Here is a 166,505-nt window from a genome sequence, read left to right as displayed (position 1 = left end):
TCCGGCTTCGTGCTCGGCGCCGATGTCCGCCTCGAGACCGGCTTCCGCCTCGGGTTCACCGGCGGCTACACCGTCACCAGCCTCGACAGCGCCGGGCGTCTGTCCTCCGGCACGATCCAGAGCGGCTTCGGCGGCGTCTATGGCGGCTTCGAGCGCGGGCCCTTCGCCCTGCGCCTCGGCGCGGTCTATGCCGACCAGGCGAGCCGCCTGCGCCGGAGCGTCACCTTCGCGGGCTTCTCCGACAGCGACACGGCCCGCTACGGCGGCTCCGCCGTGCAGGGCTTCGGCGAGATCGGCTACCGGATCGTGATGGCGGCGGCCCCGGCGCCCGCGCTCCAGCCGACCTCCCTCGAGCCCTTCGTGGGCGGCGCCTACGTGTCGATCGGGCGCGACCGCTTCGCCGAGACGGGCGGGCTCGCGGCCCTGAGCGGCGCAGCCCAGACCACCGAGGTGGCGACCTCGACGGTGGGCGTGCGCGGCCAGACCAGCCTGGATCTGGGCGCCGGGGCGCCGGTGTCCCTGCACGGGCTGGTGGGCTACCGCCGGGCCTACGGCGAGCCTCGCCCATCGCCTTCTGGGTGCCCGGGCTGGTGGGCTACCGCCGGGCCTACGGCGAGGTGGTGCCGAAGGCGCTCCTCAGCTTCGGCGCCGGTCCGGGCTTCCTGACGGCGGGCACGCCGATCGGCCGCGACGCCCTGGTGGCGCAGGCCGGCCTCGACGTGCGGCTGGGCCGCGCCACCACCCTGGGCGTGGCCTATACCGGCCAGGTCGGCGAACGCGCCCAGGACCACGCCGTCAAGGGCAACTTCACCTACCGGTTCTGACAGGCGACCGAACCAGGTCTGAGAAACAGGACGCCGCCCGCTCGGCCGGGCGGCGTCCTCGTTCCGCGAAAACGTCAGCGGCCGCGCAGCACCAACCGGTCGCCCCGGACCTCGAACGAGGCCAGCCGGTCGAGGAAACTCATGCCCAGGAGATTTTCGCGCACGGCGCCCGGGCGGCTGATCAGGGCCGGGACGCGGCGCTCGACGATGGCGCCGACCCGGAGGCTGTCGAGGAAGGCCGGCGCCGCGACCGTGACGCCGTTGGCCGTCGAGACCCGGACGCTGAACTCCGATTCCGCCGGCCGGAGGCCGAGGGCGGCCGCACTCTCGGCGGTGAGGACGACGGAACTCGCCCCGGTGTCGAACTGGAATCCCTGAGGCTGACCGTTCACCTCGGCCCGGACGTGAAAATTGCCGTCCGAGCGCCGGGTGATCGTCACGGTGCCGTTCGGGCCCGTGACGGCGCTGCCGGGCCGTACCGCCCCGAGCATCCGGTCGCCGATGACCCGGGCCTCGTCGCGATAGGCGTAGCCGGCCACCAGTGCCGCGCCGAGGGCGCCCCAGATCAGGAGGGCCGTGAGGTTGGCGCCCATGCGGCCCCGGAACTGGTGCCAGAAGCCGGCCGCCACCACGGCAAGGAGCCCGGCGCTCATGGCCAATTGGGCGAACTGGTCGGGCTCCATGCCGACGATGCGCTGGGTGTCGTCCGAGAACAGCAGGACCGCGAGGGCACCGCCCAGGAGAATCAGGCCGAGGGCCATCATGAGGCGGCCGGGGAGGGGACACGCGCCGGGAAGGAGTCGCGCAGCCGCGCCTCCAGGGTGGCCATCACGGCCCGCCGCTGCGTCTCGGAGAGGGAGCCCCACAGGGCGATCTCGTCGCGCGTGCGGCCACAGCCCTCGCACAGGCCGGTCGCGGCATCGAGAAGGCAGAGCTTGGTGCAGGGACTGGAGGGTTTGGGACGGGTCTGGGTCATCGCCCCTGTCCATGACGGGCCGGGGCGACGCGATCAAGCCCGGCCGCCGTCAGGCGGGGATCGCCGCCAGCAGCCCGAGCAGCGCCGCGATCTCCGCCGCCTGCTGGGCAGCCCCGACCACATCCCCGGTCTGGCCGCCGATCTGGCGCTGCGCCAGGGCGGTGACGCCCAGGGCGGCGGCGAGGCCGAGGCCGATCATCAGGCCGCCGCCCCAGGGCGGCAGCCCGAGGGCGAGAGCCGCCAGCGTGAGCGCGAGCGCGAGGGCCGTCGCGGTGGCCAGGGTTTCCCGGCTCGGACGGCCGACGGAGGCGCCGGCGCCCCCCGGCCGGGCCGGCGCCAGGAGCGCCAGGGGCGCCAAGGCGGCGCTGCGCGACAGGGCGGCGGCCAGCACCAGGGCGAGAGCGGCCAGAGACCCGACCCGATCGAGGAGCGTCGCCAATGCGCCGATGCGCAGGGCGAGCGACAGCATCAGGGCGACGCCCCCATAGGCGCCGATGCGGCTGTCGCGCATGATCTCCAGGCGGCGGGCCGGGTTCGCTCCGCCGCCGAAGCCGTCGGCGACATCCGCCAGCCCATCCTCGTGCAGCGCGCCCGTCACGAGGACGCCCGCCGTCACCGCCAGACTTGCCGCCAGGAACGGCCCGAGGCCGAGCCCCCAGGCCCCGAGCAGAACCCCGGCACCGGGCAGGCCGAGGATCAGGCCGGCGAGCGGCAGCATCCGGGGCAGGGAGCGGAAATCCGGCACCGCGTGCGGGTCGCCCTCGCCGGGCAGCCGCGGCACCGGCAGGCGGGAATAGAAGCGCAGGCACCCGGCGAGGTCGTAGGCCAGGCGGGCCCCCGGAAAAGCGGGTTCGGCCTCCTCGTTCATCGCGATCCTGCCTTGCCTTCACCACCCGCGTCGCGCCCGTTATAGCTGCCGCAACGGGCGGCCCGCCATCCTGGCGCCGGGGCCGGCCACCGGAATTGCCTCATGACCGACGCCACCACCCCGTTCAGCGATATCCGCCGCCTCGTCGAGACCCTGCCGGGGCCGGATCGGGACGCGGTGGCGATGGTGGCCGAGCGCGACGCCACCCTGACGAAGCCGGCCGGCGCCCTCGGACGCCTGGAGCACCTCGTGTCCTGGCTGGCTGCCTGGCAGGCCAAGGGCCAGCCGACCCTCGATCGCCCGCTGGTCTGCGTCTTCGCCGGCAGCCACGGCGTCACCGCCCGGGGCGTCTCGGCCTTTCCGGACGCGGTGAACCGCCAGATGCTCGACAATTTCGCCGCCGGCGGTGCGGCGATCAACCAGATCTGCGCCGCCTACGGCCTCGGCTTCAAGGTGTTCGACCTCGCCATCGACATGCCCACCGGGGACATCACCACGCAGGCCGCCTTCGACGAGAAAGCCTGCGTCGCCACCATGGCGTTCGGCATGGAGGCGGTGGCCGCCGGCACCGATTGCCTCGCGCTCGGCGAGATGGGCATCGGCAACACCACCGTGGCGGCGGCGATCTACGCGGCCCTCTATGGCGGCGAGGCGGCGCATTGGGTCGGGCGCGGTACCGGCGTCGACGCGGCCGGGCTCGCCCGCAAGGTCGCGGCGGTGGAGGCCGCCCTCGCCCATCATGCCGGCCATCTCGACGATCCGCTGGAGATCCTGGCCCGCCTCGGAGGCCGCGAGATCGCTGCCATCGCGGGGGCGATCCTGGCCGCACGCCTGCAGCGGGTGCCGGTCATCCTCGACGGCTACGTGGCGACCGCCGCCGCCGCCATCCTGCACGCCCTCGACCCGTCGCTCCTCGACCATTGCCTCGCCGGCCACGTCTCGGCCGAGGGCGCCCATGCGGACGTGCTCGAGCGCCTCGGCCTCGTGCCGCTGCTGGCGCTCGGCATGCGCCTCGGCGAGGCCTCTGGCGCGGCCCTTGCCCTCGGTCTCCTCAAGGGCGCGCTCGCCTGCCACCGCGACATGGAGACGTTCGCCCAGGCCGGGGTGTCGGAGCGTAGCGCTGGCTGAGCCGCTTCCAGGGCGGCGCCGGCTCTGAACGGCACCGCCTTCAGGCGGCACGGGCCCGCTTCTCGGCGGGAGCCGCCGGGGATTCGCCGGGCACTTCCAGGGCCGGCAGGGTCTCCATCACCCGGCTCGCCGGGAAGATCACGATGACCTCGGTGCCCTCGCGCGGCTTCGACTTGAGCTGAAAGTTGCCGCCGTGCAGGTCGATCAGGCCCTTCACGATGGGCAGACCGAGGCCCGAGCCCTGTTCGGCCGTCTTGATCGCCAGCGATCCGCGTCCGAACGACGACATCACGGTGCCGATCTCGTCCTCGGGGATGCCCGGCCCGCTGTCCTTGACGCTGACATACTGGCCGCCCGACGAGGTCCAGCCGACCTTGATGGTGATCTCGCCGCCCGGGGGCGTGAATTTTACCGCGTTCGACAGGAGGTTCAGCACGATCTGGCGCAACGCCCGCTCGTCGGCCCAGAGCCGGGGCAGGCTATCATCGATGAACTCCTGGATCATCTGGTGCTTGCCGCGCGCGCGCAGGCCCATCATGTGGCGGCACTCCTCGACCGCATGGCCGAGCTGGACCGCTTCCTCGTTGAGTTCGTAGCGTCCGGCCTCGATGCGCGAGAGGTCGAGGATCTCGTTGATGAGGTTGAGGAGGTGCAGCCCGCTGTCGTGAATGTCGGAGGCGTATTCCTTGTACGAGGCCGCCACATGAGCGCCGAACACCTCGTTCTTCATCACCTCCGAGAAGCCCAGGATGGCGTTGAGCGGCGTGCGCAACTCGTGGCTCATGGTGGCGAGGAAGCGTGATTTGGCCAGATTGGCCTCCTCTGCGCGGCGCCGGGCCTCGTCGGAATTGGCCTTGGCCTGTTCCAGCTCGCCGAAAATCGAGTCTTTTTCGGCGTGCGATTGCAGAGCCTCGACCGTCGAGGCGTAGACGCGGCGTCCGAGCCCCAGGAAGAACAGCTGCGCGACGACCACCATGGTCACCAGCAGCATGGTGTTCATGTCCTGCGACACCGCCAGGAGCGACAGCGCGGCGATGCAGAGCGGCACCAGCGCCGCACAGGCGGCGGCCGGCAGGGTCGCGGCCAGCATGGTCGCTTTGGCGGCCACGATGACGAGGCCGAACAGCACGAAGGTGCGCGCGCCAAGGGCGCCGACCAGGACCATCATCGCCCAGGCGGTGCTCTGCAGGAATTCCGCCGTCATGAACGCCCGGCGCCAGCGCCGCACGGAGACCGTGGCCGGGTCCTGCGCCAGAAAGCGGCGCGTCAGCAGCTTGGAGAGCGCCACCGTCGCCAGAAGGCACAGGCCCCAGGCTCCCGCCACGATCGGCTGCACCCAGATCGACGCGACGCCGGCGACCAGGAGGCCCAGCAGCGCCAACGGGATCACCGCTCCCGAACGGTACTGCGCATAGACCCGGATCAGTTCGTAATCGAAGGCGCGTTCCAACCCACTCGTCGAGGTGAGCTTCTCCCGGGCCGAGCGCATATCGCGCGCGACTTCGCGACGACGGGCCACCTCCTGTGCAGAGGGCCCGCGGCCACGCTGAATCATTTCCGCAGTCAGGTCGGTCATCACCGTCTTGAGGATTCGGGGAGGCATCGCGGTCGATGTCGGGACCGCCGAGAGGCCGGGATACGCGACGTCCGAGACTGCTGGGCATGTGTTAAGAAGGGCCTGCCGGAACCGGCCGAATTGTCGGAATTTTCCGGCCGTCCACTGTTGTTCGGGGGGACGTCGGCGGCCCCTCAGGACCTTGATCCAGGATCGAGCCGCACAGGATCGACTTCGCGATCGTGTGCTGGCGCACATGGTTACGCCGCGGCAAGGATTAGCCTCATTCCAAACTGTGCATCGGGAGGTCGGGATGCTGAAACTCACCGTCAACGGGGTCGCCCATCAGGTTGATGCCGATCCCGACATGCCGCTCCTCTGGGCTTTGCGCGATCATCTGAATCAGACCGGCACGAAGTACGGTTGTGGCATCGCGCAATGCGGCGCCTGTACGGTCCATCTCGACGGACAACCGGTTCGCGCCTGTCAGACCCGCATCGGCGATATCGGCGAGGCGAAGATCACCACGATCGAGGGTGTCTCCGGCAAGGTCGCTGAGGCGGTACGCACCGCCTGGCGCGGCCTCGACGTGGTCCAGTGCGGCTATTGCCAGTCCGGCCAGATCATGTCGGCGATCGGCCTCCTGTCCGAGAACGCGAAGCCGACGGATGCCGACATCGACGGCGCCATGGACGGCAACGTCTGCCGCTGCGGCACCTACCAGCGCATCCGCGCGGCCATTCACGAAGCGGCCCGCACCCTCGCCTGAGCGGGGGTTCGAGCCTTCGATCCGTCCGATTCTCTCTCGATCCCGCGTCTGAACTGGAGCCCCCCATGCTGAAGGTCCGTCAGGCCACGCCGCCCGTGCCCTCCCGCCGCGCATTCCTTGGCGGGGGCGCCGTGGCCGCCGGTGCCCTCGTCATCGGCTTCACCCTCGATCCGGCGAAGTTCGCCAAGGCCGCCGCTGGTCCCGACCTGTCGGGCCTGCCGGCCCAACCCAACGCCTTCGTGCGCATCGCCGCCGACGACACCGTGACGGTGGTGATCAAGCACCTCGACATGGGCCAGGGCAACACCACCGGCCTCGCCACCATCCTGGCGGACGAGCTCGACGCGGATTGGGCCACCATCCGCACCACCTTCGCGCCGGCCGATGCCACGCTCTACAACAACTTCGCCTTCGGCCCGGTCCAGGGCACCGGCGGCTCCACCGCCATCGCCAATTCCTGGGTCCAGCTCCGCAAGGCGGGTGCGGCCGCCCGGGCCATGCTGGTGGCCGCGGCGGCCGAGCGCTGGAAGGTCCCGGCCTCGGAGATCACGGTCGCGTCCGGCACCGTGCGCCACGCCGCTTCGAACCGGCAGGCCCGCTTCGGCGAACTGGCGGAAGCCGCCGCCGCCCAGCCGGTGCCGAAGGAGCCCCGCCTCAAGGAGGCGAGCCAGTTCACCCTCATCGGCAAGAAGGTGGCGCGCCTCGATTCGACGGCCAAGACCGACGGCACGGCAATCTATTCCCTCGACATCCGTCGCCCCGGCCAGCTCACGGCGGTGGTCGCCCATTCGCCGCGCTTCGGCGGCACCGTGAAGACCGTCGACGACACGGCTGCCCGTGCGGTGGCGGGCGTGGTCGACGTGGTGACGATTCCCACCGGCGTCGCCGTGCTCGCCAAGGATACCTGGTCGGCGATGAAGGGCCGCGACGCCCTCAAGCTCACCTGGGACGACAGCGCCGCCGAGACCCGCTCCTCCGACGCGATCCTGGCCGATCACCGCAAGCGCCTCGACACGCCGGGCCTCGTCGCCTCGCAGAAGGGCGATGCCGCCGGCGCCATCGCGGGCTCGGCCAAGGTGCTGGAGGCCGAGTTCACCTTCCCGTATCTCGCCCATGCGGCGCTCGAGCCCCTCAACGCCACCATCGAGAAAGCCTCGGACGGCACCTACGACGTTTTCGCCGGTTGCCAGCTCCAGACCATCGAGCAGGCCGTGGTGGCGGCCAATCTCGGAGTGACCACCGACAAGGTTCGGCTGCACACCCAGTGGGCCGGCGGTTCGTTCGGCCGGCGCGCGACGCCGAGCGCCGACTACTTCGCCGAAACGGCTTCGATCGTCCGGGCGACGGGCGGCAAGGCGCCGGTCCATCTGGTCTGGACCCGCGAGGACGACATGGCCGGCGGCTTCTACCGGCCGATGGTGGTTCATCGCCTGCGCGCCGGCCTCGACGCCAAGGGCGGGATCACCGGCTGGGAGCACCGGACCATCGGCAAGTCGATCATGATCGGCACCGCCTTCGAGACCATGATCGTCAAGGACGGCATCGACGCGACCACCGTCGAGGGCGCCTCCGATACGCCCTATGCGCTGCCGGCCTACCGCTTCGAGGTCCACAACGCCCGCGAGGGCGTGCCGGTTCTGTGGTGGCGCTCGGTCGGTCACACCCACACTGCCCAGGCGATGGAGGTGTTCATCGACGAGCTCGCTCACGCGGCCGGAGCCGATCCGGTGGCTTACCGCCTCGGGTTGCTGGGTGGCGCCCCGCGCCTCTCCGCCACCCTGAAGCTGGCAGCCGAGAAGGCCGGCTGGGACCCGAAGAAGACGACCGACAAGAACCGCGGCCTCGGCGTCGCGGCGCACGAATCCTTCGGCTCCTACGTCGCCATGGTGGCCGATGTCACGGCGGAGGATGCCAAGGTGAAGGTCAACCGGATCGTGGCGGCGGTCGATGTGGGCGTCGCGGTCAACCCGGACGTGATCCGCGCCCAGGTCGAGGGCGCAGTCGGCTTCGCCCTGTCGTCGGTCCTGCGCAACAGGATCACGCTCAAGGACGGTGTGGTGCAGGAGAAGAACTACGACGCCTACGAGCCGACCCGCATGAGCGAGATGCCGGTGGTCGAGGTCCATATCGTGCCCTCGACAGCCGCGCCCACCGGCATCGGCGAGCCCGGCGTACCGGTGATCGCCCCGGCGATCTCGAACGCGATCTTCGCCGCCACCGGCCAGCGCCTACGCTCGCTGCCTCTCGACCTCAGCGGCCTCAAGGGCGCCTGATCCGAGCCGGAGCGACGACACGGCCCCTCGCCGCCGGGGGAGGGGCCGCCTATCTCGGTGGGCATCATGCTTCCCGAAACCGATTGCGCCGAGATCGCCGCCCCCGAGATCGCCCCCGCCGAAACCGCCTTCGACGTCACGGTGGCGCGCCTGCGGGCCTGCCGGATCTGCCGTGACGCTCCCCTCTACGGCGCTCCCCTGCCGCAGGAGCCGCGTCCCATCGTGCAGGGGCTCGCCTCGGCCCGGCTCTGCGTCGCGAGTCAGGCGCCGGGCAACCGCGCGGACCAGAGCGGCATCCCGTTCATGGACCCGTCGGGCACCCGCCTGCGCGATTGGCTCGGCCTCGACGAGGCGGCGTTCTACGATGCGCGGCGCCTCGCCATCGTGCCCATGGGCGCATGCTTTCCGGGCTACGACGCCAAGGGCGGGGACAAGCCGCCGCGACGCGAATGCGCGCACCGCTGGCGGACCGAGCTATTCGCCGGGCTGCCGAAGCTCGAATTGATCCTGGTGATCGGCCAATACGCGCAAGCCTGGCATCTCGGCCGATCGAAGGCCGGCCTCACCGACACCGTCCGGCGCTGGCGCGAGGTTCTGGGAAGCCCGGGTACGCCGCGGGTGCTACCGCTGCCCCATCCGTCCTGGCGCAACAGCGGCTGGCTCAAGGCCAATCCGTGGTTCGAAACGGAGCTGCTGCCCGTCCTGAAGGCGGAAGTGGCGCGCGCGATGGCGCCCCGTTGACACGAGGGCCGGCGCGCGGGATCGCTCGCTGCGAAACCGGAGAGACCCATGACCGCCCTGCTGGACCCGCGCGACCGCCTGATCGTCGCCCTCGACGTGGCAAGCGTGGACGAGGCCGAGCGCCTCGTCGACCGGATCGGCGATGCGGCGACCTTCTACAAGATCGGCTACCGGCTCGCCTATGCGGGCGGTCTCGCCCTGGTGCCGCGCCTCGCCGCCAGCGGCCGCAAGGTGTTCCTCGACCTGAAGCTCCACGACATCGGCAACACCGTGGAGGAGGGGGTGCGCGCCCTCACCGACCTCGGCGCCACCTTCCTTACCGTTCACGCCTATCCGCAGACCATGCGGGCGGCGATCCGGGGCCGGGGCGCGAGCGGCCCCCGGATTCTCGCCGTCACGGTCCTGACATCCTACGACGATGCCGATGCGGCGGAGGCGGGCTATGCCCTGTCGGTGGCCGACCTCGTCGCCCGCCGCGCCGCGCAGGCGGCCGAGATCGGCATCGACGGCATCGTCTGCAGCGCCGCCGAGGCGCCGGCGGTGCGGACGCGGATCGGGCCGGACCGCGCCATCGTCACCCCGGGCATCCGGCCGGCGGGGGCCGAGGCCGGCGACCAGAAGCGCGTGATGACGCCCGGAGAGGCGCGCCGCATCGGCATCGACCACGTAGTGGTCGGCCGCCCCATCACCCAGGCGGCGGACCCGCGCGCGGTGGCGGAGGCCATCGTCGCCGAGATGCGCTAGACCCTAAAGCTGTCAGGTCGTGCGCAACAACCGCATCCAGTTGGCGAAACCCTGAGCGTCAACCAAGCCGTCCGTATGGGCTGCGACCAGCGCGTTTCCGCGCTCACGCGCATTTCGCGGGGAAATGCCGAACGCCTCTCGGAACGCACGCGCGAAGGCCGCGGCGCTGGCGAAGCCCCACTGACAGGCGACCTCGCTGATCCGCTCGCGTTTGATCGGATCCGCCAATTGTAACGCCGCGCCCGTCAGCCTCCGGCGCCGAATCAGATTGGCTACGCCGCCCGCAGACTCGCAGGCCCGGTACAAAGCTGAGCGGGAGATGCCCAGGTGGCTGGCGATCTGGGCCGCGTTCAAGTCGGGATCCGCGATATGGGCATCCACGTAGTGGCCTATCCGGCGTAAATCCGAGGGCTGACCACAAGCGATTCGACGATCATGGTCCGCTGGCTGGCCCGCCAGAACCGCACCCGCCAGCGCGACGGTCGCCCCCGCCGCGAGCATGGCTTGGCGCACGCTCAACAGCGCGGCGCGTCTGGTCAGAGACAGGAGGTATTCCCCGAGGAGGTCCGTCAGCGGATCGCCGGCGGCGAGAACGACCCCATGCAATCGACCGAAATCCTGCAGGAAGGGCCGAAACTCGTCGCGTGGAAACAGGAGGCTGACGTTGGCGAAACAGCTACTGCGGGTCTCAAGCGTGTCGCTCAGATCGAAGACGCAGATGTCTCCCGCCGCGACGCGGATCGAACGCGTGCCCGTAGCGCCAACGAAACCGCCCTCGAGATAAAGTTGAATGAGAATGTGGTCGAGCCCGCTGGTCGCCACGAGCGCCGCCGATCGCCTGAAGATCAGGGGCGGGCCACGAAACACGCCGAGCATCATTTTTCCGAGGTGCCAGCTCAGCAGATCCACGACGACGGGGTCGTCGTCGCCTGTCAGCTCAACCGAAAACACGTCTTCGACGGCGACCTGGAACTGCTTCAGCGCCACATCCGCCCCAAGGGCGGAACCATCGATCCTGAAGGTCGGTATCGCGGTCACGCTGTTTAGGTCGCCAAGCGAACTCATGCGGGGGTCACGGCGGGAGTGGGCAACACAGCATGTTGCAAAATCAATGACCTGGACCAGAATCAGCGGCTCATTCAAGACTGCTTAGCGCCGTATCCGGGAGTTGTCGAAATCGCCTTTCGGTCGAGGCTCGGAAAGGTGGCGCTCAGAGCCTGTTTGACGTCCTCCGCCGGCCGTCCCCAACTGTCGCCGAGGGCGCCGCGTCCGCAAGTGCGCTCGTCAGGCGCCGACCGGCGCGCCGGCGGGTTCGGCGGCCGGCGTCCCGCAGGCCGAGCAGAAGCGCTCGAAGGTGCTCTTGCGATGGCTGCAGGCGGGGCAGCGCTCGAACACGCCGATCCCGCAATGCGGACAGAAATTCGCCTCTGGGTTGGCGAGGTCGATCGGCCGCTCGCATCCGGGGCAGGCCTTCTTGGCGAGGCGCAGCAGAGCCTGATCGGTGGCGATCTCGGTCCGGCGCTCGGCATTCGGCCGCAGCTCGGCGGCCTTCTGGCGCTCGTTGTAGGCGTGGAGCGCTGTGATCGCGGCGCGGCCCGCCACGAGGGTGAGCACCACCCCGACCCCGTACTGCACATAGCCGCCATAGCTCGGCAGGTAGGGCACCAGTTCGACGAAGAACCCGAAGATCGCCGCGAGCGCGAAGCCCCAGACGAAGGGCCAGTTGCGGGTGCGCCGGCGCTTCAGCAGCAGCCATCCGGCGAGGATCAGCAGGGGCAGCGTCACGGCGAGCCGGTAGCCGAACACGCGCAGCTCCTGCTCGCGCTCGGCGGCATCGAGCCGGGCCTGGGCCGCATCGCGCAGGTCGCCGACGACCTTCTCCTGGGCTTCCTCCCGGTCGGACAGGGTCAGTCGCGCGCTGGCCCGGGCTTCCAGGCGCTCCTCGATGGCGCGCTCCGCCGCCTTCAGGGCATCGAGCTGCTGCGTGCGGGCGACGAGGCCGGGATCCTGGTCGACGCGCTGGGTCGCATCGCGGGTCTTGAGCCAGTTGGTGAAGGTCTCCTGTGCGGAGAGAGAGGCGGAGCGGGCGGCTTCCAGCGCGAGCTGGTCCTGCTCGTCCTGCCGCAGGGTGTCGGCCTGCTCGCGGCGGATCTGCTTCAGGGCCTCGTCTGCCGGCCGCGCGTCCTCGGTGTCGAGGAACTGCTGCAGGGTGTAGCGATGCTCGACCTGGGGCATGTTGCCGACCACCAGGGAGCCGAGGCCGATCAGGAACCAGGCGAAAAGGAGCGCGACCAGCCAAAGGAACAGCGTGAACCAGCGTTCGGAAAGCCTGCGACCGGATGCCATGTCAGTCCCTTGTTCGGCGCGAGGCGCCCGCGTCCCGCGCGGCTCGGCCCCCGGTCTCTTAATCCAAGGTCGAGGTCCGGGACCATCCGGATCGAGCCCGGGCCTGCCCGTGCAACCGATCGGGTTTACCGGGGCGTGGCCCTAGCGCTTCCCGAAGCCGACATCCGCCGCCACTGCCCTCAGGCGCTCCGGCTCCCGGTCCTTCCGCTCGCTGTAGCGGTCCACCAGGTAATCGGCGCGCTCTCGGGTCAGGAGCGTGAACTTCATCAACTCTTCGCACACATCGACCACCCGCTCGTAGAGCGGCCCCGGCTTCATGCGGCCGTCGTCGTCGAACGCCGTGTAGGCCATCGGCACCGACGATTGGTTGGGGATGGTGATCATCCGCATCCAGCGCCCGAGGATTCGCAGGTTGTTGACCGCGTTGAACGATTGCGACCCCCCTGAGACCTGCATCACCGCCAGGGTGCGCCCCTGCGTCGGTCGCACGCTGCCCTCGCTCAAGGGAAGCCAGTCGATCTGGCTCTTCATGACGCCGGTCATGCTGCCGTGCCGCTCGGGCGTCACCCAGACGTGGCCTTCGGACCAGATCGAGAGCTGCCGCAGTTCCTGCACCTTCGGGTGATCGGCGGTGCCATCGTCGGGAAGGGGGAGCCCGTGCGCATGGTAGAGGCGCACCTCACCGCCCATCGCTTCCAGAAGCCGGGCCGCCTCGTAGGCCAGGAACCGGCTGAACGAGCGCGGACGCAGCGAGCCGTAGAGGATCAGGAACCGAGGGGCGTGCGCGAACGGCCGAGCCACCGCAAGATCGGCCGGGACCGGCACCGCGAAATGCGCAGGGCTCACGTTCGGCAAACCATCGGCGAACGGCTGTTCGGGCTTGTCCACGGTACGACTCTCCTCTACATTTCAATGATCGTTGAGATATTGTGTGAATGATCGAGGAACGGCAAGCCCTCGCGGCCTTCGCGGCTCTGGGTCAGGAACATCGCCTGCGCATCGTGCGGGCGTTGGTCATCGCGGGTCCGGCCGGTCTGTCGGCGGGGGCGCTCGCCGGGGCGGTCGGAGTTTCGGGCACCAACCTGTCCTTTCACGTGAAGGAGCTTCTCCATGCCGGCCTGATCCAGGCCAGGCGGGACGGGCGATCGATCCTCTACAGCGCTGCCTATCCGGGCCTCTCGGGGCTGATCGAATTCCTCATGCGCGATTGCTGCCAGGATCGCCCCGAAGTCTGCGGCCAGATCACCGGAGCGCTGGCCGCCTGTCCCTGCCAACCTGGAGAGGCCGACGATGCCTAACCCGTTCGATGTCGTGATCTACCACAACCCGGATTGCGGCACGTCCCGCAATACCCTGGCGATGATCCGCAACGCCAGCATCGAACCGCACGTGATCGAGTACCTGAAGACGCCGCCCGCCCGAGCGCTCCTGGTGCAACTGCTCTCCCGTGCCGGCCTGTCGGTACGTGATGTCCTGCGCGAGACGGGCACGCCCTACGCGGAATTAAACCTGGGCGACTTGGCGCTGACCGATGCGCAGTTGCTGGATGCCGTCGAGGCGCATCCGATCCTGCTCAACCGCCCGCTGGTGATCACGCCGCGCGGCGTCGCCCTGTGCCGACCGTCCGAGGCCGTGCTGCATCTCCTGCCGGTCCAGCAGGGCGAATTCGTCAAGGAAGACGGCGAGCGGGTAGTGGACGAGCACGGCCGGCGCATCGCGACGGCCTGAGCCTCACCTGCAACCACAACAAGAAACCTCGCCGATGCTCGCGCTTGCGATTTTCCTCGTCACCCTCGTGTTCGTCATCTGGCAGCCCAGGGGCTTCGGGATCGGATGGAGCGCCCTGATCGGTGCCGCGGTCGCCCTCGCCACGGGGGTGATCCAGCCGGGTGATATTCCGGTGGTCTGGCAGATCGTCTGGGATGCCACGTTCACCTTCGTGGCACTCATCATCATCTCGCTGCTGCTGGACGAGGCCGGCTTCTTCCACTGGGCGGCGCTGCACATCGCCCGCTGGGGCGGCGGCCGGGGCCGGCTGCTGTTCCCGCTGGTCATTCTGCTCGGTGCCGCCATCGCGGCGGTGTTCGCCAACGATGGCGCGGCCCTGCTCCTGACGCCGATCGTGCTGGCCATCCTGCTCCGGCTGAACTTCAAGCCGGCGGCGGCGCTGGCCTTCATCGTCGCCTGCGGGTTCGTGGCGGACAGCACCAGCCTGCCGCTGGTGATCTCGAACCTCGTCAACATCGTCTCGGCGAACTTCTTCGACGTGACCTTCGGCCGCTACGCTGCCGTGATGGTCCCGGTGAACCTGGTGTCGCTGGCCGCCACCTTGGTGGTGCTGTGGGCCTATTACCGGCGCGACCTGCCAGCGACGTACCCGGTCGATGAACTGGAACCGCCTCGGGACGCGATCCATGATCCGGTCGTGTTCAAGGCCGCCTTTCCGCTGCTTGGCCTGCTCCTGCTCGCCTATTTCATCACCGCACCGCTCGGCGTCCCGGTCTCCGTCGTCACCTGTGCGGGCGCTGCGGTGCTGCTCGGTCTGGCGCTGCGCAGCCGGGTCATTCCCATTCGCAAGGTGCTCACCGGTGCGCCCTGGCAGATCGTGCTGTTCAGCCTCGGCATGTACCTCGTGGTCTATGGCCTGCGGAATGCCGGCCTGACCGACGCGCTGGCCAAGGGCCTCGTGTGGCTGGCCGGGCATGGCCCCTGGGTCGCGACGCTTGGCACCGGGTTTGCCGCCGCGATCCTGTCCTCGGTGATGAACAACATGCCGAGCGTGCTGGTCGGCGCGCTGTCGATCCAGCAGGCCCCGGCCCTGACACCGCTGACCCGGGAGCTGATGATCTACGCCAACCTGATCGGCTGCGATCTCGGGCCGAAACTTACGCCCATCGGCAGTCTGGCGACCCTGCTCTGGCTGCATGTCCTGGCGTCGAAAGGCCAGACCATCACGTGGGGGCAGTACATGCGGGTCGGGCTCGTCATCACCCCGCCCGTACTGGCGGTGACGCTTCTGGCGCTCGCAGCCTGGCTGCCGCTGCTCGGGACGCAGCCGATCGTCCCGTAAGGTGGACCGGCGCAGCCTGTTTCGACCCCGGGATGTCCGGACGAACGACCCTCAGGTGCGAGGCCGCAGGCTTCCGATCAGGAACTCGATCATGGCCGCCAAGGGCGGGGCTCCGGCATCCGGGTAGTGGCTGACGAGTGCGGGATGACAGTAACGGATGATCGCCGTGTGGATGCAGGCCGCGGCGAGGGCGGGATCGGCCACCACGAACTCACCCGCTTCGGCGCCCTCGCGGACCAGGCGCTCGAACAGCGAGCCGATCTGATCGACATGCGCCCGGCACACGTTCCAACTCTCGGTGATCGCCGCTTCGACCATCTCGTGCAGGCGCGGGTTGGCCTCGCAGCGTTCGACGCAAGCCGTATGCATGACCGTAATCGTGCGGGCGATGCGATCCCCGGCACTCAGGCCGGGCGTCTCCACGACCTCGGTGACTCTGAGCTCGGTGTCGTCCATCAGCCGCTTGATGACGGCTTCGTGGATCGCCTTCTTCGAGTCGAAGAAGCGGTACACGTTGGCTGGGCTCATCCGCAGCGTCTTGGCGATGTCGGCGACGGTGGTCTTTTGATAGCCGACGACGCGGAACGCCTCTTCGGCCGTCGCCAGGATCCGGCAGCGGGTGGTGGGGGCAGCCTCTTCGGGGATCGTGCGGTCGATGACCGCGGAACGCATCATCCGGGTAAACTAGGCCGTTGCGACCGCAACGTCAAAAAATCACAAATCTCCCGACGCGTCGTGACGGTCCCGAATGGATGGCGCCGGGTACAGCGACGGGAACCCTGAGGCGAGTCAGGCCCAGGCAACGCCCGGCCCATGCGTACGAGGATGCGACGGGCCGTGGCGAAGGTTTCGATGCTTAGGAGCCGAACTGGGAACCCAATTGCTCCAAGTATTCGGCCAGATCGACGCCGCCGACGCGCTTGCCGTAATCGAACCGCATACCCTGCTGAATGTCGACGCGGCTCTCCTTCGTCGTCAGCGTGAAGGGCTTGACGCAGATCCAGGCGCCATCGCGACGATGTTCGAAGAAGCTCAAAATTTCATGCTTGGCCATTGGGGCCTCCCCGGCTGTCTCGACGGACAACGGGGATGGGCCGGAACGGTTGCGCGGTGGGTTAACGAAGTTCGCGGCGAGTCTTTAGTCTTGCGGGATGCCGCAGCACGTTGGCCCGATGCTGCATCGCAACGATTTCCTGCTTGCGGGCCCTCCCTCTCTGGGAGCAGAGAGCCGTCCGGAGGGCCTCGACCCTCCGGACCGATGAGGCCGGTTCAGGCCGCGCTCTTGAGGGCGCCGGTGTGGTCGTGGAAGTCGGGTCCGTTGATCGTCCGGGTCACGTAGCCGTCACGGATGAGGTAGTCGCCGAAGCGCTCGCCAGCCTGCTTGTGCCTAGCATAGGCCGCGAAGAGCGGGTCCAGGATCGTCTTGATCTCCGAGGCGGTGACGTCCTCCGCGAAGAGCTTGCCCAGGCGCGAACCGTCGAAGGCCGCCCCGAGATAGAGGTGGTAGCGCTCGGGGCCGCGGCCGACGAGGCCGATCTCGGCGATGAACGGCCGGGCGCAGCCATTGGGGCAGCCGGTCATCCGGATGGTGATCTCGTCGTCCTGAAGCCCGTGGGAGGCAAGGCTCGCCTCCAACTCGTCCATCAGGCTCGGCAGGTAACGCTCGCTCTCGGCGAGCGCCAGGCCGCAGGTCGGCAGGGCGACGCAGGCCATGGAGTTGCGGCGCAGCGCGCTCGCGCCCTTCAGCATGCCGTACTGGTCCACCAGCGCCTCGATCTCGGCCCGCTTCTCGGCCGGCACGTTGGCGATGATGACGTTCTGGTTGCCGGTGAGGCGGAAATCGCCCTGATGGATCTCGGCGATCCGGCGCAGGCCGGTGAGCAACTGCGGACCGTTGTCGTAATCCTTGATCCGGCCCGAGGCGACGTAGAGCGTCAGGTGATGGCGCCCGTCGTCGCCCTCGGTCCAGCCGTAGCGGTCGCCGTTGCCGGTGAACGCGAAAGGCTTCGGATCGGCGAGCGGCTTGCCGATGCGCGTCTCGACCTCGGCCCGGAAGGCTGCGAGGCCGTAACGCTCGATGGTGTATTTCAGGCGGGCGTTCTTGCGGACCTTGCGGTTGCCCCAGTCGCGCTGCACCGTCATCACGGCCTCGGCGACCTTCAGGGCGTCCGCCGGTTCGACGAAGCACATCACGTCGGCGGTGCGCGGGAAGGTGTCGGTCTCGCCATGGGTCATGCCCATACCGCCGCCCACCGTGACGTTCCAGCCGGTGACTTTGCCCGTCTCGTCCAGGATGGCGATGAAGCCGAGATCGTGGGCGAAGATGTCCACCTCGTTGGACGGGGGCACCGCTACCACGGTCTTGAACTTCCGCGGCAGGTAGGTCTTGCCGTAGACCGGTTCGACCTCGGCCACCTCCTCGCCGCCGACCACGCGCTCGCCATCGAGCCAGATCTCGCGCCAGGCGCTGGTCTTGGGCAGGAGCGAGTCGGAGATGTCCTTGGCGAGCAGGTAGGCGGCCTTGTGGGCGCCGGTCTGGGCCGGGTTGGTCGCCGCCATGACGTTGCGGTTGACGTCGCCGCAGGCCGCGATGGTGTCGAGGAGCGTCGCGTCGATGGCCGCCATCGTGCGCTTCAGGTTCGACTTGATGACGCCGTGATACTGGAAGGTCTGGCGCGTGGTCGCGCGCAGCGCCCCGCCCGCGTAGGTCGTGGCGATCTCGTCCAAGGCCAGCCACTGCTTCGGGGTGACGACGCCGCCGGCGATGCGCAGGCGGATCATGAAGCTGTAGGCCTTCTCGAGCTTCTTCTTGGTGCGCTCGGCCCGGATGTCGCGGTCGTCCTGCAGGTACATCCCGTGGAACTTCACGAGCTGCCCGTCATCCTCCGAGATGGCGCCGGTGGCGTGCTTCAGCAGGCCGTCCGCGAGGGTCCCGCGCAGGTAGCCGCTGGCGATCTTGATGTGTTCGTTGGCGGCCAGACCGGCCGCGCGCGCCGCTTCCGCGTCCGAGATCGGGCGGTCGGTGGGCGGGGTCTCGTAGGTGCGGGTGGTGGTCTTGTCGGCCATGGCGGGCTTTCCGGTCTTTTCGATGTTGAGCGGTGCGGGCTCTTCCCTCTCTCCTCTGCGGGAGAGGGTGGCCCGCGAAGCGGGTCGGGTGAGGGGAGCGCCCTATCCGGAGAGGTTGCCCCTCTCCCGCCTGCTCCGCAGGCACCCTCCCCGCGGAGGGGGAGGGTCATGCTCGTGTCCTAGTAAACGTCCTGCTGGTAGCGGTGCGCCTTCTCCAGGGCGGCCACCGCCGCTTCCGCGTCGGCGGGGCTGAGCGCCTTCACGTCCTGGAAGGCCTTCACCACGGCGTTGCGGACGTCCTTGGCCATCCGGGTGGCGTCGCCGCAGACGTAGAAGCTGGCGCCGCCGTCGAGCCAGGCGACGACCTCCTTCGCGTGCTGGGCGATGCGGTCCTGCACGTAGATCTTCTCCGGCTGGTCGCGCGAGAAGGCCACGTCGATCTGCGTCAGCGACGTGTCCTCCAGGGCCTCCTGCCATTCGAGCTGGTACAGGAAGTCGTGGGTGAAGTGCCGGTCGCCGAAGAACAGCCAGGAACGGCCCGGGGCCGCGACGGCCCGGCGCTCCTGCACGAAGGCGCGGAACGGGGCGACGCCAGTGCCCGGGCCCACCATGATGATGTCGGTGGCGGGGTCCTGCGGCAGGCGGAAGTGCCGGTTCGGCTTCAGCTTCACCCGCAGCTTGGCACCGTTGCGGATGCGGTCGGCCACATGGGTCGAGGCCACACCCGAGCGCGCCCGGCCATGGGTCTCGTAGCGCACCGCCGCGATCACGAGGTGGACCTCGTCGCCCACCTCCTTCCGTGATGAGGCGATGGAATAGGCCCGCGGCGGCAGCGGCCGGGTGATGGTGCCGAGGTGCTCGGCCGTGAGCGTGGCCGGGAAGCTCTGGATGAGATCGATGAGGTGGCGCCCCTCGATCCACGCCTTGGCCTCGCCGCTATCGATGAGCTTCTGCGCCTCGGCATGGCCGGTGGCCTTGACGAAGCGCTCCACGGTCGTCGCCGACAGGGTGGTGATGTCCCGCTCCGCCAGCAGGGCCTGGCGCAGCGCCGCGTCGCCGGACAGGCCGGTGGCGGCGAGGATCTCGTCGACCAGGGCCGGGTCGTTCTCCGGATAGATCTCCAGCGAATCACCCGGCTCGTAGGCGGGGGCTCCGTCTTCGAATTCGAGGGCGAGGTGGATGGTCTCCTTGTCGGAGCGCGAGGAGTTCAGGTTCACATGGTCGACGACCTCGACCACCTTGGGCTCGCGGCTCGGCTCGACGTCGTCGTCCTCGTCGCCCGCGACCCGCGCGGCGAAATCGACGGCTACCACGTTGTCGGCGCTCGGCGGGGGGGTGAGTGCCTTCAGGGTGTCCTTGATCCAGGCCGCTGCCGGCGTCTCGAAATCGAGGTCGAGGTCGGCACGCTCGTGGGCGCGGATGCCGCCCAGGGCTTCGAAGCGGGCGTCGAGCGCCTTTCCGATGGCGCAGAACTCGGCATAGGAGGTGTCGCCCAGCGAGAGCACGCCGAACGAGACGCCGTCCAGCCGCGGGGCGCCGTCGCCCATCAGCTCGTTGTAGGCGCGCGTCGCGCGGGCCGGCGGCTCGCCCTCGCCCCAGGTCGCCGCGATGGCGACGATGCGCTTCTCCTTGGCGAGGCTGGCGATCTCGAGATCGGCGAAATCGACCACCTTCGGCTTGAAGCCGTTCTTGCGGGCGAGCTTGGCCATGTTGTTGGCGAGCGTCTCGGAATTTCCGGATTCACTGGCGAACAGGATGGTCAGGGGCTCGGCCGCCTTTGGCGGCGCGGCCGGGACGGCAGCGGCCTGCGGCGCTCCGCCGGCGTCGAGGCCGGCCAGAAAGCCAGCCAGCCAGGCGCGCTGTATCGGGGTGGCGGCGCCGAGGACGGCGTCGAGGCTCGCGCGTTCGGTGTCGCCGAAGGGAGCCGTGCGGGGAAGGATCGCGTGTCGTGCCATAAGGAAAGCCATGTCGTCCTGAGAGGCCGGCTGTCAACGGGGTTGTCCGTTTTACAGAACGACGTCACGGTAGAAGGAGCTGCCTGCGCGAGCAGGGCAAAAGAGAATTCTATTCTCCGGCCACCACCGACAGGGTCGGGGTGAAGCGACCGTTGGCAGGCGGGGCCGGGAGGGGCAGCGCGGTGGTGGATTTGACCTTCTCCATCGCGAAACGGGAGGTCACGTTCTTGAGCGGCAGAGTCGCGATGAGATGCTTATAGAACGTATCGTAGGCGCGCATATCGGCGACGACGACGCGGAGCATGTAATCCACGTCCCCTGCCATGCGGTAGAATTCCAACACCTCGGGCATCGCCGAGACGGTCTCGGCGAAGCGTTCGAGCCATTCGCGCGAGTGATCCGCCGTCTCGATGGAGACGAACACAGTCAGCCCGAGGCCGAGCTTCACCGGATCGAGTACGGCCACGCGCCGGTCGATGACGCCATCCGCCTCGAGGCGCTGGATGCGCTTCCAGCACGGCGTCTGCGACAGGCCGACCTTTTCGCCGATGGTGGCGATGGACAGGGTGGCGTCGTGCTGGAGCAGCGCCAGGATCTTCAGATCGATCGAATCCAAGCTGGCCTCGCGGGTTCGTGAGCGGCGTTGGCGTGCGGGACGGCACGCAACGCTGTCCGATGGAGAAGGAAGTTTCTTCGTTGGGCAACAGAATACGTCCGAGCCCGTTGCCGCAAGGAGCATCGCCGGTGGGGTTTGCCCCCTGGAGATAGCCGCCATGCCTTGACAGCGTTCGTTATAGCGAACATTTCACACTTCAGACAAGCCAGCATCGCAAAGTCTCTGATGACCTCTCAACTGGAAAACACGGCGCGCGACCTCGCCTCCGCCCTGGCGGGACTCGACCTCAAGGGCCGGATCGCACTCATCGAGTCGACGGTACCGGGCCGTCTGGTCTTCACCACGAGCCTCGGGATCGAGGATCAGGCGCTCACCCACGCGGTGGCGATGCACAAGGGCCGGACCGAGATCGTCACCCTCGACACCGGACGGCTCTACCCTGAGACCTACGACACCTGGACCGAGACCGAATCGGCCTACGGCATCCGCATCCGCGCCTATGCGCCCGAGCGCGAGGACGAGGAGCGCTTCGTGGCCGAGTCCGGTATCAACGGGTTCCGCCATTCGGTCGCCGCGCGGCAGGCCTGCTGCGGCTTCCGCAAGGTCGAGCCCCTGGGCCGAGCGCTGGCGGGAGCCGCCGGCTGGCTCACCGGCCTTCGCGCCGGACAGTCGGCGAACCGGGCCGAGACGCCCCTAGCCGAGGCGGATGAAGGGCGGGGCCTGATCAAGATCAATCCGCTCGCCGACTGGACCCGTGCCGACGTCGAGCGCTTCGTCTCGGAAAACTACGTGCCCTACAACGTGCTGCATGATCGCGGCTTCCCGTCGATCGGCTGCGCCCCTTGCACCCGCGCGATCCGGGTCGGAGAGGACGAGCGCGCCGGCCGCTGGTGGTGGGAGCAGGCCTCCAAGAAGGAGTGCGGCCTGCATGTCCACGCGCCCGAAGAAAACGTCGCACCCGGCCAGGAGGCGGCCGCCTTCGAAACCACCCTTCACACCAAACCTCTGGAGATGGCCCGATGAGCGCCGCACCCCTCACCACCCAGGCGGCGAGCCGGTCCGCGCGGCTGACGCACCTGCAGCGCCTGGAGGCCGAGAGCATCCACATCATGCGGGAGACGGTCGCCGAGACCGAGAATCCGGTGATGCTTTATTCCATCGGCAAGGATTCGTCGGTGCTGCTGCATCTGGCGCTGAAGGCTTTCGCGCCCGGCCGCCTGCCGTTCCCCCTGATGCACATCGACACCACGTGGAAGTTCAAGGAGATGATCGCGTTCCGTGATCGGCGCGCCCAGGAACTCGGCCTGGACCTCCTCGTCCACACCAATCAGGATGGCCTGGCCCGCGGCATCGGCCCGGTCAGCCACGGTTCGGAAGTCCATACCGACGTGATGAAGACGCAGGCGCTGCGTCAGGCCCTCGACAAGCACAAGTTCGATGCGGCCTTCGGCGGGGCGCGCCGCGACGAGGAGGCGTCCCGCGCCAAGGAGCGCATCGTCAGCCTGCGCACGGCCCAGCATCGCTGGGACCCCAAGCGCCAGCGCGCCGAACCCTGGCACCTCTACAATATGAAGAAGAAGCGCGGCGAGTCGCTGCGGGTGTTCCCGCTCTCCAATTGGACCGAACTCGACGTCTGGCTCTACATCGAGCAGGAGCAGATCCCGATCGTGCCGCTGTACTTCGCCAAGCCCCGACCGGTGGTGGAGCGCGACGGCCAGCTCATCATGGTCGACGACGAGCGCCTGCCGCTCGAGCCCGGCGAGACGCCGAAGGAGGTGTCGGTCCGTTTCCGCACCCTCGGCGACTACCCGCTGACCGGGGCCGTCGAGAGCGACGCCGCGACGCTGCCGGAGATCATCGGCGAGACCCTGGCCGCCCGCACCTCGGAGCGCCAGGGCCGCGTGATCGACAAGGACGGAGCCGGCGCCATGGAGCGCAAGAAGCAGGAGGGCTATTTCTAAGATGACGATCCATCAGGCACCCCAGGCTTTCGGCTACGACGACTTCCTGACCGCGCACCAGAACAAGGAAGTCCTGCGCTTCATCACCTGCGGCTCCGTCGATGACGGCAAGTCGACGCTGATCGGCCGCCTCCTGCACGACACCAAGCAGATCTTCGACGACCAGGTGACGGCGCTCCAGCGCGATTCGCGCAAGCACGGCACGCAGGGCGCGGAGATCGATCTGGCCCTTCTGGTCGACGGTCTCCAGGCCGAGCGCGAGCAGGGCATCACCATCGATGTCGCCTACCGCTTCTTCTCCACCGACAAGCGCTCCTTCATCGTGGCCGACACCCCCGGCCACGAACAGTACACCCGCAACATGGCGACCGGCGCCTCGACGGCGGATGTGGCCGTGATCCTGGTGGATGCCCGCCAGGGTCTGACCCGGCAGACCCGGCGCCATGCGCTGCTGGTGTCGCTGCTGGGCATCCGGCGGGTCGCGCTCGCGGTGAACAAGATGGACCTCGTCGGCTGGTCCGAGACCCGCTTCGAGGAGCTTCTGGCGGCGTTTCAGGACTTTGCGGCGCCGCTCGGCTTCACCGAGATCCGGGCGATCCCGCTCTCGGCCAAGAACGGCGACAACGTCGTGCTGCCGGGTGCCGCCGCGCCCTGGTACACCGGCACACCGCTGCTGCAATACCTCGAAGAGGTGCCGGTGCGCATCGAGGAGCAGGCCGCGCCCTTCCGCATGGCGGTGCAGTGGGTGAACCGCCCGAACTCGGATTTCCGCGGGTTCGCCGGCCTGATCGCCAGCGGGCGCGTGGCGCCTGGCGACGCCGTGATCGTGGAGCCCTCGGGCCGGACCTCGACCATCGCCCGCATCGTCACCGCCGATGGCGACCTGCCGCATGCGGTGGAGGGCCAGTCCGTCACCCTGGTGCTCGCCGACGAGATCGACGCCTCGCGCGGATCGGTGATCGTCACGGCCGATGCGCCGATGCGCGTCACCGACAGCCTCGACGCCCGCCTGTTCTGGGCCGCCGAGACCGAGTTGCTGCCCGGCGCCACGCTGCTGGCGAAGATCGGCACCGTGACGGTGAACGCCGTCGTCACCACGATCCGCACCCGCATCGACCCCGAGACGGGCAAGGCGGAGCCGGCCGCGCGCCTGACCGCCAACGACATCGCCGACGTGACCCTGACCCTCGACCGGGCGGTGGCGGTGGATGCCTACACGGCAAACCGCGACACCGGCGGCTTCATCCTGATCGATCGCGAGACCACCGATACCGCCGCTCTCGGGCTGATCCAGGCCGACGCGACCGCGACCCCGGTGAAGGACGAGCCGGCCGAAATCCGCGAGAAGCGCTCTGGCGGTGGCTTCCTGTCGAAGCTGCGCTGGGTCTTCGGCGGGATCTGACGAGTCCGGACCCGGCCCGCCGGCGCGGAGCAGCAGCCCCCCATCGACGGCCTCACCGCCGCGGCTCTCCCGGAGTCGCGGCGGTTTTTTGGTTCGTCTTAAGCCTTCGCTGGGTTGCAGGAGGGAACGCCGCAGCAACGGCAGGTCTCCCTTGCCCGTGCGCGGCGGCGCGACTAGGGTCCGCGCCGCTCGATCCGACCTTCGTAAAATGTACGGGAGTGACCACCCATGGGCTTTCTGGCCGACGCCTTGTCCCGCGTGAAGCCGTCCGCGACCATCGCGATGACGCAGAAGGCCCGTGAGCTGAAAGCGCAGGGGATGGACGTGATCAGCCTCTCGGTCGGAGAGCCTGATTTCGATACGCCCCAGCACATCAAGGATGCGGCCGTCGAGGCGATCCGGCGGGGCGAGACCAAGTATCCCCCGGTCTCCGGCATCGTGCCGCTGCGCGAGGCCATCGCCAAGAAGTTCAAGCGCGAGAACGGGCTCGACTACAAGCCGTCGCAGACCATCGTCGGCACCGGCGGCAAGCACGTCATCTACAACGCGCTGCTCGCGACCCTGAACCCCGGTGACGAGGTCGTCATCCCGCGTCCCTACTGGGTGTCCTACCCCGAGATGGTGGTGCTCTGCGGCGGGACGCCGGTCTTCGCCGAGACCGACATGGCGCATGATTTCAAGCTTCAGCCAGAGGAGCTGGAGCGGGTGATCACCCCGAAGACCAAGTGGATCATCCTCAACTCGCCGTCGAACCCCTCCGGGGCAGCCTATGCCCGCGACGAGCTGAAGAAGATCACCGACGTGCTGATGCGTCACCCCCAGGTGTGGGTGCTCACCGACGACATGTATGAGCACCTGACCTACGGCGATTTCGAATTCGTCACCCCGGCGCAGATCGAGCCCGGCCTTTACGACCGCACGCTGACCATGAACGGCGTCTCCAAGGCCTACGCCATGACGGGCTGGCGCATCGGCTACGCCGCCGGGCCGGAGCACCTGATCAAGGCGATGGATTTCGTGCAGGGTCAGCAGACCTCGGGCGCGTCGTCGATCTCCCAGTGGGCGGCGGTGGCGGCCCTGGAGGGCACGCAGGCGCATCTCGGCGAGTTCCGCAAGGCCTTCCACACCCGCCGCGACCTCGTGGTGTCGATGCTGAACCAGACCAAGGGCCTGAAGTGCCCGACGCCCGAGGGCGCGTTCTACGTCTATCCGTCCTGCGCCGAGACCATCGGGCGCAAAACTCCGTCCGGCAAGACCATCGCGACCGACGAGGATTTTGTGGTCGAGCTACTTCAGGCCGAGGGCGTCGCCGCCGTCCATGGCTCCGCCTTCGGCCTCGGCCCCAACCTGCGCATCTCCTACGCCACCTCGAACGCGGCGCTCGAGGAAGCCTGCACCCGCATCCAGCGCTTCTGCGGCTCGCTCACCTGACGGCATCGGCTGGACCGGCGTACGCCTTGCATCCCGAATGATGACCACGCCGCAGCCCTAAGCCGCGGCGTGGTCGTTCCCGTTCCGGAGGAAGCCCGCCCCATGCCGACCATCGCCATCCTAGCCGCAGGGGCTATGGGCAGCGCCCTCGCGGCCCGTCTCACCGAGAACGGGGGCACGGTGCTGACGGTCCTCGACGGACGGAGTTCCGCCACCCAATCGCGGGCGCGCGCCGCCGGCATGATCGGAACCGACCTCGTCGGCCTGATGGGTGCCGACCTCCTGCTCTCGATCGTACCCCCCGCCGAGGCCGAGACGCTGGCCGAACAACTCGCCCCGATCCTGGCCACCGCGACGCGCAAGCCGGTCTATGTCGATTGCAACGCGGTCAACGTCGTGACGGTCCGGCGGATCGCCGACCTGATCCGGCCGACCGGTGCGACCTTCCTGGACGCTGCGATCATCGGCCTGCCACCGAAGCCCGGCACACGCGGTCCGCGTGTCCATGTGTCCGGTGAGGCTCCGGAAACTGCGCGACCTCTACGCGACCTCGGTGTCGACCTCCGCGTCGTTGAGGGTGGCATCGGCGCCGCTTCGGCCTTGAAAATGTCCTATGCGGGCATCAACAAGGGGCTCACCGCCCTCGCGTCCATCATGGTGCTCGCTGCCGATCGTGCCGGGGCCGGCGACGCCCTGCGGGCCGAACTCGCCGAGAACGAGCCGGAGCTGTTCTCACGCTTCGCCCGCAATCTCCCCGATATGATCCCGAAGGCCCGACGCTGGGTCGCCGAGATGCACGAAATCGCCGCGTTCCTCGGCGACGATTCAGATGGCCGTCAGGTTTTCTCAGGTGCCGCAGGCCTTTACGCCCGGTTATCGGACCCCGCGTCCGACAATGAGCGCGCGACCTTGCAGGCCTTCGCGACGGCGTGCGGATCGTCGCAGCCGGTATGACGCGGCTGTTCCCGGTTGCCGCCCTCGCTTCCGCCACCTACATCGGCGATCCCTGCTGCTGAGGCGCCCGACGGTTTCGCGAACCCTCTCGGGCTTGGCATGGTGGCGGGGTCTGTCGTGACGGGGCGATGCGGACCAGTTCTCTGCGGCGTTCCTGTGAGGCCTTGTGGGCCGGGTAGCGACAGGCGTGTCACGGACGCGGGGAACAGGAACCGCTGCTGTGGCGCAAGGCCCACATCGATAAAGCGCACCGAATTGAAACGCGTAGTTTGTTCGCCAGGATGGTGGTCGTTAACGCTCATCGGCAAGTGTAGGAGTCGGTCGGGGAACCGGCCGGGTGCCAACGCGTAGTTTCGGGCCTGACCACATGAGACGCCTCCTGACGGGTGGCATCAAGGCGATCCTCGCGGTCGCTGCGCTCTCCACCGCCGCCCACTGGACCTTGCGCCTGCAGCGCGAGCCTGCCTCTTCTGTCCGAGTTCCGGCGGATGCCGCTGATCCCCTCACCACCGGGTCGATCACATCGCGCTCCTCGGAAGGGACGGCCCGCGTTGAGGCAGCTCCCGACTTCGCCAGAACTCTTGATCAGCGTCGGCTGTCTGAGCTCTTCGCCGGCGCCGTCCCAGATCAGGCAAAGATTCAGAAAACGGTCATCAAGCACTGATCCCGCCAACAGACCGCGCGCGATCTCTGACCGCTCACGGGCTGCTGATATGGGAGGCCCCTAGGCGGCAAGCCGTCGAACGCCGTGATTCCATTGTTCGATCTCCTCGATGATCTTGGCACTGAAAGCATCGAGCTCGCCCGGGTTACGGCTCGTGACGATGCCTTGATCGGCAACCACCGGCGGATCTTGCCGCTCCGCGCCGGCGTTGACGACGTCCGTGCTGATCGACGCGAATGAGGTCATCCGACGACCCTTCGCCGCCCCGACCTCGATGAGAAGCCAGGGCGCGTGACAGATGGCGGCCACGTCCCTGCCGGACTCCACAAAGCTTCAAACGACATCCAAAGCGCTTGGCTTAAGGCGCAACTTGTCTCGGTTGATCTGTCCGCCAGGAAGTATCAGCGCATCGTAGCCGTTCTGGTTTATAGTTTCGATGTTCTGATCGTAGCCGACGTTCTTTCTCCGGTCCGCCTTGTCCCGTCCACGAATAGATTCCGATCCACTCCGAGACTTTGGGGCAGCAATGTGAACAATCGCGCCGGCTTGATTCAGCTTGCTTTGCGGAACCGTCAGCTGTGTCTCTTCAAAGCCGGCGGTTGCGATGATCAAGACATTAGCCTGCCTGATATCAACCATTCAGAACTCTCCGGACCTGGGTGAGAATGTGGAACTGAACGGGTCCGATCGGATGCGGGTTTCCGGCGGAACCCCGCCCTGCTCGACCGTGTTGGTTCAGGCATCTCGCAGACAAGAACAGGAGGCTTCGCATGGCCAACCATGAAATGGCCAATCCCGGCCTGCCGATTCCCGAGCCTTTGCCGGGTGGGATTCCCGGTGATCTGCCCACCCCGCCTACGCCTGACGAAGAACCCGACATCGGACCGACCGGTCCTCGAACGCCGTATCCGGTTAACGATCCCGGGATTGGCGAGCCGGCCGGCCCGGGCTCCGAGCCGGATTATCTGCCGGGCGGCCCGACCGACCCCGGCGTCAGGATGTGATCCTCGTCAGTGATCCCCGTGTGAAGCGCGCACATCGCGCGGTGCGCTGAGAATTTCGGAGAGGCTCGTCGCAACGTGACGGGCCTCTTCGTCCGTCAGGCGCAGCTGAAAGGGGGGTAGGGCACCCGCTTGCAACGCTACGACAGCTTGGCCCTGTTCGTCAGTCCCGACTTCGATGGCTGACGATGTGACATCGAGCATTGCGATGTCTTCGTCGCTCAGGTCATCCGGAAGATCTCCGTCATCAGGCTCGTCGATGGCGGTCAAAAGTTGGCCCACTGCGCGGACGAGCGCGCGCGCGGCACGCGCGTCCATAACGACCGCTGTCGCTTGATCGTCCTTCTGGAATGAAAGCTGAATGTTCGCCCCTTCGAGGGAAACTGAGATGCCCGCCATGAATCGCCTAACTGCCTGCTCGGGAACTTTTATATGCGGTCGGGGGGGCAATTAACACAGGGGCTGCGCCCCCGCCCGCCCCGCCAGAGTGCTCTTAGGTCGAATCGAATGCCTTGTTGCGGCCGCATGATCGGACTACATGAGTTGTAGCGGGTATCGGTGAGCTGAGATCTTGTACCGTCAAGCGTCTCACGTCCTGCTGATTCCGTCAGGCCTACCGAAGAGGATCCGCTGCTTGCGTCGAGTAGACGCAGGCTGTTGATCGACGAACGATACGAGGATCTATTTCGTGAATACCGGTACTGTAAAGTGGTTCAACGAGACCAAGGGCTACGGCTTCATTCAGCCTGACGACGGCGGCAAGGATGTGTTCGTTCACATCTCCGCAGTCGAGCGCGCTGGCATGCGCAATCTGATCGAAGGTCAGAAGATCTCCTACGAGATTCAGACCGACAAGCGCAGCGGCAAGGACTCGGCTGGTAACCTCCAGGCGGCCTGACGCTCCCGGCGCCAGCCCTTGGGCTGGCGTCACCCTCCAGGGCCTCTGACGAGGCTTCCGCTGCCGATGGTCATGACGGTTCCCCACAGGATTTGTGGCGTGAATCGGATCGGACTTCGGTGAAACTTTAGCACCAACGACGTACCAAGCTCGTTTTGGGCTGAAACGTCCGAGATACGGCAAGCAAAACCTGCACGTTTTTGAAAGCACACAAGAAAAATATGTTGTTTGAATACACCCGGCGCCGTGGCGCCCGTTCGCCCGTTACTGATGCGGCGACCTTCAAGGTGGATCGTCTGAAGCAGTCGATGGCACATGAAGCTAAGACCATTGATCTCAGCCACCTTATCGATACATCTTACAACTACCATTCGGCACGCGAATTGCGTTGGCATCTTGCTGAGCGCTTTGGTATGGCGCCTGAAGCTATCGCGTTGCGCGAGCATCACTGATCAAAGTAGCCACCAAGTTCCGTTTGGAGGCGTGATCGGCGCGTCAGTCCTGGAAAGTCAAACGAAGTGACGTCGAGCCCGGCACCTTGGTGTCGGGCTTTGCTGTTTGGTATCCGAGTGGGGTGTCGTGGATCGGATCAGAGCTGACCCATGGCTGCCACGACGCCATCTCGAAGGCCGCGCGACACCGCGACGAGCTCGCCATGGACGGGGTCCGGACGATTGTAGGTCGTGGGATGCCCCTTGAGATCGCAGACGGTTCCCCCTGCTTCGCGGAGGATCAGGTCGGCACCGGCGAGATCCCAATCTCGGGCATTGGGAGAAACCAAGCCGACATCGATGGAGCCTTCAGCGACCCGAACGACCCTCAGAGCCAGGGACGGAACGCGTTCCACAGCGACGAGGTCGGCTCGGGTCCCTGCCGAGCCGGCGCCGCGTGCCAGCCGATCCATCATCGGTTTCGGGCCGGTCACCCGGGCACCCTCGACAGCAGCATGGTCTGAGGCTGCGATGGTCTGGCCGTTCCGCGTCGCCCCCAACCCCGCGGCCGCCTCGTAGAAGGTGTCCGTTACGGGGGCATGCACGAAACCGAGGATCGGATGCCCGCCCGACAGCAGGGCCACGGCGATGGACCAGTCCGGGTGTCCCGACATGAATGCTCGCGTTCCGTCGATCGGGTCGACGATCCAGACAAGATCGGCTTCAAGCCGGACGGGATTGTCGCTGGTTTCCTCTGAAAGCCACGCCGCCCGGGGTAGCATCGCGCTGAGCCGTACCTTCAGGAACGTGTCAACGGCCACGTCGGCCTCCGTAACCGGGGAGCCGCCGGATTTGGACCAGACACGTGCGCCCGTCTGTCCCCCGGCTTTGTAGAACGGCAGGGCGAGGGCTGCCGCCTCCCGGATCGTAGCGCGCAAGGCGGGGAGGAGGGCATGCACGGCGTCTGAGGCGATCGGGTGGGACATGCGTCTCCGGATAGGTAATGGGAATTGGGCTTGGCGCCGAGGCCCGTTCGCTCGTCATTCGCGTGTGCCGGGAAGCGCCTCGCCTGTTCTAAGGTGCTGAGCGGATTGTCACAAGCGGTGCTCCGCAGATCTCGATACGCACGAATGTCGCCGAACCCGGCAAGGAAACGTTGAGCATTCTGGCTGCTTCACCCTTGTCCATACTCGCTTAACGCTCACTCTTAAGGCGGTCTGAGGAGGTTAGATGCAATTCTGCTTGTCATAGACGGGTGGCCCACAGAGGTTACCGGGACCAACAGGGTGTACGAGCCATGAAGACTTTCGCGAACATGAATGGGATGTCCCCGGCGGGCTCCTTTGAAGAGCTTTTTGCCGCATTCGCTGCATCCGATCTGCCGGTGATCACGCACAGCGGAGCGCGTCGCCCGGCCGGTATCGCTCTAGCCTTCGCTGAGGATGATTCGGATGCCTGCGGCGAGGATCGTTTTGACCTCTTGCTCGTCGACGCTGCCGGCGGAGTGTTGACCCGGCTCGGGCCCTTCTGTGAGAATGAGGTGGTGGCGCACTGGCGGGACTTCGCAGCCAAGTCCGGATTGCCGCGTATGATCGTCAAAGAGGATGGCGAACTGGCGAGTGTGTCGGACCAGATCGGTCCGGTTGCTCTCGGTCGGACCCGCACTCGTCGCCGTCACGGTCTGCTAAACGGTCGCCGCCCGCGCTTCCTCGTCAGGCGCAAGACCGGTGCTCTTCCGGTCCGCCCCCTGATCCATCGCGGTGAGAGCGAAATTATCTCCGGCGCCCGCTGCTGATCAACCTCTCAGATTGAATCGGCGTCAGCCGACAATCTGCTTCAAAGCAGCATCTGCCGCGAGACCAAGAAACAGGATCAGACCCGCCTGTCGATTTGATCGGAACAGCATGAGCGCCCCGCGTCCGTCGCGCGTGTCGAGGCGCAGCACCTGCGAACCGAGATGAGCAGCGAACAGGATGACGCCGAGGAGACCAACGGCACCGGCACCAGCCAGGAGTGCAGCTGCTGCGATGAAGCCGACGCTGGCTCCATAGCAAAGCCCGATCGCCCCCCGCATCCGACGGCCAAAGAAGCGTGCCGACGAGCGGATTCCGGCGATCTCGTCGTCCTCGATATCCTGGACCGCGTAGATCGTATCGTAGCCGATCACCCAGGCGATGGTGCCGGCGTAGAGCAGCAGGGCGGCTGCATCGAGCTGCCCGAACACCGCCACCCACCCCATCAGTGCGCCCCAGGCGAAGGCGAGACCGAGAACCGCCTGCGGCACCGGCATGATCCGTTTCATGAACGGATAGATGGCGACGGGTATCAGGGAAGCGATTCCGACGGCGATTGCCACAGCATTGAATTGCAGCAGGACGGCAAGGCCGACCAAGGACTGGACCACAAGGAACAGCGCGGCGTGGCGCGCCCGGATCTGGCCCGAAGGAAGCGGACGGGAGCGAGTCCGCTCCACCTGCGCATCAAGATCGCGGTCTGCGATGTCATTGTAGGTCGAACCGGCGCCGCGCATGGCTACCGACCCGATGAAGAACAGCACCAGATGGAGAGGGCTGGGAGCGGCTGCCCCGCTCGCGATGGCTGCGAGCGCGGACGACCACCAGCACGGTAGCAACAGCAGCCACCAGCCAATCGGCCGATCGATCCGGGCAAGCCGGAGGTAAGGGCGTGCCCGCTGCGGCGCCACCCGGTCGACCCAATGGCCGGCAACGGCGTCGGCGACGCGGTGGTCCGCCCCGTGGGAGCCCGCATCGGTCATCGGCCCGCTCGGTGCCTGCAAGTCGACGCGATCTGGCCTGTCAACGAATGCGATGGCACCGGGTCAGAGGGCGCCCTGCGGCATCTTCAAGCTCCCGGTCAGCCCCGGACCGCCGAGCAAGCCGCCGCCACCGCCACCGTTCTGGGCTTGTGCCCGAGCCTGAGCCTCCATCTTAGCGGCCTTGGCGGCGACGCCGCAGACCTGCGTCCGGATGCCGGACACCTTGGTATGATCAGCCTTGAAGCCCTCGGCGAAGGAGTCCGGAATCGAGCACCACTCCTTGTTGGCGGTGATCCACTTCAACCCGGCGACGCCGTTGGCCTGGAGCTTCCCGAAGAGCGTGCAAGCTTCGGCGGGCGTCATCTTCTTCTTCGAGTTCGAAGCGGCGTTCGCCTTGCCGATGAGGTCCTTTCGGGCCTGAAGCGTCTGCTGGATTTCGCCGCATTCGGCAGCCTGTGCGAAAGCCTGCCCGCTGAACAGGACCGCACCAGCGACAGCAGCGGCGGCGATGGTTTTGAACGACATGATTCGAAATCCCTTCTCCCACCACGCGTGGATCCGGCTGGCTCAGCCCAGTCGCCGGCTGCGGAATGGCCTGTTTCGCGTTGGGACGCGCCTGCTTCTGAGCGCACTCCGGTCTTCACATTGTTTCGGCATAGGAATGTGGCGTCTTTCAAGCTGCAAACGCTACACCCGGATCGAATGTGGATTCGCGGCGCAATGTTTCGGCGTGTTGCGGATCAGCATCAGGGCGGCCCGGCTGAACCTGAGCCGTTGACAGCTGAAACACCTCACGCGACCACATCGGTCATGGCCGCTTATGACTTCACCGCCCCGCGTCTCTATGTCGAAGCCGAACTCGTGCCCGGGGCCACGCTCCCGTTAGACCGGGCGCAGGGCAACTATCTCCTGAATGTCCTGCGGCGAGGACCGACGGATCCGGTGCTGTTGTTCAATGGGCGGGACGGCGAGTGGCGTGCCGAGATCGCGCCGACCGGCCGCAAGAGCGCTGACCTGATCGTGCGAGAGCGCACACGCCAACAGCCGGAGCGCGCCGACCTGCACTACCTTTTTGCCCCGCTGAAGTCGGCACGCCTCGACTACATGGCCCAGAAAGCGGTCGAGATGGGGGCTGGAACGCTCAGGCCGGTTCTGACTCGCTACACCCAGAACGAACGACTCAATATCGATCGCTTGCGCTCCAACACGATCGAAGCTGCCGAACAATGCGGCATCCTCGAAATCCCTGTCATCCAGGACGTCGCCAAGCTTCCTGCTGCGCTTGCCGACCTCAACCCTTTGCGTCTGTTGGTGTTCTGCGACGAGGACGCCTCGGTGTCAGATCCGGTTCTCGCGCTGCGTCAGGTGGCCAATCCTGCCGCGCCGCCGCCCCTCGCAGTATTGGTCGGCCCGGAGGGCGGCTTCGCACCCGAGGAGCGCGCCCTTATCCTGGAGCGTCCGAATACGGTGGCATTATCGCTCGGTCCTCGCATTCTGAGGGCCGACACAGCAGCTGTGGCGGTGCTCTCGCTCGTCCAGTCGGTCCTCGGTGACGCACGCTGAGGCAGTCTGGTCGCGCGTTGTTCGCCGGGGTCCCCTGGCCTATGAGGCGAGTTGACCAGATAGAGGCCACGCTGCTGCGGTCCGGCGCGCCTCTCCCTTGAACGACCTTCTGAAGAGGCTGCGCATGGCGCGCGATACGTCCGATACGACGCCCCTGACCACGCGTGACGAACTCATCGCTTGGTTTGCCGAGGGCGAGAAGCCGCGGGATCGCTTCGCCATCGGCACGGAGCACGAGAAGGTCCCCTTCTATCGCGACGGTAATCGTCCGGTTCCCTACGAAGGGCCAAACGGCATTCATGCGCTGTTGCAGGGGGTCGCGCAGGAAACCGGCTGGGAGGCGATCGAGGATGCTGGGCATCTGATCGGCCTCGCGGGTGCGGAGGGGGGAGCGATCTCCCTGGAGCCGGGCGGACAGTTCGAATTGTCTGGTGCCCCGCTCCCGGATGTCCATGCGACTGCCGCCGAACTGCAGGCGCATTTGGATGCCACGTCCCGGGTGGCCGACGGCCTCGGCATCGGATTCCTCGATCTTGGTATGAGTCCCAAGTGGACACGGGAGGAAACCCCCGTGATGCCGAAGAGCCGCTACAAGATCATGGCGTCGTATATGCCGAAGGTCGGCAGCCTCGGTCTCGACATGATGCTGCGGACCGCCACCGTACAGGTGAATCTCGATTTCGCCTCCGAGGCCGACATGGTGGCCAAGATGCGCGTGGCGTTGGCTCTTCAACCCGTGGCGACGGCGCTCTTCGCCAATTCCCCGTTCACCGATGGACGGCCGAACGGGTATCTTTCGCGGCGGTCGGAGATCTGGCGCGATACAGATGGCGATCGGACCGGCATGCTGCCGCGCGCTTTCGAGGCAGGTTTCGGATACGAATCCTACGTCGATTGGCTCCTCGACATGCCGATGTACTTCGTCAAGCGTGGTGAGACCTACCACGACGTGTCCGGCGCCTCGTTCCGCGACCTGATGGCCGGCCGTCTAGCTGTCCTGCCGGGTGAGCGCGCAACGGTGTCGGACTGGGCCAACCATGCCTCGACCGCCTTTCCGGAAGTCCGCCTCAAGCGCTTCATCGAAATGCGGGGTGCCGATGTCGGTGGACCCGCGATGATTGCCGCACAGGCCGCTTTCTGGGTCGGGTTGCTCTACGATGAAGCGGCGCTGGCAGCTGCCTGGGATATCGCCAAGGACTGGTCCGCCAGTGATCGAGAATGCCTGCGCGCGACCGTGCCGCGTCTCGGGCTCGCCGCCCGCATCGTCGGTCGCCCTCTCGGGGCTGTCGCTGCCGAAGCGCTGACGATCGCTCGAGCGGGGCTTGTCGCCCGTGCTCGAAAGGATGGCCACGGGCGGGACGAATCCCACTTTCTGCAGCCACTCGAAGCAATCGTCGCTGCTGGACGGTCGCTCGCTGAGGACCGCCTTGCGGATTACGAGGGGCCTTGGCAGCGCTCGGTTGAGCCAGCTTTCACCCAGTGCATCTTCTGACTGTCTCGGGACCGGATCGTGGGCCCCATCTCCGCCGGAATGTAGGAGGGAACACGCACCGGTTCGCTTCACTGATCCTGAGGGGGATGAATCGCCGAACCCTCCGTTCACTTGAGCGATTTTTCACCTTTGGAGGCCGCACGCATTATGACCGGGGCTATGTCGGCGCTGGATATGGGGCGTACGGCCACAGCGGACCGTGATACGCTTATGACTATGGATACCCGGCTTACGGTCACTGATTTTAAGATCCGGACACGTCAGAACCTCAACCTAACCCCGAGGTTCCGGTGGGCAGTCGTTCCTATTTGCCGGGGTTTTGCTGTGGTTAAGCGATCCGCTCGGAATTGGGCATATGAGCGGGTTAGGGGATGCGGATGGCGGATGATTCAACCCTGCGCCTTGACCTCAGCGGCCTGAAATGCCCCTTGCCCACGCTTCGCACCCGAAAGGCGCTGCGGAGGCTCTCGCCAGGCACAATTCTCGTTGTGACCTGTACTGATCCGATGTCGGCGATCGATATCCCGCATCTGGTCCGCCAAGAGGGCGACATCCTCTTGAGCCAGGATGCGACGGCCACCCATGTGTCATTCACAATCCGCAGAAGCGCGACGGAAATCACGCCGGGCTCGCCTCAATGATGCGCCAAGCTCCTGCTAGGCCCCGAAACATCCGATCGCCCTGACCGCGGTGATCTGAACGGGGAGAGCAGAATGGCGCCAAATATCCGCGGCACCCGGATTGTGCACGACGGCTGGAGCCGGTTCCTCGTCGCAGAGGTAACGATGGGCGATGGTACCCGTCTCGCGCGCGAGATCGAGGATCACGGACGCGCCGCCGCGGTCCTCCCCTATGACCCACTTCGCCGCGTCGCACTGCTGGTCGAGCAATTTCGTGCCCCTGCCTTCTACGCTGCCGGCGCGACATCCGTTCTTGAGGTCCCTGCCGGCCTCCTCGATGAGGCCGAAGCGGACGATGGCGCGCGACGCGAAGCCTTTGAGGAGACCGGCGTACGTCTCGGAAAGCTGGAATTCGTTACCTGCGCCTGGAGCATGCCAGGAATCTCGACAGAGCAGATCGATCTGTTTCTGGGGGCTTACGACGCTGTCGATCGTGTTGGCCCAGGAGGCGGACTCGCCGGGGAGCACGAGGACATTACTGTCCGAGAATTGGCACTGAACGAGCTTGCCGCTATGACCGACCGAGGTGATATCACCGATCTTAAGACCTTGACGTTGATCCTCTCCCTCCGACTACGTCATCCGGATCTTTTTATCCCCGACAAGGTCGTTTCCTGAAAATTCCCGGTGGCTGAACCTGGATCAGGGTGAATCGCGTGCACCGCTTGGTGTGGATGCTGTCGTGGCTCTTTGAGGGCTGTGTCTGACGAAAAACCTCCGAAGCACCAATCCAACCAAGCGCCAGGATCGGACGAAATACCGACGGAACAGACGGTGTGGCGCGTTCAGGAAGCGGAAAAGCCACTCGAGGCCGGCGCGTTGAAGAATCACGGGTGCGCGAGGGACCAAACCAGCCGCGACGTTTAAAGCTTCTCCTACGGCGAGCACCACTGGGCCGCCGAGGGCTTCACCCTGGCGATCGACCCAGATTTCGGATCGGGGAGCGCCAACCCCAAACACCAGCAGCGTCGTACCATGTGCGCGCACTGCCGCCGCGAGTTGTGTCCCGTAGCCTTCGTCGGCCTCGAATCCGTAAGGAGGGACTGTGACGGCGATGGCGTGTCGCGGAAGGCCCTTCGCAAGAAGACGCTCCGTCAGGCGCGTGCCGACGATGTCCGATGCACAGATAAGGAAGATCCGTTGGCCGGCCGGCCATTGCTCGGCGAAGGCTGCCTCCACGAGGTCATGTCCGGTGACTCTTCGAGCCGTTGTCGCACCAGAGAGCCGTGCCAGCCAGACCAGCGGCATTCCGTCGAGCGTTCTTGCAACGGCCCGATCATAAGCTTTCCTGAATGCTGCGTTTTCGGAGAGCGTAACGATGTGATCGAGGTTTGCCGTCACAATCAAGCGCGGCCCCGTGACAGATTGGTCGCGGGCGACAGAGAGGATTTCGACGGCCGATCCGGGCGTGAACGTGATGTCGAACAGGCGAACACGCCTGTCGTCACCTGAGCAACTCGCCTGATATCTCCTGCCGTCGTTGTTGGTCAAAAGATGCCCTGCCCATCCAAATGGTCGGTTTGATCTACCCCACGTAGAACAACTCCGTTCACTACCTCATAGTGCGATCCAACGCGCCAACCTCCCCATGGCTTGGTGGCGCGGACGAGCACACTCACGGACGTTCTCACGCATCAACGGCGCGGAAGCTGCGCGCACCTGACATCGATTTTTGGGTAACCGGCCAAGCCAAACGCCGGTCGCGCCGTGCGCCGAACAGCAGAGCCAGACCTGAGCCAACAGCAAGTCCGACCAGCAGGGCAAACGGCAGGACCACCTTCGGCGAAGGAGGCCAAGTGCGGCTGCGTGGAGGCGTCGCCGACGAAATAACCCGTACATTCGAACTGTTGAGGCGCTCTTGCTCACTGGTCTCGCGCGAGCGGCGCAGGAAGGCTTCGTAAATCGACCGGCGGGCATCCAGTTCGCGCTCAAGCTCGCGCAAACCCACGTTGGCCCGATCGTTCCCGGCGGTTTCCACCTTGGCCCTCTCGAGACTCCGTCGAACCGCGCCTTCGTTGGCGGCGGCGCGATCATGCTCCTTCTGTGACGTATCGATGATCCGCTCCTTCTCACGTTGGATCAGTCGCTGAAGATCACGCTGTTGCGCGTACTGATCAGCCATGGCCGGATGGCGATCGCCCAGCCGCGCTGCGAGTTCGGCCGTACTCCGCGAAAGGGTGGCGTATTGCTGCCTTAGGTTCTGCATCTCTGTCGACTGCAGCATTTCCGGAAGGGCTGTGCCAGCTTCCCCCGTCCGCATTCGCCGGGCCTGATCCAGCCGAGACTTGGCGTCTGCCAACCTGAGAGTTGCGGCTACAAGCTGCTGGTTGAGATCGCTGAGCTGCTGATCGCTCAGTAATCGTCCGCTCGATGTCACGAGCTTGTTCGTCTCGCGATATTGCAGAACCTTGCGCTCTGCCTCCTCAACCGCTTGGCGCAAAGCCGTCAAACGGCTCGTCAGTGCTTCCGAAGCTCGACGCGCAACATCGGTGCGAGCCGAAGCTTCCTCGGCGAAATAAGCATCCGCAATCCCGTTGGCGATCCGCGCCGATTTCTCCGGATCCCGGGTCTGCACGTAGACATCGATCACGAAAGTCCGCTCGGCGCGGCGAACGCCCAGCTTGAGGCGCAGGTTGTCCAGCGCGAGATTAACGGGGTCTCGGCTCGCCGGCGGCGTTTCCATGCCGAGGATCGCTTTCACCCGGATCATCAGAGGGTTGGTCGAGGCAGGCGAAACGAATTCCTCGTCGTGCGTCAGATCAAGGTTCTCGATGACCCGGCGTAACACATTGTCCGATTGAATGACGCGAGTCTGGCTCTCGGCAATCGACACGCCGCTGTCGGCTTGCGGCTGGCGATTGCTGAGGTCGTTCGCAATAACCGGCAGGTCGGCCGGATCGACCAGGATTTGTGTGACGGCTGTATAGGTTGGTGTCATCGTATTCAGCAGTGCCACGGCGATGATCACCGTCATGAGTCCGCTCAGCAGGATCAAGATTTTCCCGCGCCAGAGGCGCCGCAGCGCCAGACGGCCATCGAAGCTGCTCTTTGGTGTTGTCTCGACGATCACCGGCTCCCCGCGAACCTGGCTTCCGAAGTCGAACATCTGTTCCGTCTCCCGACTTGGCCGCTCCTGAAGCGCAAAGTCCGACCTGCCGTTCAAACTGCATTCGTCCCATTTCCGATCGGTGCCGTTCCGGAATGAGACGATCGCGACGCGAGAAACGACGAACACCCGAGGTTCCGCAGATCGCATGCCACAAGGAGCCCTACTATCGACGGAACACCCGAACCATTCTGAATCATCGTTTTCCAAAGATGGTTGATTTTAGCGGACCAAGCTTGATGAAGAAAAATCCTACGGCGTGTTGTCGCTTATGGCCGCGGTATAACTTAAGCCTAGAGCGTTTTCCACGATCCCTGAGTCGTTGCGGCGAGGTGAGCGTTGATCCCTGAAGGTTCGTCAGGGAGATCGCCATGGCCCGTGCCTACAGTCGCGTCCTGGACGCAGTGGGCGCAGGTCTGTCCCGCCGGGCCGCGGCCCTGCGCTATCGGGTCGGTATCGCCACGGTGATCCGCTGGGCTGCGCACGCCACGAGGACAGGGGAGACGCGGGCTCAGCGTCAGGGCCGTCCACCTGGCTCCAAGCTCGACGAGCACGAAGCCTTCCTCTTCGCCCTCATCGATGAGAAAGACGACATCACGCTTGCCGAGATGCAGGAGCGCCTGCGTACCGAGCGCAGCGTCTCGGTCGGATTGGGTACGCTGTGGCGTTTCTTCGCCCGCCGGGCGGTGACATGGAAAAAAAGTCGGCGCATGCGACCGAACAGGATCGCCCCGACGTGGCCGCATCCCGTGAGGCGTGGTTTGCCGCGCAGCCTGACCTCGATCCCGAGCGCCTGATCTTCATCGATGAGACCGGCCTTTCCACCCGTATGGCGCGCCTGCGCGGTCGCTGTGCTCGCGGTCAGCGCCTACGCTCGGGCATCCCGCATGGCCACTGGCTGACGACGACGTTCGTTGCGGGCTTGCGCATGTCGGGGATGAGCGCGCCCATGGTGCTCGACGGGCCGATGACGCGAGACTGGTTCCTGGCCTATGTCGAGCAGGTGCTCGCCCCAACCCTCAGGCCCGGCGACACCGTCATCCTCGACAACCTCCCCGCCCACAAGGGCGCAGCAATCCAGGCCGCCGTCGAGGCCAGCGGCGCACGGCTTCGCTTCCTGCCGCCGTACTCGCCCGACTTCAATCCGATCGAGATGGCCTTCGCCAAGCTCAAGGCGCTGCTGCGCAAAGCGGCCGAGCGCACGGTCGATCGGCTCTGGACTGTCGTCGGCAATCTGCTCGACGCCTTCACCCCAACCGAGTGCGCAAACTACTTCGCTGCCGCCGGTTACGATCCGGAGTAGGTGGAAACCGCTCTAGCATGTCAGACCCTTTCTGCCGTGCTGAATGAGCGCGTCTCTGGCATTCTGATAGGCGGTGGCTCCCTGTTTGAGGAAGGCTGAGAAGTGAACCGCGTCCTGGGCGGCAAGGCCGTTCCAGCTCGCGACGTTCGCACGCGATATCGATGGGACGGCAGCAAAGTCTTTGGAGCTGATCCAGCTCAGAATCGCCGAGGCAGCTTTTTCGGGTTGAGTTGTGTCGATCAGAAGGCCGGAACGTCCCAACACCTCGGAGAAGACGGGTCCCGAGGGTGCGGCGATCGGCAGGCCACCGTGCTGTACTTCGAGCAATGGCAGTCCGAGCCCCTCTGCTTTTGAGGTCGAGAGAAGCAGGTGGCATTGAGCCGCCACGCGCCGGACCTCGGCGTCGTCGCAGTATCCATGTAACGTGAGGAATGGCGGTCGCGCTCCCAGGAAGGCATGGTCCCCCCACCCGACCCGGCCGACCACGTGGAGTTCGGCTGGTATGCCGGATGCATTCAGCGCCGCCGTGATGGCGATGGCCGCGGGGTAATCCTTGCGCGGTTCGATCGTGCCGATCGCAAGAATCCTAATCGGGGAGCCGGCTTCATAGGGTGGCCGCGCGAACAGGTCGCTCAACCCGAAGACGTCGTGAACGGGAGGTCTCAGGAGGGCGACCAGGGCTCGGCGCGAGCAGACCGCTCGTACCGCTTCGCCCGTGGTCCGTGAATTGACCAGGAAGGTGCGTCCGAACCGCAGGGCGAACGCGAAGCTCGGTGCCATGTAGAGCCGGCTTTTCCAGCTTAGATCCTCGGGTCGGGTGAGCAGGAAGGTGTCGTGGACATAGGTGATGCAGCGCTGCCGGTGCAGCGCGACGAAGGGGCTTGGCGGGAAACCTGGGAAGATGAACAGCGCGGAGCGGTCGCGAAGCATCCGGATCGGAAATCCGAGTTGCTGGGCGGCGATCATCCCGGCCAGGCCGGTGGAGCGGATCAATGTGACGGGATGTGGCTGCAGCGTCTCTGGACGGAACAGGTCGATGGCGACGCGCTCGATGCCGGTCACGTGCCCACGGAGATGCGTGTGATCCACGTAAATCCGGCATGCTGGATCGTCCATTGGCGGTGCGTCCAACGGCGGAGTCATCGTGACGCCGGCCTGGATCCGCGATGGTCGAGGGCCATGCGCAGAATCGCCGCGATATAGAGGACCCAGCGTAGCCAGAGCGGCATCTCGCGTCCCAGCACAGCCTGTTTCATGCGTCGCACGAACCGAACGAGTGGGGATGAGAGCGCCGGGATCGTCCCCACCCGCCCCATCGCAGGGGTCTCGGCCATTGCGAACTGCGATAGCGTTTGAAGGGTAAACCGAAGACGCGCTGCGCCAGCCGAAGGCGGCAGGATATGACGCGCGACAAGGATGTCGTTCAATCGCATAGCTGCCGCGGCGTGGCTGTTTCGGCTTTCCAGGGCGATGCGTCCGAGGAACCCGAGTTGCCGGCGCGCCGGTACATCGGCGATCAGATCGCGGAGCGCGGCTTCCAAGGCGATGGGTGCCACCGGAGCCAGACGTCCGGATATGCGGTCGATCACGGCCGTCGCGAGGCCGGTCGCATCGTAGCTGACTGTCGGAGTGCCACAGAGACCGGCTTCGACGGCCGTCTGCCCGAAGGTCTCCTGCCGGCTCGCGGTGATGTAGAGGTCGCACGCCCCGTACCAGCGCGCCAGCACCGTCTCTTCGCTGATCGGGCCGGCCACGATGAGGTTCGGAATGTCGAGAGATGCCGGGTCGTCGAGGCGGCCGACGGCGACGAAGCTGAGCCCCGGCCGTGCGATCCGTCGCAGGAGCGCGGCGAGTTCGGAGGTTCCCTTGCCGGGCGCATCGGCGATGGCGGCTGCGAACATCACCAGCACGTTCTCGAGCGGCAGCCTGAGCTGGCGGCGGAGATTTTGGCGATCCTGCGGCCGGAAAACGCCGGTCGGGAAGGCGAGATCGATCCGTGCGATCGGTGTGGTCTCCGGGGCGAGGTCACGGGCGGCCGCCTCGGTCCAGTCCGAGGCGGCGAGGAGGAGGGGCGCTGAGGCTTCGGCGAGGATCGCGTGTTTTTCGGAATAGACCCCGGCGATCCGGCTCCGCGCCAGTTGCGGATAGGCGGTGGGGGAGGGACAGCGAGCATCGCAACCCTCCGGAAGGATGGGGCAGCCGGAGGGCGAGGCGCATCGCCCTGAGAGCGGAAACAGGTCGTGGAGCACGAGAGCGACCGGGATTCGCTGTCCCAGGCGGCGCAGGATCGTGGTGCGCCGGGTCGCGCCGTGGAGGTTGCCGACCAGGATCAGATCGTAGCCGCCCGTGAGTAGCTGGCGCTCCGTGTCGGGGAACGCCTCGACCCATTCCGCGGCAGCGGCAGGCGATTCCACCGTCAGTTGGTGGTCGCTGACACGGTGACCTGCGAGGGCGAGTGCGTCGGCCAGGCGCCTGTGGGCGATGCCGGCTCCGCCGCTAGAGCCCTGGTCGGTCAGGATCGCCACGGAGAGGTCAGGCGCCATCGGTGGCGGATCATGGCCCGGTTCGCATTGCAGCAGGACCGGGCGGCCGATGCGGGCGAAGCGGGCGCCGCGGCGAACCAGATGGGGCCAGAGCGCCACGACGGGGTCGGGGGCGGCCGGATCGAGGCCGCCGGCGCGGTGGACCAGAGTTCGGGAGAGCAGGACCTCGCCGCCGCGGAAGGGCGCCAGGGGGCCTTCCGGAGGATTGGGGTCGGTGAGGGGGCCGGGTGCCGCCGCGAGGGCATCGAGCCCGAGGGGGGCTTCGTCGAAGACGATCCGCAGGCCGGCGACCACGTCGGCGCCGGTCAGGGCGAAGTGCAGGCCCAGGGCGAGCAGGGCGCCCGGCGCCAGCAGGTCACCGGGACGGAGCAGCAGCAGGGCCTCGGCAGAGGCCTCGGATACGAGGCCCGGCAGCCGCGCCGCCGCCTCGTCCGGCGAGACCACGTCGTGGCACCAGTCCGGATAATCCTGAGCGTTGACAGAGGCTTGGGTGGCCAGCCAAGCGGGGCCGGCAGCTTGCCCGAGGGTGATGATGCGAAGGCGCGGCCACGGTCGGCCGTCCGGCAGGGGAACACGATCGGCAGGCTGCGACGTCCGGAACGGCCAGTCCGCAACCCCGTGGGCGGCCGGCCCGAAGCGAGCGGCAGCGGCGTCCAGGTCGGTCTTCGCGACCGCGTTGTCAGGCCGTCCGGTCACGCTGCGTCGATCATCCATCCGGTCCCACGGCATCTTTGCGGGCCAAACCGAGGATGTGCGGGAACCCTGAATCTTCCGTGAGCACGCCTCGGTATACACCAGGGTCGCGTCGCGGTCGCGGGAGAAAGGACCGCGTCGGCGGTGACACGCACCCCGCCATACACAATACCACCCGGCCGCGTGCCGCAGTCTGACGCAAAAACCCCCATCGGACCCGCGACAGTAATTGACGGACCTGGCGAGCGGGACGGCTGCAATGGCAGGTCCGAATCGGTCCGTGGGTTCGGCTGTCGGCGCAGCGTCGCCGAATCGGATTGTCGACAGGTTTGAGTGGCAAGATATCGGCGTGGAAATTCTGCGTCGCGAACGGGTCACCCTTTCGCCCTCACGATGTCCATGCCGATCGTCGTTGCCCGGGACACGGTGTCCGGACCCCGCACCGCGGTGCCGAGGTCGGTGCCAAGGCTCCGGGTTCCGCGAGGTCGCCGATGCAGGGTCTTCGCCCGGGCTCGGCCGGGCGACGATCCTGGGTTGGGCGGACGGTCGGGTGCGGGCGCCGACGAGGGCGCCCGCGTCCTCAGAGATGTGCGAGGTGGGCGACGAGACGCTCGGCGGCGGGGCCGGAGGAGGCCGGGTTCTGGCCGGTGATGAGCAGGCCGTCCGTCACGACGAAGGGTCCCCAATCGGCCCCCTTGGCGTAGAGGCCTCCGTTCCGCTTGAGCTCGTCTTCGACCAGGAACGGAACCACCTGGGTGAGGCCGACGGCCTCCTCCTCGGTGTTCGTGAAGCCGGTGACGGTCCGGCCTTCGACGAGGGGCTTCCCGTCGGGACCCTTGGCGTGGCGCAGGACACCGGGGGCGTGACAGACCAGGGCCACGGGTTTGCCGGCCCCGAGCGTCGTCTCGATCAGCCCGATCGAGGCGGTGTCCTCGGCGAGGTCCCAGAGGGGCCCGTGACCGCCAGGATAGAAGACGGCGTCGAAGCCCTCGTGGCCGACGGCATCGAGCCGGCCTGTCTCGGCCAGCACCGCCATGGCCGCCGCGTCGGCTTCGAATCGCCGCGTCGTGTCGGTCTGGAAGTCCGGCTCGGCGCTCTTCGGATCGAGCGGTGGGCGGCCGCCCTCGGGCGACACCAGGACGATCTCCGCCCCCGCATCCTTGAACACGTAATAGGGGGCCGCGAGTTCTTCCAGCCAGAAGCCGGTCTTCCGACCCGTGTCGCCGAGGCGGTCGTGCGAGGTCAGGACCATCAGGATCTTCATCGTCGTTCTCCGGGTCTTTCGCTTGGGTGAGAAGAAGGTTTTCGATACCGGGTCGGTCGCCGGGTCTATGGACTTCGCCGGGTTCGGAAAGGCTGAGCGGCGTATCGTGCGTTTGCGATGCGTCCCGCGTCTGGATCTCGCGTCAGCGCCCTTTGTCGAGGGCAGGATTCTCCGTTCGTGCCGCGCACCTCCTCGAACCAGGCCGTGCGGAGTTCAGTAGACCGGTCGTCTTTTTCCCGGGCCTGGGAATGGGGGTCTCCTCGGTCCCTTCGCAACGCGATGGCTCAGGGCGAGGCGAGGCCGAGGATGCGTCGGGTCGTCCCCATGGCAGCCCCGAACGGTGCGTCGGTCCGAACGATCTTGGCCATCAGGCTCGCACCGAGCCAGATGTGGTACAGGTCCTCGGCGGTCGTATGCGGTTCGCTCTCGACCGTGAGCGAGCCCTCCGCCACGCCTGCCGCGATGGATTGCGACAGCCGTTCGATGATCGAGGCCGTGCCGCCCTTCAGGGCAAGGCGCATCGGCTCGGACAGGTCCGAGACTTCCGCCGCAAGCTTCACCGCGAGGCACTTGCGCCGGTCGTCGATGCTCCCCTGCGTGGCCTGCCATTTCCGCCAGTAGTTCATCAGACGCTCGGCATGGTTCAGCCCCGGCTCCGCCAGTGTGGTGTCGAGGTCGGCGAGATAGGTTTCGAAGTAGTCTGCCAAGAGGGCTTCGCCGAAAGCCTCCTTGGAGCCGAAGTAGTGGTAGAACGACCCCTTCGGCACGCCGGCCGAGGTCAGGATCTCGTTGAGCCCGACTCCGGAGAAGCCCTTCGCGCCGACGAGGCCATAGGCGGTGTCGAGGATCCCCCGACGGGTGTCGGTCTGTGCGGTGACGCGTCCCATGACCGTGAGATAGTCTGAATTAGACCGGTCGTCTAGTGGCGATCGGGTCTTTTTGTCGGGGACATCACCGGAGCGTATGCCCGACAATCCTGCGGCGTTCGGGGATCATCGCGGAACGTTTCATCGCGGGGGCCTGCTTCGACCACATCGTGTCGGCGAGACCCGATTCGATGTCTGAACAGGGCGGGCGATTGCCGGCTCGGGCTCGATGTCGGAATGACCATCGGTTACCTCATCGTGCGCAGCGCCTGATCCACGCTTCGTTCCCGAGCGGCATCCGGAGCCGAGGACATCCCTTTCGGCGTCGCGCTGCGGCCTCGAACAACTGCATTAGGGTGCGAGGCGACCGGTCGAGCTGACGCCCGCAGCACGGACGATCTGCAGGCATCGACGGCGCTGCTCGGGATCGGCGATTCGGCAGTAGGCATCGAGCAGTTCGAGGCATTCACGGCTGAGGGCGACGTCGTAGCCTTCGACCGGCATACCCGCTCCCGGCCCGCCAGAAACCGAACGTGGTACTGTGCCGAACGCGTCTGGCGAGATGCCGAGCTTCTCTGCAATCTGCTCCTGAAGCAGCCGTTTGCGGTTCGATGGAAGAAGTTGACCTTCCGAACTTGCATCAGAAGAGGCGGACGAAGTGGCGTCGACGAGGTTCAGCTTACGGTCCACGTCCTGTCCCCAATCGTCTGCCCATGAGTTTGAGGCCTACATGCCACAGGCCAAAGTGTATGCAAACGCGTGGCCGCATCGTGTCGGGAGAGCGGGAAACACTTTATCCTGTGTTAACCAGCCGTAAAAATGCCTCATGATTCAGTGAACGGAGGAATTGACGCGGGTTGGAGGTGAGAGTGGGACGAGGTCAGTTGGGTGGCGCGAAGGTTTCGCAGATCGGACTGCAGGATGCGATCGACGCCACGGACGTGATCGGCCGCTGGGATTGGGATATTCCCAATGACCGGGCCTTTTCAGATCCGACCGTTGCCCTGCTGTTCGGCGTCGACCCCGCTTTGGCAAAAGCCGGAACTCCCCTCGCTCGGTTCATGAGCGGAATGCATTCTGAAGATCGCGATCCGACACATCGCCTGATCGAACGATGCGCCGAGGCCGGGCGCTCATATCTGGCGGAATACCGGGTTTGTTCGGCCGACGGCAATCTGCGCTGGGTCCTTGCACGCGGTCGATTCGCGCTCAGCCAAACCGGCGCTCCACTGCGAGGCAGCGGGATCCTGATCGACGTGACACAGAAGTGGTTTGACCAGGCAGATCACGCCTCGGCTGCGGTCCTGCATTCCGATCACCCTCTGGAACGCGCAGCCGAGCACTGCTTGGCTGCCCACAAGGCGATCAATGAATTGCCCCGGTCGGTTCTCCACCTGCTGAGCGACGCACTCCTGCTGGAAGTTGGCAGCCAACTGGCGAAGCTCGAGGGCGATCAGCGCCGTGCGCGCATGAACTGATCGACCGCTGGCGCTACCAGCGCCGAAAGCGATCGAAAACCTGTGCGGAATGGGTTGCGACGCACGAGAACAGGGCGCCGGCGCGTCCGAGGTCGGTCCTGCCACATCCGCTTTGCGAACTGCTCCGGCGGGCGGAAGTCTTGTTTGCAGACGGGACAACCGACCGGCCAGCGAGGGACCTCGATTCGGTGCTCGAAGGATCGCGCCCCGCTGCAACCGGCTCAAGGACCTCCGGGCTAATTCATTGCACCGCGACGTCGTTCGTCCGTGAGTTTGGAGAGCGCACGCCCAACCTCCAGCAGCAGCATATCGCTCATCCGGTGTAGGAGGGGCTCGGGATACTCATGAATCGCTTCACGGGCCGCAAGGCAATGCTCTGCCGCGCGTTCCAAGGGGTGCTGAGCCTGACAACTCGCATCAGTACCTCTCGCATGATCACCGAGGCGAGATTGTGTGATGTCGATCAGCACACCGCTACCACGCTGAGGCCGTCCTGCCTCGTCCAATGCGATGCGTCCACGATCCAGAACCCAGCGTACCACACCGTCGGCCGAGCAAACTCGGTACTCGAACGCGCAGCAAAGGCCCGTTTCAGTGCTCAGTTTGATCTCGCGAATAAACCGCTCGCGGTCCTTCGGATGAACGCCGGCGAGGAACGTACCGAGAGAGGTGCCCGCTGCGGTCTCAGCGGGGTTGATGTTGAAGACAAGTGCTACGAGGGCGTCGGCATAGACGCGATCATTCGGAACGTCATATTCCCAGCGTCCGATAATATCGGATGCGTCAAGCGCCTGTTGCAGCATGATTTGCGACACCAGGGTCTCACGCGTTTGAAATCGCCCCACTCGCATCTCCGTGGTCGGATACAATGTGATGTTGCAGCATAATAAGAAAAAAACTAGCGAAAGCTATCCTCATCAAAATCTCGATGCGACATAAAAAGCTGTATGGTATCCTCCATGAAAGCGTTCGAGATGCGGTTCTGGGTTGTGGTGGAGAAGCGCCATGGGCCGTAAGCTGAGCCCGGCTGAAGCCGATGCGTTTACAAAAAACATCACGCGCTTGCCGGATCAGGAGGCGGAGGCTTCACCCTCGTATGGCTCGACCCTTCAATCCCGCATTGCAGATGCGCTCGGTCTGTCCGTATCAGACCTTTTCGATCGAGGGGCTTCCGACAATCAGGTTCCAGACGCCGGTCCTGGCGGGCCACCGGCCGAGACGGCGTTGAGCCGAGACTGTTCCGATCTCGTCGCGGTTTTCGCGTGTGTGGAAGACCCGGAAGAGCGCCAGCGCCTGCTGAAGATGGTTCGGGACGCAGTTCAAAGGAACAAGCACGGCAAGCTCTGACGTCGAGCATTTGGTATCGAAAGTAAGACTCTGAAACACGCGATTGAAATTGTTGATCGATTATAAAATTTTACACCGCATTCATATTAAGACACATCAATGAAACGCCCTTCCTTGCAACAGAATGGCAGCGTGCAACTTCGTTCTCTGTCTTTTGTTATCACGCTGAAGCAGGCTTGATCCTCAATGGAATACGACGAACGTTTCGAGGCCATGGCGGACGCATGCCTCAAAGCTCATGAAGCGGTCGCCGAGACAGGTACCCCGGCGATGCGCGCCATGACACGCGCCTTGCTGTGGCAGGTTGCACAGGAACTCGCTCAGAAAGACGAGCGCCGCAAAATGATGGACCGTTATGATGAGGCATCGGCGGAACGGCTGGACGCGTGATCGCCAGCGTGAGATCAATGCGGCGACGTACTTTTAACCGGCTACCGTCGAGCCATCATGCTTCTTCCACCGGGCCCTCGTCTGCCGAGGCAGATGCCACCTCGCGAACGGCTTGAAGGCATCGACGGCGTTGCTCAACATCTGTGATGCGGATGTACGCGTCGAGCAGTTCCAGGCACTCGCGGCTCAAGGCGGTGTCGGTCGACTGAAACGGGTTGGACGCGCTGTGCACGGCGTTCGGGGTTTCGCCTGGGTCCCGCAGCTCGGCGGCGGATATTCCGAGCTGTTGCGCGATGCGATTCTGAAGGTCCTGCCTCAGATCGGACATGACTTGGACTGGTCCGTTGACGTCTGACTCGGGTGAGAAAGACCTTGCTCCCTCGCTGGCATCGAGCTTGCGGTCCATCGCTCATCCCCAGTTGCATACAAAATTTGGCATCGTCGATTTAGCTGACCGGACGCTCGAACGCGATGGTGCAAAAAGACCAGTACGAGGTGTGAACCTGATTTCATATGTTAATATTTTGTTTTTCAGTTTCGGTGCCAAGTTATGTCGGAGATTCACGAGGCCAGGATCATCTGATGGCGCGGCGGGATACATGCGCGGCTGAAACCCCACAGATCGCGCTACAAGACGCCATGGATGCGTCGGATATGATCGGGCGCTGGGAATGGGATATCCCCAATGACCGGTTGTTTGCCGATGCGACCGTTGCTCTGCTTTCGAGTGTCGACCCTTCGGTGGCGCGCGGTGGAGCTCCGCTGAGTCTGTTCCTGAAAGCCGTTCATCCTGAAGATCGGGTGAAAACGGCCGAGATCATCGCCAGAAGCGCGCTGTCGGGGCGCTCCTACGTGCATGAGTATCGCATTCATTCAGCCGACGGCGCCCTGCGCTGGGTTTTGGCACGCGGTCGCATCGAGTTGGATGAAACGGGCCAGCCCCGCCGCGGCTCCGGCTTCCTGATCGACGTGACTGAACATCACGCCGATGAAGCCGCTTGTTCCGCCGGGTTACCGGATCTCTCAGAGCATCCGTTGGAGGAGGCGGCGGAGCATTGCCTCGCCGCCCGTCAGGCCGTCCAGAAGCTCGCCGATCCTCTCCTGGAGAACATGACCAACATGCTTCTGCTGGAGCTTGGGCGACGCCTCTCGAAACTGGAACGTGATCAGCGCCGCGCGCGCATGAACTGATCGTCGGATCGAGCCGCTATCTCCCGACCAGCGCGCGCCTCCGCGGCGTTTGATATGCGTCGCCTTTTTTCAAAAGGATGTCGGGACGGTAAGCCGTCCTCCGCCGACCCTCAAACGTCACCGGGTCAAGACCACGGTGTTCGTGGCGCCCACGCCCGATGGGGTGCTGGGACAGGTTACATTGAACACGGCATCGTTGTAGTCCTTGTCGTCGACCAACCCGCCCATATCATTCCATTTGTAGGTGATTTTCCGGCCCGGCGTCTGATTGCAGTTGACCGTTGCATTGCTCGGAGCGCCCAACGAGCAGAAGCCGTTACTCAGTAACCCGCCCTGCGTCGTCGTCTGAAGACTGCAGTTGAACAGCTGCAGCGCATAGGCGGCGGATGACGGGGGAACGAGGTGCGAATAGAAGATGTGGCTGCTCCCCGGAGCGGCGCCATAGCCATTGCGGCCATAGCTCGAGATCCCACCGGTCACGTTCTTCAGAGCGAACCCGATCTTCTGGCCGGTTCCAATGACGGCGGAAATATCCTTGGAACTGCTCCCTGCCGTGTTGGAAAATAGTAAGTTCAGATCGCTGTTGCTTGGAATTCCGTTGTTGGCTGGCACGACGTACCAGTAGATACTGTTCGCGTCGGCGGAATTGCTGGCGAAGCTCGACAGTGAGAACGCCAGCTTGTAGCCGGCACTGCGGGCCTCCGACAGGACCGTGACGGCAGTCTCGCTCGACACCATCGAGAGGATGGAGTTCGGGACCCGCGCTTCAGCCGCCACGGCCACGCTGTAGACGGCCGCGCTCGCCGCGCTCGGCGTTGCGGTGAAGGTCACATTCGCTGCGGAGGGCATCCGCGCGATGGCGTTGGCCATGAAACGCGTCGCGGTCGCCTGAGCGGTCGAACTTGTCGTGGCCGATACGTAGACGGACGCGCCCGCCAAGGCGGCGCTGTCGGCCGCCGCCTGAAGCTCGGATCGGAGCTGGACCGCCCGCATCATGTCGAGCCCGCCGCCCGCAATCAGCAGAACGGGAACGAGCATGACCCCGAACCAGACCGCAAACGTGCCCCTGCAATCCGTCAGGAAACGGCAAGGCGTGTCGCGTGGCGAGGAAGCGACCGGCATCCGCATGCTCTCAACTGCCGTATGTCACCGCCGTGCCGGAACGCGGGCGCGCCAGGGCGGAAACCGAGAAGGTCACGTTCAACGCAAGAGGAAAGGTCAGGGGTGATGCGTAACGAAAGCTCGCCTTGACAACGATCGCGCTGTCTCCGGAACTGGTCGTGACGGGCGCGGCATCGCTCGCGGCAGTGGCGATCGCTGAGACGATGCCGCAGCTGGTGTTCGTCCAGTCGACCTTCCGAACCGTGTTGAGGTAACTCACGCTCGCAACCGATGCCGCAAAGCCCGCGGTATCGAGGGGCAGCAGCGAGAGCTTGGCACCCTTGCAGTAATCCGCGACGTCCGAGGCCGTGACGCTCGCCTGCTGCGAAACGAGATCCGCCAGGTTGCGCGTGGCAGCAACGGCGAGCATCCGTGCCCGCGCCAGTGCGAAGACCTGGAAACTCCCGAGCATCGCGACCAGGATGAACGGAGCGATCAGGGCGAACTCGACGGCGCCGACGCCGGCTTCGTCAGACCGGTACCGCCTCGCCAAGGCGCGCATCAGTAGGGCTCGTTCTGAAACGACAAGGTCGTCAACAGCAGAACATCCGTGTCGAAGCCTGCGCCCTTCAACATCCCGGATAGCGGCGCCTTGCTATAGCCGATCTGGAGAATAACGTCGGATCCGGAGCTGCCGGAATTGAAGCCGGTCTTGCTCAATCCCCCGGCGCTGGTCGATGTCGCGGGCGAGAGGCTGGCAAAGCTCGTACCCGACTGAACATAATAGACGATCTTGTCGCAAGGAATGACGGGTGACGCCTTCGCGCAGATCGCGGCCTTGAAGGTCGCCTCGTTCACCGACCCGATCCGGAGCAGCCGGCTCGCATCACGCGCCGCGTTGTCGAGGGTACTGAGCATCAGCAGGCACAGACCAACCTCGATCCAGGCGAGAACCATCGCCAGGAAGCACGGCGTGATCATCGCGACCTCGACGGCTGTCGCCGCGCGCGTGTCGCGGATGAAGTCAGCCCATAGCCGGCACCACCGATGTGATCCGGAGCGTGTTCGACGGGACGGGGCGTCGCATGGGCGATCCATCTGCGCTCTCCCAGCTCGACAAGCCCCGTCGCGGCGACCGACCGGGATCCGCGGGCCGATGTTCACTCGGAATGGGCGAATCGCGCCGGAGCCGGATCGGACGGCGTCGGGGCAAACGTGGAGCTGTAGAGCTGCTCGTGCTGCCCCAGCAGCGTCAGGATCTGCGCGCGCAAGCCCGCATAGGAGTCCTGCATCTGGCGGAAATTCGCGTTGGTGGCCGTCTGCATATCACTCAAACGGTCGAGATCGTCCGTCTGGCTCTCCGCTTCGAGGAGACGGCTGCTCTCCCGTAACGCCAGAGTTCGCACCTGACGTTCGATGGCCTTCAAGGCCGCGACCTGTCCAGTGATGTAGTCCTGCGCATCCATCAGCTGCTCTACGCTTCTCTGGATGGTTCGCCGGAACTGCACCACATCCGGCACGGAGATCAAATCGTTGGCGGGAATCATGAGGGCAAGACCTCGATCTGCTGCTGTTCGGCTCTCAAACCCGGTGAAGCGGGGCTCGCCAGGCTGTACGGCTGCCCTGATGAGGCTTGGCCCCCGGGCGGTGTTCTTGGGACGTCACGGAACGCTGGGTTCATCCCGTCCGGCCAAAGCATGACCGGTGGAGCCCGCGACGATTCTCGCGGGCTCCGGTCTTGCGGGAACTCAGACCGGGAGGCGGCCTTCCTTCATGCCGAACTCAAGGAAGTGTTGCAGGGGATCCCAGCCGGCGGCGGCGACATCCGGGTTGGCTTCGAGGTAGGCGTTCGTGTGAAAGCCGGGTCCCGGATCGCGGCCCTCGTGCCATCCATACTCCTGGTAGTGGATCAGGGGATTGGCCCCATTCGCGGCGACGTCGGGGTTCGCGGCCAGGTAGGCGGCCGGATCGAACAGCTCGTTGGGGGCTCGCCCTTCCTTGGCACCGAAGTCGAGGTAGTGCTGGAAGGCGTAATCCCCCGGCTGAACGCCCGTCGCTGACCGTGCGGCGGCAGCGACGTCGGGATTGTGTTCCAGGTAGAACTCGACATCGAAGTCTCCCACAAGAGTCGGAGAACTTTCACCTTCGTACACGCTACGACCTTCCCGCTGGCCATGCTGAAGGTAATGCTCCAGGGCATTGGCACCCGCCGCCTTCACGTCCGGATTCAGAGACAGATACGTCTCAGGTGCGAAATCCGAACCCGGACTCCGGCCTTCCCGTTCGCCGTAGTTGAAGTAATGCTCCAGGGGATTGACGCCGGCCGCCGCCACGTCGGGATTTTCGGCCAAATACTCGCGCGTATGGAAGTAGGCGTTCGGATCACGTCCCTCGCGCCAGCCAAACGTCTCGTAATGGGTGTCGGCATCGACGTGGGCCCTCCACACATCCAGGTTGTTCGACAGGTACCAGACATCATCCACGAGTGAGTGGCCGTCGTTCTCCTGGATCGTACCATCCGTGAAGTGGAGCGTTCCGATACCACTGATGTCGTGATGCACGCCCTCCGGGTCCGTCAGGACGAGAGACTCGCCAGCCAAGGTGACGTGAGCATCGACGAAGGCGAAGCCAAACGTTGCCGCGGCAGCTGGAGCGACCCCTTGAAGAGAGACGCTGAGGGACGCCGAGTTCGACAGACCTTGTTCGTCCGAGACCGTGTAGGTGAAGATCTCAGTTCTGGTTTGCGCGCCGTTCCCGACGTTGTTGGCTCCGATGGCTTGATAGCTGTAGTGACCGTCTGCGGAGATCTGGAGAGTTCCATGGTCGGACACGACCGTGGCAGTACCCGTCGTCGGAACCTCAGCGGTCACGCCGTTTGCAAAGCGCACTGACGTCACGTGCAGGACATCGCCAGCATTGGGGTCAGTGTCGTTGGCGAGGACGTTGCCGGTCACCGCTGGTGCGTGCGTCACCGTCGAGATCGCCTCCGACACCGCCTGCGGGGCGACATTTCCGGGGCTGGTCGCATCGATCGTCATAGCGATGCGGCTCGTACTCGGCCCCACGTTGCCAGCCGCATCGATGATGTCGGCCGTCAACACGGTGTTCCCATCCGCCAGCGGGGCGGTGGGCGTGAAGGTGAAGCGTCCGTCTGTCCCGACCAGCGCCGTGCCGAGCACGGTGCCGTCAGACGAGATGGTGATGGTGGCGCCGGCCTCGGCCGTACCCGTGATGGTCGGGGTGGTGTCGGTGGTCGGCGCCAGGGCGTCGAACACCGGTGCGCCCGGCGGCGTGAGGTCGATGACCANCGTGCCGAGCACGGTGCCGTTGTCGGAGATGGTGACGGTGGTGCCGGCCTCGGCCGTACCCGTGATGGTCGGGGTGGTGTCGGTGGTCGGCGCCAGGGCGTCGAACACCGGTGCGCCCGGCGGCGTGAGGTCGATGACCAGGGGCGTCGCTGYGGAGGCGGGCGAGGCGTTGCCCGCCGCATCCACGGCGACCGCCGTGAGGCTGGCCGTGCCCTCGGGCAGAGCGGCCGGCGTCAGGCTGAAGCTGCCATCGGCAGCGGCGACGGTCGAGCCGATCTGGGTCGTGCCGTTCGAGACGATGACGGTCGAACCCGGCTCGGCCGTGCCGGTGATGGTCGGGGTGGTGTCGTTGGTGGGCGCCAGGGCATCCAGCACCGGGGCCGTCCGGCCTCGGCCGTACCCGTGATGGTCGGGGTGGTGTCGGTGGTCGGCGCCAGGGCGTCGAACACCGGTGCGCCCGGCGGCGTGAGGTCGATGACCAGRGGCGTCGCTGCGGAGGCGGGCGAGGCGTTGCCCGCCGCATCCACGGCGACCGCCGTGAGGCTGGCCGTGCCYTCGGGCAGAGCGGCCGGCGTCAGGCTGAAGCTGCCATCGGCAGCGGCCACGGTCGAGCCGATCTGGGTCGYGCCGTTCGAGACGATGACGGTCGCCCCCGGCTCGGCCGTGCCGGTGATGGTCGGGGTGGTGTCGTTGGTSGGYGCCAGGGCATCCAGCACCGGGGCCGYGGGAGGCGTGGTGTCCCCGTTGCCCGGCGTGGCGGTGACCACGAGGGTGACCGGGGTGGAGCCCGCCCCCACNGGGAGGCGTGGTGTCCCCGTTGCCCGGCGTGGCGGTGACCACGAGGGTGACCGGGGTGGAGCCCGCCCCCACRTTGCCGGCCGCATCGGCGGCRKTRCCCGTCAGGACGTTGTTSCCGTCCGCCAGCGGGRTGGTSGGCGTGAAGGTGAAGCGTCCGTCGGTCCCGRCGAGYGYCGTGCCGAGCACGGTGCCGTTGTCGGAGATGGTGACGGTGGTGCCGGCCTCGGCCGTACCCGTGATGGTCGGGGTGGTGTCGGTGGTCGGCGCCAGGGCGTCGAACACCGGTGCGCCCGGCGGCGTGAGGTCGATGACCANCGTGCCGAGCACGGTGCCGTTGTCGGAGATGGTGACGGTGGTGCCGGCCTCGGCCGTACCCGTGATGGTCGGGGTGGTGTCGGTGGTCGGCGCCAGGGCGTCGAACACCGGTGCGCCCGGCGGCGTGAGGTCGATGACCAGGGGYGTCGCTGCGGAGGCGGGCGAGGCGTTGCCYGCCGCATCCACGGCGACCGCCGTGAGGCTGGCCGTGCCYTCGGGCAGAGCGGCCGGYGTCAGGCTGAAGCTGCCATCGGCAGCGGCCACGGTCGAGCCGATCTGGGTCGTGCCGTTCGAGACGATGACGGTCGCCCCCGGCTCGGCCGTACCGGTGATGGTCGGAGTGGTGTCGTTGGTGGGCGCCACGAAGGCGGTGATGCTTGGAGCGTTCGGCGCAACGCTGTCGATGGTCAGAGCGACCGCAGCAGAGGGCGCCGAGACGTTACCGGCGAGATCGCGTGCGGTGACGGTGATGCTGTTGGTGCCCTGAGCCAGGTCGGCGACTGGGGTGTAGCTGAACACGCCGTTCGCGCCGGCGGTGGCGGTGCCCAGAACGGTGCCGTTGTCCGAGAGAGTGACGGTCGAACCCGCCTCGGCCGTGCCCGTGATGGTCGGGGTGGCGTCGGTGGTGAGGCCGGCCGCGGTGGTGATCACCGGTGCGCCGGGAGCGACGCTGTCGATGGTGAGAGCCACGGCGGTCGACGGTGCCGAGACGTTGCCGGCGAGATCCTGCGCCGTGACGGTGATGCTGCTGGCACCCTGAGCCAGATCGGCGGCCGGGGTGAAGCTGAAGACGCCGTTCGTGTCGGCGACGGTGGTGCCCAGCACGATGCCGTTATCCGAGATGATGACGGCCGAACCGGCCTCGGCCGTGCCCGTGATGGTCGGGGTGGCGTCGTTGGTGAGGCCGGGGGCGATAGTGAGGGTCGGCGCAGCGGGGGCGAGGCTGTCGATGGTGAGAGCGACAGCGGCCGAAGGCGCCGAGACGTTGCCGGCGAGATCCTGTGCGGTGACGGTGACGCTGTTGGCGCCCTGAACAAGGTTGGCGGCCGGGGTGAAGTTGAACGCGCCGCTGGTGTCGGCGACGGCGGTGCCCAGAACAAGGCCGTTGCCCGAAATGGTCACCGTCGAACCGGCTTCGGCCGTGCCCGTGATGGTCGGGGTGGCGTCGTTGGTGAGACCGGCTGCGCTTGTGATGACCGGTGCGTCGGGGGCGAGGCTGTCGATGGTGAGAGCCACGGCAGCCGAGGGCGTGGAGACGTTGCCGGCCGGACCCCGTGCGGTGGCAGTCAGGAGGTTGCTGCCTTCCGTGAGCGGGGTGGTGGGGGTGAAGCTGAACACGCCGTTCGCGCCGGCCAGCGCCGTCCCCAGCAAAATACCATTGTCCGAGATGGTCACCGTCGAGCCGGCCTCGGCCGTGCCCGTGATGGTCGGAGTGGCGTCGTTGATGAGGCCGGCCGGGGTGGTGATCACCGGTGCGCCGGGAGCGACGCTGTCGATGGTGAGAGCCACGGCGGAGGACGGTGCCGAGACGTTGCCGGCGAGATCCTGCGCCGTGACGGTGACGCTGTTGGCACCCTGAGCCAGATCGGTGGCGGGCGTGAAGCTGAAGACGCCGTTCGTGTCGGCGACGGTGGTGCCCAACACGATGCCGTTGTCCGAGATGGTCACGGTCGAACCGGCCTCCGCCGTGCCCGTGATGGTCGGGGTGGCGTCGTTGGTGAGGCCGGCGACGGTTGTGATGACCGGTGCGTCGGGGGCGAGGCTGTCGATGGTGAGCGCCACGGCAGCAGAGGCTGCCGAGACGTTGCCGGCGAGATCCCGTGCGGTGACGGTGAAGCTGTTGGCACCCTGAGCCAGATCGGTGGCCGGGGTGAAGCTGAACGCGCCGTTCGTGTCGGCCAGGGCGGTGCCCAGCACGATGCCGTTATCCGAGATGGTCACCGTCGAACCGACCTCGGCCGTGCCCGTGATGGTCGGGGTGGCGTCGTTGGTCAGGCCGGGTGCTGTGGTGAGGGTTGGCGCATCAGGCGCAACGCTGTCGATGGTGAGCGCCACGGCGACAGAGGCTGGCGACACGTTGCCGACGAGATCCTGCGCGGTGGCGGTCAGGACATTGCTGCCTGCCGTGAGTGGGATGGTGGGTGTGAAGCTGAAGCCCCCGTTCATGCCAGCGACGGCCGTGCCGATCAGGATGCCGTTGTCCAAGATGGTGACGGTGGCACCGGCCTCGGCCGTGCCCGTGATGGTTGGGGTCGTGTCGTTCGTGGGGCCTGCAAACGCTGTGATGCTCGGAGCGAGAGGAGCCACCGTGTCGACCAGCACCGTCACGGGTGCGGCCGGCGAGGCGGAGCCGCCGAGGGGCGTTGCCGTGACCTCCAGCGCATTGGTGCCGTCCGCCAGCGGAACCGTGAGAGTCACGCTGAAGAGACCGCCGGGACCAGCGGTGCCGACGCCGACCGCGCTCCCGTTGCTGGTGATCGTGATCAGGTCGCCAGCCAGGGCCGTCCCGGTGATGACGGGCGTGTCGTCGTTGGTCGGCGCCACGTAGTCGACGAGAGGGGCGCCGGGCACCCTCGTGTCGATGACGACCGGCGTCACGACCGAGGGAGCCGACAGATTGCCGGCGCCATCCTGCGCCGTGGCGGTGAGGTTGGCAGGTCCGTTCGGCAGAGGCACCGTCGGAGTCAGGCTGAAGCTGCCATCGGCGGCGGCGATGACGGTACCCAGCACGAGTGCGTCGCTGCGGACCGTGACCGTCGCCCCTGCCTCGGCCGTGCCCGTGATGGTCGGGGTGGCGTCGGCGATGGTGCCTGCAAAGGCGGTGATGGTCGGCGCACCGGGCGCAACGCTGTCGATGGTCAGAGCCACGGCAGCAGAGGGCGCCGAGACGTTGCCGGCGAGATCGCGCGCGGTGACGGTGACGGTGTTGACACCCTGGGCCAGGTCTGCGGCCGGGGTGAAGCTGAAGAGCCCGTTCGTGTCAGCCACGGCGGTGCCCAGCACGGTGCCGTTGTCCGAGAGGGTGACGGTGGAACCTGCCTCGGCCGTGCCCGTGATGGTCGGGGTGGCGTCGGGGGTGAGACCGGCCGCTGTGGTGATCACCGGTACGCCGGGAGTGAGGCTGTCGATGGTGAGAGCGACGGCGGCGGAGGCTGCCGAGACGTTGCCGGCGAGATCGCGGGCGGTCACGGTGACGGTGTTGACACCCTGGGCCAGGTCTGCGGCCGGGGTGAAGCTGAAGATGCCGTTCGGTCCAGCCACGGCCGTGCCGAGCACGGTCCCGTTGTTCGAGATGGTGACGGTGGCGCCGGCCTCGGCCGTGCCGGTGATGGTCGGGGTGGCGTCGTTGGTGAGGCCGGGCGCGATGGTGATCACCGGCGCACCGGGGGCGAGGCTGTCGATGGTGAGAGCCACGGCGGCAGAAGGCACCGAGACGTTGCCGGCGAGATCCCGCGCGGTCACGGTCAGAACGTTGCTACCCTGGACCAGATCGGCCGCCGGGGTGAAGCTGAAGACGCCGTTCGTGTCGGCCACGGCCGTGCCGAGCACGATGCCGTTATCCGAGATGGTGACGGTGGCGCCCGCCTCGGCCGTTCCTGTGATGGTCGGAGTGGCGTCGGGGGTGAGACCGGGCGCTGTGGTGATGGTTGGCGCGCCGGGGGCGAGGCTGTCGACGGTCAGAGTCACGGCGGCAGAGGGTGTCGAGACGTTGCCGGCAAGATCGCGCGCGGTCACGGTCAGAAGGTTGGGACCCTGGACCAGATCGGCCGCCGGGGTGAAGCTGAAGAGGCCGTTGGGTCCGGCCACGGCGGTGCCCAGCACGATGCCGTTATCCGAGATGGTGACGGTGGCACCGGCCTCGGCCGTGCCCGTGATGGTCGGAGTGGCATCGTTGGTGAGGCCGGCTGCGGTGGTGATCACCGGCGCACCGGGGGCGAGGCTGTCGATGGTGAGAGCCACGGCGGCGGAGGGCGCCGAAACGTTGCCGGCAAGATCGCGTGCGGTCACGGTCAGAAGGTTGGGACCCTGGACCAGATCGGCCGCCGGGGTGAAGCTGAAGACGCCGTTGGGTCCGGCCACGGCGGTGCCGATCACGGTGCCGTTGTTCGAAATGGTCACCGTCGAACCGGCCTCGGCCGTGCCGGTGATGGGCGGGGTGGCATCGTTGGTGAGGCCGGCCGCGGTGGTGATCACCGGCGCACCGGGGGCGAGGCTGTCGATGGTCAGAGCCACGGCAGCCGAGGGCGCCGAGATGCTGCCGGCGAGATCGCGTGCCGTGACGGTGATGCTGTTGGCACCCTGGGCCAGATCGGCCGCCGGGGTGAAGCTGAACACGCCGTTCGTGTCAGCGACGGCGGTGCCCAGCACGGTGCCGTTATCCGAGATGGTGACGGTGGCGCCGGCTTCGGCCGTACCCGTGATGGTCGGGGTGGCGTCGTTGGTAAGCCCTGCTGCCGTTGTGATCACCGGTGCGCCGGGGGCGACGCTGTCGATGATGAGAGCGACGGCGGCGGAGGCTGCCGAGACGTTGCCGGCGAGATCGCGCGCGGTGACGGTGAAGCTGTTGGCACCCTGAACAAGGTCGGCGCCCGGGGTGAAGCTGAACACGCCGTTCGGTCCGGCCACGGCGGTGCCGAGCACGATGCCGTTGTCCGAGATGGTGACGGTGGCGCCGGCCTCGGCCGTGCCCGTGATGGTCGGGGTGGCGTCCGTGGTGAGCCCTGCTGCCGTTGTGATGACCGGGGCGCCGGGGGCGACGCTGTCGATGGTGAGAGCGACAGCGGCAGAGGGCGCCGAGATGTTGCCGGCGAGATCGCGGGCGGTCACGGTCAGGACGTTGCTACCCTGACCCAGGTCGGCGCCCGGGGTGAAGCTGAACGCGCCGTTCGGTCCGGCCACGGCGGTGCCGAGCACGATGCCGTTGTCCGAGATGGTGACGGTGGCACCGGCCTCGGCCGTGCCCGTGATGGTCGGGGTGGCGTCGGTGGTGAGGCCGGCGGCGGTGGTGATCACCGGTACGCCGGGGGCAACGCTGTCGATGGTGAGAATGACGGCGGTGGATGATGCCGAGACGTTGCCGGCGAGATCGCGTGCGGTCGCGGTGAAGCTGTTGGCACCCTGAGCCAGGTTGGCGGCCGGAGTGAAGCTGAACACGCCGTTCGGTCCAGCGACGACCGAGTCCAGCACCGTGCCGTTGATCGAGATGGTGACGGTCGAACCCGCCTCGGCCGTGCCTACGATGGTCGGGGTGGCGTCGTTGGTGAGCCCAGCTGCGGTTGTGATGGTTGGCGTACCGGGCGCAACCGTATCGATCGTCAAGGCAACATCGTCGATTCCAAAACCGAGCTGTCCAAGTGAAACATCTAGAACGCTCCCTCTGAACACCCTGACTTCAGTCAGGTTTTGCCACGCGGAGCTGAACTGATACCGAGTCTCCCCCAGGAGCAGGCCGAGACTGACCAGGTCCCCGGACGCAGCCGAAACAACCTCGACGCCGTTTCTGTATCCGACGAAGACGACACCAGATAAAACACTCAAATCTGCTCTGATCGACAAAGCATTTAAATCGAATAACGTCCCGGTTTGGCGCGAGATCGACAGATAACCCGAGATCGAGCCGGTTTTCAGGCTCGCATCCGGCTCAAGAAGTTCGCGGTTGACGGCAAGTGTTCCCGTGGTGGCTCCAGAGGCATTCCGCTGAGCATAAACAAATCCATCGATCGTCAGCGAGCTGCCTGATCTGCCGGAGGATGCTTCAAACGTTTGGGTGCTTGCCATAGCTGTTCTCTCTAGGTGCGCCCGCGGATCCACATCCAACGGCTGGTTACACTTCAGACTGGACATGCCTGACGAGGACGCGGTGTCGTTCCCGTCGGCCATTCGCAAATATCAACCTACATACGAACAGTTCTCACGCAAGTATGTGTCGGCAGAGCCCGGGTGCGAAAACGACCGGCAGCAGCGGTTCTCGCTTCGCAAGCTTAATGACTGCCTAATGAGCCCGATAACGGCAGAAATTTGATCGGATTTCCGGAAGTTTCCGCGATTCGGACAAGAAAATTTAGGATATTTTTAAGAGCCTGAAGATCGTCTTAGGTGATGTGAGGCGCGCAACCAGCCCGAACGACACCCGGCGCGTGGTTCGAACTTAGCGTCAAAGGCGAAAAGCTTCGCCTTACGGCTGATCAGCTTAGAGCAAACAGGCGAACTCCGATGCGACTTCATCAGAATGCGGAGCTGAGAACGGCCCTTCTCCGCTGCCGGCGCGCGTTCTTCGGCGTCGGCGTCATGAGCGGCATCATCAACATCCTGTACCTGACGGGATCGTTCTTCATGCTCGAGGTCTACGACCGGGTCATCCCGGCCCGCTCGATCCCGACGCTCGTCGGGCTCGGCCTGCTGACGCTGACATTGTTTCTGTTCCAGGGGCTCATCGAGACCATCCGGGCGCGGGTCCTGGCCCGGATCGGCAGCTCGCTGGACGAGGCTTTGTCCGGGCGGGTCTTCGACATGGTGGTGCGCCATCCTCTCGAGGCACCGGCCGGCGGAGACGGACTCCTGCCGTTGCGGGACCTCGATCAGATCCGGAATTTCTTTTCGAGCCTCGGACCGACGGCGATCTTCGATCTGCCTTGGATGCCGATCTACCTTGGCATCTGCTTCCTGTTCCATCCGCTGATCGGTATCGCGGGCTTGGCCGGCGCTCTCGTCCTGGCGGCGCTGACCCTGCTGACCGAACTCCTGACCCGCCGGCCCCAGCGTGAAGCCACCCAGCATGGGGCGAGCCGTAACGCCCTCTCCGAGGCCGGGCGCCAGAACGCGGAGGTGCTTCGGGCCATGGGCATGCAGAAGGAGTTCGCGCAGATCTGGAACGCGGAGAATAACGCGTACATGCGGCGTCAGCGGCGCGTCGCCGACATCGCGGCGGGTCTCGGGACCACCTCGAAGATCTTCCGCATGGTGCTGCAATCCGCGGTGCTGGCGCTCGGGGCCTACCTGGTCATTCAGGGGCAGGCCACGGGCGGCATCATCATCGCCTCATCCATCCTCGTCTCGCGGGCGCTGGCACCGGCCGAGATCGCGATCGCCAACTGGAAGGGCTTTGTTGCGGCCCGGCAAGGCTGGGTGCGCCTGCATGACATGCTCGCGCGCTTCACCCCGGACAAACCGGCCCTCGCTCTGCCGGCTCCCGTCAGGTCCCTGACGGTCGAGAACGCATCGATCCTGCCGCCGGGCGGAACGCGTGCGATCGTCTCCGACGTCAGCTTCGGCCTCAAGGCGGGCGAGGGCGTCGGCATCATCGGGCCGAGTGCATCCGGCAAATCCACCCTGGCGCGGGCGCTCGTCGGCGTCTGGACGCCGATGCGTGGGGCGATCCGTCTCGACGGCGCCACCCTCGATCAGCGGTCCGGCGGCAGTCTCGGCCGCCACGTCGGCTACCTCCCTCAGGACGTCGAGCTCTTCGCCGGCACCATCGCGTCGAACATCGCGCGGCTGGCGCCGGACCCGAATGCCGAAGCCGTCGTTGCGGCCAGCCGGAGCGCCGGCGTGCACGAGCTGATCCTTCGGCTGCCCGAGGGATATGAGACCCGCATCGGCCCCGGCGGGGCGGGGCTCTCGGCAGGGCAGCGCCAGCGGATCGGCCTCGCGCGCGCACTCTACGGCGATCCTTTCCTGGTCGTTCTCGACGAACCGAACGCCAACCTCGACGAGGCCGGGGAAGCGGCACTCACGCAGGCGCTCCTCGGCGTGCGCATGCGCGGCGGCATCGTCGTCGTCGTCGCTCATCACCCCAGCGTCCTGGCCGCCGTCGATCTCGTGCTGGTCATGGAAGAGGGGCGGGCACGCGCCTTCGGCCGCAAGAACGAGGTGCTGAAGACGAATCTTCGCCCGACAGCTTTTCCCAACGTGCGCGCTCCGAAGCGCACCATCACCGCAACCGCGAATCCGGCCGAGACGAACCTGAAGGCTTCTGCATGACCCCGAGCAGCATGACTCTGAACGGCGTGACGGCTGGGTCGCTGCCGACGCGCGGCGCCGGTCCCCGGCCCTCCGAGGCCGACCAGTCGATCGGCCGGCACTTGACCGTGGTCTCCGGCATCATCGCCGTCCTCGTCTTCGGCATCGGCGGTTGGGCGACACTGACCGAGATCCACGGGGCCGTGGTGAGCCCGGGGCAGCTCGTCGTCGAGAGCGACGTCAAGAAGGTCCAGCACCCGACAGGCGGTGTTGTGAGCGAGATTCATGTCCGAGACGGCATGCGCGTCTCCCTCGGGGATGTCCTGATCACGCTGGACGAGACCCAGATCCGCGCCAACCTCGACATCATCCTGAAGGCCATGGACGAATTGACGGCCCGTCGTGCCCGCAACGAGGCGGAGCGCGATGGCCTGACGACGATCGATTTTCCCGACGCGCTGACACGGCGCAGGCGCGAGGAGCCGGCCGTCGCGCAATTGATCGATGGAGAGCGCCGCCTCTTCGAAACGCGCCGATCCGGCCGGGAAGGCCAGAAGGCCCAGCTACAACAACGTATTCTGCAGATCCGCCAGGAAATCACCGGTCTCGCCGAGCAAGCCGCCGCCAAGGCCCGCGAGATCGCCCTCATCGGAGACGAACTCGTCGGTGTGCGCGAGCTGTGGGCGCGGAATCTCGTGGCCGTTTCGCGGGTGACGGCTCTGGAGCGCGATGCGGCTCGCTTGGGCGGCGAGCGCGGGCAACTGGTCGCCGCCCAAGCGCAGGCGAACGGCAAGATTACGGAAACCGAGCTGCAGATCCTTCAGATCGATCAGGACATGCGGAGCGAGACGGGCAAGGAACTTGCCGATATCCGCGGCCGCTGGTCCGAGTTGTCGGAGAAACGCGTCGCCGCCCTCGACCAGTTGAAGCGCACGAATCTGCGTGCGCCTCAGGACGGCGTTGTGCACCAGATGACCGTTCACACGGTGGGTGGCCTGGTCGTCCCGGGTGAGCCCGCGATGCTGATCGTGCCCGATGCGGACACGCTCGCCGTCGAGATGCGCATCCAGCCCCAAGATATCGACAGCATCCACCTCGACCAGAAAGCCGTGCTGCGCTTCGCCGCCTTCAACCAGCGCGTGACGCCGGAGATCGGTGGAATGGTCAGCCGCATCTCCGCGGATGTCAGCCAGGACACGAAGACCGGCATGAGCTACTACACGGCCCGGATTCGTGTGCCCGACACGGAACGGGATCGCCTGGGCAAGGCACGGCTCGTACCCGGCATGCCGGTTGAGAGCTTCATCCAGACCGGAGAACGTTCCGTCCTATCCTACCTCGTCAAACCTCTGACGGACCAGATCGCGAAGGCCTGGCGGGAGCGCTGAACAACCCGTCGCGATGCAGGCCCGAAGGCTTCGTCCTCCAGGCGCGAACGGGACATCACCGGCTTCCCGGTCGCGCCCACGAGCCGCCTTGGACGGCCATGCCGATCGTCGGTCCGGTTATTTTCCCGCCTCGATCTCGCATATCACGCGGGCAAGCTCGGAGAGCAGGTACCGGGCGCGCGGGTCCTTGATCTTGTCGAAATGCTCGTTGAACAGAATCCCCTCAGGCGTCGAGGAGGCTTGGCCTCGACGGGCCTCCCTGTCAGGCAAGGCCTCTCCGCTTCGCGTATCGTAGAAGTAGTTCACGTCTACGTTCAGGGCTTGCGCGATCCGCTGAAGCTTGTCGGCTGCGATCCTGCTGCGTCCACTCTCGTATTTCTGGATCTGTTGGAACGTTACACCCAGGCTCTCACCGAGATTGGCCTGGCTGAGCCCGACCGAGCGGCGCAGCGACTTGATGCGGTTGCCGATCGTGTCTGCGCTGCCATCTTTATCTGCGTCTGACATTGCGTGTTACTCGAAAGAATTCTTGATCACGGAGAGGGGCGCCAGCACGACAAAGTCACGTCGTGCCGTTTGACTGCGCTCATGACACGGATCGTCATCTCGTGCGCGCGACAAGCCCGCGCAATATCGAAGTCCTGGACATGAGTACGAGCGCCCACCGGCGCCGCGACCTGACCGTTCTCGTTCGAACGGCCAGGGTGCGGCGCCGGCGGACCGATTCCACCAAGGACGTGGCGGGGATCGCGCGCCACTTGTGTGCCATCGTCTGCTTATCAATGAATCATGAACACAAGCTTGGGGCAATGTCACAACGCCGTGACGTGGATCGCGCGAATCCTCGATTCATGACTCTCCCGCCGCTTGCTGACCAGGATATCCGGCCGAGGTGGGGCGTTGCATGCGGCCGCTCAGGACGGCACCGCCACACGAACAGCGTCGAGACATCGCCGGCGCTGCGACGGGGTCGCGATGCGCGTTGGGGTTACGAGCAGACTGGTGCGGTCATGTGTGAACACCGTGACGATGGAAGTCGCGCCGTGGCCAGCAGGGACGAGCGGCGGTTTCGGGTCGATCCGCCCGATCAGGCATCGAGCAGAGATCGCCGCTCGCAGGATACAGGGCAGTGCATCCTCTCAGGCGGCTGGTCGTGTCCGACTCCGACCGGCCGCATCATGCCCTTGATGACACTCGGCGGCATCGGTTTGCCGAAGATGAAGCCCTGGACTTCGGAGCAGCCTTCCCGTCGGACCCAGTCCAGCTGCGCCTGCGTCTCGACACCTTCGGCGGTGATGGTTGCGCCGAGGTGCCTGCCCAGGCCCACCACGGCACGGACGATGGCTCCGGACGTCGACGCGCAGGCATCCTGGATGAACGAGCGATCAATCTTGATCTTGTCGAACGGGAACTGACAGAGGTAGCTGAGCGAGGAGTAGCCGGTCCCGAAATCGTCGATCGCCAGTCGGACACCGATCCTGCGGAGCCGATGCAGGCAGGCGATGACCCTCTCGGCGTCTTTCACAAGCACGCTTTCGGTGATCTCCAGCTCGAGGCGCTCCGGCGCGAGACCGGACCGGACCAGGGCGTCGAGGACGTGCTGGTGGAAGTCGATGTGCTGGATCTGAACCGCAGAGACGTTGACGCCGACGCGAAGATCGGAGGGCCACGATGCTGCTTCCTGACAGGCATCGCGCAGCGCCCAGGCTCCGAGTTCGACGATCAGGCCGGTCTCCTCGGCGAGCGGAATGAAATCGGCCGGCGAGATCATCCCCTTTGCCGCGTGCGGCCAGCGCAGCAAAGCCTCGAAACCGCGGAGCGTATCACTCGCAAGGTCAATGATCGGCTGGTAGTGCAGCGCGAAACCGCCGTTGCGGACGGTGTCCTTCAAGTCGATCTCAAGCAGATTACGGGACGCAACCGCCATATCCATCCCTGCCTCGTAGAAGCGGCACGTGTGACGACCCGCCTCCTTGGCCCGGTACAGCGCAATGTCCGCGTTCTTGAACAGGAGGTCGGCACGATCCCCGTCGTCCAATCCGATGGCGACACCGATGCTGACACCCACATTCGTCAGGTGCCCGTCGATATCCACGGGCTCGCCCACGATCTCGATGAGACGCTGCGCGGCCGCTCCCACGCCGTGCGGATGGCTTCGACCCAGCAGGATGATCGCAAACTCATCGCCTCCGAGACGCGCCACGATGTCGCCCGGCTGAAGTGAGCGCCGCATGCGGTCGGCCAGGGTACACAACAGGGCGTCGCCGGCCGGATGCCCGAAGGTGTCGTTGACCGTCTTGAAGCGATCGAGGTCGCAGCAGAGAACGGCGACCGCGGTCCCTTGCCGCTGCGCATGGACGAGTTCTTGGGTCAGCCGTTCCTGGAACTGCCGGCGGTTGGGCAGGCCCGTCAGGGCATCATGCCGGGCCATGTGCTCGATCTGTGCCTCGGCGCGCTTTCGCTCCGTCGCATCCACGACCGTGCCCTCGAAGCAGGATGGGCATCCTTCGGCATCGCGGACCAGCCACGCGGTTTCGGAGACCCAAATCGGTCGGCCGGTCGCGTGACCCGTGACCTCGGAGACAAAGTCATCGACCCTGCCATGCGTCAGCAGAAGGCGCATGAACGCGTGCGTCCGGTCGCCGTCGACGTACCAGTCATGGGTGAAGCCGGTGCCGGGCGCCGTCGCGCACGCCGAGTCACCGTATCCGTGAAGTTTCGCGAGAGCCTGGTTCGCCCGAACGAGCGTGCCATCGAGATTCGCACGATAGACGCCGACCACGGCGTTCTGGAAGAGCGTCTGGTACTCGGCCTCGGCGAGGCGAAGGGCCGCCTCGCGCCGCTTTCGCTCCGTGATGTCGGTGAAGGTCCGAACCAGTCCGCCTGTCGGCAAGGGCACCGATCGCACCTCGATCGAGGTGCCGTTCGGGCGTTCCCGCTCATAGGTGACGGCCGCGGTTCCCAGGGCGGCGCTCTCCAGCAGGTGTCGGAGTTCGCCATCGACCTTGCGGAACTCGCCGCGGTCAATCTGATGCTGCTGCAGGAGATCGAACCGGGCCCCCTCGTGGAGCAGCCCCTCCGAAACGCCGAGCAGATCCCGGGCCTTCTGGTTGTGCACAAGGACGCGATTGTCCGCACCGACCATCAGGATGCCCTGGTCCATGTTCTCCAGCGTCACACGAAGAAGCGTGCTGACTCCGCGCAACTGCTCCTCGGATCGCACGAGATCGGTGATGTCGACACAGACGCCGAGGAGAGCGACGACCGCACCGGTTTCATCGTGTTGCGGCAATCCGCGCGAGATGACGGTCCGGACCGTGCCGTCCGCCCTGACGAGGCGGCGCTGCCGGTCGAAGGGCCGAAGGACCATCCCGTTGCCCCCAGCATTCCTGGGATCGAAGGCCGCAAACATGTCGCGGTGTTCGTCGGGATGCAGGACATGAAGGAGGTCATCGAGAGTCAGTTCGCCGTCGGACACATCCTGTCCCACGAGCCTGCCCATGCTGGGCGACCACGTCGCCTTGCCGGATTTCAGATTGTACTGCCAATACCCGATGCCCCCGACCTGCTCGACGAGAAGCTGGTAATCCGCTGCTTCCCGCAGCTTGGCTTGTGCCGATTGCAGCGCCTCCAGATCCCGTCCGATCTGGTTCCGGGCCTCGTGCAGGCGCAGATGGGCAACCACGATGTTCGCAAGATCCTGAAACTGCCTGACCTGCTCGGGGGAAAAGGACCGCCGCTGGGAATCCATGAGACACAGGGTTCCGACGCGAATTCCCTGATGCAGAATGAGGGGCGCTCCGGCATAGAACCGGATGCCGAGCGGACCCGTGACCAGAGGGTTTTCCGCGAATCGAGGATCGGCCAGTGCATCCTCGATAATGAGGGCATCATCCGAAAGGATCGCATAGTTGCAGAATGCGATGTTCCGCGGCGTCTCCTTGACGTCGATCCCGCACCGAGCCTTGAACCACTGACGATTCTTATCCACCAGCGAGACGAAGGCGATCGGGGCCGAGAATAAAGCCTGTGCCGTGCGACACACGGCATCGAAATGTGTTTCGTCAGGCGTATCGAGCACCTTGAGATCGCGCAGGACTGCAAGCCGTTCGGACTCATTCTCCAATAACGGATACATTCAGTGCCTTATTGGACAGCTTGACCGCCCGTGTGCGGTTTCTGGCAGGAGATGACATTCCCAGGATCAAGCCACACCGGTTAACGATCCATGCCTCTTCGCTGTTGAAATTCAACCATCAGGCGATTTATTCTAATTTGGGAATCGGCGCTGCCCTGGGGGATGCGACCGCCGCCAAGCCCGAGGATTTTGACGTGAGACAAGTGCGGATGCTCCCCGGAACAGCAGATTGATGGCGGTCCCCGCCACACCGCCTGAAGTCCGGTGCGGTTCGCATTTTAGTTGATCTGTTCGCCTTCAAATAACAGTTTGGGAGCGACATAGGCAATCGAGAACCCGATCCCACCCAAACGATGCGAGGGAACCGGATGACTGCAAAAGCGTGGGATCACATCGAACCCGATAGTGAAGATGCCTTTGGATTTATTGTCGTCGATGAACATAGTTACAAAGGCTGCGTCATACAGGATGCTACCGATCTTGGCGCAAGATTGATCCTGATAAACGCGGAAATGATTCCGATGAATTTCGTTCTTTGTTCCTTGTCTTTCGATAAGGCGGTCCTATGCGCGTCAGTCTCGCGAACCGATGAGTCGATCGATGTCTGGTATGACTGTGACGATTGCGATGTGATGTTCAATCGTCACGACCGGCGAGCCACCTGATACCGTTCTTGCGGCTGTCGAAACTGTGGTCTTCGACGACGGGGCCGGTCAAAGCTCGACGAAAATGCCCTTGATCGCCGGTAGTATCGATGGCCTGACCGGCATGCTTTGAATTGGGCCGATCGAGAGAATCAGTCGGTTCACCGTGCTGCTGTGGGCGGCCGGATGGCAGAACGGGTCCTGGGCGACCTCGAGGGGCAAGCTCAAGACCGCGTGCCATCGTCACGGAAGTCTTTCCGCGCGATGCGTCGCAGATCGTGAACGGGGTCCGGCCAACGACCGGCAACCCATCCGGCTGCGTGTCTCCTTCGGCCGATGGCACCCGCGACTTGCCGGATCTGGTCTTCCGGTTGCTCGTGGCGACCGCAATGCAGTAGTTTGTGCCTCTCGGTCCGAAATATCGGGCAAGTCAAAGGCTTGCGAAATGGCATACAAACGAGGCGGTGAGATTTAATCCGCGCCGGTCGGATAATTTAGTGCGGTACTTCGTCGTATTCACAAATTCGTGAATAAGAGAATCCTATTAAGGCGTAGATTTTTTCTGACATGTGTCCACCCTTTCCAGCAACAATCCATTGCGGGAGGATCGGATGCAGTCGATCGCTGAGGCGGCTCCTGCTTTGAGGGCCGCCGGGCTCGTTGGCGTCTGGAATACCGATGTCGTTGCCGGGAAATCGATTCTCGATGCGGGTGCGGCTGCACTCCTTGCTGGCAATATTGGACTGGCCGGCCGACCAATTCCACTGGAAGTCGCACTCGGAGCGACGCACCCCGACGATAAAGCATGGCTGTTCGCGCGCATTCGTCGTGTACGCCAGATGGGCGGAGTTTTCTCGGCCGAGTTCCGGGTCGTGACAGCGACGGGCGATGTGCGCTGGGTTCTGAATCGCGGCACGCTCGCACCCGACACCTCAGGGGCGATGAAGGGTTTGGGGGCCTATATCGACACAACCGACAGCCACAATACCCGCTTCGTCTCAGCGGGGTCCCTGGCTCAGGTCGGCGAGGATCCCCTTGCGCATGCAGCAGATCGCTGCCTCGAAACGCATTCGGCCCTTGCCGCAGGCGGATATACGAATTTGCGCCGTATCACCGAAACGCTGCTCCTCGGGATCGGGCGAGCGCTCGCGCAGCGTCACACCTGATCGGGTGAGACGGACGTTCCTCCTCGGCCGGTCCAGATCCGAACGTGCGGCAGGAGACTGGCGCGTATCAGGGGGCAGTTGCGAGCTTAGTGCTTGGTGGAGGGACCAGGGGCTGCAAGAGGCTTGAGGTGCAGGAAACTCCGCTCCCCCGTCGCAGCCTCGGCCACATGGTCGATTTCATTCAGGAGGTCGCTCACGGTCTGCTGGTTGGCGGGCTTGAGATAAACACGCCGCCCAGTCATACGCCCGGCGATGAGTTGGGCCTCGGTCAACGCATCGAAGTCCGGACGCCCGGGTCGCTTCTTGGTCACTGGGCTGCTCTCCGTGCGGGGGGAAGGAAGCGCTCGGCTTCGGTCTTCCAAGCATCGCGCTGTTCGGTGACCCGAGAAAGGCAGGATCGCAAGGTTTCGATCTCCGCGTGAAGCTCACCGGCATCGACCGCGAGTTCGACACACTGGTCCTGAACCTCGGCAAGCATCTGGCGTAGCTCGGCATTCTCGATGCAGAGAGCCAGGAAGTCGGCATTGCGCTGGCCGGTATCGCTCATTCCGCCTCCCGTTCCGCGTTGAGCGGAGCGGCGCGTTTAGCGCAACCGGCGCATGGCTTCCAACCCCTAACGCGCCCGAGGTCGCTCACCTCGGCATCAAGGCCGCCATCAGCGCGGCTCACATCGCCGCCTTGACCCTCGAGACAGGGAGGGATGCCGGCGCTGTCCGCCGGAACGTCGTCGGCGAGGCCCGGGCGGCATCCGTGCAGCGCCAGAAGCCGGAGGTTCATGGATCGAATCGAAGGCCGCGTGGGAGCGGCAGGGGAAAACCTCGGTTCACCTTCGTTCGAGAAACACGAAGACGACTCTTCGAGGAGCCCCAGATCCTTGCCGGAGGCCACTTACGGCAGCGGTCACTTTTGATGTATCAGAACGAATGACAAAGGCAGGAAAAATCATCCTCTCTGTCATCGTCCTGGCAGCCGGAGGGGCTTCCCTAAGCGTTGCCGTTGGAGCGCTCACCAAGAAGCTGTCTCCCTGGCAAGTGTACGCCTGCGATTTTCGGCTCATCAGCGCAGCAACATGCGACCTGCCGATGGCTGCACACACCACACGCGTCTCGTCATCGCGTCAGGACGCTGACCGTGAGAGGCGCTTGGCTTACCGGGAGCGCATCGTCGCCTGTGAGCACCAGAAGACGGCGAAGAGGCGTAACGGCGAACCCGTATCGGCACGGAAATGCTGGAACGAGTCCCCAGCCCCTCTTGTCAGCGTCTCAAGCCGGTGATGCCGAAAGCGTCCTTGCCCCTGGCATGGTGTTTCGAAGCCGTTCAAAACAAGACGCTTCCTGATCTCCCTCCGGCATCGGGCAGGGCGACCGAAGCACACCGGAAATCGTCCTGCTTCGGCCAGAAGGCAGCATGGAGGGCGAAGCGGAGGCGAACACCCCCGAGGGCATCGGAAAACCCGTGCGGAGATCCGTGTCGGCGACAACGGCGTCGATCGCCGGGGCCGTCAATTCATGAGGGTACGGAGCCGGTCATGGGCTGGCTTCGAGAGGCGACGTCCGAGCTCCAGCAGGAGCATGTCGATCATGTTCTGCAGAAGAGGCTCCGAGAGTTTCTGGATGGCACTTTGCGCTGCGAGGCAAAGCTCGGCGGCCTCCTCCAAAGGATGATCTGAGCCATCGGACATCCCAGCCGAACACGCGGCTTCATCCGCCCGGTTTTGCGTGATGTCGATCAGGATGCCGGTTCCTCGCCGGGGCCGGCCTGTCTCATCCAGCTCGATGAGACCGCGAGCCAGAACCCACCTCATGGCGCCGTCGGCCGAGCGAACGCGATACTCCTGCACATAGGAGCGCCCCACCTTTGCGCTTCTCGCGATGACTCCCGCGGCTTCCGCCCGGTCATCAGGATGAATCGCCTTCAGGAATAGGTTCAGTGGCACCCCGACGCGCGCCGCAGCAGGTTCGACGCTGAAGAGCAGAGCAACCGTTGCGTCTGCGTACAGACGATCGTTGGGAATATCCCAATCCCAACGTCCGATTACATCCGACGCATCAATCGCAGCCTGCAATTGTATCTGCGAAGCTTTGGCCATATCTGCCCCGGCTTGCCGCACCACTGCCTCCAATGCACATGATTTCGTCGTTCACCACAACGTGAAACCTTTTTCAGCCCGGTTAACATGCGATAAATCGTCTGCGCCCTGTGGCCACGATATGGCCACGCTTTTTACATACGGTCTAAACTGAGAGGCCCGCAGTTTGACATTCTGGAGCCTATCATTGGGGACGGGACGTGGTCCGTAAGCCGAACCGTATCGAAGGCGCGTCGTCCGGCTTCCCTGACGCGAGCGAGGAGCCAAGCGCGATACGGCCCAGCCGCAGCCAACTGCTTCAGCAGCGGATCGCAGAGCAACTCGGGCTTTCGCCGGAAGCGTTCAGCACGGCACCTGTGCCGGCTTCCGGTGCGCCAAATGGTTGTCCTCCTTCCGGAGCCTTCGAGATCGGCCTCAGCCATGAGTGCCTCGAACTGCTCGAAGCCTACTCTCGGATCAAAGACCCAGAGCAGCGCCGTCGATGCCTGCAAGCTGTTCGCGAAGCGGCTGATGGTTCGGCTGTTGCAGGCCCGGTAACAAAGTCATGATGGCCCGAGCTGCCCGGAACAAGCGATCCCGACCGTTCCGGTGACGCTGGCAATCCGCGCAGGGATTTCCCCGCGGATTTTCGGATGATGGAGCAGCCGTCGGGGAGAGCATCGACGTCGGCCCGGCTCTGCGGACCGGCCGGAGCCAAACGGCGCACTCGTCCTCGTCGATGTCGGGCATCTGGTCGAACGCGGACCGGTCGGACAATGGGGTCGGGTCATCCGTTTCGCGCAGTGCTCGGCTGAGCGTCGGCGGAGATCTCAATCGCGCCCGATAGGCTCTCGCGAATGTGAGATGGTTTTTCCCTAGGCGCATCGGGGGCGTTCGACCGCCATGCGCGGCACGACACCTTGATTTTCGGGGCTCGCGGATGATGTCGCTCGCGATGCAGGATCATTGAAGCGCGTCCGTCTCGCGACGAGAGCCACGCCTCAAGCGGCCGTCGGCGACAGTCCGGCGGTCCGATCCGTCCGGCGACGCCGGTCCTGCGCCAAGGGGGATGTTGATGAACACGACGACGATCGACAAGACCGACACCGACTCCTACCCGATGGCGGGCCAGTGCCCGTTCGGAGGCGACCGCGTCGGCGGGGCCTTCGGCAGCCGTCCGGCCTTGGAGAACTGGTACCCGCATCGGCTCAGGGTCGAGCTCTTGCACCAGAACGGGCTGGCGGCCGATCCTCTCGGGCCGGATTTCGACTACGCTGCCGCCTTCCGGACGATCGACCTCGACGCGCTCAAGAGCGACATCAAACAGTTCCTCACCTCGTCGGTGGCATGGTGGCCCTCCGATTACGGCAATTACGGCCCGCAGATGGTTCGAATGGCCTGGCATTCGGCCGGCACCTACCGCATCGCCGACGGGCGCGGCGGGGCCGGCACCGGGATGCAGCGCTTCGCGCCGATCTCGAGTTGGTGGGACAACGGCAACACCGACAAGTCACGCCGCCTGCTGCAGCCGATCAAGCACAAGTACGGCAACGCCCTGTCCTGGGCCGACCTGATGGTGCTCACCGGCAATTGCGCCCTGGAGATCATGGGCTTGCCGACCTACGGTTTCGCCGGTGGGCGCCTGGACGCCTGGGAGGCGGACGACGCCACCTATTGGGGGCCGGAGGTCGTCGAGATGGGTTCCGTCTCGAGCTTCGACGAGATGGTCAACCGGGACAAGCGCTGGCGCGGCAAGAACGGCGATCCGGACTACGACCTGGAGAACCCGCTCGCCGCCTCCCACCAGGCGCTGATCTACGTGAATCCCGAGGGGCCTTACGCGAACGGCGATCCGCAGGGCTCGGCCAACGACATCCGGGTGACCTTCACCCGGATGGCCATGAACGACGAGGAGACCGTGGCGCTGATCGCCGGTGGCCACGCCTTCGGCAAGAGCCACGGCATGACCCCCGCCAAGGAGATCGGGCCGCCGCCCGAGATGGCGCCGATGGAGGCGATGGGGCTCGGCTGGCACAACCCGAACGGCACCGGGGCCGGCAAGGACACGATGACCAACGGCATCGAGGGCAGCTGGACCCCCGATCCGACGCAATGGGACAACGCCTACCTGGAGAACCTCTTCAAGTTCGACTGGGAGCAGACCAAGAGCCCGGCCGGCGCCCTGCAATGGACGCCCAAGGACCCGAACGCGCCGCGGACGCCCGATGCACATGTCGCGGGGCAGTCGCATCCCCTGATGATGATGACCTCCGACATCGCCCTCAAGGTCGACCCGGAGTACCGGAAGATCTGCGAGAAGTTCCTCAACGACTTCGACGCCTTCACGCAGGCCTTCTCCAAGGCGTGGTACAAGCTCACCCACCGCGACATGGGGCCCAAGCACCGCTATCTCGGCCCGGAGGTAACGATCGAGGACGGTCTGCTTTGGCAGGACCCGATCCCCGATGCGACCTATGCCTCCGTGGGCGAGGCCGAGATCGCCACGCTGAAGCAGACGATCCTGGCCACGGGCCTGTCGGTCTCGGACCTCGCCTTCACGGCCTTCTCGGCCGCCTCGACCTACCGCGACAGCGACAAGCGGGGCGGCGCCAACGGCGGCCGTCTCGCTCTTGCCCCGCAGAAGGACTGGGCCGTCAATCGCCGGGCCGCGCCCGTCGTCGAGGCGCTTCGCGGCGTCATGGCCGCATTCAACGACGCGCGTGGCGACGGCAAGCGGATTTCGCTCTCCGACCTGATCGTGCTCGCCGGCTGTGCCGCCGTGGAGAAGGCCGCTGTGGATGCGGGGATTGAGACGCGCGTGCCGTTCACGCCGGGCCGGGTCGACACCACGCAGGCGCTTACCGACATCGAGATGTTCGAGTGGTTGAAGCCAGTCGTCGATGGCTTCCGCAACTACGTCGATGACGGGTTCGGGGCGATGGCACCGCGCCTGTCGCCGGAGGAGATGTTCCTCGACAAGGCCAACCTGCTGACGCTGACCGCGCCGGAATGGGTGGTGCTGACCGGCGGTTTGCGGGCTCTGAACGCCAACCACGATGGCGCGAATCGGGGCATCTTCACCGACCGTGTCGGCGTGCTGACGACGGACTTCTTCCACACCCTGACCGACACGAACCTGATCTGGGAGAAGACCGACGCAGCCGGCACCACCTTCACCCTGAAGGACCGCGCGAGCGGGCAGGCCAAGTTCGAAGCTACCCGTGCGGACCTCATCTTCGGCTCGAACGCGCAGCTGCGCAACATCGCCGACGCCTATGCCGGCAGCGACGGCCACCAACGGTTCGTCACGGACTTCGTACGGGTCTGGGACAAGGTGATGATGCTCGACCGGTACGACGTGAAGGGCCACCGGCGTGACGGGGCCATGGCGGCCTGATCACGACGAGCGCAGCAAGTCGCGCCCCCGTTTCCCCATCCGGTGAGACGGGGGCGTTTTAAGATCAAACGTCTGTAAAATCGGTGTGTTGTCCCAGCCGCTTACGTTCGTAAGAGTGGGTTCGAAGATTTCATCCTGACTATCGTGTCAAATCATCGAATGATTGGAAGAACTATAGATTATTTATATTTCGATTTCTCCAGAGATGCCCCATTCGCATCTGCCCTGATCGGCGGCGAAACCCAAGACCCGGGCGCTCGTCGATTCTGACCGTCATAGGAAGGGCAAGGCGATCTGTCTTCGAGACGATCTCGATAAGGGGAGGAGGACGTCGAGGCTCCCCCAAGCCAGGCTCACGCCAGAAATGACCTCAAGCTTCCGCATCCTGGCCGTCAGCACCGCCACGAGGCGGTTGGTGCAGTTCGCAGGAGGGTTCAGGAGCACGTTCGGTTCAGGAACGGGCAGAGTCGCAAACCCCAGATGGGAAGTTTTAGCGCCGATGTATGGATCGGCCGATGCTCTCTGAGCCGGGAAGACCGCTTCCCATTGGAAAGCTGGTCGGAGTGGCAGGATTTGAACCTGCGACCCCCACGTCCCGAACGTGGGCGCGGACCGCAGGCGCTCCCTCTGTACAGAGCGCTTCCGTAGGGGACCAGCCCCCGTTTCGTTCACCGCCGTTCGCCCCGAAACGCGCCCGTTCACGATCAATGTTTGGTCGATGTTTGGTCGGGACGCGCTTTGTTCGCATCCCCGGCGTGTCCCGTTCCAGGCCACGCCGGGTCCCTTGCGCCACGCGGGTCTGGGTGGGAGAATTCGGCATTGGTCGTGGGCATACCCCCGGCCGGGGAGGAGACGAGCTCGCCCCGGTGCCACCCCCTGAAAAGGGCTATGGCCGACCAGACACGTCCGCACCCGGTCGAAAGCCGGGGTTGGCGGAAATCACGTGGGCGGGTGGGATCGGGTGCACCCGGGACCACCCGCTGCCTGTGCGATCCGCTTAACCGTCCGGAAACGCGGGCGGTCCACACCGGACCGATGCGCCCAAGCGACAAACCCGAGAGCCTCCTCAGCGGGCTCAACAACCACCTCGCCGAGGCGCTGGAGATGCAAGGCATCCCCGAGGCCCGGAGGGTTCTGCTCCTGCAGATGCGGAAGTGGACCAGCACCGTCGTGGTGCCGTTCCCCGGAGCGCACAAGCCTCGGGCCGCCCTGGAGGCGGAGATCCGGGCGATCCAGGCGTTCGCGGACGTGGACCGCCGCATCGGGCAGGTCGATCCTGCCCGGCTCATGGAGCCCTACCCGGGCAGTGGCCTGTACCGCACCGGCAGCGTCAGCGCGCCGAGCGAGACGTCCGGGAGCCCGGACGCCTCAGTCTGATCAGGCCGCGGCCTGCCTGTCGTCGCCGTGCACCATCGACATGGCGGACGCCTCGGCGAAGGACGTGCACCGCACGTACGTCGTCCGGACGCCAATCGTCCGGCCCGTGTCCCGGGCCTGAGCGAGCAACGCCACCCCGTTCACGACGGCGACGCCGACCTGGAACTTGGCCTGCGAATCCGGCCAGACCGCGTACGTCATGTCCGCGTCCGCGAAGGCAGACTTCAGCCACTTCGTCGGATCGGCCTTGGCCGCCATGGCCTGGTCCATGCTGGCGTTGGCGCGGTCGACGTAATCCTTGGTCTCCGCGGCGGTGAGCTTGTCGTCGATCCTGAGCATGGTTGTGCCTCCCTGTTGGTGATGGGAGCAGGATGCCGGGCGGGGATTACCGAGAGGCGAACGGCCAAGCTCGACCTGCCGGCGTGGTCACCGACGGATTAGCGGGACCGCTCGAATGCGACGGGACGGGCCAGGCCCTCCCCCGGCGCGCTCCGTTCGGCCTCTCGAATTGGGGGGTCATACGCCAGCCGGGGCTATTCCCCTCAACCCCTGTCGGGGTCCTCCACTCCGTTCCGGCGCTGGCGCGTGCGGGTCGCCCTCGGCCGTCTCCAGGCCCTCCCATCGAGGCCGCATCGGGCGGCCAGCGGGAGAGCACCATGGCCCAGGACATCCACCAGATCGTCACAGACAAGATCGTCGCGACCATGGAAGCCGGCGAGGCCGGACAGTGGACCTGCCCCTGGCACCGCACCGGCGGAGGCCTCCCCCGCAACGCCCTGACCGGCCGTCCGTACAGAGGCATCAACACCCTCAGCCTCTGGGTCGGCGCGCAGGCCGCCGGGTACTCTGACGACCGCTGGGCCACCTACAAGCAGTGGGGCGAGCTCGGGGCCCAGGTCCGCAAGGGCGAGCGCAGCACCATCATCGTCTTCTTCAAGGAGCTCGGCGAGGACGAGGACGGCAAGCGCCGGTTCGTGGCCCGGGCCAGCTACGGCTTCAACGCCGCGCAGGTGGAGGGCGCGCCCGAGGCCGGAGAGCCCTTCCCGGCGAGCGAGTGGAACCTGCCCGAGGTGTTCGACGGGTTCGTCGAGCACACCGGCGCACGGGTGATCCATGGCGGGGACGCTGCCTTCTACCAGCCCAGCAAGGACCGGATCGTCATGCCGCCCCGGGACCGGTTCCCGACCGCCCAGGGCTACGCCTCGACGATGTGCCACGAGCTCACGCACTGGTCCGGGGCCAAGGGCCGCCTCGACCGGGACCTGACCGGACGGTTCAAGAGCCAGGCCTACGCCGCCGAGGAGCTCGTGGCCGAACTCGGGAGCGCCTTCCTCTGCGCCGAGCTCGGGCTGGAGGCCGAGCCGCACCCGACGCACGCGAGCTACATCGCCTCCTGGATCAAGCTTCTCCGGAGCGACCCCAAGGCCATCTTCACCGCGGCGAGCGCGGCCTCCCGGGCAGCCGGTTACCTCACCAGCCTCCAGGCCCAGATGGCGGAGGCGGCCTGAGGGGCCGTCCCCCGAAATCCGCGGGGCGCCCGATTCGCGCCCCGCGAGGACCTGCTACCGATCAGACAGGAGCCCGCCATGCGCATCGCCCTCATCCTCATCCTGCTAGCCAGCCCGGCCGCGGCCGCGCCCGAGCACCCTGTCCGGCACACGACCGCCGAATATCTGGCGGCCTACGGGATGGCCCGGGACTACGCCCGGGCGCACTCGCCGCTGGCACCGCAGCCCACGTGCCGGCGAGCCATCGGGCGGCGCGCCTCGATGATCGTGGAACAGCGGTGCCGGGACGTCGCCGCGGGGACGCGGACGAACTGCACGACGACGGACTGGTGCGTGGCCATGCTCGACAACCTGGCGAGGCACTGCGCGTTCTGGCGGGGCGACGTCCTGTGTGTCTACGACGAGGACGGCGGGGCGATCAGGAACCCGGCGCCTAAAAGTCCCTGATCGGGGACTTTGCGTTCAGGCGCAGCCTCATCGCGTCGGCCCTCCGGGCGACGCCCTCGATGTCCGACATCATCGACATGATGGCCGCCCGGCCCCGGGCATCCTCCGCCAGATCGAGGGCGGCTGCCAGATTCCGACGGGCAGCCCGGATCTGCGACGCGGCCTTGCCCAAGGCCGCGGCCTGCGCCGAGGCATCCTCGCCGCGACGTCTCATGGTGGGTTCAGCCGGTCGCGCAGGTGAAAGCAGTGGCCCCCTGAGGGCGTCGCGACCCGGCGCCGCTTCGGACCCGAAGCGTGCCGGACGCTTTTCGTGGGCACCCGCAGCAGGGGTGTCTGGTCCACCTTCGCGCCGGTGCGGATCGCTTCGAGGCGGGCCAGCATCCTCAGCTTGTTCGCGGCCCGGATGGCTTCGAGGGTCTTCCTTCCCGTCATCGAGCGAGCTCCCTCAGAACCGTGTGCAGTCCGGGCCGCCGAGGCCCCAGCCGCGCCAGCGGTCGATGATGGGCTCGGCCTCGTCGTAGAGATCGTGGCTATCGCTCCACTCCTCGATGGCGCCGGGGACTTGCAGCGCGGCCAGAACCCGCTTGCCGCGTTCGGTTAGCCAGGCCCCTCCGACGGACCCGCCGTGCTCGGTAAGGGCGGCGTGGTCGAGCATGTAACGGAGGACGTAGGCGCGGCCCTGGTCCTCCCCCCAGACCGCACCCTGCAGGGCTTGCTTCTCCCAAGCCGGGTGCGCCTCCAGCGCTCGGCGCAGCCAATCGGCAGCGGCCGCTGGAATGCCGCAACCGCACCAGCCAAGGTGATGGGAGACGTCCTCGATGACGATGGCGGCTTCGCGCTTATCCATGGAACGACCCCACCGCCGGAAGATCGGCGTCCCCGGTTGGCGCGACCGGCTCGTACCGTCGGCAGACATTGAACTCCGTCTCGCCGACCTGGGCCCAGCCCGACGCCGGCGCCTTGACGCAAACGACGGTGAACCCGTCCGGCGCGTGGCCGGGCGAGCCGTTGTGATCCACGACACGGTGGATGTCCGTCCCGTCTCGGGTCACTAGGTCGCCGACCTGATAGAAGCGGTTGCCGTGCTGATCCGTCTCGCCCAAGGCGACGTTGGCCTCGAACTGTTCCAGGCGAGCGATCAGGCGCGCCTCGAACTCGGCGATGGTCGTCCGCCCGAGGACGACCGCGAGGAGGAGTTTGTCGAGGACACGCTGGTGCTCAGCGACGTGGTGCCGGGCCAGCATGTCCAGCCGGGCCTGCCAGGCCTCCGCCTTCATGACGCCGTCCCCGCCCTGAGGGCGATGTACCAAATGCGGCCCGGATCGTCCGTTGCGGCAAGTACGACCCCATCCCGGTCCTTCGCCTCCCACGGCAGGCCGTCCCGGTACATTGCCATCCTCACTGCGCGGGCCGTGATGGCGCCGACGTCATCGGCAGACCTCCACGGAACTTGGTAGCGGTCCCCATTGACGATGAGAGGAACGGTGCGCTCGGCCTCGGCGTCGATCTCGCCCGGCAGAGCGATGCGTCTCACGAGCTTCACTTGGTGCTCGTCGAAACATTCGACGCGGCCGGTCAGATAGATGTCACGGTGCCCGTCCCGCACGTAGACCTCGGCGAGGCGGAGCCCGTCCTCACCCTTCGCCTCGTCGCCCGTACGAACCCAGTAGAACTCCCGCTTGCCCATGCGAATCCGTCCTCCTCTTGAAAGAGGAGATCGTCCCGCTCGGCCACGCGAGCCACCAGGGCCCCGTGCCGTTGCGTGCATGGAAAATCGAGGATTTCGCGATCCCCGACAGGGCGTTGGCCGCGCCCCGCGAGGATGTCAGCACCTGTGCGCACGACGTCGTGCGCACGCTCCGGGAGACCCAAGCTTGGCTGTGTCAATCTGACTCATCTCGGGGCGTCGATTTCGTGGCTCGGGTCCAGGCGAGGCGGGGGGCCGAGTGCTTCAATTCCCAATGGCGGCGCAACGAACCTCGCTCGCCATGGAGGCCGACACCGTGTTCGAGAACCTGATCCTCGCCATCCTCGCGTTCCTCGGCTTCGCGCCGGCGACGTCCCAGCCCGCCCGCGTCGGCCCCGGCCCGACCGGGCGCCGTCATGCGATCCACCCGGCTCCCGCCGTTGCCAGCGCGCCGTCGACCGGCCCCGGTCCCGGCGGGCGCCGGCATGCCATCCACCGCGTTGCGCAGCCCGTTGTGCATGCCGTTGCGCAGCCCAAGCCGGCCGCGGCGCTGCGCAACAAGCTTTCCCTGCGCGAGGCGCAGGAGCGCGCATACGCCCTCGGCCTCAGGACGACGGAAACCGTCCGCATGATCCCGGCCGGTTTGGCGGTCCGGCACTTCCAGGCGCAGGCCGGGTGCGCCCCCTCACAGGACGGCCTGGGACGGGTGACGCGCCGGGAGGCCGAGATGTCGCTCGGGAGAGATCTCGTCGCTTACGTCGATCTCTGCCTCTCCGCCGGGCAGACGCTCCTCAGCATCAGCCCGGACACCGAGAAGGAGGGCGACGCCCTCTACAGACTCCACCTGAAGAGGTCGATGGAGGACGATGTCGAGCTCTGGGAAGCGGCGGCGCGGGCGCGGGATCGCCAGCGCGCCGACGCCCAGGCGGCCGGCCTCCCCCAGCCGGAGGCATTCCGCATCCCCGATGCCGTCGAGGTCATCATCGCTCAGCGGGCGGCGGCCGCCGCGGCCGCCCTCAAGCGCCGCGCCGAGAGTGCCGGGGGCTCCACCGGGAAGGGTGGCGCGGCCGTGGTTCGCCTCCCTACGGCCGAGGCCCCGAATACCGACGTCCCGACCGTCCCCGCTGGCCCGAAGTGAGGAGTTGCGCCATGACGAACAACGGCGTTGCGCACACCGCGTTGTGCACTCAAACGGAAACAGACGTTAAGCCAGCCATGGGTGCACAACGCACCCAAGAGCCCGCCCCGGCGGTCTCTGCTGACCAGGGGCTTCGCCCCGTGGACCCCCTGAAAAAGCCTCCGGCGAAGAGACCGGTCCCCACCGTACGGACGGCCCTCGGCCAGGTTTTGGGCATCCGATTGACGCCCGATCTGCGCGCCCGCGTCGCCGAGGCGGCCACGGCGTCGGGGGCGTCCGACAGCGCCTGGCTCCGGCAAGTCGCCCTGGAGGCGCTGGGCGTCGAGAGCCCCGTGGATGCCGCATCGGGCCGACGAGTACGGGTCGCCCCCGAGGACCAGATCGCCCTGGCGACGTGTGTTCGTGATCTCGGCGAGGCGACGCTTTCCGCCCAGGCGGGGCGGACCGCCGAAGCCGTCGCCGCCATGGAACGGGCGAGGCAGACGATCATCCCCGTCATCCTCGGTTTCGAGAGGCGGCCGTCATGAGTGCGCGGGTCCGCATCATGGCGGCATCGACGGACACGACCCGCCTCCTCGTCATGGAGGCTCACGGCTCCGACGCTGCGACGACCGCCCTCTTCACGGCCGCCCTGGCATTCATGTCGGGGCGACCCGGCGACCAGGGGCCGTCCATCGTGGCTCCGCCGTCGCCGACGATCACGCCGCCCAAAAAGGCCCGCAGGAGGCGCACGTGATCTCCGGCGCCATGCGCGGCAAGGGTCTCGGAGACGCCCTAGCCCGGCACCTGACCAAGCCCGAAAACGACGAGGTCATCGTGCTCGCCCCGCGGGGGCTGGGGTCCCCCGATCTCATTCGACAGGTGCGCGAGCTCGTGGCGTTGAGCCTCGGCGGCGGGACGGATCAGCCGGTTTATCACGTCCATTGTGATCCGGACCCGAGCATCGAGGACAACGCCGGCGCCCGGGCTCGCTGGTGGCTGTTGTTCGAGCGGGAGTTCCGCCTCGCCGGGCAGCCCTACTGCGGGGCCGAGCACGAAAAGCACGGACGCCGCCACGAGCACCGCGTCTACGGCCTCGTCCGCCGAGACGGGGGCGTCGTCGACCTCGCCTGGGACTACGCCAGGCGGGAGAAGGTCAGCCGAATCGTCGAGCACGAATTCGGCCTCGCACCGGTGCCGTCCAAGCATGCCCGCGCCATCGCCCGGGCCCTGCGCGAGGAGGGGCGCGCCGACGTCGCCGACTGGCTGGAGGCGGCGGGATGCCTCGATGCCGAAAGGCCGGTAGCACCCCTCAGCCCCGAGGAACGCCTCGTCCAGGAACGGACGGGGGTGTCCCTCGCCTCCGTCCGGGCGGCCGCCATGGAGGCATGGCACGCCTCCGACGACGGCGAGGCCCTCCGGGACGCCCTCCGGGAAAGGGGCCTCCTGCTACACGCCGGGCGGTCCGGGCCCGTCGTCTACGACGAGAGCGGGGCGGCGCATTTGCTCACCCGGCTGATCGGAGCGGCCAGTAAGGCCGCCGACGGCCAGCGCATCCCGGCGGCCGCCGTCCGGGCGCGCCTCGAAGGACTACCCCTCACCCAAGCTGGAGACGACAATGGACGCGATCATGGACAGGTTGTCGGCGCAGGAGCGACTGCTGCAGGCGATCCTGACGGCGCTGGCGCCGGCGGAGGAGGAGGCCGGGCCGGGGCTGTCGGACCTGATCGAGGCCCTGCAGTCCCTGACGGCGGCGGTCGAGATGCAGGGCGAGGAGATCCGCGCCCTGCGCTCCGCCGTCTCCGCGGCCTATCCGTCATCGACGCCAGGGCGCTCACGCGCCGCCTGAAGGGGCTCGACGCGGCCCGGCTGGCCGAGCTCGACAGGGAGCGCGCCCGCCTCGGGAACGGCCTCGCCCGCGCGGACATGTGGGGCGTCGGCCGCCTCTGAGGACGAAGCCTCCGCCTCGTCCTCGGGCTCGAACTCGTACTCGGGCTCGGACCCGTAATGCGGCTCCGGCCCGACGAGCGGGACGGCCAGTCCGATGCTCAGGGCGCTGTCCAACAGGGCAAGGTGATCCTCGCCCTCGTCGCGCATCAGTCTCACGTGCTCCATCGAGGGCGAGGACTCCCCGGACCTCCAGCGCCGCACTTGACGTTCGCTGACGCCCAACACGACTGCGGCGCCCGTCCACCAACTCAGCCCAAAAACGTATTTAGCGATGAGGGCGATCTCCGAGAGGTAGGCCATCCGCGGCGCGACGCGGTGCACCCATGTTCGCGTCCGCGTTCCCGGACTCGCCGGGATCTCGGACTCAGGCATGCCGTCAGGGTCCGGGATCGAGGCGCGGAGCGCCTGCAGGCCAGTCGGCCGGACGTCGACCTCCACGACCGTAGGCGCCGCCCACGCCGGGGCGGCCAGAGCGGCCGGGACCTCGGGCGGCGAGGTGACCTGCGGGGGCAGCGCAGCGAGGTGTTCCAGGATGGTCGTCTGCACGGGGGCGACGTACGGCTCCAAGGGGATGACCCGGGGCACCGGCGGGAGAGGCCTGGGGGGTTTCATTCACATCATGCTCGGCGAGGGGGCGTCGTCCGGCTCCGGCTCCGGGACCGGATCGGGCTCGGGCGAGGCGACTAGGCGCGAGGCAAGGCGCGCTTTGAGGGAATGGGCCTCGATGCTGAGGCGCTTCCCCTCATCGAGGATCGACGCGACGCGATCCTGCACGACCCTGAGCATGGCGTTTTCGATCCACTCCGGAAACGGACGTGCGGCGGACAGGTAGTGGCTTATCTGGGGGCCACCGACGCGGCGGCCGGTGACGCGCGACAGGTCCGCTGCCAGAGGGGCGATCCAGCGCGGCCCGTGTATGAGCTCGCCGATGCGAGTGACGAGCTCGCGGCGATACTCGTGATCCCTAGTGGCGGCGGTCATCGGCCTCTCCCTTCCGGTTCGCGAGGCCGGCCTGAAGGCGGGCGCGGCGCAGCTGCACGAGGGCGATCTCCCGGATCAGATCCGCGCCGTGCTCGTCGGCGCGGGTCTCGGCGAGGCGCGACCAGAGGTCGTCCTCCGGAAGGGGCTGCCGGGGCGGGGGCTGGTCTGGGCGGCGGCGGTAGACGAAGGGCACGGTCGGGTTCCTGATGATGGCGGGTGGGATGCCGGCCCCCGTCGAGCCGTCCTGGACCGGGCGGCTGGAGGGAGGCCGGGGCGCGGGGCCCCGGAGGTCCGATCAGGCTTCGGAGGCGAGGTCCGATGCGGCCGTGACAAGGCGGGCCTTTACGAGGGCGAGCACCTCCGCTTCGAGCGCCGCGTCGCAAGTAAGCCTTTCACTCCAGTCCGCGTTCTCGCCGTAGATGCTCACGGCCTGCTTGGGGTCCCAGTCGTAGTCTGATCCGTTCTGGACCACGTTCTCCTCAATGCCCTCCATCACCTGATCGGCGATGGCCTCGGCGTCCTGTGTCCGCAGGACGGCATTGAGACGGTCCCACTCGGCTGGTGTTCCCTCGCCCTCGGGGATGGCGTCGATGACGTATGGGGGTACGTGCGCCCCCGAGGCGATGCATCCGGCGAGACCGTCGTATCCGCGCGATGTCAGGTGCCTGAGTTCCATGTCGGTCTCCTTCATGCCCGGAGGGATCGGGCTGGTGGTGCGGCCCTCGTCGAGACGTCCCGAGGGGCGTCCGGAGGAGGGCCGGGGCGCAGGGCCCCGGCGCCTGCTAGACAGTGAGTTTCGCCGTGAACTCCTCCACGGCGGCCTGCCTCGCCACGACACGCAGCAGCGTCGCCTCGTCGATGCGGAACCCGTCGCAGGCCTGGAGGCACTCATCCAGAGTGAAGGTGCACGTCTCGATCCACTCGATCCGGATCGCCTCGGCCATCAGGACCCTGGCCTCGTGGTCGAGCTTGAGGGCGCTCTCGTGCGCGATCTGCACGTTGCGGTACGCGTCATCGGTGGGGAGGGTGCTGGACAGGTCGTCGTGGGCGTCGAGGAGCGCGTCGTTCGTCTCCTGCAGGATGCTGTAGGCGCCGATGAGCGCCCGGTTCTGCACGTTCTGAAATTTGCGGTTGATGACGACGTGGGGGAAGCGGAGGTACATGCGGCGAGCCTCGGTTGTGCGGCACTAATTTAGTGTCATGCCGGAGCGCTCTATTTGCAATAGGACGTCACCAAAATAGTGACGATGTCACGGGAAAAGGTGTGGGTCCGCCACGGCGGCCGGTTCGCGATCAGCCAGGTCCAGGTAGGATGCGCCTGTATTGTCACGCGCGCGCGAGGAGGCGGCCATGCTTGAAGGACGGGGGATGGACTTCGAGGGGATGGGGCTAGCCGCCGGCTACGCCCGGGACGTCCGCATGCTGCAGGCCCAGGCCGGCGGCGTCATCCATGAGGCCAACAGGCAGATCGCCATCGGCAACGCGGCGCTGCGGGGCCGCGTCGCCCAGGTCGATGCCCTGGTGGCAGCGTTGCGCGAGGTCTCCCCGACGCATCCGCTGCTCACGCCGACAGGGCGCTACTACCGGAACGGCGGGGCCGAGACGGGAGTCTGGCGGGCCTACGATGACGCACAGTCCGCCCGGGCCCGGCGCGAGGGCGTCCCGGAGACAGAGCTCGCCCTCACGCGGGAGGCGCATGCGGCCCGGGCGGAGGCGGAGATCCTCGCGATCCCCCTCGACGTCCGCGGATGGATCAGCTCGCGCTGGTACTGGAGAGGTGTCCAGCACCGGACACGGGCCGGCGCCGAGCGAGCCCGGGCGGCTGAGGCGGCCGCGGCCAAGGCACAGGTCCTGGCGGCATGACGCGGGCACTCATCCTCGCCATCGCGCTGGCGGCCGCCGCACCCGCATGCGCGCAAACCGGGCCGAACGCAGTGCCGCCCCCGTACATCGCGGACGATCAGTGGCCGTCGGTACGGGACCGCTGGCACTACGCGGTTCAGGCCCCCGGCGCCCCGGGGCGGACGAGGTTCGCATACGTGGATGCCGTCCCCGACGGCCGGGACGGCTGGAAGGTGACCGTGGCCTGTGGCGAGCACGTCGCGACGACGGGACGGGAGACGTCGCGTATCGTGGCGGCGGGGATCGCCGGCCGGGGGCGGATGCCGGCAATCGGCGGTGCGGCCGCATTCCCGGACGGCGCTCGGCTCTCGTTCCTGATCGGGCAGGAACCCGGGGATGCGAGCCTCGACCTGGCGTCCCAATTCACGGACTCGCGCTGCGCCTCCGGGACAGGGCAACTATCGACCGGGGACTGAGGCCCCGCCCCGGGCGGCCATGGCGGCCGCGAATGCAGCCTTGCCTTGCTCGGCGGCCCGGTGGCGGATGGCGCGGTGTCGGTCGAGGACGCCGTCAGCGAGATCCTGCTCGCCGGCCGCGGCCACGACGTCCGCCGCAGTGCGCAGGGCCAACTCCCTCGCCCAAGACATCGTCCGGGCGCTGGGCTTGCCCTCGCCGACGCGCCAGCGTGACAGCGTCCGCGGGTTCTCGCCGATGCGGTCGGCGATCTTGCCCTCCCACCTGTCGCCGTGGATGAGCAGGTGGCGGTAGTTCAACGACACGGTGACGGGTCCCTGGGTGGCAGGGAGAGCGTCACGCAGCGGAGCGTATTCGGATAGGCGACGGACCGCAGGTCATTGGCCCGATGGTCCCGGATCGAGGGAACCGTCGGGAACCAGAAACATCGAAGCCCCGCCCGACCTTTCGGTCAGACGGGGCTCCCCATCGATGTGCTGCATCTAGGACCTGTCGGCGGGCTGATTATACCCCCGAGAGCCGTTCCCGTTCAAGCGGATACGCGGGCCGGGGCTGAGGTTTCGGCAGCCAGAAGACGGACGATGAAGGCCGGCAGCGGGGGCCGGAGAGACGAGGCGAGCGGGACGGAACGGGGGCCAGGGAAGGTCGCCACGGCACCTTCGATGCGCGACCCGCTACCCACGCTCATCCCGGGATCGGATGCCGTTCTCGGGCCTCCCTGGGGATCGAGGGTCGGGAACAGGATCGAGACGGCGGCGGGACGGGCCGGAATGGCGTCGGCGGGGGTGTCCGAGGCGGTCGGTTCGCCCGAGGGGGGCAAGGCCCCCGGCACAGCCACTATAGAAGTGGTCGAACCGTGAGGAGAGGAGACGGACCCGTCCTCCGAGGTCTCGCAATCTGTTTCGACGGCGGCCTCGGTCACGGTCTCGACGGGAACCTCGGCGGCCTCGGCCATGGCCCTGCGCAGGCTGGTCTCGCCCCGGCGCCCGACGAACGCCGACACTATCTCGCGCATGGACTTGCCGGCCGCCTGCAGGGCGAGGGCCTCGCGACCGTCGGCGAGTCTGGCGGACACCGTCACGACGAGGGGCGTGGCACCGGCTTCGGCCCGACGCTCCGCCGACCGCTCCCTCTCCGACTGCACCACGCCACCTGGCAACAGCGCACCGGCCCCGGCGGCCCGCAGGTTTTCCTCGGGGACGTCAGTCAGGCCGAGCAGGGTCAGCATACGCGCCTTGGAGTATTGGTAAACGACGGGCCTCTCGACGCCGTCGTGGTCTCGGGTCTCGCCGTTCTCATGGCGCCGCAGAACCCGCTCCGTCGCGCCGAGGCTCGTCCGAAGCTCTGCCTCGGGCAGGCCAGCGGGACCGGCCAGCCTCTCCGCCCACGACGCCGCGTCCCCGCCCTCGGACTGGGCAAGAGCACAGGCCGACAGGAAGGCCCAAAGGTCTCGCCGTCCCTCGGGAGGCGTCCCGCCCCACATGACGCGTACGGCGTCGAGGGCCTTTACGATGCCGGGCCAGTATCCGCCGGAAATCCGGCGGTGCTGCTTCTCCTCGACGAACGGGATGCCGGTGGCCTCGGCCACGGCGCGGCGAGCCTGGCGATTGGCCTCGCGGATGTCGTACTCGGCCTGACGTTCGGCCTTGATGCAGGCCATCTGGTCGCGCGTGAAGGGGAGAAAGGACGACGCGAGATCCTCGAAATCGTGACGCTCGACGTCCGCCCAACTCGCAGGCCAAACGAGTCTGGCGACCTTGCCGGACTTGCCGTTGTACGATCCGGCCAGGCGCAGGACGCGGGCCGTGTCGGTCGCGGCGCGGTCGAGGCCGGTGCCACGCCAGACCGCCGCCATCGTCTCCTCGTGGGCCACGACCTCGGGGTCCTGCCGACGGGTGCCGCCGGATGTCCGGACGATCTCGGCCGCCTTGCCGCCGGCGGGACCGAGCATCCACCGCTGGACCGCCCGATGCCGTCCGGTGACCCCCTTTGCCGCCATGAGCGGCTGATGAAGCCACACGAGATGCAGGCCTCGTCCGCTGAACAAGATGTAGCTGGGAAGCGGCTTCCCGGCGGCGCGCAGGCGCTCGATCAGGATGCCTGCCATCTCCTCCGGGTCGAGCCCACGGAACTCGGCCTGGTCGTGGCAGTCGCAGTCCGCGATCAGGGACTGCAACTGGACGAGGCTGGTGCTGCCCCTGGCACCGTAGAACCTCTGCATGCTCACGTGCGTCGCCCAAAGCAGGGCGTCCGAGGTAGCGAGCTCGGAGACGGTGACGACACGCGTCTCCCACCGGTGCTCGCCGTCGGAGCCCTGGGTCGAACGCATCAACGAGACCTTGCCCTTGACGCCGGGCAGGTCGGGGTGGAGGGCGCGAGCATGGGCGGCGCGTGGGCTGGCGTTGACGCGAGCCTGGTACTCGCCGCGAATGGCGACGAGCTCGGCCTCCGGACGCAGCATCGGTGCGAACGGGTCGAGGCGAGCGGGGGCGATGGCGGGGAAGTGGAACAAGGCGACGACGGTCCATGACGGCACCGGGGCAGCACGACCCGACGCGACATGATGAGTGTCCCACCCGCCCTCGAAATCCGCCAGGGCCACCCCTTGACGGAGGCCGGGCACGGGAAGCCGCAACCGAGCATGCCGCCTGGGAGACGGGGGTTGCCGCAAACTCCACGGCTCCCGGCAGGGGCATGGAACGGCCGTTCGTCATCGCCGAGGGTGAAACCGATCCTGACGTCCGAAATCCAGTTCTCGGCCGCGCCTCAGGGTCATAAACGGACGTTTCGTTCGATAAATAGAACGTGCGCAAATTTCAGGCAGACAACGATGCGGCGTTTAATTCTTGGGCACCTGCGTCCAGAACTGTTTGGAATGGCCATCCCGACCTTGAGTGCGTAGCCTAGATCGCGCCACGCCCGAGCCGGCATCGTCCCGGGCATGGCCCATGAGTTCAAAGTCCGCATCGCTTCAGACGTCGGTCCGCTGATCGAGGACTGGCGCGACCGCTTCGTCTCGACCGTCGGCATCGCCAAGTACCGGCGAGCGGCCGGCTGGGCCATGGACGAGACCGCCAAGGCGGCCGTCGTCGGCATCCGCAAGCAGTTCCACAAGACCCTCAAGTGGAACACGCCGTGGACGCAGCGCGCGATCAAGTACACCGGTCCAGGCGTTGGCAGCCTGAACCAGACCGTGCTGCTGACGATCAACGACGACAGCGCTTGGACCTATAGCACCAAGCTTAACGGTAAGCCGTTAACGTAGCTTACCAATGGGCTCAATCGCCGACGGGACCAAGCCGCCTCACGTGGCAGTATTCATTTTCAATTCCGCGAGGGCGACGGTGATGCCGGTGTCACCAACGATGACGGACAGCGACGGGAGCCCGTCTATCGACAGATCCATGGTGATCGCCCCGAGTTGGACGAGGTCCGTCTCGCTGGGTCGGATGGAGCTTCGACGAGGATGGGAGTGCCACTCGCCCACGTAACGGACCTGGTGCATGACCCTGGCCTCCTTCGCGGCGATGTCGTCGCCCAGTCCGGCGACGCCGCGCTCGAACTGGGTGGGCGAGCCGACGCTGTCGGGTGGCGGCGGCAACGCCTCCACGAGGTGTATCCGCCGCGCTCGGGTATCGACGACGCCGATCACCGCGCCCCCGGTCTCGCTCGGCAACCTCGCCTCCCTCATGGCGACCATCGACGCCCGGACCGAGGCGTCGAGCGCCACCTCCCAATCGAGGATCGTCACCCGTTCGACCTGCGAGACTGCCGGCCTCGTGGGCGTGACCTGCCCCTCGGCGCCGATGGACCAGATGCCGATGAAGGCATCGGGTCGGTCTACGGCCTCAGCAAGGGCCCGGGCTGCCAGGGCCGATAGCAGGGCGACCCGGCTGGCGGGAACGCGGTTGGTGACCGCCCTGCAGGCCCCGGTGTACGCGAAGCGCTCGCCCACGGCCGTCAGGTGCCGTTCGAGTTCGGCATGCTGGAGGACCTCACGGTAATACTGGGCTTCGAGATCCCGCAGGGCGACGGCGCGGTCGGCCGCCTCGACGAGGACGATGGCGGCCTCGGCCGACGGATTGAAGAAGACGCTGACGCGCCGGCCACCCACGTCCAGATCGGCCAGGTGCCTGCTCGCGGCCACGGACGCCGTCGCGTCGATGATGATCTCGGCCTGCGACAGGGCCAGCGCGAGCTCGTCCGCATGCTCGCCCGGCTTGAGGATGTCGCAGCCGATGGCGGCGCCGACCACGGTCGGTCCCGTGAGGGTGAAGATCGAGTTGAGACGATCCTTCAGGGCATGGGCCTTTCGAAGACCGATCTGCGGCGACCGAAGGGTGTGACGGGCGAGATTGTGGGGAAGGAGGCGGTCGTCGTCGACGATGGTCCAATCGAACCTGCCTTCCCGGGTCATGTATTCGGCGAGGTGTGATCCGACGGCGCCGGCACCGACCATGACGGCCTTGCGTCCGTCGCGGGCAGGCCGGCCCGACAGGGCCGCGGCCCTGTCGGGATCGAAGGCCACATGGACCTGGGCGATCTCGACACCGCACGCAGCGAGCGCCGCGTCGTCCGGGTCCGTGGTGATCACCTGCCGAGCGAAGCCGGATGGCGAATGCGTCGACTGAGCGGCGAGCAACACCCCCAAGGCGACGCCGATCTCGCCGACCGTCCTCGTCGTCATGAACGCGCGAACGTCGACCATTTCCGGCCGGGTGCCCGTAGGACCGATGACCGGCATCGCCACGATGATGGCGAGGGACGCGTTCATCCTGGGGCGGTCCTGCTCCGAGACGCCAGTCCATCCGACGATCCGGTCGCGGAGGTCTGAGTAAAGGTCGACGCCGCGGTCCTTCAGCATCGCGCCGAGGGTCGCCAGATCGCGGGGCGCCTTCCGCAGGCGCCGCATCCGCTCGGGAGGGACCTCGTATGCGATGGGGAGGATGCGGCCGGTGCCGGCGTCCTTCGCCAACGCCGCCAGCGGCAGCACGATGACCACGTTCGGATCGACCGCGTCGTTGATCGCCCCGACCAGTTCGACGCCGTCCTTGCCCGACAGAACCGATGCCGGGAAGACGAACCGCCATGGCGAATACCCGAAGAAGGGATCCAACGGCTGAGCGGGATCGTGGAGCTCCCCGCGAGCGGCGCGATGGAACCAGGTGAGTATCCGCTCGATCAACTCCGCCGGCGTCCACGTCAGCTTTGCCTCCTCCCAAGGCCGGTCGTCGATGCAGATGGCCGCGGGACATCCCTCCGGCACCAGTTGCTGATGCTCGGTGTCCGGGAAGTCTTCCCGCAACATGAGCACGAACGGCGACGAGCTGCGGTCGTCGAAGGCGATGCCGACCGGTTCGATGCGGTCCAGCTCGACGGCGGGCCGCTGGGGCACCCCGGTCCGGAAGTCGAGGACGAGGATCTCAGACTCGTCCTCGTTCCGATGTGCGCCGACGACCGTCGCGATCCCAGCCGCGTGGAGGGTGACGTACCGGGCGACCGCCATCGCGACGGGGAGACGCATCTCCCCGGCATCGATGGCGGGTCCCCAATCGTCCAGCCAAGCCATCCGCTTACCCCTGCCGAGCGGGCTTGGCGGTCGCGCTACCGGCGCCCGTCGTCACGGCAAGCGCGATACCGACGCCGTTGCGGTCGATCTGGTAGCGGATAGGGCCTGGGGTCGGGGTGGCCTGCTCCATTGTCACGATGAAGTCGCCGAACTTGTCCTTGACGACGCGGCGGTGATGGTTCGCGGCTTGGCGATGCGGCGGCTGGGTCGAGCCGTCCTCGACCGATCCGGGCGTCGGGATCGGTTTGCTCGGCGAGACGATCGTGCAGCGCTTCCGCCCCTGGGTCTCGAAGAGCCACTTTACCTCGTCCACGGCCACGGTCTCGGTCAGCCCGCGCTCGGGGCCGAGCGAGAGGTAGGAGCAGTGGTGGAACAGCTTCAGGAGATCCCAGCGAAGTCGATCCTCGTTCCCGTAGCGCTTGGTGATGTTGACGATGTCGGCGAGCACGAAGTGATCGACGTCCGAACCGAAGAGGGCGTAGCTTTCCTCGGTTCCGTCCTTGAACGTGGCCTGGAAGACGATCGAGTCCCCGTTCCGGTCGATTATGACGACTTCGTCCTGGCGCCAGGCGAAGGGCGAGTGCACGAAGAACTCGACGCCTTCCTCGCCGTCCTTGCTGAAGCCCGGCACCAACTTGCCGGCATCGACGAACAAGTGCTTGCGGGATTCGAAGTCGATCCCCTCCTTGGCCATCCAGGCCTTCAGGCGGTCGGCGCGGGAGAAGATGCGGATGCCCTTGCCCTCCCGCAGCCGGTGACGCGCCTCCTGCCGGACGAGACGTGCGTCGCCGTCAAGGTTGTCCTCCAGCACGGCGCAGGCCGGCACCCAGAGTTCCTCGATCTTGATGCGACCCTCGCCCTGGTAGGCCAGGGCGTGGCGAAGCCAGAAGAACTCCCCCATGCGCTGGCAGTGGTCATCGTCGAGGTGGGTGAAGCAGACGACGTTGAAGTAATCCCGGCCGGCCTTGCGGAGGTCCTCATGAAGCACCTTCGCGAGGTCGCATCGCGTGTCTTTGGGATCGTCGGGGTTGCGCTGGTTCCCGAAGTCGATAAGCACCTTGCTCTTGTTCGCGAGATCGAGAAGCGTGCAGTCGGCGTTGCCGAGGGGGTAGAAAGTCGCGAATGCTGCCATGTCGTCACTCCTGGGTTGCGATGGCGGTTGGTTCGGTTGCGGATGAGGCCGTCGTCGGCGCGGACGGAGACGCGGGCCATCCGTGCGAGACCGTGAAGACCGCCGGCGAGTGGGTCGTCAGGACGCTGTCGGCGACCTCGAAACCGTGTCGGGCGATGCGTTCGAAGATCGCCGGGGTCATCGCCCGCAGGTCGGTCGGATGCTTCAGGGCGAGCCCGGCCTCGGTGTCGGTCTGATAGGCATCGTATTCGCGGGCGGTGCGCGACCGGCCCACCTTGATGTCGACCTGCCGGACGGAGGCCCCCATCTTGAGGAGGGCACCCCGAACGGTCTTGTTCTCGATGTCGAGCATCAGCATGCGGGACCGCAGGGAGCGGATCTGGTCGCTCGCGATGTCGAAGAGGCGCGGGCCGGCCAGCTTGCCCTTCAGGATGCCGAAGGGGGAGGTCTGGCCGTATTCCGGCAGCGGCCCTGAGGCGTCGCTGCAGATCAGGAAGCCCGGGGCCGACAGCGGCTTGCCGGGCTTGTAGATCGCCTCAAGCCCCAGATTTTCGTAGGCGCCCCCATCCCACAGGCGGATCCGCCGAGCCGCCGGCTTGCGCGGCTTGATGGCCGCCTTGGTGGCCGGATTGGTCTCGTACCAACCCTCCCCGGGCAACTCGATCTTCAGGGCGCCGATGACGTAGGGCACCGCAGCCGAGGCCGCGGCGGCGGATGCGAGCCTGATCGACGGCGAATAGTGGCGCCCGAAGACCCAGTCGCCCATCTCCCGAGCGGAGAACCTCCAGTTCTTGCCGCTGTGCAGGGACGCGGTATTGATGTGCCACTCGGGCGTGGCCGGAAGTTCGCTCACGAGCCCCGAGACGCCCCACCGGCTCTGCAGGAGATCGGCCAGGACGCTGGCCCTGTGTCCGAGTAGTCGGAAGTGAAAGCGGAGGAACCCCCATGGGCCGATGGCCTTCAAGGAGAAGAGGTCCCTGCTCGTGAGCAAGGCCTGCAGCCTCGGGAAGACCTCGGTCTCGAACTCCGCCGAGCCTGGCCAGCGCATGCCGCAGGATGACATGATCGCGGCGGTGATCAGGCTACCACCGGATACCGTCGAGAGGTGGGTCACACGTTCCAGGAGCCCTTCGGCCGCGAGGCGACGAAGGACGCCCAGATGGAAGGCCGCGGCGCGGACGCCGCCCCCCGAGAGTGCCAGCTTGATCTCCAGCGGCGAGGCATTGTCATCGCCTTTCACGCCTTGGGTCTCTGCGGCAGCCATCATCCCGCCATCCCTTTCGTCCGCAGCCTACAATCTCGACCGGAAGCATCCTGGGACGGGCGCCTGCCGCAAGCTCGATGACCAGCGCATGGCGCTCGCCCCGCGACTGAGAAGACCTGGGGAAACCCTTTGGCGTGGTCTACCCGCATGGTGGGCGACCACCTACCTTCAGGGAGGCACTCCACGTATCGCTTCTCCGAACTTGGGTGGCACGGTTTCGGAGTTCAAGGCCTAGAAGACCCTCTGTTCAGAACTTTTCCACCACTCGCTTCGATAGGACGATGATCATGGCCACGCTTGGCGATAGGATCCGAGATCAAAGAAAAAAGGCGAAGATGACCTTGGAGCAACTTGCATTGGCAAGTGATTCAGCAAAGTCTTATATATGGGAGCTTGAAAATAAGAACCCTCCGAGGCCATCGGCGGATAAGATCGCAAAAATAGCTAGGGTCTTTAATGTGACGACCGATTATTTGCTTGGTTCGGACGATAATATTGAAAACGCCGAGGATATGGCTTTCTTCAGAAAGTACAGCTCGCTATCCTCGGACGTCAAAGAACGTATCAGAAAAATGACCGACATCATGGAACGATAGCATGCAGGGGTCCGCCAAAAGTCCTCATAGGTGGGCCAACGATCTCACGACGCTACTGAATGTCATGCGCGGATTTGAGAGGTTCCCGGTCGAACTCGAAGAGTTTGCACTGTCCTACTCTCGTCAGATCGCTCCGGACGATCCCATCCTCTCCGTGATCGGCGACGCCCTCCCGGGTTTCGAGGGAGCGTTGGTTCCCATCGGGAAACCGCGTCGAGGCTGGCGGATCATCCATAACAACGCCGACGTCTCCGAGGGCCGTAGACGGTTCACGCTTGCACATGAATTCGGACATTATCTCCTCCACCGTCACGTGAACCCGGCAGGGATCTACTGTGGCAAAAACTCCGTCATGCGGGGCGAGGGAGAGGCGATCGAGCGGGAGGCAGACAACTTCGCCGCGATGCTCCTGATGCCCCTGGACGACTTCCGCAGGCAGATCGACCCATACGCCAAGGCTTCGTTCGAAGATCTCGCCGCTTGCGCCGACCGCTACGGGGTATCTTTGATTGCGGCCACGCTCCGTTGGCTTGCCTACACGCATCGCCGGTCCCTTATTGTGGTCAGCCGCGATGGCTTCGCTCTCTGGGCTCGCTCCAGCACTACCGCACTTAAAAGCGGTCGTTTTATTCGGACAACGCGTGAGACCTACGAGATCCCGCTTGGTTCCTGTGCCGGCTCCGGCCAATTCACTCCGGAAACGAAAGCCGGGGTGCTCCACCCAGCTCACGTCTGGTTCGACGAGAAGGTCGAGGAATGCTCGATCCCGTCAACACGGCACGATCAAGTCATCACTCTACTGCATCTTGAAGGGATGCCGAGCGCCGACTTTGCCGAGGATCCGGTCGAAGATGTCACGGACCGCATTGCGCGAGGGTTCGCTTGGCCTTGAGTACAATTTCCGCCACTGCGGTAACGGTCGCCCTGCGGGCTCGGCCGTGGCGGTTGCCTGTAGGCGTGGTCGACGTCCGCGATCACGGTCATCCAATCAGGCAAGTCGGGGAGTTGCCGGTAGCAACGGTCGACGTCCGCAATCACGGTCGTCCAACCAAGCCAATCATGGCAGTCGACGGTTAACACGCTCGACGTCCGCGATCACGGTCGTCCAATCAAGACAATTGTGGCAGTCGCCGGTAGGCAGGGCCAACGTCCGCAATTGCGGCCGTTAAGTAAGGCCAGTCGGGGACGTCGAACCGGTGGGAGATCGCTAGGTAGGTCAGGGCTTCCTCGGCAGCCCTCGCCCAGGTGGTGTCGTAACCGAGCTCGCGCAGGGCCTGCATGGCGCGATGGAACGAGCTTGGATGCTAGGAATTCGCAATGCAACGCGTCGCCACCGACATGGTTGTCGGCAACATCTCGAAGGAGCCTTTCGTGGGTTCCAGGCCGCCACGTCCGATGCACGACAGGTTTCCCGGAGGGGGCGAGACCGGCGATCTCCTTAGGGCCCAGGATTGGAGCCGGACCCCACTCGGCCATCCCGATGCCTGGCCCCATGCTCTGACGACCCTCTTGCAGGTGATGCTCAATGCCGGCCAGCCGATGTTCATCGCCTGGGGACCGCAGCGCACTCTGCTCTACAACGACGGTTACTCCGAGATGCTGGGGTCCCAGCACCCGGAGGCCTTCGCCATGCCGTTCTTCGAGACCTGGCCCGAGGTGCGCGAGACCGTCGGGTCCTTGATGGACCGGGTCTTCGAGGGGGCGCCGATCCACATGGACGACCTCACCTTGACGTTGCATCGGAACGGCTACCCCGAGGAAACCCACTTCGCGTTTTCCTACACGCAGGTCCCCGATGGAGACGGCGGCATCGCGGGCCTGTTCTGTGCCTGCACCTAGACGACCGGACGGGTGACCATCGAGCGCCGGCAGGTCGCCGAGGCCAAACGCGAGCGCGACCGACTGTTCGAGATGAGCCGCGACCTGTTCGGCGTCGCCACCTTCGACGGCTACCTGACGTCGATTAAACCGGCCTCGTCGCGCCACCTTGGCCGGTCGGAAGCGGAGCTCCTGGCCCGGCCGTTTGCGGAGATCATCCATCCCGACGACCTCGCGGCCACCGGGGACGTCGTCGCTGCGCTCATGGGCGGCACGGCCGTCCACCAGTTCCACGTCCGCCTTCTCAAGGCCGACGGCACGCCCATCGCATTCGCCTGGTCGGCCGTGCCCGAGGCCGATGCGGCGAACGACAGCTTCTACACGGTCGGGCGGGACATCACCGAGGACCTGCGGCGCGAGGAGACCCTCCGGCAAGCCCACAAGATGGAGGCGGTTGGCCAGCTCACCGGCGGGCTGGCGCACGATTTTAATAAACTTCTCCAGGCGGCGCACGGCAGCCTGGACCTGATCCTGCGAAGGCCCGGCGATGCCGAACGCGTGGCGCGCCTTGCCCGCAACGGCCTGCAGGCGACGGAACGCGGTGCCATGCTCACGGCACAGCTGCTGGCCTTCTCGCGAGCCCAGCGGCTTGAGCTCCGCCCCACGGAACTGCCTGGCCTGGTGGCTGGAATGACGGAGATCCTGCTGAGCTCGGCTGGCCCACTCGTTCGGGTGGCCGTGGGCGCCGCCCGTCCCGGACTCGGTGTGATGGCCGACCCGACGCAGTTGGAGATGGCCCTCCTGAACCTCGCCATCAACGGACGCGACGCCATGCCGGAAGGTGGCGACCTGACCCTGGGCTTCACGGAGCGGATCGTCGGTGAGGATGCTGACATCTCATCCGGCACGTACGTGGACATCCGTATCTCGGACACGGGAACCGGGATGCCGGCGAGTGTCGCCGCCCGTGCATTCGAGCCGTTCTTCACGACCAAGGGGGTCGGCAAGGGAACGGGGCTCGGTCTGAGCCAGGTCTACGCGATGGTGAGGCAAGCCGGCGGCACCGCCCGGATCGAGCGGTCCGAACGGGCCGGTACGACCATTGTCCTGAGCCTGCCCTTCGTCGAGACAGCCGTCGAGATCGAGCCGGTGCCCTCCGATCAGGCCCTTGCGGTCATCGATGGGACCAAGCTGGTGCTCGTGGTCGATGACGATGCCGACGTACGGCTATTTCTGTCGGCTTCCCTGGAGACGCTTGGCTTCGATGTGGTCGTGGCCGAGGATGCCGAACACGGACTCACGGTGCTGGACAGGGCGGATCCGGACCTCCTGTTGGTCGATTTCGCGATGCCCGGCATGAATGGCGCTCGGATGGCGGAAGTCGTACGCTCACGGCGGCCCGACCTCCCGATCATCTTCGCGAGCGGGTATTCGGAGACCGCGGCCATCGAGAGCGTGGTCGGGCAGTCCGCCGTGATGCTCAGGAAGCCATTCGGCGTCGGGGACCTGGAAGCCGTGCTCAGGACCGTCTTCGAAGGAACCTGACTTTCGGGTCTCGAACGGCTAGCCCCATCGGGGCTTTCTGAGCCGCAATGCCGACAGACGAGGACGAGGGTGCCCGCTCTGGTCAGGTCACGATGGTGGCTTCACGAACCCGATGTCTGCGGCTACGGACTTGAGCCGCTCGGGCTCGCGCTCCTTGCGCTCGGAGTACCGGTCGACGAGATGGTCGGCCCGCTCCCGGGTCAAGAGCGTGAACTTCATCAGCTCCTCGCAGACATCGACGACCCGGTCGTAGAGCGGCCCCGGCTTCATCCGGCCGGCGTCGTCGAACTCCCTGTAGGCCATCGGGACCGAGGACTGGTTGGGGATGGTGATCATCCGCATCCAGCGCCCGAGCACGCGCAGGCCGTTGACCGCGTTGAACGACTGCGAACCGCCTGAGACCTGCATCACCGCCAGGGTCCGCCCTTGCGTCGGGCGCACCGACCCTTCCGAAAGGGGGAGCCAGTCGATCTGGCTCTTGATGACCCCGGTCATGGCGCCGTGCCGCTCGGGGCTGACCCAGACGTGCCCCTCCGACCAGATCGAGAGGTTCCGGAGCTCCTGGACCTTCGGATGATCGGCGGTGGCATCGTCGGGAAGCGGCAGGCCGTGCGCATCGTAGATCCGCACCTCGCCGCCCATCGCCTCAAGCAGCCGCGCGGCCTCGTAGGCGAGGAAGCGGCTGAAGGAGCGTTCCCGGAGCGAACCGTACAGGATCAGGAAGCGCGGGGCGTGGGTGAACGGCGTCGCCGCCTGCAGGGCTTCGGTCGTGGGGACCACGAAGTGCCCCTCGCTCAGGTTCGGCATCCCATCGGCGAAGGGCTGGAGGGGCTTGTCCAAGACGTTTCGTTCCTCTACGTTTCAACGATGTTTGAGATATTGACATCATGATGGACGAACGGCAAGCCGTCGCGGCCTTCGCGGCCCTCGGCCAGGAGCATCGGCTGCGCATCGTGCGCCGGCTCGTCACCGCGGGGCCTGACGGGATGGCGGCCGGCATGCTGGCCGAGGCGGTCGGCGTGTCCGGCACCAACCTGTCGTTCCACCTCAAGGAACTCAGCCATTCCGGCCTGGTCACCTCCCGACGCGAGGGCCGGTCGATCATCTACAGCGCCGCCTACCCGGACCTCTCGGAGCTCATCCAGTTCCTGATGCGCGATTGCTGTCAGGGCCGCCCCGAGGTCTGCGCCCCGGCCGTCGCCGCCCTATCCGCCTGCTGCGAGGAAACCGCCTGATGGACGTCGTGATCTATCACAACCCGGATTGCGGCACGTCCCGCAACACCCTGGCCCTGATCCGCAACGCCGGCATCGAGCCGCACGTGATCGAGTACCTGAAGACGCCCCCTAACCGGCCCCTGGTGCGCCAACTCGCCGAGCGTGCCGGCATTACGGTGCGCGATCTCCTGCGCGAGAAAGGCACGCCCTACGCCGAGCTCGGCCTTGCGAACCCTAGCCTGACGGACGACCAGCTTCTCGATGCCATCGCCGAGCACCCGATCCTGCTGAACCGCCCGTTGGTCGTCACCCCTCAGGGCGTCGCCCTTTGCCGCCCTTCCGAGGCGGTGCTCGACCTCCTGCCGGCGCAGCAAGGCGAGTTCGTCAAGGAGGACGGGGAGCGCGTCGTCGACGAGCACGGCCGGCGCGTCGCCACCGCCTGATCCGTTCGAGGCCCCCAAGAACAAGAAACGGTCCCGATGCTCGCGCTCGCCATCTTCGTCGTCACCCTCGTCTTCGTCATCTGGCAGCCGAAGGGTTTTGGGATCGGATGGAGCGCCCTGATCGGGGCCGGCGTGGCGCTGGCCACCGGGGTCATCCATGTGGGTGACATTCCGATGGTTTGGCACATCGTCTGGGACGCCACCTTCACCTTCGTCGCCCTCATCATCATCTCGCTGCTTCTGGACGAGGCCGGCTTCTTTCACTGGGCGGCGCTCCATATTGCCCGGTGGGGCGGCGGTCGGGGGCACCTGCTGTTCCCGTTGGTCATCCTGCTCGGGGCCGCGATCGCGGCGGTGTTCGCCAACGACGGAGCGGCCCTCCTGCTCACACCCATCGTCCTCGCGATCCTGCTCCGGCTGAACTTAAAGCCGGCGGCCGCCCTGGCCTTCATCGTCGCCTGCGGGTTCGTGGCGGACTCGACCAGCCTGCCCCTGGTGATCTCGAACCTGGTCAACATCGTCTCGGCGAACTTCTTCGACATCTCGTTCAGCCGCTACGCCGCCGTGATGGTCCCGGTGAACCTCGTCTCGCTTGCCGCGACCCTGGTGGTGCTGTGGTTGTTCTACCGGCGCGACCTGCCAGCCACGTACCCGGTGACCGAGCTCGAACCGCCGCGCCACGCGATCAAGGATACGCTTGTCTTCAAGGCGGCCTTCCCCCTCCTGGCCCTGCTGCTCGTGGCCTACTTCGTGACCGCGCCGTTCGGCGTGCCGGTCTCGGTTGTGACCTGCGCCGGCGCGCTCGTGCTGCTGGCGTTGACCAATCGCAGCCGGGTCATCCCGATCCGCAAGGTGCTCGCCGGAGCTCCCTGGCAGATCGTGCTGTTCAGCCTCGGCATGTACCTCGTCGTCTACGGGCTGAAGAACGCCGGCCTGACCGATTACCTGGCTCAGGGGCTGACCTGGCTCTCGGGTCACGGACCGTTCGTCGCCACCATCGGCACGGGGGTCGCCGCCGCGATCCTGTCGTCGGTCACGAACAACATGCCCAGCGTGCTGGTGGGCGCGCTTTCGATCCAGCAGGCCCCGGACCTGTCGCCCCTGATGCGCGAGCTGATGGTCTACGCCAACGTCATCGGTTGCGACCTCGGCCCGAAGTTCACGCCCATCGGGAGTCTGGCGACCCTGCTCTGGCTCCACGTCCTCGCTACCAAGGGCCAGCGCATCACCTGGGGCCAGTACATGCGGGTCGGCTTGGTCATCACCCCGCCGGTGCTGCTCTTCACCCTGGCGGCCCTGGCGTTGTGGCTGCCCGTGCTCGGCGCCCGGTAGCGATCCGATGGCCCCGGCGCGCCGATGGCCCGTGATCTCGGCCCTGGGCGTGGTCCAGATCATGACCTGGGGCTCGTCGTTCAACCTGCTGTCGGTGTTGGCCGCGCCGATGTCGAAGGATACGGGATGGCCGCTGGGTTGGGTCATCGGCGGCCTGTCTCTCGGTCTCCTCGTCGCGGGTCTGATCTCCCCGAGAGTGGGAGCCTTCATCAGGGAGCACGGCGGTCGGCTAGTCCTGACCTTCGCGGCCGTCGCCCTCGCCGTTGGCCTTGCCGTCCTCGGCCTAGCCCCGAACCTGCCGACATACCTCGGAGGCTGGCTACTTGTGGGCCTCGGCATGGGCACCGGACTGTACGATCCCGCCGTCGCCACTCTCGGGCGTCTCTACGGTGCCGAGGCACGGCCCGCGATCACGACGCTAACGCTCTGGGGCGGCTTCGCCAGCACGGTATGCTGGCCACTCTCGGCCTTCCTGATCGAACAGGTGGGCTGGCGGGGGACGTGTCTCGCCTATGCCGGATTGCACCTTTCGGTCACGCTGCCGCTCGTCCTGCTCGCGATCCCCTGCCCGCCCGCGCACCCGTTCACGCGACCCGCAGGCCCGAGCCCCGTCATTCGTCTCCATGGTCGGGAACACCGTGCCTTCCTCCTCATGACGGGGGTGCTGACCCTCGGGGGCACGGTGATGGCCATGGTGTCGGTGCACCTGATCACCCTGCTGCAGGCCCGTGGCGTCGCGCTGGCCTCGGCCGTCGCCTACGGCGCCCTGATCGGACCGTCGCAGGTGGGGGCGCGCATCGTCGAGATGGCCGGGAAGGGCCGGCATCATCCACTCTGGACCCTGACCGCCGCCATGATCCTGGTGGTCCTCGGGGTCACGATGCTGGCGGCCGGCCTACCCTTGGTCGGGCTGGCGCTGGTCCTCTACGGGGCCGGCAACGGGATCTACTCGATTGCACGGGGTACGGTGCCCCTGGCCCTGTTCGGTCCGGAACGCTACGCCGCGCTCGTCGGCCGGTTAGCGCGTCCGGGCCTGGTGGCGCAGGCGCTCGTGCCATCCCTCGGGGCCGTCGTGCTGACACATGGCGGAGCCGATGCGACCTATACCGTCCTGACCGTTCTTGCCCTGGGCAACGTAGTGCTCGCCCTGTTGCTGTGGCGCGTACGCTAAGCGCCGGCCCGTTCCCCAATCCACCTGGGTTCACGGAATTGGATGCCCGCGAAATGCCGGCGCTCGCGCCGTTGGGGGCATCGTTCAAGCAATCGGGCAAGCGTGAGAGGACATCGGCCACCGACCCTTGACCTTACCACCATGGGAAGCCCCATCTCGGCGTGGCGCCATCGAAGGGAGAGCGTCATGTTCCGTTACAAGGTCGACAAAATGGGATGCGGCGGATGCGCCAAGTCCGTGACCCGCGCGGTGCTTGGCATCGAGCCGGGAGCCCGGGTGGATGTGGACCTCGGTGCCAAGCTCGTGACCGTGTCCGATGCCGCCGGCCCGGCCGACCGGATCGCCGGAGCCATCGTTGCGGCCGGCTTCCCGGCGGTGCTCGCCTGACGGGTGCTTGCAACCAACCTGGTCCTGCGTCGTTCGAGGAATTCGGAACGGGCTTTCGCCCGACCGCGGAATTTGGCATCCTGTATCCGTGACCTTTTGGCTTGCCCTTAGGCGACTGTTGCCGCTACTTGCGGTCCTCAGCCTCGCCCTGACGCCGGTGACCGCTCCCGCGGCCACTGCGGGCATGCATGCGTCCATGGCGGCTCAGGCCACTTCCTCGATGCCCGCCGGACACTACCACGGCATGGTCATGGACGATGCCGGCACGGATGCGATGGACATGGCCGGGATGGCCATGGACAACATGCCCTGTTGCCCGAAGGAAAAGGCCGGAAAGCCCGATTGCACCAAGGGTTGCCCGCTGATGGCCCTGTGCCTCGCAAGCGCCGCGTCCCTGCTGCCGGGGACGGTCGCCGTCCCGGCTCCCGTCGCGTCCCGTGCGACCCTGTCCTGGCCAGCCTCGGCGTCCTTCGCGAGCGTGCATGGGACGCCGCTACCCGAGCCCCCCCGAGCCTGAACCGATGACGCCGGCGCCGCATGCGCCGGCACGGTGACGCATGACCATGCGTCCCTTCCCGTCGTGTTCAGGAGACATCCCCCGTGACCCAGAAGCCTTTTTCGCGCGCCATCTCGGCGGCGCTGCTCGGTGCCGCCCTGTCGGCGACCACGTTCCCGGCATTCGCCGACACCAAGGACTACCACTTCGAACTCGTGCAGCAGGAGGCCAAGGTCGGAGAGGCCGTCCTCTCCGTGCGCCTTCTCGACAAGCGCAGCGGCAAGCCGGTTCCCGACGCCGTGATCTTTGCCAAGCGCATCGACATGGCTCCCGACAGCATGGATGAGATGACCTCGAAGATCGAGCAGCTCCCCACGACCGAGCCCGGCGTCTACCGCTTCAAGGCGAAGCTCACGATGGCCGGCGGCTGGCGGCTGTCGCTCGGGGCCAAGGTCCAAGGCGAGACCGGCACGGTCGAGGACAAGCTGGTCTTCAAGGCCGTCAAGTGAGCCGCGCGGCCTGGCTCGTCGGAGCCCTCGTCGCGCTGGCGACGGGAGGCATCGGTTATGTCGCGGGGCACGGGGAGAACCCCGTGCCGGCGCTCGCCGAGCGCGCCCGGACGGAGTTCGCCCGGTGGTCTCCGGCCCCCATGCCGGCCGCGCAAGCTACAGCCCCCGCGAAGGCGACCGGGCCGGTGGTCTACTATCAGGACCCGGACGGAAAGCCGGTCTACTCGCTGTCGCCGATGGCGACCGCGGATGGCCGGGAGTTCCGCGCGGTCCACGCCAGCGAGGACGTGCGCTTCGACGCTCCGGACAACGGCGAGGCCATGCCTGCCGACATGGCCGGCTTGGGGATGGCCGGGCACGACATGGCCGCCGGGGACATGGGGAAGGCCGGGGATGCGAAGCCCGCCGCGGGCGCCCGCCGCATCCGCTACTACCGCAACCCGATGGGCCTGGCGGACACCTCGGCCACGCCCAAGAAGGATTCGATGGGGATGGACTACATCCCCGTCTACGAGGGCGAGGACAGCGACGGCAACGTCGTGACCGTCTCGCCCGGCAAGGTCCAGCGCACCGGCGTGCGGACCGAGGTCGTCGAGCGCCGGGTGGTCGCCCAGCCCGTCCGCGTCCCCGGCACCGTCGCCCTCGACGAGCGGCGGGTGACGGTCATCGCGACCCGCTCGGACGCCTACGTCGACCACGTCGAGAACGTCACCACCGGCGACCGGGTCCGCAAGGGCCAGGCGCTGGTCCACGTCTACTCGCCCGAGATCAACGCGGCGGCGGCCCAGCTCATCGCCAACCCCGGCTTCGACGGGGCCCGTCGCCGCCTGCGGAACCTGAACGTCTCCGAGGCCGTGATCGACGAGATGGAGCGCACCCGGAACGTGCCGATGGCCATCACATGGTCCTCGGCCCGGGACGGCATCGTCCTGCAACGGACCGCCATCGAGGGCATGAAGGCCGCGGCCGGGGACACTCTGTTCCGGATCGGCGACATCTCCACCATGTGGGTGCTAGCCGACGTGCCGGAGCGCGACCTTTCCAATGTCCGCGTCGGGCAGGCCGCCACCATCCGCCTGCGCTCGGCACCGGGCCGCACCTTCTCCGGCAAGGTCGGGACGATCTACCCGCAGGTGAACCCGGAGACCCGGGTGACGCGGGTGCGCATCGAGCTCCCGAACCCGGACGGCACCTTGCTGCCCGACATGTACGCCGACGTCGAGATCGCGACGGGGGACGCCAAGCCGGTCGTGGCCGTGCCGGACGACGCGGTCATCGACACCGGCGCGCGACAGGTCGTGCTGATCGACCGCGGCGAGGGCCGCTTCGAGCCGAAGGCCGTGAAGGTCGGCGTGCGCGGCGGCGGCTACACCGAGATTCGCGACGGCGTCTCGACCGGCGACCGGGTGGTGACCTCGGCCAACTTCCTCATCGACGCCGAGAGCAACCTGAAGGCGGCGCTGCAAGGCCTGGCGCCTCCCAAGGACGACCGCCAAGCCGCCGACGCGGGAGCGACGCCGTGATCGCGCGCCTCATCGGCTGGTCCGCCCGCAACCTCGTCCTGGTTCTGGTGGGCACCGTGTTCGCCGTCGCCGCAGGCGTCCTGGCGCTGCGGACCCTGCCGCTCGACGCCATCCCCGACCTCTCGGACGTGCAGGCCATCGTCTACACCGAGTACCCGGGCCAGGCTCCGCAGGTGGTCGAGGATCAGGTCACCTACCCGCTGTCCACCGCCATGCTGACGGTGCCCAAGGCCAAGGTGGTGCGGGGCTTTTCGTTCTTCGGGGTGTCGTTCGTCTACGTCATCTTCGAGGACGGCACCGACCCGTACTGGGGCCGCTCGCGGGTGCTGGAGTACCTCAACGCGGCGGCGAGCCGCCTGCCGGCGGGCGTGACCCCGACGCTCGGCCCCGACGCCACCGGCGTGGGCTGGGTCTACCAGTACGTGGTGGTGGCCAAGGAACGGACGCTCGCCGAGCTTCGCTCCCTGCAGGACTGGGTGGTCCGGTTCGGGGCCTCGCGGGCAGAGGGCGTCGCCGAAGTCGCCGGCGTCGGCGGCTTCGTGAAGCAGTACAACGTCGTGGTCGACCCGAACCGGCTACGCGCCCAGGGCATCTCCCTCAACAAGCTCCGGGACGCGATCCGGTCGAGCAACGCCGACGTCGGCGGCCGCACGGTCGAGCTCTCCGAGTTCGAGTTCATGGTCCGCGGGCGCGGCTACCTGAGGGGCGTCACCGACATCGAGAACATCGTCCTCAAGACCGCGGGCGGCACGCCGCTGCGGGTGCGGGACGTCGCCCGGGTCGAGCTCGGACCGGACGAGCGTCGCGGCATCACCGAGATGAACGGCGAGGGCGAGGTCGCCGGCGGCATCGTCCTGCAGCGCTTCGGGGCGAACGCGCTGAACGTCATCGAGGGCGTTAAGGCGAAGCTCGCGGAGGTGGCGAAAAGCCTTCCCGCGGGCACCGAGATCCTGCCGGTCTACGACCGCTCCCAGCTCATCGACGCGGCCATCGACACCCTGCGGCACACGCTGGTCGAGGAGAGCGTCGTCGTCTCGCTCGTGTGCGTCGTGTTCCTGCTCCACGTGAGGAGCGCGCTCGTCGCCATCCTGATGCTGCCGGTCGGGATCCTGATGGCGTTCGTCGGCATGCGAGCCCTGGGTCTCGGCGCCAACATCATGAGTCTGGGCGGCATCGCCATCGCGGTCGGCGCCATGATCGACGCGGCCATCGTCATGATCGAGAACGCCCACAAGCACCTGGAACGGGCGCCACCGGACAAGCCCCGGGTCGAGATCCTGGTCGAGGCGGCGTCCGAGGTCGGCCCGTCCCTGTTCTTCTCGCTCCTCATCATCACGGTCAGCTTCCTGCCGATCTTCACCCTGGAGAGCCAGGAGGGCCGCCTGTTCGGTCCGCTGGCCTTCACCAAGACCTTCGCCATGGCGGCGGCCGCGATCCTGTCGGTGACCTTGGTCCCCGCGCTGATGGTGCTGTTCGTGCGGGGCCGGATCATCCCGGAGCACAGGAACCCGCTGAACCGGCTCCTGATCTGGCTCTACCGGCCGCTGATCGCGGGCGTGCTGCGGGCGCGGGTCCTGACCGTCCTGCTCGCCCTAGGCGTCGTCGCGGCGACCGTGTGGCCAGCCCGTCAGCTCGGCTCGGAGTTCATGCCCGACCTCAACGAGGGCACGCTGATGTACATGCCGACGACCCTGCCGGGCCTGTCGGTGACCAAGGCCGGCGAGCTCCTCGCAACCCAGGACCGCATCATAAAATCCTTCCCGGAGGTGGCCTCGGTCTACGGCAAGGCGGGCCGCGCCAACACCGCGACCGACCCGGCGCCGATGGAGATGTTCGAGACGGTCATCGCGCTGAAGCCGCCGTCCGAGTGGCGGCCGGGCGTGACGCTGGCGAGCCTCAAGGCCGAGATGGACAAGGCTCTGCAGTTCCCGGGCGTGTCGAATGCCTGGACCCAGCCGATCCGCGCCCGGATCGACATGCTCTCGACCGGCATCCGCACCCCGGTCGGGATCAAGGTGCTGGGCACGGACCTGAAGGAGATGGAAGGGGTCGCCCGCCAGGTCGAGGCGGTGGTGCGCAACGTGCCGGGCACGTCCAGCGCCTACGCCGAGCGGGTCATCGGCGGCTACTTCCTCGACATCACCCCGGACCGCGAGGCGCTCGGTCGCTACGGCCTCATGGTCGGCGACGTACAGGACGTCATCGCCATGGCCCTCGGCGGTCAGAGCGTGACGAACACGGTCGAGGGCCGCGAGCGCTATACCGTGAACGTCCGCTACCCCCGGGCCTTCCGGTCCGATCCGCGTGCCATCGCCGACGAGGTGCAGATACCGCTGCCAGCTGGGGGCACGGTGCCGTTGCGCGAGGTCGCCAAGGTCGAGCTCACCCGCGGCCCGACCTCCATCCGAACCGAGAACGGCCAACTCGCGGTCTACATCTTCGTCGACATCAATGGGCGCGACCTCGGCGGCTACGTGGCCGAGGCGCGCAAGGCCGTGACGGACGAGGTCAAGCTCCCACAGGGCACGACCCTGCAGTGGAGCGGGCAGTACGAGTACCTGGAACGGGCCGAGGCGCGCATGAAGGTGGTGGTGCCGCTGACGCTGCTCGTCGTGTTCCTGCTGCTGTTCATCAACTTCCGGCGCCTGACCGAGACGCTCATCGTCATGCTGTCGCTACCGTTCGCCCTGGTCGGCGGCATCTGGCTGATGTGGTGGATGGGGTTCAACATGTCGGTGGCGGTGGCGGTCGGCTTCATCGCGCTGGCCGGCGTCGCGGCCGAGACCGGCGTGATCATGCTGGTCTACCTCGACCACGCCCTCGACGAGGGCCGGGCCGCGTGCGACCGCGAGGGGCGGCCCCTGAACCGCGAGGACCTGCGGCGGGCGATCATGGTCGGCGCGGTCGAGCGGGTGCGCCCCAAGATGATGACCGTGACCGCCATCATGGCCGGCCTGATCCCGATCCTGTGGAGCACGGGCGCCGGCTCCGAGGTCATGCAGCGCATCGCGGTGCCGATGATCGGCGGCATGGTCTCCTCCACCGTCCTGACGCTCGTAGTGATCCCGGCCGTCTACGGCCTGGTCAAGGGCTGGGGGCTACCGAGATCCGATACCGAGATGGAATCCGTCGAACGTGAAAAATTACCGTTGGCAGCCGAGTGAGGACGGGAGAGCGAACATGATCGACACGACGAGGACGACCCGGCGCGCCGTGGTCCTGGGCATGGCGGCATCGGTGGCATTCGGGCGGTATGCCCTGGCGCAGGGCCTGCCACCGGTCGCGGTGACGAAGGACCCGACCTGCGGTTGCTGCGAGAAGTGGGTCGCGCACCTCCGCGATAACGGGTTCACGGTGACGGTGACCGAGGGGCCCGTGAACCCGCTTAAGGTCCGTCTCGGGGTCCCGAGGGAACTCGCCTCCTGCCACACAGCCCAGGTCGGCGGCTACGTGATCGAGGGGCACGTTCCGGCCGGGGCGATCAAGCGCCTCCTGGTGGAGAAGCCCAAGGGAACCGGGCTGGCCGTCCCCGGTATGCCCGCTGGTTCCCCCGGCATGGAAGTCGAGGGCATGGAGCCCGATACCTATGAAGTCGTTCTGTTCGGGTCGGAAGCCAGAAGCGTCTTTACCCGTTACCGCGGCGGAACGCCGGCCTGAGGGCGGAAGCGGCCATTGGCGCCCGAACCCGTCTTCCAGGTTGACCGTCTCGGTTCGTCGATGCGGTCGATAGGCTGAGCGCCGCCTGCGGTTCTCGGAAACTTCCGTCCCCTAAGCACGGAACCCGACGCTTCATTCCGGCTATCCCGGTCCCCCTGCCCTCGACCGCGATTGCGACCGCAAGGATGCATCCGGCAAGGCTGCCTATCGCGCGCCTTCCGTACCGCCGGGCCTCTCGACCTGCCCACGACGCTGGAGTTGAAGGGCCACGATCCAGCACAGGGCTGCCCAAGCCGATCCCACGCACCAACCCGCGAGCACGTCAGTGGCGTAATGCACCCCGAGGTAGACCCGGCTCAGTCCGACCACGATGGAGAGGAAGACCGCGCATCCCGTGAAGTATGCCTTCAGGCGAGCGTCCGCGGCGACGCGCGCCATGAGCGCTCCAAGCGTCAGGAAGGTCACCGCGGAGAGCATGGCATGGCTGCTGGGGAAGCTGGAGGTGAACACCTGGATGCCGTCGGGGATGTCGGGACGGGGCCGGCTGAAGAAAAGCTTCAGCCCGAAACTGACGACCGTTCCCCCGAGGATCGAGCCCACCAGAAGGACGGCGGCCCCGCGCTTCCGGATCAGGAGCAGGTAGCCGACCACGCTCGCGAGGAGGAAGCAGAGCACGACCATGCTGCCCAAAGCGGTCACATCGCGGGCCATCTCGTGGAGCCAGGCCGGCCCTATCGCATCCGCGGCGCCGACCGGTCGGAAGAAGTGGGCGATGCGGGTGTCGAAGGCCGTCGTGTCCCCCTCCATGACCTCCTCGGCGAGGAGGCCGAAGCCGAGGATGAGGGAGGCCACGCAGAACAGCGACGCGATCAGGCCTATCTCCCTCCGGCCGAGACGCGCGACGATGGCCGCCGGGGCAGGCGGGGTGACTTGGTTCATCGATCCTGGTTCCTAGTCGGATGCAGGGTCCCGGCGGCGGGCATCAGGACGCGGTCGCGTCCGCCCCCGGATGGCGTCCGGCCCTCTGTGGCAGCAGGACGATCAGTGCGACGATGAAGGCCGCGATGACAGCGGAGGCGAATGGCCGGCTGAGGTCCAGTCCCCCATCGGTCGCCGGCTTGTCGAGGAAATCACCCACCATGGCACCGAGCGGCCGCGTCAGGATGAAGGCCGCCCAGAACAAGGCGACACGCGACACCGAGGTCCGGTAGTACAAGACGATGACCACCGCGAGGGCCGCCCCGAACACGAGGGCGCCGCCCTGGTAGCCGAGCCCGCCCGTGTCGGCGAGCCAATCGCCCAGCGCCGTGCCCAGCGTCTGGGAGAAGGTGATGGCACCCCAGTAGAACGCCTCGATCCGAGGCGTCGAGACCGTGTCGACCGACACGGTGCCCTCGGACGCGTACCAAAGCCAGAGCACCGCCGCGAGGCAGGCGAGGAGCAGGGCCGACCCGCCGGTGTATCCGATGCCGAGCGAGCGGTCGGCGAAGTCCGCCATGGTGGTGCCGAAGGTGGTCGAGGCGACGATGGTGGACCAGTAAAGGACGGGGTTGAACCGCTTCGCCATGACCTGGGCGACCACGAGGCCGAGCAGCACCACGCCGAACAGGGCGGTGCCGGCGAGGTAACCCCAATTCAGTGTCATGGTGACGGTGTCGCCGCCGGTCTCGCCGAGCGTGGTGGCCAGGATCTTGATGATCCAGAAGCCGAGCGTGACCTCAGGGACCTTGCTCAAGGTGCTTTCGAGGGTGTCGTTCATTTGATGGATCCTTCGGCTGGAGGTGAACCTCAGGCGGCATCGACGCCGACCGCGTGACGACCGGCACGCTGCGGGATGAGGAGCACGAGCAGCACCATGAGGAGCGCCAGCACCGCGGAGATCGTGATGTCGTCGATGCCCAGGCCGCCCGACGCCGCGGGCTTATCGAGCGAGTTGGCGAGGGTGGCGCCGAGCGGCCGGGTGAGGATGAAGGCGGTCCAGAAAAGCAGCGGCCGGGATACGCGCGTCCGGACATGCAGGGCCGTTACGACGGCGAGCGCGAGGACGATGAGGAGCGCGCTGCCGTTGTACCCAAGGCCGGTGCCGTCTGCCATCCAGTCACCCAGCGCGGTGCCGAGCGTCTGCGAGAACATGATCGTGGCCCAGTAGAACCCTTCGGCCTGTGGGGTCCGCACCGATTCCACGGCGACGGTGCCCAGGGTGTGCTTCCAGAGGAGGAGGGTCGCGACGACCGAGGCGAGGAGGATCAGCGATCCGCCGAGGTAGCCGATGCCGAGGGATCGGTCGCAGAAGTCCGCCAGCGTCGTACCGGCGAGCGTCGTCGCGGTGATCACGGCCCAGTACAGGATGGGATGGAAGCGGGTTGCCCGGATCTGTGCCGCGAGCAGCACGGCCAATACGGTCCCGAAGATCGCCGTACCCGTGAGATAGCCCAGGCCGAGCGTCAGGGCGACGGCGTTGCCGCCGACCTCGCCCAGCGTGGTGGCCACGATCTTGATCGCCCAGAACCCGGCGGTGGCTTCCGGCACCTTGCCGGGTTCCGTGGGAATGGTTCGCTCGGGTCGTTGCATGAGGATGCCTTATGTGAGGCCGGGGTCGGTTCAGGCGGCCTGCATCCGGTCGATGACCGCGAGCAGATCGTCGATGGCGCGACGGCAGGCGGCCGGGTCGGGGGGCGAAGCCCGCAGCGCGTCGAGTGCGCCATCGATGGCCTTGTCCACGATGTGCCAGTCGGCGGCCGCACGCGGCTTGAGACCCGCCTCGGCCCCGTCCCAGGACAGCTCCAGGTCCTTGATCCGCGCTTTCGCGGCCGAAAGGTCGCCCCGGTCGGCGAGGGCCTTCACCTCGACGACGATGGCCCGGAATTTCGAGAGGTCGCCGAGCTTCGACGTGGCAGCCGTAGCCGCTGTCGCGCCGGAGGCGTCCTGCACCGCCAGCAGCACGAGGGGTGCGGCGGTGCCCCCGATGATCACGGCGACAACCGTGGCAAGGATGATGGTTCTCATGGTCTTCCCTCCGGCTCATGCGGCGTTAGGCAGTGGGAAAATGGAGGGCGTTCGGACATCTCGCGGGCAAAGCTCAGCCCCCAAGCAGTCCCCCGGGCTCTCGCGATGGCGGGACCAGGCTCAAAGCCCCCACCAGGGCGACGATGACCGCGAGGAAGACGAGGCTGGTATGGGCCGTGCCGAACCCGAGCCCGCCGTATTCCCGGGCCTGCGAGAGGAGATCGCCGAGGGACGCGCCGAGAGGCCGCGTGACGATGTAGGCGAGCCAGAAGGCCAGCACCGGGTTCGCGCCGAGGCTCCGGGCGAGCGCAAGGGCGGCCAGGCCCGTGCCGAAGATGACGACGCCGAGATTGAAGCCGAGCCCAAGCGCCTCCGTGGCGAGGTCGCCCGCCGCCGTGCCGAGTGCGAAGGTCAGGAGGATGGCGAGCCAGTAGAACGCCTCGCGCCTGCGGGTCACGATGGCATGGATCGAGAGGGTCCCCTCGGTCGCGAACCAGACGGCGAACACCGCGGCCAGGGCGCACGCGAACACGCCCGTGCTCACGAAAAGGCTGACGCCGAGCTTGTCGGTCAGGATGTCGGTGACCTGCGTGCCGACCACGCTGACGAGCACCACGGTCGACCAATAGATCCACGGCACGTAGCGTCGCTGACGCATCTGCAGGACGAGGGCCCCGGCGAGGAGGGCGGCCGTGATCGCGGTCGTGGTCGCCGCGCCGAGGCCCACGTTGACGGCGAGATAGTCCGCTCCGGTCTCGCCGACCGTCGTCGAGAGGATCTTGATGACCCAGAAGGCCGCGGTGACCTCCGGGACCTTGTTCAGGACCCGGGCCTCTGTCCCGCTCATTCCCGTCTCCCGTCCGTCATCGTCCGCGGCGGGTGATAGCCGGCTAGAATGAGGACAGAATGAGCGCAGGCCCGGGAAAGCGCAGGGAGGTTTTCAGGACTGTGGACGGACCTCCGCTATAGCCCCTTGCCTGTCGCGGCGGTTCTCGACCGTTAGGCTCAAGCCGTGTCGCTCCGCGGCGCGGCGGGCGATGGCCAAGCCGAGGCCGGTTCCCTCGATCCCCGGCGGCGCGGCCCTGAAGAAGCGGTCGAAGAGACGCGATGCGCTGCCCGGCGGCAGGCCGCAGCCGGTATCGCGCACCGCCACGACGGCCTTCCCGTCCCGAAGCCGGAGCGTGACGTCGACCTGCCCGCCTGCCGGGGTGTAGCGCAGGGCGTTGTCGATCAGGCTGGAAAAAAGGGTCGTGAGCTCGTCGCGAACGGCGGGAATCCGCACAGGCGTCTCGATGTCCACGCCGATGTCGATATCCTTGCCATGCGCGAGCACGACATGGTCGGCGACGCAGTCGAGCAGAACCTGTCCGAGGTCGACGGTCTCGCGACTTCCCGCGTTGTCGTCGTCGAGGCGGGCGAGGCGGAGCAGCTGATCCACCAATCGGCTCGCCCGAGCGATGCCCCCCGCGAGCGCCATGCGTCGGTCGTCCCGCCCCCCGTCGAGGGCGCCGACCTGGATCTGCATCGCGGCCAGCGGCGTCCGGAGTTCATGCGCCGCGTCGGCGACGAACCGTTTCTGGGCGTCGAGCGCGGCCTGCAGGCGCAGGATCAGGCCGTTCATGGCCTCGACCAGCGGCGCGACCTCCGCCGGCACGCCGCGCGGGGAAAGCGGGCCGTTCGCCGTCGCGCCCCGCCCCGCGAGGTCTCGCACCAGGTCGTCCAGCCGCCGAAGGACCCGGTCCATCGCCCACCCGACCACGATCCACGATAGCGGGATCAGGAGCAGCAAGGGGGCCAAGGCCCCCAGCGCCGCGTTCCGCGCGAACTCGGTCCTCACCACCTCGCGTTGCGCGACCCGGACCATCGTGGTGCCGTTGGCCGTCGCGTAGGTGCGCCAGGCTTCCCCGCCCATGACGACGTCCGCGTAACCGGTGCGTTCAGGACGCAGTGCGTCGACGCCGCGGTCGCTGCGCAGAAGCCGTCCGTCCTTCCAGATCGATACGGCGAGCTGGTCCTCCGGATCCTGGTCGGCGGCCGGCGGGGCATCCGCGTCCGGGAGACCGGGGCCGGCGTTGAGGGCGACCTGCCGCAGCTGACCGTCGAGGAAATCGGACGCTTCCCCGCGCGCCAGGACGTAGGCCGCGAGCATGGCGGCAAGGCCGATACCGGCGAGGAGGGCGGTCATCCACCCGAGCGCGGTCCGGCGCAGGGAAACGACCCTCATGGCTTCGGCACCATCCAGCCGGCGCCGCGGACGTTGAGGATCGTGCCCTTGCCGACCTTGCGGCGGATCGTGAGGATGATGGCGTCGACGGCGTTGCTCTCGACCTCCTCGCCCCATCCGTAGATGCGTTCCTCGATCTGGGCCCGCGACAGGATGCGGCCCGGCCGCTCCATGAGGGCATGCATGAGGGCGTACTCACGGGCGGACAGCACGGCGACGGTTCCGGCGTGGGAGAGGGCGTGGGTCTCGGTATCGAGTTCGGTGTCGGCGGCCACGAGCCGGGAGCTCGCCCGTCCCGCCCGGCGTCTGAGGATGGCCCGCATCCGCGCCAGCAACTCGCGCGTCTCGAATGGCTTCACCAGGTAGTCGTCCGCCCCGAGGTCGAGGCCGGCGATGCGGCTGTCGAGGCCGTCCCGGGCCGTTACGATGAGAACCGCCGTGTCGATGCCCGCCGCCCGGGCGGATCGGAGGACGTGGAGGCCGTCACCACCCGGCAGGCCGAGGTCGAGCAGGACGAGCGCATGGCCGCCGTTGCGCAGCGCGGTCTCGGCTTCGACGCCGTCGCGAACCCAATCGACGGAATAGCCCTCGGCCGAAAGGCCGTGCGAAAGCCCTTCGCCGATCATCCGGTCATCTTCGATCAACAGCACGCGCATCGGTCGGCCCGTCCGGCTTCGCGCCTTCGTCGTGAACGGCACGACGATGCGTCTTCTCCACCGGACTTCATCAACGATAGGCCACGAGCACCGCCCCGGCGGCGATGAGCGCGACGCCGACCCAGTTCGGCGCGGATAGCCGTTCGCCTAGGAAGGTCACGCCGAAGATGGCCACCAGTACGACGCTGAGCTTGTCGATGGGGGCCACGCGGCTGGCCTCGCCGAGCTTGAGGGCGCGGAAGTAGCAGATCCACGAGCCTCCGGTGGCGAGGCCCGACAGGACGAGGAACACGTAGGTCCTTGCCGACACCGATCCGACCGGCTGCCACTGGCCGGTCCCCACCAGGATGGCGCCAAGCGCGCAGAGGATGACGACCGTGCGGATGAAGGTGGCGAAATCGGAATTGACGTTCTCGATCCCGACCTTGGCGAAGATCGCGGTCAGCGCCGCGAAGGCGGCCGAGAGCAGCGCCCACAGCTGCCAGGATCCGAGCAATGATCTCATTTCGTGTTCTCCGGTGTGGCTTCGCGGACCTGCAAAACGCGTCTGGGCAGTTCGCGGGCGAGCGCCGTTCGCCTGAAGGGGGTCGACTTCCGCCATGCACGGATCTCGGGGACGGTGCGGCCGCATCCTAGGCACCACCCGGTCCTGCCATCGAAGCGACAGACACCCGTGCACGGATCGTCCTTCTTCACGCGAGCGTCCCTCATCAAAGCCAAACGTCCACCGTTCACTCGACATATATAGGGTACCTCCCTATGTTACCAAGCGAGCGAGGATGCTGATCTCATGGCCCACACCGTCAAGGACAAGTCCAAGCTCCTGGCGCGCGTGCGCCGGATCAAGGGACAGGCGGAGGCGGTCGAGCGCGCGCTTGAGGCGGAGATCGGCTGCTCCGACGTCCTGATGCTGGTCGCCTCGATGCGCGGGGCCATCAATGGCCTGACCTCCGAACTGATGGAGGAGCACATCCGCCATCACGTCGTCGATCCCGCTAACGAACCCGATCCGGACCGCGCCAAGGGCGCGTCCGAGTTGATCGAGGTCATCCGCACCTACCTGAAGTGAGATGTCGCATGGACATGACGTACGCGAGCCCGGGTCGTGCTCCCTCAGTCGATGACGGTGCCGGCGTGGCCCACGGCCATTCCCACGTCTTCCTCGGCGAGGGTCACGACCGCAACGAGCGCCGGACCTGGGCCGTCATCGCGCTGTGCGGGGTCATGATGGCCGCCGAGATCTTCGGCGGCCTGGTGTTCGGCTCCATCGCCCTGGTCGCGGACGGCCTGCATATGTCGACGCATGCCGGCGCCCTACTGCTCGCCGCCCTGGCCTATCGCTATGCCCGCCGGCATGCCGACGATGACCGCTTTACCTTCGGCACGGGCAAGCTCGGCGACCTCGCCGGCTTCACCAGTGCCATCGTGCTCGCGATGATCGCCCTGCTGATCGCCTACGAGGCCGTGCTCCGACTCATCGAGCCGGTGGCCATCGATTACAACGAGACCATCGCCATCGCGGTCCTCGGCCTGGGCGTGAACCTCGCCAGCGTCTGGCTGCTGGGAAGCGACCACGACCACGGACATCATCACGATCACGGACATGATCACCACGACCATGCCGACGCGACGCAGACCATCGTTACGTCGGCTGGGAGGTTCGGCATGGAGATCCACGAGGACGGCGTGCCTCCCCGTTTCCGCCTGACCGCCACCGGTGTGGAGTCCCTCGCCTCGGGCGAAGGCATGACCATCGAGACGGTACGCCCGGACGGGTCGCGCCAGACGTTCGCGACGGTCCGCAGGGGCGATGTCATCGAGAGCGTCGAGACGATCCCTGAGCCGCACGCCTTCGAGGCAATCCTCCGCCTTTCCGGATCGGACAGCATCTGGTCGGTGACCTTCGAGGAACACGCGCACGGGCATCACGGCGCCATGCACCGGGACAACAACATGCGCGCGGCCGTGGTCCACGTGGTGGCCGACGCGGCGGTCTCGGTGCTGGTGATCGCCGGACTTTTGCTCGCCCGCTTCCTCGGTTGGACCTGGATGGACCCCTTGGCCGCCATCGTCGGGTCAATCGTCATCGCGAGCTGGGCCTACACTCTGGTGCGGGACACCGGTGGGGTGCTTCTCGACATGCAGCCCGATCCGAGCCTCGCGGGCAGGGTCAGGGACATCATCCAGGCGCAGGGCGACAGGATCGCGGACCTGCATCTCTGGCGCCTCGGACCCGGTCATCTCGGCGCCATCGTCTCCGTGGTGACCGCCAAAGGCCGGGGACCCGACTACTACCGGCACCTGCTGGGCGGTGTCGGCACCCTCTCGCACCTAACGGTCGAGGTCAGGGACGAGGTGCGTCCGTAACCATCCATGAGGCCGTTGACCTTCCCACCATGGGAAGCACCATCTCGGCATGACGTCACCCCATCGGAGAGTCGTCATGTTCGAGATCAAGGTCATCGGGATGAACTGCGGCGGTTGCGCCAAGTCGGTCACCCGCGCGATCCACGCCGTGGATGCCGGCGCAACCGTCGCGGTCGATCTCGCCACCGGCACGGTCGCGATAACGAGCGCGGCTGGCACCCCGGCTGGACGCTTCGTCGATGCCGTCCGGGCCACTGGCTACGGGGCCGATACCTTGCCCCTCGCGGCCTGATCGACAGGCAGCGGAAACCTGCGTTCCGATTGACAGGGCGCGGTGCAGATGAGGGCGCCCTACGACCCGACCACCGGCTGCGAGTTTTACCGAGCGGCTCCATGCCCAACGAGGAGATGGGCGTGATGAAGTATGCCAAGGACCCGGCCACCGGGGCGATGGCTGGGACGATCATCGACGACCGGGAGAAGGTCGGCGAGAGGGAGGCATGGCTCAGGAAGAATGCGAGGTAGGCCAATCGCGGGAATGCCTGGAGGACAGGCGGGGGCCGCCTTCCAGGCCCGCGATGATGGGGCAATCCGGGCGTTCGTCGCCGTCGCAAGCGAGGCTGAGGCCACGCAGGACATCCGCCATCTCCTGCAGGTGGCGGGCCTTTCCTTCGAGTTCCTTGATGTGGGTCAAGGCCAGGGCCTTCACCTCTGAGCTGGTGCGGCTGGGGTCGCCCCACAGCCCGAGCAGCACCCGGATGCGGTCCAGGGAGAAGCCGAGATCCCGGGCCCGCCGGACGAAGCCGAGCCGGTGGACGTCCTCCGGACCATAATCGCGGTAGCCGCTGTCCTGGCGGTCGGCACGGGGCACGAGCCCGATGCTCTCGTAGTGCCGGATCATCTTGGCCGAGACCCCGGAGGCCCGGCTCGCCTCGCCTATGTTCATCGTGAGAGCCCCTCCGTTGACCTTCCCATAATGGGAAGGTGCAGGAAGGCCCGCAAGCCCAATCGGCCGCAGCTGGTCCGTCGCTTTCAGGGTGACGAACGGACGGCATCCCGGCCGACAACCCACGGAGTTTCCGATGCAAGCCACCGCGTCCCGCAAGGCCGTCCTGTACCGGATGATGATGCCGCAGCACACGTGCCCCTACGGCCTCAAGGCGAAGGACCTCCTCGAACGCCAGGGCTTCCAGGTGGAGGACCATTGGCTGACCACCCGCGAGGAGACCGACCGCTTCAAGGCCGAGCATGCGGTCAAGTCGACGCCCCAGACCCTCATCAACGGCGAGCGCGTCGGGGGTTTCGACGACCTCAGGCGGCATTTCGGCCAGGCCGCCAACGACCCGAACGCGACGACCTATACGCCGGTCGTGGCGGTGTTCTCGATGACGGCGCTGATGGCGCTCGCGGCGAGCTACGCCGTGTACGGCACGCCCCTGACGGTCCGGGCGGCCGAGTGGTTCATCGCGTTCAGCATGTGCGTCCTTGCCCTCCTGAAGCTGCAGGACGTCGAGACCTTCTCGTCGATGTTCCTCGGCTACGACCTGCTGGCCAAGCGCTGGGTGCGCTACGCCTACGCCTACCCGTTCCTGGAGGGCATCGCCGGCGTCCTGATGGTGGCCGGCGCCCTGAACTGGCTGTCGATCCCCGTGGCCCTGTTCATCGGCACCATCGGCGCGGTCTCGGTGTTCAAGGCGGTCTACGTCGAGAAGCGCGAGATCAAGTGCGCCTGCGTCGGCGGGTCGAGCAAGGTGCCGCTCGGCTTCGTCTCGCTGACCGAGAACGTGATGATGGTCGCCATGGCCGTCTGGATGCTGGCGATGGGGCATTGAACGGCATGGCCACGATGTTCCCCTCCTGGCTCCACGCGCTCTCGGTCCTGGCACTGCTGCTCGGTGCCGCCTGCTCGATCCTTCTGTCGGTGCAGGTCATCCGGCATCCACAGCACATGACCGTGATGAATGTCGTCTGGCCGGTCAGCGCCCTGTTCGGGACGGTGGTCGTGGTCTGGGCCTACTTTCGCTATGGCCGCCTCGCGACCATGGAGACGCATCACCGCGCGATGGAGCGGGACGAGAAGCCGCCGAACATGACGCAAACGCCGTTCCCGGTGATGGTGGGCAAGGGCGCGCTCCACTGCGGGAGCGGCTGCATGCTGGGCGACGTCGCCGCCGAGTGGCTCGCCTTTCTGGTGCCGGCGGTGGCTGTCTGGTTCGGCTGGCAGTCGCTCTTCGACGAGAAGATGTACGCGGTCTGGGTGCTGGACTTCGTCTTCGCCTTCGGGCTCGGGATCGTGTTCCAGTATTACGCCATCGTCCCGATGCGTGGGCTCTCCCCCGGCCAGGGCATCGTTGCCGCGCTCAAGGCCGACACCCTGTCGCTGATCGCCTGGCAGGTCGGCATGTACGGCTTCATGGCGTTCGCCCAGTTCGTCCTGTTCCCGCACCTTGCCGGGGAGCGTGCGCCGGTGAACTCGGTCGAGTTCTGGTTCGCCATGCAGGTTGCCATGGTCGCCGGATTCCTGACCAGCTACCCGGTGAACTGGTGGCTCGTCGGCTCCGGCATCAAGGAGCGAATGTAAGTTCGCTCCCGCAAGGCCGTGCGACCTGCTTGCCTTGAGGTCCGTCGTTTCAATCGAGAAAAGATAAGGGGCCCCGAAGGACCCCTGGACGATCACATGCGGTGGTGGCGATGACCATGACCGTGGCGCATCATGTGGCCGCGGTGGTGATGGTGGCGCATCATGTGGCGGTGCCCGTGACGATGGCCCATCATGCGGCCGTGGCCGCGGTGACCGTGCATGCCGTCCATGCGGACGTCGACGACGTTGGTCGTGGCATCGACGGCGCCGATCATGCCGGGAGCGGCGGACGCAGGTGCGGCGATGCCGATGGCGCCGAGCGCAGCCAGGGCGGCGACGGCGAACAGGGACTTCCTCATCGGGCTTCCTCTCAGGTTGTTGGTGGCCTGGATCGGGTCAGAGACCAATCCGGCGACACCTGTGAACGGCCATGCTTCCTGGACCGTTCCGCGAGGTTCGTACTCCTGGGCCGAGCATGGATAAGGGAACGTTCTTCCCACGGTCGCTTCGGCCCCGCGGGCCCTCGCGCCGACTTGGGGCGCCGCCCGCCTCGACGGGGCGCCGGCTCGACCGGATCACCCGTCCTCGCCCCTCTTCCGCATGCACCTGCGGGATCGTCCGAACGGTGACGGCACCAGCGCCGCGCATCCCGGACGTCGAAGGAAGCCTACGGGCCTCCGGGGAACATCCCCTTGCGTCCCTTCCATCATCCGGCGCGTGCGGGCCACTGCCGATGGAGGTCGTCGATGACGAAGGCGTGCGCATGGCGCTTGCCCTGGTGAAGGTGCGGGTGCCCTTGAGCGAGGTCGGCATGGGCATGCTCGATCACGTCGGGATCGGCAGCCGGCCACGTCCAAGCCGCCGCCGCAACCCCGGCGAGCGTCAGGGCACCGAGGACCGCGAGCGTCGCCGGCATTCCGACCGATGCGCCGAGCCAACCCGCGAGCGGATAGGTGACGAGCCAGGCGGCATGGGACAGGGCGAACTGCGCGGCGAAGACGGCGGGCCGGTCCTCCTGGGTCGCGGACCGGCGCAGGAGCCGTCCGGTCGGCGTCTGGACGGCGGAATAGGCGGTGCCGAGGACGAGCCAGGTCGAAAGCAGGAGCGGCCATCCGATGGTACCGCCCCATGTCATGGCGGCGACGCCGAGGAGCACCGTCCCGAGCAGGGCCGCCGCGGGGATCATGACGGCGCGGTCCGGGAGCCGGTCGAGCAGGCGCGGCAGCGTCAGTGCGGCGATCATGGAGCCGCCCCCGAACAGGCCGAGGGCGAGGGCCACGTCGGCCTGGGGCCGGTCCAGGAGTCCCTGCACGATCACCACGGTGTTGACGATGACCATCGCGCCCGCCGCGGCGACCGCGAGGTTCAGGGCGAGCAACCCGCGCAGGCGCGGCGTCGCGAGGTAGATCCGAAGGCCCCGAGTCGTGCGGTCGTAGACGCCGCCATGCGGGTCGGACCGAGTGGCGGTCGGCAAGGTCACGGACACCACCAAGGCCGCCGAGCACAGGAAGCCGACGACCGTGCCGCCGAACAGCGCGTTGTAGGGCACCACCGTCAGGAGAAGGGCCGCCAGGGTCGGGCTGAGCAGGTTCTCCAGGTCGTAGGCGAGGCGCGAGAGCGAGAGGGCGCGGGTGTAGTCCCGTTCGTCCGGCAGGATGTCCGGGATGGTGGCCTGGAAGGTCGGGGTGAACGCCGCAGAGGCCGATTGCAGGACGAAGATCAGGGCGTAGATCTGCCAGACCTGGTCGACGAAGGGTAGCAAGAGCGCGATGCCGGCCCTGACGAGGTCCGTGCCCACCAGGAATGCGCGTCGTGGCAACCGGCTCGTGAAGGCCTGGGCCACCGGGGCGACGAGGACGTAGGCCACCATCTTGATGCCCAGCGCCGTCCCGAGGACGGTGCCGGCGCGGTCACCGGCGATCCGGAATGCCAGAAGCCCGAGGGCGACCGTGAGCAGGCCCGTGCCGATCAGGGCGATGACCTGGGCCGCGAACAGGTGACGGTAGGTGCGGTGGGCGAGGACGCTCAGCATCGGGCGCGCCTCACAGGTACTTCGCGAGCAGCTTGAACTCGGCGAGGGCGTCCTTGGTGGACTTGCCTCCCTGCCCGACGCCGTCCACGAGGCAGTGCTCCATGTGGTCCTCGATGAGGACGCGCTTGGCGTTCGTGATGGCGCTCTCGACCGCGTGCAGTTGCTGGGCGAGGTCCACGCAGGGCCGCCCCTCCTCGATCATCGCGATGACCCCGGCGAGGTGGCCGTGCGCGCGCTTCAGGCGCTTGACGATGTCCGGATGCGAGGCATGTTCCATCCCATGATCCTATCCCCCCGGAGGGGATGCATCAATCGGCGGCGCTCGCTACGGCGGCGTGTCGTGGCCGGCCTGCGGTCCGTTTTCGCCGAGCAGGTCGGTGACGTGGGCCTCGGCCGGATGGCCGGTGGCGGCGCGGTGAACCTGCGAGCATGCCGCGAACCCCGGACCCGAAACCGTCATAACCAAAAGGCGGGTGCCGTCGTCCCGCATTCGCATCGCCAGGGTGGTCCGCGCCTCCGGCCATTCCAGGGCGTTCCCAGCCGGTCCCGTGCGGGGCTCGCCGTGGCGCCGTACGCCTTCCCGGCGCATTGCCTCCCACGCCGACGCGGCGGCGACGTCGCCGAGCGGACGCCCGACCCAGACCACTTGCTGCAGGCCCTGGTCCCGGCAGACGACGAGGATGACCTGGGCCGTGTCGGTGCCCGAGGCGAGCGGCCGGTCATGAAAGTAGAACAGCCCGGTCAGGTTCGCCTCGCGGTCGACCATCGAAGGCGGCGCGATCCGGTCCACCGGTCCCCACGAGAGACCGAACGGTGCCTCGTCGCCCGAAGCGGCCGCCGGCGTCGCGATGGCAGCCCATGCCGCGAGGGCGAGCGCTGGACGGCACGGCATCGGGCTACTCCGCGGCTCTGAGGTGCGCCGAGGGCTCCGCCACCCGGGCCTGCGAACCGACCGTCGCGGTCCGGGCGAACAGGGCATAGAGGGCGGGGAGGATCACGAGCGTCAGAAGGGTCGCGCTGATGAGGCCGCCGATGACGACAGTCGCGAGCGGCCTCTGGATCTCGGCCCCCGTCTCGGTCGCCAGCGCCATCGGCACGAAGCCCAGCGATGCCACCAGGGCCGTCATCGCCACCGGGCGAAGCCGGGTCATGGCGCCCTCCAGGATGGCGTCGCGCCGGGGTCGCCCGTCCGCGATGAGCTGCTTGATGTAGGTCAGCATCACGAGGCCGTTGAGGACCGCCACCCCGGACAGGGCGATGAACCCGACCGCCGCCGGCACCGAGAACGGCATGCCTCGCAGCCACAGGGCGGCGATGCCGCCGGTAAGCGCCAAGGGGACCGCGCTGAACACCAGGAGGGCGTCACGCGCCGAGTTCAGGGCCGAGAACAGCAGCAGGAAGATGAGGAAGAAGCACACCGGCACGACCACCATCAGCCGCTGCCGGGCCGAGGCGAGGTTCTCGAACTGGCCGCCCCAGGTCACGTAGTATCCGGCCGGAAGCTGGACCCCCGATGCGACCTTGGCCTGCGCCTCGGCGACGAGCGAGCCGATGTCGCGGCCGCGCACGTTGGCGGTGACCACCACCCGCCGGCGCCCGTTCTCGCGCGAGATCTGGTTCGGCCCCTCGGTGACGGAGAAGCTCGCGACCTGCTTCAGCAGCACCGACGCGGCACGTCCGTTCGGTCCCGTAGGCAGGGGCACCGGGATGTTCTCCAGCGCCTCGCGGTCCTCTCGCACCTTGTCGTTCAGGCGCACGACGATGGGGAAGCGACGGTCGCCCTCGAACACCATGCCGGCCTCCCGTCCGCCGATGGCCGCCCCGATGACGTCCTGGATCGCGGACGTGCTCAGGCCGAGACGGGCCGCCTCCGTCTTGTTGATCTTGATCTCCAGGAACGGCAGACCCGCCGTCTGCTCGACCTTGACGTCGTCGGCGCCCTCGGTCCCGCGCAGGATCGTGGCGACCTGGTTGGCGGCCTTAAGCATTGGCTCGAACTCTTCGCCGAACACCTTCACGGCGAGGTCGCCGCGGGTGCCGGCCAGGAGCTCGTTGAAGCGAAGCTGGATCGGCTGGGAGAACTCGTAGACGTTGCCCGCGAGCGCCCCGAGGGCCTTCTCGACCTGCTCCTGCAGGTCGGCCTTGGACAGGTCCGGGTCGGGCCATTCCTCCTGCGGCTTCAGGATGACGAAGGTGTCGGACGAGCTCGGCGGCATCGGATCGGAGGCGACCTCCGCGGTGCCGGTCTTGGAGAAGACGTAGGCGACCTGGGGGAATCTGCTGATGGCCTGCTCGACCTTCAGCTGCATCGCCTGCGATTGGGTCAGGGAGGTCGAGGGGATGCGCTGGGCGTTCAGCGCGATGCTCTTCTCGTCGAGCTGCGGGATGAACTCCTGGCCAAGCCCCCTGAACAGAAAGCCGGCGCCGACGAGCAGCACCAGGGCGACCGCGACGAACGTCATCGGGACCCGCAGGGCGGCGCCGAGGACCGGTCGGTAGGCGGCCTTGATCCCGCGGATGATGAAGTTGTCCTTCTCCGTGACCTTGCCGGTGATGACGATGGCGATCATCGCCGGCACGAAGGTGAGCGACAGCACGAACGCCGAGACGAGGGCGATGATGACGGTGAGCGCCATCGGCTCGAACATCTTGCCCTCGACCCCGGTGAAGGTGAGGAGCGGCACGTAGACGAGGATGATGATGGCCTGCCCGTAGAGGGACGGCTTGATCATCTCCTCGGCGGAGGCGCGGACGGTGACGAGGCGCTCCTCCAGGTCGAGCTTGCGCCCGAGTTCCCCCTGGCGCTCCGCGAGGTGGCGCAAGGCGTTCTCGGTGATGATGACGGCGCCGTCGACGATGAGGCCGAAGTCGAGGGCGCCGAGGCTCATCAGGTTGGCGCTGATGCGGCCCTGGACCATGCCGGTCATGGTCATCAGCATCGCCACCGGGATGACCAGCGCCGTGACGATGGCCGCCCGGATGTTGCCGAGCAGCAGGAACAGGACGACGATGACCAGGGCGGCGCCCTCGGCGAGGTTCTTGGCGACCGTGCGGATGGTCGCCTCGACCAGCAGCGTCCGGTTGAGGACGGTCTGGGCCTCGACGCCGGGGGGGAGCGTGCGCCGGATCTCGGTCATCTTCGCGTCGACGGCGGCCGAGACGGTGCGGCTGTTCTCGCCGATCAGCATCAGGGCGGTGCCGATGACGACCTCCTGCCCGTCCTCGCTTCCCGAGCCCGTGCGCAGGTCGCGCCCGATCCGGACCTCGGCGATGTCGGAGATGCGCACGGGCACCCCGCCGCGCGTGGTGACGACGACGGAGGCGATGTCCTCCATGGTCTCCAGGCGGCCGGCGGCGCGGACGACGTAGCCCTCGCCGTTGTCCTCAAGGTAGCGGGCGCCCTGGTTGGCGTTGTTGGCCTCCAGGGCCCGGCCGATATCCGCGAAAGAGAGGTCGAGGGCGGTCAGCTTCATCGGGTCGGGCTGGACGTGGTACTGCTTGTCGAAGCCGCCGATGCTGTCGACCCCGGCCACCCCCGGCACGGTCTTCACCTGGGGCCGGATGATCCAGTCCTGGACCGTGCGCAGGTAGGCGGTGCGTTCGAGCTCTGTCGTGAGCCGCTGGCCCTCGGGGGTCAGGTAGCTCCCGTCGCCCTGCCAGCCGGGCTTGCCGTCGGGCGAGACCTTGCGCTCCCCGGCCTTCGCGTAGTGGATCGACCACATGTAGATCTCGCCCAGGCCCGTGGAGATCGGGCCCATGTGCGGCTCGGCCCCCGGCGGCAGGGTCGACTTCGCCTCGCCGATCCGCTCCGCGACCTGCTGCCGTGCGAAGTAGATGTCGAGCTTTTCGGAGAAGACGGCCGTGACCTGCGAGAAGCCGTTCCGCGAGAGCGAGCGGGTGTATTCGAGGCCCTTGATCCCGGCGAGCGCGGTCTCGACCGGGTAGGTCACCTGCTTCTCGATATCGACCGGGGAGAGCGACGGCGCCGTCGTGTTGATCTGCACCTGGTTGTTGGTGATGTCCGGCACCGCGTCGATGGGCAGCTTCGTCAGCGAGAACACGCCGAAGCCGGCCGCCAGCAGCGACAGCAGCACCACGAGCCAACGCTGGTGGACGGAGAAGTCGAGGATCTTCGAGATCATGATGGCCGCCCTCAGTGGTCGTGGTCGGCTTCGGCCTTGCCGAGCTCGGCCTTCAGGACGAAGGAGTTGGCCACCGCGACCTCGTCGCCGGGCTTGAGGCCGGTCAGGATCTCGAAGGCGTCGTCGTCGGCCTTGCCGATGGTCACGTCCCGGCGCTCGAAGCCCTCCAGGGTGCGGACGAACACGACCTTCTCAGCCCCGATGGTCTGTATCGCGGACTTGGGCAGCCGCACCTTCACCGGGTCGCGGGCGATCTCGACCTCGGTGGTCACGAAGGTCCCGGGGCGCCAGGTCATCTCCTTGTTCGGCAGGGCGACGATGACCCGGGCCGAGCGCGTCTCGGGGTTGAGGATCGGGCTGACGAAGACGACCTTGCCCACGCCGCGGGAGGCGTCGTCACCCCCGACGATGGTGACCTTGGCGCCCTCGCGGACCTTCGACAGCTCCGTGGTCGGGATGGCGAGTTCGATCCAGACGGAGGACAGGTCAGCGACGGTGTAGACGTCGGCCGGGTCGCCCTCCTTGCCGACGGCGGTGCCGACGTCGACCTTGCGCTCGACCACGCGGCCTGAGAGCGGGGAGCGCAGTTCGTAGCGGCGCAGGCTCGACAGGTTCGGGGTGGTCTCGTCCTTCTTGGCGGAGGTGGCGACCTCGGCCGCGTTGAGGCCCAGGGCAGATAGTTTCTGCCGGGCGAGATCGACGCGCAGGGTCGCTTCGGAGTAGGCGGCCTTGGCGTTCAGGAATGCGGACTCTGCCGAGATCCGCTTGTCCCAGAGAGCCTGCTGGCGGTCGAAGTTGGTCTTCTCCAGGTCCGCCTTGACCGTCGCGGTGAGGAAGTCACTCTTGGCCTCGGCGACCTCGCGGCTGTCGAGGACGGCCACGACCTCGCCCTTGGCGACTTCCTCGCCGAGGCGCTTGCGCATCTCGGCCACGGTGCCGACGACCCGTACGGGGACGCGAGCGATCCGGTCGGCGTCCTGGGCGATGGTGCCGGGGACCAAGAGATGGCGCGAGAGGATGCCGCCCTCGACCGTGGCGAGCTTGATGTCCTGCTCCGCGGCCTGCTCGGCGGACATCTTGATCTTGCCCTCGCCCTCCTGGTCGTGGCCGTGCGCCTCGCCTTCGGCGTGCTTGTGGCCTCCGGCTTCCGGCTTGGCCTCGCCCTCAGAGTGCTTGTGCTCGTCGTCGGCATGCTCGTGGCCATCGTCGGCTGCGGATGTCGCCGGCTTGGTCATGGCTGCGTTGGTCTGCAGCGTCGCCCGGGCGTTCGTCAGGCCGGCGGCGGCGAGCGCGCCCTGCACGACCTCGGACACACGGGGGAAGGCACCGCCGATGGCGATGCCGATGGCCAGGAAGGCCACGGAAAGGAATGCACGCATGGGAATGGGCCAGGTCCGCCAGGGACGTCGCCGCCGCTCGTGCGGTCAGGGACGGTCCCGTACTGGGTAATCGCGATGGTGAGGCGGCCGGGGCCCGCGGGGGGCCGGCCGGGACGCGCCACGGACGTGGCGACGTCGCCTCAGGCGCGAGGCGGCCTGGGAAGGCGGTCGGGCGAGACCGATCCGATGGGGGTCGTCACGGTCGCGTAGGAGGCGCGCGCGGTCCCGCGGGACGGCAGCGTGGGCGTCCCGTCGACGTTCAGGGCCTGGTGGCAGCCGCAATTGGCATGGCAGGCCGGACAGGTATCGGCGTGGTCCGGCCTGGAGCCGTCCGCCGGGGCCGACATGGAGAGTTCGTGGCTGACGGACCGGTGAGCCTCGGCGGAATGGATCGCGCCGGGGACGACGAGCGCCATGACCAGGACGAGCGAGAGCGCGCGGACGGTGGTCGCCCACCAGCCGCGCATCGTCTCGTAGGCCCTGATCCGGGGTCCCGTGGTCATGGTCGCCTTATGAACGATTCAGGGCCACCCGTACATGCCGGGCGACCCGAGACGTGGCTCGCGCCTCAATAGTCGTCGTGATGATGGTGGTGCCTGCGCTCGCCGTAGAACCCACGCTCCCCGTAGTACGCCCGGTCGCCGTAATCCCGATGCGGCCGGTGGATGACGACATCGTCGTGGTCGCCGTGGTGGTAGCGGTCGACATGGACGTCTCCGCGCCTGTCGAAGTCGCCGCCGTAGTATTGGGCGGACGCAGCGGCCGGAGCGAGGATCAGGCTGACGGCGACCAGGACTGGGATGCGGACACGCATGGCTCGTTCCTCAAGGGATGATGCCGTCAGGATCGGCTCCGACGGTTGAACGAGGCATGAAACCGCCGTTCATCCATCGGTGGCCGGAAGCACCGGACCGATGTCTTGCGACGCGGATACAGGGCTCCTCCGGTCGCACAGGTTGGAGCATCCCCTTCGGGTCGGGCATGTTTCCGATGGCTCAGACGACGTTGGCGGGAGCGAGGGCGCAGGCGGTGTCGGCGCTCGTCTCGACCTGCAGGGTGGTGTGGCCGATGCCGAACCGTTCCTTGATGCCGGCGGCCGCGTTCATGAGGAAGACGTCGTCGGGACGTCCTCCGGGCATCAGGAGATGGGCGGTCAGGCAGGTCTCGGTGGTGCTCATCGCCCAGATGTGGAGGTCGTGCAGGGTGGTGACGCCGGGCAGTCCTTCGAGATGGCTGCGGACGGCGGCCGGATCGATGCCCGGCGGGACGGCGGCGAGGGACAGCGTGAGGCTGTCCCGCAGGAGTCCCCAGGTGCTCCAGACGATGACCGCGACGATGGCGAGGCTGACGACGGGATCGAGCCAGGTCCACCCGGTATACAGGATCACGAGGCCGGCGATGACCACGCCCGCCGAGACGGCGGCGTCTGCGGCCATGTGCAGGAAGGCGCCCTTGATGTTGATGTCGCCCTTGGCGCCCGAGGCGAACAACCAGGCGGTGATGCCGTTCACCAGGATGCCGACCGCCGCGACGACCATCACGGTCTTGCCGGCGACTGGGACGGGCTCGCCGAAGCGCTGGATCGCCTCCCAGGCGATGGCGCCGACCGCGACCAGCAGGAACACCGCGTTGAACAGGGCCGCCAGGATCGACGACCCCTTCATCCCGTAGGTGTAGCGGGCGCTCGGGGCGCGCTTGGCCAGCACCATGGCGACCCAGGCCACCACGAGGCCGAGCACGTCCGAGAGGTTGTGGCCGGCATCGGCCAGCAGGGCCATCGAGTTCCCCAGCACCCCGTAGGTGGCCTCGACGGCGACGAAGCCGACGTTCAGGGCGATGCCGGTGGCGAACGCCTTGCCGAAGCTCGCGGGGGCATGGGAATGGCCCGGCCCGTGTGAATGGCCGGCATGGCCCTCGGCCGAATGGGCCTCGTGGTCATGCGATCCATGATCGTGGCCGGCGTGTGCGTCGTGCGTCGTCATGGCGTCCTGTTCGTGGCGGTGTCGGTCGATGGATTGCGGGGGGCTATTCGGCCGGTGCGGGATGGGTCGCGACGGTGCCTTCGCGGTGCTCGGCCCACGCCTGCCGCAGGATCTGGACAGACGAGGTCAGGAAGATCCCCGCCATCACCGCCGCTACGGCGAGGTCGGGCCAGGCGGACGAGGAACCCCACACCCCGAGCGCGGCGACCATGACCACGACGTTGCCGATGGCGTCGTTGCGCGAGCACAGCCAGACCGAGCGCACGTTCGCATCGCCGTCCTTGTAGCGACGCAGGAGGAGTACCGATCCGAGGTTCGCAGCCAGCGCCAAGACCCCAATGACGCCCATGACCTCCGCCCTGGGCACGCCGAGGACCATCGTCTGGTAGACGGTGCTGCCTAAGACCCAGAGCGCCATCAGGAACAGCGAAGCGCCCTTGAACAGGGCCGCCTTCGAGCGGACTGCCAGCGATGCGCCGATCACGGCGAGGCTCAGCCCGTAGGTGACGGTGTCGGCGAGGAAGTCGAGGGCGTCGGCCTTGAGCGCCTGCGAGCCGGCGAGCTGGCCTGCCGCCATCTCGGTCACGAACATCGCGCCGTTGATGCCGATCACCGTCCAGAGGACGGCCTTGTAGCGTGGGTCGACGCCGTCGAAGACCGGCACGCCTCCCGAGCAGCATGAGCCGCCGGCCTTGTCGTGCACCGGCGTTTGCGTGGGGGTCCCGGGGAACGCGAGCTCGGGAGGGGAACAGCAGGCGGCGGCCTTGGTCGTCCCGCAGCAATGCTCGCTCATCACGTCTCCTTCCCATCGGTCGGAGGCGACGCTACAACCTCTAGCGGCTAGAGGTGCAAGCGGAAAATCATGGACATCGCAATCGGGGAGCTGTCCCGGCGGACCGGCGTGAAGGTACCCACGATCCGGTACTACGAGCAGGTTGGGCTCATGCCGGTACCGCCCCGGTCGGCCGGGTCGCAGCGCCGCTACGGCGAGGCCGATGTCGCGCGGCTGAACTTCATTCGCCACTCCCGCGAGCTCGGCTTCGAGGTCGACGCCATCCGGGAGTTGCTGACGATGAACGCGCACCCCGACCGGTCATGCGCCGACGTCGACCTGATCGCCCGCCGCCACCTTTCCGAGGTCGACCGGCGGATCGAGCGTCTCATGGCGCTGCGGGGCGAGCTCGACCGGATGATCTCGGAATGCGGCCAGGGCCGCGTCGGCGAATGCCGGGTGATCGAGACGTTGTCCGATCACGGAAAGTGCTCGCACGGGAGCCACTGAGGCCGACCCGAAGACCCGGGGCGAGCTCAGGGCCGGAAACCTGTCCCGCTGGGGATGGGACCGCCTTTTCGCCGTGGCCAACAGCCTTGGCTACGACGTCGTCGTCACGCTGCGCCCCCGGTCGCCGGTCGCGGATTTTCCGCTGGCCGCACGGTGACGCCCATGCCCAGGATCGCCGTGACGCTCCTGACGATCTCGCTGTCGGGATCTGTGTCGGGCGCCAGTAGCAGCGTGACGTTCTCCGGGTAGCCCCCCGTCTGACTGAACCAGAGCGTCATCGCGTCGGAGACCGCCGGGGCGAGGGCGATGTGGCATTGGAAGGATTTCGTCCCCCGCTCTCCCTCCCTTTTGATCGTGGCGAGCCCGGCCTCCTCCAGGGCCTCCAGCGGCTTCCATCGCTCATGCCGGGCGCGCCTGCTGGCCTCGTGCTTTTGGAGCAGTTTCTCAAGGAAATCGGGAGAGGCACGCGGGACGGGCCGCGTGCCGTAGACCGGGTCCACGTCCGAGTCCACGTCCGGAACCTCGGCCTCGGGGGCGACATCCTCTGCCGGCGCCTCGGCGGCGTCGAGGCGCGCCAGCAGCGCCGCGGCATTGGCCGCCGATAGGCTCCCCCCGGAGACGTGCCGGGCCACCGCGTTACGGACGTCACCGGGAGTCGTGCGGGACAGGCTGACCGCAAGGTCCTTCCAACTTGCGTCGGTCGCCAAATGGGTGGCGTGCAGGAAGGCCGCGATGCCGCCCGACGGCTGGAGGGCGGCCACCGGGGCGGCAACCGGGGCAACGTCCGGGAGATCGGACGCCGACGTCTCAATGACCTCCACGTCCGGAGGTGCGGACACCGCCTCGGTCGAGGCGGCCCTCGGCACCCACGCCTGAGCCTCGGCGTCCCACGCATCCTTGGCCGGCAGGCGCCCCCACGTCCTAGCGTCCTCCCTCCAGACGAGCAGGCCGGCCCCCGGCGCCTCCGACAACTCGATCTGTCCACCCCGGAGCACGACGTGGCACAGGCCTCCGTCGTGCGCGACCGTCACGCAGGCCCACAACGCCCCGTCAGGGAGGACGTGCGTCTCGGCGACGGCCCCGAACGGAAATGGGACACCCGGAGGCTGGCTGTCTAAGAGCGCCAGCCAGACAACCGAAGCGACCTGCTCGTCGACTACGCCATCGTAGTCGGCATACCAGGTCGGCAGGGCTTCCCCAGCGACGGGAGGCGTCAGGCCCGGCGGGATTGCATCGCCCGGCTTCCACGTCGCCGTCCAGTTCAGCACCCAGTCCTGGGTCTCAGCGTCCCAGGACTCCCGGGCCGGGAGGCGCATCCATTCCGTCGTGCCCTCCTGCGGGACGAGCGCCCCCGCCCCGGGGACGTGCCCCCACGTGAGGACGCCGTCTCGCACGGACACGTGGCCGAGGCCGCCGTCAAAGGCCTCCAGGCACGCGTGGATCGTGCCGTCCTCGGCGCGCCGCATCTCGTGGATGCCGACGATGGGGCTCGGCATCCCCGGCGGCAGCCACTTACCGATGGCCTTCGCGATATCCAGGTCGGCGTCGGTGCATTCGACGCCGGGCAGGACCACGGCCTCGCGCCGCGGCCTGGGGACATGCGCCTCTGGGGCGGGCATGCGCCAGCCCGGCGGGAGGATGTGGCCCTGCGTCCAGGTGTGCCACCACCAGGTGCCGTGGGAGGTGGGATGCGCGGGGGCCGCGTCGACGGCGTCCATGAAGGAAAGCTGGGTCATCAGGCGGCGTCCATCGTGAACAGGTCCGGCTGGCGCGCCGTCCTGAGGAAGGCCTCAACGGCCTTGGGCGAGATCCAGAGGACCTCCTCGCGGACCTTCCCCCTGATGTCGGCCGAGTCCTTCGTGACCCGCTTCCATCCGCGGAGGGCGTCCTCGTACAGCGGATCCGCGTAGCCCGAGACGATGACCATTCCCTTGATCGCGCCCAGGCAATCGAGCAGGCGCGAGTGCGCCGCCTCGTCCATCTCGTGGGCGTATCCCCGTGCCGGATCCCGGCGAGTGCGGGGAACGTAGGGCGGGTCGACATAGAACAGGGCGTCGGGCCGGTCGTGGCGGCGGATCGTGTCGACCGCGTCCGACCGCTCGATGACGACGCTGCGCAGTCGTTCGCGCACCGCCGGCAGGGCGTCCGGGAACGTGTGCCAGTCCAGCGCCGGCGTGGACGACGCGATGGCCGTGTAGCGCCGGAACCCGGTCCGGGTGCGCCCGAGCCGGACGTCGTTTGTGACGCCCATTGCGTGCCGGACGAGCAGGCGCCGGGCACGCTCGACCGGCTCATCCGCCGGCACGGGCTGGTAGGCGAGCTCGAACTCGGCATCGCTCCACGGCGTCATCATTAGGAGGAACGCGAGGCGGGCGCACATGGCCGGGTCGCGGACCACGCGGAACAGCGTGATCAGTTCGTCGTCGAGATCGCCGAGGACCTCGACGCGCACCTTGGGCTTGCGCATCAGCACGGACGCGGCACCGCCGAACGGCTCGCAGTAGAGCGCGTGGGGGGGCATGTGGGAGATCACCCAAGGGGCGAGGCGCCACTTGCCGCCGAACCACCGCAGGAGGGGGCGCGAGGGGGCGGACATCACGCCTCCGCCGAGCCGAAGCACGCCTCGCGCAGGGCGGGGGGAAGCTGGCGTCGATGCCGATGGACCGCCGCCAAGGCCGAGGTCGCCTCGATGACCGAGAGCACAGGCAGGGACGCCAGGATATGCCCGGCGTGCGAATGCGCCTTGCCCCATCCGACGCCGTTTTCGACGCTCGCCCTGTCCTCGTCATGCGAAGTGATAAGCTTGACGGCCTCGTGGACGGCTTCGGGCACGCCCTGCACCTGCGCCCGGGCCAGCCAGTCGTGACTGGGGTCTCGGGCCAGGCGGCCGCGCACCTTTTCTATGGCCTCGTCGACCTGGCGGACGAGGGTCCGGGCGACCTTGGCGACACCGATTGTCGGATACCCGCCGACGCCCAGCGGCTCCTTCAGCAGCGCGTCGGCGAGGGCGCGCTTCTTCGTCGGCCAGGCCCAGAACAGCTTGTCGAGAGAGACACGCATCGCCTCGATGTCGGCCTCCCGGCCGGGGCCGTTCGCCTCCGCCTCCTTGATCTCACGCTCACGCAGGTAGGCCTGGACACGCGCCTTGCCTTCGTCGTCGGCGACAATGGCGGCCTCGGCGGCGGAGATGGCGGCCGCGGCCGCGGCTTCGTCCGCGGGGACGGGCTCCCAGCAGCACGGCGTCAGGACGCCCTCGCGGGCCTCTGTCCTGTCGTCGGTCCACGAGTAGCCGGCGTCGCGGAGCGCCGTGCGGGCCACGTTGTACGCCCGCCTGTAGGTGGCCGGATCGCCGAGGCCAATCCAAAGGACGCGGTCGCCGTAGCGGGTCTTGAGCTCCCGGTCCCGGCGCCAGGCGAGGCCCAGCGCCGTGAGGGGGATCGCCTCGGCGACGGGGAGCGGTCGGGCGGCCGTCGCGTAGGCCTGCGCCGCGACAAGGGCGAGACCAAGGAGGAGGAAGGCGAGCGTGATCATGGCGGGGGCGTCCTTCGTCGATTGGCAATCGCAGAATGATGCCGAAGTCGCCCGCGATATCAAGTAGTCCGGTTGGCCTATGATGCTTTGAAAGTCGAAGGATCGTTAGGTAATCGTACTTACTCTCCCTCCTGAGAGGGCCTTTATCACAGTCCTTACAACGTATGCGGCTCCTCGCCGCATGGTAATACGAAAAAAACGGCCGAGTCTTTTGGCAAGCGCCGATTAATACGTCGCGATAGCCTGGAGGCCGAAATGATAACTACGAGGGGACCTGGCCCGCATGAGCTCGATCAGGAGGACCCTGTCGAACTGCTCCGGGTGGCCATTGACGTGGAGGGGTCCGCCAGCGCAGTCGCCCGCCGCCTCGGCCTGAGCCCGGCCTACATCCTCGATGTCCGGAACGGGAACAGGCCCGCCTCGCCGCGCCTGCTGGCCGCGATGGGCCTGGAGCGCCGCATCGTCCGTGTGGGAGGCCGCTCGTGAGCTCGGTCAACGCGCTCGTGTTCATGAGGCCCACTCCAGCGAAGGTCGCTGCCCTGGTGGAGAGCCACTCGCTCGAAGCGGCCATTGCTCGCTGGCACTGGCTCGACAAGCGCACGATCTGCAGCCTCGCCCAGGCCGGGCGTGCCGCTCAAGGTGTCGTACTCAAAAGGCCTTCGACGCGCCGGGCGTTCTCGGATCTCGACGCCGCCGTCTGCGTCGAGGCCTCATACGCCCTCGGCAGCATGGCCCGCGGCGAGCGAGCCTCGGGCGTGCCACACAACTCGACGCGGGGGCTCTTTCCGACGCGGGGCCTCGACTACGTCCGTATCTCCACGAAGGAGCGTGCCCAGGCCACGATGATGGGCATCCGGGCCAAGGAAGGCGACACGGACGCCAAGGCGGACATCGAACGCCGGCGCAAGCACGAGCTCGCCGTCGGGGAGGTCCTGCGCCGCGCCCTCGCCCTCGTGGGGGGCAGCCGACGACAGGACGCTACGTCCTACCCCCCGTCGACGACGCCCTGCGCGAAGCGCTCGCCGGGCTGTCCCCGGCCGCCATCGGCACGGTGTTCCCCGATCTCTGTGCCGGCCTCTCTCCGGCTACGCCCATGCCCAGCCAGCGCGAGCGAGCCGTCATCGCGGCCTACGATGGGGACATCGCCGTCGACGCCCTGGCGGCCGAGCATGACATCCAGCCCAGCACCGTGAGCCGGATTTGGAGCGACGCGGGCCTGTCCGGGCGAGCCCGCCGGAACCGGCTCAAGGCTCAGCGCATGGCGCCGTCGGTGGTCGCGGCGCCCGTTCACCCTCGCCTCGACAACTCCAGGCATGTGCTGGCCGTGCGCCTCGCCCGATCAGCCGCCCGGGCGCCGATGGAGGCGCTGACCTGGGTCCGAGCCGACGCGGCCGCATCCCTTCACGAGAGGACCTGACACATGACCGCCCAAGCAACCGCCGCCCTGCGCGAGATCGACGCCAGCCTGTTCGCCATGATGGGCATCGAGGAGCCGCGCGACATGGATGTCGACGAGCTCGCCCAGGGCGTCGTCGACTACCTCGCCGAGCAGGCGGCGCCCGACCTGCGCCCGGACAACCTCGGGACGCTCATCCGCGCCATTCTCGCCGACGGCGTGGATGTCGCCATCGAGGAGTTCAACGACATGCCGGACATCACCGCGGATTTCGAAAGGGATGCCCTCCTGGCGAAGGCCCAGTTCATCGTTGCCGGCATGCGCGTCCTCGCTCGGGGAGACGCCTGATGCCGCGTCGCTGGAACCGGTTCAAACCCCGGCCGGAGTACGGGCACCTCATCGGTGCCTCGCCCGACATCATCCTCGACGGGGCGATCCGGAACCGCCGCTACGGTCGGGACCTGCGCGCCTACCCGGTCGAGGTAAACTGGTACCTCATCGACCTGTTCGAGGGCCGTGCTGGCCTGAACCGAGCGGACCTGATGGCAGCGGCCGACGTCCTGCGCGTGCCCCGGGAATGGAGCATCGAATTCGCCACCGACAAAGTCGGCAACTACGTCGCGTGGGGGTTGCACCTCGGGCTCCTGGTGGAGGCCGACGGCCCGGACGGCGAACGAGTCTGGACGATGCCCGACCGGCAGGCGCGCTACGGCATCATCGGCGGCAAGGCGGTCCAGATCCGCGGCCTGCCCTCTGAAGCGCAGGCCGCCATGGACAAGCGCCTGCGGACCGCCGCCAAGCGCGCGGCCACGATGGCCCGGCGCCATGCCGACCGCATTGCCCCCGCCATCGCGGCCGACCTGTCAGCAATCCTAGATGCAGATTTCGGCATCCCGATCCCGGCGTCATGGGCGACCCTCTACGTCGCCAAGGATGTCATGGGCCGCTGGCCGCTGCTCAAAGACGCGTTCGGCCTGCTCCTCGACGTGCATCTCGACTGGACGAGGGACCGCCAGGACGGATGGCGCAGCGCGGTGGCGGTCACTCTTACAGAAACCCGGGGCCGGGTGGCGGGGGAGCGCGCCGCCCAGGCCGTCCTCGCAGCCGCGCTCACCGAGGACAGCGCCGCATTCGAGGACATGGACCTGTGATGACACGCAACGAGCTAAACGACATCATCGCCGAGCAGGTTGCCACGGACGCCCGGCCGGATCTCGTGTCCACCCTCGTTCACGCCCTCCGTATCGGCGGGGATGGTTTCGCCGTCGAGGTCGCCGCCGACTTTCCGGACGTCGCCTCGGACGAGGAGCGGGGGAGCCTCATCGAGAGGGCGCGGGTCATCGCCGACGGCATGGGCCCCATCGACCCGGTGACGCCCGGGGCGGTTTCTCTGCAGCGGATCGCCGAGATCCTCGGCGCGCCGGAGACCTACTGGTCGATCCGGGCATGGATTTTCCAGGGCTGCCCGCACGAGGGCTACGGCTCCACAATGCGTTGCGACCCGGCGGCGCTCGCCGCCTGGTGCGCCGCGAAGGCGGACGGCATCGCCTCGGAAGAGGCCCACCGGTTCCGGGGCCTCGCCCAGCGCCTCGCCGATCACGCCGCCCTGCAGGCAGCCTGATCGGGCGCCGGGACCGCCAGGGCCACGATCTTAACCCTGGTGCTCATCGCCGATTGCGAGCGACCAAACATTAGGCGATTCTCCACGCAATGACCGCGACTTACACCCTGATCACATCCCTGGACGTCGCCTCGGATCACTCGGAGGGCGCCAAGACGCTCGTCGCCGCCTCGGGCGACGACGTGCCGTGGGCGCTCCACCGGGCGGTCTGGGCGCCCGAGCTCCAGGGCTTGTTCGGCTTCCCCGCCTATTCCGTCGCGGATCTCCGCGGCGCGATCCGGCGGGGGGAGCTCCGGGTGAGCCGTCGCGGTCGCCTCATCGAGGTGTCGCGCCGGCAGCTGCGCGAGTGGAGGGACGCGTGGCAGAACGGAAGCGAAAGAAGGGTCCCCGCAAGCTCGGGGTCGGACGACGAGGCGAGCCCTATCTCTGGTACCGCCCCGGCCGCATCGGCACCGACGGCATCGAGCGCGGCGGCGTCTGGATCATCATGCATCGCAGTGCCCAGGTCGCTAGCACTGACTGCGGCCTTGGCGAAGGTCCGGAACGCGAAGCGCTCCGCCGGTTAGCCGACTACAAGGACAGCTTGGCGATCCAGGCCGTCGAGGCCGTCCCGATGACGAAGGGCCGGCCGGCGCACGAGGTGACGCTGGCGGAGGTCCTCAGCCGGTACCTCGACGCGAAGAAGGGCATCCCCGACCCGGTGACGGGCGAGCTCAAGGGCGGCGTCTCCCGCCATCACGAGCTCGCGCAGCGGATCTACGCCCTCCTGGAGTGGTGGGGCGAACGCTCGCTAGCTGACGTGGACACCGTCTCGTGCGCCGCCTACGTGGCCAGCCGCGTCGGGACGCCCTGGAAGACCCACGCCCGCCTCGGGACCGGGAAGGACGGCAAGCCCGCCCGCACCGGCTACAGCAAGCCGACCAAGGCACGCGTCGTCACCGCGGGCGGCGCCCGTCGGGAGCTTGAGGACCTGCGCGCGGCCGTGAACGTAGCCATCGCCGACAACCTGACGCGCGACGCCGTCCGGGTGACCCTGCCGCCCAAGGGCGAGGAGCGGGACAGGTGGCTGACCCGGAACGAGGCGGCCCGGCTCCTGCTACGGGCGTGGCGCAAGCGCGAAGTTCAGACGATCCGGTCCGGTCCCCGCAAGGGCGAGACCTACGTCATGCCCCGGCGCCCGGCCAGACACCTGGCAAGGTTCATCCTGGTGGCGCTCCGGACCGGCACCCGGTCGGGACCGGTTTGTGGCGCCTCGTTCGTCCGCGAGATCGGCAAGCCTTGGATGGAGCTAAAGACCGAGACGACGACCGAGGAGCGCACCGAGTCCGTGACCGTCGACGGCCAGGTCTACGAGCGGAAGGTGACGGTCGCGGTGATCAAGCGCGTCGCGGTGTTCCACCGGAGGGCTCTCGGGACCAAGGAGGCCGAGAACAAGAAGGCCCCGACGGTGCGGATGCCGGACAGCCTCGTCGCCCACCTCTGGCGCTGGCACCACGTCCTCGGGCACCGGTACGTCGTCGAGTTCGAGAAGCGCCCAGTCGGCTCCACCAAGAAGAGCTTCGCCAACCTGGTGCACGAGGAGGGCCTCGGGGACGACGTCGTCCGGCACAGCCTCAGGCACACGGCGGTCACCTGGGGCATGCAGGCCGGCGTCGATATCTGGGAGCTTGCGGGCTATTGCGGGATGACAGTCGAGATGATCGAGCGCCGGTACGGCCACCATTCGTCGAGCCACATGGAGGGCGCGCGGGCGGCGCTGGGCGGTCGCGGCGGTCGGAAGAAGGTGGCGTGAGGAGGTGTGTGCGAAAACCGCACACACCCGGGCCTTGTCCCCTGCGGGGCCGGGGCGCACATTGAGGGCATAGGGGACCGGCTCCGGCCGGTCAGCCTCACGCACCCCCAGCGGGTTCCTCCCATCGCACAGGCGCCGGGCAAGGAACCACGCCATGCGCACCGTCGACGCCACCGCCATCGAGCCCTTCGTCCGCGAGGCCCTGCCTCGCGCCACCGACGCCGAGGTCACCGCCATCCTGGAGAGGCTCGACGGCCGCGTCGTCCGGCCCGAGGAGGCCGAGCGCGTCCGCCCCGGGCAGCTTCGCCTTCGGCCCGAGGAGAAGGTGGATCGGCTGCGGGGCTTCATCACGCACGCCATGACGGGCCAGCCCGGACAGGGCTATTGGCCGTCGATCATCGCCCCGAACACCCGCCGTCTCGTCGACGTTCCGGCCGCCCGCGAGGCATAGGCCGGGGCGCGCGAACGCGACCATTGTTTGGTCGAATGTTTGGTCGGGGAAAACCTCTGCGCCTCGGGAAGGCATCCTGCAGAGGGGAAACTTGGTCGGAGTGGCAGGATTTGAACCTGCGACCCCCACGTCCCGAACGTGGTGCGCTACCAGACTGCGCTACACTCCGACAGTGCCGACGGCTTGGGCCGGCGACGAGCGGACGTATAGCGAGCCCCTTGCAGACCCGCAAGCGCTTCCTTGCGGGAAATCATCCGATGGTGGCGAGTCCGGTTCGCGCGGCCCAGTCGGTCGGCAGGCGGAGCCGGCGGACGGCTTGGTTCGGCAGGGGGATCGCGACCGTCCCGACGGCGTCCGGTCCCAAGGGAAGGTCGCACAGCGACCAGCCGGCAGGGCCGGATCGCATCCACCGGACCGCGCCGGCGGCCGGGGGAACGCTGACGCTGAAGTGGTCGAGGGGCAGCGAGAGACCCGTGCCGAGGGCCTTCACCACAGCCTCCTTGCGGGTCCAGCAGCCGAAGAAGGCGGCGTCCCGGTCCGGCGCGGGCAGGCGGGTCAGGTCGGTGATTTCATCGGGGTGAAGGTGGGGGCGGGCGATGGCCAGGGGATCGCCGATGGGTCGGATCGCCTCGACATCGACGCCGATCTCCGACTCGGATGCGATTCCGATGAGGGCATGCCGACCCGAATGCGACAGGTTGAAATGCAGCACGGGCCGTCCGGTCCGGATCAGGTGAGGTTTGCCGGTGGCGCTGGTGGCAAAGCGAAGGTCCAGGGGCGGCGCATCGAGGGTGTGGCCCAGGACCAGGCGCAGGGCCGCGTGGCTCTGGCGGTAGCGCTGGCGGTCCTCGGCGCGGCGAAAGCGATCGGCCCGCGCCTGCTCCTCAGGGGACAGCAGGCCGGTGCCCGGTTCGGCATCGTCCGGGTCGAGGTGGAGATCCACCCGCCACACCGTGGGGCCGGAACAGGGGCCGGGCATCGCCTCGACCCAATCGGATGCCGGGGCAGGGGGCACACCGATCGCGGCGGGGGAAGGTCGATGCTGGGGGCCTCGGGGCATGTCCCCATCGTGAACCAAGCGACGCCCGCTGCCCAGCCGCTTCTGACGAGCGTCCACGCGGTGTGGCCCCGGGCCTGAGAGAGACCGTGACGCGGGATATCGTTTTTGCGATGGGTTCAGTCGACAGGCCCAGGCGCCGGGACAGAAGCTTCAGGCGCCGCGATCGCTACGCGTAGACGTTGCCGCCCGATTGCGGGAAGCGCTCGGCCAGCGCACGGCGCAGCTTCTCCAGGGCACGGTTCTCGATTTGCCGGACGCGCTCCTTCGAGATGCCGAGGCGATGCCCGAGGGCTTCGAGCGTGGCCTGATCCTCGGCGAGGCGGCGCTCCTTGAGGATGCGCAGCTCACGCTCCGACAGGACGGTCAACGCTTCGTTGAGCCAGATCAGGCGGCGCTCTCCGTCGACGGTCGCCGACACCGTCTCGTCGGGCAGAGCAGCGCCATCGACCAGGAAGTCCATGCGCTCCGAGGATGCCTCGCTCTCTTCGCCCACGGGGGCGTTGAGCGACATGTCCGGACCGGAGAGGCGGGCGTCCATGAGGGCGACGTCCTCGCGCGAGACGCCGATGGCGGTGGCGATGCGGCGGTGGATCTCGTCGCCGACATGCTCCTCGGTCGATTGCATCAGGCGCGCCCGGAGGCGGCGCAGATTGAAGAACAGGGCCTTCTGAGCGGAGCTGGTGCCGCCCCGGACGATCGACCAGTTGCGCAGGATATAGTCCTGGATCGAGGCGCGGATCCACCAGGTCGCATAGGTGGAGAACCGCACCTCGCGCTCGGGCTCGAACCGGGCCGCTGCTTCCATCAGGCCGACATGGCCTTCCTGAACCAGATCGGCCATCGGCAGACCGTAATGGCGAAAACGGCCGGCGATCGCGATCACCAGACGCATATGCGCGGCGATGAGCCCATGCAGCGCGCGCTCGTCGCGTTCATCCTTCCAGCGAACGGCAAGCCCACGTTCCTCATCGCGTGCAAGGAAGGGCGCCTCCATCGCCGTGCGTATGAACTGCCGCCGGATCCCTGCGATATCCGCCATCCCCGCCTCCGCCTCGATGAAACGTGTGTTTCTGACCACAAGGCACCGGAACCGATCCCAATCGGAACCTGAGCCTTCGCGTGGTAACGCGACAACAAGAGGTGGGTGGGTTGGTTCCCGGCCGGTCCCCCTCGAACACGCGGTCGTGAGCGACCCGGCGGAAGCTTCCGGACCACGAGCGACGATCAGAGGCTGGGAGTAACGGAAGCGATCACGAAAAAAGCCCGGCACTGGCGCGCCGGGCTCGAAATCGTCATTGAGGAACCCCGATGGCGCGAGGCCATCGTCAGGCGAAAACTTGGACGATCAGGCCGCCTCTTCCTGAAGGTCGTCGCTCTCGGCTTCGCCTTCCGCCTCGGCTTCGCCCTTGGCGCGGCGCGGGGACTTGGCGAGGCTCTGCTCGATGAGCTTCAGCGCCTCGGTCTCGGTGATGCGGTTCACCGACGAGATCTCACGCACGACCCGGTCGAGGGCCGACTCGTAGAGCTGGCGCTCGCTGTAGGACTGCTCGGGCTGGGCCTCGGAGCGATAGAGGTCGCGGACCACTTCGGTGACCGACAGGAGGTCGCCCGAGTTGATCTTGGCCTCGTATTCCTGCGCACGCCGCGACCACATCGTCCGCTTGACGCGGGCGCGGCCGGTGAGGAGGTCGAGGGCCTTCTTGACGAGTTCCGGTTCGGCGAGCTTGCGCATGCCGACGCTGTTGGCCTTGGCGGTCGGAACGCGCAGGACCATCTTGTCCTTCTCGAACGACACGACGAACAGCTCGAGCTTGTAGCCGGCGATCTCCTGCTCCTCGATGGCGGTGATGCGACCGACACCGTGGGCTGGGTACACGACCGCTTCGCCGGTCTTGAAGCCTTGGCGGCCTGCCGTCGTCTTCTTGGCTGTGGTCATGCGAGAAGCGCCTCCAGAACATTGCGCGGCCTTGAACGCCGCGCCGAACCCTGTAATCCGGGGTGGGTCACCCGGCTTAAGCCCCTTGTCCGGTGGATGGGCATCGACGATGCACAACCAGCCGGTTCCCGGGCAAGCCGATGCGCGCGCAACGAGAAATCGTCCACCGAAAGCGGGAGGGCTTTCGGAGACCGATCGCATGCGACCCCAATCCACATTGGAATGTGAGACCCATCAGGTGATGGCCGGAGGCAGCACGTCGAGCACGAACGACGGCAGGCCTTGTCAATAACACAAACCGACCGCCGAATCAAAGGATTGCCGGCGAGACGCGGCGTCGTTGGAGGCGAGACGCACACGCTCCACAGCCTCCTGGCGGCGTCCGTGCGCCGCCTCATCGATCGGTACGTTGCCGGCCCGGCCCGCTGTCCCGCGGGCCTTGGCGAGACGATCGCGGCGATCAGTCGCCGGTGCCGGGCTTGGCCGAGAAATGCGCCTCGAACTTTCCGGCGACGCCGTCCCAGGTCTTGGCGTCGGCCGGAGCGTCCTTCTTCTGGGTGATGTTCGGCCAGCTGCGCGCGTAGTCGGCGTTGACCTTCAGCCAGGTCTCCAGGCTCGGCTCGGTGTCCGGCTTGATCGCCTCGGCGGGGCATTCCGGCTCGCACACGCCGCAATCGATGCACTCGTCGGGGTGGATGACGAGCATGTTCTCGCCCTCGTAGAAGCAGTCCACCGGACACACCTCGACGCAGTCCATGTACTTGCACTTGATGCAGTTGTCGGTGACGACGTAGGTCATGGGGCCTTCAGTCCTTGATCCGGCGGGCATGTCCCGATGCCGGCGCATGGTCGCTCGCGCAGATCGATGCACGGATGTCTTGCTGCAGGGCGAGATGGGGCTGCAGGGTGACGGAGATGCCGGATCGCGCGGGCACGAGGAGTCGCGCTGGCTCTAGACCCTGTCCGGAGGGCTGACAAGCGCAGTGGCGCCTCGGTGCCGCAACCGCGCTGCGGTGTCGCTCCGCCGCCACGCTCCCTGGAACCTTTCGACCGATCGCCGTCGGTCCGCCCCTCAATCCGGCGTGTCGCCGACCACAATGTCGCCGACCACTTCGTACAGCTGCTGCGCCTCGGGTGCCGGTCCGCGACGCTCACCAAGGTCACGGATGCGGGCGATCACCGTGGCGTGTGCGGCCGCGACCGTGACGACGTCGCCGAGGCCCACCGCCGTGGCCGCTGAGGCGGCCCGCTGCCCGTTCACCCGGACGTAGCCATCGGTCACGAGGCGGGCGGCCAGGGTTCGGGTCCGGGCGAACCGCGCGAACCACAGCCATTTGTCGAGCCGCTGACGTCCCGGCTTCATCCGAGTCCGGGCAGGGTTCGCGACAGGAGGCTGCGGTTTTGCGGCGAGGGCGGGCGTTCCAAAGGCCTGCTTGTCAAAAACCTGCGTTCCAAAACCCGTGGCGTTACGAGGGATCTCGGCAGGGTCGCGCCGGCGCGCCGACCCGAGCCTGCCGAGCGTGTTTCACTCAGCGCTTGCGATCCGGCCCGGCCTCGAGCTGGGCTTTGAGGGCCGCGAGCTTGGCGAAGGGCGAATCCGGGTCCGGGGCGCGCTCGCGCCGCTGCGGACGCGGCTCGTCGCGGGGAGCGGCCCGCGGCTCGTCGCGGCGCTCGGGCCGGACCCGGCCGGGCTCGAAGCGTTCGCGCCGCTGCGGCCGTCCGTCCGGGCGACCCTCGCCGCCGGGACCACGGCGATTGCCTTCCGGACGCTCGCCGGGGGCGCCGGCGCGCGGACGGTCGCGTCCCTCGCCGCCGCCACCGGGGCGACGGTTGTCCGGGCGGGCGTCGCCGGCGGCGCGGTTCGGAGCGCCGCCGTCGCGGCCCGGGCCGCGCGGGCGGTTCTGGCGCGGATTAGCGTTGCGCTGGTGGCGCTGGAGGCGCCAGACCTCGACGGTCGCCACCTCTCCGGCCGCATCCGCCGCCGTGGCGTCCGCGTCGGGCGAGGTCTCGGTCAGGGCCGCTGCCGGCTCGGCCGGGGCGACTTCGGTCTCGGTCTCGGAGGTTGCGTCCTCCGCCGGATGCTCGGCGCTCTCCGCCACGCTGGCCGCATCGGCGACCGGCTGCGGGGCCGGATCGGGCTGATCCTGCGTCGCGTCGTCTGCGGCGCGGGTGTCCTCGACCGAAGCCGCGTCGTCCTGGGCCGTGTCGTCGGACGAGGCTGCCTCATGCGGTGCCTCGGTGGCGTCCGGCGCGGTGGCTGCGCCGGAATCCTCGGTCGAGCCGGGCAGCATTTCAGACGGCGCGTCGTGGTCTTCGTTCGGAGACGCTTCTGTGATGGAAGATGCTTCGGTGCCGGCAGACGCCTCGGAATCCGGTGAGGTCTCGGCGCTGGCCTCGCCCTCGGGCGCCGCTTCGCCCGCGGCCTCGGCCGGGGCGTTCTCGTCCGTCACCGTCTCGTCCGTGGCCGTCTCGTCTTTCGCCGTGTCGCCGGCCTCCGCGACCGTCGGCTTCACCGGCTGGGTCGAGGCTGCCGGAAGCAGCGGCACGGTGATGGCCGGGCCCGGACGGGTCTCGGGGGCGTAGCCGAGGGATTTCAGGATCGAGGCGAAGTCCTCGCCCGAGCAGCCGACCAGGGAGGTCATGCCGACGGTCGCCACGAAGGCGTCGCCGTCGGCCGTCCCCACCGGGGCGTCGCCCGGCGTGGTGCCGGGCCGGTAGGCGATGGCCGGGCGGATGAGATCGGCGAGGCGCTCCAGAATGTCGACGCGCACGGCGCGCTCGCCGCAGACGCGGAAGCCGGCGGCGCGGTAGAGGCCCTTGGCGATCTCGGGGTCGACCTTGATCGAGGTGCGGCCGGAGCTGGCGAGGTGGGCGATCTCGTCGAGGCCGCGCTGATCGAGGCCGCCATTCTTCAGGGCCCAGAGCTGGGCCGCGAGGGTGCGGGGCGCCGGCTTCAGCAGGGCCGGCAGGAAGATGTGATAGGCGCCGAAGCGGACGCCGTGGCGGCGCAGAGCGCCACGGCCGTCCTGATCCAGGGTGCGCATCTCGTGCATCACCTTGGCGCGCTCGAGCACGCCGAGGGATTCCACCACCTGGAAGCCGATGCCCTTGGCGAGGCCCGTGAGATCGGCCGCCGTCTCGATCTCCATCAGGGGACCGAGGAGCCGGACCACGGTGGCCTTGAGCCAGGCGACCAGCCGGGCCTCGACCTTGTCGCGCGCGGGGCCGGTCAACTGCTCGTCGGCGAGCAGGCGCACATGCGGCTCGAACAGCTTGTCGCCGGGCGTCAGCTTGGCGACCGGGTCGCCGGTCCAGCGGATGACGCCGTCGTGGCTCAGCACGAGGGAGGCATCGGCAGCCGACGAGAACCGCTCGGCGCGGGCCTCGATCTCGCCGCCCAGCGCCTTCTCGGCCGCGCTGCGCAGGGTCTTGGCCTCATGTCCTTCCGCACCGGGATCCGGAACGAACTGGAAGCCATGCAGATGGCCGACATGCTGGCCCTCGACGGTAACGTCCCCGCCGGCGGTGATCTCAGCTTCCAACATCGTATTCTCTCTCAGGCGCCGCATCAGGACGCTGGTGCGCCGATCGACGAAACGGCTCGCAAGGCGCTCGTGCAGGGCGTCAGACAGCCTGTCCTCTACCCGACGCGTCTCGCCCTGCCAATGCACCGGATCAATGAGCCAATCCGGACGGTTCGCCACGAAGGTCCAGGTTCGCCCCTGCGCGATGCGCTGGGACAGGGCGTCGATGTCGCCGTCGGTGCGGTCGATCATGGCGACGTGCTTGGCGAACCAGTCGTTGGGAATGCGCCCTGCCATGCCGCGCATCAGGAAGCGGTAGAGCTGGGCGACGAGGTCCGCATGGGTCTGGGGATGGACCTTGCGGTAGTCGGGAACGCCACAGACGTCCCACAGGCGGCGCACGTTGGCGGGGCTGTTGGCGAGGTCGCGGATGTCGTCCTCGCGGGCCAGGATCTCGAGGGCCGACTGGTCCTCGCCCATCGGCGCGCGGGTGAGCCCCTTTTCGCGGGGATGCTCGTCCAGGCTCTCCTGAAGGCGCTTCAGGGACCCGAAGTCGAGGTCCGGGTTGCGCCATTGCAGGACCCGCAGGGGCTCGAAATCGTGATTCTCCAGGGCCTCGATCATCTCGGGCTCGAACGGGGCGCAGCGCCCGGTCGAGCCGAAGGTGCCGTCCGAAAGGTGGCGCCCGGCGCGGCCGGCGATCTGCCCCATCTCGGGGGGCGTCAGCTTGCGGAAGCGGGTGCCGTCGTACTTCCAGTTCGCCGCGAAGGCGACGTGGTCGACGTCGAGGTTGAGGCCCATGCCGACCGCGTCGGTGGCGATGAGGTAATCGACGTCGCCCGACTGGTAGAGCTCGACCTGGGCGTTGCGGGTCCGCGGCGACAGGGCGCCGAGCACCACCGCCGCGCCGCCGCGCTGGCGCCGGATCAGCTCGGCGATGGCGTAGACCTCCTCGGCCGAGAACGCCACGATGGCGGAGCGGCGGGGCAGGCGCCCGAGCTTCTTCTCGCCCGCGAAGGTGAGCTGCGACAGGCGCGGCCGGGTCGTCGTGTGGACGCCGGGAATCAGCGACTGCACCAGCGGCAGCATGGTCGAGGAGCCGATCAGCAGCGTCTCCTCGCGGCCGCGCTGGTGCAGCAGGCGGTCGGTGAAGACGTGGCCCCGGTCCATGTCGGCGGCGAGTTGGATCTCGTCGATGGCCACGTAGGCGACGTCGAGGTCGCGCGGCATCGCCTCGATGGTGGAGATCCAGTAGCGCGGCCGGTCCGGCTTGATCTTCTCCTCGCCGGTGACGAGGGCGACCTTGTCGGCGCCGACCTTGGCGACCACCCGCAGGTAGACCTCCCGCGCCAGCAGGCGCAGGGGCAGGCCGATCATGCCGGTCGGATGGGCCAGCATGCGCTCGATGGCGAGATGGGTCTTGCCGGTATTGGTCGGCCCGAGCACCGCCGTGACGCCGCGTGCGCGGGCCTGCGGGGAGAGGGAGGGGCGGATCATGAGTAAGGGGCGGTCCCTTCGGCGAGGCCGGCAGGCTCAAGGATGGGGAGACCGCCGCGACGCCGTCAGGGGCGGCGCTGTCGTGGCGGCTGGCCCTCATATGGGTCGCCATAGCGTCGGCTGCCATCCCGGCCATACCCGCCATTCCGGTCCGAGCCGGGCAGGCCGAGGCTCGGATAGATCCCGATCTCCACGGGCGGCTGTACCCGCTGCGGTGCGACATCGGCGCAGAGGGTATCGGGCACGGCCGTCAGCGGCCCGCGCCGGGGCGGGCGGTTCTCGATGACCTGGGCCGAGGAATAGGCGTCCCCGCCGCAATCGGGTCCCGTCGACAGGATCGATTGCGCGCTCGCGCCGGAGGCCCCGAGCGCCAGAGCGGCGCCGACGAATCGCGCGGCGAGGCTGTGGCGTCCGGTCACTGGGCCAGGCTGGCTTGAGTGGCGGAATTCGAAGCGGCTGCGGCGGTGCTGCTGCCCTGCGGTCCGCCGGTGCGGGTCCAGCGGGTGGCCTCGATGATGTTGGTGCCGACCGTGGTGCGCACGGCGATTCGCACCGGCAGCAGCACGCGGGTGCCCTCGACCGGGGCCAGCCAGACCGACATCTCGCGGTTGTCCTCCATGAACTTCACGCCCGGCCGGTCCGGCCGGTGGCCGGCGATCGGGGTGTAGCGGGCGTTGCAGACCAGGACCGGGCCGCTGTAGCCGGGTTTGGCCACCGCGCGGGTCTCGCCGTAGCTCAGCGCCACGTCGAATCGGGTCGCCCCGTCGAAGATCGGCAGCGTCCGGTTGCAATTGGCCGGGTCCATCGGATCGGCCCGACCCTGGACCGGCATCATCAGGGCGCTGGCCGGGTCGATCACGCCGCGCTTGTTGGCGGCGGTGATCGGCACCCGGTCGCCCATGTCGATGAGGGGCGGAGTGATCTCCGCCTGGGTGACGGTGCCGCGAGCGAGCGCCATGCGCACGGCGATGCCGGAATTGGAGGTCTTGGTGGCGATCGCGAAACTGCTGGGCTGGGGCGCCGACGCGATGGCGCCGCTGGCGCGGGCCGAGCCCATGCCGCCCGTCACCACGCCGACGAGGCCGGTGAGCCGGGCCGAAACGTCCATCCGGTAGCCGGATCCCTCGAAGACCCCCGCCACCTGGGCATTGCCGATGGTGAGGCCCGCCAGGGCGATGTCGTAATCCACCGTCACCGTCGAGGCGGCGGCAGCCTTCGGCCGGGCCTGCGCGGGCGGCCCGACAAGCGCTACGGGAACAGCCACCGCGAGGGTCAGCGCGCTGGCGCCGACCAGTCGGGCGCCGAGCAGCCGGACGTCAAGCAGCCGGACGTCAAGCAGCCGGGCGCCGAGACGAGGAAGCGGGGCAGGGCGCTGTCGGGTGCCGCACATGGCTGGAAACTCGGGTTCGCTGTCGGTCCCGGGCCGAACGCGCCCGGGACATCTGGCCATCATCGTCCGCCTTCATGGTTAACACATCGTTCGGGCGGGTGCAGCGGAGGCGTCGGTGCCGGCTTGCCCGGCCCGGGCGGAGCATCGAAAAATCGGCCCACGCCTTGACGTCACGGGGCACTCTCCCCTATAGGCTCGCGCCTTCAATGAGAACGCCGCTCCACCGGGCCTGGCGTGCGAGAAGCCGCTTGCCGCGACGCGGCCGGGTTTCCCGCCAGCCTGTCGGACATGCGGAACGAGACGGGAAATAGAACAATGTCGCGCCGTTGCGAACTCACGGGCAAAGCCGTGCAGACCGGCCACCTCGTGAGCCACTCGAACCGCAAGACCAAGTGCCGGTTCCTGCCGAACCTGTGCCAGGTCACGCTGCAGTCGGATGCCCTCAAGCGCCGCGTGCGCCTGCGCGTCACGGCCCATGCGCTGCGCTCGGTCGAGCACCGCGGCGGCCTCGACGCCTTCCTGATCAAGGCCCGCGAGATCGAGCTGTCGCAGACGGCCCGCCTTCTCAAGCGCGAGCTGCACAAGAAGCTCGCCGAAGTCGAGACCCCCGTCGCCGCCTGAGGCCTCCGGGGCGTCGAATCGGTCGGGGATCGCTCCCGACCGCGCCGCCTTCCGCCAGATCATCGAACGGCCGCCGCACGCGACAGCGCGTACGGTGGCCGTTCGCGTTGGAGCACCGGTTTCCCGTCGATGACCGTCCTGTCGCTCGTCGCCCCGATCTTCGGCCTCATCCTGGTGGGATGGATCGCGGCTCTCGCCGGCTTCCTGTCCGACAAGGTCAGTGACGGCCTGTCGGAATACGTCTTCTCGATCGCGGTTCCGGCCCTGATCATCGCGACGCTGACCCGTCCCGGGCTCACTGGCGAGATCACGCCCTCCTACTGGGTCAGCTATTTCGGCGGGGCCGCCCTGTCCTGGGGAATCGGGTCGGCGCTGAGCCTGCGCCGCAAGGGCGTCGAGCGCCGCGGGGCGATCCTCCACGGCTTCGCCGCCAGCCAGTCGAACACCGTGTTCATCGGCGTGCCGATGATCCTCCAGGCCTATGGCGAGGAGGGGGCCTTCCCGCTCTTCATGCTGCTGGCCGTGCACCTGCCCCTGATGATGGGCTGCGCCACCTTCTTGATCGAGGCGGACGGCGAGACCTCCATCCTGCGGCGCCTGCGGGGCCTCGCCCTGGTCCTGCTGCGCAATCCGATCTTCCTGGCGCTCGTCCTGGGCCTCGCCCTCAAGGCCATCGGGGTGGCACCCACCGGCATGGCCAAGGCGCTGGTGGATTCCCTGGCGGGCACGGCCTCGACCTGCGCGCTGATCGCCCTCGGTGCCGGTCTCGTCCGCTACCGGGTGCTCCACGACATGCCGAGCGCCCTGGTGATCACCAGCCTGAAGCTGGTGCTGCATCCCCTCGCGGTCTGGGTCCTGGCCTTCCACGTCTTCACCATGCCACCGGCCTATGCCGGGGTGGCGACCCTGTTCGCCGCGATGCCGGTGGGTATCAACGCCTACCTGCTCGCCGCCCGCTACAAGACCGAGACCGGCGTGGTGGCCGCCGCCGTGATGCTGTCGACCCTGCTGGCGACCTTCACCACGATCGCCTGGCTGACGCTCCTCGGCCACGCCTGACGGCGCGGCGGAGCCGTTCGGGTCGCGCCGATCTTGACCGCCGTCCGGCCTGTTTGTACCGATCGGTACAGGACCGGGAAAGCCGCGGTCCAGCCGTGCCGGAGCCTTGCCGATGTCCGAGACCCTTGCTGCCGAATCGCGTCCTCCACTGCCGCCCTTCACGCGGGACACGGCGATCGTGAAAGTCCGCGCCGCCGAGAACGGCTGGAATGGCTGCAACCCGGAAAAGGTCGCCCTGGCCTACACCGCCGATAGCCGGTGGCGGAACCGCACCGAGTTCTTCAGCGGCCGGCCGGCGATCGTGGATTTCCTGCGCCGCAAATGGGAGCGCGAGCACGAGTACCGCCTGATCAAGGAGATCTGGGCCTTCACCGAGGACCGGATCGCCGTCCGCTTCGCCTACGAGTTCCACGACGCGGCGGGACAGTGGTTCCGCGCCTACGGCAACGAGAATTGGGCCTTCGACGCCAACGGCCTGATGCGCGAGCGCCATGCCAGCATCAACGACCTCGCGATTCGCGACACCGAGCGCCAATTCCACTGGGACCGCGCCGCCCCGCGTCCCGATGACCATCCCGGGTTGAGTGATCTCGGCCTGTAAGGGGCCGGTACCGGTGTCGATGTCGGGGGTCGTATCGGCGGCATCGTCGCGGGCGCGTGCACGGGAGGCCGCGATCCCGGTGCTGGCGGAGGTGTTTCGCGAGCACGGCTACGCAGGGGCCAGCCTGGCCCTGCTCGGCGCCCGCACCGGACTCGGCAAGGGCAGCCTCTATCACGCCTTTCCGAGCGGTAAGGCCGAGATGGCGGAGGCTGTCCTGGACGCCATCGAGGCCTGGTTCGAGACGCGTCTCTACGCTCCCCTGCGCGACGAGTCCGATCCCGAGGCGGCGATCCGGCGCATGCTGTCCGAGACCGAGGCGTATTTCCGCTCCGGGGGCCGCGCCTGCCTCGTCGGCGCCTTCGCGCTGACCGAGGGCCGCGACCGCTTCGGCGACCGCATCCGGCGCTACTTTGCCGTCTGGTGCGATTCGCTGGCGGCGGCCCTGCGGCGCAGCGGGTTTACCGACGCGGCGGCGAAAGGCTTGGCCGAGGAGACCGTCGCGGCCATCCAGGGCGGTCTGGTCCTCGCCCGCGCCCTCGACGACCCGGGGGCATTCGGTCGGACGCTGGAGCGCCTGCGGCCGCGGTTGATCCCAGGGGACAGGGATAGGACAGGGGCTGATGGCAGGGCGGTCGGGTAGGCGTCCTGCCTGACGGATAGGCGTCTTGGCCGAAGGCCGGAGCGCATCTCCCTCCCCCGCAGAGGGGGAGGGACGAGCCGGCGCCCCCGACGAACGCCACAGGGCATCCGGGATCAGCTGCCCGGGGTGAGCTTCAGGATCTTGCCGTCCGGGCCGTCGGTGACGGCGTAGACCGCGCCGTCGGTGCCGACGCGAACATCGCGGATGCGGTCCTCCAGGGGAATGCGCTCCTCGCTGACGACCTTGTCGCCGTCGAGTTTCACCGCCACGAGGCCCTGGCTGACGAGGCCGCCGATCAGGAAGGCGTCCTTCCAGGCCGGGAAGGCGTCACCGTTGTAGAGCGCCATGCCCGAGGGGCCGATCACCGGGTCCCAGTAATAGACCGGCTGGGCGGTGCCGCCCGCCTGGGTCTTGCCCTCGCCGATCTTCTCGCCGCTGTACTCGAGGCCGTAGGTGACTTCGGGCCAACCATAATTGACGCCGGGACGCGGGCGATTCAGTTCGTCGCCGCCGCGCGGCCCGTGCTCCACGGTCCAGAGCCGCCCCTGCGGATCGAGGGCCGCGGCCTGCACGTTGCGGTGGCCGTAGGACCAGATCTCGGGCTTGGCCTTCTCGCCGCCCGTGAAGGGATTGTCCTTCGCGGCATTGCCATCGGTGTCGATGCGGAAGACCTTGCCGAGACCGCTGGTGAGGTCCTGGGCCTGGACGCGGGTGACCTTGTCGGAGCGCTCCCCCACGGTGACGAAGAGCTTGCCATCCGGGGCGAAGACGAGCCGCGAGCCGAAATGCTTGTCGCCGTCATAGCTCGGCATCTGCCGGAAGATGACCTTGACCTCGTCGAGGCGGGCGGCGCCCTTGTCCTCGACCAGTTTGGCCCGCAGCACGCTGGTGCCATTGCCCTTGTCGCGCGGCTCGGCGTAGCTGAGATAGATCAGACGGTCGGCGACGAAGCTCGGGCTCAAGGCCACGTCGAGCAGGCCGCCCTGGCCGCGGGCATCGACCTTCGGCACGCCGGGAATCGACGGCCCAACGGTTCCGTCCTTGGCGACGATGCGCAGCTTGCCGGCCTTCTCGGTCACCAGCATGCGTCCGTCCGGCAGGAACTCCATCGCCCAAGGGCTGTCGAGGCCCTTGGCGACGACCTCCGTCTTCACCTTCGTGGCGACCTCGGGCTTGGGAGCGCGGGTCTGGTTGGGCAGCAGCGGCTTGTAGGGCGCATTCGGCGCCTCGGTTTCGGCGGGGCTGTTGCCTGTGGCGGAACTGGTGGGCGCCGCGAAGGCGTCGCCGCCGATCGTGGGCTGCCGGGGTTCGGCGCCCGCCGGCTCCTGCGCGTGGACGGCCGCGCCGAGGCTGAGAAGGGCTGCGGTGGCGAGCAGGCTGTGCGGGATGCGCTTCACGTCGGATGGTCCTCCATGCCGGCACGTTGGCCGGCTCCGGGTCGAGCCCCCTCGGGCAGCGGCCGGGCCGCCGCCGTCGGGATGCCTGGGACATGGGGCGACGGACACGCTTTGGCGAGGGTGGCGGCCTCTCGGGCCACCGTCGCGGGGTTCGGAACAGGTCCGACCAGCCTCGTCGGACTCGACATCTGAAGGGGTCCGACGAAGAGACCAGGTGGACAATTCGAAGAGTCCAGGGGAGCGCAGCCCTGCATCGGCCACAGGACGCCTTGACCGTTCCCCGCCGCATCGCCAACTCTGGCCTTCGACGATCCGTCTCGCGGCTCGATGTCGCGACGCGAGGACGGCGGATGAGACGTTTCGCGAAGAGCGGAACCGGAAAGGAAGTTTCCCATGGCGACGGTGAAAGTGACCGACGCGAGCTTCGAGCAGGACGTTCTCCAGTCCGCGGAGCCGGTCGTAGTGGATTTCTGGGCCGAGTGGTGCGGCCCGTGCCGTCAGATCGGTCCGGCGCTCGAGGAGATCTCGGCCGATCTCCAGGGCCGGGTCAAGATCGCCAAGGTCAATGTCGACGAGAACCCGGGCATTGCCGCCCAGTACGGCATCCGTTCGATCCCGACGCTGCTGATCTTCAAGGACGGCCAGCTCGCGAGCCAGAAGGTCGGCGCCGCCCCGAAGGGCGACCTGTCCCGCTGGATCCAGGCGAGCGCCTGAGCGCGGCGCGCGGGGCCGGTTCGGCGCCGCGCCCCACGGCCTGAACGGACAAAGCCCGGCCGCGAGGCCGGGCTTTTTTGTGGGGCGTCGGATGACCGAACGCCGATGATGGCCCAAACGAAGAAGCCCGGCCTTGCGGCCGGGCTCCCTCGTTTCGAGACCGTAGATGTCGGCTTAGTACGAGCCGAACTTGTAGTTCAGGCCGGCGCGGACGACGGCGAACTCAGCGCCGCTGTTGCGGTTGGTGAAGCCGGGCTGACGGTAGAGAACGTTGTTGGTGTCGACGGCGTAGACGCCGGCGTTGCGGTTGTTGTTCTCGAGGTTCACGTACAGGCCTTCGACCTTGAGCGTGACGGCCGACGAACGGAAGAAGTTCAGGAACGAGTCGGTCGGGAGCGCGTACTCGATGCCGCCGCCAGCAGCGTAGCCGGTGCGGAAATCGTCGTTGCCGCGGAAGCCGCCGAAGTTGCGCTCGTTGCTGCCGGCGCCGTAGGCGAAGCCGCCGGTGCCGTAGAACAGGACGCGGTCGAAGGCGTAGCCGAGGCGACCGCGGACGGTGCCGAAGTAGTCGAGGCTGGCGGTGCCGCGCGGATCGACGAAGGTGACGCCGGCGATCGGAGCGAAGCCGGGGGTCAGGACGAAGTTGTTCCGGCTACGGCACCACGCCCGAACCCGGGGTGAACTGGTAGTTGTAGCCGATCTGACCGCCGCCCGTGAAACCCTCGTTGGAGTTGTTCGAGTAGGCGACCTGCGACGGACCGCCGTTGAGCGGAGCGACGAGGTTCGGGAACACGTTGTTGTAGACGTTGGTGCCGCGGTCGGAGGCGTCGAAGCCGTAACCCGCGTTGAAACCGGCGTAGAAGCCGGTCCAGGTGAACACCGGCACCGGCACGAACACCGGCGGAGCGGCGCGGCGCGGCAGGTCAGCGGCCGAAGCGGCTGCGGTGAGGGCCGTGAAGGCCGCGAAAGACGTAAGAAGCTTGTTCATTATTCTGATCCCCAGCGAAGTGCCCGATCGAGGGAGAACCTACTTCAGTTTCCACAGCCAAGATGTAGCGCCGCGGTCACACCGCAGAGTTGATGTGAGCGCCGATGGGACTGGAAAAGGTTAGGGAATTCAGGTCGGCGGCGTTCCGTTCGCAGTCAGGACTGCGCCGACGAGGTAGAGCGAACCGCAGATCAGAATGCGTGGCGGTTGCTCGAAGGCGATGTCGGAAAGACTCTCGAGAGCCGCTTCGACACTTGAGGCCACGGCCGCGTTCAGGCCCACATCCGTGGCGATGCTGGCGACCTCTTCTGCCGGCCGCGCCGCCATCTGTCCGGCGATCGGGACCGCCACCAGGGCGCGGGCCAGACCGACGAAGTTGCGCAGGAACCCCTCCGCGTCCTTGGTCCCGAGCAGGCCGACGATGAGCACCAGCGGGACGTCGGAGCGCTCGCCGAGATCCGCCATTGCGGCGGCGAGGATGCGCCCGCCATCGATGTTGTGGCCGCCGTCGAGCCAGAGTTCGGCGCCGAGCGGCACCAGATCGGACAGGCGCCCGCGGTTCAGCCGCTGCAGGCGCCCCGGCCACTCGACGGCGTTGAGCCCGGCCTCGATCGCGGCGGTGCCGATATCGCCGAAGCCGGCGGCCCGCAGAGCCGCGATGGCGGTGCCGGCATTGGTGAACTGGTGCCGGCCGTTCAGGCGCGGCTTGGGCAGGTCGAACAGGTCGGTGTCGTCCTGGTAGACGAGGCGCCCGCGCTCGGCATGGACCGAGAAATCCTGGTTGCCGACGCGGATCGGGGTGGCCCCCACCGCTTCGGCGAGCTGGCACAGCACCGAATCGGCCTCGGCGTAATCCTGCGCGGCGATGATGGCCGGGCATCCCTTCTTGAAGATGCCGGCCTTCTCGGTGGCGACCGCCTCGACGGTGTCGCCGAGATATTCGGCGTGGTCGCGCCCGATGGGCGTCACCACGGCCGCCGCCGGCCGATCGATCACGTTGGTGGCATCGACCCGGCCGCCGAGCCCGACTTCCAGCAACAGCACGTCGGCCGGATGCTCGGAGAACAGCAACAGGGCGGCCGCGGTGGTGATCTCGAACACGGTGATCGGCTCACCCTCGTTGGCGGCCTCGCAGCGGGCCAGGGCGTCGGCCAGCTGATCCTCGGGGACGAAGTGTCCGCCCCCGATGGCGCCGATGCGGATGCGCTCATGGAAGCGCACCAGATGCGGCGAGGTGTAGACATGGGCCGCCAACCCGGCGGCCTCGAGGATCGCCCGCATGAAGGCGATGGTCGAACCCTTCCCGTTGGTGCCGGCCACGTGGATCACCGGCGGCAGCTTGCGCTCCGGGTGGTCGAGACGGGCGAGCAGCCGCGCGATCCGCCCGAGCGACAGGTCGATCGTGCGCGGGTGCAGGGCGAGGAAGCGCGCCATCAGCGCGTCGGAGGAATCCATGATCGAACGTCGTGTGGCGGAGGGGAGGGGATCGCGGAGAAGGAATCGTGGAGACGGACGCGCGGCGTGTGCCGCTTCAGGCGAGTTCCGCAACCGGGGCGGCCGCCCGGACCGGCGGCGACCCGGGCTCCTGGTTGGTCAGGAGGCCGCACAGGGTCGCGATCGTGTCCTTCAGGGCGTGGCGGTGGACGACCTGATCGACCATGCCGTGGTCGCGCAGGTATTCCGCCCGCTGGAAACCGTCGGGCAGCTTTTCGCGGATGGTCTGCTCGATGACGCGCGGGCCGGCAAAGCAGATCAGCGCGCCGGGCTCGGCCAGATGGATGTCGCCCAGCATCGCGTAGGAGGCGGTGACGCCGCCGGTGGTCGGGTTGGTGAGCACCACGATGTAGGGCAGTCTGGCCGCGTTGAGCCGGCGCACCGCCACGGTGGTGCGGGGCATCTGCATCAGCGAGAGGATGCCTTCCTGCATGCGGGCGCCGCCCGAGGCGGAGAACAGGACGTAGGGGGTGCGCTTGTCCAGGGCGGTCTCCGCGCCGCGCACGAAGGCTTCGCCGGCCGCCATGCCGAGAGAGCCGGCCATGAAGGCGAAGTCCTGCACCGCCAGGGTCATCGGCAGGCCCGAGACGCGGCCGAAGCCGACCTTGAAGGCGTCGGTCATGCCGGTCTTGGCCCGGGCATCCTTGAGCCGGTCGACGTAGCGCTTCTCATCGCGGAACTTGAGCGGATCGGCGGCGACCTCCGGCAGAGGCACGTCGATCCAGGTGCCCTCGTCGAACATCATCTTGAGGCGCGCCTGGGCGCTCATCTTCAGGTGATGCTCCGAGCCGGGGATGACCCAGTGATTGCTCTCCACCTCCTTGTGGAAGACCATCTGGCCCGTATCGGGGCACTTGACCCACAGGTTCTCCGGGGTCTCGCGCTTGAACAGTGTCTTGATCTTGGGGCGAACGACCTCCGAGATCCAGTTCATCGGTTCAACCATCATGCGACGGTGTCCTTGTGCGGGTTCGAAGCGAGCGAGCCGGAAGGTCTCGTGAAATTGCGTCAGGCGCGGGGCGCGGAGCGCACGCCCTCGGCCAACTCGCGCACCAGGGCGCTGACGGCCGCGACCGTGCCGCCGTTCGAAGCGCCATCGGCGTCGAGGGTGGCCCGCATGGCGTCGACCAGGGCGGAGCCGACCACCACCCCGTCGGCCCCACGAGCGATCGCCGTGGCATCGGCTCCGGTCCGAACCCCGAAGCCCACCACGATCGGCAGGTCGGTGTGGCGCCGGATTCGGTCGACCGCCGCGGCCACCCGGTCGAAGTTCGGCGTGGCGGTTCCGGTGATGCCGGTGATCGACACGTAGTAGACGAAGCCCGCGGTGTTCGCGAGGACGGCGGGGAGCCGCTTCTCGTCGGTGGTCGGCGTCGCGAGGCGGATGAAGGCCAGCCCCTTGGCCAGCGCCGGCAGACAGAGTTCGTCATCCTCCTCCGGCGGAAGGTCGACCACGATCAGGCCGTCGATCCCGGCGTCGAGCGCATCGTCGAGGAAGCGCTCGACGCCGTAGGTGTGGATCGGGTTGAAATACCCCATCAGGATCACCGGCGTCTCGGTGTTGCCCTGGCGGAAGCGCCGCACGAGGTCGAGGGTCCGGGCCACGCCCTGGCCGCCCTTCAGGGCACGCAGGCCCGCCGCCTGGATCGCGGGGCCGTCCGCCATCGGATCGGTGAAGGGCAGGCCGAATTCGACGATGTCGGCTCCGGCGGCCGGCAGGGCTTCGAGCACCTTCAGCGAGGTCTCGGCATCGGGATCGCCCGCCATCACGTAGGTGACGAGAGCCGCGCGGTTCTCGGCGCGGCAGCGCGCGAAGGTCGCGGCGATGCGCGCCTGACCGGGATTCACCGAACTCGTCATCGTCATGACACCCACGTCGAACGGTCCTCGGCGCCGCGGCGGGGGCGGCTCGGGATCAAGCCGCCGCGCCTACACCATCAGGACCGGCCCGTGAAGCGCACCGCCGCACCGCATCGCATTCGATCCCGATCCGCAACGGTTTCTTAACGGCCTTTCGAAAGCCCGCCTTCAAGTTCCTTTGGCATGGTCCCTCGCGGCAGGGGTCGGTCCTGCCGGAGGCCGGTCCCATGACGCTGCAGGATGTCCCGCTGCAGATTTTCGCGATGCCGCCCTGGGTCTGGCAGACCGTGGGCCTTGGTCTCGTATCCGGCGGGTTCGGCTTCGCGGCGGGCTGGTGGGGCCGCGCGCGCCGGGGTGCCCCCGGCCCAACCGTTTCCATCGAACGCCCTGCCTTCGCCCGCGACGGCAGCCGGACCGAGCAGCTCGAGGACCGGGTCTGGCGCCTGTCGGAGAGCGAGGAGCGCTACCGGGCGCTGGTCGAGGCCAGCACCGAGATCATCGTGCAGCGCGACGCGCAGGGGCGGATCACCTTCGCCAATGGCGGCTTCGGGCGCCTCGTCGGTGCCGAGCCGCTGTCGCTGGTCGGTACGACACGGACCGCCGAGGTCCTGGAGACGAACGAGGGCGTGCGAAGCTCGGATGGAATCCGCCGCGTCGAGATGCGGCTGGTCCCCTTCTCCGGCGCGCCGCGCTGGTATTCCTTCATCGAGATGCCGATGCCGGGGGGTTCGGGCGAGCCCCAGTGGCTGCGCGCCGGCACCGATATCACCGAGCGGGTCGAGGCCGCCCGCTCCCTGGACGAGGCGTTGAACCGGGCCGAGGCCGCCAACGTGGCGAAGTCCCGCTTCCTCGCCACCGTCAGCCACGAGTTCCGCACCCCGCTCAACGGCATCCTGGGCATGGCCGATCTCGTCCTCGACACCGGCCTCGACCCGGAACAGCGCACCTATGTCGAGGCCGTCCGGACCTCCGGAAAGGCCCTGCTCAGCCTCATCGACGGCATTCTCGATTTCTCGCGGATCGAGGCGGGCCGCCTCGATCTCGCCGCCGAGCCGTTCGATCCGGGCGAGATCGCCGAGGCCGTGGTGGAGCTGCTGGCGCCGCGCGCCCAGGACAAGGGCATCGAGATCGCCGTCGACATCGCCGACGACATCCCGCGCCTGGTGGTCGGCGACGCCGACCGGGTCCGCCAGATCCTGATCAACCTCGCGGGGAACGCGATCAAGTTCACCAATGCGGGCGGAGTCGGCGTCGAGCTGCGCCGCGAGGCCGGCGACCTCGTCATCGCGATCTCGGATACCGGTCCGGGCATCCCGTCCGAGCGCATCCCGATCCTGTTCGAGGAATTCGAGCAGGGTGACAGCAGCGCCAGCCGCCGTCACGAGGGCACCGGGCTCGGTCTCGCCATCACCCGGCGCCTCGTCAACCGGATGGGCGGGCGCATCGACGCGACCTCGCGCCTCGGCCAGGGCAGCACCTTCTCGGTGACGTTGCCGCTCCCCGTCGCGGCGGCGGATCGCGAACGGCCTCCGAGCCTGTGCGGGCGCCGGGTCCTCATCGTCGCGGCCTCGCCCTTCCAGGCGCCATTCCTGGCCCGGCGGCTCAGCCGCTCGGGTGCGTCCGCCCTCGTGGTGCCGAACCTCGATGCCGGTCTCGATGCGATCGCGGCCGCCGCCTTCGATGCGGTCCTGGCCGATCGCACCCTCGGCGACGCGGCGGTGCGCACGCTGGCGCTCGAGGCCCGACGCTGCGGCGTGCGCTGCAGCCTCGTCCTGCTCTCGCCCTTCGATCGCCGCGAGTTCGGCACCCCCGCCGCCGCCGGCTTCGACAGCTATCTGGTCAAGCCGGTGCGCGCCCGCTCTCTGTTCGATCGCCTGCTGGCGCCCGCCTCGTCGCAGGCCGAGTTCGTCGCGGCGACGCGGCGCGGATCGGAGGAACCCGGCGCCGCGATTCCGGCGCGTCTGCCCGCCACCGCGCTCGAAGCGCCGGCAAATCCCGGCGCATCCGGTCCGGTCGCATCCTCTCCCCCGACCGCCGGACCGCGCGTGCTCCTCGCCGAGGACAACCCGATCAACGCCCTGCTGGCGACCAAGGCCCTCCAGCGCCTGGGCGCGCAGGTGGTGCTGGCCCATGACGGGGAGGAAGCGCTGGCCCGCATCCGCGAGGCGACCCCCGACACCCCCTTCGATCTGGCCCTCTTGGACATCCGGATGCCCGGGATCGACGGCCTGGAGACGGCCCGGCAGATCCGCGCGATCGAGGCCGCCGAGGGGGCGCCCGCCCTGCACCTCGTGGCCCTCACCGCCAATGCAGGCCGGGACGACGAGCGCATCGCACGCGCGGCGGGCTTCGACGGGTTCCTGGCCAAGCCCCTCGACCTGCGCGCCCTGCCGGGCCTGCTGGAGCGCCGCGCGGCAGCCGCCTGACCGCGACGGTTTTCGCTTATCGTTGGCGGATCGACCGTTAAGCGAGGACCGCGCCGCGCGATCACGTCAAGGTCGGGAGCGATCCTTTAGCGCCGAGGCACCGGTATCCCCGGAGCGTTGACACGCCGGGCGGGGCGCGCGAACACCGCGCCATGGCCGATCACCTTTCCCCGGATTCTCGTTCTCCGGATCTTCGTTCTCATGATTCTGCGCCCCCGGATGCAGGGACGCGCAGCCACGACCGCCGCGTCGCCTGGAGCGTCGTCGCGCTCACCGCCGTGACGGTACTGATCGGCGCCCTCGCGGCCGCGCCGGTTCATCACCCCGTTTCTCACCCCGTCGTGGCAAACCCGAGCCAGGACGCGACCTGCGCCGAATGGGGCGACGGCTGCCGCGTGTGCCAGCGCGCCGAGGACGGGATCGCCTGCTCGCTGCCGGGGATCGCCTGCACCCCGAAGGCGGAGCAGAGCTGCCTGCGCCGCGTCGGCGGCTGACGGATCTTTCTTCGGTCCTGTTCTCGGCCGGGTACGTCCGATAACCGACCGGGCCTGGCATCGGCCGCCATGAAGGGATCTTGCCTGATGCGGGAGGCTGCCTCGTGAAGGCCCCGCCGGTCTTCCGCTTCGCTCCGAGCCCGAATGGGCGCCTGCATCTCGGCCACGCCCGCTCGGCCCTCCTGAACGCGGCGCTGGCCGAGAGCGCCGGGGGACGACTTCTCCTGCGGATCGAGGACATTGATCCCGTCCGCTCGCGGCCGGAGCTGATCGCGGCGCTTCGCGACGATCTCGCCTGGCTCGGCCTTCGCTTCTCCCCGCCCGAGCGCCTGCAATCGGCCCATCTCGAAACCTATCGGCGCCAGGTCGACGGGTTCGCCGCCCGGGGCCTCGCCTATCCGTGCTTCTGCTCGCGCGGCACCATCGCGGCCGCAGTCGCGGCGGACACCGCGCGGAGCGGACAACCGGCGCCCCGCGATCCCGATGGAGCGCCGCTCTATCCGGGACTCTGTCGCGGCCGGCCGCCCGGGGAGGCCGCGGCGCGGCGGGCGGCTGGCGAACCGCATACCTGGCGCCTCGACATGGCGCGTGCGCTGGCGGCGGCCCCCGGTCCCCACACGATCACCCACGTCGCGGTCGAGACCGTTCCGGGCGAAGGCACGCCGGCGGGGGAGGGGAGGGGGCCTGGATACCGTGTCGGACCGGAGCATCGTGAGACCGCCGATCCCGCCCGCTGGGGCGATCCCGTGATCGCCCGCCGCGACGTGCCGACGAGCTATCACCTCGCCGTGGTGATGGACGATGCCGACCAGGGCATCACCCACGTCGTGCGCGGCGCCGACCTGCGCGCCAGCACCGACCTGCACGTGCTGCTCCAGGCGCTGATCGGCGTGCCGTCGCCGCGCTATCACCATCATGCTCTGGTGCTGGATTCCTCCGGCGAGAAGCTGGCGAAGTCCCGGCATTCGCCGTCCCTGGCGGACCTGCGCGCCGCTGGGGAGAGCGCGGCCGGAATCCGCCGCCGCCTCGGCTTTTCCTGACGCAACGCCTGCGTTTCGATCTCGCGTTCGAGCCGGCCCGGCGGCGCCGGCCTCAGCGCATCGCGTCCCGCTGCGCCATCGCGGAGGCCGTGCGCGACTTCTGCATGGTGCCCTCGATCTGCTCGCGTTGGCGGGTGAATTCGGCGAGCATACGGCCGTCGAGCTCACGCCCCCGGGGCACGCGGATCTTCATCGGATCGACGAAGTGGCCGTTGATGATCACCTCGTAATGGAGGTGCGCGCCCGTCGACAGACCGGTGGATCCGACATAGCCGATGACTTGGCCCTGCCGCACCTTGGCGCCGGGGGTGACGCCGCGGGCAAAGCGGGACATGTGGTTGTAGGTCGTGACGTAGCCGTTGATGTGCTGCAATTCGATGCGGCGGCCGTAGCCCGAATCCCAATCCGCCTTCAGCACGGTTCCGTTGCCGGCCGCCACGATCGGGGTGCCGATCGGGTTCGCCCAGTCGACGCCGGTATGGAGCTTGGCGTAGCCGAGGACCGGGTGGCGCCGATAGCCGAAGCCCGAACGCATGATGCCGTCGGCGATGGGCTTGCGGATGAGGAACTTCTTGAGCGAGCGGCCCTGTTCGTCGAGGTAGTCGATGGTGCCGTCGTCCGGGGACTGGAAGCGATAGACCTTGCGTGCCTCGCCGGCGAGGTTGAGGGCGGCATAGAGCAGTTCGGGCCGCTCGAGGGAGCCCTGCGGACCCTCGTCGTCGAAGGTATAGAACACGTCGAGGCTGTCGCCGGACGAGATCCGGCGCTGGAAATCGACGTCGTAGCCGAAGATCTTCACCAGGTCGTCGACCGCGCCCCTTGGGAGGTCGTGCCGGGCGGCCGTCTCGTACAGGCTCTGGAACAGGCGTGGGCCGGTGCCGCCTTCCTCTTCGCCGTCCTCGGTGGCGTCGGCCGCGACCGGCGCCGTCCGTGACGGGGCGTCCTCGGTCGGCGGCGCCACCGAGACGAAACCGCCCCGGTCGTTGATGGCGGCGATGCCCTCGATTCCGGTCTCTCCGTACAACACCACCCGCGTCACCTGGCGCGGGTCGCCGGGCTTCGGCCCGGGCGCGATCTGCACGCGGAACTGCTGGCCCTCGGCGAGGTCGGCGGTGCGGGTGCGCCCCCCGAGGGCCCCCACGATGCCGCGGACCTGCTCGTCGGTGGCCCGCGCCGCGCTCTTCAGCACGGCCTCCAGGGTCTCGCCGCGCTTGAGGGCGAGGTCGCGCTCCTCCACCAGGGGCGCCTCGCTGCCGGCCCCGGTCTTGCTCAGGCTGGTGACGTTCTCGGGCACCACGAGGACGTCGATGGACTTGAACGGCGAACTCTCGTCGGAAAGGCGCGCGGCGGCGTCGAAGCTGTTGGCGGCCAGGCCCTGCTGAAGGGTCCGCGACAGCATGATCTGCGGCGCGATCGGGATCGCGGTCCGGCGGCCGGCCTCGGCCGAGAGGCGGCGCTCCTCCTCGATCTGCGCCGCGACCTCGTCGTCGGACAGGGCCGGCGCCCCGGCCTCGACCTCCATCCCCACGAGATCGCGCTTGATCACCGAGACCTCGGCCCCGGGTGCGTCGCCGAGCCCCGGCTCCGGCGCGCGCTCCAGCGGCTCGTCGGTGCTGAGCTTCATCGGGTCGAAGCGGGGCATCTCGGTGGCGAAGACGCCGGTGGTCATCGACAAGGCGGTCGAGACGCGCAGGAAGGGCCGGACCTTGATGATCTCGCGATCCCCGAGGCGGACCGTCACCGGCGAACGGAAGCTCTGCTTGGCCGAGGCGATCATCAGGTTGCGTACCAGCCGATCGCTCTTGCGCGCCACGTTGGCGGTGCCGTCGCTCAGAGCCGGCCGGACCGCAGGGGCGGCGCGCTCGGGGATGGCGGCGAACGAGATGTCGCTCTGGAGAGAGACATGGATGGCGGCGCCGATCAAAGCGGCCCCCGTCAGGCCGGTGAGCGCACTGGCGCAGAGCCAGCGCAGGTTGACGTCGCGGCGATCGATCCGCGGTGCGTCGGGGCCCAGAAGGTCGAGGGCCGGGAGGCTGCCGGTCTGCGCGCGGGAGCGGTTGCGCCCGGGACCCGTCTGCTGGCCGGCACCGTCGCGCGCCTCCGCCGAACCGTCCGGGTGCCCGATCTTCAGACGGCCTCGCTGCAACGCCATGGTCCTCGAAACTGGCGGCCCGGATCATCCGGGACGGGATGCGGGCGCGCGACCGATGTCGTGGTCCAGCATGTCGAGATTGAGGCACGTTTGCGGGTGGGCGTCACGGCCGTGGGAGGGGAACCGGCCCGGGGCGCCGCCGATGGTTCCCGAAAAGCTGTTGACAGGCTCTGGGTCTGTGGGTATACCCCATTCATCGGCGAGCGGCCAAGGCGATTGGCGGCTTGCTTTTGCATCTCCTGACTGTTGATGGGTTGTCGCCTGGTGATCTGGGCGGTATTTCTGTCTGTTGTTGGTGTTCTTTGACAAGTGAATCTGAGAAAGAGAAGCGTGGGCGGCGATTATTGTCCTTGCGGATCCCTGTAGTGGGGATTGTGAGACATGACCCATCACCCCTCTCGACAATGAAATTGGCGCCATGCCCCGCCTGATGAATGCCTTCGAGGCGTAGAAGGCCGGGATCAGGCAGGCGCCGCTCCAG

172 protein-coding genes, 2 tRNA genes and 2 pseudogenes are annotated in these 166,505 nt (G+C 67.5%); 82 read left to right on the top strand and 94 right to left on the bottom strand.

Going from position 1 to position 166,505, the window contains the following annotated elements; genetic code table 11:
- Positions 1–666, top strand: a 666-nt coding sequence (locus tag ASF57_RS23655; protein WP_244477094.1) for an autotransporter outer membrane beta-barrel domain-containing protein, incomplete at its 5' end; no start/stop codon positions are given.
- The gene (locus ASF57_RS27135) at positions 621–824 is read left to right on the top strand and encodes a hypothetical protein (protein ID WP_244477093.1); all 204 of its coding nucleotides are present in this window, start codon (positions 621–623) and stop codon (positions 822–824) included. The genes ASF57_RS23655 and ASF57_RS27135, both read left to right, overlap by 46 nt.
- A gap of 74 nt (positions 825–898) precedes the next feature.
- Here ASF57_RS27135 and ASF57_RS23645 read toward each other — a convergent pair whose 3' ends face one another.
- The 3 genes from ASF57_RS23645 to cobS are packed head-to-tail and all read right to left on the bottom strand — an operon-like array spanning position 899 to position 2,668.
- Positions 899–1,588, bottom strand: a complete 690-nt coding sequence (locus ASF57_RS23645; protein WP_056488362.1) for a TIGR02281 family clan AA aspartic protease — start codon at positions 1,586–1,588, stop codon at positions 899–901.
- Complete coding sequence (locus tag ASF57_RS23640; RefSeq protein WP_056488360.1) at positions 1,585–1,800, bottom strand: DUF1289 domain-containing protein; 216 nt, start codon at positions 1,798–1,800, stop codon at positions 1,585–1,587. Before ASF57_RS23640 ends, ASF57_RS23645 begins: the two co-directional genes overlap by 4 nt.
- Before the next feature lie 49 nt (positions 1,801–1,849).
- A complete protein-coding gene (cobS, locus tag ASF57_RS23635) occupies positions 1,850–2,668 on the bottom strand; it encodes an adenosylcobinamide-GDP ribazoletransferase (protein ID WP_056184960.1) in 819 nt (272 codons plus the stop codon).
- 102 nt (positions 2,669–2,770) lie between these two features.
- Between cobS and cobT the strand changes: the two genes are divergently transcribed.
- Entirely contained in the window at positions 2,771–3,796 is a 1,026-nt protein-coding gene (gene cobT / locus ASF57_RS23630; RefSeq protein ID WP_056488356.1) for a nicotinate-nucleotide--dimethylbenzimidazole phosphoribosyltransferase, read from the top strand.
- Positions 3,797–3,836: 40 nt separating this feature from the next.
- Here cobT and ASF57_RS23625 read toward each other — a convergent pair whose 3' ends face one another.
- The gene (locus tag ASF57_RS23625) at positions 3,837–5,372 is read right to left on the bottom strand and encodes a HAMP domain-containing sensor histidine kinase (protein ID WP_056488426.1); all 1,536 of its coding nucleotides are present in this window, start codon (positions 5,370–5,372) and stop codon (positions 3,837–3,839) included.
- A 292-nt stretch (positions 5,373–5,664) separates the two neighbouring features.
- On the opposite strand from ASF57_RS23625, the gene ASF57_RS23620 reads away from it, so the two are divergent.
- From ASF57_RS23620 to pyrF, 4 genes are all read left to right on the top strand, one after another.
- Entirely contained in the window at positions 5,665–6,120 is a 456-nt protein-coding gene (locus ASF57_RS23620; protein WP_056184965.1) for a (2Fe-2S)-binding protein, read from the top strand.
- 65 nt (positions 6,121–6,185) lie between these two features.
- Positions 6,186–8,393 carry a xanthine dehydrogenase family protein molybdopterin-binding subunit gene (locus ASF57_RS23615; RefSeq protein WP_056488353.1) on the top strand — a complete coding sequence of 736 codons (2,208 nt, stop codon included), beginning with the start codon at positions 6,186–6,188 and terminating at the stop codon, positions 8,391–8,393.
- 66 nt (positions 8,394–8,459) lie between these two features.
- Positions 8,460–9,134, top strand: a complete 675-nt coding sequence (locus ASF57_RS23610) for a uracil-DNA glycosylase family protein (RefSeq protein WP_056488350.1) — start codon at positions 8,460–8,462, stop codon at positions 9,132–9,134.
- Between the two features lie 48 nt (positions 9,135–9,182).
- Entirely contained in the window at positions 9,183–9,878 is a 696-nt protein-coding gene (gene pyrF / locus ASF57_RS23605; RefSeq protein ID WP_056488347.1) for an orotidine-5'-phosphate decarboxylase, read from the top strand.
- Positions 9,879–9,890: 12 nt separating this feature from the next.
- Here pyrF and ASF57_RS23600 read toward each other — a convergent pair whose 3' ends face one another.
- The 3 genes from ASF57_RS23600 to arsH (ASF57_RS23590) all read right to left on the bottom strand — a co-directional run bounded on the left by ASF57_RS23600 (position 9,891) and on the right by arsH (ASF57_RS23590) (position 13,112).
- Positions 9,891–10,943 (bottom strand): helix-turn-helix domain-containing protein, encoded by a 1,053-nt coding sequence (locus ASF57_RS23600; protein ID WP_056488344.1) that lies wholly within the window; start codon positions 10,941–10,943, stop codon positions 9,891–9,893.
- 219 nt (positions 10,944–11,162) lie between these two features.
- Positions 11,163–12,224, bottom strand: a complete 1,062-nt coding sequence (locus ASF57_RS23595) for a zinc ribbon domain-containing protein (protein WP_056488341.1) — start codon at positions 12,222–12,224, stop codon at positions 11,163–11,165.
- Between the two features lie 141 nt (positions 12,225–12,365).
- Positions 12,366–13,112: an arsenical resistance protein ArsH gene (arsH, locus tag ASF57_RS23590; protein ID WP_056488338.1), complete on the bottom strand. Its 747-nt coding sequence runs from the start codon at positions 13,110–13,112 to the stop codon at positions 12,366–12,368.
- Positions 13,113–13,159: 47 nt separating this feature from the next.
- Here arsH (ASF57_RS23590) and ASF57_RS23585 point away from each other — a divergent pair, with 47 nt between their 5' ends.
- Genes ASF57_RS23585 through ASF57_RS23575 form a run of 3 tightly spaced genes read left to right on the top strand, consistent with a single transcriptional unit; the run spans position 13,160 to position 15,294 of the window.
- Positions 13,160–13,522: a metalloregulator ArsR/SmtB family transcription factor gene (locus ASF57_RS23585; protein WP_056488333.1), complete on the top strand. Its 363-nt coding sequence runs from the start codon at positions 13,160–13,162 to the stop codon at positions 13,520–13,522.
- Positions 13,515–13,952 carry an arsenate reductase (glutaredoxin) gene (arsC, locus tag ASF57_RS23580; RefSeq protein WP_056488330.1) on the top strand — a complete coding sequence of 146 codons (438 nt, stop codon included), beginning with the start codon at positions 13,515–13,517 and terminating at the stop codon, positions 13,950–13,952. Before ASF57_RS23585 ends, arsC (ASF57_RS23580) begins: the two co-directional genes overlap by 8 nt.
- Positions 13,953–13,986: 34 nt before the next feature.
- Positions 13,987–15,294: an arsenic transporter gene (locus tag ASF57_RS23575; RefSeq protein WP_056488328.1), complete on the top strand. Its 1,308-nt coding sequence runs from the start codon at positions 13,987–13,989 to the stop codon at positions 15,292–15,294.
- A 51-nt stretch (positions 15,295–15,345) separates the two neighbouring features.
- On the opposite strand, the gene ASF57_RS23570 is transcribed toward ASF57_RS23575, so the two are convergent.
- From ASF57_RS23570 to ASF57_RS23550, 5 genes are all read right to left on the bottom strand, one after another.
- Positions 15,346–15,969 carry a TetR/AcrR family transcriptional regulator gene (locus tag ASF57_RS23570; protein ID WP_244477092.1) on the bottom strand — a complete coding sequence of 208 codons (624 nt, stop codon included), beginning with the start codon at positions 15,967–15,969 and terminating at the stop codon, positions 15,346–15,348.
- Positions 15,970–16,150: 181 nt separating this feature from the next.
- Positions 16,151–16,348, bottom strand: coding sequence for a hypothetical protein (locus ASF57_RS23565; RefSeq protein ID WP_056184995.1), 198 nt, complete (start codon positions 16,346–16,348; stop codon positions 16,151–16,153).
- 215 nt (positions 16,349–16,563) lie between these two features.
- Entirely contained in the window at positions 16,564–18,360 is a 1,797-nt protein-coding gene (locus ASF57_RS23560) for an NADPH-dependent assimilatory sulfite reductase hemoprotein subunit (RefSeq protein ID WP_056488325.1), read from the bottom strand.
- 179 nt (positions 18,361–18,539) lie between these two features.
- On the bottom strand, positions 18,540–20,315 hold the full coding sequence (locus ASF57_RS23555; RefSeq protein WP_056185000.1) for a flavodoxin domain-containing protein: 1,776 nt from the start codon (positions 20,313–20,315) through the stop codon (positions 18,540–18,542).
- Between the two features lie 109 nt (positions 20,316–20,424).
- Positions 20,425–20,931, bottom strand: coding sequence for an Lrp/AsnC family transcriptional regulator (locus ASF57_RS23550; RefSeq protein ID WP_056185002.1), 507 nt, complete (start codon positions 20,929–20,931; stop codon positions 20,425–20,427).
- Between the two features lie 225 nt (positions 20,932–21,156).
- Here ASF57_RS23550 and ASF57_RS23545 point away from each other — a divergent pair, with 225 nt between their 5' ends.
- From ASF57_RS23545 to ASF57_RS23525, 5 genes are all read left to right on the top strand, one after another.
- A complete protein-coding gene (locus ASF57_RS23545) occupies positions 21,157–21,954 on the top strand; it encodes a phosphoadenylyl-sulfate reductase (RefSeq protein ID WP_056488322.1) in 798 nt (265 codons plus the stop codon).
- On the top strand, positions 21,951–22,892 hold the full coding sequence (gene cysD / locus ASF57_RS23540) for a sulfate adenylyltransferase subunit CysD (protein WP_056185009.1): 942 nt from the start codon (positions 21,951–21,953) through the stop codon (positions 22,890–22,892). The genes ASF57_RS23545 and cysD overlap by 4 nt, the downstream gene beginning before the upstream one ends.
- 1 nt (position 22,893) lies before the next feature.
- Positions 22,894–24,294, top strand: a complete 1,401-nt coding sequence (cysN, locus tag ASF57_RS23535; protein ID WP_056185013.1) for a sulfate adenylyltransferase subunit CysN — start codon at positions 22,894–22,896, stop codon at positions 24,292–24,294.
- Between the two features lie 228 nt (positions 24,295–24,522).
- Positions 24,523–25,725, top strand: coding sequence for a pyridoxal phosphate-dependent aminotransferase (locus ASF57_RS23530; RefSeq protein ID WP_056185016.1), 1,203 nt, complete (start codon positions 24,523–24,525; stop codon positions 25,723–25,725).
- A gap of 102 nt (positions 25,726–25,827) precedes the next feature.
- Positions 25,828–26,679 (top strand): NAD(P)-dependent oxidoreductase, encoded by an 852-nt coding sequence (locus ASF57_RS23525; protein ID WP_056488319.1) that lies wholly within the window; start codon positions 25,828–25,830, stop codon positions 26,677–26,679.
- A 724-nt stretch (positions 26,680–27,403) separates the two neighbouring features.
- Here the strand turns inward: ASF57_RS23525 and ASF57_RS23515 are convergent.
- Positions 27,404–27,982: pseudogene (locus tag ASF57_RS23515) on the bottom strand (DJ-1/PfpI family protein).
- Positions 27,983–28,128: 146 nt separating this feature from the next.
- Between ASF57_RS23515 and ASF57_RS25235 the strand changes: the two are divergent.
- Positions 28,129–28,347 (top strand): hypothetical protein, encoded by a 219-nt coding sequence (locus ASF57_RS25235; protein ID WP_082504441.1) that lies wholly within the window; start codon positions 28,129–28,131, stop codon positions 28,345–28,347.
- A 6-nt stretch (positions 28,348–28,353) separates the two neighbouring features.
- On the opposite strand, the gene ASF57_RS23510 is transcribed toward ASF57_RS25235, so the two are convergent.
- Positions 28,354–28,743 carry a hypothetical protein gene (locus ASF57_RS23510; protein ID WP_056488313.1) on the bottom strand — a complete coding sequence of 130 codons (390 nt, stop codon included), beginning with the start codon at positions 28,741–28,743 and terminating at the stop codon, positions 28,354–28,356.
- Between the two features lie 289 nt (positions 28,744–29,032).
- On the opposite strand from ASF57_RS23510, the gene ASF57_RS23505 reads away from it, so the two are divergent.
- Both ASF57_RS23505 and ASF57_RS25230 read left to right on the top strand, forming a co-directional pair.
- The gene (locus tag ASF57_RS23505; protein ID WP_055956856.1) at positions 29,033–29,242 is read left to right on the top strand and encodes a cold-shock protein; all 210 of its coding nucleotides are present in this window, start codon (positions 29,033–29,035) and stop codon (positions 29,240–29,242) included.
- A 221-nt stretch (positions 29,243–29,463) separates the two neighbouring features.
- Positions 29,464–29,694 carry an AsnC family transcriptional regulator gene (locus ASF57_RS25230; RefSeq protein WP_082504390.1) on the top strand — a complete coding sequence of 77 codons (231 nt, stop codon included), beginning with the start codon at positions 29,464–29,466 and terminating at the stop codon, positions 29,692–29,694.
- A 137-nt stretch (positions 29,695–29,831) separates the two neighbouring features.
- Here ASF57_RS25230 and ASF57_RS23500 read toward each other — a convergent pair whose 3' ends face one another.
- Positions 29,832–30,659, bottom strand: a complete 828-nt coding sequence (locus ASF57_RS23500) for a 3'(2'),5'-bisphosphate nucleotidase CysQ (protein ID WP_056488310.1) — start codon at positions 30,657–30,659, stop codon at positions 29,832–29,834.
- A gap of 329 nt (positions 30,660–30,988) precedes the next feature.
- Here ASF57_RS23500 and ASF57_RS23495 point away from each other — a divergent pair, with 329 nt between their 5' ends.
- Positions 30,989–31,468 (top strand): DUF6101 family protein, encoded by a 480-nt coding sequence (locus tag ASF57_RS23495; RefSeq protein WP_244477097.1) that lies wholly within the window; start codon positions 30,989–30,991, stop codon positions 31,466–31,468.
- A gap of 24 nt (positions 31,469–31,492) precedes the next feature.
- Here ASF57_RS23495 and ubiA read toward each other — a convergent pair whose 3' ends face one another.
- Together ubiA and ASF57_RS23485 are read right to left on the bottom strand one after the other, a co-directional pair.
- The gene (ubiA, locus tag ASF57_RS23490) at positions 31,493–32,449 is read right to left on the bottom strand and encodes a 4-hydroxybenzoate octaprenyltransferase (RefSeq protein ID WP_056488305.1); all 957 of its coding nucleotides are present in this window, start codon (positions 32,447–32,449) and stop codon (positions 31,493–31,495) included.
- A gap of 63 nt (positions 32,450–32,512) precedes the next feature.
- Complete coding sequence (locus ASF57_RS23485; protein WP_056185037.1) at positions 32,513–32,974, bottom strand: hypothetical protein; 462 nt, start codon at positions 32,972–32,974, stop codon at positions 32,513–32,515.
- A gap of 285 nt (positions 32,975–33,259) precedes the next feature.
- Here ASF57_RS23485 and ASF57_RS23480 point away from each other — a divergent pair, with 285 nt between their 5' ends.
- From ASF57_RS23480 to ASF57_RS23465, 4 genes are all read left to right on the top strand, one after another.
- Positions 33,260–34,012, top strand: coding sequence for a 16S rRNA (uracil(1498)-N(3))-methyltransferase (locus ASF57_RS23480; RefSeq protein ID WP_056488301.1), 753 nt, complete (start codon positions 33,260–33,262; stop codon positions 34,010–34,012).
- A gap of 124 nt (positions 34,013–34,136) precedes the next feature.
- Complete coding sequence (locus ASF57_RS23475) at positions 34,137–35,504, top strand: glutamate--cysteine ligase (RefSeq protein WP_056488297.1); 1,368 nt, start codon at positions 34,137–34,139, stop codon at positions 35,502–35,504.
- A gap of 377 nt (positions 35,505–35,881) precedes the next feature.
- A complete protein-coding gene (locus ASF57_RS23470) occupies positions 35,882–36,145 on the top strand; it encodes a sulfurtransferase TusA family protein (RefSeq protein ID WP_056488419.1) in 264 nt (87 codons plus the stop codon).
- Between the two features lie 72 nt (positions 36,146–36,217).
- A complete protein-coding gene (locus tag ASF57_RS23465) occupies positions 36,218–36,802 on the top strand; it encodes an NUDIX hydrolase (RefSeq protein ID WP_056488294.1) in 585 nt (194 codons plus the stop codon).
- Between the two features lie 24 nt (positions 36,803–36,826).
- Here ASF57_RS23465 and ASF57_RS25225 read toward each other — a convergent pair whose 3' ends face one another.
- Together ASF57_RS25225 and ASF57_RS23460 are read right to left on the bottom strand one after the other, a co-directional pair.
- Entirely contained in the window at positions 36,827–37,675 is an 849-nt protein-coding gene (locus ASF57_RS25225; RefSeq protein WP_082504388.1) for a WecB/TagA/CpsF family glycosyltransferase, read from the bottom strand.
- 136 nt (positions 37,676–37,811) lie between these two features.
- Positions 37,812–39,419, bottom strand: coding sequence for a GumC family protein (locus ASF57_RS23460; RefSeq protein WP_244477091.1), 1,608 nt, complete (start codon positions 39,417–39,419; stop codon positions 37,812–37,814).
- 242 nt (positions 39,420–39,661) lie between these two features.
- Between ASF57_RS23460 and ASF57_RS25220 the strand changes: the two genes are divergently transcribed.
- Positions 39,662–40,593 (top strand): IS630 family transposase gene (locus ASF57_RS25220; protein ID WP_156376316.1). Its coding sequence is split into 2 segments (ribosomal slippage): positions 39,662–39,983 and positions 39,983–40,593, totalling 933 coding nucleotides; the frame shifts between segments, so codons are not numbered across the junction.
- A gap of 12 nt (positions 40,594–40,605) precedes the next feature.
- Here ASF57_RS25220 and ASF57_RS23445 read toward each other — a convergent pair.
- The 5 genes from ASF57_RS23445 to ASF57_RS26115 all read right to left on the bottom strand — a co-directional run bounded on the left by ASF57_RS23445 (position 40,606) and on the right by ASF57_RS26115 (position 46,649).
- A complete protein-coding gene (locus ASF57_RS23445; protein ID WP_244477090.1) occupies positions 40,606–41,655 on the bottom strand; it encodes a glycosyltransferase in 1,050 nt (349 codons plus the stop codon).
- 77 nt (positions 41,656–41,732) lie between these two features.
- A complete protein-coding gene (locus ASF57_RS23440) occupies positions 41,733–43,832 on the bottom strand; it encodes a glycosyltransferase (RefSeq protein WP_244477089.1) in 2,100 nt (699 codons plus the stop codon).
- A 577-nt stretch (positions 43,833–44,409) separates the two neighbouring features.
- A complete protein-coding gene (locus ASF57_RS23435; protein ID WP_056488281.1) occupies positions 44,410–45,093 on the bottom strand; it encodes a type 1 glutamine amidotransferase domain-containing protein in 684 nt (227 codons plus the stop codon).
- A 284-nt stretch (positions 45,094–45,377) separates the two neighbouring features.
- Positions 45,378–45,980 carry a TetR/AcrR family transcriptional regulator gene (locus tag ASF57_RS23430; RefSeq protein WP_056488278.1) on the bottom strand — a complete coding sequence of 201 codons (603 nt, stop codon included), beginning with the start codon at positions 45,978–45,980 and terminating at the stop codon, positions 45,378–45,380.
- Positions 45,981–46,310: 330 nt separating this feature from the next.
- On the bottom strand, positions 46,311–46,649 hold the full coding sequence (locus ASF57_RS26115) for a hypothetical protein (protein ID WP_156376314.1): 339 nt from the start codon (positions 46,647–46,649) through the stop codon (positions 46,311–46,313).
- A 194-nt stretch (positions 46,650–46,843) separates the two neighbouring features.
- Here ASF57_RS26115 and ASF57_RS23425 point away from each other — a divergent pair, with 194 nt between their 5' ends.
- Positions 46,844–47,437, top strand: coding sequence for a PAS domain-containing protein (locus ASF57_RS23425; protein ID WP_056488275.1), 594 nt, complete (start codon positions 46,844–46,846; stop codon positions 47,435–47,437).
- Between the two features lie 236 nt (positions 47,438–47,673).
- On the opposite strand, the gene ASF57_RS25215 is transcribed toward ASF57_RS23425, so the two are convergent.
- Positions 47,674–48,252, bottom strand: coding sequence for a PAS domain-containing protein (locus tag ASF57_RS25215; protein WP_162241594.1), 579 nt, complete (start codon positions 48,250–48,252; stop codon positions 47,674–47,676).
- A gap of 190 nt (positions 48,253–48,442) precedes the next feature.
- Between ASF57_RS25215 and ASF57_RS26110 the strand changes: the two genes are divergently transcribed.
- The gene (locus ASF57_RS26110) at positions 48,443–48,784 is read left to right on the top strand and encodes a hypothetical protein (RefSeq protein WP_156376312.1); all 342 of its coding nucleotides are present in this window, start codon (positions 48,443–48,445) and stop codon (positions 48,782–48,784) included.
- Between the two features lie 186 nt (positions 48,785–48,970).
- A complete protein-coding gene (locus ASF57_RS23420; RefSeq protein ID WP_056185071.1) occupies positions 48,971–49,174 on the top strand; it encodes a hypothetical protein in 204 nt (67 codons plus the stop codon).
- Between the two features lie 55 nt (positions 49,175–49,229).
- Here the strand turns inward: ASF57_RS23420 and ASF57_RS23415 are convergent, their stop codons facing one another.
- Positions 49,230–49,580, bottom strand: coding sequence for a hypothetical protein (locus ASF57_RS23415; protein WP_056488271.1), 351 nt, complete (start codon positions 49,578–49,580; stop codon positions 49,230–49,232).
- Positions 49,581–49,756: 176 nt separating this feature from the next.
- Between ASF57_RS23415 and ASF57_RS23410 the strand changes: the two genes are divergently transcribed.
- Positions 49,757–50,365: a PAS domain-containing protein gene (locus tag ASF57_RS23410; RefSeq protein WP_162241313.1), complete on the top strand. Its 609-nt coding sequence runs from the start codon at positions 49,757–49,759 to the stop codon at positions 50,363–50,365.
- A gap of 117 nt (positions 50,366–50,482) precedes the next feature.
- Here ASF57_RS23410 and ASF57_RS23405 read toward each other — a convergent pair whose 3' ends face one another.
- The 6 genes from ASF57_RS23405 to ASF57_RS26105 all read right to left on the bottom strand — a co-directional run.
- Entirely contained in the window at positions 50,483–51,493 is a 1,011-nt protein-coding gene (locus ASF57_RS23405; protein ID WP_082504375.1) for a pilus assembly protein TadG-related protein, read from the bottom strand.
- A 4-nt stretch (positions 51,494–51,497) separates the two neighbouring features.
- Complete coding sequence (locus tag ASF57_RS23400) at positions 51,498–52,028, bottom strand: TadE/TadG family type IV pilus assembly protein (protein ID WP_056488265.1); 531 nt, start codon at positions 52,026–52,028, stop codon at positions 51,498–51,500.
- Entirely contained in the window at positions 52,028–52,564 is a 537-nt protein-coding gene (locus ASF57_RS23395; RefSeq protein WP_082504374.1) for a TadE/TadG family type IV pilus assembly protein, read from the bottom strand. Before ASF57_RS23395 ends, ASF57_RS23400 begins: the two co-directional genes overlap by 1 nt.
- Positions 52,565–52,626: 62 nt before the next feature.
- Positions 52,627–53,013, bottom strand: coding sequence for a hypothetical protein (locus ASF57_RS23390; RefSeq protein ID WP_056488259.1), 387 nt, complete (start codon positions 53,011–53,013; stop codon positions 52,627–52,629).
- 1,761 nt (positions 53,014–54,774) lie between these two features.
- Positions 54,775–55,149, bottom strand: a 375-nt coding sequence (locus ASF57_RS27125) for an Ig-like domain-containing protein (protein WP_244477088.1), incomplete at its 3' end; no start/stop codon positions are given.
- A 738-nt stretch (positions 55,150–55,887) separates the two neighbouring features.
- Positions 55,888–61,206, bottom strand: a 5,319-nt coding sequence (locus ASF57_RS26105; RefSeq protein WP_244477087.1) for an Ig-like domain-containing protein, incomplete at its 3' end; no start/stop codon positions are given.
- An 894-nt stretch (positions 61,207–62,100) separates the two neighbouring features.
- Between ASF57_RS26105 and ASF57_RS23380 the strand changes: the two genes are divergently transcribed.
- Both ASF57_RS23380 and ASF57_RS23375 read left to right on the top strand, forming a co-directional pair.
- Positions 62,101–63,867 carry a type I secretion system permease/ATPase gene (locus tag ASF57_RS23380; RefSeq protein ID WP_056488253.1) on the top strand — a complete coding sequence of 589 codons (1,767 nt, stop codon included), beginning with the start codon at positions 62,101–62,103 and terminating at the stop codon, positions 63,865–63,867.
- A gap of 11 nt (positions 63,868–63,878) precedes the next feature.
- The gene (locus ASF57_RS23375) at positions 63,879–65,234 is read left to right on the top strand and encodes an HlyD family type I secretion periplasmic adaptor subunit (RefSeq protein ID WP_056488413.1); all 1,356 of its coding nucleotides are present in this window, start codon (positions 63,879–63,881) and stop codon (positions 65,232–65,234) included.
- A gap of 117 nt (positions 65,235–65,351) precedes the next feature.
- Here the strand turns inward: ASF57_RS23375 and ASF57_RS23370 are convergent, their stop codons facing one another.
- Both ASF57_RS23370 and ASF57_RS23365 read right to left on the bottom strand, forming a co-directional pair.
- Complete coding sequence (locus ASF57_RS23370) at positions 65,352–65,741, bottom strand: helix-turn-helix transcriptional regulator (RefSeq protein WP_056488250.1); 390 nt, start codon at positions 65,739–65,741, stop codon at positions 65,352–65,354.
- A gap of 580 nt (positions 65,742–66,321) precedes the next feature.
- A complete protein-coding gene (locus tag ASF57_RS23365; RefSeq protein ID WP_244477096.1) occupies positions 66,322–68,379 on the bottom strand; it encodes an EAL domain-containing protein in 2,058 nt (685 codons plus the stop codon).
- Here ASF57_RS23365 and ASF57_RS27120 point away from each other — a divergent pair.
- From ASF57_RS27120 to ASF57_RS23360, 4 genes are all read left to right on the top strand, one after another.
- Positions 68,347–69,258, top strand: a complete 912-nt coding sequence (locus tag ASF57_RS27120) for a hypothetical protein (protein ID WP_244477086.1) — start codon at positions 68,347–68,349, stop codon at positions 69,256–69,258. The genes ASF57_RS23365 and ASF57_RS27120 overlap by 33 nt on opposite strands.
- Positions 69,259–69,392: 134 nt before the next feature.
- Entirely contained in the window at positions 69,393–69,605 is a 213-nt protein-coding gene (locus ASF57_RS26100; protein WP_156376310.1) for a hypothetical protein, read from the top strand.
- A gap of 135 nt (positions 69,606–69,740) precedes the next feature.
- A complete protein-coding gene (locus tag ASF57_RS26095) occupies positions 69,741–70,037 on the top strand; it encodes a hypothetical protein (RefSeq protein WP_156376309.1) in 297 nt (98 codons plus the stop codon).
- A 590-nt stretch (positions 70,038–70,627) separates the two neighbouring features.
- Positions 70,628–71,182 carry a PAS domain-containing protein gene (locus ASF57_RS23360; RefSeq protein WP_056185102.1) on the top strand — a complete coding sequence of 185 codons (555 nt, stop codon included), beginning with the start codon at positions 70,628–70,630 and terminating at the stop codon, positions 71,180–71,182.
- A gap of 86 nt (positions 71,183–71,268) precedes the next feature.
- Here the strand turns inward: ASF57_RS23360 and ASF57_RS23355 are convergent, their stop codons facing one another.
- The 3 genes from ASF57_RS23355 to ASF57_RS23345 all read right to left on the bottom strand — a co-directional run bounded on the left by ASF57_RS23355 (position 71,269) and on the right by ASF57_RS23345 (position 73,271).
- Positions 71,269–71,493 carry a hypothetical protein gene (locus ASF57_RS23355; protein ID WP_056185104.1) on the bottom strand — a complete coding sequence of 75 codons (225 nt, stop codon included), beginning with the start codon at positions 71,491–71,493 and terminating at the stop codon, positions 71,269–71,271.
- Entirely contained in the window at positions 71,490–71,729 is a 240-nt protein-coding gene (locus ASF57_RS23350) for a hypothetical protein (protein ID WP_056488244.1), read from the bottom strand. The genes ASF57_RS23355 and ASF57_RS23350 overlap by 4 nt, the downstream gene beginning before the upstream one ends.
- A 954-nt stretch (positions 71,730–72,683) precedes the next feature.
- Positions 72,684–73,271 (bottom strand): PAS domain-containing protein, encoded by a 588-nt coding sequence (locus tag ASF57_RS23345; protein WP_056185187.1) that lies wholly within the window; start codon positions 73,269–73,271, stop codon positions 72,684–72,686.
- 200 nt (positions 73,272–73,471) lie between these two features.
- On the opposite strand from ASF57_RS23345, the gene ASF57_RS26090 reads away from it, so the two are divergent.
- Both ASF57_RS26090 and katG read left to right on the top strand, forming a co-directional pair.
- Entirely contained in the window at positions 73,472–73,819 is a 348-nt protein-coding gene (locus ASF57_RS26090; RefSeq protein ID WP_156376308.1) for a hypothetical protein, read from the top strand.
- A gap of 506 nt (positions 73,820–74,325) precedes the next feature.
- Complete coding sequence (gene katG, locus ASF57_RS23340; RefSeq protein WP_056488410.1) at positions 74,326–76,647, top strand: catalase/peroxidase HPI; 2,322 nt, start codon at positions 74,326–74,328, stop codon at positions 76,645–76,647.
- A 555-nt stretch (positions 76,648–77,202) separates the two neighbouring features.
- Here katG and ASF57_RS23335 read toward each other — a convergent pair.
- Positions 77,203–77,277: transfer RNA gene (locus tag ASF57_RS23335), tRNA-Pro, on the bottom strand.
- Positions 77,278–77,682: 405 nt separating this feature from the next.
- On the opposite strand from ASF57_RS23335, the gene ASF57_RS23330 reads away from it, so the two are divergent.
- Positions 77,683–78,024 carry a hypothetical protein gene (locus tag ASF57_RS23330; RefSeq protein ID WP_056488241.1) on the top strand — a complete coding sequence of 114 codons (342 nt, stop codon included), beginning with the start codon at positions 77,683–77,685 and terminating at the stop codon, positions 78,022–78,024.
- Here the strand turns inward: ASF57_RS23330 and ASF57_RS23325 are convergent, their stop codons facing one another.
- Entirely contained in the window at positions 78,025–78,363 is a 339-nt protein-coding gene (locus ASF57_RS23325) for a hypothetical protein (RefSeq protein ID WP_056488238.1), read from the bottom strand.
- Between the two features lie 317 nt (positions 78,364–78,680).
- Here ASF57_RS23325 and ASF57_RS23320 point away from each other — a divergent pair, with 317 nt between their 5' ends.
- Positions 78,681–79,532: a zincin-like metallopeptidase domain-containing protein gene (locus tag ASF57_RS23320; protein WP_056488235.1), complete on the top strand. Its 852-nt coding sequence runs from the start codon at positions 78,681–78,683 to the stop codon at positions 79,530–79,532.
- Positions 79,533–79,610: 78 nt separating this feature from the next.
- A complete protein-coding gene (locus ASF57_RS23315; RefSeq protein WP_056488232.1) occupies positions 79,611–79,979 on the top strand; it encodes a hypothetical protein in 369 nt (122 codons plus the stop codon).
- On the opposite strand, the gene ASF57_RS23310 is transcribed toward ASF57_RS23315, so the two are convergent.
- Genes ASF57_RS23310 through ASF57_RS23290 form a run of 5 tightly spaced genes read right to left on the bottom strand, consistent with a single transcriptional unit; the run spans position 79,966 to position 81,666 of the window.
- Positions 79,966–80,193 carry a hypothetical protein gene (locus ASF57_RS23310; RefSeq protein ID WP_056488229.1) on the bottom strand — a complete coding sequence of 76 codons (228 nt, stop codon included), beginning with the start codon at positions 80,191–80,193 and terminating at the stop codon, positions 79,966–79,968. The two genes, ASF57_RS23315 and ASF57_RS23310, sit on opposite strands and share 14 nt — an antisense overlap.
- Positions 80,190–80,411, bottom strand: a complete 222-nt coding sequence (locus ASF57_RS23305) for a hypothetical protein (protein WP_056488223.1) — start codon at positions 80,409–80,411, stop codon at positions 80,190–80,192. Before ASF57_RS23305 ends, ASF57_RS23310 begins: the two co-directional genes overlap by 4 nt.
- A gap of 13 nt (positions 80,412–80,424) precedes the next feature.
- On the bottom strand, positions 80,425–80,826 hold the full coding sequence (locus tag ASF57_RS23300; protein WP_056488220.1) for a hypothetical protein: 402 nt from the start codon (positions 80,824–80,826) through the stop codon (positions 80,425–80,427).
- Positions 80,819–81,256 carry a hypothetical protein gene (locus tag ASF57_RS23295; RefSeq protein ID WP_056488217.1) on the bottom strand — a complete coding sequence of 146 codons (438 nt, stop codon included), beginning with the start codon at positions 81,254–81,256 and terminating at the stop codon, positions 80,819–80,821. The genes ASF57_RS23300 and ASF57_RS23295 overlap by 8 nt, the downstream gene beginning before the upstream one ends.
- Positions 81,253–81,666: a hypothetical protein gene (locus ASF57_RS23290; protein ID WP_056488215.1), complete on the bottom strand. Its 414-nt coding sequence runs from the start codon at positions 81,664–81,666 to the stop codon at positions 81,253–81,255. The genes ASF57_RS23295 and ASF57_RS23290 overlap by 4 nt, the downstream gene beginning before the upstream one ends.
- 274 nt (positions 81,667–81,940) lie before the next feature.
- Here ASF57_RS23290 and ASF57_RS26085 point away from each other — a divergent pair, with 274 nt between their 5' ends.
- The 4 genes from ASF57_RS26085 (at position 81,941) to ASF57_RS25190 (ending at position 84,733) form a co-directional block, all read left to right on the top strand.
- Positions 81,941–82,804 carry a hypothetical protein gene (locus ASF57_RS26085; protein ID WP_056488211.1) on the top strand — a complete coding sequence of 288 codons (864 nt, stop codon included), beginning with the start codon at positions 81,941–81,943 and terminating at the stop codon, positions 82,802–82,804.
- Between the two features lie 140 nt (positions 82,805–82,944).
- Positions 82,945–83,331, top strand: coding sequence for a hypothetical protein (locus ASF57_RS23280; protein WP_244477085.1), 387 nt, complete (start codon positions 82,945–82,947; stop codon positions 83,329–83,331).
- Positions 83,328–83,540, top strand: a complete 213-nt coding sequence (locus ASF57_RS23275) for a hypothetical protein (protein WP_056488204.1) — start codon at positions 83,328–83,330, stop codon at positions 83,538–83,540. The genes ASF57_RS23280 and ASF57_RS23275 overlap by 4 nt, the downstream gene beginning before the upstream one ends.
- A complete protein-coding gene (locus ASF57_RS25190) occupies positions 83,537–84,733 on the top strand; it encodes a hypothetical protein (RefSeq protein ID WP_082504366.1) in 1,197 nt (398 codons plus the stop codon). The genes ASF57_RS23275 and ASF57_RS25190 overlap by 4 nt, the downstream gene beginning before the upstream one ends.
- A gap of 612 nt (positions 84,734–85,345) precedes the next feature.
- Here ASF57_RS25190 and ASF57_RS23255 read toward each other — a convergent pair.
- The 4 genes from ASF57_RS23255 to ASF57_RS23240 form a co-directional block, all read right to left on the bottom strand.
- On the bottom strand, positions 85,346–85,714 hold the full coding sequence (locus ASF57_RS23255) for a hypothetical protein (protein ID WP_056488185.1): 369 nt from the start codon (positions 85,712–85,714) through the stop codon (positions 85,346–85,348).
- Complete coding sequence (locus ASF57_RS23250; protein ID WP_056488182.1) at positions 85,698–85,907, bottom strand: hypothetical protein; 210 nt, start codon at positions 85,905–85,907, stop codon at positions 85,698–85,700. Before ASF57_RS23250 ends, ASF57_RS23255 begins: the two co-directional genes overlap by 17 nt.
- Before the next feature lie 102 nt (positions 85,908–86,009).
- The gene (locus tag ASF57_RS23245; protein WP_156376306.1) at positions 86,010–86,390 is read right to left on the bottom strand and encodes a hypothetical protein; all 381 of its coding nucleotides are present in this window, start codon (positions 86,388–86,390) and stop codon (positions 86,010–86,012) included.
- 106 nt (positions 86,391–86,496) lie between these two features.
- Complete coding sequence (locus ASF57_RS23240; RefSeq protein WP_056488177.1) at positions 86,497–86,877, bottom strand: hypothetical protein; 381 nt, start codon at positions 86,875–86,877, stop codon at positions 86,497–86,499.
- Positions 86,878–87,064: 187 nt separating this feature from the next.
- On the opposite strand from ASF57_RS23240, the gene ASF57_RS23235 reads away from it, so the two are divergent.
- Positions 87,065–87,577 (top strand): hypothetical protein, encoded by a 513-nt coding sequence (locus tag ASF57_RS23235; protein ID WP_156376305.1) that lies wholly within the window; start codon positions 87,065–87,067, stop codon positions 87,575–87,577.
- On the top strand, positions 87,574–88,032 hold the full coding sequence (locus tag ASF57_RS23230) for a hypothetical protein (protein ID WP_056488170.1): 459 nt from the start codon (positions 87,574–87,576) through the stop codon (positions 88,030–88,032). Before ASF57_RS23235 ends, ASF57_RS23230 begins: the two co-directional genes overlap by 4 nt.
- On the opposite strand, the gene ASF57_RS23225 is transcribed toward ASF57_RS23230, so the two are convergent.
- Both ASF57_RS23225 and ASF57_RS23220 read right to left on the bottom strand, forming a co-directional pair.
- The gene (locus tag ASF57_RS23225; protein ID WP_056488166.1) at positions 88,015–88,335 is read right to left on the bottom strand and encodes a hypothetical protein; all 321 of its coding nucleotides are present in this window, start codon (positions 88,333–88,335) and stop codon (positions 88,015–88,017) included. The genes ASF57_RS23230 and ASF57_RS23225 overlap by 18 nt on opposite strands.
- Positions 88,336–88,559: 224 nt before the next feature.
- Positions 88,560–90,566, bottom strand: coding sequence for a hypothetical protein (locus ASF57_RS23220; protein ID WP_156376304.1), 2,007 nt, complete (start codon positions 90,564–90,566; stop codon positions 88,560–88,562).
- A gap of 405 nt (positions 90,567–90,971) precedes the next feature.
- Here ASF57_RS23220 and ASF57_RS23215 point away from each other — a divergent pair, with 405 nt between their 5' ends.
- A complete protein-coding gene (locus ASF57_RS23215) occupies positions 90,972–91,295 on the top strand; it encodes a hypothetical protein (protein WP_056488159.1) in 324 nt (107 codons plus the stop codon).
- A gap of 39 nt (positions 91,296–91,334) precedes the next feature.
- On the opposite strand, the gene ASF57_RS23210 is transcribed toward ASF57_RS23215, so the two are convergent.
- From ASF57_RS23210 to ASF57_RS23200, 3 genes are read right to left on the bottom strand one after another with little or no spacing between them, the layout of a single operon-like run.
- A complete protein-coding gene (locus tag ASF57_RS23210) occupies positions 91,335–93,554 on the bottom strand; it encodes a Mov34/MPN/PAD-1 family protein (protein ID WP_162241591.1) in 2,220 nt (739 codons plus the stop codon).
- Between the two features lie 49 nt (positions 93,555–93,603).
- Complete coding sequence (locus tag ASF57_RS23205) at positions 93,604–94,731, bottom strand: hypothetical protein (protein WP_056488152.1); 1,128 nt, start codon at positions 94,729–94,731, stop codon at positions 93,604–93,606.
- Between the two features lie 4 nt (positions 94,732–94,735).
- Positions 94,736–95,998, bottom strand: a complete 1,263-nt coding sequence (locus ASF57_RS23200) for a patatin-like phospholipase family protein (protein ID WP_200935921.1) — start codon at positions 95,996–95,998, stop codon at positions 94,736–94,738.
- Positions 95,999–96,282: 284 nt separating this feature from the next.
- On the opposite strand from ASF57_RS23200, the gene ASF57_RS25180 reads away from it, so the two are divergent.
- The 4 genes from ASF57_RS25180 to ASF57_RS23185 all read left to right on the top strand — a co-directional run bounded on the left by ASF57_RS25180 (position 96,283) and on the right by ASF57_RS23185 (position 99,954).
- Positions 96,283–96,591, top strand: coding sequence for a helix-turn-helix transcriptional regulator (locus ASF57_RS25180; RefSeq protein ID WP_082504401.1), 309 nt, complete (start codon positions 96,283–96,285; stop codon positions 96,589–96,591).
- A 1-nt stretch (position 96,592) separates the two neighbouring features.
- On the top strand, positions 96,593–97,483 hold the full coding sequence (locus ASF57_RS23195) for an ImmA/IrrE family metallo-endopeptidase (RefSeq protein WP_082504362.1): 891 nt from the start codon (positions 96,593–96,595) through the stop codon (positions 97,481–97,483).
- A gap of 425 nt (positions 97,484–97,908) precedes the next feature.
- Complete coding sequence (locus ASF57_RS23190; RefSeq protein ID WP_056488147.1) at positions 97,909–98,430, top strand: PAS domain-containing protein; 522 nt, start codon at positions 97,909–97,911, stop codon at positions 98,428–98,430.
- 12 nt (positions 98,431–98,442) lie between these two features.
- The gene (locus ASF57_RS23185; RefSeq protein WP_056488144.1) at positions 98,443–99,954 is read left to right on the top strand and encodes a response regulator; all 1,512 of its coding nucleotides are present in this window, start codon (positions 98,443–98,445) and stop codon (positions 99,952–99,954) included.
- A gap of 87 nt (positions 99,955–100,041) precedes the next feature.
- On the opposite strand, the gene arsH (ASF57_RS23180) is transcribed toward ASF57_RS23185, so the two are convergent.
- Positions 100,042–100,794, bottom strand: coding sequence for an arsenical resistance protein ArsH (gene arsH / locus ASF57_RS23180; RefSeq protein ID WP_056488140.1), 753 nt, complete (start codon positions 100,792–100,794; stop codon positions 100,042–100,044).
- A gap of 47 nt (positions 100,795–100,841) precedes the next feature.
- Here arsH (ASF57_RS23180) and ASF57_RS23175 point away from each other — a divergent pair, with 47 nt between their 5' ends.
- The 10 genes from ASF57_RS23175 (at position 100,842) to ASF57_RS23130 (ending at position 110,689) form a co-directional block, all read left to right on the top strand.
- On the top strand, positions 100,842–101,189 hold the full coding sequence (locus tag ASF57_RS23175) for a metalloregulator ArsR/SmtB family transcription factor (protein WP_056488137.1): 348 nt from the start codon (positions 100,842–100,844) through the stop codon (positions 101,187–101,189).
- Positions 101,189–101,614, top strand: a complete 426-nt coding sequence (gene arsC, locus ASF57_RS23170; protein WP_056488134.1) for an arsenate reductase (glutaredoxin) — start codon at positions 101,189–101,191, stop codon at positions 101,612–101,614. Before ASF57_RS23175 ends, arsC (ASF57_RS23170) begins: the two co-directional genes overlap by 1 nt.
- A gap of 36 nt (positions 101,615–101,650) precedes the next feature.
- On the top strand, positions 101,651–102,946 hold the full coding sequence (locus tag ASF57_RS23165) for an arsenic transporter (RefSeq protein ID WP_056488131.1): 1,296 nt from the start codon (positions 101,651–101,653) through the stop codon (positions 102,944–102,946).
- 7 nt (positions 102,947–102,953) lie between these two features.
- Complete coding sequence (locus tag ASF57_RS23160) at positions 102,954–104,117, top strand: MFS transporter (protein ID WP_056488127.1); 1,164 nt, start codon at positions 102,954–102,956, stop codon at positions 104,115–104,117.
- A 186-nt stretch (positions 104,118–104,303) separates the two neighbouring features.
- Positions 104,304–104,504 carry a heavy-metal-associated domain-containing protein gene (locus ASF57_RS23155; RefSeq protein ID WP_056488124.1) on the top strand — a complete coding sequence of 67 codons (201 nt, stop codon included), beginning with the start codon at positions 104,304–104,306 and terminating at the stop codon, positions 104,502–104,504.
- A gap of 88 nt (positions 104,505–104,592) precedes the next feature.
- A complete protein-coding gene (locus ASF57_RS23150; RefSeq protein WP_056488111.1) occupies positions 104,593–105,021 on the top strand; it encodes a hypothetical protein in 429 nt (142 codons plus the stop codon).
- An 83-nt stretch (positions 105,022–105,104) separates the two neighbouring features.
- Positions 105,105–105,509, top strand: coding sequence for a FixH family protein (locus ASF57_RS23145; protein ID WP_056488109.1), 405 nt, complete (start codon positions 105,105–105,107; stop codon positions 105,507–105,509).
- Positions 105,506–107,032 carry an efflux RND transporter periplasmic adaptor subunit gene (locus ASF57_RS23140; protein ID WP_056488105.1) on the top strand — a complete coding sequence of 509 codons (1,527 nt, stop codon included), beginning with the start codon at positions 105,506–105,508 and terminating at the stop codon, positions 107,030–107,032. Before ASF57_RS23145 ends, ASF57_RS23140 begins: the two co-directional genes overlap by 4 nt.
- Complete coding sequence (locus tag ASF57_RS23135) at positions 107,029–110,196, top strand: CusA/CzcA family heavy metal efflux RND transporter (RefSeq protein ID WP_056488102.1); 3,168 nt, start codon at positions 107,029–107,031, stop codon at positions 110,194–110,196. The genes ASF57_RS23140 and ASF57_RS23135 overlap by 4 nt, the downstream gene beginning before the upstream one ends.
- A gap of 16 nt (positions 110,197–110,212) precedes the next feature.
- A complete protein-coding gene (locus ASF57_RS23130) occupies positions 110,213–110,689 on the top strand; it encodes a DUF411 domain-containing protein (RefSeq protein ID WP_056488099.1) in 477 nt (158 codons plus the stop codon).
- A 204-nt stretch (positions 110,690–110,893) separates the two neighbouring features.
- Here ASF57_RS23130 and ASF57_RS23125 read toward each other — a convergent pair whose 3' ends face one another.
- The 9 genes from ASF57_RS23125 to ASF57_RS25175 form a co-directional block, all read right to left on the bottom strand.
- A complete protein-coding gene (locus tag ASF57_RS23125) occupies positions 110,894–111,628 on the bottom strand; it encodes a phosphatase PAP2 family protein (protein ID WP_056488096.1) in 735 nt (244 codons plus the stop codon).
- A 43-nt stretch (positions 111,629–111,671) separates the two neighbouring features.
- Positions 111,672–112,448 (bottom strand): hypothetical protein, encoded by a 777-nt coding sequence (locus tag ASF57_RS26075; RefSeq protein WP_056488084.1) that lies wholly within the window; start codon positions 112,446–112,448, stop codon positions 111,672–111,674.
- A gap of 29 nt (positions 112,449–112,477) precedes the next feature.
- Positions 112,478–113,260 carry a hypothetical protein gene (locus ASF57_RS23115; RefSeq protein ID WP_156376303.1) on the bottom strand — a complete coding sequence of 261 codons (783 nt, stop codon included), beginning with the start codon at positions 113,258–113,260 and terminating at the stop codon, positions 112,478–112,480.
- A 30-nt stretch (positions 113,261–113,290) separates the two neighbouring features.
- Positions 113,291–113,695: a hypothetical protein gene (locus tag ASF57_RS23110; RefSeq protein WP_056488081.1), complete on the bottom strand. Its 405-nt coding sequence runs from the start codon at positions 113,693–113,695 to the stop codon at positions 113,291–113,293.
- Positions 113,696–113,768: 73 nt separating this feature from the next.
- Entirely contained in the window at positions 113,769–114,542 is a 774-nt protein-coding gene (locus tag ASF57_RS23105; protein ID WP_056488078.1) for a hypothetical protein, read from the bottom strand.
- Between the two features lie 93 nt (positions 114,543–114,635).
- On the bottom strand, positions 114,636–115,919 hold the full coding sequence (locus tag ASF57_RS23100) for an ATP-binding protein (RefSeq protein WP_056488073.1): 1,284 nt from the start codon (positions 115,917–115,919) through the stop codon (positions 114,636–114,638).
- Positions 115,916–116,575, bottom strand: coding sequence for a response regulator transcription factor (locus ASF57_RS23095; protein ID WP_056488069.1), 660 nt, complete (start codon positions 116,573–116,575; stop codon positions 115,916–115,918). The genes ASF57_RS23100 and ASF57_RS23095 overlap by 4 nt, the downstream gene beginning before the upstream one ends.
- 70 nt (positions 116,576–116,645) lie before the next feature.
- Entirely contained in the window at positions 116,646–117,080 is a 435-nt protein-coding gene (locus tag ASF57_RS23090; protein WP_056488065.1) for an EamA family transporter, read from the bottom strand.
- Entirely contained in the window at positions 117,077–117,286 is a 210-nt protein-coding gene (locus tag ASF57_RS25175; RefSeq protein ID WP_244477084.1) for a DUF1289 domain-containing protein, read from the bottom strand. Before ASF57_RS25175 ends, ASF57_RS23090 begins: the two co-directional genes overlap by 4 nt.
- Positions 117,287–117,365: 79 nt before the next feature.
- Here ASF57_RS25175 and ASF57_RS23085 point away from each other — a divergent pair, with 79 nt between their 5' ends.
- The 4 genes from ASF57_RS23085 to ASF57_RS27335 all read left to right on the top strand — a co-directional run bounded on the left by ASF57_RS23085 (position 117,366) and on the right by ASF57_RS27335 (position 119,467).
- Positions 117,366–117,644 carry a metal/formaldehyde-sensitive transcriptional repressor gene (locus ASF57_RS23085; protein ID WP_056488062.1) on the top strand — a complete coding sequence of 93 codons (279 nt, stop codon included), beginning with the start codon at positions 117,366–117,368 and terminating at the stop codon, positions 117,642–117,644.
- Between the two features lie 14 nt (positions 117,645–117,658).
- Positions 117,659–118,942 (top strand): CDF family Co(II)/Ni(II) efflux transporter DmeF, encoded by a 1,284-nt coding sequence (dmeF, locus tag ASF57_RS23080; protein WP_056488404.1) that lies wholly within the window; start codon positions 117,659–117,661, stop codon positions 118,940–118,942.
- Positions 118,943–119,018: 76 nt separating this feature from the next.
- Positions 119,019–119,234, top strand: coding sequence for a heavy-metal-associated domain-containing protein (locus ASF57_RS23075; RefSeq protein ID WP_056488059.1), 216 nt, complete (start codon positions 119,019–119,021; stop codon positions 119,232–119,234).
- A 101-nt stretch (positions 119,235–119,335) separates the two neighbouring features.
- Positions 119,336–119,467 (top strand): hypothetical protein, encoded by a 132-nt coding sequence (locus tag ASF57_RS27335; RefSeq protein WP_280138776.1) that lies wholly within the window; start codon positions 119,336–119,338, stop codon positions 119,465–119,467.
- Here the strand turns inward: ASF57_RS27335 and cueR are convergent.
- The gene (gene cueR / locus ASF57_RS23070) at positions 119,448–119,888 is read right to left on the bottom strand and encodes a Cu(I)-responsive transcriptional regulator (protein ID WP_056488056.1); all 441 of its coding nucleotides are present in this window, start codon (positions 119,886–119,888) and stop codon (positions 119,448–119,450) included. The two genes, ASF57_RS27335 and cueR, sit on opposite strands and share 20 nt — an antisense overlap.
- 136 nt (positions 119,889–120,024) lie before the next feature.
- Here cueR and ASF57_RS23065 point away from each other — a divergent pair, with 136 nt between their 5' ends.
- Together ASF57_RS23065 and ASF57_RS23060 are read left to right on the top strand one after the other, a co-directional pair.
- Positions 120,025–120,774 carry a glutaredoxin gene (locus ASF57_RS23065; protein ID WP_056488053.1) on the top strand — a complete coding sequence of 250 codons (750 nt, stop codon included), beginning with the start codon at positions 120,025–120,027 and terminating at the stop codon, positions 120,772–120,774.
- 14 nt (positions 120,775–120,788) lie between these two features.
- Complete coding sequence (locus ASF57_RS23060) at positions 120,789–121,523, top strand: DUF4396 domain-containing protein (RefSeq protein ID WP_156376317.1); 735 nt, start codon at positions 120,789–120,791, stop codon at positions 121,521–121,523.
- Positions 121,524–121,615: 92 nt separating this feature from the next.
- On the opposite strand, the gene ASF57_RS23055 is transcribed toward ASF57_RS23060, so the two are convergent.
- The 10 genes from ASF57_RS23055 to ASF57_RS23010 all read right to left on the bottom strand — a co-directional run bounded on the left by ASF57_RS23055 (position 121,616) and on the right by ASF57_RS23010 (position 131,851).
- A complete protein-coding gene (locus ASF57_RS23055; protein ID WP_056488048.1) occupies positions 121,616–121,882 on the bottom strand; it encodes a hypothetical protein in 267 nt (88 codons plus the stop codon).
- 347 nt (positions 121,883–122,229) lie between these two features.
- Positions 122,230–123,555 (bottom strand): MFS transporter, encoded by a 1,326-nt coding sequence (locus tag ASF57_RS23050; protein WP_056488043.1) that lies wholly within the window; start codon positions 123,553–123,555, stop codon positions 122,230–122,232.
- Positions 123,556–123,565: 10 nt separating this feature from the next.
- Positions 123,566–123,832 carry a metal-sensing transcriptional repressor gene (locus tag ASF57_RS23045; protein WP_056488040.1) on the bottom strand — a complete coding sequence of 89 codons (267 nt, stop codon included), beginning with the start codon at positions 123,830–123,832 and terminating at the stop codon, positions 123,566–123,568.
- 48 nt (positions 123,833–123,880) lie between these two features.
- Positions 123,881–124,447 carry a hypothetical protein gene (locus ASF57_RS23040; RefSeq protein WP_056488037.1) on the bottom strand — a complete coding sequence of 189 codons (567 nt, stop codon included), beginning with the start codon at positions 124,445–124,447 and terminating at the stop codon, positions 123,881–123,883.
- A 4-nt stretch (positions 124,448–124,451) separates the two neighbouring features.
- Positions 124,452–127,697: a CusA/CzcA family heavy metal efflux RND transporter gene (locus ASF57_RS23035; RefSeq protein WP_056488034.1), complete on the bottom strand. Its 3,246-nt coding sequence runs from the start codon at positions 127,695–127,697 to the stop codon at positions 124,452–124,454.
- Between the two features lie 11 nt (positions 127,698–127,708).
- Positions 127,709–129,076: an efflux RND transporter periplasmic adaptor subunit gene (locus ASF57_RS23030; protein WP_056488032.1), complete on the bottom strand. Its 1,368-nt coding sequence runs from the start codon at positions 129,074–129,076 to the stop codon at positions 127,709–127,711.
- Positions 129,077–129,216: 140 nt separating this feature from the next.
- Positions 129,217–129,579: a hypothetical protein gene (locus ASF57_RS23025; protein ID WP_244477083.1), complete on the bottom strand. Its 363-nt coding sequence runs from the start codon at positions 129,577–129,579 to the stop codon at positions 129,217–129,219.
- Positions 129,580–129,644: 65 nt separating this feature from the next.
- Positions 129,645–129,890, bottom strand: coding sequence for a hypothetical protein (locus tag ASF57_RS26545; protein WP_056488029.1), 246 nt, complete (start codon positions 129,888–129,890; stop codon positions 129,645–129,647).
- A 181-nt stretch (positions 129,891–130,071) separates the two neighbouring features.
- The gene (locus ASF57_RS23015; protein ID WP_056220747.1) at positions 130,072–131,058 is read right to left on the bottom strand and encodes a cation diffusion facilitator family transporter; all 987 of its coding nucleotides are present in this window, start codon (positions 131,056–131,058) and stop codon (positions 130,072–130,074) included.
- 43 nt (positions 131,059–131,101) lie between these two features.
- Positions 131,102–131,851, bottom strand: a complete 750-nt coding sequence (locus ASF57_RS23010; RefSeq protein ID WP_056220744.1) for a cation transporter — start codon at positions 131,849–131,851, stop codon at positions 131,102–131,104.
- Positions 131,852–131,920: 69 nt separating this feature from the next.
- Between ASF57_RS23010 and ASF57_RS23005 the strand changes: the two genes are divergently transcribed.
- The gene (locus tag ASF57_RS23005) at positions 131,921–132,340 is read left to right on the top strand and encodes a helix-turn-helix domain-containing protein (RefSeq protein WP_056220741.1); all 420 of its coding nucleotides are present in this window, start codon (positions 131,921–131,923) and stop codon (positions 132,338–132,340) included.
- 104 nt (positions 132,341–132,444) lie between these two features.
- Here ASF57_RS23005 and ASF57_RS23000 read toward each other — a convergent pair whose 3' ends face one another.
- From ASF57_RS23000 to ASF57_RS22990, 3 genes are read right to left on the bottom strand one after another with little or no spacing between them, the layout of a single operon-like run.
- Positions 132,445–134,076 carry a hypothetical protein gene (locus tag ASF57_RS23000; protein ID WP_056488025.1) on the bottom strand — a complete coding sequence of 544 codons (1,632 nt, stop codon included), beginning with the start codon at positions 134,074–134,076 and terminating at the stop codon, positions 132,445–132,447.
- Entirely contained in the window at positions 134,076–134,936 is an 861-nt protein-coding gene (locus tag ASF57_RS22995) for a DNA adenine methylase (RefSeq protein ID WP_056488398.1), read from the bottom strand. Before ASF57_RS22995 ends, ASF57_RS23000 begins: the two co-directional genes overlap by 1 nt.
- Positions 134,936–135,871, bottom strand: a complete 936-nt coding sequence (locus ASF57_RS22990) for a hypothetical protein (protein ID WP_056488022.1) — start codon at positions 135,869–135,871, stop codon at positions 134,936–134,938. The genes ASF57_RS22995 and ASF57_RS22990 overlap by 1 nt, the downstream gene beginning before the upstream one ends.
- 321 nt (positions 135,872–136,192) lie before the next feature.
- Here ASF57_RS22990 and ASF57_RS22985 point away from each other — a divergent pair, with 321 nt between their 5' ends.
- The 7 genes from ASF57_RS22985 to ASF57_RS22950 all read left to right on the top strand — a co-directional run bounded on the left by ASF57_RS22985 (position 136,193) and on the right by ASF57_RS22950 (position 141,131).
- On the top strand, positions 136,193–136,357 hold the full coding sequence (locus ASF57_RS22985; protein ID WP_156376302.1) for a hypothetical protein: 165 nt from the start codon (positions 136,193–136,195) through the stop codon (positions 136,355–136,357).
- Between the two features lie 607 nt (positions 136,358–136,964).
- Positions 136,965–137,288, top strand: a complete 324-nt coding sequence (locus ASF57_RS22980; RefSeq protein ID WP_056488015.1) for a hypothetical protein — start codon at positions 136,965–136,967, stop codon at positions 137,286–137,288.
- A 3-nt stretch (positions 137,289–137,291) separates the two neighbouring features.
- Positions 137,292–137,615, top strand: coding sequence for a hypothetical protein (locus ASF57_RS22975; RefSeq protein WP_056278393.1), 324 nt, complete (start codon positions 137,292–137,294; stop codon positions 137,613–137,615).
- Positions 137,615–138,418, top strand: a complete 804-nt coding sequence (locus ASF57_RS22970) for a hypothetical protein (RefSeq protein ID WP_056488012.1) — start codon at positions 137,615–137,617, stop codon at positions 138,416–138,418. The genes ASF57_RS22975 and ASF57_RS22970 overlap by 1 nt, the downstream gene beginning before the upstream one ends.
- Complete coding sequence (locus tag ASF57_RS22965) at positions 138,418–138,888, top strand: hypothetical protein (protein ID WP_056488009.1); 471 nt, start codon at positions 138,418–138,420, stop codon at positions 138,886–138,888. Before ASF57_RS22970 ends, ASF57_RS22965 begins: the two co-directional genes overlap by 1 nt.
- A gap of 358 nt (positions 138,889–139,246) precedes the next feature.
- Positions 139,247–140,680 carry a hypothetical protein gene (locus ASF57_RS22955; protein WP_156376301.1) on the top strand — a complete coding sequence of 478 codons (1,434 nt, stop codon included), beginning with the start codon at positions 139,247–139,249 and terminating at the stop codon, positions 140,678–140,680.
- 154 nt (positions 140,681–140,834) lie between these two features.
- Positions 140,835–141,131, top strand: a complete 297-nt coding sequence (locus ASF57_RS22950) for a hypothetical protein (RefSeq protein ID WP_056278402.1) — start codon at positions 140,835–140,837, stop codon at positions 141,129–141,131.
- Between the two features lie 92 nt (positions 141,132–141,223).
- Here the strand turns inward: ASF57_RS22950 and ASF57_RS22945 are convergent.
- From ASF57_RS22945 to ASF57_RS22905, 10 genes are all read right to left on the bottom strand, one after another.
- Positions 141,224–141,300: transfer RNA gene (locus ASF57_RS22945), tRNA-Pro, on the bottom strand.
- Between the two features lie 81 nt (positions 141,301–141,381).
- Positions 141,382–142,191: a 4'-phosphopantetheinyl transferase superfamily protein gene (locus ASF57_RS22940; RefSeq protein WP_244477082.1), complete on the bottom strand. Its 810-nt coding sequence runs from the start codon at positions 142,189–142,191 to the stop codon at positions 141,382–141,384.
- Between the two features lie 166 nt (positions 142,192–142,357).
- Positions 142,358–143,230 (bottom strand): RNA polymerase factor sigma-32, encoded by an 873-nt coding sequence (locus ASF57_RS22935; protein ID WP_056185192.1) that lies wholly within the window; start codon positions 143,228–143,230, stop codon positions 142,358–142,360.
- Positions 143,231–143,536: 306 nt separating this feature from the next.
- On the bottom strand, positions 143,537–144,127 hold the full coding sequence (locus ASF57_RS22930; RefSeq protein WP_056185126.1) for a CarD family transcriptional regulator: 591 nt from the start codon (positions 144,125–144,127) through the stop codon (positions 143,537–143,539).
- Between the two features lie 460 nt (positions 144,128–144,587).
- Positions 144,588–144,926 carry a ferredoxin FdxA gene (fdxA, locus tag ASF57_RS22925; RefSeq protein ID WP_056185129.1) on the bottom strand — a complete coding sequence of 113 codons (339 nt, stop codon included), beginning with the start codon at positions 144,924–144,926 and terminating at the stop codon, positions 144,588–144,590.
- Between the two features lie 7 nt (positions 144,927–144,933).
- Complete coding sequence (locus ASF57_RS27330) at positions 144,934–145,062, bottom strand: hypothetical protein (RefSeq protein WP_280138775.1); 129 nt, start codon at positions 145,060–145,062, stop codon at positions 144,934–144,936.
- Between the two features lie 137 nt (positions 145,063–145,199).
- Entirely contained in the window at positions 145,200–145,490 is a 291-nt protein-coding gene (locus ASF57_RS22920; protein ID WP_056487998.1) for an RNA-binding S4 domain-containing protein, read from the bottom strand.
- Between the two features lie 166 nt (positions 145,491–145,656).
- Positions 145,657–149,148, bottom strand: a complete 3,492-nt coding sequence (locus tag ASF57_RS22915; RefSeq protein ID WP_056487995.1) for a helicase-related protein — start codon at positions 149,146–149,148, stop codon at positions 145,657–145,659.
- A 65-nt stretch (positions 149,149–149,213) separates the two neighbouring features.
- Positions 149,214–149,567 carry a hypothetical protein gene (locus tag ASF57_RS22910; RefSeq protein ID WP_082504359.1) on the bottom strand — a complete coding sequence of 118 codons (354 nt, stop codon included), beginning with the start codon at positions 149,565–149,567 and terminating at the stop codon, positions 149,214–149,216.
- Positions 149,564–150,538 carry a DUF3108 domain-containing protein gene (locus ASF57_RS22905; RefSeq protein ID WP_082504357.1) on the bottom strand — a complete coding sequence of 325 codons (975 nt, stop codon included), beginning with the start codon at positions 150,536–150,538 and terminating at the stop codon, positions 149,564–149,566. The genes ASF57_RS22910 and ASF57_RS22905 overlap by 4 nt, the downstream gene beginning before the upstream one ends.
- 315 nt (positions 150,539–150,853) lie before the next feature.
- Between ASF57_RS22905 and rpmB the strand changes: the two genes are divergently transcribed.
- The 4 genes from rpmB (at position 150,854) to ASF57_RS22885 (ending at position 153,459) form a co-directional block, all read left to right on the top strand.
- A complete protein-coding gene (rpmB, locus tag ASF57_RS22900; protein ID WP_056185141.1) occupies positions 150,854–151,159 on the top strand; it encodes a 50S ribosomal protein L28 in 306 nt (101 codons plus the stop codon).
- A 129-nt stretch (positions 151,160–151,288) separates the two neighbouring features.
- Positions 151,289–152,218 carry an AEC family transporter gene (locus tag ASF57_RS22895; RefSeq protein ID WP_056487991.1) on the top strand — a complete coding sequence of 310 codons (930 nt, stop codon included), beginning with the start codon at positions 151,289–151,291 and terminating at the stop codon, positions 152,216–152,218.
- Positions 152,219–152,330: 112 nt separating this feature from the next.
- Positions 152,331–152,819, top strand: a complete 489-nt coding sequence (locus ASF57_RS22890; protein WP_056488389.1) for a nuclear transport factor 2 family protein — start codon at positions 152,331–152,333, stop codon at positions 152,817–152,819.
- 19 nt (positions 152,820–152,838) lie between these two features.
- Positions 152,839–153,459 carry a TetR/AcrR family transcriptional regulator gene (locus tag ASF57_RS22885; RefSeq protein WP_056487988.1) on the top strand — a complete coding sequence of 207 codons (621 nt, stop codon included), beginning with the start codon at positions 152,839–152,841 and terminating at the stop codon, positions 153,457–153,459.
- Positions 153,460–153,572: 113 nt separating this feature from the next.
- On the opposite strand, the gene ASF57_RS22880 is transcribed toward ASF57_RS22885, so the two are convergent.
- Positions 153,573–154,856 carry a PQQ-dependent sugar dehydrogenase gene (locus ASF57_RS22880; protein ID WP_056487985.1) on the bottom strand — a complete coding sequence of 428 codons (1,284 nt, stop codon included), beginning with the start codon at positions 154,854–154,856 and terminating at the stop codon, positions 153,573–153,575.
- A 393-nt stretch (positions 154,857–155,249) separates the two neighbouring features.
- On the opposite strand from ASF57_RS22880, the gene trxA reads away from it, so the two are divergent.
- Complete coding sequence (gene trxA / locus ASF57_RS22875) at positions 155,250–155,570, top strand: thioredoxin (RefSeq protein ID WP_056185158.1); 321 nt, start codon at positions 155,250–155,252, stop codon at positions 155,568–155,570.
- 174 nt (positions 155,571–155,744) lie between these two features.
- On the opposite strand, the pseudogene ASF57_RS22870 reads toward trxA, so the two are convergent.
- The 4 genes and pseudogenes from ASF57_RS22870 to trpA form a co-directional block, all read right to left on the bottom strand.
- Positions 155,745–156,558, bottom strand: a pseudogene (locus ASF57_RS22870) (porin family protein).
- 129 nt (positions 156,559–156,687) lie between these two features.
- Positions 156,688–158,013 (bottom strand): folylpolyglutamate synthase/dihydrofolate synthase family protein, encoded by a 1,326-nt coding sequence (locus ASF57_RS22865; protein ID WP_056487982.1) that lies wholly within the window; start codon positions 158,011–158,013, stop codon positions 156,688–156,690.
- 76 nt (positions 158,014–158,089) lie between these two features.
- Positions 158,090–158,998: an acetyl-CoA carboxylase, carboxyltransferase subunit beta gene (gene accD, locus ASF57_RS22860; protein ID WP_056488386.1), complete on the bottom strand. Its 909-nt coding sequence runs from the start codon at positions 158,996–158,998 to the stop codon at positions 158,090–158,092.
- 62 nt (positions 158,999–159,060) lie between these two features.
- Positions 159,061–159,918 carry a tryptophan synthase subunit alpha gene (trpA, locus tag ASF57_RS22855; RefSeq protein ID WP_244477095.1) on the bottom strand — a complete coding sequence of 286 codons (858 nt, stop codon included), beginning with the start codon at positions 159,916–159,918 and terminating at the stop codon, positions 159,061–159,063.
- A 221-nt stretch (positions 159,919–160,139) separates the two neighbouring features.
- Here trpA and ASF57_RS22850 point away from each other — a divergent pair, with 221 nt between their 5' ends.
- The 3 genes from ASF57_RS22850 (at position 160,140) to gluQRS (ending at position 163,872) form a co-directional block, all read left to right on the top strand.
- Complete coding sequence (locus tag ASF57_RS22850) at positions 160,140–162,338, top strand: ATP-binding protein (RefSeq protein ID WP_082504355.1); 2,199 nt, start codon at positions 160,140–160,142, stop codon at positions 162,336–162,338.
- 152 nt (positions 162,339–162,490) lie between these two features.
- Positions 162,491–162,832, top strand: a complete 342-nt coding sequence (locus ASF57_RS22845) for a hypothetical protein (protein WP_056487980.1) — start codon at positions 162,491–162,493, stop codon at positions 162,830–162,832.
- A 104-nt stretch (positions 162,833–162,936) separates the two neighbouring features.
- Complete coding sequence (gene gluQRS / locus ASF57_RS22840) at positions 162,937–163,872, top strand: tRNA glutamyl-Q(34) synthetase GluQRS (protein ID WP_056487972.1); 936 nt, start codon at positions 162,937–162,939, stop codon at positions 163,870–163,872.
- A gap of 52 nt (positions 163,873–163,924) precedes the next feature.
- Here the strand turns inward: gluQRS and ASF57_RS22835 are convergent, their stop codons facing one another.
- The gene (locus ASF57_RS22835) at positions 163,925–166,018 is read right to left on the bottom strand and encodes a M23 family metallopeptidase (RefSeq protein WP_056488372.1); all 2,094 of its coding nucleotides are present in this window, start codon (positions 166,016–166,018) and stop codon (positions 163,925–163,927) included.
- Between the two features lie 30 nt (positions 166,019–166,048).
- A partial coding sequence (locus ASF57_RS26640; protein WP_210166833.1) for a hypothetical protein occupies positions 166,049–166,505 on the bottom strand: 457 nt, incomplete at its 5' end.

Source organism: Methylobacterium sp. Leaf117 (assembly GCF_001422985.1).
Taxonomy (GTDB): Bacteria; Pseudomonadota; Alphaproteobacteria; order Rhizobiales; family Beijerinckiaceae; genus Methylobacterium.
Note: the sequence above shows the minus strand (reverse complement) of the source record. Positions and strands in the feature narration are given on the sequence as shown.

What these genes read in the sequence shown, in the direction of transcription:
- ASF57_RS23615 (WP_056488353.1), top strand. Translation starts at nt 6,186, where the DNA reads ATGCTGAAGGTCCGTCAGGCCACGCCGCCCGTGCCCTCCCGCCGCGCA.
- ASF57_RS23010 (WP_056220744.1), bottom strand. Translation starts at nt 131,851, where the DNA reads ATGAGCGAGCATTGCTGCGGGACGACCAAGGCCGCCGCCTGCTGTTCC.
- ASF57_RS23510 (WP_056488313.1), bottom strand. Translation starts at nt 28,743, where the DNA reads ATGGCGGGCATCTCAGTTTCCCTCGAAGGGGCGAACATTCAGCTTTCA.
- ASF57_RS23275 (WP_056488204.1), top strand. Translation starts at nt 83,328, where the DNA reads ATGAGTGCGCGGGTCCGCATCATGGCGGCATCGACGGACACGACCCGC.
- ASF57_RS23100 (WP_056488073.1), bottom strand. Translation starts at nt 115,919, where the DNA reads ATGAGGGTCGTTTCCCTGCGCCGGACCGCGCTCGGGTGGATGACCGCC.
- ASF57_RS23325 (WP_056488238.1), bottom strand. Translation starts at nt 78,363, where the DNA reads ATGCTCAGGATCGACGACAAGCTCACCGCCGCGGAGACCAAGGATTAC.
- ASF57_RS23330 (WP_056488241.1), top strand. Translation starts at nt 77,683, where the DNA reads ATGCGCCCAAGCGACAAACCCGAGAGCCTCCTCAGCGGGCTCAACAAC.
- ASF57_RS23380 (WP_056488253.1), top strand. Translation starts at nt 62,101, where the DNA reads ATGCGACTTCATCAGAATGCGGAGCTGAGAACGGCCCTTCTCCGCTGC.
- ASF57_RS22905 (WP_082504357.1), bottom strand. Translation starts at nt 150,538, where the DNA reads ATGTGCGGCACCCGACAGCGCCCTGCCCCGCTTCCTCGTCTCGGCGCC.
- ASF57_RS23240 (WP_056488177.1), bottom strand. Translation starts at nt 86,877, where the DNA reads ATGTACCTCCGCTTCCCCCACGTCGTCATCAACCGCAAATTTCAGAAC.
- ASF57_RS23575 (WP_056488328.1), top strand. Translation starts at nt 13,987, where the DNA reads ATGCTCGCGCTTGCGATTTTCCTCGTCACCCTCGTGTTCGTCATCTGG.
- ASF57_RS23585 (WP_056488333.1), top strand. Translation starts at nt 13,160, where the DNA reads ATGATCGAGGAACGGCAAGCCCTCGCGGCCTTCGCGGCTCTGGGTCAG.
- ASF57_RS23390 (WP_056488259.1), bottom strand. Translation starts at nt 53,013, where the DNA reads ATGATTCCCGCCAACGATTTGATCTCCGTGCCGGATGTGGTGCAGTTC.
- ASF57_RS23495 (WP_244477097.1), top strand. Translation starts at nt 30,989, where the DNA reads ATGAATGGGATGTCCCCGGCGGGCTCCTTTGAAGAGCTTTTTGCCGCA.
- ASF57_RS23190 (WP_056488147.1), top strand. Translation starts at nt 97,909, where the DNA reads ATGCAACGCGTCGCCACCGACATGGTTGTCGGCAACATCTCGAAGGAG.
- ASF57_RS22975 (WP_056278393.1), top strand. Translation starts at nt 137,292, where the DNA reads ATGACCGCCCAAGCAACCGCCGCCCTGCGCGAGATCGACGCCAGCCTG.
- ASF57_RS22865 (WP_056487982.1), bottom strand. Translation starts at nt 158,013, where the DNA reads ATGGATTCCTCCGACGCGCTGATGGCGCGCTTCCTCGCCCTGCACCCG.
- ASF57_RS23370 (WP_056488250.1), bottom strand. Translation starts at nt 65,741, where the DNA reads ATGTCAGACGCAGATAAAGATGGCAGCGCAGACACGATCGGCAACCGC.
- ASF57_RS23005 (WP_056220741.1), top strand. Translation starts at nt 131,921, where the DNA reads ATGGACATCGCAATCGGGGAGCTGTCCCGGCGGACCGGCGTGAAGGTA.
- ASF57_RS23435 (WP_056488281.1), bottom strand. Translation starts at nt 45,093, where the DNA reads ATGAAGATCCTGATGGTCCTGACCTCGCACGACCGCCTCGGCGACACG.
- ASF57_RS22845 (WP_056487980.1), top strand. Translation starts at nt 162,491, where the DNA reads ATGGCCGATCACCTTTCCCCGGATTCTCGTTCTCCGGATCTTCGTTCT.
- ASF57_RS22965 (WP_056488009.1), top strand. Translation starts at nt 138,418, where the DNA reads ATGACACGCAACGAGCTAAACGACATCATCGCCGAGCAGGTTGCCACG.
- ASF57_RS25175 (WP_244477084.1), bottom strand. Translation starts at nt 117,286, where the DNA reads ATGAGGGACGCTCGCGTGAAGAAGGACGATCCGTGCACGGGTGTCTGT.
- ASF57_RS23475 (WP_056488297.1), top strand. Translation starts at nt 34,137, where the DNA reads ATGGCGCGCGATACGTCCGATACGACGCCCCTGACCACGCGTGACGAA.
- ASF57_RS23305 (WP_056488223.1), bottom strand. Translation starts at nt 80,411, where the DNA reads ATGACGGGAAGGAAGACCCTCGAAGCCATCCGGGCCGCGAACAAGCTG.
- ASF57_RS23530 (WP_056185016.1), top strand. Translation starts at nt 24,523, where the DNA reads ATGGGCTTTCTGGCCGACGCCTTGTCCCGCGTGAAGCCGTCCGCGACC.
- ASF57_RS23175 (WP_056488137.1), top strand. Translation starts at nt 100,842, where the DNA reads ATGATGGACGAACGGCAAGCCGTCGCGGCCTTCGCGGCCCTCGGCCAG.
- ASF57_RS23345 (WP_056185187.1), bottom strand. Translation starts at nt 73,271, where the DNA reads ATGGCCAAAGCTTCGCAGATACAATTGCAGGCTGCGATTGATGCGTCG.
- ASF57_RS23090 (WP_056488065.1), bottom strand. Translation starts at nt 117,080, where the DNA reads ATGAGATCATTGCTCGGATCCTGGCAGCTGTGGGCGCTGCTCTCGGCC.
- ASF57_RS23050 (WP_056488043.1), bottom strand. Translation starts at nt 123,555, where the DNA reads ATGCTGAGCGTCCTCGCCCACCGCACCTACCGTCACCTGTTCGCGGCC.
- ASF57_RS23565 (WP_056184995.1), bottom strand. Translation starts at nt 16,348, where the DNA reads ATGGCCAAGCATGAAATTTTGAGCTTCTTCGAACATCGTCGCGATGGC.
- ASF57_RS23465 (WP_056488294.1), top strand. Translation starts at nt 36,218, where the DNA reads ATGGCGCCAAATATCCGCGGCACCCGGATTGTGCACGACGGCTGGAGC.
- trxA (WP_056185158.1), top strand. Translation starts at nt 155,250, where the DNA reads ATGGCGACGGTGAAAGTGACCGACGCGAGCTTCGAGCAGGACGTTCTC.
- trpA (WP_244477095.1), bottom strand. Translation starts at nt 159,918, where the DNA reads ATGACGATGACGAGTTCGGTGAATCCCGGTCAGGCGCGCATCGCCGCG.
- ubiA (WP_056488305.1), bottom strand. Translation starts at nt 32,449, where the DNA reads ATGACCGATGCGGGCTCCCACGGGGCGGACCACCGCGTCGCCGACGCC.
- ASF57_RS23155 (WP_056488124.1), top strand. Translation starts at nt 104,304, where the DNA reads ATGTTCCGTTACAAGGTCGACAAAATGGGATGCGGCGGATGCGCCAAG.
- ASF57_RS23400 (WP_056488265.1), bottom strand. Translation starts at nt 52,028, where the DNA reads ATGCGCGCCTTGGCGAGGCGGTACCGGTCTGACGAAGCCGGCGTCGGC.
- ASF57_RS27335 (WP_280138776.1), top strand. Translation starts at nt 119,336, where the DNA reads ATGCCCAACGAGGAGATGGGCGTGATGAAGTATGCCAAGGACCCGGCC.
- ASF57_RS23360 (WP_056185102.1), top strand. Translation starts at nt 70,628, where the DNA reads ATGCAGTCGATCGCTGAGGCGGCTCCTGCTTTGAGGGCCGCCGGGCTC.
- cobS (WP_056184960.1), bottom strand. Translation starts at nt 2,668, where the DNA reads ATGAACGAGGAGGCCGAACCCGCTTTTCCGGGGGCCCGCCTGGCCTAC.
- ASF57_RS23045 (WP_056488040.1), bottom strand. Translation starts at nt 123,832, where the DNA reads ATGGAACATGCCTCGCATCCGGACATCGTCAAGCGCCTGAAGCGCGCG.
- ASF57_RS23420 (WP_056185071.1), top strand. Translation starts at nt 48,971, where the DNA reads ATGGAATACGACGAACGTTTCGAGGCCATGGCGGACGCATGCCTCAAA.
- ASF57_RS23640 (WP_056488360.1), bottom strand. Translation starts at nt 1,800, where the DNA reads ATGACCCAGACCCGTCCCAAACCCTCCAGTCCCTGCACCAAGCTCTGC.
- ASF57_RS22895 (WP_056487991.1), top strand. Translation starts at nt 151,289, where the DNA reads ATGACCGTCCTGTCGCTCGTCGCCCCGATCTTCGGCCTCATCCTGGTG.
- ASF57_RS25235 (WP_082504441.1), top strand. Translation starts at nt 28,129, where the DNA reads ATGGCCAATCCCGGCCTGCCGATTCCCGAGCCTTTGCCGGGTGGGATT.
- ASF57_RS23620 (WP_056184965.1), top strand. Translation starts at nt 5,665, where the DNA reads ATGCTGAAACTCACCGTCAACGGGGTCGCCCATCAGGTTGATGCCGAT.
- ASF57_RS23300 (WP_056488220.1), bottom strand. Translation starts at nt 80,826, where the DNA reads ATGGATAAGCGCGAAGCCGCCATCGTCATCGAGGACGTCTCCCATCAC.
- ASF57_RS22890 (WP_056488389.1), top strand. Translation starts at nt 152,331, where the DNA reads ATGTCCGAGACCCTTGCTGCCGAATCGCGTCCTCCACTGCCGCCCTTC.
- ASF57_RS23350 (WP_056488244.1), bottom strand. Translation starts at nt 71,729, where the DNA reads ATGAGCGATACCGGCCAGCGCAATGCCGACTTCCTGGCTCTCTGCATC.
- ASF57_RS23025 (WP_244477083.1), bottom strand. Translation starts at nt 129,579, where the DNA reads ATGACCACGGGACCCCGGATCAGGGCCTACGAGACGATGCGCGGCTGG.
- ASF57_RS23545 (WP_056488322.1), top strand. Translation starts at nt 21,157, where the DNA reads ATGACCTCTCAACTGGAAAACACGGCGCGCGACCTCGCCTCCGCCCTG.
- dmeF (WP_056488404.1), top strand. Translation starts at nt 117,659, where the DNA reads ATGACGTACGCGAGCCCGGGTCGTGCTCCCTCAGTCGATGACGGTGCC.
- ASF57_RS22920 (WP_056487998.1), bottom strand. Translation starts at nt 145,490, where the DNA reads ATGAAGCCGGGACGTCAGCGGCTCGACAAATGGCTGTGGTTCGCGCGG.
- ASF57_RS23415 (WP_056488271.1), bottom strand. Translation starts at nt 49,580, where the DNA reads ATGGACCGCAAGCTCGATGCCAGCGAGGGAGCAAGGTCTTTCTCACCC.
- ASF57_RS23625 (WP_056488426.1), bottom strand. Translation starts at nt 5,372, where the DNA reads ATGACCGACCTGACTGCGGAAATGATTCAGCGTGGCCGCGGGCCCTCT.
- pyrF (WP_056488347.1), top strand. Translation starts at nt 9,183, where the DNA reads ATGACCGCCCTGCTGGACCCGCGCGACCGCCTGATCGTCGCCCTCGAC.
- ASF57_RS23085 (WP_056488062.1), top strand. Translation starts at nt 117,366, where the DNA reads ATGGCCCACACCGTCAAGGACAAGTCCAAGCTCCTGGCGCGCGTGCGC.
- ASF57_RS22950 (WP_056278402.1), top strand. Translation starts at nt 140,835, where the DNA reads ATGCGCACCGTCGACGCCACCGCCATCGAGCCCTTCGTCCGCGAGGCC.
- ASF57_RS23235 (WP_156376305.1), top strand. Translation starts at nt 87,065, where the DNA reads ATGCTTGAAGGACGGGGGATGGACTTCGAGGGGATGGGGCTAGCCGCC.
- ASF57_RS22970 (WP_056488012.1), top strand. Translation starts at nt 137,615, where the DNA reads ATGCCGCGTCGCTGGAACCGGTTCAAACCCCGGCCGGAGTACGGGCAC.
- ASF57_RS22980 (WP_056488015.1), top strand. Translation starts at nt 136,965, where the DNA reads ATGCCCAGCCAGCGCGAGCGAGCCGTCATCGCGGCCTACGATGGGGAC.
- cueR (WP_056488056.1), bottom strand. Translation starts at nt 119,888, where the DNA reads ATGAACATAGGCGAGGCGAGCCGGGCCTCCGGGGTCTCGGCCAAGATG.
- cysD (WP_056185009.1), top strand. Translation starts at nt 21,951, where the DNA reads ATGAGCGCCGCACCCCTCACCACCCAGGCGGCGAGCCGGTCCGCGCGG.
- rpmB (WP_056185141.1), top strand. Translation starts at nt 150,854, where the DNA reads ATGTCGCGCCGTTGCGAACTCACGGGCAAAGCCGTGCAGACCGGCCAC.
- arsC (WP_056488134.1), top strand. Translation starts at nt 101,189, where the DNA reads ATGGACGTCGTGATCTATCACAACCCGGATTGCGGCACGTCCCGCAAC.
- ASF57_RS23365 (WP_244477096.1), bottom strand. Translation starts at nt 68,379, where the DNA reads ATGGTCGGTGCGGACAATCGCGTCCTTGTGCACAACCAGAAGGCCCGG.
- ASF57_RS23480 (WP_056488301.1), top strand. Translation starts at nt 33,260, where the DNA reads ATGGCCGCTTATGACTTCACCGCCCCGCGTCTCTATGTCGAAGCCGAA.
- ASF57_RS23030 (WP_056488032.1), bottom strand. Translation starts at nt 129,076, where the DNA reads ATGCGTGCATTCCTTTCCGTGGCCTTCCTGGCCATCGGCATCGCCATC.
- ASF57_RS23130 (WP_056488099.1), top strand. Translation starts at nt 110,213, where the DNA reads ATGATCGACACGACGAGGACGACCCGGCGCGCCGTGGTCCTGGGCATG.
- ASF57_RS23485 (WP_056185037.1), bottom strand. Translation starts at nt 32,974, where the DNA reads ATGTCGTTCAAAACCATCGCCGCCGCTGCTGTCGCTGGTGCGGTCCTG.
- ASF57_RS23555 (WP_056185000.1), bottom strand. Translation starts at nt 20,315, where the DNA reads ATGGCACGACACGCGATCCTTCCCCGCACGGCTCCCTTCGGCGACACC.
- fdxA (WP_056185129.1), bottom strand. Translation starts at nt 144,926, where the DNA reads ATGACCTACGTCGTCACCGACAACTGCATCAAGTGCAAGTACATGGAC.
- ASF57_RS23430 (WP_056488278.1), bottom strand. Translation starts at nt 45,980, where the DNA reads ATGGGACGCGTCACCGCACAGACCGACACCCGTCGGGGGATCCTCGAC.
- ASF57_RS23255 (WP_056488185.1), bottom strand. Translation starts at nt 85,714, where the DNA reads ATGACCGCCGCCACTAGGGATCACGAGTATCGCCGCGAGCTCGTCACT.
- ASF57_RS23215 (WP_056488159.1), top strand. Translation starts at nt 90,972, where the DNA reads ATGGCCCATGAGTTCAAAGTCCGCATCGCTTCAGACGTCGGTCCGCTG.
- ASF57_RS23015 (WP_056220747.1), bottom strand. Translation starts at nt 131,058, where the DNA reads ATGACGACGCACGACGCACACGCCGGCCACGATCATGGATCGCATGAC.
- ASF57_RS23095 (WP_056488069.1), bottom strand. Translation starts at nt 116,575, where the DNA reads ATGCGCGTGCTGTTGATCGAAGATGACCGGATGATCGGCGAAGGGCTT.
- ASF57_RS23200 (WP_200935921.1), bottom strand. Translation starts at nt 95,998, where the DNA reads ATGATGGCTGCCGCAGAGACCCAAGGCGTGAAAGGCGATGACAATGCC.
- ASF57_RS22990 (WP_056488022.1), bottom strand. Translation starts at nt 135,871, where the DNA reads ATGATCACGCTCGCCTTCCTCCTCCTTGGTCTCGCCCTTGTCGCGGCG.
- ASF57_RS22930 (WP_056185126.1), bottom strand. Translation starts at nt 144,127, where the DNA reads ATGACCACAGCCAAGAAGACGACGGCAGGCCGCCAAGGCTTCAAGACC.
- ASF57_RS26110 (WP_156376312.1), top strand. Translation starts at nt 48,443, where the DNA reads ATGGGCCGTAAGCTGAGCCCGGCTGAAGCCGATGCGTTTACAAAAAAC.
- ASF57_RS23290 (WP_056488215.1), bottom strand. Translation starts at nt 81,666, where the DNA reads ATGGGCAAGCGGGAGTTCTACTGGGTTCGTACGGGCGACGAGGCGAAG.
- ASF57_RS22940 (WP_244477082.1), bottom strand. Translation starts at nt 142,191, where the DNA reads ATGCCCCGAGGCCCCCAGCATCGACCTTCCCCCGCCGCGATCGGTGTG.
- ASF57_RS25180 (WP_082504401.1), top strand. Translation starts at nt 96,283, where the DNA reads ATGGCCACGCTTGGCGATAGGATCCGAGATCAAAGAAAAAAGGCGAAG.
- ASF57_RS23295 (WP_056488217.1), bottom strand. Translation starts at nt 81,256, where the DNA reads ATGAAGGCGGAGGCCTGGCAGGCCCGGCTGGACATGCTGGCCCGGCAC.
- ASF57_RS23230 (WP_056488170.1), top strand. Translation starts at nt 87,574, where the DNA reads ATGACGCGGGCACTCATCCTCGCCATCGCGCTGGCGGCCGCCGCACCC.
- ASF57_RS23310 (WP_056488229.1), bottom strand. Translation starts at nt 80,193, where the DNA reads ATGAGACGTCGCGGCGAGGATGCCTCGGCGCAGGCCGCGGCCTTGGGC.
- cobT (WP_056488356.1), top strand. Translation starts at nt 2,771, where the DNA reads ATGACCGACGCCACCACCCCGTTCAGCGATATCCGCCGCCTCGTCGAG.
- ASF57_RS23115 (WP_156376303.1), bottom strand. Translation starts at nt 113,260, where the DNA reads ATGCAACGACCCGAGCGAACCATTCCCACGGAACCCGGCAAGGTGCCG.
- ASF57_RS23645 (WP_056488362.1), bottom strand. Translation starts at nt 1,588, where the DNA reads ATGATGGCCCTCGGCCTGATTCTCCTGGGCGGTGCCCTCGCGGTCCTG.
- ASF57_RS23315 (WP_056488232.1), top strand. Translation starts at nt 79,611, where the DNA reads ATGCGCATCGCCCTCATCCTCATCCTGCTAGCCAGCCCGGCCGCGGCC.
- ASF57_RS23165 (WP_056488131.1), top strand. Translation starts at nt 101,651, where the DNA reads ATGCTCGCGCTCGCCATCTTCGTCGTCACCCTCGTCTTCGTCATCTGG.
- ASF57_RS23610 (WP_056488350.1), top strand. Translation starts at nt 8,460, where the DNA reads ATGCTTCCCGAAACCGATTGCGCCGAGATCGCCGCCCCCGAGATCGCC.
- ASF57_RS26085 (WP_056488211.1), top strand. Translation starts at nt 81,941, where the DNA reads ATGGCGGCGCAACGAACCTCGCTCGCCATGGAGGCCGACACCGTGTTC.
- ASF57_RS22850 (WP_082504355.1), top strand. Translation starts at nt 160,140, where the DNA reads ATGACGCTGCAGGATGTCCCGCTGCAGATTTTCGCGATGCCGCCCTGG.
- ASF57_RS23195 (WP_082504362.1), top strand. Translation starts at nt 96,593, where the DNA reads ATGCAGGGGTCCGCCAAAAGTCCTCATAGGTGGGCCAACGATCTCACG.
- ASF57_RS23500 (WP_056488310.1), bottom strand. Translation starts at nt 30,659, where the DNA reads ATGTCCCACCCGATCGCCTCAGACGCCGTGCATGCCCTCCTCCCCGCC.
- ASF57_RS23245 (WP_156376306.1), bottom strand. Translation starts at nt 86,390, where the DNA reads ATGGAACTCAGGCACCTGACATCGCGCGGATACGACGGTCTCGCCGGA.
- ASF57_RS22995 (WP_056488398.1), bottom strand. Translation starts at nt 134,936, where the DNA reads ATGTCCGCCCCCTCGCGCCCCCTCCTGCGGTGGTTCGGCGGCAAGTGG.
- ASF57_RS23065 (WP_056488053.1), top strand. Translation starts at nt 120,025, where the DNA reads ATGCAAGCCACCGCGTCCCGCAAGGCCGTCCTGTACCGGATGATGATG.
- ASF57_RS23570 (WP_244477092.1), bottom strand. Translation starts at nt 15,969, where the DNA reads ATGATGCGTTCCGCGGTCATCGACCGCACGATCCCCGAAGAGGCTGCC.
- ASF57_RS23600 (WP_056488344.1), bottom strand. Translation starts at nt 10,943, where the DNA reads ATGAGTTCGCTTGGCGACCTAAACAGCGTGACCGCGATACCGACCTTC.
- ASF57_RS23110 (WP_056488081.1), bottom strand. Translation starts at nt 113,695, where the DNA reads ATGAGAACCATCATCCTTGCCACGGTTGTCGCCGTGATCATCGGGGGC.
- ASF57_RS23105 (WP_056488078.1), bottom strand. Translation starts at nt 114,542, where the DNA reads ATGAGCGGGACAGAGGCCCGGGTCCTGAACAAGGTCCCGGAGGTCACC.
- ASF57_RS22935 (WP_056185192.1), bottom strand. Translation starts at nt 143,230, where the DNA reads ATGGCGGATATCGCAGGGATCCGGCGGCAGTTCATACGCACGGCGATG.
- ASF57_RS23035 (WP_056488034.1), bottom strand. Translation starts at nt 127,697, where the DNA reads ATGATCTCGAAGATCCTCGACTTCTCCGTCCACCAGCGTTGGCTCGTG.
- ASF57_RS22915 (WP_056487995.1), bottom strand. Translation starts at nt 149,148, where the DNA reads ATGATCCGCCCCTCCCTCTCCCCGCAGGCCCGCGCACGCGGCGTCACG.
- ASF57_RS23160 (WP_056488127.1), top strand. Translation starts at nt 102,954, where the DNA reads ATGGCCCCGGCGCGCCGATGGCCCGTGATCTCGGCCCTGGGCGTGGTC.
- ASF57_RS23040 (WP_056488037.1), bottom strand. Translation starts at nt 124,447, where the DNA reads ATGCCGTGCCGTCCAGCGCTCGCCCTCGCGGCATGGGCTGCCATCGCG.
- ASF57_RS23000 (WP_056488025.1), bottom strand. Translation starts at nt 134,076, where the DNA reads ATGACCCAGCTTTCCTTCATGGACGCCGTCGACGCGGCCCCCGCGCAT.
- accD (WP_056488386.1), bottom strand. Translation starts at nt 158,998, where the DNA reads ATGGTTGAACCGATGAACTGGATCTCGGAGGTCGTTCGCCCCAAGATC.
- ASF57_RS23560 (WP_056488325.1), bottom strand. Translation starts at nt 18,360, where the DNA reads ATGGCCGACAAGACCACCACCCGCACCTACGAGACCCCGCCCACCGAC.
- ASF57_RS22885 (WP_056487988.1), top strand. Translation starts at nt 152,839, where the DNA reads ATGTCGGGGGTCGTATCGGCGGCATCGTCGCGGGCGCGTGCACGGGAG.
- ASF57_RS26075 (WP_056488084.1), bottom strand. Translation starts at nt 112,448, where the DNA reads ATGAACGACACCCTCGAAAGCACCTTGAGCAAGGTCCCTGAGGTCACG.
- arsC (WP_056488330.1), top strand. Translation starts at nt 13,515, where the DNA reads ATGCCTAACCCGTTCGATGTCGTGATCTACCACAACCCGGATTGCGGC.
- ASF57_RS23205 (WP_056488152.1), bottom strand. Translation starts at nt 94,731, where the DNA reads ATGGCAGCATTCGCGACTTTCTACCCCCTCGGCAACGCCGACTGCACG.
- ASF57_RS23375 (WP_056488413.1), top strand. Translation starts at nt 63,879, where the DNA reads ATGACTCTGAACGGCGTGACGGCTGGGTCGCTGCCGACGCGCGGCGCC.
- ASF57_RS26095 (WP_156376309.1), top strand. Translation starts at nt 69,741, where the DNA reads ATGACTGCAAAAGCGTGGGATCACATCGAACCCGATAGTGAAGATGCC.
- ASF57_RS23470 (WP_056488419.1), top strand. Translation starts at nt 35,882, where the DNA reads ATGGCGGATGATTCAACCCTGCGCCTTGACCTCAGCGGCCTGAAATGC.
- ASF57_RS23395 (WP_082504374.1), bottom strand. Translation starts at nt 52,564, where the DNA reads ATGGATCGCCCATGCGACGCCCCGTCCCGTCGAACACGCTCCGGATCA.
- ASF57_RS23210 (WP_162241591.1), bottom strand. Translation starts at nt 93,554, where the DNA reads ATGCGTCTCCCCGTCGCGATGGCGGTCGCCCGGTACGTCACCCTCCAC.
- ASF57_RS23405 (WP_082504375.1), bottom strand. Translation starts at nt 51,493, where the DNA reads ATGCGGATGCCGGTCGCTTCCTCGCCACGCGACACGCCTTGCCGTTTC.
- ASF57_RS23525 (WP_056488319.1), top strand. Translation starts at nt 25,828, where the DNA reads ATGCCGACCATCGCCATCCTAGCCGCAGGGGCTATGGGCAGCGCCCTC.
- ASF57_RS23320 (WP_056488235.1), top strand. Translation starts at nt 78,681, where the DNA reads ATGGCCCAGGACATCCACCAGATCGTCACAGACAAGATCGTCGCGACC.
- ASF57_RS23075 (WP_056488059.1), top strand. Translation starts at nt 119,019, where the DNA reads ATGTTCGAGATCAAGGTCATCGGGATGAACTGCGGCGGTTGCGCCAAG.
- ASF57_RS23595 (WP_056488341.1), bottom strand. Translation starts at nt 12,224, where the DNA reads ATGGCATCCGGTCGCAGGCTTTCCGAACGCTGGTTCACGCTGTTCCTT.
- ASF57_RS23060 (WP_156376317.1), top strand. Translation starts at nt 120,789, where the DNA reads ATGTTCCCCTCCTGGCTCCACGCGCTCTCGGTCCTGGCACTGCTGCTC.
- cysN (WP_056185013.1), top strand. Translation starts at nt 22,894, where the DNA reads ATGACGATCCATCAGGCACCCCAGGCTTTCGGCTACGACGACTTCCTG.
- ASF57_RS23410 (WP_162241313.1), top strand. Translation starts at nt 49,757, where the DNA reads ATGGCGCGGCGGGATACATGCGCGGCTGAAACCCCACAGATCGCGCTA.
- ASF57_RS26545 (WP_056488029.1), bottom strand. Translation starts at nt 129,890, where the DNA reads ATGCGTGTCCGCATCCCAGTCCTGGTCGCCGTCAGCCTGATCCTCGCT.
- ASF57_RS23055 (WP_056488048.1), bottom strand. Translation starts at nt 121,882, where the DNA reads ATGAGGAAGTCCCTGTTCGCCGTCGCCGCCCTGGCTGCGCTCGGCGCC.
- ASF57_RS25230 (WP_082504390.1), top strand. Translation starts at nt 29,464, where the DNA reads ATGTTGTTTGAATACACCCGGCGCCGTGGCGCCCGTTCGCCCGTTACT.
- ASF57_RS23125 (WP_056488096.1), bottom strand. Translation starts at nt 111,628, where the DNA reads ATGAACCAAGTCACCCCGCCTGCCCCGGCGGCCATCGTCGCGCGTCTC.
- katG (WP_056488410.1), top strand. Translation starts at nt 74,326, where the DNA reads ATGAACACGACGACGATCGACAAGACCGACACCGACTCCTACCCGATG.